The organism is Rhizobium sp. L9 (assembly GCF_002531885.1).
GTDB lineage: Bacteria > Pseudomonadota > Alphaproteobacteria > Rhizobiales > Rhizobiaceae > Rhizobium.
On record NZ_NWSZ01000011.1, the window covers coordinates 1 to 228,078 of the forward strand.

Genomic DNA, 228,078 nt, shown 5'->3' on the forward strand with positions numbered 1-228,078 from the left:
AGCTTGGTCTCTATCAGTATCTACCGGAAGCGCGCCGCAAACGTTGTCCACTGCGCTCCAGGAAGCCGCGCGACGGTGTTTTTCCAGCCACGCACCGCATATCCCAACGATGCTGCTCGATCGCTTTACGGACCAGATGCGAAAACGGCGGCGGCGTGGTGCGCCTTAGGCGCGCGCTCTGACGGCCGCTCCGGTGATTTCAGCTTCTGGGTGAGGGTTTTCAAACACCTGAGCACATAGGAGACCGCCACATCCCCAGCGTGAAAGCGAGCAGGCAACAAGCGACGATCTCCGCTTGTTCAGCGATCTTTAAAGATCAATCCCCCGTCCGCGGTTGACGCCTCGCTGACGCCGTTCCGAGAGGATCTGCTGACTACTCTGCGCGCGGACCGTCTGCTGCAGGACCTTCAGCCTCTCCTGCATCGCGACGAAGGCATGGCGCTGCGCCGCTGGCACTTGGTTGATGAGATCCTTGTCGCCGCGGATGATGGCGTTGCGCCCGAAGCGCTCGTCGAGCGCCTTGCTGATGTCATCGAACTCCCGGCGGATGTTCGCGTCGGGTGGGGCGACCGATGCGTTTTGCCGATGGCTTCTGTTCCTCGCCTCCTCTGCCAGTCGTGTGAGCGCCTCTTCCGCCTCTTTCGACAGGCCAGGAATAGCAACCGCCATGCGCCGGCGCTCGTCGATGATGGCGTGGCGCTCCGCATCGAAGAGATTGGCATAGGCAGAGCCGAGAGAACGCAGGCGCGCGGCTGCCTCGGGCACGGCCTGCATCGCCTCTTTGCGCTCCCGGCCGGAAGCCAGCATCTTGTCCATCAGACGATCCGAACCGCGCAACGCGCCATAAGCGGCCGGATCATTGGTCACAGCGGCAGCGATACGATCGGCAGCAAAGCCTTTGGCAAGCAGTTCCTCGATCTTGCCGACGGCTCCTGCCGGATCGCGCCAGATCGTCCTTGCCGCGTTGGCCAGTGCCGCACGCTGCTGACGGTAAAGGGGAGCCGAGAGAGTTCGCGATCGCGCCTCGTCGTCGACTGCTGTCTTGAACTCGGTGACAGCGGCAAGCATGGGCAGCACGGTCGCATTCTCCTTGCCGGGCTTCTTTCCTAACTCGCTGCTCGTCACCGCACTGGCCGCCGCGACGACCTTCGAGCGGTCCTGACGTTCGGCCTGATGCTGCGCCTCGGCAAAACGCTTGACGGCTTCGAACAGGCGGATCAGCTTCTCGCGCTCGCCGGCCATCAGATCATCCGGCATGCGCTCGGCGATGTTGCGCTCGGCAACCGCATCCGCCTTTGCGGTGAAGGCGCTCCAGCCGAAGCGCGCAGACAATGCTTCGCTGACCGCCTTGATCTCCTGCACGACCGTGCGGTCCTTCGCGGCAAGGGCAAAGGCGGTCTTATAAGCATCGTCCCCGCCCCTGTGGCGCACCGCCTCGATCTCCATGAGACGCGCCATGGCGCCTTCGGAGAGTGCCGGGACCGACAATGACATATGCGCGCGACGCGCCTGCTCACGGATCTCGAACCGTTCGGCGTTCCTGCGGAACTCGCTCGCATGGGCGCGGGCCAAGGGAAGCAATTCCGTCGCAGCCGCCAAGGCGACATTCCGCTCCTCACGCGCCGCGCGTCCGTCGACGATGAGCTCGGAGCCGCGCAGGCGGCCAAGCCGATCGGCGCTCGCGGCAAGATCGTCGGCGAGCCTGCGGGGTTCGATGCCGGCATCTGAAGCAAGCGCATTCAGGGCGACAAGTGCGCCATCCGGATCACGATAGATCTTCTCCAGCACCGGTCGCAGGAGGGTTTCCCGATCCTTCCACGCCGGGGATGACAATTGCGCCAGCCGTGCATCCTCGTTGAGGCTTCTGGTGAAGTCGCTGGTCGGCGGGATCAGATAATGGGCTTTGCCGGCGTTTGCGCCTGGCATGGGGTGGGATTCAGTTCGCTCGTCGCTATAGGAGACGCGCCGTTCCCGCTCGATCGCAAAGCCGAGCGCCATGCTTGCCCGCTCCCAGAGCTTTTCCACCTGCTCCCGCTTTGCGGCAATCCACGCAAAGCGCCGCGCGATGTCCCCCTCGATCTCGGCCGCAGCCAGCGAGAGATACTCGAACCCGCGGCGGCGGGCGAAGTCTTGCGCCTGGGCCTGGTAGCCGGCCTCGCTTTCAAAATCGAGGGTCGTCGTCTTGGCGCCGGAGCGCGACAACCGCTCGACGAGCTGGTTGAACAGATCCGGCCGATGACTTTCCCGCTCGATGCGGTCCTGGCGCGCTTCAGCGGTTTCGATCTGCCTGGCCGTCCAGACATTGCGGTCGACCTCCCGCTCCTGGTAACGCTTCTGACCGGTCTCTTCGTCGACAACGGCAATCTGGACCTTGACCCGTTCCACGCCGTCCTTGCGCAAGGTGACGGTATCGCCCTCAGAGAGGCCACCCTCTTCGAGCGCCTTCGGCAGGCTCACGCCCCACAGCCGATGGATATTGCCATCGTCGGTCCTGATGTCGGCATAGGGGGTGTCGTCGGCATCCTCATCATCAGGCCGGAACTTGGCCTCTCCGGTTTCGACAAGCTCGCCGGTCACACCGGCGGCATGATCGACACGCGGCTTGCGCCCCCATTCCGGTCTTGGCTCAAAATCCTCGCTTGCCGCATAAAGATCGACGCGATCGCGATGCCTCGTCATCGCCACATAGGTCAGGTGCTGGTCCAGCATGCCGGTGGCAAGCACCAAGGTGCGCTCGACGGTGGTGCCCTGGGCTTTGTGGATCGTTGCGGCATAGCCGTGATCGACATTGCGATAACTGTCTTCGCTGAAGACGACTTTATGGCCGTTGTCGAGACGAACCGAGATCAGCGCTTCGCCGCGTTTGTCGCCGGTGGAGATGACCGTGCCGAGCATGCCGTTCTTGACGTATTGCGGACCATAACTCCTGGCCCGCGGCTCGAGGAAGCGGGCGTTCTCCAAAAAGATGATGCGGTCGCCGACGGCGAATTCCCGCGCCCCGCGTGCCGTCTGGAAGGTGCGGCTGTCGGAAAGCGCACCATCGCCGGCCATCACCGCACGCAGCGCCTCGTTCAGCTTGCCGACATCGTCATTGGTGTGGGCAAGCACGAGCAGTTCGTCACCGCGAAGACGGCCATCCCTGCCCTCAGAGACAGACCGGCCGACGGCCTGTCTGCGCGCCTCGGTCCAGTCACCGACCATCCGATCGATTGCTGCCGAACGCGTCTCCTCCTCGACAAGATGACCATGCCGGGCATAAACGTCGAGCCCCTTTTCCACCTCGCCGCGGGCAAAGAGCCGCGAGGCCTGGCGCGCCCATTCTTCATGCTGGCGGCGCACGCCGGCAAGTTCGGCAAAACCGATGCGTTCGCTGATCGCCCGAAAGGCTGCACCCGCCTGGATCGGCTGTAGCTGCATGGCGTCGCCGACGAGAACGACTTTCGCGCCCGCCGCCTCGACGATGTCAAGCACACGGGCCATCTGTTGGGAGGCCACCATGCCGGCTTCATCGATGACGAGCACATCACCGCGTTCGAGCAACTCGCGGCCGCTGGCCCAAGCAAGCTCCCAGGCGGCGAGCGTTCGCGATCTGATGCCGGAACTGTCTTCCAGGCCTTCCGCCGCCTTGCCGGCAACGGCGGCACCGATCACCCGGCGCCCCTCGCCTTCCCAGGCAAGGCGGGCTGCCGCCAGCAGCGTGGACTTGCCGGCGCCGGCAAGGCCGACGACAGCCGCAATGCGGCTGTCGCCGGTGACATGGCGGATGGCATCGACCTGTTCCGCGTCGAGCCGAAAAGGATGTTTGGGATCGCCGGTCTCGACGCGCTCGATCGCCGCATCGACCTGCCGAGCCGAAACGCCGAAGCCTGCTCGCTCCGACAGAACCCGCGCCGACTGCGCCATGTCGTATTCGATGCGCAGCATGCCCCGAGTGGTGAAGACTGCCGGGTCTGCGACCTTAAGCGTTTCTCCGTCGATCTCCTGCGGCTTCAGCATCACAAGTTCATCCGACGCCATCAGCCGGGCGCGGATATTGGTGAAGTCTGCCGGATCGTCGACATATCGATGCAGCGCCTTGGCAATATCCTTCTCGTCGAAAGTCGAGCGCTCATTGCCGAGCTGCTTCAGCAGAAGCTCCGGCTCTGCCAGCAGCCGGTCGGCAATCTCGTGGCGGCGGGCGAGATCGGCCGGTGCGGAATAAAGCTCCCTGCCCTTGCGCGCGAGCGCTGCCTTCTCCGGCCCGAGATGTTTTTGCGCGATGCCGTCCAGCCCCTGTTCGGCATAGGAACGACCGTCGAGCCGGATCTCATGACCGGCGAGCGCCAGATGTCGGTTGGCCGTTTCCGCCCAGGCGATCTTCCAGGCCTTCAAGGTTTCCTTGTCACCTGCCCACACCCTGTAGACGATCTTGCCGTTCGGCCGGTCCGGCGTGACAATGCGTAGCGGCTTGCCGTCTTCGCCAAGAACAGGAACCTTCTTCCGGCCGAAGCCGTCCTCCGTCAGCGGACGCAGCGTGGTCATGAGATGGATGTGCGGGTTGCCGTCGTTGTCGTGATAGACCCAGTCGGCCACCATGCCCATCGACGTGAAGCTGTCCCGGACGAACTCCCGGACAAGCGCGATGTTCTCCGCTCGCGTCAGTTCCTCCGGCAGTGCGATGATCAGCTCGCGGGCGAGCTGCGCGTCCGCCCGCGTCTCGGAAGCATCGAGCGCATTCCAGAGCACCTCACTCGCTTTGGCAACGGATTGCCCACCGATCGCCGCCGTCAGCCAAGCCGGGATCTGATCGGGTAGCGCCAGTTCCTCATGCACCAGTTCCCGCGACCCACCACGATAGCTGAAGGACGTTCCGGCCTGCTCGTCTATCATCCGGGCGCGATGACGATAGGCGGCGGCCGAGACGATGCTGCGCCCCGCTCCCCTGCTGATCACCTGCGCCCTGACGAACATGATTGCCACAACCGGCTCCACACCTTCCAAGCACGTCGCGCAAGCGACGTATATTGCGCCCTCAAATCGATCGGACCGCAGGGCCGATGCCGCTTTTCCGAAACGCGCCTATCGATCGGAATTGCGGCTGCGACATTTTCAGATTGATGCAAAATAGCCTATTTAACTATTTTATTCTAGTTAGTATAATCTGGCCGCTCGTCGAGGAGATCGCGGCGCGATTTCGCAAAGGAGAGAAGAAGGGGACTGATGGCGCATCTGGTTCGCCGCGTCGACCAGCAGCTGGCGGCACTGGAGCGCCGGCGGAGGTGTCTCGTGACAGCTGATCGCAAGCATGAGGCGCGCGAAAGGTTTTTGCTCGGCGGCCTGGTCGTCAAGGCCGGCCTCACGAGGGCTGACCGGGCATTCCTGCTCGGCGGCTTTCTCGAACTGGCAAGGATCGCCCCGGGTTCATCGGAGTATCGACGCTTGCGCGGTATTGGAGAGGAAGCATTCAAGATCCCCAAGCTCGATGGCGGTTCGCGGGGCATCGTGGAGGCGCCCGAATGACCACGCGAAGGAAACCGCATCCGAGCCTGTTGCTCGTTCTGGTGCCGATCGCTGTCACTACTCTTGCCGCCTATGTCGTCAGCTGGCGGTGGGAGGGCCTGGCCCCCGGCATGACAGGCAAGACCGGATATTGGCTCCTGCGGGCCGCGCCTCTGCCGGCGCTTCTGTTCGGGCCACTCGCGGGGCTATTGACGGTATGGGCTCTGCCGCTGCACCGGCGAAGGCCGGTGGCAATAGCGAGCCTCGTCTGCTTTCTGGCTGTGGCCGGCTTTTATGCACTGCGCGAATATGGCCGGCTTGTTCCCGTCCGTCAAAAGCGGCGCGATCGCATGGAACCAGGCACTTTCCTATCTGGATGTCGTTGCCGTCATCGGCGCGCTGGTAGGCTTCATGGCGGTGGCGGTGGCCGCGCGCATCTCGACAGTCGTGCCCGAACCGGTGACGCGCGCCAAGCGCGGAACCTTCGGAGACGCGATTGGCTTTCGATGTCCGCGGTGGCAAAGCTCTTTCCACCTAATGGCGAAATCGTCGTCGGCGAGCGCTACCGAGTCGACAAGGAAATCGTCCACCACCTGCCCTTCGATCCAAACGATCTGGCGACATGGGGGAAAGGCGGCAAGGCCCCGTTGCTCACCTACAAACAGGACTTTGATTCCACGCACATGCTGTTCTTTGCCGGGTCGGGTGGATACAAGACGACGAGCAATGTGGTGCCGACGGCACTACGCTACAGGGGACCGCTGATCTGCCTCGATCCATCCACCGAGGTCGCGCCAATGGTGGCCGAACACCGCACTAGCGCCCTTGGCCGCGAGGTTATGGTGCTCGATCCGACGAACCCGATCATGGGCTTCAACGTGCTCGACGGGATCGAAGCATCCAAGCAAAAGGAAGAGGACATCGTCGGCATTGCGCATATGCTGCTGTCGGAAAGACTGCGCTTCGAAAGCTCGACCGGATCCTACTTCCAGAACCAGGCGCACAACCTTCCGACCGGCCTGCTCGCCCACGTGATGCTCTCGCTGGAATATGAGGGACGGCGAACCCTGCGCAGCCTCCGCCAGATCGTTTCTGAGCCGGAGCCCTCGGTGCTCGCGATGCTGCGCGACATTCAGGAGCATTCCACCTCGGCCTTCATCCGCGAAACGCTTGGCGTCTTCACCAATATGACCGAGCAGACCTTCAGCGGCGTCTATTCCACAGCATCGAAGGATACCCAGTGGCTGTCGCTCGACAGTTATGCCGCGCTTGTCTGCGGCAATGCGTTCAAATCGAGTGACATCGTCTCGGGCAAGAAAGACGTCTTCCTCAACATCCCGGCGTCGATCCTGCGCTCGTATCCCGGCATCGCGCGCATCATCATCGGCTCGCTCATCAATGCGATGGTGCAGGCCGATGGCGCCTTCCAGCGCCGGGCGCTGTTTATGCTCGATGAGGTGGATCTTCTCGGCTACATGAGGGTGCTCGAGGAGGCGCGCGATCGCGGCCGCAAGTACGGCGTCTCCATGATGCTGATGTACCAGTCGGTCGGGCAGTTGGAGCGGCATTTCGGGAAGGATGGCGCGACATCATGGATTGATGGCTGCGCTTTCGCCTCGTATGCGGCGATCAAGGCGCTTGACACGGCGCGCAATGTTTCGGCGCAATGCGGCGAGATGACGGTGGAGGTGAAGGGCAGTTCCCGCAATATCGGCTGGGACACGAAGAATAACGCCTCGCGGAAGTCGGAGAGCGTTAATTTCCAGCGCCGGCCGTTGATCATGCCGCACGAGATCACCCAGTCGATGCGCAAGGACGAACAGATCATCATTGTCCAGGGGCATAGTCCGATCCGCTGCGGTCGGGCGATCAATTTCCGACGAAAGGAAATGGATCGGGCTGCCAAGGTCAATCGTTTCGTCAAACCTGTGCAGTGACGATCGAAGCTGTGCGGTAACGAGGCTATTGCAAGCGAGAGCTCAGCGGAATCGGCTGAACTCCGTGGCCGACTTGCGGCGACTGATGAATTCGCCAGCAGCGGCATGAAGAAAGCCTTGCTGAAGCGGCCAGTTGGCGGCGCGGGTTCAAGATAGAATGAGTTTCCCACGATGTCGGTATTGATCTCATCAAAGATGATCCAAAGCTTATGATCGGCATCGAGGCCGGCACGGCGCTTTTCGATCGCCGGCACTTCCGCGGCGAACTGCGATGCCTCTGGCTGCTTTGTGGTGATGGAAAGAAGAGAACCAGATCACCGTCCGGCCGCGGCATTCTCACACCGACTGCGACCGGCCGCTCCCTCTCGCGCCCATTGGAAGGATAGCGTATGACGCTTGCGGTCTGGATCAGCTGGTAGGTCATGAGCGGCCTGCCTCGTCCTCGGCGGCATAGGCCTCGACAGCGTTTCCGAACTCGGAAAACAGCTCATCGGAGATCGCTTCGATGGTCCCGACGGTGCGCCGGTCCGACTGTTTCATCAGCCGCTCGTAATCTTCGATATTGAGGATGTTTTTCCAGAGCGCAGTGAAACGCGCGGCGGAAAAATTGGGGGCGACCGCGCCGTCCTTGACGCCGGATTTGCTGGAGTAAAATAGGACGTCAGAGAGAAGAAGACCCGCGGACCCGAAGGGGACGCGACCGTTTCCGGCGTGAGCCGGCAGGAAGTGTCGAGGATAGAACCCCAGCCTGCGACTGGTCAATTGGCTCACATCATCCCGAGAGAGGGGACGTGATCCGAGGCGAAGACCGTTTACGGACTTCGTGAGCGAAGCGAATAGCACCCGACCGGCCATCGGCCGGTTCGCCCAAATCCACGATCATCACCTTCGAAGATCATCACGAAAATGAATCGGAGTGGGCCGACCGATTCACAAGTGTCGTTGGACGCAAAAGCTGGAACAAGCGATTCTTCCGCCATGCTCGCTCAACCCTATCAGCTCTACATCGAACGAACGGACGCGACGAAAAATATGGCGCGCTTCTATGCGCTCGCGATCGAAGCAACGCTGTTCGGCACTCCCTGCCTGACGCGGCGATGGGGACGGATCGGAACGGCCGGACAAGCCATGGTGCATCACTTCGACAAGGAAGAGGATGCAGTCCGCATGTTCCTTGATCTTCTCCATACGAAACGGGCACGTGGCTATAGACCGAACACAAATGTCAGACGTGAACCCATGGTCTGGGCTGTCCGCGGAAACATTCCTGATCCTTGCCGATGATCATTGATGCGAAGCGCAGCTTCGGGTCGACGCGCCGGTCGACCCGGCGTACCGGCCCAGGCGACAAGGCAAACGCCGCGCTCAGAAGGGTGGCGCAGCATCGATGGTGCCCTCCTGCTCAGCGAGCGCTATCGTCAGTTTTTCGGCCTGAGCGATCTCCAGCTCCGCTTCGATCTGGCGACGCTCGGCCGGATCGGCGTTTCTGAGTTCGGCGCGCAGTTCTTCAATCTGAATTTCGAGTGCAATCGTCATCGTCGTCATCTCCTGAATGATGTGAAAGATGACGACCTGGGTCGTGAGGCTCGGGCCGGGTCAAGGATCGCGTCAGCGACCGGCGGAGCCGGCGAGCGGAGGAACCGATTTTCTGACGGTGCCCTTCAGGGCGCCAGCTGAAAATTGGAGGGGCCGCGAAGTCCTTGAGGCGGCACGACCCTCACGGCAGACTTGGATATCTGAGCAGGCAGTCCTTGGTCTCGTGTGGCACGACAGTAGGAGTGAATGCGGGCTCGATGCCCGCGTTCACTCCCGATACCGCCCGTAACAAATCGCGAAACGGCGAAGGCGGCCCCGATCGCTCGGGGCCGCTCGAGTCGCTCTTCAGTTCGGGCTGTTCCAGAGGATGACCTTCTTGGCGGGATCACCGCCAGGAGCCTGGGCGACGTTGCCGAAGATCACGCCGATCTCAGGGGCCTCCAGCTTGACGGAGAGATATTCCTCGCCGGTCTGGCGGGCAATGCGGTTCCACGCCGCCCCGATTTCGAAGCCGGTCTTGCGGTGGATGATGCGGTAGTCGGGTGCGTCGTCGCTCGCCTTGCTGGCGTTGGGGACGATGGCGATCGGGGCGTTTACCCGGATGGTCGCAAAGATGCCTTCGAGGGTGCCGTCGGTCTTCTGCGTGAGCGTTGCGATCGTGGTGGCCATGGTTCTGTCTCCTTCGGTTGCTCGGGACCATTCCCGATGGCGCACTAAGAGACGGCCGACTTGCTGCGGTCAGCTCGCCCGGAATTTTTGCAAAATTCTATTTTCCGCCAAGACAAACGGACCGAAATCGAATTTTGCAAAAACTTCGGGCAAGCCTAACCCCTTCAGGGGTTGACCGCAAAAGCAGGCGGTCGTCTATAGGAGCGACATATAACGGGAATGGTTCAGGGTAATCGAAGGCTGCGACAAACCATCATAGCCCCCGGTCCAGCGTTGCGGGATATCGGCGGCGTACTCCAAGGGCGGTTCGCACGCTTGTCGATCAATAAAACGCCCGCGCCCGCTCCCAACTGCGGCAGGCGGCGAGCACATCCCTTATTCATGTCATCCTTCGCAGATCCGCGACTGCGCCGCGGCGACCGCATTGCCGCTGCAGACCGTGCGACAACCCCGGGTGAAGGTTGTTCGCGTGGGCGTCGAATGGGTGATTTTCCCCCTCGCCCAACCATCTGAGCCGTCGGTGGTCGCCAGGCACATCAACCATCGCAATCACGCGACCGCGAACGATCTGGGCCGGACTCATCAGCAGAACCAAGCCGCATGAGATCACAAAGCAACAGGATGCGAGCAAGTCACAAACGGAATATGTTGCGGGGTTCGAAAATGAAGCCCGTACGGCTCGGCGGTCGAAGCAAATCATGCAAGGACATGCTAGCGCTCACGGCCGCGGAAGAAATCACGTTCATGGGAAACCTGTCGGGAGCAAGGAAAGAGCCAGCCCGCGGCGGCGCTCTCCAACCCGCCAAGCCAACCCTTGCCCGCCCTCCTCTTCCTCTTTCACCCAGACCGACAGCTGAGGCCGGCTTGAAGGGCTGGGCAGCACGCGATTAGAGCTCACTTTATGCTGGCGCTCGCTGCGGACGCATGTGGACAGAAGTTTACCTTCGGCATCGTTCTTTACGGCCGCGCCGATGTCGTGCCATTCGGCGATCGGCTCGCAGCAGTTCCCTTTCCTGCCTATGGCGATGACATCAGCCCCAGCGGCTGTGATATTTCTATACTAACTATTTTGCGCTAGTATAATCCACGAAGCTCGTGCTACGCCTTCTGATACGGCTCGATCAACCTGTGGTCAGACGAAGGAGGAACCGCGTGCGACAGTTTTTGATCGGCAACCGGGCGTTCGATGACAGTTCTCCAGAGTTTCTGCCGCAGCTCGAACACGCTTACGAACATAAGCTCAGGCCACTTTGCCAGTGTAGGGAGCCGCCGGTGCCGATGTACATCGCCCGGATGGATGGCCAATTCCTGGTCAAACGCATGCCGCTCTCAGGCCGGCAGCATGATCCCGGATGCCGATCTTACGACCCGCCGTATGAGTTATCCGGCCTCGGGCCGTTGATCGGGAACGCCATCCAGATTGACGCGGCGACTGGTGCAACGACGCTGAAACTTGATTTCTCTCTCTCGAAACGGGCGAACCGATCGACGTCGAAGGCGCCTTCAGACCCATCAGAAAGGGTACTAAGCGATCCCAAAAAACTCTCGCTTAGGGCGATGCTCCATTATCTCTGGGATATGGGAGAGCTTACGGAATGGACGTCGCTGTGGGCTGGAAGGCGCGGCTGGGGCCGCGTCCGCAGCAGCCTGCAGAATGCCGCAAGACAGATGATCGTCCACGGCGGCCCGCTCACCGACATCCTGTTTATCCCGGAAGTGTATCATCAGGATGACAAGGAAGGAATTTCCGCCCGGCGTGCTGCAACTTTGGCCGGAGCCAAGGCAAATGGACCGGGACCGCGCAAACTGATGTTGATCATCGCGGAGGTAAAGGAGTTTTCGCCAGCCCGCGACAGCCAGAAAATCCTGGTTCGCCACCTCCCCTTTCCTCTCATGATCGATGAGGGAGCATGGAAGCGGTTGAATGGACGATATGACACCGAGCTGGAACTGTGGCGATCAAACGAAGTGTTCCATCTTATCGTGATCGCCACTTTCGGCATTTCGAGCGTAGGGATCGCATCTGTGGAGGAAGTGGCGATGATGGTGGTGAACGAGAACTGGATCCCGTTCGAAACCATCTACGAACAGCGGCTCCTCGAACGGCTCGCCGGGTTAAAGCGCAGAAGCAAAAAGGGATTGCGCTTCGATCTTTCACGTGGTCAGCCGATTGCCTCCGTGACATTGCCAGACGCAAGGCCGTCGCCCGTGGCGCTGTTCATCGTTCCGACGAATGTCGACGAAGACTATGAGGTTGCTCTGAGCGAGATGATTGCGGCCAGGCCAGAGATGGCGCCATGGATCTGGCGTGTGGCCGAGGGTGAAATGCCCTGTTTGCCGTGATCCGCATGAACTCTGCTTCACAGCAGCCGATTTCCTTTCCAGCATCGCCAAAGCGTTGGTTCAGCCGATGCTCAATTGCTGCGAAATGCAGATCGGCCCAATCCTGCTGCTTGGAGCGAGGCCGTGTGCTGGCAATAGGGATCGGACTCCGCAATGTTTAGGGCAGCCGCTTGACCTGAGCGGCCGTCAACACCTATATTAATTCATCTCCAGATGGAGTTGAATTAGGACCATCGACATGAGCAATATGGAATTTACGGTTACGGAAGCGAGCTTCTTGGCAGATCGCTCTCCTACGGACGTTCAAAACGCAGTCGACAAGAAGGTCGTCAAATCCACCGTGGTTAAAGTCGGGCCACGAGCTCAACGCCTTCTAGGAAGGGCTGAGCTGCGGTTTCTAACGATGGATCGCGAAATCGGGGAAGCCCTGTCCGGCGTAGGCAAACGCCGTCTTTATGAGGAACTGTCAAGGCTTCCAGAAAAGGCCACGACGGCGCGATTTGGCGCGCTCGTCGTGGATCTTCGAAAAAGCGACGCCAAACTCAAGAGGAGATTGAGGCTGCTCGAAACGATCAAGGCGTCAATTAAAATGAAAGGGGGAGAGCCTTTTATCAAGGGAACCGATATTCCTGCTTATCAGGTGGCTGCCTTGTATCCTGCGGCTTCTATCGAGGAGATCCTCGAGGATTTTCCCTCGCTCAAGCGTGACCAAGTTGAACATGCGATCGACTTCGCGCGGGCATATCCTAAAAAGGGACGCCCTTATCCGTCGACGTCCCTGAAACGCGGAATTTCCAGTCTTATTAAAAGCGGTGTTTTTGATGATGACTGAGACAAGGCCTCGGAGTGCTTAAATATTTGCTCGACGAGTCCGTCATCCGTTCAATGGACACGCACAACAATGTCGTTTAGTGGAAGAGATCCATCGACGACAGCGAGTTGGCGATATGCGTTTTCACGCTCTTTGAGAAACGAAAGGGCGCTGAGGCGCAGTTGACAAAGGACCCAAAGAAAGCTCAGGCAAAGTTGGATGCGATAGCCGAGTTCGAAATCAGCTTCGGGCCCGATCGCGTTCTCAGTCTCGACGTAGCGGCAACGAAAGAATGGGCTTCGTTTGTCGGGGCGAAGGAAAAGCATGTCATGGACGCCGGTATCGCCGCGGTCGCGAAAACGCACGGGCTTATTATTGTCACGCGCAACCTGAATGACTTCGCCGACTTCCGCGTACCGTGCCTCGATCCATTCCGAGATCCACCGCTTTTGGTAGAATATGACGACAAGTCGACGAAGAGCAAATGACGAGACGAACGCGGTAGACTATTCGGCCGGCAACGGCACGTCCGGACTGGAAAGCTGGCGAACTCGTTGGCGGTCGCGACTTAAAAGCTTCGTCTGGCTGCGACGCCCGCTATCGCGTAGCGCGCTGTTTCAGAGCGCCGCCACCCCCGCCCGTGCGTTCCATTCTCCCAAAAATAATGCTTGCAGGCGGTGTTCGATGAGCGCTCAGGGCGTTGAGGGGGTTTTGCTAAGATGAGAATCCGGTCGATCGCGTTTGGACCGATCGACCGTTGCTCATTCGAAGAGGTGCGATCAGGCCGCGCTTTCCAGTAGTTTCCTGGCCTTACCTTCCAGTTCGAGACGGCCCCAATGTAAAACACCGTCTCCAAGGAACGCAAGGCGAACACCTGATGGATCAACCTCGGACGCGAGGCCGCGGATAAGTGACGCCGAATTATGCTAGTCTGATCCTCTGCGCGACCATGAGTTTTCGCCGCCGAGCTGAGCGGAATCGAACCGCTGATACGTGCTGGCAACAGCGCAAATTTTAGGTCAGATTTCGTAACACACTCGTATTTCGGGCATTTCGCGAGGGAAATCCTTTGTGTTTCGTGTAATCCGCAACATCGAGTGAACATTGGCCGTTGCCCAGACAATGGCATCTGGAAACTTGATACGATTAAGTTGTCGCAGAGATACTGCTCGTTCGGCTATGGCGTCATCGACAGCGATGACTGCAAAGCCCGCCAGGAAAGCGCGCGTTCCGATCGCAACCTCAGGCTTGGCACCGACGAGAACCTCCATTCGGGTGATGATGCTAATCGCCTTTTCGCGATGTCTTGCCAGGTCGCCTCGCGCTTGCAGAACTGCGTTGAGATAGTCGATTAAAACACTGGTCTCGAACAGAGACTTTACCATTCGCTGCGCATGTTTTCCTGATAGGTTAAACCATCGATCTTGCCGAGGCGGTTGCCAAGCAGATGGAGCAGGCATATTTCAAGGGCGCGTTAGCGAAGAACTGACTCAAGCCGAGATCTCGACGGCCGCAAGCGCGCGAGGCATCGGCCGCTGGAGTTATCCGGTGTGAATGGCTGAGGAAAAGACGGCTTACGCCGCCTCCCCCTCATTAAGGTCCGGCTGCAGGTCATGCAGGTAATCGACGGCCCGCTGCGCATGAGCTGCCGCTGAAAAAATTGCCCGCTTATCGTTGCCGAGAACCTTGAGCCAGCCATCGAGATAGCTTGCGTGGTCGGGGCGTGGTTCAAGCTCCGGAACGATGCCAAGGTCGGCGCAGAGAAAGCAACTGCCGAGTTCGGCAATGAGTTCCTCGCGAGCGCGTTCGCTCCGGTCTTTCGCATAGCGGCCGAGATCACGATCAAGCCTTCGGGGTGCCGCGGTCCAATGCGTCATCTCGTGGCTCAGGATGGCGACATAAGACGCGTCGTCGCGGAAGGCATCCAGGTATGGCATTTGGATGTAATCACGGGCAGCAGCATAATAGGCGGCCGATCCTCCATGCCGTATGAGTGCGCCGGTATTGGCAAAGAAGCGTCCGGCATCGCCGATGCGGCTCAGCGGATCCTGGACGGGCTCAATGCATCCGGCCCGCCCATCGAGACCGGTGATCTGATCAGTGTTAAATACCGTGTAAGTTTTGAGGAATGGAATATCCCGTTCGATCTCCGCGCCTGTCTCCGTCGTCTCGGTGCGAATAAATGAGCTGGCGAAGACAACGGTCGTGCCGGTTTCGCCCTTGCGGACGGCGGCGCCGAGCTCCTTTGCCTGGCGAAAGGTCATCCACGTCGATGACGCAAAGCCGCGCGCGATCGCTTCAGACCAGAGGAGCAGAACATTGATGCCGGTGTAGGGTTGGCTGTTATGGCGCAGTGGCCGGCTGACCTCGGCTGTCGCATCTTTCGTCGTCCAGGGCCTGATCCATGGCCGTACGCCCTGTTCGAGATCCGCAATGATCTTGGCTGTGATGCGACTGTAAATATCGGATCGTTGATTGGATTGCTGCGTGCTCATATCTGAACCTCCGTTTGGAGGCCGCGGCCATCGCGACCTGCTACGCGGGCCGAAAGCCAGGCAGTAAGCGCTGCCTGCACCCGCAGGGCCGCAACGAAGTGGAGGACGGCGAAGCCGTTGCGAGCGGCGCGAGCCTGGCAGGACCAAAGCGGGGCAGGACGCAATGGCCGCACCGCTACCGCGAGGTCGTGAAGGAGGCAGAGCGGCAAATCCAAGCTGCATCTTGTCGCTCGCATCGCAGATGAACCGCATTGAAGATTGGCTACCTCTTCGGCCTGATGATGGCCGCGGGCGCTGCGACGCAACCAGTCCTCAGACAAGGGCGGAAACAGATTCGGCACGCCGGTAGAGGCTTGTCAGCGCCGTTCCGGAGGGTCCGTCCATCTCACGAAGCTTTTGGCCTAGCGCATGCCCCTCTGTGTTTCGGCGTGCAATTTTGACCACCTGGCGGGGTAATCGGCGTCAATTTGACCCCCTCAGATTTCATCTGACCATCCGGCTTTTAGCGGCGGATGGCCGGGAGTTGAAGCGAGTGGATACGATTGCGCGTGTTCGACGGGCCTTCCATCTGCGGTGACGTGCTCCCGTTAAATTAGGCCATTCAGACTTGGAATTTTCCACTTATGATCCCTATTGGGCAGAAGAGGAGAATTTCATGAAGGCCTCGAAGTTTTCGGAAGCGCAGATCGCGTTCGTGCTGAAGCAGGCGGAGGACGGGACGCCGATCGGTGAGGTCTGCCGCAAGGCGATCGAAACTCCGGTGAGCTTCATTGTCCACTCCAGGCGAGAGGTGAACAACTATCTGCAGGAAGGGCAATACTTCTTCTCCGACATTAGGAAGGAAGGCATCGTTCTCTACGAACTCGATGAAGAGCCGCTCGCCGAGCCTAAACTTCTTTCCGCGGCAGATCTTTTTCAAACTTGCGGACGGGCGTTTCGACTAAAGATTCCGGGCGGCCACGCGCTTTCTCCAAATGGCAACGCTAGCGATTGAGCGGGACTTTGCAGAGAACGCAGCATTCGAGCTGCATCAATCCATCGAGCAGGCCTACTCCTGTGTGCTGCTAACGCTCACTAATTACGGCCCGCCCTCCCACAACATCAAATTCCTCCGTTCCCTCGCCGAAGAGCAAGACCGGCGCCTGGCCGAGGACTTGTGATCAGCATCGTGAGCGGGCGTGGCTCAACACGCTGAACGAGGCATATGTGAAGGCCCGCTATTCCAAGCATTTCGAGATCAGCGAGGAGGCGCTCGGATGGCTCGGCGAGCAAACAGCATTCCTGCTCGAACTGGTCAAGACAGTGTGCTCTGAGCATTTAGAGGTACTCGGACGGAATGCGGATAGCAGCGTCGCGACGCGCGCGGCCAGCGCCACTTAGGGGTTCCGAGACCACCTGAGAAACCGGCCGGTTTCAGTTCAGCCATCAAGCTGTTTGGTAACCGTTCCAGCAATCGAGCGGTTCTCTGGACAACGCCCCATGGGAAGACACGAAGACTTGACCCAAACATGCGGGATCGAGGTTCCATGTGGTCCGCTCGCCCAAAAGTTCGCTCACCTCCTTCGCCCGCCGCTTTCGCCGCGGCCTTGCCTCGCTTCTTTTCTCGCTCTTTTCTCATCCGGCATAGGCCTGCGGTGAAAGCGCCCTCGGCCCTGGGAATTATTTCGAAACCTATGACGTGTATCTGTTGGATGATGATCAGAAATAGACCGTCTGACGAAGAAAGAGGCGTCTGGTATGAACACAGGCTCGAGTGATCGCAGCGTCCCCGCATCAGGCCGAGCGGGCTTGCGCGACTATATCGCCATTGCACGGCTCGATCACAGCACGAAGCATGTCTTCATCCTTCCCGGCATCATCCTCGCCTATCTTCTGCGCGGGGTCAGAAACGATGACCTGGCGTCTTCGGTCCTGCTTGGCCTTGTGACCGCGCTCTGCATCGCATCCGCAAACTACTGCATCAACGAGTGGTTCGACCGCGAGTTTGACCGGCATCACCCGACGAAATCGCAGCGACCAGCCGTGCAAAGCGCGATGAACGGCAGGCTGGTTCAGCTTGAGTGGAGCGTGCTGCTCATCGTTGGCCTCGGCTGCGCCATCCTCTCGAGCAAACTTCTCTTCTGCGTCGCCTGTCTGTTTGCGATTCAGGGAATCCTCTACAATCTCGACCCCATCAGAAGCAAGGATAAGGCCTATCTCGACGTCATCTCGGAATCGATCAACAATCCCATCCGCTTGGTGATCGGCTGGTCGATGATCGACCCAACGAGCCTGCCGCCCGGATCGATCATCCTCGCCTACTGGTTCGGCGGCGCGTTCCTTATGGCGGCCAAGCGCTTGTCGGAATATGACGAGATCGTCGCGTCCCATGGTAAAGATCTGCTGTCGAGCTACCGGGCGAGTTTCGCGCACTATACGCAGGTCTCGCTGACCGCCTCATGCATTGCCTATTCACTCTTTTCGATTGCCTTCCTGTCCGTCTTCCTGGTCAAGTATCGCATTGAGTACATGCTCGTCCTACCCTTCGTCGTTGCCCTGTTTACTGCCTACTTCGTGATGGCGACAAAACCGGGCTCTACGGCGCAGAAACCGGAAAAGCTGTTCCGCGAGCCAGGGCTGATCGCAATCGTCATGGCCCTGGTGGCGGCCTTCATCTTCACGACATTCGTCGACATTCCGCTTCTAGTGACCCTGACCGAGCAGCACTACATCACCATCCAATGATCATGGCGAATGATATCGACTGGGGCAGTATCCGTCTCGTCGTCTTTGATGTCGACGGAACGCTATATAGCCAGAGGAGGCTGCGCCTTCGGATGGCGGGCGAATTGATCGCTCATGCGGTGGCGCGGGGCAGTCTGACCAATCTGCGGGTGCTGCGCGCTTACCGTTCCTTGCGTGAAACCATCGGCGAGGAGGAGATCGACGATTTTCAGGCGAACCTGATGGCGCGTATCGTCGCGCGAACCGGCGAGCCCGCGGAAAGGATAGAGGCAATCGTCAGCGAATGGATCGGCCGCCGTCCGCTCGCCCATCTCGCATCCTGCCGGTATGATGGGCTGGTGGAGTTGTTTGCCGGTCTTAGACGGCAGAATAAGGCGATCGGGATCTATTCTGATTATCCTGCCGACGAGAAGCTGCACAGGATGAACTTGTCGGCCGATTACATATTGGCTGCAAGCGATCCCGGCGTCGGCATCCAAAAACCTCATCCGCGGGGCCTGCAGATGCTGATGCAGCGCGCCGGTGTCGGTCCGGCGCAAACGGTGCTGATAGGCGACAGACCGGAGCGGGACGGTCTTGCGGCGCGGCGCGCTGGTGTCCTGCCGCTCATTCGCTCCAACGTGCCGCGGGAGGACTGGCTGACCTTTTCAACCTATTCGGACCCAGTGTTCGCGGCGCTTCGGGCAGAGGAGACATCCGGATGATCTTTTCCAAAGCTATTCGTTATGTGTTCACTGGGGGCCTCGCTGCATTCGTCGACCTCACGATGTTTCATTGCATGCTGGTGCTCGGCGTGTCTCTCAGCCTTTCGGCGACATCGAGCTGGCTGATCGCCGCCGCCGTCAATTACAGCATTACCAGCCGCTATGTCTTCAATCAGGCAATAAGCCGCAAGCGCGCTTCACTGTTTCTGATCGGCGCGCTCGTCGGCTTGTCCATCAATGTCTGTGTGACGCTGATTCTCGCACAACAGGTCGGGTTCTCGCCCTTGTGGGCAAAGTTTTTCGGCATAGGGACGGCCTTCACCTTTAATTTCCTGATAAACCTTCTCTGGGTGTTCAGGTAAGGCCCGCGAGCGACCTGCGGGCCATATCTTTTCGTTCAAGAACCGACCCTGCAATAGGAGCAAGTCTCCGGCTGAAGTGTCATCGAGCTCGGTCGTCACCTCCTTCCGCTCTACCTAGTCGACCTGAAGAATCTGCCGCTCGTTTTCTGAGATGCGGCCTTTGGCGACCACTACGGAGGCGACGGCTGGTGTCACCTTCTCCACGGAGCCCGGCAGGATTGCTATTTAGGCATCGATCGGTGGAACGACCAGAACCTTCCCTCATGCCCCTTTCACAACGGCATTGAAGCGCTATGCTGTCAGCACGGAACGAGCGAGAGAATTCCATGGGACGACCACGGCAGAGCGAACGCGAACGGATCACGATCCTTGGCGACGTCAAGTCTGCCTCGTTCCTCCCGTGGATTCGCCGTCATGCCGACAAGCTCGGCCTTTCCCAAGATTTTTTGCATGCCGGCGCCGACCGGATCGAACTCGAAGTCGCGGGACCTGTCGAACTGATCGACATGCTGGAAGTGGGATGTTCACTTGGGCCGATTGATGTCTGGGTCGACGCGATTCAGCGCAGGATTGTATATGCCACAGACACACCGCAGCCGGAACAGCACCCGAGCTGATGCCCGTTATTTAACCATTGTTGCCAATGCGAATCTTTTATGCAAACCTCTGAAGCTGAGATTGCAAAGCTTGGAAAGCCGCGCTACGTCTGCAGTGTCAAGCCGCTGGTAAGATTGAGGAAATAACAGTCATGCCTTCCGATACGGCCGGCTCCTGGATGCCTGTCGCGCTTTCTGCCGATCTGCCGCCGGCCACCGTCATTCCGGCCTGGACCCCGTCAGGATCCATCGCTCTCTGGCGCAGTCAGTCCGGGCGCGCATCAGCTTCTTCGGACCGTTGTCCGCATCGGGGCATGCGATTGTCTCATGGCTTCGTCCGGAGCGAGGCCCTCTCCTGCATCTATCACGGCTGGAGCTATTCTCCGGCGGGAGCATGCGTTCGCATCCCGGCTCATCCCGATCTCGTGCCGCCGGAAACGATCCGCGTCGCGGTTCAGCAAGTTGAAGAATCGGATGGCATCGTCTGGGTGGCGGTCGGGGAACCAGCGATGCCGCCGCCACGCCTTGATCGTCTCATGCCCATACGCTCGATGACGCTGGAGGCCGACATAGCGGCAATTGAGGCGGCGGCCGGCGGAAAAGCCGATGCGGGCGGGCTCATCCCAGTCGCTGACTGTCCGTGGGTCCGGCTGCTGCCGGCGGAGCAGATCGACTGCACGCTCATTCATCTCCTGGTCGAACAGGGGCGCAGCGTCGCAGATCGGATTACAGCGTCCCGCATCGCCGAAGCGGTGCGCCGCCGGGCAGAAACACACCAGAAGGATGTGGCATGAAAGGAGCCGGCGCGATGATCGACGAATGGTACCCGGTCAGCCTCGTCAGCGGGCTCACCGAGGCAGGAAGCAAGACCGCTTTGATGGGCGAGCCGATCGAGGTGGTACGCACCCCTGATGGCGCGGCACGCGTCACATCGGACAATGGACGTGCCCTGCCCGTTTGCCTCCGCTATGGTCATGTCTGGTCTTCTCTCGGTACCCCCGCCAAGGAGATCTTTGCCATTCCCGAGGCCGATCAGCCCGGCCGCCGCTTCGTCGACGTCGGTGTCGTGCGGGTACGCTGCTCCCCCTTAAGAGCAGTCGAGAACTTCCTCGACATTGCGCATTTTCCCTTCGTTCATACGGATATCCTCGGCGCCGAGCCGCATACGGAGGTCGAAAATTATAAAGTCGAGATCCGCGAGAAAGAGGATGAAGTCTGGGCGACGCAGGTGAAGTTCTACCAGCCACAGGCTGCAAAGTCGGCGACCAGCGGGATAACCACCGAGTATATGTATCGCGTGCCAGCCCCGACCTGCTCGGTGCTTTACAAGACCTGCCCTCCCCGCCCGGGCGAATGGGATGTCATTACCCTGTTCGTCCAGCCGCTTGCGGAAGACCTTTGCGACGTTTGGCCGTGGATGGCCCTCTTCGACGACGTGACGCCAATGACGGATCTCATCCATTTTCAACAAATGATTTTCCTGCAGGATCGTTCGATTCTGGAAAACCAGATCCCGGCGCTTCTGCCGCTCGATCCCGGCATGGAAATTCCGACCAGGGCCGATCTGACATCGATCGCTTACCGGCGCTGGCTGAAGCGCCACAACTATCTCTATGGCGCACAGCTGGTCGCACAATGAAGCTCTACGACTACATCCTATCGCCGAGCTGTTACAAGATCCGCCTGATGGCAGCGATCCTCGGCGTCAAGCTGGATATCCGGCCGGTCGATTTCCATCCCGGCATGGAACATCGTGGTCCTGAGCTTCTCGTCCTCAATCCGGCAGGTTCGATACCGATCCTCATGGATGGCGAGCTGGTGCTGACAGAATCTTCGGCCATGCTCGCCTTTCTCGCCGCGCGGAGCGGGCCTGATTGGCTGGGTCTGAACGCGCCAGAAGAGACGGCGCGCGTGCAACAATGGCTCTCTTTTTCGCATCGGCTGACGACAAATCTCGGTGGGGCACGGCTGCATCAGATGTTGCTGCGCCCCGGCAATATCGAGGCCCTGCAGGCACAAGGGATCGCGGCGCTGCGCGAACTCGAAGCCGGACTTTTTGAGCAGCGGCTCCGCGACATGCTATTCCTCACATCAGACCGCGCGACGATCGCCGACATCGCCTGTTTCCCCTATGTCGCACTGGCGCCTGATGGCGGAATCTCGCTCGATCCCTATCCGAACATTCGGCTGTGGCTGCGCGCCATCCGCAGTCTTGAAGGTTTCATCGAAATGCCCGGCATCCACCGGCTGCACGAGTTGAAGCCCGACCCTCATCCTGCCAGGGAGGAGACGTGAGATGCCGGGCTACCTGCTGACGAACTGCGCCGCCATAATCGTCGACGAAGGCAACGGGCCGACCGTGCGTCGGAACGCCGATCTGCTGACCAGCGGCCCGGCGATCCAGGCGATCGGGACGAACCTGTCGCAGGAGGCCCTGCCTGCCGACACGATCATTCAGGATGCGTCCGGCTGGTTTGTCTATCCGGGTCTCGTCAACACCCACCACCACTTCTTCCAATGCTTCGTGCGCAATCGGGCCGATCTCGACTGGACGAAGCTCTCCGTGATCGAATGGCTCGACCGGATCTATCCGATCTTCTCGCGGCTGAACGAGGATTGCTTCTATCATTCGTCGGTCACGGCCATGGCGGAGATGATCAAGCATGGCTGCACGACGGCCTTCGATCACCAATATTGCTTCCCCCGGCACGCCGGAAAGCGTCTGATCGATCGTCAGTTCGAGGCGGCGGAACTTCTCGGTATGCGCTTCCACGCGGGACGAGGCGGCAATACGCTGCCGAAGTCCGAGGGCTCGACGATCCCGGACGCCATGCTGGAAACCACGGACGAGTTCATCGCCGATTGCGCCCGGCTGATCGACAGGTACCACGATTCCGGCGCCTTCAGCATGCGGCAGGTGGTCGTTGCCCCTTGTCAGCCCGTCAATTGTTACCGCGAAACCTTTGTCGAGTCGGTTAGGCTTGCCCGTGATCGCGGCGTCCGGCTGCACACGCATGTCGGTGAAGGCGAAAGTCCCGTCATCCAAGCACGGCATGGAATGCGTACGGTCGACTATTGCGCCGAACTCGGCTTTGCCGGGCCTGACAGCTTTTATGCCCACTGCTGGGAGTTGACACACGAGGAACTGCGCAAGATGGCGGCAAGCGGCACGGGTGTCTCCCATTGCCCCGAACCGGTCTATCTGGTCGGCGCCGAAGTGACGGACATACCCGCGATGGCCGCTTTCGGCCTGCGTATTGGCCTCGGTTGCGATGGCGCGGCCTCGAACGACAATTCCAACCTCATGCACTGCATCCACTCTGCCTATATGCTGCAATGCCTGACGGCCTCGACGCGCGCCCATCCGGTTCCAGCGCCCATCGATTTCCTGAGCTACGCGACCACGGGTGGCGCAAGCCTGCTTGGCCGCAGCGATATCGGCCGGCTCGCTCCCGGCATGGCAGCCGACCTCTTCGCCATCGATACCAGGCGGATGGATTATGTCGGAACCCGCCACGACCCATTGAGCCTGATTGCCAAGGTGGGGATCGGCATGCCGACCGACCTGACCATGATCAACGGACGCATCGTCTGGCAAGCCGGTGAGTTTGTCGGGCTCGATGAGGCACAGCTCTTCGCCGCCGCGGAAGCGGCTCTCGAGGCAGTCGAATTCTAAAAACCAAAAGAGGGAACTGACATGTCCAGTAATTTCACCCGCAGAACACTGATGAAGGGCGCGGCGGCTGCCGGTCTTGCGACGGCTTTTGCCGGCCGCTCAGCGCTTGCTGCCGACGAACCGCTCGGCATCGCGCTCGTCGTTCCCTCGCCTATCGGCGACGTCGGCTGGGGTCATGCGCTTGCCGCCGGCATCGATCCTATCAAGGCCGCCTATGGCGACAAGGTGAAGGTCACGGTCATCGAAAACATCGCCGAAGGTCCGGACGCCGACCGCATCATGAACAAGACCGTCGCCGACGGAAATCATTTCCTGATCGCCGGCTCCTTCGGCTATCAAAATGGCGCGCTGCAGATCGCCCGCCGCAATCCGAAGGTGACCGTCCTGCATGCTTCGGGCTTCCAGGTCGCACCGAACTTCTCCCCCTTCGCAGCGAAATATTTCCAGGGAACCTACTTGCTCGGCATGGCGGCGGCGGCCGTTTCCAAGACCGGCAAACTCGGCTCGGTGTCGGCCTTTGCCATTCCCGAGCTGATCACCTCTATCAACGCCTTCACCCTGGGCGCGCAGGCCGTCAAGCCGGATATCGAAGTGTCTGTCGTCTGGGTCAACTCCTGGTTCGATCCAGCCAAGGAGCAGGAAGCCGCCAAGGCGCTGATCTCGCAGGGCTGCGACGTGATCTTCTCGAATGCGCAGGATACGCCCTCGGTAATCTCGGCATGCGAGGAAGCCGGCGTTTATGCATTCAACCTCAACTCCTCGATGAAGAAATATGCCGAGAAAACCTATCTCGGCTGCATCGCTACCGACTGGTCGCCCTTCTTCAAGGCGTCGGTCGACGCCCATCTCGCCGGCACCTTCAAGGGCGCCAACGCCTTCCTCGGTGTTGCCGACAAGGTTGTCCAGGTCGTCGATTGGAACCCGGCAATCCCAGCCGATACGATGACCAAGATCAAGGAAATCGAGGTCAAGATTGCCGATGGCAGCTTCTCGCCGTTTACCGGTCCGATCACCAAGGCTGATGGCAGTGAAGGTGTCGCTTCGGGGACCACGGCGACAGACGCCCAGATCGTCGCGATGGACTGGCACGTCAAGGGTGTCACGACGCCGCTGCCGAAGTAAGCCATGGTAAGCCCGCTCCTGTCGCTGCGCGGCATTACCAAGAGCTATGGCCCGGTCGATGCCAATCGGCAGATCGATCTCGACGTCGCTCCACGATCCATCCATGCCATCCTCGGAGAAAACGGGGCTGGCAAATCGACCCTGATGAAGCTGATCTACGGCGTCGAGCAGCCGGACAGCGGCACGGTCGCGTGGAACGGGAAAGCCCTCAGCCTTCCCTCTCCCGCAGAGGCAAGGCGCGCCGGCATAGGCATGGTGTTCCAGCATTTCTCGCTGTTCGAGAGCCTGACGGTCGTGGAGAATATCCGCCTGATCGTGTCCGGCAAGAAGAGCGATCTTGCGGAACGCGTTCGCAAGCTCGGGCATGAGTTCAGCCTCGAAGTCGATCCACACGCTCATGTCCATTCGCTGTCCGTCGGCGAGAGGCAGCGGGTGGAAATCATCCGATGCCTGATGACCGATCCGAAACTACTCATCCTTGACGAGCCGACCTCGGTGCTGCCGCCGCAGGCGGTGGAAAAGCTGTTCGAAACATTGCGCCGGCTGCGGGACGGTGGCGTGTCCATCCTGTTCATCTCTCACAAGCTTGAAGAAATCCAGTCGCTCTGCGATCGCGCTACGATCCTGCGCGGCGGACAGGTGACCGGTCACGTCGACCCCCGCGAGCACGATGCGCACGAGCTTGCCCGGATGATGATCGGCCGCGACATGCCGGAACCGATGCCTGCGCTGCCTTCGGTCGAAGGTGAAAAGCGTCTGGAGCTAGTCGGGCTCGATTACCGGGCGGACCCCTTCGCCGTGCCGCTTTCCAATGTCAGCCTAGCCGTGCGCGCCGGCGAAATCCTCGGCATTGCCGGCATTTCGGGAAATGGTCAAAGCGAACTCGCGGCTCTGATTTCGGGTGAAACCCTGTTGCCGCGGGATCAGCGCGACCAGATCTTCATGATGGGCGAGGACGTCGGCACGCTCGACTCTGCCGCCCGGCGGCGGCTGGGTTTCGCCTTCGTCCCGGAGGACCGGCTCGGCCGTGGTGCGGTTCCCGAGATGTCGCTCACCCTCAATAGCCTGCTGACCGCGCACCCGCTGAACCTTGTGAAGCATGGCCTGCTCGACAAGGTCAAGGCGAAGGCCTTCACCAGTGATTGCATCCGGGACTTCGACGTGCGCACGCGCGGGCCAGGGGCAGAGGCCGGGTCGCTTTCCGGGGGCAACCTGCAGAAGTTCATCGTCGGACGCGAAATCATGCTGGCGCCGAAGCTTCTTTTCCTCGCCCAGCCGACCTGGGGCGTCGATATCGGTGCGGCCGCGGCGATCCGCAAGCGGCTGATGCGCCTTCGCAACGAGGGCGTGGCGATCCTAGTCATTTCCGAGGAACTCGAGGAACTGTTTGAATTGAGCGATTTTATCCAGGTCCTGCATCACGGGACGCTCAGTGCGCCGCTGGTCACGCGTGAGACCAACCCGGAAGAGATTGGCCGATATATGATCGGAGCCCGGCCGCAGCGCGAGAAAGCCACCGCATGAGCAGACCTTTCCTTGCCGCCCTGCCCATTCTGGTCCGTCGGGAGCGGGCATCGCTTGCCGCCACCGTTCTGGCGCCGCCCATCGCCCTCCTCGTCACCATCGTACTCAATCTCGGACTTTACGTCGCCATGGGGCGCGATCCGGCTGCGGTGGTCTATGCTATGCTGATCGAGCCCTTCTATTCATGGGCGTCGTTCTCCGAAGTGCTGCTGAAGACCGCCCCCCTGCTCCTCATCGCGCAGGGGCTTGCGCTCGGCTTTCGCGCCAAGGTGTTCAACATCGGTGCCGAAGGACAATTCGTGCTCGGTGCGATCTTCGCCTCCGCCATTCCGATCTGGTGGCCCGACGCAACCGGCCAATGGATCTGGCCGGCGATGCTGCTGCTCGGCATGATGGGCGGGGCATTCTGGGCGTCCTTCACCGCCTTTTGGCGCGTCCGGCTCAATGCCAACGAAATTCTGGTTTCGCTGATGCTGAGCTTCGTTGCCGTGCAACTCCTCAATTATCTGCTGCTCGGTCCCTGGAAGGATCCGAACGGCTTCAATTTCCCGCAGTCCGTCATGTTCCAATATGACGCGATGGTGCCGATCCTGATCGAGGGAACGCGCGTCAATGTCGCACTCGTCCTCACCGTTCTCCTGTCGATCGCCGCATGGGTCTTCATGCAGAAGAGCTTCATCGGCTATAAATTGCAGGTCGGCGGACTGGCGCCGCGCGCGGCGAGCTATGCCGGATTTCGGGAAAGCTGGGCAATCTGGCTTTCCCTGCTGATCGGTGGAGCCGCAGCCGGTCTTGCCGGTGCCGCCGAAGTCGCCGGCCCGCTCGGTCAGCTGCAGCGCTCGATCTCAACCGGATACGGCTATGCGGCGATTATCGTCGCCTATCTCGGCGGCCTGCACCCGATCGGCATCGTCGTTTCTGCAATCGTCATGGCGGCGCTCTACATCGGCGGCGACAACGCCATGGTCTCCGCCAATCTGCCGGTCGCGGCCGTCCGGGTTTTCCAGGGCAGCCTGCTCCTTGCCTATCTCGTCGCCATCGCCTTCGTGCGCTACCGTCTTATCTGGCGGCCCGCAGCGAGCAGGAGCCCGGCATGAACGCCGTCGAGTTCGTTCTGGCCGGAATGCTGGCTGCTGCGACACCTTTCCTCCTCGCAGCGCTCGGAGAACTTATAGTCGAGCGTGCCGGCGTGCTCAATCTCGGCGTCGAGGGGCTGATGGCATTCGGCGCCGTCATTGCCTTCATCATCGTCTATCATGGCGGCGGCCATTTTCTGGCTTTTCTCGCCGCCGGCCTCGGCGGCGCGCTTTTGTCCCTGATCTTTGCTGCAATCGTCCTCGGCTTCAATGCAAACCAGGTCGCGACCGGGCTTGCGATCGGGATTCTCGGACAGGGCCTGTCGGCACTGTTCGGCAAGACCTACGAGAGCCTGACCGTCAGGGCGCTGCCGAAGATCGCCATTCCCGGTCTTTCCGATATTCGGGTCATCGGCGGCCTGTTTACCCAGGATATCGTCGTCTGGCTATCGCTGGCCGTGACCGTCGTTATCTGGGCGATGTTTGCCTACAGCAAGGTCGGTTTGATTATCCGCGCCGTCGGCGAAAACCCAAAGGCGGCCCATGCGATCGGCTACCCGGTCGTCGCAATCCGCTTCGCCGCAGCCGCTGTCGGCGGCGTCATGGCTGGCTTTGCCGGCGCCTATGCGGCGACGATCTACACGCCGCTCTGGGCGGATGGGATGATTGCCGGCCGCGGCTGGATCGCAATTGCGCTCGTCGTCTTCGGAACCTGGCTGACCGGCCGCATCTTTCTCGGGGCGTGCCTGTTCGGCGCAGTATCGCTGATGGGGCTTGCCGCCCAGGCGACCGGGCTCGACGTTCCCTCGCAGCTGCTCGCATGCCTGCCCTATCTGGTGACGATCATCGTGCTCGGTATCATTTCGGCGGATCGCCGCCTGCTCAAGCTCAATGGCGTCGCCTCGCTCGGCGAGCCGTTCGAGCGATAATGATCACGCCCGTCGACGCGAAGGCAATTGAGAGTCAACTTGCCTTCCGAGCCCGCCACGAACGGTAACCAGAAGGAAGAGCCCCACAACCCTATCAGCCGTGGTCAGACTTCTTTTGGCCCCGCGGTTCAAATTCGACGAGCAGCGACTTGAGTTCGACTTCTCGAACACGTCGCGCCGCCTCATCAGGGCTGACCCATTCGAGAATACGCTGGCCTTGCTCCTTGAAGTCGTTTCCGATCTCGGTGACTTCGATCTGAAACAGGTCGACGATACATGGCGCCACATCGCCGTCGTCGAACTCCTTCAGATAGGTATAGCGGCCGACAGGTTTCCTTCTCACCGCCCCGCGCACGCCTGCTTCCTCCCAGGCTTCAATCGCCGCCGCTTCGAAAGGCTTCTTCCCTTTCATCGGCCAGCCCTTCGGTATGACCCAGCGCGCGCTCTCGCGCGATGTGATCACGAGAATTTCGATCTTCGGCCCGCCATCGCAATAGCGGAAGCAGATGGCGCCGTACTGTTGGCGGAACGCGCCGAACAGCTTCGCAGGAACGGCAGCGAGCTGCCGCAGCAATGGCTGAGACTTGTCTAGTCGTGACTTGCCGCGTTTTTTCGTAGGCTTCATGACGCTCCGTCTTCAGCTCATCTTGCGCACATGTCTGCGCAGGCGCGCAAGCTGATCGATACCCGCGAGCACGTTTCATCGACTTGTTTTAGCACGACGAAATGGAATGCTGATGCTTGTTTCTTCCAAATGAACTAAACTCATGCGCTAGATTTATCTAGCTGACATTCATCGGATTATCATCATGAATATCAGGCAGATGACCGAGGTCGCCGAGCAGTGGCTAACGACATTCATTCTGAACGAATGGACGTTCTTTCAGCTTGCGATCATCGTGGCGGGCTTGGGTTTTGCGTCCTTACTTGCGTCGCGCACAGAACCTGCGATGGAGGCAAAGGCGCGCCTGATCAAGGGCAATCCAGACCTGCTTCGGGTCATCATTGCTCCTATGCGCCGGATGATGTGGCTTTTCCTTGTCGGTTGGTTATGGGTCGCCAACATTGTGCTGAGCAAGAGCGCGTGGCCCTCACAACGCTGGCTTGTGTCTACGGCTCTGACGCTGGCAGCGGCATGGTTCCTCATCTCCGTCCTGACCAAGATCATCCGCAACCCAACCCTGTCGCGCGCCGTCGCGATCGGCAGCTGGAGCTACATCGCTCTTTATGCAGTTGGTCTTGACGGCCCGGTTCTATCTGCACTCGACGGACTCGCGGTTAATTTGGGTGCGGTGAGACTCTCGCTTCTGCTTGTGCTCAAAGCCCTCGTGCTGGCGATCGCCCTGATCTGGTTGGCCGTCCTCATCGGCAACATGCTTTCCCACTGGGTTCAGCGCTCGGCCGACTTATCGCCTTCCATCAAGGTGTTGATCAGCAAATGCATCAAGATCAGCCTGATCATAATCGCTGGAGCCATCGCTTTGTCGGCGACCGGCGTCGACCTTACCGCGCTGACCATTTTCTCGGGCGCAGTCGGCGTCGGAATCGGCTTCGGCCTTCAAAAGGTGGTCTCGAACTTCATATCCGGCATAATCATCTTGATCGACAAGTCGATCAAGCCGGGTGACACGATTACCCTTGGCGACACGTTCGGGTCGATCCGTGACCTGCGCTCGCGGTTTGTTTCCGTCATCACCCGCGATGGCAAGGAGTACCTCATTCCGAATGAAGACTTCATATCGCAGCAGGTCGTCAACTGGTCGTTCTCCAGCGATTATGTGCGGATCGACGTTGACTTCGGGACGTCCTATAACAGCGACCCGCATCAGGTCGTTAAGATCGCCATTGCCACAGCATCGACCGTGCCCCGGGTCGCAAACCAATATAAGCCACCCGTCTGCTGGCTGACCGCCTTTGGCGCTTCGTCGCTCGACTTTCGGCTTCGCTTCTGGATCTCGGATCCAGCGAACGGGCTTACAAATGTACGTGGGCAAGTCCTGATGGCGCTGTGGGACGCCTTCAAGAAAGCTGGCATCTCTATCCCGTTTCCGCACCATGAAATCATCATGAAAAGCCCTATAGAGATCAAACAACCGGACTGATTTGCCAAGCCAGTTGATCCGCCGAGCGGATGCCGTTTTCGAACGCGTTGCTGGAATGCGACATCGATCTGCGCCGAACAGGATCCTGCCGAGAAGAACAGGACGGCAGCACCCGGACTGGTGACTGCCATCACGCCGATCCGGATCTTTCCACGGCCGCCGCCTGAGCCTTGTCGGAAGCGGCTGATAGCGGCGAACAGCTCGCCCCCTGCTATCCGAGGAAACGACGCGGTTCCTCCTGCGGTCGGTCGGCATTCTCCGTCACGCCGGTTTTCCGTGCACGCAGATATTCGCCAACACGTTCACGGCTCATGGGTTTGCCGAACATATAGCCCTGCAGCGTGGTGCAGCCCATTTCCAGCAAACGCATCGCCTGCCGATGGCTCTCTACACCTTCGGCCGTGACCTTCATATCGAGCTTCCGCGCCAGATTGAGCACCAGTTCAACGATAGCGAGGCTCGATTCATCGACAAGCATGGTGTCGATAAAGCTCTTGTCAATCTTGATAACGTCGACCGGCAGACTTCGCAAATGCGTCAGCGACGCATAACCTGTGCCGAAGTCATCGAGCGCCACTGTCAGGCCTTTCTTGCGCAAACGTTGCAGGGTTGTTGCAACGGCATCTTCCAAGCCCTGAAGGAAAACCGTTTCCGTCACCTCCAGCATAAGCTTATCCAGCGGAATTCCTCTTGACGCAAAGGCGGCAACGATCCGGGTTTCCAAGTCGCCCCTCATGAAATCGGAGGCGCTTATGTTGAGGCTGACCCGCCCGAATTCCAGCCCGCGGTCGATCCAGCCTCGAATGTCGGCCGCGACCTGCTCGAGCATGCGCGTCGTAATGTGATAGGCAACGCTCGGGTCTGTGAACGCCTCGTGAAATTGCGCCGCCGACACGATTGAACCATCCGAACGCCGCATTCGCACAAGCGCTTCGAACGCCCGTACCTGACCGTCGGCACAGGCAACGATCGGCTGATAGTGCGGCACCATCCGATGTTCGGTAAGAGCCGACTCCACCTCCCGGACGATTTGGATGCGACGCGCTATCCTCGAACGCAGGCTGGGCTCGTAGTGTATATAGCTGCCGCGCCGCGTTTCTTTGGCATGATAGAGAGCGAAGTCCGCGTTCTGCGAAAGCGTTGCGGCATCCATCCTGCCCTCCGAAATCGCCCCACCCACGGTTATCGCCGGATTTATCGTCGATCCCCCAACCTGCAGAGGGCGACCGATATATTCGATCAGGTGGCGCGCGAGCGAACCCATGCGGCGTACGCTTGCGGGCGCGTCCAGAATGACGGAGAACTCATCGCCGCCGAGACGAAAGACCTTTCCTCGCTTTCCCAAGCGTTCGTCCAGACGTGACGCCACGCCTTTCAGCAGCAGGTCACCTGTCGCATGGCCGAGGATATCGTTCACTTGCTTCAGGCGATCGACGTCGATCAGCAATAAGCCGATGGAAGGAGCGTCGGCCGCTGTGAGCCGCTCCATATGAGCATTGAAGGCTGCCCGATTGGCAAGTCCGGTCAAAGGATCGGCGTTGGCGGCCTGGAGCAGACGTTGCTCGTAACGCACTTTTTCGGAAACATCCTGAACGATGCCGAACAGACGACTGGGCTTGCCGCTCAAGCGCTCGATATCGCTGACCACGCGGACCCAGCGTTCCTCCCCTTCTGGCGTCATGATGCGATATTCCCTGTCGATGCCGGCCGCTGAACCATCGAGGACATCGCGTATCCTGCGTCTGACGCTTTCGCGCTCTTCAGGAGCATAGCAGCCGATCACCTCCTCCGAGGTCATGCGTTTGCCGACCGGCAGTCCGACGGTGCGGTAAATCTGGTCGGACCAAATGATCGTGCCGGTCGCGAGATCCATCTCGAAGCCGCCGACCTTGGCAGAGCGTTCGGTCTGCTCGAAGCGGGCCTGCTTCAGTTCCAACTCGCGTTGCTGCGCTCTCAGCAGGCTTTGCTGACGATGTTCGCGGATAAGGCCGACGACGACGCTTGCCAAACTGCGGAGCTGTTCGAGATCCCGATCGCCGAAGCGGCGGCTCTTCGTGTCGAGGACACAGAAGCTGCCGTAGCAGGTGTCCCCTTCCGAGAGCGGCACTCCCGCATAGAACCGGACCGAACGCTCTCTGACGAAGATATTTCCGGAAAAGCGAGAATCCTTGTCGGCGTTTTTGACGATGAGCGGTGACTTCGTCTCTACGATATGGCTGCAGAAGGATTGCTCACGTGGCGTCTCCTTCAAAAAGAGACCTTGCTCGGCCTTGAACCACTGCCGATGCCCGTCGACGAACGAAACCAAGGCCATCGGCATGTCGAACATGCTGCAAGCCAGCCGCACGATAGCATCGAACTCTTCCGTTGGTGGCGTATCGAGAATGCTGGCCTGGTGGAGGAGATTCAATCTCTCATTTTCTGAAAGTGACATGCGGCCCTGGGCTCCTCGCAGCGCTTGATGACGCGGAGTGAAACCCTTCATGGGTCATAGAAGCGGAAGAACTAACCGCTGACGTTCTATAGAATTGCATGATCTGGTTGCCAAATATTGAAGCTGTCGACATATAGCTCGGTCGTAAGACATCTCGTCGAACAGGATATTCTCGCCTGGCGATAAGATCCTGAAGTATCTGATTAATAAGGCATCTGGGATGGGTCGACGGCATTCCGATTTCGGTTTCGATCAAATATGCAGCGCGCTTCCGAAAGCCTTCAGCACCGCTTCCATGAGCGCTTCGCTGCGGGTCGGATGAGTGTGGACGGTGCCGGCGATGTCTTCCAAGTGTGAACCCATCTCGACAACCGTTTCGCTGCATCGGAATGCGCGTCGCTGGCTGCCAGCGACCTTCAAAAATAGGCCACGCGGCTCGCATCCGTGCAACGCGCTTAGCCAACTTCGCCTTTACGAGCGCATAAGACGGCTTGAACATGAGCCTTTGACGCCTGCGTCTTTTTCTTTGTAATATCCGACATACATTAAATACTATGTACGTTCCGCCGATTGGCACGCGGGGATTGAGGTGTTGGCGATGGCAACCGCCAATCTTCACTTTGTTGTTTTTGCTGCTTTCAGCTTGGGGCTTCGGCGCACCGTCGGCGTCTGACCGCGCGTCTGTCGTCCTCAAGGTGAATGGCGCCATTGGGCCTGCTATTGCTGACTACGTAGTACGAGGCATTCAGCGTGCTGCCGACCGAGAAGCGGTCTTGATCGTCCTGCAAATGGATACACCAGGCGGCCTTGACACCTCCATGCGGGAAATCATTCGCGCGATCCTTGCCTCGCCGGTGCCTGTCGCAAGTTTCGTCGCGCCAAGCGGAGCACGAGCTGCCAGCGCCGGCACCTATATTCTCTACGCAAGCCACATTGCGGTAATGGCCCCTGGGACCAATTTGGGTGCGGCGACACCAATCGCGCTCGGCGTAAAGCCTTTCGGCGGCGATGAGGAACCCGAAAAAAAGCCGAGCGAACCTGGTGGCAAGCAGCCGGAAGCTCCAGGCAATGCCCACGAAGCAAAAGCCGTTAACGACGCAGTCGCCTACATTCGTGGGCTTGCGGAATTGCGCAATCGCAACGCCGATTGGGCAGAGCGCGCCGTCCGGGAAGCTGCAAGCCTTTCATCCACAGCGGCAGTGCGCGAACATGCCATCGATTTCATTGCAGTCGATGTCATCGATCTCCTTGCAAAGGCACAGGGGCACGTGGTGCGGGTCGGTCAAACGGAGGTCCGGCTCGATACCGCCGGTTTGGCCGTACAGGAATTCGAGCCTGACTGGCGCACGCGCCTGCTTTCCGTCATTACCGATCCGAACATCGCAATCATCCTGATGATGGTCGGTATCTATGGGCTGATCTTCGAATTTCTCGCACCTGGGACAATGCTTCCTGGCACGATCGGCGGCATCTGCCTCCTCCTTGGTCTTTATGCCCTGGCATTGCTGCCGGTAAGTTTTGCCGCCCTTGGGCTTATTTTGCTCGGCGTGGGATTGACAGTGGCTGAGGCGCATTCGCCAAGCTTCGGCGCTTTGGGCATCGGCGGCGGGGTAGCCGTGATCCTGGGAGCGACCATCTTGTTTGATACCGATATACCCGGCTTGCAAGTGTCGCGTCCTCTGCTGGACGCAATTGCGCTTGCGATTCTCGCCTTTAGCCTCGTCGTTGCTCGCCTGGCATTCACCTCGCGATTGCGCGAGGTCGCAACCGGTGCAGAGGAGATGATTGGCATTTCCGGTAAAGTTGAGAGTTGGACGGGACTCTCGGGGTACGTCATCGCGCATGGCGAACGCTGGAAGGCCGTTTCCGCCGAACCCCTTGTTGCTGGTGACCCTGTCAGGGTGACGGGTCGCAACGGGCTGGCGCTCGAGGTCGCCAGCCGTCCTGAGAACACCTAGCGGCACGCAAGGACGCAGGAGGAGAAGCCATGGATATGTTTGCAGATCTTGCCTTCTATTTGGTGGCCATTGTCATTGCGGTCGCCATCCTCGCATCCGCGGTTAAGATCCTGAGGGAATATGAACGCGGCGTCGTGTTCACACTTGGCCGCTTTACCGGAGTCAAGGGACCCGGCTTGATTCTGCTTATTCCCTATGTCCAGCAGATGATCCGCGTCGACTTGCGCACGCGCGTACTCGATGTCCCTAGCCAGGACGTCATCTCACATGACAATGTCTCGGTTCGAGTCAGCGCGGTGATCTACTTCAGGGTCATGGACCCCGAGAAGTCGACAATCCAGGTCGAGGATTTCATGATGGCAACAAGCCAGCTTGCTCAAACGACGTTGCGCTCCGTGCTCGGCAAGCACGACCTCGATGAAATGCTGGCAGAACGCGACAGGCTCAACTCCGATATTCAGGAAATCCTCGACTCTCAGACGGACGCTTGGGGAATTAAAGTAGCCACTGTCGAGATCAAACATGTGGACATCAACGAGTCGATGATACGCGCGATCGCTCGCCAAGCCGAAGCTGAACGCGAACGCCGCGCAAAGGTCATCAATGCCGAGGGCGAACAGCAAGCTGCAGCGAAGCTACTGGAAGCGGCGGAAATTCTGGCCAAACAGCCGGAGGCGATGCAACTTCGTTACTTGAGCACTTTGAACGTCATCGCCAGCGAGAAGACTTCGACGATTTTATTCCCCTTCCCTATGGAGTTGGGCAATCTAATGGCCATTAAGCCGCAGTGATCGAACGGCACTGGCGTTGGTGCGGCGAACACCTCGTCCCCTGCTATCCGAGTAGACGACGCGGTTTCTCCAGCGATCGGTCGGGGTTCTATTAACAGGCTTTGCTGACGATATTACCGGGGCCTATTGCCCCATGCAACTGTGCTTGTTCATTCACTCAGCCAGGCCTAAGCGGGATCGCTGGCCCAGTCTTCGTGTCCATGGCGTATTCGGATCACGAATATGGTTCCGTGCTCCTCGATGCGGTAGACAATGAGATGGGCTTTGAACGGATGAACTCTAACTGGCGGCGAAATCTCTTCTCGCTCACGCGCCATTCGCGGATTGGCCGCAATCAGATCAAGCGCGGTAAACAACTCGTCATGATACTGCCTAGCCTGTGCGGCGCCGAACATGCGCACTCCTTGTTCGGCGATCGCAATGATGTCCTCTTCCGCTTCGACTGAAAGGTCAAAGCGCATTATCTACTGCCGCGCGTTGTTTCTGCACGTGCCACTGCCGCGGCAAAGAGTTCGTCCTTCGAGCGGCTGCCAATACCGCTTTTTAAACCGTCATCGACGAAACGTTGCATGGCGGCAACCTTGTCACCGCGAATTTGGTCCCTCCGGATCAGGTCGCGCACATAGTCACTGGCATTGGAATATCGCCCGCTCTTTGCTTGTGCCTCAACCCAATCTTTCATCGGGTCCGGAAGAGATACGTTCATCGTAGCCATTCGAGCCTCCATGGTGCGAATAGGTTAGCTGGACTTGGCAAAGTTTGTCAATCAGCTCCACTAGCGGCGATCTGTGTCATATCCGGGGATTGCCGCCTACGCGATGACGAAGTCAGCGCTTCAGGGGGTAGTCGGCCTGTCGATCAATGTCCGTGTTACGCTGGCACGGCCTTATTCCGGTCCCAGTTTATGTGATCCGAACCGGCAGACGTCATGCGTGATCCGGGTCCAGTCGGCTCAGATGTGCAAAGCGTTTCCCAACGCTTTCAGCGCTGCTTCCATGAGCGCTTCGCTACGGGTCGGATGGACGTGGATGGTGCCGGCGATGTCTTCCAGGCGTGCTCCCATCTCGATCGCCAGCGCAAAAGCTGCCGAGAGTTCGGACACTCCTGCCCCCACCGCCTGCAAGCCGAGAACGAGGTTCGTGTCGGCGCGCGCGACGACGCGCACAAAGCCCTCTTCGGAGAGCATCGTCATCGCCCGCCCGTTGGCGCTGAATGGAAACTGACCGGTGCGGATCTCATATCCTTGCGCGCGCGCCTCCGCCGGCGAGAGACCGGCGCTGACGATCTCAGGATCGGTAAAGCAGATGGCGGGAATGCATCTTTTGTCCCAACCCCGCTTCTTGCCAGCAACGATTTCTGCCACCATCTCCCCTTGGGCCATCGCCCGATGCGCCAGCATCGGCTCGCCGGTCACGTCGCCGATCGCATAGATGCCGCGCATCGAGGTGCGGCATTGATCGTCGATCCTCAGATACGGACCGGCGCGGTCGAGATCGAGTTCTTCGAGGCCGGAGCCCGCCGTTCGCGGGCGGCGTCCGACGGTGACAAGCACATGATCCGCCGGCAGTGTCTCACGCCGGCTGTCCGACGTTTCAACGATCAATGCCTCGGCATTATCGGCAAGACCCATCGCCCTTGCACCGGTCAGCACCCGGATACCGCTCTCGGTCAGCTTGCGCATGACGGGACGCACAAGTTCCGCATCATAGAGCGGCAGCACCTGCGGCGTCGCCTCGATGACGCTCACCTCCGAACCCATCTTCGAAAAGGCCATGCCGAGTTCCAGCCCGATATAACCGCCGCCGACCACGACGAGCTTTTTCGGCAGTTCCGTGAGCGACAGCGCCTCAGTCGAGGAAATGACGCGGCCACCAAAAGGCAGATCGGCAAGCTCCACCGGATCGGATCCGGTGGCGATCACCACGGTCTCGGCGCGGATGACCTGCTGGCCGGTTTCGGTCTCCACCTCCACCGTCTTGCCGTCACGGAAGTGCGCGCGGCCATGGACGATCTTCACCCGCGCATTCTGCAACAGACCCGAAACGCCGCCGGTGAGCCGGCCGACAATGCCGTCCTTCCAGGCGATCGTCCTTGCGAGGTCGATCGAGGCGCCTTCGATGCGGATGCCCATCGGATTTTTGCCGGCGAGCATTTTTTGCGTGGCGTTGAATTCCTCGGCAGCATGGATCAGTGCCTTGGAGGGAATGCAGCCGACCGTGAGACAGGTGCCGCCCGGCTTGCCGGCTTCGACGATGACAGTATCGATGCCGAGCTGTCCTGCGCGGATGGCGCAGACATAACCGCCCGGGCCGGCACCGATGACGAGGAGCTTGCAGACGATTTCTTTCATGGCTCAGCCTTCGATGAAAATGAGCGCCGGCGTTTCGAGCAGCGTGCGGATGCGCTGGACGAAGGTCGCCGCATCCCAGCCGTCGATGATGCGATGATCGAAACTCGACGAAAGGTTCATCATCTTGCGCGGCACGAATTGCGTGCCGTCCCAGACCGGGCGTGTGGCGATCTTGTTGACGCCGATGATCGCCACCTCGGGATGATTGATGACAGGGGTGGAAACGATGCCGCCGAGTGCGCCGAGTGAACTAATGGTTATGGTGGAGCCGGAAAGCTCGTCGCGCGTCGCCGTGCCCGAGCGCGCCGCATCAGCCAGCCGGACCATTTCGGCGGCGCAATCCCAGATGCCACGCGCTTCCGCATGCCGCACGACAGGCACGGTCAAGCCTGCGGGCGTCTGCGTGGCGATGCCGATATGGACGGCGCTATGGCGCGTGATGATACCGGCATCGTCGTCGAAAGTGGCGTTTACCTCGGGCTGCCCGGCAATGGCTTTGACCAGGGCCCGCATCAGGAAGGGCAGGACCGTGAGCTTGGGATGGCCCTCCCTGCGGTCGCCGTTCATGGTGGCGCGCAGTTCCTCCAGCGCCGTCATGTCTACTTCCTCCACATAGGTGATGTGGGGAATGCGCGAGGTGGACAGCACCATTTTCTCGGCGATACGGCGGCGCAGCCCGGTGAGCTTGATCTCCTCGGTCGCCGTCTTCTTGGCGGATCCGCCCCTTAGGAGGGCCGGAGCGGCGCCTTGCACGAGGAATTGCTCGACATCTTCGCGCAGGATGCGCCCGGCCGGCCCGGTCCCCTGCACTTGCCTCAGATCGACACCGCTTTCCCTGGCGAAGAGCCGCACGGAAGGCGCGGCAAGCGGCTTTTCGGCGGGCGCAGCCGCAGCAGCCGGCGCTGCGGTGATCGGCGTCGCTGGGGCAGGCCTGGCGATCTCCGCTTTGACCACTTCGGCGCTCGGCGCCTGCGAGATCGGCATCGGTTGGGCCTCACCGGCACCTTCCGCCGTTTCGATCCGCACCAGCGGCGCCTTGACCGCGATGCGGTCTCCGATATCGCCGGCGAGCCAGATGACAGTGCCATCGACGGGAGAGGGAATTTCGACCGTCGCCTTGTCCGTCATCACGGCGGCGATCACCATGTCCTCGCGGACGGGATCTCCCGTCTTCACGTGCCATTCCACCAACTCGGCCTCGGCGACCCCTTCCCCGACATCGGGCATCTTGATGATGAATTCGCCCATGGCTCAGGCCTCCATGACTTCGGCAAGCGCCCGCCCGACACGGCCGGGACCGGGGAAATAGTCCCATTCCTGCGCATGCGGATAGGGCGTGTCCCAGCCGGCGACACGCACGACAGGCGCTTCGAGATGATAGAAGCAATGTTCCTGCACCAGCGACACCACCTCGGCGCCGAAGCCCGAGGTCAAGGTCGCCTCGTGGACAACGACGCAGCGCCCGGTCTTGGTGACTGATTTGACGACCGTATCGAGATCGAGCGGCAGCAGGCTTCTCAAATCGATCACTTCGGCATCAATGCCGACATCCTCGGCCGCGGCGAGCGCCACATGCACCATCGTGCCATAGGCGATGACGGTCACCGCCGATCCCGCCCGCCGCACCTCGGCCTTGCCGATCGGGATCGTGTAATGGCCATCGGGCACCTCGCCCAGATCGTGTTTCGACCAGGGCGTCACCGGCCGCTCGTGATGGCCGTCAAAGGGCCCGTTATAGAGCCGCTTCGGTTCGAGGAACATGACGGGATCGGGGTCCTCGATCGCCGCGATCAGCAGGCCCTTGGCGTCATAGGGATTGGACGGGACGATCACCTTCAGCCCGCAGACATGGGTGAAGAGCGCCTCCGGGCTCTGGCTGTGCGTCTGGCCGCCGAAGATGCCGCCGCCAGTCGGCATGCGCACGACTATCGGGCAGGTGAAATCGCCGTTGGAGCGATAGCGGATGCGCGCCGCCTCCTGCGTCAGCTGGTCATAGGCCGGATACATGTAGTCGGCGAACTGGATCTCGACGCAGGGCTTCAGCCCATAGGCGGCCATGCCGATTGCCGTACCGACGATGCCGGATTCGCTGATCGGCGTATCGAAGCAGCGCGTCCTGCCATATTTTGCCTGCAGGCCCTGCGTACAGCGGAAGACGCCGCCGAAATAACCGACATCTTCGCCGAAAACGACGACATTGTCGTCCTTCGCCATTGACACGTCCATGGCGCTGCGCACGGCCTCGATCATCGTCATCCTGGCCATGTCAGTATCCTGCCTTCTGCCGCTGGCGACGAATATGCGCCGGCATCTCGGCATAGACCCCTTCGAAAATGTCACGCACCGAAGGCTTGCCGCCGGCATGCAGCGTGCCATGCGCCTCGGCCTGGCGCTGCGCCTCGATCACCTCGTCCATGATTTCGGCTTCCGCCTGCACATGCCGGTCCTCCGACCAAACACCCTTGACGATCAGATGTTTCTTCAGCCGCAGCACCGGATCGCCGAGCGGCCAGGCTTCCGATTCAGTCTTCGGCCGATAGGCGCTCGGATCGTCAGAGGTCGAATGCGCGCCGACGCGGTAGGTCACATGTTCGATCAGCGTCGGGCCGAGATTGCGCCGGGCGCGTTCGGCCGCCCAGCGGGAGACGGCATGGACGGCGAGATAATCGTTGCCATCAACCCGCAGCGCCGGAATGCCGAAGCCGAGGCCGCGGGCGGCAAAAGTGCCGGAACCGCCGCGGGCAATTCCCTGGAAGGTGGAGATCGCCCATTGATTGTTGACGATGTTGAGGATCACAGGCGCCTTATAGGTCGAGGCGAAGACGAGCGCCGAGTGAAAATCCGATTCCGCCGTCGATCCGTCACCGATCCAGGCCGCGGCAATGCGGCTGTCGTTTTTGATCGCCGAGGCCATGGCCCAGCCGACGGCCTGCACATATTGGGTGGCGAGATTGCCCGAGATGGTGAAGAACCCGTGTTCCTTGGAGGAATACATGATCGGCAACTGCCGACCGTGCAGCGGATCGCTCTCGTTCGAATAGATCTGATTCATCATCTCGACCATCGGGTAGTCGTCGGCAATCAACAGGCCCGCCTGGCGATAGGTCGGGAAATTCATGTCGCCCTTGTTGAGCGCCTTGCGAAAGGCGCAGCTGACGGCTTCTTCGCCGAGATGCTGCATGTAGAAGGAGGTCTTGCCCTGGCGCTGCGCCATCAGCATGCGGGCATCGAAGGCGCGCAGCTTCATCATGTTGCGAAGCCCGGTCAGCAGTTCTTCATCGGAGAGCGAGCCCGCCCAGGGGCCGACCGCTTCGCCGTCACGGTTCAAGACGCGGATGATCGAATAGGCGAGATCGCGGATATCCTCGGAGGCGACATCGACCTCCGGCCGCGGCACCGAACCGGCCTTGGCGATCTTGACGTTGGAAAAATCAGGTTGGCCGCCCGGACGAACGGCGGGTTCGGGGACGTGCAGGCTCAAACGAGCGGAATCCACCATGTCTCTTCTTTCCTCCCTCTGCCGACCCGCCCCTCCCCGGAAGCGGGCCAGATGGCATTCTTACAGATTGCGGGCAATCACCATGCGCTGCACGTCGCTCGTTCCCTCATAGATCTGGCATATGCGCACATCGCGGTAGATGCGCTCGACAGGATAATCGGCCATGTAGCCGTAGCCGCCGTAGATCTGGATCGCATCGGAGCAGACCCGTTCAGCCATCTCCGAGGCAAAGAGCTTCGCCATCGAGGCTTCCGACAGGCAGGGAATCTCCGCTTCCCGAAGAGACGCGGCGTGAAAGACGAGCTGGCGCGCCGCCTCGATCCGCATCGCCATGTCAGCAAGGCGGAAGGCGACGGCCTGGTGCTCAAAAATCGGCTTGCCGAAAGCCGTGCGCTCCCTGGCATAGTCACGCGCCGCCTCGAAAGCCGCCCGCGCCATGCCGACGGCTTGAGCGGCAATGCCGATCCGCCCGCCCTCGAGATTGGCGAGAGCGATGCGATAGCCTTCGCCTTCCGCACCGAGCCTGAAATCCGCAGGAATGCGCATGGCGTTGAAGGCGATCTGGCAGGTATCGGTGGAATGCAGTCCGAGCTTTTCCTCAACGCGGATCACCTCATAGCCAGGTGTATCCGTCGGCACGATGAAGGCGGTGATGCCCTTCTTGCCAGCGTCGGGATCGGTGACGGCAAAGACGATGATGACATTGCCGTTCTTTCCAGAAGTGATGAACTGCTTGGCGCCGTCGATCACATAGTCGTCGCCGTCACGCCGGGCCCGGGTCTTCAGGTTCGAGGCATCGGAACCGGCCTGCGGCTCGGTCAGCGCGAAGCCGCCGATCCATTCGCCGGTCGCAAGCTTCGGCAGGAAGCGCTGCCGCTGCTCCTCGGTGCCGAATTTCAGGATCGGCACGCAGCCGACGGAGCTGTGCACGCTCATGATCGTCGAACAGGGTCCGTCGCCGGCGGCAATCTCCTCGAGTGCCGCGGCATAGGCGACGACGCCCGTATCCGAGCCGCCATAGGCTTCCGGCACCAGCATGCCGAGCAGCCCGAGTTCGCCCATCTCCTTCAGCTCCTCGCGCGGGAAGAGATGCTCCCGGTCGCGTTTGGCCGCTCCCGGCGCCAGCCGGTCGCGGGCAAAGTCGCGGGCGAGATCTGTGATCTGCTGCTGGAGTTCGGAAAGGATCATGTTGCTCCTCCCCTCCCCGCTAATGCCGCTCGATGGCGACGGCCGTCGCCTCGCCGCCACCGATGCAAAGTGCCGCCATGCCGCGCTTCAGATCGTAGCGCTCCAGTGCCGACAGCAGCGTCACCAGAATCCGGCCTCCCGACGCGCCGATCGGATGGCCGAGCGCGCAGGCACCGCCATGCACATTGACCTTTTCATGCGGCAGGTCGAGATCGCGCATTGCCGCCATCGCGACGACCGCGAAAGCCTCGTTGATTTCGAACAGGTCGACATCCGCAAGCGCCAGGCCGGTCCGGTCGGAGAGCTTCTGCAGTGCGCCGATCGGTGCGGTGGCGAAGAGATTGGGTGCCTGCGAATGGGTGGCATGGCCGAGGATGGTGGCGAGCGGGGCCAGACCGCGGCGCTCCGCCTCGGAGCGGCGCATCAGCACGAGCGCTGCCGCGCCGTCTGAGATCGAGCTGGAATTGGCCGCCGTCACCGTGCCTTCCTCTCGGAAGGCGGGCTTCAGCGTCGGAATCTTATCGAACTTGGCACGGCCCGGCTGTTCGTCGCGGCGGGCAACCTGCTCGGTTTTCCCCGACTTGATCGTAACCGGCACGATCTCGATTTCGAAGCTACCCTCCGCGATCGCCTTCTGCGCCCGCGTCAGCGAGGCGATGGCGTAATTATCCTGCGCCTCGCGCGTGAACTGATAGGCCTCGGCGCAATCCTCCGCGAAGCTGCCCATCAAGCGCCCCTTGTCATAAGCATCCTCCAGCCCGTCGAGGAACATGTGATCCACGACACGCCCATGGCCGAGCCTGTAGCCGCCACGGGCCCTGTCAAGGAGATAGGGCGCATTCGTCATGCTTTCCATGCCGCCGGCAACTGCCACAGAAGCACTGCCGGCGGCGATCTGGTCATGGACCATCATGACAGCCTTCATGCCCGAGCCGCACATCTTGTTGACGGTGCTGGCGCCGGTCGCAAAGGGCAGCCCGGCATGGATCGCCGCCTGACGAGCCGGCGCCTGGCCTTGCCCGGCAGGCAACACGCAGCCGAAGACGACCTCCTCGATCGCTTTGGCCTCAACGCCGCTGCGCTCAAGTGCCGCGCGGATCGCCGTTGCTCCGAGCTCCGGCGCTGTCGCGTCCTTCAGCTCTCCCTGAAAGCTGCCGATCGGGGTGCGCGCTGCACCGACGATGACGATGGGATCCTGCAAAACCATCTTTCCTCCTTCGGGCGACGCGCTCAGCGCGCGCCCATCCGCAATGCGCCGTCGAGGCGGATGACCTCGCCGTTCAGCATGTTGTTTTCAAAGATATGGCGCACCAGCCCGGCAAATTCCGGTGGCCGGCCGAGCCGCGGCGGAAAAGGCACGCTCTGGCCGAGAGCAGCCTGAACCTCGTCCGGCATGCCGGCCATCATCGGCGTCTCGAAAATGCCGGGCGCGATCGACACGACGCGGATGCCGTGACGGGCAAGCTCGCGGGCGATTGGCAAGGTCATCGCCGCCACTCCGCCCTTGGAGGCGGCATAGGCGGCCTGGCCGATCTGGCCGTCGAAGGCGGCGACCGAAGCCGTATTGACGATCACGCCGCGCTCGCCTTCACCATCCGGTTCCACCTTCTGGATCGCGGCCGCAGCAAGCCGGATCATGTTGAAGGTGCCGATCAGATTGATGCTGATGGTGCGTACGAAACTCTCCAGGCGGTGCGGCCCGTCGTGGCCGACCACCTTTTCGGCCGGCGCCACGCCAGCGCAATTGACCAGCCCGCGCAGGCTGCCGAAGGCTTCGAGCGCCGCGGCGACCACCGCAGCTCCCGCCTCGCCATCGGTCACGTCAGCCTCGACGAAGCGGGCGTCTCTGCCGAATTCCCGAGCCATCCCCTCTCCCGCCTCGACATTGAGATCGGCAATCATCACGCGCCCGCCACCCTCGACCAGCATGCGCGCGGTCGCGGCACCGAGCCCGGAACCGCCTCCGGTCACGATGAAACTTGCTCCACGGATCAGCATGAATCTCTTCTCCTCGCCGCCGGCCCATCTCCTCCAGTATCGCCGGTAGGCAGGATTCTATTCGCTCTACCTATTGCAAGCGATGACAGAACTGCTCCATTATTTCGGCCAGTTTTGCCATAGCGGGGTTGAGATGGCCGAGATCGAGCGACGCATGATTGCACCGGGCTTCGTCGAGGAGGCGCTTGACAGCCTGCGGCGGCTCGGCAAGCCGACGGCGCTAATTCTTGCGCGGGTCGGCTTGCCGCCGGTCGTCGATCAGCCGGTTTCTGCCGAGACCTATGGCGCGCTCTGGCTGGCGATTGCCGCCGAGCTCGACGACGAATTCTTCGGCATGAGCGGCCGGCCGATGCGCAGCGGTAGCTTCACGCTGCTCTGCCACTGCGTGCTGCACGCGCCGACGCTGGGTCAGGCGCTGCGCCGGGCGCTGCGCTTCCTCGATGTCGTGCTCGACGATCCCAAGGGGCGGCTCGTCATTCGAGATGGACTCGCCGAGATCGAGCTCAGGGATTCGGGCAGTCCGCGCTCGGCCTTCGCCTACCGCACCTATTGGATCATCGTGCACGGCATCACCTGCTGGCTGGTCGGCCGGCGCATCCCGATCCGCCTCGTCGATTTTCGTTGCGCGGAGCCGAGACAAGGTGCCGATTACCGGCTTTTCTTCGGCGCGCCCGTTCGCTTCTCCCAATCAATCAGCCGCCTTGGCTTCGACAGCGCCATGCTTGACCTGCCGATTTCACGCACCGAACAGGCGCTGAAACAGTTCCTGCGTGGCGCACCTGCCAATATTCTCGTGCGCTATCGCTATGACGCCGGCATCGCCGCAGCCGTTCGCCGGCGCTTGAGCCAGGCAACGCCGGCTCTCTGGTCGAGCTTCGCCGCACTTGCCGCCGACATGCGCATGCCGCCTTCGACGCTGCGCCACCGCCTGCACGACGAGGGACAAAGCTATGCCGCCATCAAGGACGAGATCCGCCGGGACCTCGCGGTCGAACTGCTGCTGAACACGTCGAAAACGATCGGCGAAATCGCCGTGCAACTCGGCTATTCCGAACCCAGCGCCTTCTTTCGCGCTTTCCGGAAATGGATGGGCAAAAGCCCCGAGTCTTTGCGAAGGGAGGAATCAGAGCACTCAACTTGGGTCAGTCGAACCGCTTGACCCAACCTCATGGCTCATCGTCACAGCCTTCGCCGCGTGCCAACTGCTGTGGGTTCGGCGATGAGAGTGCATTCGGTGGCATCATTCAACGACACTTTGAACCTGCCGCAACCCGCGCTACATATCTCAGCGGGAGGAGTGCCATGTTTGATTTTTCGCTCGGCGAAACCGCGGATGCGATCCGCGAAACGACGGCGCGATTTGCCGCCGATCATATTGCTCCGCTCGCTGCGGAGATTGACGAAAGCAACACGTTTCCACGTCAACTCTGGCCTCGGATGGGCGCAATCGGCCTGCATGGTATCACCGTCGAAGAAGAGTTCGGCGGCGCCGGTCTCGGTTATATCGAACATGTCGTCGCCATGGAGGAGGTCTCGCGTGCCTCGGCCTCGGTGGGCCTGAGCTACGGCGCCCATTCCAATCTCTGCGTCAACCAGATCCGCCGCTGGGCGTCGCCGGAGCAGAAGCGCCGTCATCTGCCGAAGCTGATCTCGGGCGAGCATGTCGGCTCACTTGCCATGTCGGAAGTGGGCTCCGGTTCCGATGTCGTCTCCATGCGGCTGCGTGCCGAGAAAAAGGGCGACCGCTATATTCTGAACGGCACCAAATTCTGGATCACCAACGCGCCGCATGCCGACGTGCTTGTCGTCTATGCCAAGACCGATCCCGCAGCCGGACCGAAAGGCATTTCCGCGCTCATCATCGAAAAGGGCCTGCCCGGTTTCAGCGTCTCCAAGAAGCTTTCCAAACTCGGCATGCGCGGCAGCGACACGGCCGAACTGGTCTTCGAGGATTGCGAGGTGCCGGCCGAGGCGCTGATGGGCCGGGAGGGAGAAGGCGTGAAAATCCTGATGTCCGGCCTCGATTACGAACGCGCCGTGCTTGCCGGCGGCCCGCTCGGCATCATGCAGGCCTGCCTCGACGTGGTGCTTCCCTATGTGCGCGAGCGCAAGCAGTTCGGCAAGGCAATCGGCGATTTCCAGCTGATGCAGGGCAAGATCGCCGACATGTATGTCGCGCTGAATTCGGCGCGCGCCTATGTCTATTCCGTCGCCCGCGCGTGCGATGCCGGCCGCGCGACGCGCACCGACGCGGCCGCCGCGATCCTTTTTGCCAGCGAGAACGCCGTGAAGGTGTCGCTGGAAGCGATTCAGGCGCTTGGCGGCGCCGGCTATACCAAGGAATGGCCGGTCGAGCGCTTCCTGCGCGACGCCAAGCTCTACGATATCGGCGCCGGCACCAATGAGATCCGCCGCTATCTGATCGGGCGGGAGCTCATCGCATCATGACGGTGATTTCGACTGCGATCGATCGCGACAGCGAAAGCTTCAAAGCCAATACCGCCAAGAACAAGGCCCTCATCGATGAGCTCTACGAACGCTCGGCGAAAGCGCGCGAGGGCGGATCGCATGCGGCGCGCGAGCGCCACACCGGCAAGGGCAAGCTCCTGCCGCGCGACCGCATTCAACTCCTGCTCGATGCCGGCAGCCCTTTCCTGGAGATCGGCACGCTGGCGGGCAACGGCATGTATGGTGACGAGGCGCCGGGTGCGGGCATCATATCGGGCATCGGCCGGGTATCCGGCCGCGAGGTGATGATCGTTGCCAATGACGCGACGGTGAAGGGCGGGGCCTATTTCCCGATGACGGTGAAGAAACATCTCAGGGCGCAGGAGATCGCGCTGCAGAACCGGCTGCCCTGCCTCTATCTGGTCGATAGCGGCGGCGCTAATCTTCCGCATCAGGCCGAGGTCTTCCCCGACCGCGACCATTTCGGCGCGATCTTCTACAATCAGGCGCAGATGTCGGCCGAAGGCATTCCGCAGATCGCCTGCGTCATGGGAAGCTGCACGGCCGGCGGCGCCTACGTGCCCGCCATGTCTGATGAAACGGTGATCGTGCGCAATCAGGGCACGATCTTTCTCGCCGGGCCGCCGCTGGTCAAAGCCGCCACCGGCGAGATCATCTCCGCCGAGGAGCTCGGCGGCGCCGAGACGCATGGCCGCCGCTCCGGCGTCGTCGACCATGTCGCCGAGAACGACGAACATGCGCTGCTTCTGGTGCGAGACATCGTCGCCAGCCTCAACAGCGTCAAATCGGTCGATATCGACATCCAGCCTCCGCGGTCGCCGAAACTCGATGTGGACGACCTACTTGGCCTCATACCTGAGGACGTGCGGTCGCCCTATGACGTGCGCGAGGTGATCGGTCGGATCGTCGACGGCTCGGAACTGCACGAGTTCAAGCCGCTCTACGGTTCCACGCTCATCTGCGGCTTTGCCCGCATCTGGGGCATGCCGGTCGCCGTCATCGCCAACAACGGCGTGCTCTTTTCCGAAAGCGCGCTGAAGGGTGCGCATTTCATCGAGCTCGCCTGCCAGCGCCGCGTGCCGCTGCTGTTCCTGCAGAATATTTCGGGTTTCATGGTCGGCGGCCGCTATGAAGCCGGCGGCATCGCCAAGGACGGAGCAAAGCTGGTGACGGCGGTTGCGACAGCAACCGTGCCGAAGGTCACCGTCATCATCGGCGGCAGTTTCGGCGCCGGCAATTACGGCATGTGCGGCCGCGCCTATCGCCCGCGTTTCCTTTTCACCTGGCCGAACAGCCGCATCAGCGTCATGGGCGGCGAACAGGCGGCCTCCGTGCTCGCCACCATCCGCCGCGACGCGCTGGAGGCGCGCGGTGAGAATTGGTCTGTCGATGAGGAGGAGGCCTTCAAGGCGCCGATCCGCGCCGGCTACGAGGCTGAAGGCAATCCCTATTATGCTACGGCCCGTCTTTGGGACGACGGCATCATCGACCCGCGCCAGACGCGGGACGTGCTCGGCCTTGCCTTCTCCGCCTGCCTGAATGCGCCGATCCCGAAAGGGCCGCGCTTCGGCCTGTTTCGGATGTGAGGCGGCAATGATGGAAAGCCTTCTCATCGCCAACAGAGGCGAAATTGCCCGCCGCATCATCCGCACGGCAAAGACCGCCGGCATCCGTACGATCGCCGTCTATTCCGAAGCCGATGCCGACCTGCCCTTCGTCAAGGAGGCCGACGAGGCGATCGCCATCGGCCCGCCGCCGGCCCGCGAAAGCTATCTGTCAGAGGCGCGCATTGTCGAAGCCGCCCGGAAAACCGGCGCGGCCGCGATCCATCCGGGCTACGGTTTTCTGTCGGAAAATGCCGAATTTGCCGAAGCGGTCGAGAAGGCCGGCATGGTCTGGGTCGGCGCACCGCCGGCCGCAATCCGGGCGATGGGACTGAAGGACGCCGCCAAGCAATTGATGCAGGCAGCCGGCGTGCCGGTCACGCCCGGTTATCTCGGTCCGGACCAGAGCGAAGCAAGGCTTGCGGCCGAGGCCGATGCCATCGGCTACCCCGTCCTCATCAAGGCGGTTGCCGGCGGCGGCGGCAAGGGCATGCGCCGCGTTGACCGCCCGCAGGATTTCAGCGAGCTCCTCGCCTCCTGCCGCCGCGAAGCCGCCGCTTCGTTCGGCGATGATCGCGTTCTCATCGAACGCTTTATCGCCAACCCGCGTCATATCGAGGTCCAGATCTTCGCTGACCAGCATGGCAACTGCGTCCACCTCTTCGAGCGCGACTGCTCGCTGCAGCGCCGCCATCAGAAGGTCATCGAGGAGGCCCCTGCTCCCGGGCTCGATGCCGCCGCGCGCACGGCGATCTGCGATGCGGCAGTGAAGGCCGCAAGAGCGGTGAACTATGTCGGCGCCGGCACGATCGAATTCATCGCCGATGCTTCGCAAGGCCTGCGTCCGGATCGTATCTGGTTCATGGAGATGAACACGCGCTTGCAGGTGGAACATCCCGTCACTGAAGCCATAACAGGTGAGGATCTGGTGCTCTGGCAGCTGAAGGTCGCAACCGGCGAGCCGCTGCCGAAGAGCCAGGACGAGATCGCCATGAAGGGCTGGGCATTCGAGGCACGGCTCTATGCCGAAAATCCAGCCGCCGGCTACCTGCCCTCGACCGGAAGGCTCGAACATCTGAAACTTCCGGAGGCGGTCCGCGTCGACAGCGGCGTCGAGCAGGGCGATGAGATCACCTCCTTCTACGATCCGATGATCGCCAAGATCATCGCGCATGGGCCGAGCCGCGAGGCCGCGCTGTCGAAGCTCGCCGCCGCCTGTGCCGGCATCGAGATCTGGCCGGTCAGATCCAATGCCGGCCTTCTCGCCCGCGTCGCCGCCGATCCTGATTTTCGCGCCGCCCGGATCGATACCGGCTTCCTCGACCGCCACGGTGAAAGCCTTGTGGCGACGGAGCCGGAGGAGACGGCAATCGACAAAGCGGCAACGGCACTTTCGAAGGCCGCGAACGAGGATCCCTGGTCGGTACTGACCGGTTTTCGCATCGCCGGGCCAGGCGACGGCCGCGTGCGGGTGCGCATCGACGGCCATCTCCACTGGGGGCGCGTGCGCCCCGGACTTGAGGCGAATGCCGTCGAGGTCGACGCGAAGACCGTGCTTTTCGACGCCGGCAATGCCTGGACGATCGGCCTGCCCGATGCGGGCGAAGTCGAGGCAAGCCAGGGTTCGGGCGACGGCGCCATTCTTTCGCCCATGCCCGGCCTCGTCATAGCGGTCGATGTCGCCGAAGGCGACACTGTTGCCAAGGGGGATCGCCTGCTGACGGTCGAAGCAATGAAGATGGAACACGCGCTGCGCGCGCCCTTCGATGGCATCGTTGGCAAATTGCAGGTTTCCACCGGCTCCCGGGTATCGGAAAACCAGCTTGTTGTCACCGTGATGAAGGGAGAGGCGTGATGGCCGGGCGCTATTTCGACGAATGGACGGTCGGCGAGCACATCGCCCATGATATCCGCCGCACGGTCACCGAGACCGATAATCTGCTGTTCACCACGCTTTCCCACAATCCCCAGCCGCTGCATCTCGACGCGGATTATGCCGCCGCCACCGAGTTCGGCCGGATCGTCGTCAACGGCACCTTCACCTTTGCCCTGACCGTCGGCCTTTCGGTCGGCGACACCACGCTCGGCACGCTCGTCGCCAATCTGGGCTATGACAAGGTGACGATGCCGAAGCCGGTCTTCATCGGCGATACGCTGCGGGTTGAAACCGAGGTGACGGAGCTGCGCCGCTCAAACTCCCGCCCCGATGCTGGCATCGTCACTTTCCGGCATGTCACGTTGAACCAGCGTGGCGAGATCGTCTGCCAGTGCCTGCGCACGGCAATGCTGAAGGTCAAACCGTCATGAGGCTGCGCTCGCTGCTCTTCGTGCCCGGCGACCGGCCGGAGCGCTTCGAGAAAGCGCTCGCCTCCGGCGCCGATGCTGTCATTCTCGATCTGGAAGATTCGGTTGCGCCCCCAAACAAGCCGCGAGCCCGGGAAGCCGTGCACGAATTCACCCTGCGCCATGCCGGCGAGGCCGCTCTGCTGATCCGCGTCAATCCGCTGACCTCCCCCGAATTCGAAGCCGATCTTGCCTCTCTGAACGGCCTTCATCCTTTCGCCGTCATGCTGCCGAAGGCCGAGGGTGCCGCTTCAGTGCTGACGCTCGCAGGCGCTCTCGCCTCCACCATTCCCATTCTGCCGATCGCGACAGAAACGCCCTCGGCGATCTTCGAGATCGGTAGCTACCGCGACGTCTCGGCGAACCTTTGCGGCCTGACCTGGGGCGCCGAGGACCTGCCGGCCGCGATCGGGGCTTCGACCGCGCGACGGACGGACGGACGTTATACGCCGCCTTACGAGCTTGCCCGCTCGCTCACGCTGTTCGCAGCCCATGCCGCCGCCGTTCCTGCAATCGAAACCGTCTATCCCGATTTTCACGATCTCAGCGGCCTCAGGGCGTACCTCGGGCGCGCCCGGCGCGACGGCTTTTCCGCTATGATGGCCATTCATCCAAGCCAGGTCGAAGCGATCAATCACGCCTTCACACCTGACGCCTCCGAGATCACCTGGGCCGAGAAGGTCGCCGCCGCCTTTGCCGCCAGACCGGATGCCGGCGTCATCCAGCTTGACGGACGCATGCTTGACCTGCCGCATCTCAAACTTGCGCTGCGCATTCTGGAAAACGCCGGACGATAGGCCAACCTTCCAGATAATCAACCCGACTTTGCCGTTTGCCTGGAGGCGGCCTGCTCCGGCTCGAAGTAACCGGCGCCGATGGCGACATAGAGGTCCACATAATCCTTCGCGACCTGCTGCACGGTGGCAGCGAGGCTTTCCTGAGCATCTGAGACCGACCGCTGCGCGTCCAGAACGTCGAGCAGCGACGAGGCGCCATCCTTGTAGCTCGTGGTCGAAAGCGCCAGCGATTCCTGCGCGGTCTGCACCTGCCTGCGCAACGGTCCCAGCGTCTGCGTATTGTGGCGGACGGCTGCAAGCGCATTCTCGACCTCTTCGACCCCGTTCAGCACCGCCGCCTTCCACGCCAGATATTGGGCTCTGGCATCGGATTTCTCGATGTCGACATTGGCCCGCAACTTGCCGCCATCGAAAATCGGCAGGTTGAGCGTCGGTCCGAACGACCAGCTGGTCAGGCTTGCGCCGCTGGCGCCCGAGGATTTCACCCAGGTCGGCGAAATCGAGCCGGAGAGCGAGATCGACGGGTAGAGCTGTGCTTCGGCTGCACCGATATCGCCCACAGCCGCCGCAAGCTCGCGTTCGGCCTTTCTTATATCGGGACGGTTGCGAATGAGATCGGCCGGAATGCCGGCACGAATGTCGCCGCGGAACACCGGCTGGCCTGTATTCTTGCGCAGTTCGTCCGTCAGCGAAGCCGCCGGCATTCCGAGCAGAGTGGCAATGTGATGGGCCGATTCGGTAAAACTCTGTTCTAGGCCGGGAATGTCGGCCTTTGTCGATTGTACCAAGCCCTCGGCCTGGACAACGTCGAGGCGGGAGGCCGCACCGGCTTTCAGCTGCAGCTGCGTGAGGTCGTAAGTCTGCTGGCGGGACTTCAAATTCGCCTGTGAGAGCGCAATCCGCTCCTGATAGTAGCGGGCGTCGATATAACTCTCGACCAGGTCTTTCAGAAAGGTGAGCTTCGCATTGTCGGCCGTCGCATAAGCGGCCCCAAGCGAGGCAATGGCGCTCTCCTTCGAGCGGCGATACTGGCCGAAGACGTCGAGCAGCCACGCAAGACTGGCTTCGCCGCCTGACGTGTTCGTGGTGCTGACCGTCGTGCGCAGCCGCCCCTTTTCGCCTGATACCGTGTGCGATGCGTCCACGCTCAGACTCGGCAGAGCGCCTGCACCGGCAACCGTCACGTTGGCAGAAGCCGAGTTGATGCTCTCGAGCGCCTGCAGCACATCGAGATTCTCGCTGATTCCGTGAGCGACCAGCCCGTCGAGCTTCTTGTCGCGATAGGCCGTCCACCACTCTGCCGTCACGACATCGCCGTTGCTCTTGTTACCCCCCGCTTCGAATTTCGCGGGAAGCGGCATCTCTGGGGGAACGTGATCCGGGCCGCTGACGCAGCCTGCGAGCAGCAGTGTGAACGCGGATGCGGCGTAGCGGAGGGACGATAATCTTGTGTGAAGCGACGTACTCACGGGGGAGCCTCTGAACGGGAATCGTGGGTTCAGGCTTAGCGACGCCAGCGTTAATGGCGGTTAAGAAACTGTAAAGTTAGGTAAAACCCGGCAGAAGGGATCAGCGCTTTCTAGGAAGCTCCAATGTGATCGCCAGTCCCCCCGCCTCCGGCAACGCCGCATGCACACGCCCGCCATGGCGTTCGATGGCCTGCCTGGTGATGGCGAGACCGAGACCGTATCCGCCTCTCGGCACGGCCTCTTTCCCGCGTGAAAACGGCTGGAAGATCCGTTCGAGTTCGTCTCGCTTGACGCCCGGCCCCTGATCCGTGACGCAGATCTTGAGGCGGTCGGCCGCCGTCTCGCAGGACACCGAGATGAACGAATGATCGGCCGTGTATTTGACCGCGTTGCGAACGACGTTTTCGAGCGCCCGGTAGATCAGCTCGCCTTCGACCTCGGCCCGGAAGACGCCCTCGACGCTCGTCGTGATCGAAACCTCCCGTGCCTGGGCCTCGAAGGCGGCATCGCCGAGAATTTCGTTCAGCAGCTCGACGACATCGACGATCTGCGTCTTCAGCGGCAGGCCGGATCCTGCCGTCAGCCTAGCAAGGGTCAGGACCTCGCCCACCAGTGCATCGAGCCGTTCGACCTCCCGGTCCATCCGGTCCAGGATGGCGCCGAGTTTGGCCGGGCTTTGCCGGAGCACGCCGACGGCGGCCTGCAGCCGGGACAAAGGCGAACGCAGTTCATGAGAAACGTCGTGAAACAACCTCTGCTGCGCGTCCTGAAGTTCCTGAAGCCGTGCGGCGCTCGAATCGAAGTCATGGGCAAGCGCTGTCACCTCGTCCTTCCGGCCGGCCATCTTTTCGCCGATGCGGAAGTCGAAGCGGCCATGCGCAAGCGCGCTCAAGCCATCGCGCAAATGCACCACGGGGCGGATGAGGTATCGTGCCAGTGCCCAGGCGGATATCGTGCTGGAGATCAGGATCGTGAGCCACGGCATGAACGGGCCAAAATTTTCGAAGGTGAAAGTGGGAGGGGCTGGCAGGAATATCCGATAGCAGATCCCCTCCTTCTGAACGGATCGCGTATCAGCCGCCTTCGGATCCGAACAGGCATCGGGTTTTGCGGTTTTGGAGATGGTCAGACCGTGCGGCAGCGTCTCTTCACTTGAACGCACGAAATATGCTGCCGCTTCCTCGCCGTCCCTCGCAAGCACATTTGCGGTTAGGTTCAACGCGATCGACCGTCGCTCCTGTTCCAGTTCCCGCGCAAAAGGAACGCCTTGGAGAAGGTTGACGAGCAGGATGATCACGCCGACGGTCGTGGTCAGCGTCAGCCAGATGATCGCGAAGAACTTCCAGAAAAGCCGGGGCATGGTCAATCCACGAGAAGTTGATAGCCCTGACCGCGAACGGACTGGATCCAGGATTGTCCGTCCTCCCTCAGTCCGAGCTTCTGGCGAACGCTGCTGATATGGACGTCGATCCGGCGATCGAACGGGGTGAGCGGCTTGCCGAAGGCGCGCTTGGAAATATCCTGCTTCGACACCAGCTGGCCGGCGCTGCGGGCGAGAACTTCGAGCAGGCTGAACTCCGTGCCGGTCAGCTCCAAAGCTTCGCCGCGCCATTCGGCGCTTCTGCTGCCGGAATGGATCACGAGCTCTCCTGCCCTCACCGTATCGGTCGACAGGCCGGCGGGCGGCTGGCCCGCGCGTCGTAGGATGGCGCGCAGCCTCGCGGCGAGTTCACCCGGCGAACATGGCTTCGGCACATAGTCGTCGGCGCCGAGATTGAGACCGGATATCCTGTCCACATCGTCGCCTCTGGCCGTCAGCATCAGCACGGGGACCTGGCTGAGCTTCCTGATCCGCTGCAGCACTTCGATGCCATTCATGCGGGGCATCATGATGTCGAGCACGATGATATCGACCGTATTGCCGGCGGCCGCGGCAATGGCGGCGCGCCCGTCGGTGTCGGTTACGACGTCATATCCTTCCTCGACCAGATATTCCTGCAGAAGCGTCGTCAGCTCGGCATCGTCGTCGATGAGGAGAACCTTGTTCATTCGCGTTGTCCGTCATTAGTCCCGGCAAGCCATACAGCACAAACACAGTCACGCAGCCAAGTTTTACCCAACTTAACACTAACTTGACCGCACTTAACGTTCGCCCCGTTACATACCTGCCATGACATCGACGCGCGCCGAAACCCGGCTGCCATGCAAGAGCGGCAATCCTTCGCCGAATCGGCGCCGATCGGGAAAAGGCGCCGATGCCTTGACCACAAGGAATGCATCTTTGAGAAAAACCTCCAGACTATTCACCTCCGCCTTCGTTGCGATGGCGCTGTTTGCTCCCCTCCGCAACGCCATGGCCGAGCAGGCCGCGGCAACCGCCCTCACCGTCTCTTTGACGGCGCCGGCTCAGCGGGGCTGGCCCGAGACCGTTCCCGCGAGCGGGTGGCTGAAGCCATGGCAGGAAGCGGTGATCGCCTCCGAGACGAGCGGCCTGCGCATCACCGATGTTCTGGTCGATGTCGGTTCCGTCGTCGCCAAGGGCCAGACGCTCGTGCGGCTTTCCCAGGAAAGCGTGCTGGCCGATCTTCGCAAGCAGGAGGCCGCCGTCGAGACCGCCAAGGCAAGCCTTGCGAAGGCCAAAGCCAATGCTGATCGCGCACGGCAGCTCCAGCCTTCAGGGGCGCTCTCCGACGAGAAGATCGTCGAATATCTCGCCGACGAGCAGACGGCGACGGCAAGTCTTGCGTCCGAAGAGGCCGCACTCGACAGCGAAAAGATCAAGCTTGCGCAGACGACCATTACCGCCGTTGACGACGGCCTCATCACGTCGCGTTCCGCCGATCTCGGTGCTGTCGTCTCCGCCGGCACCGAATTGTTCCGCATGGTCCGCCAGCAGCGGATCGAATGGCAGGCCGAGGTGTCGGCCCGTTATCTCCCGCGCATTTCGGAAGGCCTGAGCGTCAAGATTGACGGGCCTGAAGGCCAGGCCATCGAGGGCAAGGTGAGGCTTGTCGGGCCGTCGGTCAGCACCGATACCAGCCGGGCAATCGTCTATGTCACGCTGCCGGTCGACGCCCATGCGCGCACGGGCCTTTATGTCACAGGCGACATCGAGCTCGAGACCTCGCCGGCGCTGACCGTGCCCGAGACCGCAATCGTGTTCCGGGACGGGATCAGTTACGTCTTCACAGCAAGCGAGGATCAGCGGGTGCAAAGGATCCGGGTGGAAACCGGCCGTCGCAACAATGGCGAGGTGGAAATCGTCTCCGGCATAGATCGCACATCGAAGGTGGTGACCTCAGGCGGCGCGTTCCTCTCGGACAATGATCTCGTGAAGATCGCGGAGAAAAACTGATGAACTTTTCGTCATGGTCGATCCGAAACCCCGTGCCGGCGATATTGCTGTTTGTGATGCTGACCGCAGGCGGGCTGCTCGCCTTCAAGAAACTGGCGGTTCAGAACTTCCCCGATATGGATCTTCCGACGATCAGCGTCACGGCGACGCTCGACGGCGCGGCGCCGACACAGCTCGAAACCGAGGTCGCCCGCACCATCGAAGATAGTCTCGCGGCCTTGAGCTATCTCGACCATATCACCACGACCATCACCGACGGCACCGTCTCGATCAAGGTTTCCTTCAAGCTGGAGAAAGACAGCGAAGCGGCGCTGAACGAAGTTCGCAACGCCGTCGATAGCGTCAAGGGCGATCTTCCGGCGCAAATGGAGACGCCTGTCGTCACCAAGGTTACGGTGCAAAGCTCCGCGCTGGTCACCTATGCCGTCCGCTCGACTGCGCTCAACGAAACCGAGCTTTCCTGGTTTATCGACAATGATCTGACCAAGGCGCTGCTGTCGGTGCCCGGGGTCGGGCAGGTCAACCGCATCGGCGGGATCGACCGCGAAGTTCACGTGGATCTCGATCCCGCGACAATGGCGTCGCTCGGGGTCACCGCGGCGACCGTGTCGTCGCAGCTGAAGGCCGTGCAGGCCGATACCTCAGGCGGCCTTGGCGAAATCGGCGGTACCCGGCAGACCCTGCGCACGCTCGGGGCCGTAGCCTCGGTCGATGATTTGAAGGGGCTTAGAATTCCCCTGGCCAACGGCCAGCAGGTTCGTCTCGACGACGTCGCATCCGTCAGCGACAGTTTCGCGGAGCGGTCCTCGATGGCCTATCTCGACGGCAAGCCGGTAATCGCCGTCGAGATCAAGCGCTCGAACGGTTTTTCAGACAGCGGCGTCGCCGACGATGTCGACAAGGCGATGAAACAGTTTGCCGCCAAGCATTCCAACGTGGAGATCGATGAAGCCTACAGCACAATCGGGCCGATCATCGACAACTACGATGGTTCGATGCATATGCTCTACGAAGGGGCGATCCTGGCGATCATCGTCGTCTGGCTTTTCCTTCGCGACTGGCGCGCGACGATCCTATCGGCCGTGGCGCTGCCCTTGTCCGTGATCCCCACCTTCCTGGTCATGTATTTTGCCGACTTCAGCCTAAATGTCATTACGCTGCTGGCGCTGTCGCTGGTGGTCGGTATTCTCGTCGACGACGCCATCGTCGAGATCGAGAACATCGCCCGCCACCTGCAGATGGGCAAGCGGCCGATCGATGCCGCCCTCGAAGCCGCCAACGAGATCGGGCTTGCCGTCATCGCAACCACCTTCACGCTGGTCGCGGTCTTCCTGCCGACGGCCTTCATGAGCGGTATTCCGGGACTTCTGTTCCGCCAGTTCGGGGTCACGGCCGCCGTCGCCGTCCTTGCCTCGCTCGTGGTCGCCCGCCTGCTGACGCCGATGATGGCAGCCTATTTCATGAAGGCCGCCCCTCCAACGCAGGAAAAGGATGGCCGCATCATGCGCGCCTATCTGGCAATCGTGAAAGCTGCCATGAACCGCCGGAAGACCACCGTGGCCGTAACCGCCATTGTCGTCGCGCTTTCTCTCTCCACCATTCCGCTGCTGAAATCCGGCTTCCTGCCGGCTTCGGACGACGCGCGCACCCAGATCACCCTGACCATGCAGCCGGGCGCCACGATCGAACAAACGGATGCCGCGACCAGGAAGGCCGCCGATCTCATCGGCAAGCTCACGGATGTCACGCATGTCTTTTCCTCGGTCGGTTCCGCATCCTCCGGCGGCGCCGTCAACGCCTCCACCACCAGCAGCGTCGGATCCGCCACGATCGTCGCCATGCTGTCGCCGATCGGCGAGCGTGACCGAAAGCAGTCGGAAATCGAAAACGACATCCGGCAGGCGCTGTCGGTCCTTCCCGGCGTGCGGATCGCCGTCGGCAATGGCGCCAACGGGACCAAGCTGGAGATCACCCTTGGCAGTGACGACGCCAGCGCCCTCGACAGCGCAAGCACGGCACTCGAGGAGCAGCTCCGCACGCTGAACGGCATCGGAGCGGTGACATCGACCGCGGCAAGGCAGGCGCCCGAGATCCAGATCACGCCCGATTTTGCGCGCGCGGCTGCGCTCGGGGTGACGTCGAGCGCCATCGCCGAGGCGGCGCGCGTGGCGACGAATGGCGAATATTCCGCCAGTCTGCCAAAGCTCAACCTGCCGCAGCGCCAGGTTCCGATCGTCGTCCGCTTCAACCCGGAGTCGCGCACAAGCCTTGGCGATATCAAGAACATGCGGGTGGCGGGCACGAACGGGAATGTCGATCTCGGATCGATCGCGGATATCCGCATCGGCGGCAGCCCCTCCGAAATTGACCGCATCGACCGGATGCGCAATGTCACCGTATCGGTCGAACTCAACGGCCGCATCCTCGGCGACGTCAATCGCGAGGCACAGGCGCTGCCGGCGCTCCAGCATCTGCCCTCCGGCGTCACGCTTGTCGAGCAGGGAGAACTTCAGCGCAGCTCGGAACTGTTCCAGAGCTTCGCGCTGGCCATGGCGATCGGTGTGTTCTGCATCTATGCAGTCCTCGTCCTGCTCTTCCACGATTTCCTGCAGCCGCTCACCCTGCTGATGGCCCTGCCGCTCTCGCTCGGCGGCGCGCTTGTGCCGCTGGTGGTGACCGGGACCAGCTTCTCGCTGGCCGCCGTCATCGGGCTGCTCATGCTGATGGGCGTGGTGACGAAGAACTCCATCCTCCTCATCGAATACGCGATCATGTCGCGCCGCCAGGGCATGTCCAGGTTCGATGCCCTCGTCGACGCTTGCCATAAGCGCGCCCGGCCGATCGTCATGACCACCATCGCCATGGCTTGCGGCATGCTTCCGGTCGCCCTCAGTCTGACCGGCGGCGATTCGAGCTTCCGGCAGCCGATGGCGATCGTGGTAATCGGAGGCGTGATGATGTCGACGCTGCTCAGCCTCGTCGTCATCCCCGTCATCTTCACCTTCGTGGATGACCTGGACGAGGCGCTCAAGCGTCTTTTCCGTCGAGCCGAACCGGAAACCACCGAGAGCGCACCGCAAGCTTCAAACGATCACGCGGCAATCACCTTCCAGCCCGAGCAATCGCGGCGAGGGGGAGGTCGGCGATGATCGCCTTCCGCCGAGCGATCAGCCGGATAGTCCCACGCCCGCTGCGGGCGAGGCTCGGTGAATCTTGATGGCAACCTCTTCGGTCGAGTTCCCTCCCCCGGAACAAGACCGCGGGACGTGTTCCCCCGCAGGCGGCATCATGCCGCCTGCGCGTCCTGCCATGCGTTCGACAACGGCTCCATCGCTTCGAAATCGGGCAAGGTGCCGCTGGTGGCCGACCGCCCCCGAGCGAAGCGACAACAATCCGGCTGTCGCGGATTGAATAGCAGCTGCCGCGCCGCCCCGTGCTCGCGAAAATACATGGAGGGCCTGATCACGTCGCAGCCCTTTTTCACTGCTGGCCCGGCGGCCTGCGCCCCGTACCATTCTATTAATTCGAAGTGGCTAATATATCGAACAACTTCATCGTGATATTCACTCCTTTTCGGCTGCGAGCGGCTGTAAACACGGAGGGTAAAATGTTTCGATTGAGCGTTCGGCTCGCATTTGTAGCCGCTTGTGCGTTGGAGCTACCGTTGAGCATGGCAGCAGCGGCCGATGATCCGCAGATTGCGCGCGGCGAATATCTCGTCACGGTCGGCGGGTGCAACGACTGCCACACACCGGGATATTTCTTCGGAAAGCCGGACACTGCGCGATTTCTCGGTGGATCGGATGTTGGCTTTGAGATCCCGGGCGAGGGCGTTTTTGTCGGCCGCAACATTACGCCTGACAAGGAGACCGGCATCGGGAGCTGGACCAGGGAACAGATTGTGACTGCCCTTCAGTCCGGGCAGCGGCCGGACGGTCGCATCCTCGCGCCAATCATGCCATGGCATGCATTCGCGCAGCTCACCGACGAGGACGTGACATCAATTGCAGCGTACCTTCAAAGCTTGAAACCAGTAACTAATCAGGTCCCCGGACCTTTCAAACCGGGGGAGAAGGTTTCAACCTTTTTGTTCCGGATTATGCCGCCGGGTGAAACCGCAGCCAGCGCGCCAAACTAGAAAATGACGGATGCTGCGAGTCACCGGCCGTGTTTGCCGCGCCAGGCGGCGAATTCCTCGAGATTGCGCGGCTGCGTTGCCGGATAGAGACCGATGATCGACTGGCCAGCCAGCACGCGCTCGGTGACGAAATCCTCATAGGCGGTCATTTCTACAGCCTCCTCGGCAATCTCGTCGGCCAGTTCCGCCGGAATGACGATCACCGCTTCATCGTCGCCGACCATGATATCGCCCGGCCAGACCGCCACGTCGCCGCAACAATCGGCACATTGATGTCGAGCGCCTGGTGCAGCGTCAGGTTCGTTGGCGCCGAGGGTCGGTTGTGATAGGCAGGGATCGACAGCCCGGCTATTTCGGGACTGTCGCGGAATCCGCCATCGGTGACGACACCTGCCACGCCGCGCACCATCAGCCGCGTGACGAGGATTGAGCCGGCGGAGGCGGCGCGTGGATTCTTGCGGCTGTCCATCACCAGCACGGCGCCCTGCGGGCAGCTTTCGACACAGGCGCGCTGCGGGTGTTCGGGATTGCGGAAAACCTCGAGCTTGTTCAGGTCTTCGCGCGCCGGAATGTAGCGCAGCGTATAGGCCGGCCCGACCATGTTGTGGCCTTTACGGGCGACCGGCTGCACATCCTGGATGGTCTGGTTGCGCAGGCCCCGCTTGAAGAGCGCCGTGCTGATGGTGGCGACGCTGACCCGCATGAGTTTGTCGCGCGTGCTGTCCGAAAGTCTCGTCATTCCTGCATGTCCTCCTAGAAAATGTCCGGTTCTCCGGCTGCCGCTCCGAATTCGGGCAGCAGATAATCGAAATCGCAACCCTTGTCGGCCTGGCTGACATGGGAGGCGTACATCCAGCCGTAACCGCGGCCGAAACGATCCGCCGGCTTCATCCAGGCGGCGCGGCGCCGGATCAGTTCCGCCTCGTCGACCAGCATATCCAGCCGGCGGTTCGGAATATCGATCCTGACGATGTCGCCGTTGCGCAGCAGAGCGAGCGGGCCACCGACATGGGCTTCGGGCGCCACGTGCAGCACGCAGGCGCCATAGCTGGTGCCGCTCATGCGCGCATCCGACAGCCGCAGCATGTCGCGATGTCCTCGCTTCAGCAGCGCCTTGGGCATCGGCAGCATGCCCCATTCCGGCATGCCGGGACCGCCGAGCGGTCCGGCATTGCGCAGCACCATCACATGATCAGGCGTCACATCAAGCATTTCGTCCTCGACCGCCGCCTTCATGTCGGGGTAACTGTCGAAGACCAGAGCCGGGCCTTGATGGACATGGAAGCGCGGGTCGCATGCCGCGGGTTTGATCACCGCGCCGTCGGGCGCCAGATTGCCCTTGAGCACGGCAAGCGAGCCCTCGGGATAAATCGGGTTAGAAAGCGGCCGGATCACGTCGTCATTATAGATCTTTGCATCGGCCAGGGCCGCGCCCAGCGTTTCCCCCGAAACCGTCAATGCGTCGAGATCGAGCCGCTCGCGGATCTGCGACATCAGCGCCAGAAGACCGCCGGCATAGTAGAAATCCTCCATCAGATAGGTCTTGCCGGACGGACGAATATTGGCGATGACCGGAGTGACGCGGCCAAGCGCGTCGAGATCGTCAAGCGTCAGCGCGACCCCTCCCCTGCGCGCCATCGCCAGGAGGTGGATGACGGCATTGGTCGAACAGCCGGTCGCCATGGCGACCGTCGCGGCATTCCGAATAGCCGCCGGGGTGACGATCCGGTCCGGCGTCAGATCTTCCCAGACCATCTCGACGATCCGTCGGCCTGAATGAGCCGACATGCGGATATGATTGGCATCGGCTGCGGGAATCGAAGAGACCCCTGTCAGCGTCAGTCCCATCGCATCGGCAATCGCCGTCATCGTCGAGGCGGTGCCCATCGTCATGCAATGGCCGTAGGAACGCGCGATGCCGGCTTCGATGCCTGCCCATTCTGTGTCCGATATCGTTCCCGCGCGCCGCTCATCCCAGTATTTCCAGGCGTCCGAACCGGAACCAAGCTGCTGGCCCGCATAATTGCCCCGCAGCATCGGCCCGGCCGGCAGGAAGATCATCGGCACGCCGGCGCTGAGCGCGCCCATAATGAGGCCCGGCGTGGTCTTGTCGCACCCTCCCATCAGCACCACGCCATCGAGAGGGTGGGCGCGGATCTGCTCTTCGGTCTCCATCGCCAGGAGATTGCGGTAGAGCATGGTCGTCGGTTTCATGAAGTTTTCCGACAGCGCCAGCGCCGGCATCTCCACCGGAAAGCCGCCGGCCTGCAGCACGCCGCGCTTCACGTCTTCGACGCGGTGCTTGAAATGGGCGTGGCAGGGGTTGAGGTCCGACCAGGTGGACAGGATGCCGATCAGCGGCTTGCCGGCCCAGTCGCCGGCATCGTAGCCCATCTGCATCAGGCGCGAGCGATGGCCGAAGCCGCGCAGGTCCTCGGATGCGAACCAGCGGGCCGATCGCAATTCCCCCGGCGCCTTAGCGATTTTCAACGACATGCCGATCTGCCTCCACAATTGACATAGCTTGAAGTGTACGAGGCCAGCAAGATATAGGCTCCCGGCTGAACGTCCACGGATGTCAAGAGAGCCGCTCCATCGCTTCGAAATCAGGCAAGGCGCGGCTGGCGTAGCCGATCGCCGTCAGCGAGCCGACCTCGATCCGGCCACCGCAGATCGATGCCCGTCGGCGCCGTGCTCGTAGAGATCCGGGTGGGCCGCGGCAAAACGCGCCCGTTTCGCCTCCGGCGCGCCCTGCATGCCGGCCACATAATGATGACCGTTGCGCTCGACATGGGAGAGACCAAGCAGGGAAACCAGCGCCAGATCCTGCTGCATGGCGAGCCGGCCTGGCAGGTCAGATCTTCGCCCGAAAGGAACAGCCCCGGCACCGTTCCCGTTCTAATGCGGATCGCCTTCAGAGTGAGCGGTAAATGCCCTTGCAGGTTTTCGAGGAAACGCCGGTATAGCCGAGCCCGCGGGCGCGGGCGAAGGCCTCGTCGGTGTCGTCGCTCTCGTCGATCAGGAACGGCAATTGCGCCGCAAGCTCTCCCAGCGGTGTCTCCATGGTGATCTCGCGCGAGAATGGCTGTTCGACAAAGGCGATGGCCGCACGCAGCCTCTTCAACCGCAGGGTTTCATCGATCCGCGCCAGCAAGGCGCCAAGCTGCTCGGCGGGTTCGTTGCCGTCAACCGTCACCCGGTAGTCAGGCAAGCGGTCGAGCACTGCGGCGATCCGGGCCATGCGGTCAATATCGGCATCGATCGTGCCCGAGAGCTTGATCTTGATCCAGTGGTTGCCATAACGAGCTATTACTGCCTCGAGGCTTTCCGGCAGGCCGTCGTCGATGGGCCGGGCAATCTCGCCCTCGGTGATCGGGTCGAGAAGTCCGATCGTGTGCCGGGCGGAGATCGAGCCGGCAGGGCGAAGGTCGGCAAGCGTCGCCGACGCCGCATCCGCATCGATATCCCCCGGCAGCATCGGCCCGTCGATACCGATGAGATTGCGGCGCACCGCATCGAAGAAGGAAATGCCCGCAAGGCGGCAATAGGCATCGAGCGCGGCGCGGGCGACAAGCGAAGGGCCGAAGCCGGCCACCAACGGATTTCCGAGCAGGCGATGCACCGTCTCCAACTCGTTCAGCCGGGCAGCGGCAAACAATGTTGTCGACTTGAATGCTTCGCGACGCAGCGCCTGCAAGGCGGATCGAGGCGCGCAGTTGATCGACGTTTTGCGCCGGCGTCAGGGCCGGATTTTTATCGAACCATTTCGGCACCATCATCTCGGCGGCGGCGCCGATGGCGCTTTTTCCTTGCTCGTCCTCGATGCGAACCCTGAGGAAGGCCTGCGGCGCCTGTTCAAGGGTCGCGGCGCCAATGCGGAATGGCAGACGCAGCCGGATATCGCGCTCGAAGGCATCGGCCCATCAGCTCCACGCGTGCAGCGGAGGCTTTTCTCCGTTCAGGAAGTATTTGCCGAGAATGGCGTATTTCCAGCGCACAGGGTCGTGGAGCGTATGGGTGCGCGCATTGCGCCAATGGCGGTCGAGATTGTGTTCGGCAAGCGTCGAGCGGGTTCCGGCCAGCTCGAACAGCTTGTTCGTCGCCGCAATCGCAATTTCGGTCGACAGGATCTTGGCCTCCGCCGTGACGATCTGCGCTTCGGCGACAGTCTCCGCATTGGGATTGCGCACTGCCCGGTCGATCGCATAACCGGCCTTTTCCAGCAGCGCTTGCGCCGCATGCAACCGCAGCGTCAGATCGCCGACAGCCTGGATCGTATAGGGATCTTCCCAGGCATGATCCAGGCCGCTATCCACCCATGCGCGGCTTTTGGTGCGCACGAATGCGACGGTCTCGTCGATGGCCGCCTGGGCAATGCCGGTATCGACGGCAACCTGGATGATCTGGAAGATCGCGCCGTCGGCGGTCGGCACTTCATAACCCTTGTATCCCGGCACGAGATGGGTTTTCGGCACCTTGACGTTGTCGAGCAGCACTGTGCCCGACAGCGTCGTGCGCTGGCCGAAAGAGGACCAGTCGTCGATGACGGTGAGGCCTGGCGCATCACGCTGCGCGATCGCATACCAGGCCCGCCCCTGATCATCGAGCGCGACGATCGGCACCAGATGCGCGAGCAGCGCGCCGGAGGAGTAGAACTTGCGCCCGTTGACAACGACATGATCGCCGGCATCGGTGAAGCGCGTCTCGAAATCGACCGCCCGTTTCGAGCCGAATTCCGAAAAGGCGTTGCCGAAGCGGGTCCCCTTCAGCACTTCGGCGAAAAGAAGCTTCTGCTGCTCGGGGTCCGATACGGTCCGGATCGCCGCGACGACGCCCAGATGGTTCTGGGCGATCTGGCCGATTGATGAATCCGCCGCCGATATGATCTCGATGACCTTGGCAAGCGTCGCATAGGAGACTTCGGGGCCTCCGAAGGCCTTCGGCACGTTGATCGACCACAGACCGCTTTGCGAAAAAGCATTCAGTTCGGCGACGGGCCAGATGCGGTCGCGGTCGCGCCTGGCCGATTCCTGGACGAATTCGCCGGCAAGCCGTCTGGCGACGGCGATCGCCTCGGCATCGTCCTTGATGACATGGGCAGGCTCGGCCGGACGCGGCACCGCCGGCACGGCCTTGGCGGCATTGTCAGTATTGACCTGTGAGAGCGTCATGATGATTTCTCCTGGTTGATGATGGGGCCGCCCAGGCCGGGGGAAGGCTTGTCGAAGATACGGAGGTAGGGGCTGCTTTCTGGCCGAGGTAAAACGCCTTGACGTCGTCGCGCTGGCGCAGTTCGGCAGCATCTCCCCAAAGCGCGGCGGCGCCGTTTTCGAGAACGGTCGCCCGGTCGGCATAACGCAGCGCGATCGCCGAATTCTGTTCGGCGACGAGAATGGAAAGTCCGCTTTCTGCATTCAGTCGCCGCAGCGTTCGGAAAATGTCCTGGACGATGATCGGCGCCAGTCCCATGGACGGTTCATCGAGCACCAGCAGGGTCGGACGCGACATCAGCGCCCGGCCGATCGCCACCATCTGCTGTTCGCCGCCCGAAGCGAGACCGGACAATGCGCGGCGCTTGTCCCTCAGCCGTGGAAAGATGGCATAGATCCGCTCCAGATCCGCGGCGATTTCAGCGCGCGAACCGCTTCGTCCCAGACCGCCGGCAATGAGATTTTCCTCGACGGTGAGATTGCGAAAACAATGCCGGCCCTCGAGGACCTGCACGAGGCCGGCGCGCACCAATTCGGCCGGTTTTGCCTTGGTGACGTCGCGGCCCTGATAAAGGATGCTGCCGGCGGTGATTTCGCCGCGCTCGGCCGGCAGCAGATTCGAAATCGCCTTGAGCGTCGTCGTCTTGCCGGCGCCGTTGGCGCCCAGGAGTGCCAGTATCTCGCCGCGACGCAAGGTAAAGCTGACGCCGTGGAGTGCGGTGATCGCACCGTTATAGGTCGCCCTGACCCCGTCCACGCTCAGCAAAACGTCTTTTCCAGCCATGGTCCACCAGTCTCAAATATGGTTTTGTGGAAAAGCCGGGCATCGGCAGGACTTCCGGCCTGCCGATGCCCGGCTATCGGCTCAGTTCGTCACGGCCTGCGCGTCTTCAGCCGTTCGCAGCTTGATGCCCTTTTCCTTGGCGTAGGCTTCCGAGGACTTTTCGATGATCGGCCTCAGCAGCGCCCAGTCCGGCGCGATCCAATCGGACACGACATTCCATTTCTTGCCGTCCCACTGCTGGAAGGTCACGTAGCCATTGCCTTCGTGATTGTCCCAGGTGACGTTGATCGAATGAAACAGATCCTTGGCGCCGAGTGCTTCAACGCGGGCGGGGTCAAGTTGCAGATGTTCGAAGCCCCAGCGGACCTCGTCGCCCGTCAATGTCCGATGGCCGAACTTTTCCTGTGCGATGCGGATCGCTTCGACGTTCAGGATACCGTTGACGATACCGAGATTGTGGTAGACCGAACCAATCCGCTTCTTGTCTTCGAGATTGCCCTTGCCGTTGTCATAGAGCGTCTTCACGATCTCCTGGACCACCGGATATTCCGCGCCGGAGGCCTGCGTGGTGATTGCGGTGTAGCCCTTGGCTGCGTCGCCGGCGGGGATGACGTCTTCTTCGGAGTTCGACCAGACGTTGCCGATGATGTGATCGACCGGGAACCCCGTCTTGGCCGCCGTCTTGAGAGCGACCGGGTTCATCACGCCCCAGCCGCGCAGGACGACATAATCCGGCTTCGCGCGGCGGATCGTGAGCCATTGCGCCTGCTGCTCATTGCCGGGATGCGGCACTTCGATCTGCTGCAGTTCGAAGCCGTATTGCTTCGACAGCAGTTCGTAAATCGGGATGGTTTCCTTGCCGTAGGGCGAGCCGTGATAAAGCACGACGATCTTCTTGCCCTTCAGCTTGTCGGGGCCGCCGAGCTTGGAGGCAATGTAGTTCACAATGCCCGAGGTCTCGCTGTAGGGGTTGAGCAGCAGCGGAAAGACATAGGGGAAAACGCGGCCGTCGGTGGAGTCGGTGCGGCCGTGGTTGATGGTGATCAACGGCACCTTGTCCTGGGTGATGCGGTCGATCATGGCATAGGCAATGCCCACCGAAAGCGGGTTCCAGGCAGCGATATTCGGATTGCTCTTGAGGCGCTCATAGGCTTCGACGCCGCGCTCCACCTCATACTGCGTTTCCGCTTCCGACCAGGTGAGCTTCACGCCGTTCACGCCGCCGTCACGCGTATTGATAAGATTGAGGTAATCGATGAAGCCGCCGAAGAAGCCGGTGCCGCCGGCAGCATAGGGCCCGACGCGATAGCTCTGCAGCGGAAAATATTGTTCGTCCGCATGAGCGACTGGTATCGCGGCCGAGACGGCGAGGCCGGCCGCAAGGGCGGCGGCTTTCAATTTCGCAAGCATGGTCATGTCTGGATACACTCCGGGTGTTGTCCGGTCCTGAGACCGAATCTGGTTGAATGAGCGGGACGTTTTGGGTGTTTTCGGAGCTTGCGCCCCGGCTTGGTCAGGCTCGTCTGCCGACGGCAGAGCCGGACCGCCTTCGGATCTTGTCCCAGAGCGAGGCGAGCCCGTCCGGTTCGAGGATCAGAAACAGAATGATTAAGGCGCCGAGCACGATGCGCTGGCTCATGTCGAGAACGCCGGAATCGAAGAGATCGCCTAGCAGGAACGAGCCCAGCCGCGACAGCAGGAGCGGGAAGACGACGATCAGCGCAGCGCCGAGAAAGGCGCCCCGGGTCGAGGCGAGCCCGCCGATGATGATGATGAAAAGGATCTGGAACGACCGGTCGAGATTGAAGCCGGCCGGTTCGACGGTTCTGAGATAAGCGAAAGCCCACAGGGCGCCCGCGACGGCGATGATGAAAGAGGAAATCGCAAAGGCGAGCAGCTTGGTTCTCAGCACGGGCACCCCGATGATGCGCGCCGCCGTCTCATTGTCACGAACGGCAATGAAGTTGCGACCGGTTTGCGACGTCGTCAGCCGATGGGCGAGGAAAGTCAGCACCACGACCACGGTCAACGAAAAGAGATAGCGGCCGACCGGCCCGGTAAATTCCATGCCGGCAAGTGTCAAAGCCGGCGCGTCGATCACTCCGGAGGCGGAGTCGTTCGAAAACCAGCTGAACTTGGTGAGCGCCCACTGCACGAAGAACTGCGCGGCAAGCGTCGATACGGCGAGATAGAAGCCTTTCAGTCTCAGGCTCGGCAGGCCGAAGACGATACCGATTACCGCCGCCGAAAGGCCGGCCAGCAGAATGCTGACGATGAGCGGCAGACCATCCACGCGCAGATTGAAATTGTAAGCGGCGAAGGCACCGACGGCCATGAAGGCCGCACTTCCAAGCGACACCTGACCGGCATAGCCGGTGAGCAGATTCAAGCCGACGCCGGCCAGGCTGAGCGCCAGGAATGGCAGAAGGATCGCTTCGAACAAATAAGTCGAACCGATGAAGGGAACCACGAGGTACGCACCGGCGACGATGGCGACGGGCGCCAGCCAGGGGCTAAAGAGCCGGCCGGGGTGAAGATCGGCGACAATGACGGCCATATCAGACCCTTTCCACAAGCTTTTGACCGAACAGGCCGGACGGGCGGATGAGCAGGAAGGCGAGGGCTGCAACATAGGCGATCCAGCTCTCGATGCCGCCGCCGAAATATTCGCCGATATAGACCTCGGCGAGCTTTTCGGTCGCGCCGATCAGCAGGCCGCCGACGATCGCCCCCAGAATGGAATCGAAACCGCCAAGAACGAGAACGGGAAGCGCTTTCAGCACGACCAGCGACAGAGAGAACTGGACCCCGAGCCGCGCGCCCCACAAAAGGCCGGCAACAAGAGCCACGACACCGGCCGCTGCCCAGACGGTTGCCCAGATCCAGGGCAGTTTCAGCCCGACCGCAAGCGCGGCAAATTGATCGTCGGCGACGGCGCGGAAGGCCAGTCCAATTCGGGTGTAGCGGAAGAAGACCGAGAGCGCCGCCACCATCGCCGCAGCGACCGCGGCGGCAAACAAATCGAACTGGCTAATGAACACGCCGCCGACATCGAAAGGAATATCCTCGATCCCGAGCTCCAGACCGTGGACCTGCGTCCCCCAGATGAGTTGAGCCGCGCCCTCAATGATATAGGAGAGCCCGAGCGTCGCCATGAAGAGCGTGATCGGCGGCTTGTTGGTCAGCGGCCGCAGCACGGTGCGCTCAATGGCGATGCCGATCAGCACCATGGCCGCGAATGTCAGACCGAGCGCCGGGACGAAGGTTACGCCGCGCTCGACCAGACTGACGAAGGTCAGGGCGGCAAACAGCAGCATCGCGCCCTGCGCGAAGTTGAGGACGCCGGAGGTTTTGTAGATCAGCACGAAGCCGATCGCGACGAGCGAATACATCACGCCGGACAGCAAGCCGCCGACCAGCACTTCGATCAGGAACAGCCAATCGAAATCCGCCATCAGATGCCCTCCCCACCCTCGTTTTCCGCAGCGACACCGAGATAGGCCTCGATGACGCGCTGATCGGACCGGATTTCGTCTGGGGTTCCGTCGGCAATCTTGCGGCCATAATCGAGGACAGCGATTCGGTCGGAAAGCTGCATGACCACGCCGATATCGTGTTCGATGAGGATTATGGTCGTCTGGTATTGATCGCGGGCCGCGCGAATGAATTCCGCCATATCGACCTTTTCCGTCGCCGTCATACCGGCCATCGGTTCGTCCAGAAGCAGGATCTTCGGCTCGGCCACCAAGGCGCGCGCAAGCTCGACGCGCTTTTGCAGGCCATAGGGCAGCGTGCCTGCCAAACGATGACCCACTTGGTCGAGATGCAGGAATTCAAGCACGCGGCCGGCGCGTTCGCGCGCGTCCGCTTCTTCGCGCCGTGTCCGTCCAAGGCCGAGGATCTGTTCGGCGAATGTCGAGCGCACGGTATGAGCGCGGCCGGTAATGACATTGTCGATGACGCTCAAGCCCTTGAACAAGGCCAGGTTTTGGAAGGTGCGGGCGACACCGAGCGAGGCCAGCCGTTCGGTCGGCACATGCCGGTAGGAGTTGAGGCCGATGCTGACATGGCCACGGTCGGAGCGATAGACACCGCTGATAACATTGATCAGCGAACTCTTGCCGGCGCCGTTCGGCCCGATAATGGCGCGGATTTCTCCTGCAGCAATGGAGAGGCCGACATCGACCAGGGCCGTGACCCCGCCGAACGAGAGGCTGATCCCGTGCAAGGCGAGAGCATGGGTCTCTTCGCTCTGCCGGGGCACGCCGGTCTTGCCTGATGGCAAGGGCAATGGGCGGGCAATTGGGACACCGGCGCCCTGCGGCGCGCCGGTGTCCAGCACGTCAAGGCTATAGGTCGCGGCGGGCATTCGGGGTCCTCCATAGGGGCGTAAACGCGGCGCACAACTCCCTTAACGTAGGCCGATCGGCCCACGCCCGGTGATGCGTCGCTTGCAAGAGATCTGAGGGGCGACAGCGCCGCACGTCGAAAGACGCGCGGCAGCAGCCTTATTCGGCAGCCACCGCCTGCGCTTTGGCGGTTTCTTCGAGTTCGCGCACCAGCGGAATCACGTGCTCTCCGAAATAGGCGACCTCCTCCTGGAAATGCAGGAAGCCGAGCAGGATCAAGTCCGCACCTGCCCTCTTGAGTTCGACGATCCTTTCGGCCACCTGCCGGGGCGTGCCGATGAGGTTCGAGCGGAAGCCGTCATTATATTGAACGAGATCCTCGAAGGACGACTTCGCCCAGTTGCCCTCACCTTCCGGCGAGGCCTTGCCGGCGTTCTTCACCTCATGCCCGAAAGCGTTTACCGCCTCGGGATTGGCCTTCTCGATGATCTCGGCCAGGACGGCCTTGGCCTCTTCTTCCGTCTCGCGGACGATCGCAAAAGCGTTCACACCGACCCGGACAGAATGGCCGTTGGTCTGCGCCTTCGACTTGATGTCGTCGACCTGTTTGCGGATTTCGGCCGGCGTATTGCCATTGGTGAAATACCAGTCGGAGACACGGGCCGCCATATCGCGCGCCGCACGCGAAGAGCCGCCCTGGAAGATTTCCGGCTGCGGATCGATCGGTTTGGGCTTCAGCGAATAGTTGTTGAAGCGATAGAAATCACCGCGGAAGGTGAAGTTGTCCTCGGTCCAGATGCCGCGAAGCGCGCGAATGAACTCCTCCGACCGCCGATAGCGCTCGTCATGATCGAGCCAGTACTCGCCGATGGCGGCGAATTCGCCGCGGAACCAGCCGCTGACGACATTGACGGCGACACGCCCATTGGTCAGGTGATTGATGGTCGCAATCTGCTTGGCGGCGAGAGCCGGATTCCAGGGACCGGGCAGGATCGCCGCGATCACCTTCAACGTCGTCGTCGATTCAAGCAGGGCGTGGCTGAACGAAACGGACTCGTGCTGAAATTCCGCGCCGTAACCTGCGGTGAACCGGATCTGGCTCAGGGCATAGTCGAAACCGCTCGCTTCGGCGATCTGCGCAAGCTTTCTGTTGTATTCGATCGTCCAGCTTGTGCGCTGCTCGATGTTCGAAATCACCAGGCCGCCCGAAACATTCGGCACCCAATAGGCGAATTTGACCGGCTCGTTCGAGGCATTGGAAAAAGTCATGTAAGGCTCCCTCTTGAATTTCGTTGCACGCTAAGCTGCCAATTCGCTGCGCTTGCCCGCGGCGTCGGCGGCCGGCATAATTGCCGCGATCTCCTCAATGGCTCTGTCGACACGCTCGAGCACAGCAGGATTGGTCAGTTGGTGATCGGTGAAATCGGCCTCCAGCGCATAGACCGCGGTCGGGACGCTCATGGCATTGAAGAAGCCGAAGAGCGGCCGCAATTGGTGCTCGAGCATCAGGCCGTGCAATGGCGTGCCGCCCGTCGCGGCCAGGAGGATGCGTTTGCCTGCCAGCGCTCGATAGTCGACAAGGTCGAAGAGGTGTTTCAGGGCGCCGCTGTAGGATGCACGGTAGACGGGCGATCCGACGATGATGATATCGGCTCCCTCGACCGCAGCGACAATCGCCTTACCCTCGGTATCGAGCTGATCGGCCCGAAGCGCGCGAAACAGCACAGGGGCGGCATCGACAAGCTCGATCGACTTCAGGTGGCCGCCGATACGCTGCCTCAGACGGTCGGCGATGACATCCACCAGCGATGCCGTCCGGGACGGTCTTTTGACATTGCCGCTGAGCGCCAGAATGTTCATGATGCGAGTGTTCCCGATCTTTGTTGGATTTAATCTATATATTTAGTGGATTAATGGGAGGCGAAAATGTACTAATCTTCGTCGAAAAGCGGATCGAACCGCCGTCGCAAAGGGCAGATTTCCGGAAGAATTTTCTCAAGGACCGTCGGACAGGAGGCGGCAATTCGGCGCCAAACCGGCAAGAGCCTGCCAAAAACCGGAGGGCGAAAGCAGACGCGCTCGCGAACCCGAACGGGCTAAGGCGTGGCGCCGTCTGCGGAGAACGGCTCGGTCGGTCCGCTCGCCGGCGCGGTGAACCAGCGCGGTCCCTCGGCCGTCAGACAGATGTGGTCTTCCAGCCGGATCCCGAATTTTTCGGGAAAGACGATCATCGGTTCGTTGGAAAAACACATGCCGGCCGCAAGCGGCGTGTCGTTGCCGCGAACGATATAAGGCTCCTCATGGATCTCGAGCCCGAGGCCATGACCGGCGCGATGCGGCAATCCCGGCAGGCGGTAGTCGGGGCCGAGCGAATGTTTGGCGAGCACCTTGCGGGCCGCATCGTCGAGGCTCGAGCAGGCAGCGCCGATCCGGGCAGCGTCGAACACGGCCTGCTGCGCCTCGCGCTCGATCCACCAGGCGCGCTCGAAGGCGCCGTTGCCGCCGCCGAGCATATAGGTTCTGGTGATATCGGAATGATAACCGTCGATCCGGCAGCCGGTGTCAACGAGAATGACGTCGTGATCGCCGAGGATCTGATCGCCGTCGGCGCCATGCGGCAGCGAGGTTGCTAGCCCGAAGGAGACGATTGCGAATGTCGAGCCGTCATCGGCGCCGGCCTGGCGATGCTGCCGATCGATGAAATCGACCACCTCGGATGAGGTGATGCCCGGCTTCAACAGCGAATGCACCTGCCTGTGCACGTTGAGCGTCAGGTTCATCGCATACTGGATCAGCGCAATCTCCGCGGCGGATTTGATGCGACGCAGGCCACGGATCAGCCGGCCGCCATCGGCGAGCCTTTCGGCGCCCATCGCCGCCGCCAAGGCGTGATAGAAGAAAAGCGGCAGGCCGTCATCAAGGGCAAGCCTGCCGCCTCGGCCGACAAGGCGGGAAATGAGTGAAGCACTGCTCTCCTCCTCTTCCCATACCAGAATTTCTCCCGGCAGGTGCGGAAGGGTTTCGACACGGCTGCGCTCGAAACCGGGAACGATATAGGAAACGGCCGTCGGCGTGACGAGCGCGCCGAGAAACCTTTCGCTCGGATGCCAGACGAGGCCGGTAAAATAACGCAGGCTTTCGGTCGGGCCGAGAAGCATGCCGGCCAGTCCCTCGGCGTCGATCGCCTCTCGAAGCCTGGAAAGGCGATCCTGCCGCTCCTCCTCGGTGATGCGGAGTATGGGGTGCTGCCACGACATATGCTTTTCCTGTTCTTTCCTTTTCTGGCCATCCCGGCGGCGCTTCAGGATAGGCCGATCGCCACCGGCCGGTCGAGGTTGCGCGCGAGATAGTCCTGGATCTGGCGGACGATCTGGCCGGCGTGGGCGATGGCCAGCCGGTCGGCGCGTTCGGCGTCGCCGGCCTCGATGGCGGCGATGATTTCCTCGTGTTCATCGACATATTGCCGGGGCAGCCGGTCGTCAAATGTCGAATAATAAAGGCGAAGTATGCGCCGGCCTTCGTCGAGCAGTTTGGCGAAAAAGGCCGTGTAATAGGTATTGCCGGCAAGCTCGGCGATCGCCACGTGGAATTCACGGTTGGCCTCGATCATCGCATAGGCGTCGCGCTTAGCAACCGCGCCGGCGAAGTCCTTCTGGTGCCGGCGGATGGTTTCCATGATCGCGTCGTTCCGCCGCCCGGCGGCCCCGCGCGTCGTCACCCGGTACATCAGCGTCAGCGCTTCGAAATAGGTGGGCAGGTTGGCGAAATCGATCGGCGCAACGATCGTGTTCCGGTTCGGCAGCGTCGTGACCAGCCCGTCGGCGGCAAGGCGCAACAGCGCTTCGCGAATAGGTGTCCTCGACATTCCGAAACGTTCCGACAGCCGCACCTCATCGAGCGGGCTGCCGGGTTCCAGCGCCATCGACAGGATCTCCCGGCGCAGCGCGGCATAGATACTCTGAGTGCCGGAACCGCGCACCCGCACATTTTCCACGTCGTTCTGCATGCGTCCCTCCCCTTGATGAGAGCCTTGTAATGCGTTTTGGCCGATTTCGGCAACGCCCCACGAATTTACAAATCATGGCGATTGTGTCTTGTCGACAGTTTGTATATAACAAATCGACTTTAACGGAGTTTCGATCGATGACAACAGGATGGAAGGGCGTATTTCCCGCCGTAACGACGCAGTTCAACGAAGACCTTTCCGTGGATCTTTCCGCAACCCAGCGTGTTCAGGACGCGCTCGTCAATGACGGCGTCAATGGGCTGATCGTCATGGGCACATGTGGTGAGAACAATTCGCTCGACCCCGATGAGAAGCGTACGATCCTCGAAGCCGCCGTCGAGGTCGTCAACGGCCGCGTCCCCGTCGTGACGGGCGTCTCCGAATTCGATACGCGCCGTGCCGTCGCCTATGCCCGCGACGCCGAAGAACTCGGCGCCGACGGGCTGATGCTGCTGCCGGCCATGGTTTATGTGCCGAAGCCCGAAGAGCTGATCGCGCATTTCCGCACCGTCGCCGAAGCGACCTCGCTGCCGATCATGCTCTACAACAATCCGCCGGCCTACCGCGTCAACATCGGCGCCGATGTGCTGAAGGTGCTTGCCGATGTGCCCAATATCAAGGCGGTCAAGGAAAGCGCGCCGGATCCGCGCCGCTTCACCGACCTCATCAACGAATTCGGCGACCGTTTCGATATCTTCGCCGGCCTAGACGACGTCGCGCTCGAAGGCCTGATGCTCGGCGCCAAGGGCTGGGTCTCGGGGCTGACCAGCGCCTTCCCGGAGGAATCCGTGCAGCTCGTTGCCGCCGCCGAACGCGGCGATTGGGAAGGGGCCCGCAGGATCTACCGCTGGTTCATGCCGCTTCTGCATCTCGATGCCGAGCATGACCTCGTGCAGTCGATCAAGCTCGCCGAGCAGATCATGGGCCGCGGCTCGGAACGCGTCCGCATGCCGCGCCTGCCGCTTTCAGGGGCACGGCGCACCGAAGTCACCGCCATGGTCGAGAAGGCTGCCGCGACGCGTCCTTCGAAACTCGCCAACGCCGCCTGAGATTACGAGGCCGGCAGCGCAGATGAGCTGCCGGCCTTTTCATCCCTCGCTCTAAGTGACCGGAGCCTTGCCGGATCGGGTCAGGCTGTTGCGGCTGACCAGCGACGGCATCTGGAAAATATGTTCCGCGCCGGCGCGGCCCTCTATTCTCGAAATCAACGTCCGGGTGGCGACCTGACCGAGTTCCCTGCCCGATTGATCGATGCTTGCTAGATTGACGAGGCCGAGCGCTGCGGTCGACGAATTGTCATATCCGATGACGGCAAGATCCTCGGGCACACGCACACCCGTCTCCATCGCCAGGCTCAGAAGAGTGATGGCGTCGAGATCGCTCCAGCAGAAAACGGCGCGCGGCCTGTTCTTTCTCGACAGGAACTTTCGCATCGTTTCCTCCCGCTTTGGCGGGGCGATCGGAATTTTGGTGATCGGCGCAGACGATCCCAGTCCGGCACGCTGTATCGCCCGGCGGAAGCCGATCTCGCGCTGGCGCACGACAGAGACCTGGTGCCCCTCACGCTCGCCGAGGCTCAGCATTTCGATGTCGCGATAGCCGCAGGCAATCAGCGCTTCCACCGCAATCTCGGCTCCACGCTGGTCGTCGGCATTGACCGTATCGAAGGCCGTGGCGCCGGCATCGTGATAACCGACGGCGACGATCGGTATCTGAGCCGCGAATTTTGCGATGATGTCCGAAGGCAGGCGCGGCGCAACGAGGATCAGGCCGTCCATCTTGTAGTCGATCATCGACTCGATCAACGACGTCTCCAGCTGCACGCGCGCATCACTGACGCCGATCATCGCCTGGTAATGCGAAGGCGCCAGCACGCCGTTTACCCCGGCAATCACCTCCGGCAGGAAGGGGTTGCGGATGTCGATCAAAAGCACGCCGATGGTGAAACTCCGGCCGCGCAACCCGCGCGCCGCCCGTGAGGGCCGATATCCAAGTGCTTCAATAGCGTCGGTCACTCTTGCCCGCAGCGCTTCGCTGACGCCGTAAGCGTTGCGCATCACCTTCGAGACCGCGGCGACCGATACGCCTGCATGCGTTGCCACCGTCCGGATCGTCACGCGATCATTTCGTTGCAGTCTTTTTTTCTCTTCGATCGACATGAAATCTCTGGGCTTGCGCTGCGGGCGGTCACAATCGCCCTTAGAAACACCATGGCAGACTGGTGACGAAATTTCTATTGCGCTTCCGAAAAAAATGTAGAACGTTATATGGAGAACGTTCTACATCTCTGTGGGAGGACTTGATGAACTTTCAGCCGGCAGCCATCGACAGCAATCTCGTTTCTCGCGCCTGGTCCGGAGAGATGATCGCACCTCTGTCGGACCGCGGCCAGGGAACGGCCGCAAGCTTCGTCTCCAAGACCTTCGATCATGACGGCACCGACCTTCCGATCGAACTCTTCATCTCGGCACTCGGCCTCTATCGCTGCTTCATCAACGGCACCCGCGTCGGCACCGATCTGCTGACGCCCGGCTGGACGAATTACGACGCCCGCATTGCCTATCAGCGATACGACATCTCGAGATTTCTGAAGTCAGGCATTAACCGGATAGAGATCTGGCTCGCCGACGGATGGTACCGCTCGCCCATCATGTGGGGCGCCCAGGCTATTCCCAACTGCTGGGGCGACAGGATCGGGGCCATTGCGGATCTGGTCGGCCCCAGCGGCACCATTCTTTCTACCGATACGACCTGGCAAAGCGGCCTTCTGCCGATCCAGAAGTCGGGGATCTATTTCGGTGAGATTTACGATGCACGCCTGGAAAAGGTCGCCGAAACCCACGGGACCGAGCGATTGCCGTTCGACACGGGGCTGCTCGTCGCGCATGAGACGACAGCGGTGCGGGAGCTGCAGCCGCTCGCCCCCATCGAAAGCTGGACCGATCATGAAGGCAGGACGATCTATGATTTCGGCCAGAATGTCGGCGGCTACGTCAGATACACGGTCCGTGGCGTCAGCGGCACCGAAGTGCGGGTCGAGCACTCGGAAGTCCTCGGGCCGGAACGCCATTTCGACAATCGCAATTATCGCGCCGCCGCAGCGCATACCCTCTATACGCTCAGCGGAGGTGGTGACGAGAGCTACGCGCCGCATTTCACCTTTCACGGCTTCCGTTATGCCAGGGTGACGATCAAAGGCGATGCGGAGATTGTTGAAATCGCCTCGATCCCAATCTCCTCGGTGCCGGAACCGGCGGGCGGCTTCACCTCGGGCAATCCTCTCGTCAATCGCCTGGTTGAAAATACCATCTGGTCGCAGCGCGCCAATTTCATCGAAGTGCCCACAGATTGCCCGCAACGCGACGAACGGCTCGGCTGGACGGGTGATGCCCAAGTCTTTGCCGCGACGGCCTGTTGGCTGAGCGACAGCCAGTCCTTCCTCAAGAAATATCTGCGCGATGTGATGGCCGACCAGCGCGAGGACGGCGCCGTTTCGCATTTCTCGCCCGACCCGACGCGTCTGCACCCCGGCAATTTCCCGGGCTATGCCGGCTCGACCGGCTGGGGCGACGCGATTGTCGTGATCCCCTGGGTCCTCTACACCCATTACGGCGACCGGTCCGTTCTTTCGGAGTGCCTGGGCTCGATGGTGCGCTGGGTCGATTTCGTCTGGTCCATCTCGGACGGCCCGATCGTCCGTCCGCCCTCGCATTGGGGCGCCCGCGGCTTCACCTTCGGCGACTGGCTGCAGCCGGTCGGCGATAACAGAAAGCCGCGCCCGACGATTGCCGACGATTGTGCGGCGACCCTCTACCACTTCATTTCGACGGATCTTCTAGCAAAGGTCGCTGGCGTTCTCGGTGAGCATGCGCTCGAAGAGCAGATGAAGGGCCGCGCCGACAAGATCCGGCTGGCTTTTGCCAACGAGTTCATCACGCCGGCCGGGCGGCTCGCCCATAACGATCAGACATCCTATGCGCTGGCCTTCCTGTATGACCTGATACCGGGTGAGCATCATGAGGCCGCCCGGCGACATTTCAGGCAGGTGGTCGTCGATGCCGACTACAAGATCGGCACCGGCTTCATCGGCACGCCGGCCCTTTTGCCGGCCCTGACGAAACTCGGGATGGACGACCTCGCCGAAAAAGTCTTCCTGCAGGAGGATGTGCCGGGCTGGCTCTACCAGGTTTCAAAGGGGGCGACGACGATCTGGGAGCGCTGGGATTCGATGGCGCCCGACGGCACCATCTACGAACCCGACATGAACAGCTATAACCACTATGCCTATGGCGCGGTCTGCCAATGGCTGTTCGAATGTGTCGCCGGCATTTCGCCGAGCCCGGCCGCACCCGGCTTTGCCGAAGTGATCGTCGACCCGGCGCCGATCCCGTCGCTTTCGCCGGTTTCGACCTATCACGATATCAGCCAGGGGCGCATCGAGGCCGGCTGGCACTGCACCGGCAGCGAGGTCACTTATGTGCTGACGCTCCCGGAGGGTTGCGTCGGCCGCTTCCGGCCCGGCCGGCGGCACCACAATGCGTCACTCAATGGCGAGCCTGTCATCGAGGAGGCGGTTCTTCCCCCAGGCACGCATAGGCTGGTCTTTTCCCTACCTGATTATTGAGGAGCATACAGGTCAAACCGTCCAGAGGAGGAACGTCATGACACATCGGATAAAGCTCATTCTTGCCGGCGCATCCGCGCTTCTGGCCCTAGCCGCGGCCGGCCCGTCGCAGGCCGAAGTCACGCTGTCATTCCTGATCGACAACAATCCCGATACGGTCGCGGCGGCCGAGGCGCTGGTTGCCGCTTATCAAAGCAAGGCACCCGACGTGACGATCGAGATCGAGCAGCGGCCGGGCGGTGGCGAAGGCGACAATATCGTCAAGACGCGTCTGGCGACGGGGGAGATGTCCGATGTGTTCCTGTATAATTCCGGGTCGCTCTTGCAGGCGCTGAAGCCGACGCAGACGCTTGTCGATCTGAGCGGTCTCGCCTCGCAGGCGAAGGTGTCCGGCGACTTCAAGGCCGTCGTTAGTGCCGACGGCAAAGTCTATGGCGTTCCCTTCGGCACGGCGATGGCCGGCGGGATTCTCTACAACAGAAAGATCTACCAGGACCTCGGCCTCTCGGTGCCAAAGACATGGGCGGAGTTCATGGCGAACAACGCCAAGGTCAAGGCATCGGGCAAGGTCGCAGTCGCGCAAACCTATCGCGACACCTGGACCTCGCAGCTGTTCGTATTGGCCGACTATTACAACCTGCATGCTGCCGTTCCGAACTTCGCTGCCGACTATACCGCCAACAAGGCGAAATACGCAGAGACGCCGGCAGCGATGAAAGGCTTCGAACGCCTAAAGGAAGTTCATGACGCCGGGCTAATGAATGAAGACTTCGGCGCAGCAAGCTATGATGACGGGTTGAGAATGGTGGCCACCGGCGAGGCGGCGCACTATCCGATGCTGAGCTTTGCGGTCGGCGCAATTAAACAGAATTATCCTGAAAACCTCAGCGATGTCGGCTTCTTCGCCCAACCGAGCGATGAGGCAGCCACGAACGGCCTGACGGTCTGGATGCCGCCTGGCCTCTATATTCCGGCCACCAGCCAGCACGCCGAGGAAGCAAAGAAGTTCATTGATTTTGCCGGCAGCGTCGAAGGCTGCAAGGTGATGGTGGAAACCAACGCCGTGCAAGGGCCCTCCCTCGTCGACGGTTGCGATCTCCCGGCGGACGTGCCGCCTGCAATCAAGGACATGCTTCCTTATTTCGAGGCTAAGGACAAAACGACGCCAGCGCTGGAGTTCGTTTCGCCGGTCAAGGGCCCGGCGTTGGAGCAGATCACCGTCGAAGTCGGCTCCGGCATCCGTCAGCCTGCGGAAGCCGCCAAGCTCTATGACGAGGATGTGCGCAAACAGGCCAAGCAACTCGCCCTGCCCAACTGGTAGCGGACGCTCGGGCCATCAACCTCGCTTCTGAAGGGCGAGGTTTCCCGATCGAAGAGGTAGTCATGACCGAGATACGCCCGCGCTCGCGCAATTCGCCCTACCCCCTATGGTTTTTTATCCCCGCCGCCATCATTTACGGCGTGCTGTTCCTTTTTCCGACCATATCGTCTCTCTGGTACAGCCTGACGCGCTGGGATCTCTCGACAGCCCAATTTATCGGGCTTGAAAATTTCCAGCAGTTCTTTTCCGAACCGTTCCTGGTCAAGGGGCTGATCAACACCGTGATCTACGCGGTGACGACATCCGGCCTGAAAACGGTCTGCGGACTGCTGCTGGCCGTGCTGCTCACCAGCAATATCTTCGCCCGCGGCTTTCTGCGCACGCTGGTCTTCTTTCCCGTGCTGGTTTCGACGATCGGCATCGGCATCACCTTCACGGTCATGATGCATCCGACCAAGGGCATCATCAATGTTACGCTTGAGACGCTTGGAATGCCGGGGCCGGGATGGCTGACCAATCCGACGCTCGCGCTTTTTTCGGTGGCCCTGGTCGATGTTTGGAAGGGGGTCGGCCTTGCCACCCTGATCTTCATCGCCGGCCTTGCTGCGATCAGTCCCGACTATTATGAGGCCGCCAGGATCGACGGCGCCACACGGCTCCAGCAATTCGTTCGGATCACCCTGCCGCTCGTGCGCCCTGCCACCGTCATCGTCGTGACATTGTCGCTGATCGGCGGCTTGCGATCCTTCGACCTGATCTGGGCCATGACCCGCGGCGGCCCCGGCTTCTCCTCCGATGTGATCGCCTCGGTCATCTATAAACAGTATCAGGCTGGTTTTTATGGTCTGTCGACGGCCGGAAACGTCATCCTGTTCGCGCTGATCGCCGTGATCATCCTGCCCTTCACCCTATGGTTCAACCGGCGCGAGGTCGAGGAATGAGAAGCGTCCGACCCTATGTGACGGGTGCAATCGCCCTTGCCGTCGGGGCGGTCATCTTCGTCATGCCTTTCGTTTTCGTCGCTCTGCAGGCGGTGAAATCCAAATCGGAGGCCTCCCGCCTCGATTTCGAACTTCCTGAGCATTGGCTGTTCTGGGACAATCTCGTCGCCGTCTTCAAGGCACGCGACTATCAGCTCGTGCTCGCCTATTTCAATTCGACTCTGATCACGGTCGTTTCCGTCACTATCCTGATCCTGCTGTCGGCGATGGTCGGATATGTGATGCAGCGCCGCAAGACCGCATGGAACCGCGTGGCCTTCGCTGCGCTGTTCATGGGCCTGATGATGCCGCCGGCCGTTGTTCCCACCATCGGCCTTTTGCAGGACATCGGCCTCTTCAAGACCATGACCGGGATGATCCTGATCCAGGTTGCCTATAATCTCTCCTTTTCGGTCCTGCTCTATCGGTCGTTCATTTCGACCATCCCGCGCGATCTCGACGAGGCGGCGCTGATCGACGGCGCCAAGCCCCGGCAGATCTTCTTCCGCGTGGTCCTGCCGCTGCTGAAGCCGGTGACCGTGACCAATATCGTCGTCCAGTCGATCGCGATCTTCAACGATTTCACCAATCCTCTCTATTACCTGCCGGGCAAGGAGAACGTGACGGTGCAGCTGACGCTCTATAATTTCCAGAGCATGTATTCGAGCCAGTACAATCTGCTCTTCATGAACATCCTCCTCGTAACGATCCCGCCGCTGATCGTCTTCATCTTCTTCAACCGCCAGATCGTCGCGGGCATGACGTCAGGCGGAGTCAAAGGGTAGCAAAATGGCTGAGCTCACTCTCAAACAGGTTCGCAAGAGCTTCGGCGCACTCGAAGTCATCAAAGGAGTCGATCTTGAGGTTGCCTCCGGCGAATTCGTCGTTTTCGTCGGCCCATCGGGATGCGGGAAGTCGACGCTGCTGCGCATCATCGCCGGCCTGGAAGAGACGACCTCGGGTAGGCTGACCATCGGCGGCAAGGACGTGACCTATGCGGAACCTTCCGAGCGGGGCATCGCCATGGTGTTCCAGAGCTATGCGCTTTACCCGCATATGACGGTTGCCGAGAATATCGGTTTCGGGCTTTCGCTCGCCCGCCGCCCGAAGGCTGAAATCGCCGAGAAGGTCGCGGCGGCAGCCGAAACGCTTCAGCTCACTCATCTGCTGCAGAGAAAGCCGAAAGCGCTTTCCGGCGGCCAGCGGCAGCGCGTCGCCATCGGCCGGGCAATCGTGCGGGATCCCAAGGTTTTCCTGTTCGACGAGCCGCTCTCCAATCTCGATGCCTCGCTCCGGGCACAGATGCGCCTGGAGATCTCGGAACTCCACGCCCGCCTGAACTCGACGATGATCTATGTCACCCACGACCAGGTCGAGGCGATGACGATGGCCGACAAGATCGTCGTTTTGAACGGCGGCGCCGTCGAGCAGATCGGCAGCCCGATGGAGCTCTACCGCAATCCCGCCACACCCTTCGTCGCCGGCTTCATCGGCAGCCCGAAAATGAACCTCTATGGCGGCGAGACGGCACGGCGAATGAACTGCACGACCTACGGCATCCGCCCGGAACATGTCAGGCTTTCGGAAGGCACCGGCCAGTGGCAAGGCAGAATCCGACATGTGGAACGGCTCGGCGCCGACGCGATCCTCTATCTCGATGTCCCCGAACTCGGCGAAATGATCGTGCGCGCCGAAGGCGAGACGCCGTTTGCATCAGGCATGACGGTCTGGGCAAATCCGATGGAGGGAGCGGAACACCGGTTCTGAGACCGGGCTAAAGCCCCTCCTCGAGAAGCAACCCTAACGACCGAAGATCCGCGCCTCATGGCTGCTTGTTCAAGAGAGCCGCCAGATCCTCTTTGAGCCGGACCGGCAGATTCATCCGTTCTTGAAGAATGCTCATGATACCAAGATCGCCGTTCTTAAGCTCGCGAAAGAACACATGGTGATGCTCGTAACGACCGAAATTGACTGAACGCTTGATGTCTGCCGGAACCGCCAGACGTTGTGGAAGCTGTCGCCTGGTGGGCCGATCCTGGCACAAACGCTGCAAATACGCGTGCAGTCCGAGAATATAGGCGTCCGCCTGCTTCTCTCGCCACGCCTCAACCGTGTCGGGCCAAATCTTGTCCTGCGCGTCGTCGGCGCGGATAAAATCAAATTGTCACCATCAGGCTATCGGCGCTTGTTGCGGCGGATGACGTCTTTGGCCGAAACCGCGACGAATTCGCTGTCTTCAGCCCGCATGGCCGGCGCGAGTTCCCCTTGCAGCAAATCCCAGGCCTTATCACGGGTCTGCAGGTCGCGGCGAACGAGGGCACGGATATGCTCGTCGGCGTTTCCATGAAGGCCGTCGTCGCCAACCTGCTGCTGGTTATTATCCTGGAATTTCTCGCTGACCTTCACATGAATACTACCGGATGCCACGGGCATACTCTTTCGTTCGTCTGATCGTGGGTTAGCGTAGCAAATATTGTCAATATTCGTCACTATTGAACCTATCTGTCCTGGAACCGGCCGGGACGCAGCGGCGCGAGAGGTAGGCTGGACAGTCGCCACAGCCGGTTGGTCGTCATTTTCCGTTCTTGCCGCAGGGGTGCTTGGAACGGCGGCCTTGCTGGCCGACCATCTTTCGATCGAGTAACGGCGACTGCGCCTCCTGAACAATCCAGCTGGCCATTCCTCTGCTCTCCCCCGCAAGATTGCTGCGTTCGTCAACGCGACACATAGCCTGGCACAGCTCGGATTATCTCTGCGCTCGGCGGCGTCATCTCCGATTATGTGACGGCAGCGATTTGCGAAGTAGGTCCCTGGCGGCACAAAGCTTCGTCAATAGGATTTCCGTGGGAAGCGCGAGTGTCGACCGGCTCAGGCGATGCCGCCCAGGCATACATATTTGAGTTCGGTATATTCGTCCAAGCCGTGCTTTGACCCCTCGCGGCCGAGACCCGACATCTTGACGCCGCCGAACGGCGCTTCCGCCGTCGAGACGAGACCGGTATTGACGCCGACCATCCCATATTCCAGCGCTTCGGCGACGCGGAAGACCCGCGACAAGTCGCGCGCGTAAAAATAGGAAGCCAGGCCGAACTCTGTATCGTTCGCCTGCTCGATGACGTCCTCTTCGTCGCGGAAACGGAAAAGCGGGGCGAGCGGCCCGAAAGTTTCCTCGCGCGCGACCTGCATGCCGGCGTTGACGTCGCGCAGGATCGTCGGTTCGAAGAAATGACCCCCAAGTGCGTGGCGCTTGCCGCCTGAAATGACGCCCGCGCCTTTTGCAACGGCGTCCTGAATATGGCTCTCGACCTTAGCGACAGCGTTGTCGTCGATGAGCGGCCCAAGCACGACGTCACGTTCAAGACCATTGCCGACCTTCAATGCCGAAACGGCCGCGGCCAGCTTGTCGGCAAATGCCTCGTAGACGCCGTCCTGGACATAGAGCCGGTTGGCGCAGACGCAGGTCTGGCCGTTGTTGCGGAACTTAGCAATGATCGCGCCTTCGACCGCAGCGTCGAGATCGGCGTCGTCGAAGACGATGAAGGGCGCATTGCCGCCGAGTTCGAGACCGAGTTTCTTGATCGTAGGCGCACATTGCCGGTAAAGTAGCTCGCCCGTCCGGGTGGAGCCCGTGAATGTCAGGACCCGGACGTCGCGGCTTGCGGTCATCGCTCCGCCGATTGCGGCGGCGTCACCCGTGACGATATTGAGAAGCCCCGCCGGCAGGCCGGCGCGCTCCGCGAGAACGGCGATCGCGATCGCGGAGAACGGCGTCTGCAGCGCCGGTTTGAGAACGACGGCGCAGCCGGCGGCAAGCGCGGGGCCGATCTTGCGGGTGATCATCGCGTTGGGGAAATTCCAGGGCGTGATCGCCGCCACCACGCCGGCCGGCTGGCGCAGGACGAGGATCCGCTTGTCCGGCTGATGTCCCGGTATGGTCTCGCCGTTGATGCGTCTTGCCTCTTCGGCAAACCATTCGATGAAGCTCGCACCATAGGTGATCTCTCCCTTGGCTTCGGCCAGCGGCTTTCCCTGCTCCAGCGTCAGGATCATCGCCAGATCGTCGCGGTTTTCGATCATCAGGCGGTGCCAGGTCTTGAGAACGGCGGCGCGCTCGCCGGCCGTCTTCTTTGCCCAAAGCTTCTGCGCGACCACGGCAGCCTGGATGGCCTCTTCCGTTTCCGCCGCGCCGAAGTCAGGGACCGCGCCCAGCACCTCACCTGTCGCCGGATTGCGGACCATGGCCGCCCGGCGCCCTTCTGCTTCGATCCAGCGATCGGCGATGGGACAGGCCTGACGGAACAGCGAGGGATCATTGAGCTTCATGGGACAACTTTCAGCAGAATACGTGAGCGGCGCCGGGATCGAAATCCAGATGGACTATATCTCCGCGATTGAGCCCGGCAATAGCCTCATGACCGAACGGCAAACGGACCGAAAGCGCCTCGCCTGTCACCGTCTCCGTGGAGACATGAATATTGTTGCCGAAAAAAGTAATGTCGTAGACCGTCGCGGCAAGACCCGCGCCGGCGGCTACGGCCCGCGTTGACGCTGCGGCCGGCAATTCAACAGCACCGAACCGAGCCTGCGGATAGTCGGTCTAAGCCTCGGGCGCCGACTGCCTCGCAACGATCGCTTCGACCACGGCTTTGGCCTGCACCCGAATGTCGGGGACGGCGGTAATTTCCCAGAATTGTCCCGCCGTCAAGGCGCCCACCGCAAACAGCCGGACAGGCGAGATCCGGGATGACCCTATAACCTCGGAAGCAGCATTCACCTGAATGCCGAGGCCGAGAGGATCGGCGGCGATCAGCTGAGACCGGTTCATTTCCTGCAAAAGCGGTGAATGGCTGATGCCGGCGCGCTCCATTCCCGTGCAGTTGATCAGCCAATCCGTCTTGATTTCGGCGAGATCGCTTGTAGCTCTGACCCTGTATCCGGCGACGAGCCTGCCCTCCTCGGCCTCGAGCGATTTCAGGAAGCCGGCGTGGAATCGAACGGTTCCTTCCGAGACAAGTTGGTCGAACCTGTCGAACACGTCGGGCGCGACGCGGTGACGGTGGATGTTCCACCAGGGAAGCGCATGCCTGAGGAAGCGGGCCCGCTCCGTGTTTGAAAGCCGCTGCCAGAGAGCCTGTGTTTGAGGTCTCAGGCCATCCATCACGCTTCGCCAGTCGTCGACCGACCTGCTCTTTGCCCGCAAGCTCTTCAATATGCCGCTGATCGTCGTGGGAAGCGCCTCAACGTCAATCGGCAGAGGCGCGGGAGGATTTCTCGCATGCCCGAGCGGCGCAAGCCCGCGGCGCGAAAGCACGTCAATCCTGCCCCTATGGCCGTGAGCACGCAGAGCCAGAACCTGATCGATCATCGTCAGGCCAGAACCGAGGATGCAGACCTTATCGGACGATGCGACGCGTCCCAGCCAGGAGAGCCGCCAGGGGTTCTCGATGATGCGCGGCCGCATCGACAGCGGTACGGCCGCCGGGTCGACCGGCAGCTTGGCGTTGCCGACGCCGAGGCAGAGCACCACGTTCCTGCCGGCAATCTCGTCGCCATTGCCGAGATGGAAGGCCAAAGTGCTGTTGTAACGTTCCACGCATCCCGCCGCTTTGGCCCGGATGAAATCAACCCGACAGCGGCCGTCCCGCTTCCGAAGCAGCTGCGCGAGTGTATCCCTGACATAGAGGCCGTAATCGCTGCGCGAGGCGAAATCGCCGGCCTGCAGCCGCCGCCCGCGATTTTTCAACCAGTCGACAAAGTCGTCGGGCTGATGCGGCAGCAGGCTCATTCGGCCCGCGGGTACGTTGAGGCGGTGGAGGTAAAGTTCCGTCCGGTATGCCGTGCCGCGGCCGAAGCCGGGATCATCGCCTACGACGGCGACCGTCGCCGAAGCGGGAAGCTGCTCGATGAGATTGCAGGTCACGGCTATCGCCGAAAAACCGGATCCGACCACGATAACATCATATATCAACGCATTCTCCCTGACGGTCCACACCTTGGCTTCTGCCGCTCACTCGGCCCTGAGACCGCGCCAGCGGCAGAATCGCGAAAACAAATATCTCCATTGTCTATAAATATAGTTTGTTATTTCTCCCGCTAGCCCATTCTCACCCGTTAGGCTTTTGAGGGTGAGATCAAGGGCCGGATGTGGCCCTGAACAAAGGGGCTCAAGATGAATTTCAGAAATTTGATTGCCGCGATCGCCGTCGGCGTCGGAACACTTGCAACGGCTTTCGTCGCCGAGGCGGCGGATAAAAAGGTCGTCGTCGGCTATCAAACCGACGCGCTGCCGTCTTCGGTCGCGATCGCCAATGGCGAATTTGCCAAGGCGACCGGTTATGAAATCGACTTCCGCAAGTTCAATTCGGGGGCTGAGATCTTTGCAGCCATCGCCTCGGGCGATGTCCAGGTCGGCTATGTCGGCTCCAGCCCGTTCGCGGCCGCGGTATCGCGCGGGCTCGAGGTCAAAGCCTTCTACCTGGCATCCATCTCGGGGATCGACGAGGCTCTTATCGTCCGTAATGGCTCCGGCATCGACAGCCTGAACGATCTGAAGGGCAAGAAGCTTGCCGCCGCGCCAGTGTCGACGGATCACTATCAGCTGCTGGCACTGATCAAATCGCTGGGCCTGACCGAAAAAGACGTCCAGGTCTTCGCCATCCCCCAGCCGGAAATCGTCGCAAGCTATAATCGAGGCGATATCGACGGCGGCTTCGTCTGGGATCCGGCGCTAACCGAGCTGAAGAAGAACGGCAAGGTCCTCGTGACCTCCAAGGATGTGGCGGACAAGGGTGCACCGACCTTTTCCGCCTGGGTTGCGACCTCCAAGTTCGCCGCCGACAATCCGGATTTCCTCAAGAGCTTCGCTTCGGTCGTCACCAAATATTACGCATCCTTCGCGGCGGACAAAGCCTCCTGGGGTCCCGACAGCGATAACGCCAAGTCTCTCGCCAAGCTTCTCGGCGGCACGCCTGAGCAGCAGGCTTCGGCCCTGAAGAACCTGACGCTGCTCACCCCCGAAGTCCAAGCCTCCGACGCCTGGCTCGGCGGCGGCGAAAAGGCGGGCGCCGGCAAGATCCTCAAGGACACGGCGTCCTTCCTGAAGGAGCAGGGCAAGGTGTCCGGCGTGCTGGACAATTACGGCAGCTTCGTCACCGCCGACGCGCTCGCCGGCGCCACAAACTGATCCTCCCCGGCGCCGGCGCGGCTTGCCGCGCCGGCGCCTAACGCGCGAGTTCCCCTATGCTGAAAGTCGATCACGCCAGCGTTTTCTTCTCTGCCCGCGACGGGCGGACCGTTCACGCGCTCGATCGCGTGTCTTTCGATATTCCCGAACGCGGTTTTGTCGTCGCACTCGGAGCCTCGGGCTGCGGTAAGTCGACCCTTCTTAACGCGATTGCCGGTTTTCTTCCGCTTTCGGATGGCCGGATCACGCTCGATGGCCGCAGCGTCGAACGTCCGGGTGCTGACCGCGGCGTCGTGTTCCAGAAGGACTCGCTGCTGCCTTGGAAGTCGGTCATCGATAACGTCGCGCTCGGGCTGAAATTCGCCGGCGTAGGCCGGAAGGAACGGCAAGCGCAGGCGCTGGAACTGCTCCGGCTCGTTGGTCTCGACGAGTTCGCCGGCGCCTTTCCCTACGAATTGTCGGGCGGCATGCGTCAGCGCGTCGGCATCGCACGGGCGCTTGCGACCAATCCCGACATCCTGCTGATGGACGAACCGTTCGGCGCGCTCGACAGCCTGACGCGCGAGCAGATGCAGGAATTGTTGGTTTCCGTCTGGAACAAGACGGCGAAGAAAGTTTTCTTCATCACCCATTCGATCGAAGAGGCCCTGTTCCTCGGCACGCAGGTGCTCGTCATGTCGCCTCGGCCCGGGCGCGTCGTCGCCCGCTTCGACCTCGACTTCGTCACACGCTTTGCCGAAACAGGAGATGCCCGCTCGATCAAGGCCTCGCCAGAATTTGCCGAGCTGCGCGAGCAGATACGCGCCATTCTCCACAGCACCGAAGATTTGAGGAGCGTCGCATGAGCGATATAACACAGGCTCCGCCTATTGCGGCTCACACCGAGGATCGCCAGGTCAAGCTGGTAAAAATGGCCGGCTTCGGCGCAGGCGAGAAATCGACGGTGGCCATCAGCGTCGCCACGGCCCTCGCCATATTGCTGCTGTGGTGGTTCGTCGCCGCGCTTGGCGTCGTTCCGCACCTGTTTCTGCCGCGCCCGGACGAGGTGCTGACGCAGATCGGCGTCATCTATCATGACGGTTATGCCGGGGCATCGCTCTTCGAGCATGTCTCTGCGAGCCTGTTCCGCATCGTGGTCGCCGCCCTCATCGCGATCTCCGCGGGCATTCCGCTCGGCTTGCTCATGGGGCTTAACCGCTGGGCAAAAGGCGTGCTCGACGCGCCGATCGAATTCTACTGGCCGCTTCCGCCCCTTTCCTACCTGCCGCTGATGATCATCTGGCTCGGCATCGGAGAGACGTCGAAGATCACGCTCCTGGTGCTTGCGATGTTTGCGCCGATCTGCCTCTCGGCTCAGGCCGGCGTTCGTTCGTTGCCGATCGAGCGCGTCAATGCCGCCCGTTCGCTCGGAGCAAGCCGGCTGCAGCTCTTCCTGGATATCGTCCTGCCCTCGGCCCTGCCGGAGATTCTCACAGGCATCCGCATCGCGCTCGGTGTCGGCTGGAGCACGCTGGTTGCGGCCGAACTGATCGCCTCCACCCGCGGGATCGGCTTCATGATCATGTCGGCTTCGCAGTTCCTGGCAACGGACGTCGTCTTTGTCGGCATCGCCATCATCGCGATCTGCGCCTTCACCTTTTCCGCCGCCGTCCGCTTCCTCGAGACCTTCCTTGTTCCGTGGAAAGGCAAGCTCTGACCGAATGGCAGGCAGCAGGCAGCCATATCAATGATTGCCTGCTGCCCCGGTCCGCCCATGTATGGCGACAAGTTCGTCGGCGACCAGCTTCTGAAGCCGCCATAGATTGCGGTCCCGGATGCCGCGCTCCTCCAGGTGCTTCACCGTCAGATATAGATATTCGGCGCAGGAGCCCATATGTCCGCAGGCCCTGGCAAGCACACGCGCCACGGTCTCCAGCGGCAATTTGCGCGAAACACGCTCGCCTTTCGGGCCGGCCCAGAAGACCAGCGCACGCACGAGCCCATCTGCGGTCGCGACCGGAATCCAGCGAACCGTCGCAGCGTCCTCGATCGAGCCGACCTCACGGCGGATCAGCCGCCGAAGCTGGCCAAGGCGATCCTCATCGGCGAGCCGGAAAAGGATACCGTTGCAAAGTCCACCCCGGTCGAGAGCCATCATCAGGCCCGGCTGGGACTGCGTCCCCCGCCAGCGGGTCATCTTCAGGCAGAAGGACCGATGCCATCCCCTCGCCGCACCCTGCTGCCATTCGATGGCATCGAAATCCGGCTTCCAAATCAGTGATCCATAGGCGAAAACCCAAACCGGTCCCGCGCCGGATTCGAGAAGCAGCCTCATGGCGAGCGTCTCCAGCTCCGCTTCGGTGAGCGGGGTCCGATGCGGCTCCGGACCTGGGTCGGCCTCCGGGCGCAGGCTCAGCGATACGAGCGCATCGGTGAGCGCCATTCCTCTCCCGCCGAACATGCGGGCCTCGCTTGGCTGGATCACCGCCTGCTTGCGCTCCCGGATCGCAGTCACGTTCAATGCACCGTAAACTTGGCCGCATCCGCCCGGCGCCGCTCCAGGCTGCGGATCAGCATCGCGGCCTCCCTGACGATCGCCGAAAACGTCGCGTCGTCTGCATCGGCGATCCGTCCCGTCATATCGCGGATGATCGTCGTCAAATGGATGATCGAATGGCGGTTCTGCGCATCTTCCGGTCCGAGTTGGCTGTCGGCCATCGCAAGCAGCGCCTGAACCAAATGATTGATGGTCTGGCGGCGCCTGCTTCGCGGGTCGGCATTCGGGTCTTCGGTGAGCCGCAGGAGATCGGCGACGATGTCGGACATTGCGCTTCCACTCACATCGAAAAAGCCGGCAGCATGGAAACGGCGCGCTTTCGAGCACCCGAGCGCGTCTTCAAGGCTTCCAGCAGCCGGTAGCCGTTGCGCCAGCGTCCGAAACCGCTGGCGATATTGATGTGTCCGGCAAGCCCGATATTCCGGGTCTCGGCGTTCCACAGCCGACCGAACAGGGCCAGGCGGTCGACGGTCATATAGGCGTCGTTCATGCTGCCGACGACGATGCTCGGAAAAGGCAGAGGCGCCGTCGGCATATCGCCGAAGGAGATTTGTCCAGGATGCAGGACTTCGGTAACGGGCAGGTCGCATGGTGCGACGAGCAAAGCTCCCTTCACGCGGCGCGCAACGCTCCGGCCGGCGAGCCTGGCGGCTAGAAGGCATCCGAGACTATGGGCGACCAGATAGGCCTCACCGGCCTCTTCGAGCGCGCTTTCCAGCCGAAACAACCACTTGTCGACGTGCGGATGATCCCAGTCGTCCTGGATGACGCAACGACTGTCCGGGTGATCCTGCAGCCAGTGCCGCTGCCAGTGTCCTTCTGCCGAGCCGAACAGACCGGGAAGGATAAGTACTTCGTTCATCGGATCAACCCGATCACCAGAGCGAACAGGAATATGAAGGAGCCCGTGGTCGTGCAGATTCCAGCGGCATTCCGGAATTGCGACATGATGCTGCCCGCTGCTCTTTTCGCACGATGCCGAGAGAGGCCGGGTTCAACGACGATAGCCATCACGTCACCTCCTCAATACCAAAGGCCGGGCGTCGCGCCCCAATAATGAAGTTCGTATTCGCGGGCAGACCAGTCCCGCTCTTCGCCGCGACGGAGCAATTCGTTTGCGGGCTTGCGCCCAGCCGCCGGCTTTAGATCATGAAAGCGGTCGACCGCGAGCTTCAGCCAGGATTGGAAATCAAGCTTCATGCGAATCTCCTGTCCGGAACCGATTTTCTTCGGCTAAAGCGCGTCACACAAAATTGAGTCGTGCGGCGCGCCTCAGGTCTTTGTTCGATGCGGGTCGTTCAAGACCGCGACCCACCTTTGGGTAACCTGCATCAGGAAATCAGCGAATGACGTCGCGCATTGGCAAGAAGATCGCCAAGCGATGCGGTCGGTCCGTAGAGCATCAGCAGTCGGTTCTCTTCCCGCTTGGCGAGGCGATATCGCCGTGCGAATTCAAAGACGCTCCACATCTGCTCGCCCGCCCCGGGCTTTTCAGCATCGTCGGCGGATACCTTCTGAAACCTGACCATGACGACGATCCTATTCGGCCGCCGCCAGCGCCGGCTTCACCTCAGGGAAGAAAGCAGCCAGTTCCCCGACCACCTCGCCGATCCGGTTCGAAAGCGCGTCCGAGGAGACCGCATAGTCGGTAAAATCGCGGTCGGAGGCGTAGACGGCCGTCGGCAACGTATGGGCCATGAAAAACCCGAAGAGCGGCCGAAGCTGATGCTCGACCATCAGCGCATGCCGGTCGCCGCCGCCGGTCGCCGTGATGATGATCGGCTTTGCCCGCAGTTCATGCGGGTCGATCAGATCGATGAGGTGTTTGAAATGGCCGGGATAGGAACCCTTGTAGGTCGGCGAACCGACGATCAAGGCATCCGCCTGCACGATCTCGTCGATGACATGCTTGGCCTGCTCGTCAAGGTCCTTGCGCCACAAGGCGCTGCCGAGCGACGGGCCGACATCATGCAGATCATAGGTCCTGCTCGTAAAGCCGTATCGATCGGTCGCAAGTTCGGCGACATGCCGGACCAGAGCCAGTGTCTTGGAAGGCCGATTGAAGCTGCCAGCAATGCCGACGAGTTTGAAACCTGACATTGTTTTTCCTCTCTTAAGATTGGTCAATTATTGTCTACAAAATTGATAGATAAAAGGAACGAGCGTTCCTCGTTGCTCTTATCGTTGAAAAAAACATCCGCCACCGATCCGGCACGCATAAGATGCATCACGACATCATCCGGAATCAGCGATCTCTGGAGGCGCACTCGGGCCAAAGACCGCAGCGATGGGAACAGGGCTGTGAAGACCTCTGAAAACGGGACGCCTATTACGACGAACCTGGCAAGAGGCTCTGCGAACGCCGCCATAAATGGCTTTGCCGCAAGATCGAATATTATTGGTATAAGATTTCCGGTTGAGCCTGACGATTGGACGAGACGTCCTGCCCCTCCTGCCAGAAAAACTATAGCTTTCTTATAGATTTTAGCGGGAGCTTTCCATGCCAGTGCAGACGGCTGATGTCATCGATTTCCAGGCCTACCGGCAGTCGCGCAGTAAACATGCTGATGCGATGAAGCCATTCGCTCCGGTATCCTTTGCGATGCAGCCGGTCCTCATGTGGGTCCCGTATTGGGGTTTCGTCCCGGTCATGGCCATGGGCATTGCAGGACATGGCGCCTGATCAAGTGCTTCTTTCCGGCGGCGAAGCGAGAGAGACTGCCGACGAGATCACGGCCCAGACAGGACAGAACCTGCGGCGCATTCGCACTCGGCGTGGCTATTCTCTCGACAGGCTGGCAAAGATCGCCGGTGTCAGCCGCGCGATGCTCGGCCAGATCGAGACCGGCAAGAGCAGCCCGACCTTAACCATCCTCTCGAAGATCGCGCTTGCACTCGGCATTCCCTGCGCCGCTCTGATCGCCGAACGCGGCGAAACCCCGATCGTTGCCGTGCCGCGGGCAAAATCGAAGATCCTCGCCTCTTCCGACGGGCGCTTTCAGACGCGGGCTCTTTTCCCCTTCGAAGGAGAGAGGAAGGTGGAGTTCTACGAGCTAAGGATCGCTCCGCACCACACCGAAAACGCCGACGCCCATCAGCATGGAACGGTCGAAAATCTGGTCGTCGCGCAAGGCACCGTCGAAATCATTGCCGGCAGACAGGCGCCGCATATCCTCGGTGAAGGCGACGCCGTCATTTTCGATGCTGATGTGCCTCACCTCTACCGAAACATGACCGGAACAGAGGCGATTCTCTACCTGGTGACGACCTATCTCGAAGACGTTCGCGTCTGACGCAAAAAGCCCCCGTCTCCGAAGGCTTTCGGTCATTTCTTTGGGCGCCCCGCATCTTGCAGGTGCGCTGGAGGCGAATGGCTCAGGCCGCCATCATGCAGCACATCATCATGCCGCCGCAATTCATCATCACGGGCATGCCGCCCGACATCATGGACATCATGCGCTTGCAGCATTCCATGAACATGTCCTTGTCCATGCCTTCCATCGGCTTCATTTCGCAGACCATGCCTTCTGCCGTCATGGCGCACTTCATCGAGCCCATCATCATCATCATCGGCATCATCGCGCCATTCATCATAGGCATCATGGGCATGCCCGACATCATCGGCATCATGCCACCCATCATCGGGTTCATCATGGCGGGCATCATGTTGTTCATCATCGGCATCATGTTCATGGCGGGGTTCATCGTCTCTCTCCGGTAAATAGCGGCGTTTCGCGTTTCGATGAAGCGGGAGATAAAAGAACCATTTGCAGTAAACAATATAAAAAATTCTTCCTTTATCTTTTCCTCCAATAGAATGGAACGGTTGCGGTAGGACTGCGCAAACATAGACAATATAACAGAATTCTGTCCGTTATACTTGCCCCACGGCGCGGCAGGCGCTTCGCCCTTCCCGGCAGCTCACGGTCAAGCGCGCGTGCCATGACGAGCGCGCCCTCGCTGCACCGGGAGCGCGGCTCTATGAATGACGGGGGTGCGTCGGATCGTCGTGCGGCTTCAGGAGGAAGCGACGGGCAATGTCCCAATAGCCGTCATAGACAAGGCCGCCATTGGAGCGAACAAGCGTTTCGCGATTGTGGCGATAGATCTTGGGAAGGCGATACCAGGAAATGCCGGGCCGGCGATGATGGAGGACGTGCAGATTGTTAAAGAGGAACAGCAAGCCGAAGAGGTGGCTGTTTTCGACGATGGCGGTGCGTTCCTCATGGCTTTCGGCATATCTGTGCTCGGCATAGGATCTGAGCCGCGTCATCGCCGCCCCGACATAGACGAAACCGAGATAAAGCCAGACCGGCACGCCGCAGAGGACCGTCGCCCAGAGAAGTACGGCGGCGACGCCGGCACCGTGCACCGCCCATATCCGCCGCCTTCCCGGTTCGTTCGCCCATATCAGCCGCCATTCCTGCCCAAGGAAACTCACCAGCATCACCGCAGGGCCGATGGTCAAACGGCCGAACAGGGTAGTGTTCCACCGCGCCAGCAGCCTGCCGGCCGCGCCGAGCTGTTGCCAGGCGGCCTTGGTGAAATAGGACGATTCAGGATCCTCGATCGGATCGGTCAGATATTCGTCGCGATGATGCTCCAGATGGCTTTCCCTGTAGATCGGGTACGGCAGCCAGAGCGACAGCGGTATCGATCCGATCGCGTCGTTTATCCATCGCTTTCGGGTCGGATGGCCGTGGATAACCTCGTGCTGGAGGGAACCATGCCAGGCAATCAGCCAGCCGCCCGCGAAGACGGCCACGATCGCCGGCAATGATTGCCACCACCAGGTGAGCGCAAGAAATCCGCCATGGATGACGAGCGCGAGAATGACGGTCGGCCATTCCGTCGAACGCGGAATGGCTCCGGCCGCCTGTGAAATCCTGTCGGGCATGCGTGCGATTTTCCCCATCAACCACGCCAATCTAGCGAAGGCCATCAACAGCAGGGAACAAAGACCATCTATTTTATAGACTTCTCTGAAAAAATCCGTCTCTAAGGCCTGTCGCCGCGGAGATGACGTTCGAGAAAAGGAAGATTGTCCTGCCCCCAATAGAGTTCGCCGTCATGGACGTAGGTTGGGAAGCCGAAGACGCCGCTGTCGCGCGCATGCACGCGGTCGGCCGACCATTTGTTCTGAACATCGTCGTCAGCCTGGCGTCTGAGCAGCACGGCGCCATTGAAACCGGCGGCGTTAACGATCGACTCGCGCACATCCGCCTTGCCTATATCCTTCGCCTCGCTCCAGAAGGCATGCTGAAGAGCACGGACCAGGCCGATCCAGTCCTGCCCGTCGAGATAGGCCGCGATCACGAAGAGGGACGCCGGTGTTGGGTCGCTGAGCTCGGGGCGATGCTCAAGGAACAATTCCTTGCCGCGCACGCGGGCCCAGCGTTTGAGATCCCGAGTCCAGTAAGCGCGGCGGATTTCTGGGCGGTTGCGGGAAAAGATGCCGCCGTTTTCCTCGACCACCGTCGTCAAATAGGGAGTGATGAGGACGTCGTTCTGCGCCGCCAGCTCGGTAAAGGCGTCGAAACCGATGTATGACCAGGGCGAGCCGATGGAAAAGAAGTATTCTACCGTTTTGGTCACTGATGAATGTTCCTCGTAGAGTGATTGTTCAGCCATCGAATGGCGCAGATCATCGGTTTGGCGAGATTTAGGAAGCGGCGCGAATTCCGGCTTGCGCTTTCCATCCGAGCTCGGGTGCGATCGTTGTCACAAAATCGTGGAGGATCTGGCGATATTGCTCATGCTCGAACTCGTAAGGGAGTTCCAGCCTCAGTTCGCTGACCTCGGGCAGGATCGGATCGGAAAATAGCCGCTCCAATATCTCCTCCGACGTGCCGACGATATCCCGGGCGAACAAGGTGCGCCGGTCGCCTTGCGGCGAGAGCGTGCGCTCGTGACGGCCATCGGCATAATCGCGGTAACGACGGCGCGTTGCCGCGTCGGCGCTGTCGAAAGGCACGATGACGCGGCCGAGAGCGACGCGGCGCTCAGTTCCGGTGGCGTGATAGGTTTCTATGAGCCTGGATTGGGCGACGAAGAAATCGTCGGTCCCCTCCCCCGTTATGACGTTGCCGGTCAACAGGTTGAAGCCATTGCGGCCGGCCCATTCGGCCGAGCGCTGCGACCCGCCGCCATACCAGATGCGGTCGATCAAACCTTTGGCAAAAGGCTGCAGGCGCGGCCGCTGCGGGCCAAAGGGCGTCTTGATGAAGGTTTCATCATCTCCGAGATAGACGCCGCGCAGATTATCGGCAAAGCGCAGAACGCGATCATGCGAGAAATCGTACCGCGTCCAGTCGCCGTCGAAGGCGAGCGGGCCGATCAGTTCGGCATGCAGCGGCCGGCCGGCACTGACGCCGATGTTCAGCCGTCCGCGTGAGAGGACATCGACCGTCGCAAGATCTTCGGCCAGCCGATACGGGCTTTCATAGCCGATCGGAATGACCGCGGTCCCGAGCTCGATCCGGCTGGTGCGCTGTGTGGCCGCCGCCAGAAATGCGCTGGCGGACGAGATCCCCGGCTCCAGATGCCGCTGACGGACCCAGGCGCTGTCGAAGCCCAGCTCCTCGCCATACTGCAGTTGCTGAAGCGTCTGCTCCAATCCCGACAAGGGATCATCGTCGGGATAATTGCCGGGGGTGAGGAAGCCGATATGGCTGATCGATATATCGCGGCCGCTCATGTCATGCCTTCCTGTTCAATATTTCGGCAGGCCGGGCGGATTGGTCTCGGATGCGGGCAAGGCTTCCTCGGAAAGATGCCAGTGTTCGAGTATCCGTTTGTACGTTCCGTCCTGGATCAGGCCATTGGTGGCGATGGTCAGCGCATCGGCGAGCCCGCTTCCCTTGCGGGTGGCGATGGCGACATCAGAACGATCCGGCCAGCCTGCGCTCAGCGTGCCGACGCGCTTGATGTTCTTGTCGCGCGCGGCAATGAAGACGAGCTGGGCATGCGGCTGAACGATAACATCGGCCCGGCCGGAACGAAGCGCAAGCAGGCTCGCCGCCTCATCGTCGTAATATTGCAGCTCGATCGGCTTCAGGCCGGCGGCGACGTCCTCTTCGCTCCACTTCACCAGGATTCGCTCCTGGTTGGTGCCGGCGCCGACGATGATCCTGAGGCCCGCTGCATCCTTCGGTTCCTTGATCGAGGTGATGGGACTATCGGATTTCACGAAGAAACCGTGCAGGCCCTGGCGGTAGGTGGAGAAATCAAACTTCTCCTTCCGCTGCTCGGTCACACCGACATTGGAGATGACGGCATCATATTTGCCCGAGGTAAGCCCGAGCGGCCAGTCGATCCAGGCGACCGGCACGATCTCCAGCGTCAGGCCGAGGCTATCGGCGATGGCACAGGCATAGTCGGGATCGGCCCCGACCACGGTCTTGGCGTCGGTGGCATAGGTGGCAAGCGGCGGACCGCCGGGGCTCACGGCGATGGTAAACTTGCCTGACGTGACGAATTTGAATTCCCTTGGGATCGCGGCGATGGCCGCATCGTTCCTGGCGGCATGGAGCCGGCCGGGCTGCTGCGGGCTAAGATCGAAATCCTCGGCAGCCTGGGCTGCGCCGAAGAAAAAGGCCGACGCCATCGCGGCTATCAGCAGGGTCCGGAACGCCGGAATGACCATCATCGTCTTCAATCTCCAAAATGTCGGGCGGGGTATGGCCGGCGGCACTGCCGCCGGCCCAACGGAACCTGTCAGGAGCCGCTCTTCGGCAGGCCGGGCGGGTTGGTCTGGGCCTTGTCGATCGCCTCGGGACCGAGATTCCAGGTATCGAGGATCTTCTTATAGGCGCCGCTGGCGATCAGGTCGTTGACGACATCGGTGACCGGCGCGGCAAGCCCGCTGCCCTTGCGCGTGGTGACGGCAATCTCGGCGGTGATCGGCCAACCGCCGCTGACCGTGCCGACGAGTTTGGTCTTGCCGTTGATGCCAGCCGCATAGGCCTGGGTCGCGTTGACGCTGAAGACGGCGTCGGCCCTGCCGGACTGGACGGCGAGATCCTTGACCGCGTCGTCGTCGTAATATTGCACCTCGATCGGCTTCAGGCCGGCCGCGACATTCCGCCGATCCCACTCCAGAAGGATCTTCTCCTGGTTGGTGCCAGCATCGGTGATGACCTTCAGCCCCGCAATATCCTTCGGCTCCTTGATCGAAGTGATCGGGTTATCGGCCCTGACGTAGAAACCGAGCTCATCCTTGCGATAGGTCGAGAAATCGAACTTTTCCTTGCGCTCTTCCGTGACCGTCACGTTCGATATCACCGCGTCGAACTTGCCGGAGGTGAGCCCGAGCGGCCAATCCGCCCATGCGACGGACACGAGATTGAGCTTCAAGCCCAGACTGTCGGCGATCGCCTGCGCGAGATCGACGTCATAGCCGATGACGGTCTTGGAATCGGAGGCATAGTCGTGCAGCGGCAGATTGCCGCTCGTGCTAATGCCGACGGTGAAGACGCCGTTTTCGACAAACTTGAAGTCCTTGATTTCGGCAATGCGCTTCTCGTTCTTTTCCACCCGCAGCCGGTTCGGCTGTTCGGGGCTGAGATCGAACTTCTGCTGCGCCTGAGCGGAGCCGAAACCGATCGCACCAATGGTGACGGCTCCTGCAATCAAAAGCTTCACTCTATCTGTAAATGTCATGCCCCTTCTCCGTTTCATCTTAAGATTGTATTTGTTGTCATTCGACCAGAGCAGCCCGTCGCGGCCCGGCCTTCACCAGCGCTGTCGGCGCTAGAGAACCTTGGCGAGGAACTCGCGTGTGCGGGGATGCTCGGCCTGCGTGAAAATCCGGGCCGGCGGGCCGGCCTCAAGAATACGGCCGCTTTCCATGAAGACGACGGTGTCGGCGACCTCGCGGGCAAAACCGATTTCATGGGTGACGATGACGAGCGTCGTGCCGGTGCGGGCGAGCTCCTTGATGACGTCGAGCACTTCCCCGACCAGTTCGGGATCGAGTGCGGACGTCGGCTCGTCGAACAGCAGCACCTTGGGGCGGAGCGCCAGTGCCCGGGCGATCGCCACGCGCTGCTGCTGGCCGCCGGAAAGTTGGCGCGGATAGGCGTTGATCTTGTCGCTGAGGCCGACACGGGCGAGAAGCTCCTGCGCCAGCTGCACGGCTTCTTCACGGCCGATGCCGCGGACCTGGATCGGCGCCTCGATCAAGTTTTCGAGCACGGTCAGATGCGGGAAGAGGTTGAAGCTCTGGAAGACCATGCCGATATCGGCACGGCGCTTGAGGATATCCTTTTCCTTGAGCTCATAGAGCGTATCGCCTTTCCTGCTGTAGCCGACGAAATCGCCGTCGACCGAGATGAAGCCCTCGTCGACACGCTCCAGGTGGTTGATGGAGCGCAGCAGGGTCGACTTTCCCGAACCGGAAGGACCCAGGATGGCGGTCACGCTGCCGGCCGCCAGGTTGAGCTCGACGTCGTCGAGCACCTTCAATGGACCGAAGCTTTTGGAGATACCGTGGATGCGCACCGCACCGCCTGTCCGCAGTGCCGTCGCGTCATGAAAACCGAGATTGCGAGTCGTCTCGGTCGTGTTGTCAAGGGCCGGCAACGGTCGGCGGAAGCGCTCCAGGAACGCCTCGAAGGGCAGCGGCGTCGGATTGCGCACGGCGCCCTTGGAGAAATAGCGCTCGATATAGTGCTGGGCGACCGAGAGCACGGTCATGATGATCAAATACCAGACGGTTGCGACCATCAGCAGCGGGATGACTTCGAGATTGCGGCGGTAGATCACCTGGACGGTGTAAAAGAGCTCGGGCAGCGCCAGCACATAGACCATGGAGGTGCTTTTCGCCAAACCTATGAGCTCGTTGAAGCCGGTCGGCAGGATGGAGCGCATGGCTTGCGGCAGCACGATGCGGAAGGCCTGGCGGCGGCGCGGCAGACCAAGCGCGGCGGCGGCTTCCAGCTGCCCTTGGTCCACCGACAAAATGCCGCCTCGAACGATCTCGGCGAAGAAGGCCGACTGGTTGAGCGTGAGGCCGAGATAAGCGGCAGCAAAGGGCGTCAGCAATTGTACGGTGGGATAGTCGAACAGCAGCGTGTCGGTGAAGGGAACGCCGATCCTGATCGTTTCGTAGAGATAGCCGAGATTGTTCAATATCAACAGCAGCACGATCACAGGAATCGAGCGCAGCAGCCAGATGTAGCCCCAGGAAAGGCCTGACAGCAGCGGCGACTTTGAAACGCGGGCGAGCGCCAGAGCCGTTCCGAGGATGGAACCCGAAACGGCGGCGAGCGCAGTCAGGAGCAGCGTCCTGCCAAGACCGACGAGCACGGGTTCGGCGAAAAACCATTCGGCAAAGACGCCCCAACCCCAGCGTGGATTGGTGAAGGTGGAATAGAGCACCGCGACGATGACGATGGCGGCGAATATCGTGCCGGCCAACCGCTCGGGATGGCGGGCCGGGACGATGCGGTAACGGGAAGTGTCCTGCCTGGGTTCTGCCGTCCTGCTGCCGGGCTCAAGGCCCGCAAAATCCGTCGTCAGTGCCATTCTCATTTCCCTTTTATGATTGTCTGACTTGCCGTTTCAGAGATTTCAGCCGGCCACTTTCAGGCGCGGTTCGCTTTCGAAAGCCGGCACGGCGAGATGGGTGATGTCCTTCTCGAAGGGCAGGCTCTTGTAGATCTCGGGATCGACTGCCGTGTCGAAGAGCGCGGTGTAGCCATAGTTCAGATAAAGTCCGACGGCCTCTGGCTGGCGGAAACCAGTCGTCAGATAGATCCTGCTATAACCTTGGCGGGCGGCCTGCAGCTCCAGCTCCACCAGAACCTTGCGAGCGAGTCCCTGGCGGCGCAGATCCGAACGTGTCCAGATGCGTTTGAACTCGGCCGTGCGATCGTCGTAATGCTTGAAGGCGCCGCCGCCGACGGTTTCGCCGTTGCGGATCAACAGCAGGAAGTTTCCGTGGGGCGGCGCAAAGGCTTCAGGAGGATACCGGTTCAATTCGGCTGCGGCGCCTTCGGCATTGAAATAGGTGCCGTAGCGGCTGTCATATTCGTGGATCAACTCATCGATCAGCGGCTTGGCGCGCAGATCAAGAGGGCTCGTATAGAGAAACGTATCGCTCATATCGTTCATCACCCGTTGTCTTCAGTGAGGAAGGTTTCTGCGAGCCGGACCCAGTAGCGGGCGGCGGGCGCAATGATCGCGTCGTTGAAATCGTAGTGGGCGCTGTGGAGAGGAGCGCTGTCGCCATTACCGACGAAGAGGTAGCTGCCGGGATTGGCCTGCAGCATGAAGGCGAAATCCTCGCTCGCGGTTCTCGGCCGGAAATCCTTCTCGATCGCAGCAAGGCCGAGAGCGTCATAGGCGACGTCGCGAGCAAATGCCGTCTCCTTGGCATGGTTGACCAGCGCCGGAAAGCCGAGCCGATAATTCACGTCCGCTTCCGCGCCGAAGCTTTCGGCCTGGGCCCGGGCAAGGGCTGGAATGCGCTCCTGCAACAGCTGGCGAACCGTCTCGCTGAAGGCCCGCATAGTGAGTTTCATCTCCACGCTTTCCGGGATCACGTTCGAGGCGGAGCCCGCATGGATTGAACCGACGGTGGCGACCGCCATGTCCTGCGGATCGACATTGCGCGAGACGACGCTCTGCAGCGCAGTGATGAAGGAGGCCGATACCAGCACCGGATCGACAGCGCGGTGAGGTTCAGCGCCGTGGCCGCCCTTGCCGACGATCCTGATCACCGCCTGGTCGACAGACGCCATGGCGGGGCCCGTGACGAAGCCGAACTGACCCGTTGGGACACCCGGCCAGTTGTGCAGCCCGAAGACCGCATCGACGGGAAATTTTTCGAACAGCCCTTCCGAAATCATCTTGCGGGCGCCCGCGCCGATCTCCTCGGCCGGCTGGAAGATCAGCCTGAGCGTGCCGCTGAAATTGCCGCTTTCAGCGAGATAGCGGGCGGCGGCAAGCAGGATCGAAGTATGCCCGTCATGGCCGCAGGCATGCATGACGCCGGGATTGCTGCTGGCATAGGCAAGGTCGGTGGCCTCCTCGATCGGCAGTGCATCCATATCGGCCCGAATGCCGACCTGCTTCTTGCCTTCGCCACGTCTGAGGGTGGCGACGATGCCGGTACCGGCAATGCCCGTCGCCACCTCGTAGCCCCAGGAGGAAAGGCGGGAAGCCACGAGCTTGCTGGTCCTCAGTTCCTGGAACGCAAGCTCGGGATATTGGTGCAGATCATGGCGTAGCGCGATGATCTCATCGAGATAGCGGGCGATGCCCTTCTCGACCGGATCATTGCTGCGCGGGTTCTGAGCGATGACATTCATGGCGGGTTCGCCGGCGCCTCAGGCGCCGACTGCCTTTCCGCGTTCGAACTCCCCCGCCGCGGTCGCATAGCGGCTTTCACGGAAGGGTAGGCCCAGATGGTCGCGCAGCGTCGCGCCCCTGAGGACAGGATCGAAATAGCCGCGCTCGGTGAGGATCGGCAGGACGTATCTGGCAAAATCGTCGAAGCCCTCGGCAATGACGGGAAAGCCCAGGATGAAGCCGTCAGCGGCGCCATGATCCACCCAGCGGATGATCTCTTCTGCGATATGCTCGGCGGTGCCGATGAAGGCGGTGCGCGGCGTCGCTACATCGAGCGCGACCTGGCGGAGCGTCAGCCCCTTTTCCCGCGCCGTCCTTTTGATACGATCGGTGGTAGCGCGGAAATTGTTCCTGCCGATATCGCCGAGTTCGGGGAACTCTTCGTCGAGCGGATAGACGCTGAAATCATGGTGATCGAAGAAGCGGCCGAGATAGAGAAGCGCCTCCTCGATCGTAACGAGGTTGCGGATCGCCTGGTACTTGGCTTCCGCCTCATCAGCGGTCGCGCCGACGATCGGCCCGATGCCCGGATAGACACCGACTTCCGCAGCACTGCGGCCATGTGCAATCACGCTGTCCTTCAGCTGGCGATAGAAGGCCTGGGCCTCTTCAAACGGCCCGCCATTGGTGAAGACGGCATCGGCATGCTTGCCGGCCAGTCTGATGCCGGAATCAGAAGCACCGGCCTGGAAGACGACGGGCTGACCCTGCTTCGAGCGGCCGATGTTGAGCGGCCCCTCGATGCGGAAGAAGCGGCCCTTGTGATTGAGGCGGTGCATCTTCGTCTTGTCGACAAACACGCCGGTCTCGCGATTGCGCACGAAAGCATCGTCGTCCCAGGAATCCCAGAGGCCCTTGATCGCATCGATATAATCCTCGGCGATCTCGTAGCGCAGTTCGTGTTCGGGATGCTCGCGGCTGTAATTGCGCCCCGAGCCCTCCAGCGGCGAAGTCACCGCATTCCACCCTGCCCTGCCCCCGCTGATGAAATCGATCGAGGCGAACTGGCGAGCGATGGTGAAGGGATCGCTGTAGGAGGTCGAGACCGTGCCGACAAGGCCGATCTTCGAGGTCGAAGCCGCCAACGCCGAGAGAATGGCGATCGGCTCGAACCGGTTGAGGAAATGCGGGATCGACTGCTCGTTGATATAGAGTCCGTCGGCGACGAAGGCGAAGGCGATGCCGGCTGCCTCCGCCTTGCGCGCCGTCTCGACGAAGAAGTCGAAATTGACGCTCGCATCGGCCGGGACGCTCGGATGTTTCCAGGCATTCATATGGCCGCCAGGCCCCTGCAGCATAATGCCGAACGTGACGTGTTTTTGAACCATGGGATCGATCCTCCTTGGAACGGTCAGGCGACGAGGGAAAGCCGCTCAGCGGCGAGCAGCTCGATGGAGGCAAGGCGGTCGGCGGTTGAAAGCGCCGGCGTGTCGAGCACGAACTCCTTGACGCCGTAGCGGCGGTGAAGCTCATCCAGCTCCCCGCGGATCTGCTTTGCCGTGCCGTGGAGCACGCTCGGCACCTTCTCCTCGATACGGTAATCGGTGACGCCGGCCTGACGGGCAAATTCGGCCGCCTGCTCTTCACTGCCAACATTGACGGTCTGGCCGTTCGGCAGGAACACCTTGACGATGCGCAGATTGCCGACGCGCTCACGGGCATATTCCTCGCTTTCGGCGGCAAAGGCTGCGAGCGCGAGGATCGGGCGCTTGCCGCCGGATGCCTGCTCATAGGCCTCGAACGTCTTGTTGAGATTGTCAGGATCACCGTTCAGGTGGCCGGCGAAGACGAGTTCCCAGCCCTTCTCGGCTGCGAGTCTCGCGCTCTCGACGCTAGCGCCGAGCAGGAAACGTTCAGGAGCCATCGGCGGTAAAGGGGTCGCCTGCGCGCCGTCGCTATTGGGATCTGCGGCGAGATAGGTATTGAGGTCGGAAAGCTGGCTCGCAAAATCCGGCTTCCTGGACGGATCGACAGCTAGCTGCAGGGCCCGTGTCGATAGCGGAAAGCCCCCCGGCGCCTTGCCGACGCCAAGATCGACGCGACCAGGCGCAAGCGAGGCCAATAGATTGAAGGTCTCGGCAACCTTGTAGGCGCTGTAATGCTGCAGCATGACCCCGCCGGAGCCAACGCGGATCTTCGAGGTCCTAGCAAGAAGATAGGCGATCAGCGCCTCCGGCGCGGAGCTCGCCAGATTAGACATGTTGTGGTGTTCAGCGACCCAGAAACGGTGATAACCAAGTTCCTCGGCGCGGGCTGCAATCTTTACCGTCGCCCTCAGCGCATCGGCAGCCGAAAGGCCCTGTTCGATCGGGCTTTTGTCGAGAAGGCTGAGGACGTAGGTCATGACGCGCCGATCCACTCAATGGTTGCAAAACTTAATCTATAAAATCAGTAGACAACGTTGATTATAAGAAATGACATTCTCTTTCAGAGCCACCGAGTGGAAAAAAGCAGGCGCGCCTGAACGGCCAGGTCGCATGTTCGAGTGACTGGCCGGAACTCTTCCGCTTGACCACTAAATGATCCATATTCTGGTCGAAAGGGAGAACCGCCTGAAGCTGTCAGAACAGGTCAAGCCGATCAGCTACTCAAGGCGCATGCGCCCGAAATCATCAGGACGCTGAAGAACAACCCGCAGCCTGTCGTCATTAACCTTCATGGCGAGGCGAAAGCGATCCTTCAGGATGTCGGTCAGTATGAAGAAACGCAGGAGACCCTGGCGCTCCTGAAGGTGCTGGCGCTCACCAATCGGCAAGTCGAGGAAGGCAAGACGCGCCCCGCTGCGGAATCCTTCGCGCACATTCGCAAGCGTCTGGCCGCCAGCCAGTCCTGACGTCGAGGAACTCCATCGTTTCATCGCCGGTCGCGACGGCACGGAAATGGCGGAACACATCCTGGAAATCGAGAACGCCTGTGCCGATCTCGAAGAATTCCCCGCCCGCGGAAATATCCCAAATGAACTGGTCAGCATCGGTATCTCCGAATACCGGGAACTGCACCATAGACCCTGGCGTACGATCTATCGCATCATCGGCACCGAAGTCGCCGTCTATTGCGTGGTGGACGAACGCCGCGACATGCAGGCCTTCCTCGAGCGAAGACTTATCCGCTGAAATCCAGCACACCGTCCCTCCCCCGTTTCAACAGACTCGCCGGCGTCCACCCGACCGCCTAACACCTATCCAGCCTTTCGGCCGGCTGGCGCATTCGCCCGCAGGAGCGCCATCAGCATCGGACCGATCGCGAACTCTCCCTTTTCGCTTCGCCGCGTCAGGTCGCGAAGATATCCGCCGGCTGAATTGATGTGGCCCCCGCGTTCCAGGATGCATGCCATCACGGTCGCGGCGTTTTCCGCCCCCATCACACTTGCCGCCTCCTCATAGGCTGACGGGCTGACGCCGAGCATTGACCGAACCGTGACGGCGGCGCTCATCAGGTCGCGCCAGTTGCGGATCACGCCACCCGGCCCGTAGGCCAGGATTTCCGGGCAGGCCTGCAGAACCAGGCCAAGCGGGAAGGATTTCAGGCCGCCGGAATCATCGCCGCCGCCCTCCCGTCGACTTTGCCGCTCCTCCTGTCCGATCGGATGGGTCGTTGCATCTCTCCCCCTTTCCAACAACACGGCCCCACGCCCGTGGTCTTGCTCCGGCATTGCGCCCTGCTTCGTTTCGAAGCTTGGTTCAAATTCAGAGGTGGATTCGGGGTTTGAATTCTGTATGTGACGCTCGATATGACAGGCATTGCCGCTTTGTTTCGTCGATTTAATCCGAGTCTCCAACCGGTTAAGGATATCTGCCCGAAGCGCTGTCAATTCATCGAGCAACTGCTCGAGCTGCGCTGTCGTCGGCGACCTCGGCAGGCCTTCGACCAGGTCCCGAAATTCCCGATATAGCCCCTGCCAATCCCCCTGAACGTCCTCCTCGACGGCCGCTTCGATCAGCTTCGCGATATCACGGCGGCAAAGGGTGATGCGTTCGCGCAAGCGCTGGACATGCAGCCGCTCGGCCATCACCTCGGCGGCGAGCTGCTCGATCTCCTCGGCGCGAGCAAGCAGCGGCGCCAGCGAGAAGCCGAAGGCCTCGTTGACCTCCCCTGCCCTGTCCCTGCGGACATAGCGCTTGCCATTAGGACTGTCCTTGCGCAACAGAAGCCCCGCCTCGACAAGTGCGGCAAGATGGCGCCGCACGGTCTGTTCGGCCATGCCATGTGTTCGGAGGGACAGCTGGATATTCGAGGGGAAGACGATCAAGCCGTTTTCCTGGGCCAGTTCGTTCTTCGGATAAAAGCTCAACAAAGCATTGAGCACCGCCAGTGCGCGATCGGTAATGCCGAGCAGCGGCTTTGCTTCGCACAGCGCGCGAAACAGTTTCCATTTATCGACCGACTGATCAGGCTTGATCTCACCTGCCATGACCTGGTTTGCGAGCATTCCAAGCGTCATCGACCGCCGCCCGAAGGGCGTCGTTATACTTCCGGTTTCCATCTCTTCCACCTCAATGAGGCAAAAGAAATCCGCTCGCCTGAACGGCGCCAAAAACTCTTGACAGCGATTCTCGGAAGTGCGATTCTCGGAGGTGTTCAAGACTACGAGGAAAGCTTCCGTGACGGTGACGTTCGGGGGCTTTTTTCTTTTGCGCGTTATCTCCTGTTCAATTGTCAGCTGACAATCAGTCTAACTGCTTCATTTTCCCTCATTTTCGTCTTCGAATTCGGCGGCGAGGCCCGCCAGCCGCCGAGCCAGGAATTCCGAAAATGCCGCCGATTTGACGGTGATGCGAAAGGTTTTTCCCGAGCGGCTCACCGAAGCAAGCGTCCCGCCGCCTTGCGTCCGAAGCGTCTGCTCGACCCGCTGCGGCGCCCCCTTCTCCTCCAGTGCCTTCCAGATGACATCGAAGCGGCTATTGCTCTCCAGTGTGGGGAAAGCAGCGGCAGCGATTGCCGCCTGCGCCTTCTTCCGCCCGCCCGCCTCCCTGAATTTATCGACAAAGGCCAACCAGCGGGGGCGTCCCACCTTCGGCGCCGGTCCGATGGCAAGAATGATCTCCGGATCGATCGTCTGCGCCACCTGCAGCAGCCGTGACGTTTCCGGTTTATCCGTAGCCAGCGCCTGAGCAATCATGTCGCGACTGAAGCCATGTTCATCCATCCGTCGCGCAAACAGCGCCCGTTCGATGAAGCTCAAGTCGACACGCGGGCCGTTCTCCTGACCCTGCGCGAGAATCAGCTGTTCATCCGTGAGCTTGCGCACCACGGCCTTGACGGGAACACCTATCTCCGCGGCTGCACGCAAGCGCCGGTGGCCATAGGCGGCCTGGTAATGCCCAGCCTTTATCGGGTCCGGACGCACAAGGATCGGAACCTGCTGTCCGCTTTCCTGAATCGACTGCCTCAATCGCTCGAACTCAGGATCCTTGTCGACCGGGATGCGGTCGCGGATAAATGACATTTCGACGACAGCCGGATCAATCTCCAGCACTTTGTCGCCAGAGGCGAGGGACTCACGCAGGGCCTTCGCGGCCGCTGCTTCCTCACCCAGCCGACCAAGCGACAGGTTCATCGCCTTGACCGCGCCCGATGGCCGATGCGGCGGCGGCGCGCTTGGCGCCTCCGGTCGTGCCGGCTCGACGGCGCCGACCATGCTCTTCAGGATATCGCGACCTTTGGGGCTCATGTCCTGCTCCATGCACTGCGGATGAGTTGCTCGACCTCGGCATTGACGCTGTCGACGGATTCGACGCCGCGGTCATAGGTCTGGCGATGCATCGTCTCGCGGCCCGCCTCGTAGATCGTCTGCTTGGACAGGCCTGCATCCGAAACCGCCGTTGACTTGACCATCATCGAGGTCAATACGCGCTCGCCGAACAGACTGCGCAGGAAGGCGACAATCTGCGCCTGCGGACCGTCATTGGACTCATAACGGGTGATCAGGTAGCGCATCCAGTCATATTCGAGATTGCCGCCTGCCTGCTTGACGACGGCCAGAAGATCGGAGGTCATCGTCAGGAACTGGTTCATCGACGCCACGTCGAGCATCTGTGGATGCACGGTGATCAGCACGGCAGTCGCAGCGCAGAGAGCAGACAGCGTCAGAAAACCGAGGGTAGGGGGGCAATCGATGATGACGACGTCGTAGCTTTGCTCCAGCGAATGCAGCGCATTGCCGACCCGCATGAAGAACATGTCCTTGTCGTCGCGATTGCTGTCGGCCAGCGCCCTCGGGGTATCGTGCTCGAACTCGTGCAGTTCGAGATTACCCGGAATGAGATCGAGACCGGGGAAATAGGTCTGGCGGACGATGTCGGCCACGTCGCGGCGCGTCTCGTCATATTTGATAGCGCCGTAGAGTGTCTCGTTTTCACCGACATCGAACTCCGGCTGATATCCGAGCATCGCCGACATCGACGCCTGCGGGTCGAGGTCGACGGCGAGCACACGATAGCCGCGCAGTGCCAGGAACTGCGCCAGATGGATTGACGTTGTCGTCTTGCCGGATCCGCCTTTAAAATTGGTGACGGCGATGACCTGGAGATGGTCGCCTGGCCGGCGCGTCGGCAGATAGGAGGGTTTGGTGCGCCCCAGATGCTGGCGCATCGCATGGATTTCTTCGAGCGAGAAGACGCGGCGGCCGGCCGCCGTCTTTTCGGGATTGATGCTTTCCATCTGGGCCGTGAGGTGGCGAACATAGCTGTCGGTGACGCCGAGCAGCTTGGCGGCCTCTGTGCTGCTGAACCGTCGCAGCGATTTGCGGGCATCGGGTGAAAATAACCGCTCGAACAGCACCTGGAGCTGGCTGCTGAGCATCGTCGAGTCTTGCGCAATCGTCTCGTCGATCGAGACTTGACTCGCTCTTCTGGCTTTCTCAACAATCGCGGCGTTGGTCGGCATTCACGCAAATCCTGATAAATCGGGCAATTTTGCGCAAAAAGATCGTGAGTCTGGCGATTCCGTCAAGCGATTTCTTGGTTAGCGAAGGTATAACAAACTGGATTCGTCAACAAATTATGTGGAATTCCGGAATCTTAGCGCGATTGTCAGCTGACAATGGCGGCGACACCGCATGGGCCGAAGCCACCGACCCTATCGCTAAGACTTCTCGACCGCCGTCGAAGCCATCGCCGACTCACCTGGAGTAACCGCCGCCGCTTGGTACAGAGCGGATCAGGCAGATGGCGTTCTTATTTATAGGCAGACGGACGGCAAAGGCTCTCGACCTCCAACCTGCGGACGGGCTCGTCGTCGGAAGACTTGCCATTTGCATCTTTGGATTCGGGATCGCGGCGTGACGGGACAAGGCCGAGCATTTGTTCGAGACGGCCTGCATTGATCGGTGCGCTTATTCCCTTGAAGTTCATCTTATATCTTTCGTCTGCATATGAGCTTGCGTGACGTGGAGATAAGCGCAATTTGAATGCGCGGAGAACCGCCCGCCGATGTTATCACCATCTTTTGCAGTTGTGAGGCAGAAAAGGGCAGGGGGCTAAACCAGGCATTACTCCCGAGATACGCTTGCGACAACGACGATGCGCGGCATGCTCGACAGACGCGCCGAACCGGGTTCTATTCGGGCCATACGCATTGCCAAGAGTCGCGACTTGCGTCCGCGATTGAGTTGCGCCGCCGCTGCTGAGCGCGGCAGTGTGATGCCTGCACGACATCTACTACGAGTGAGCCAGCCGAATGTCGGCGCGATGAACCAATCAACCGAGTTCCGCAGTCAGCTGCAGATAGGAACAGCTGGCGTGACGGACATTAAGCGCAATGAATGTGAGGTTTGCCCTGCGCTATGCGAATCACATCGGTGCGGCTATCATCGGGTTCAAGGCCGCACGTGACCCGTCTCTGCTGAAACCGGCACTCTTCCTAGCGGAACTTATACGCGCCTTTGCTTCCGTCTACCAAATTCTTCATTGTTTACCCGTTGTTTACCATAAGGCGACGCGGCGTCGGCCGATGCTTGTGCGGGGGGTGACATGAGCATTGCTTTGCCGAAAGCTTCCCCCGTCGTGGCAGGGTTATCGCGCTTTCAATCCCTCGCGATTGGTAAAATGCGCATTGCCCAATCCCGTGCCGATGGTCAGCACCGCCCATCTCGACACGTCCTCCGTGAAAGGGATCTGCGACAAGCCCTGCACGACGGCGTCATTGTGCATCATCACGAAGGTGCTGTGATCGGCGATCGAGGGAATGGCCTTCATCAGTGCTGCGGGAAGGTTGAAGTTGTCGCTTTCCCAATTGCCGCCTGGCAGGTTCTGTCCACCGCGTTCGATCGAGCCGTCTGCCTTGATGATGCCGGGACAGCCGATGCCGATGATCGGAGCCGGCTTCAGATTGGCCTTTTCTGCCTTGTCGATCAATTCCTGTAGCATCGCCGCCATTCTTTCCACCGTCGCACTGCGGCTCGGTTCGTCGTCGGCGTGGCGCCAGATGGTCGATTCCCAGACGCCCGCATCTGCAAAATGGGGGCTTTTTTCCTTTCCGAACTCAACGACGCCGGCACGGACATTCGTGCCGCCGATATCGACGGCGAGCATCGCTTTGTAACCCTTGAACATCCAGGGCGGCATGAGGTGGACGGAGCCGATCAGTCCCGCCTCGTCGGGATGGTGGACGATTGGGGTGACCTCGATATTGATGCCCGCCGCCTTGAGAAGAACCATGGTCCTGGCGATTGCCAGCTCCCCGAAGCGGCTTTGCCTGAAGCCGCCGCCGACGACGATGCGCTCCGTCTTGAACCAGCGCTCGTCTTTGAGGAACTTGCCGATGACCTCAGCAAAGTCCTTCGCGAAGTCCTCCACCGCCCCCAGGACCAGTGCGGCGGCCTCCATATCGTCCCCTTTCAGCAGAGACTCGATCTTTTTCTTGGAAAGCTTTGCTGTCGCAACCTTGCCGATCGGGTCATCTCCGAATTTGCGGACGTGTTTTCTCCAATCGTCGAGCTTCTGCTGGAAGGTCTTCTTGTTGGCGTTGTCGCCAACAAAGCCGTTCTTGTCACGCAGTTCATTGTTGTAGTCGTCGATCGTCACCAGCGGCAAAACAGTCGCGCCATGCGCCAACGGCGCGGTGATCTCCTCGCTATTCTTGGAGCTGCTTCTGGCCATCAATTTACCTTTACGGCACGAGTGCTTGAACGGGCGGCGAGATTAAACGCTGACCCGCCTTTGGATGTTCCCGTGCCGGCCACGTCATCTTGTCCTTGCCGGCGGGCGACCTAGCTTCAATGATTGCAGAGTTTGGAGAATGCCGTGCAGGACGACACCACTACGCAGGAAATGCTTTCATTGGTGCTGGGGGAACCGGAGCACTGGGCGATGTTTCTCGACATCGACGGAACGCTGCTCAATCTTGCGCCTACGCCGGACGCGATTGAGGTCCCAGAGGACCTGCCCGGACACCTTCATCGCCTTTCGAACAAGCTCGGCGGTGCCTTGGCACTGGTCACTGGGCGCTCGCTTGCCTATGCAGACGAGCTGTTCAAACCCTTTGCATTTCCAACCGCAGGCCTGCACGGCGCCGAGATCAGGAGCGCCGCCGGAATGCATACCGTCGAGCCGACGCCCGAGTTCCAGGCGCTGAAACATGCGTTGACCGCCGAAGCCGAACATTATCCGGGAGTTCTGATAGAGGATAAAGGCGCCGCCGTTGCCGCGCACTACCGACTGGCGCCCGAATATGAAAAAGTGCTCGAGGAGCGCATGCATCACTATGCCGAGCTGGCCGGGCCGAACTGGGCGTTGCAGCTCGGTAAAAGGGTGTTCGAGCTGCGACCGGCACGGTCGAGCAAGGGCGACGCGCTGGAACGCTTTTTCCAGTCCGATCCTTTCAAGAACCGCGTTCCCATCACCATCGGCGATGATTTGACGGACGAGTCGATGTTTGCGATCGCCAATGCACGCGGCGGGGTTTCCATTCGCGTCGGGGCCATCGGCGCCCCGAGCTGCGCCACGAGCCGGCTGTCATCGGCTGCGCTGGTCAGAAATGTGATTGCCGCCCTGGCCGCCTGAGACCAGTCTCGGACGATCTCAAAGGCAGATTGCCGTCGTCTTTGCGCCGCCTGCGTAGCGTTAATCATCAAAAAAGTATCGGTTTTGGCCTGGAATCGTGGTGGCGGGCATGAAGCGAGCCCACTACACTCGTCTTAATAATAGAGCCAAAAGGGAATTTGGCAGGCGGACGTAGAACCGCGCCGGGGAGGAGGAAGCGATGGAACCTGACTTGGAAGTCGTTCAGATCAGACCGGGCGAATCCTTCGCAGCGAAGGCGCATGGCTATCCCTATCACACCGTTCGCTGGCATTTTCATCCGGAATATGAACTGCATCTCGTCGTGGCGACAACAGGACGCTATTTCGTCGGCGATTTCATCGGCGAGTTCGAACCGGGCAATCTGGTGCTGGCTGGCCCCAATCTTCCTCACAACTGGATCAGCGACGTCCCAAAGGGATCGAGCATTCCGCTTCGATGCCAGCTCATCCAGTTCAGCGAAAATTTTATCAGCGACACGATGAAAGTGCTGCCCGAGCTCGGTCCCTTCGAGCCGGTCCTCGAAGCATCCCGCCGGGGCGTGCTCTTCGGCACTGAGACCAGCCGGCAGGTGGCGCCTCTGATGAACGAGGTGCAGCAGGCTCAGGGCGTACGCCGTATCGAGCTCTTCATGATGATCGTCGGGCTGCTCAGCCGGGCGCAGGATGCCCAGCTTCTCGCAAGCCCCAGCTATCTGCCCGATCCCTCGGGCTATATGTCGGCCGGCATCAACAAGGCGCTCGCTTATATCAGAGAAAATCTGACGAAATCCTTCGACGAAACCGATCTCGCTGCGATCGCCGGACAGTCCACTGGCGCCTTCTCACGCGCTTTCCGCCGCCATACCGGCATGTCGCTCGTGCAATATGTGAAACGCCTACGCATCAATCTCGCCTGCCAGATCCTGATGAGCGACGACCATGCGTCGATCACAGACATCTGCTTCGAGGTCGGCTTCAACAATCTGTCCAACTTCAACCGCCAGTTTCTCGCGGAAAAAGGCATGACGCCGTCCCGCTTCCGGCGATTGTTGGGTGACAATATCAACGTGGCGAAGGCGGCATAAGGTCCGCCGAAGACGGCTAGGGAGGACAAGGAGGAGGAACAAAAACTGACGCAGGCTTGAACGTGAGCGCGCGAGGAGCGGCTCGCGAGAGGAGACGCTTGTCCTCAGAAACAGCAAACCGCCGGGGCAGGCACGCCGCTCGTTCAGCCGAACGGCACAGCAGAAACTGCAATCACCGACTACACGATTTTTTCCAATGGGAGGAGATGGAAATGACGAAATTTTCAACAAAAGCGGCAGGCGCCGCGGCACTTATGTTGTCCTTGCTCGGGGGAACTTCCGCCTTTGCACAAAGCGCGGTTGCGGATGCGACCGTCGCGTTCCTCATGCCCGACCAAGGCTCGACCCGATATGAGGAGCACGACCATCCGGGCTTCGTCGCCGAAATGAAGAAGCTTTGCGCGACCTGCAAGGTCATCTATCAGAATGCCGATGCCGACATCGCCAAACAGCAGCAACAGTTCAATTCGGCCATCACCCAGGGTGCCAAGGTCATCGTGCTGGATCCGGTGGATTCGGCGGCGGCCGCATCCCTCGTTCAGCTCGCTCAGAGCCAGGGTGTCAAGGTCATCGCCTATGACCGTCCGATCCCGAAGGGCAAGGCCGATTTCTATGTCTCCTTCGACAACAAGGCGATCGGCAAAGCGATTGCGGAATCGCTCGTCAAGCATCTGAAGGCGAAGAACGTGCCAACGGACAGCGGCGGTATTCTGCAGATCAACGGTTCGCCGACCGATGCTGCTGCCGGCCTGATCAAGGACGGCATTCACGAGGGTCTGGCGAGCGGTGGATACAAGACGCTTGCTGAATTCGATACGCCGAACTGGCAGCCGGCGAATGCGCAGCAATGGGCCGCCGGACAGATCACCCGCTTCGGCAAGCAGATCGTCGGCGTCGTCGCCGCCAATGACGGCACCGGCGGTGGTGCCATCGCAGCCTTCAAGGCCGCCGGTGTCGATCCCGTGCCGCCGGTGACCGGCAACGACGCGACGATCGCGGCGCTGCAGCTCATCATATCAGGGGATCAGTACAACACGATCTCCAAGCCGAGCGAAATCGTCGCCGCCGCCGCAGCCGACGTCGCCGTAAAGCTCCTGGCAGGCGAAACGATCAAGGCCGAGATGACGCTCTACGACACGCCGGCGCAGCTTTTCGTGCCGGCCGTCGTCACTGCCGAGAATTTGAAGGCCGAGATCATCGACAAGAAGATCAACACTGCCGAAGAGCTCTGCACCGGCCGTTACGCCGAGGGCTGCAAGAAGCTCGGCATCATCAAGTAAATCCAACGGAAGCGCGTCCGACATCGGCCGCGCTTCCTTTTTCGCTTTTCCGAAAGATCAGGCGATGTCTGAAACCTCTCATCAATTTGATCCCCGCCAGCCCGTCCTCAGCCTGCGTGGGATTTCGAAGAATTTCGGAGCGGTGTCGGCGCTGACCGATATCGAACTCGACGTGCATGCCGGCGAAGTCGTGGCGCTTGTGGGCGACAACGGCGCCGGCAAATCAACGCTGGTCAAGATTCTGGCGGGCGTCCACCAGCCGACCGCGGGCACCATCCTGTTCGAGGGAAAACAGGCAGATCTGTCGAGCCCCAGCGCTGCGCTCAATCTGGGCATTGCGACCGTGTTCCAGGATTTGGCGCTTTGTGAGAATCTCGACGTCGTCGCCAATATCTTTCTCGGCAAGGAGCTCAATCCCTTCCAGCTCGACGAGGTCGCGATGGAGATCCGCGCCTGGAAGCTGCTGAACGAACTTTCCGCGCGGATCCCAAGCGTGCGCGAGCCCGTCGCCTCGCTTTCCGGGGGCCAGCGTCAGACCGTGGCAATCGCCCGGTCGCTGTTGCTCGAACCGAAACTGATCATGCTCGACGAACCCACCGCCGCACTCGGCGTTGCCCAGACGGCCGAGGTGCTCGACCTGATCGAGCGCGTGCGCGAGCGCGGCCTTGGCGTTATCATGATCAGCCATAACATGGAGGATGTGCGGGCCGTCGCCGACCGCATCGTCGTCCTTCGGCTCGGCCGCAACAACGGCACCTTCATGCCCAACGCTTCCAACGAAGAGCTCGTCAGCGCGATTACCGGCGCATCCAACAATTCCGTCTCCCGCCGCGCGATGCGCCGCAAGGCGCAAAGCCAAGAGAACGAGAGGGCAGGGCATGATGAAGACCATTGAGAACGAACCGGCAGCACCTGTTCTCCTCGACCGGCGTGACGAAAGAGTACGCCATGACGATAGCCTTGCCGGGTGGGTCCGCGCCTTCTGGGATCGCATCCGCTCCGGTGACCTCGGCTCGCTGCCCGTCATCATCGGCTTGGCGATCATCTGGACGGTGTTCCAGGCGCTCAATCCGGTGTTTCTCTCCAGCGCCAACCTCGTCAACATGCTGTTCGACTGTTCGACGGTCGGCGTCATCTCGCTCGGCATCGTCTGCATCCTGATGGTCGGCGAGATCGATCTCTCCGTCGGTTCGGTCAGCGGCTTCGCCTCGGCGCTCGTCGGCGTCTTCTGGATCAACCAGGGCTGGCCGGTGGTACTGGCCATTCTTGCCGCCATGGCGGTCGGCGCCTTGATCGGATCACTTTACGCCTTCCTCTTCAACCGCTTCGGCATGCCGAGCTTCGTGTCTACCCTGTCGGGACTGCTCGCCGTTCTCGGGCTGCAGCTCTATATTCTCGGAGCGACCGGCTCGATCAATCTGACCTATGGCTCGTGGCTCGTGAATTTCGGGCAGATAATGGTCATGCCGGATCCGGTTTCCTATACGCTCATTGCGCTTGCCGGCATTGCGTATTTTTTCTCCAGCTACCGCACCGCGGCGCGGCGGCGGGCCGCCGGACTGTCGTCGAAATCCGTCAGCGGACTGCTTCTGCGCGCCGTCGTGATCACTGTTGCCCTGGAAGCGGTAGCCTTCTATCTCAACCAATCGCGCGGCATCCCCTGGATGTTCGGCCTTTTCGTCGGCCTCGTCGCGGCTATGAATTATGCGCTGACCCGCACGAAATGGGGGCGCTCCATGCATGCCGTCGGCGGCAACAGGGAGGCGGCCCGCCGCTCGGGCATCAATGTGCCGCGTATCTATGCCAGCGCCTTCGTCATGTGCGCCCTGCTGGCCGCGACCGGCGGCGTGCTTTCGGCGGCGCGATTGGCAACGGCCAGTCAGCAGGCCGGCACCGGCGACGTCAATCTCAATGCCATCGCTGCGGCGGTCATCGGCGGCACCAGCCTGTTCGGCGGACGCGGCAGTGCCTATTCGGCCCTTCTCGGCATCATCGTCATTCAGTCGATCGCGAGCGGTCTGACGCTCCTCGATCTGTCGTCATCGCTTCGTTACATGATCACGGGGGCCGTTCTTGCCGTCGCCGTCATCGTCGACTCGCTGGCACGCCGATCGCGCATTTCGCACGGCCGGGCCTAATCAACAGGAAAGCAGAGGAAGAAAATGGGACAGGATCTGTCTGGAAAAGTCGCGGCTGTTACCGGGGCCGCGTCGGGTATTGGCCTGGAGTGCGCCAGGACCATGCTTGCATCAGGCGCGCGGGTCGCGCTGATCGACCGCAACGAAGAAGCATTGAGAGATGTCTGCTTGAAGCTCGGCGAACAGGCTATTCCCCTGGTCGTCGATCTTCTAGATCCCAAAAGCGTGGGGCAAATGATGCCTGCTATTCTGCAGAAGGCGGGCCAGCTGGACATTTTCCACGCCAATGCCGGCTCCTACATCGGCGGCGAAGTGCTTGACGGCGACCCCGACGCCTGGGATCGCATGCTCAACCTGAACATCAACGCCGCTTTCCGTTCGGTGCACGCCGTCCTGCCGCATATGGTCGAACGCAAGACCGGCGATGTCATTCTGACGAGTTCGGTCGCCGGGATGATCCCGGTGGTCTGGGAGCCGATCTATACGGCTTCCAAACATGCGGTCCAGGCCTTCGTCCATACCCTCAGGCGACAGGTCGCCAAGCACGGCTTGCGGGTCGGCGCCGTAGCACCCGGCCCTGTCGTGACCGCCCTTCTCAGCGATTGGCCGCAGGAGAAGCTCGACGAGGCACTCGCCGCCGGTGGCTTGATGGAGCCCAAAGAAGTGGCCGAAGCGGTGCTCTTCATGCTCACGCGCCCACGCAACGTCACCATCCGTGACCTCGTCATTCTACCGCAGAGCACCGACATCTGAGCGATGCGCCGGCCCCCTAGTAGCCAGAGAAAGGAAACGGCCATGATCTTCGACAGATTTCGCCTGGACGGACAGGTGGCGCTGGTGACGGGCGGCACGCGCGGCATCGGCATGGCGATCGCCGAAGCACTCGGCGAGGCGGGCGCCAAAATCTTCATCAGCGGAAGAAACCGCAACGCGGCGGCGGACGAGCGGCTGGCCAGGGCCGGCGTCGATTGCGATTTCGTCGCCGCCGACATGATCAAAGATAATGCCGCCGATGCGCTCGTCACTGAGACCCTCTCCCGGGCGGGCCGGCTTGATGTCCTCGTCAACAATGCCGGTATCGCCATTCATGGCGACAGCGGGGAATTCTCCGATGCCATCTGGCGCGAGATCATGACTGTCAATGTCGATGCCGTCTTCCGCGCCTGCCGCGCAGCACTTGCACCGATGCGGCACCAGGGCGGCGGCGTTATCCTCAATATCGGCTCGATCTCCGGCATCGTATCCAACATTCCGCAGAACCAGGTCGCTTATAACGCCTCAAAGGCGGCGGTCCACATGATGACGAAGAGCTTGGCAAGCGAGGTCGCCGCCGAGAACATCCGCGTCAATGCCATTGCGCCCGGCTATATCGAGACCGACATGTCGCGCGGCGGCATCGCCAATCCCGACTGGTTCCCGACCTGGCGCAGCATGACGCCGATGGGCCGCGTCGGGCAGCCGGAAGAGGTGGCGGGTGCGGCCCTCTTTCTGTGCTCGGCGGCGGCAAGTTATATCACCGGCGAGGTGCTTGTTATCGATGGCGGCTATACGACGCGGTAAGCGTTGGAGAGGGGAGGGCGGGTTCTCCGCCCGGCAGCCAGGCGTCCTCTTTTTGCTCGGAAAAGTTCAGGGCGCCGTGCCGCAGGCCCTCTGGTAATCAGCCAGCACACGGTCGACCGCGGTAATCAATATAGTCTCTGGATCGCCGGCTTCGGCCGCCGAAAACTGCGGCAGATACTGGTGCAGCAGCGTCTCCGGGATCGTCTTTCCGCGCAGTGCGCCGAGCAGTCTCTCGAACGCCTTGTCGGCCTCGGGCCTGTTCCAGTAATAGCGGATACGATCGCTGTAGCTATAGTGCCGCTGCAGACGCAACGCCGTCTCTTCGCCATGATAATGGGCCTGCCAGTCGCCGGGTGCTGCCAGCATCAGCGCCTCCATCGCGGCCGCAAGCGGCCTGTTGCCGTAACCGGCAACCATCTCCGAGGCGATCATATCGAGCGCATAGGCGGCCTCACGCAACGCAAAGGTCAGGCCGGGGCCGACCTTCAGGATCGGGAAGCCGTCTTGGACCAGCCGCGTCAGCGCATCGCGCGTCTGATAATCCGTAGAATGAGCCTCGAAGACGAATTGCGGTTCCTCGTCGAGAAGTGCGGTCAATTCAGTCGCAAGCTCTGGCCTGTAGCCGATGACGTTTTCACTGCCAAATTCGACGCCCGGCTGGACGACGAAGGCGATGACGCGAGAAAAGGCGTCTTCCAATCCTGCCCGCGAAAAGATCTCGCGATGAATGGCGATCGTCGAGCGGGCGGCCTCCGGCGCGGTGGGCCGGAGTTCTTCGAGAGCATGATCGGCGCCGCCCGGCACCGGAACCTCCGTGCCGAGAATATAGAGCGGCAGCGGCCCGCCGACCGCCTTCACGGTCCTTTCGCTGACCTGCGCCAGTTTTGCGGCGCGCTCGGCGATCGTCCGGTCGTCGAGTGCGGTGGGCTCGCCGGCGCAGCCCATCGAAGTGTCAAGATGGATCTTGCCGAACCCCGCTTTGACATAAGCCTCAACCATGGCCTCAGCCTTCTCGAACGCTACTTCCGGCCTTTCCTTACGCCATGGATTGGGACCGAGATGATCGCCCCCGAAGATCATCTGTGAACGGTCGAGCCCTTCCTCGGTAGCAACGCGCTCGGCAGAGCGGATGAAGTCTTCCGGTGTCATCCCAGTATAGCCGCCGAGATGGTTGACTTGATTGCAGGTCGCCTCGATCAGCACCGGCCCGCCGTCGCGCACCGCCCGCCGGATGGCGGCCCTGAGGACGAGGGGATGGGCGGAGCAGACGGAGGTAATGCCGAAGGGGGTGCCTTCGCGCCGCGCAGTTCCAAGACGGGTCAAAATCCGGTCCATCGTCTATCTCCTCGGGGTCTCCGCGATGAAGGCCGTCAGTTCGGCAAGGGTGGAAACGCCTTCCATCGGGCCGAGCCGGGTCACATTGCGGGCGCCGGCTGCATTGGCATGGAGGAGGGCTGCCTCCGGGGTCATGCCCTTACGGCGACGGGTGAGGTAGGCAGCGCCGAAGCAATCCCCGGCGCCGGTCGGATCGATCTCGTCGACCGCAAAAGCGGCGCAATCAACGCGCGCGAGATCGCGGCCGAAGAAGGACGCGCCCTGTTCGCCTCGCTTCAGGACGATTTCACCGATACCGCTTTCCAGTAACCTTGCGACGGCCGCGGCCTCGTCGCTCACTCCAGCGGCGGTGAAAAGCTCGTCGCCTGATGGCAGCAACAGATCGGCCGCGGCCAGCACCTTGTCGAAACTTTCCAGGACGCCATGATCCGTCAGCAGCTCCTTACGGAGATTGGGATCCAGGGAAACTGACCCGCCGCGGGCGCGCACCGTCTCGATAGCGTAGAGGATCACCTCGCGGGCGCCGGGAATGGAAAGAGCCGTTCCCATGACGTGCACATGGCCGGCGCGATCGACGAGCGCCTCGGCCGCAGGCGTCAGACCGATCTGACCGGCAGCGGACCTGGCGATATTGAAGACGAAATCGCGGGCCCCGTCGGATCGATAGCGGACGAATGCGCTGCCGGTCGGCCAGTCCTCTCTAACGGCGACGGCAGAGACGTCGACGCCGTCCCGTCGCAGGCGTTCGATGTTCAGCAGACCGAAATCGTCCTTGCCGACGCTGGCGATGATGCCGCCGGCACCGCCCATGCGCGCGACCTGATCGATGAAAATGGCCGGCGCGCCACTCGGATAGGGCCCGGTTAGCGATTGCGGCTCGAGGAAGCCGGCTCCGACCGTGGCCGCCATGATCTCCACCAGAATTTCGCCAATTGTGATCGTCGGTCCGAGCGCCTCTGGCGCAAGTGCCTTGGGACGTGACGGCATCTGCAATCTCCTTCATGCGGGCCGATCAATGCCTGCGCTTCCGCGCCATCCGGCCGTATCGCGCCGTTCCACAGTTCGTCAAGAACTAATTTACGTACTGTAACATTTGTGTTGCACCGCAGAAACTTATTTTGTGTTTCCAGTGCATTGCGAAATGACGCAACGCCGCTGAACTTGCACGTCTGTTGCTTCTATCCAGCAGAAGATCAAGCGAGCGGAACGCGCTTGACAACAGATCTGGAGAAGCGGATACAAAGTTTACGCATGTAATATTATGTGTGACATCCGTGGAGGAGGAAATCATGAGCAAGATCATTTGCATCCTTTCTGCATCCGTCGCGTGCCTCGTGCTGGCCGCCGGGATGGCGGACGCCGAGGAACTGACGATCGCCACCGTGAATAATGGCGATATGATCATCATGCAGAAATTGTCGCCTGAGTGGGAAAAGCAGACCGGCAATAAGGTCAACTGGGTGGTTCTGGAGGAAAATGTCCTGCGCCAGAAGGTCACCACCGATATTGCGACGAAGAGCGGCCAGTACGACATCATCACGATCGGCGGTTACGAAGCGCCGATCTGGGGCAAGCAGGGCTGGCTCGCACCCGTTGGCGACCTCGGCGACGACTACGACTATGACGACCTGCTCGCTCCGATCAAGACAGGCCTGACCGTCGACGGCAAGCTCTATGCCGTGCCCTTCTATACGGAAAGTTCGTTCACGCTCTATCGCAAGGATCTCTTTGACGCCGCGGGCATCAAGATGCCGGATGAGCCAACCTACGATCAGATCAAGGAATATGCGGCCAAGCTGACCGACAAGTCCAAGGAACAATACGGCATCTGCCTGCGCGGCAAGCCTGGCTGGGGCGAGAACATGGCGTTCCTCGGCACAATGATCAACTCCTATGGCGGGCGCTGGTTCGACATGGATTGGAAACCGCAGATCAATTCCGAGCCCTGGAAGAAGGCAATTACAGACTATGTCGAGTTGATGACCAAATACGGTCCTCCTGGCGCGATCGGTAATGGTTTTAACGAAAACCAGGCGCTGTTTTCGACCGGCCATTGCGCAATGTGGATCGATGCGACCTCGGCTGCCGGCCGCGTTTATGACCCGAAGCAGAGCAAGGTCGCCGACAAGATCGCCTTCACCCGCGCTCCTGTCGCCATCACCGCCAACGGCTCGAGCTGGTCATGGTCCTGGAACCTGGCGATTCCAGCCACCTCGACCAAACTTGATGCGGCTAAATCCTTCCTGAAATGGGCGACCTCCAAGGACTACGTAAAGATGGTGGGTGAGAAGGAAGGCTGGGTCGCCGTGCCGCCCGGTACACGCAAATCCACTTACGCCCTGGCCGAATATCAGAAGGCGGCCCCCTTTGCCGATACCGTGTTGAAGGCAATCCTTTCGGCCGACCCGGCAAAGCCGACCAAGGATCCTGTTCCTTATACCGGCGTGCAATTCGTCGCCATTCCGGAATTCCAGGGCATCGGCACCATCGTCGGTCAACAGATCGGTGCGGCATTGTCCGGCCAGCAATCCGTCGATGCCGCTCTCGACAACGCCCAGAAGCAGGTCGAGCGCGACATGAAAAAGGCAGGCTACCCGAAGTGAGTTCGTGCTCGCAGGCGCTGCCGCGAGTTCCTCCCGGAGAGTTTCCGGCAGCGCTGCTGCCGGAACCTTCTGGCTGCCGGAGCCGATAACAGACAGGACGGCCGCCGCGTGGATCTTCCGGCTCTACGCCGGCTGAATGGAGACAGACATGAGACTGAAAGACAAGATCGCCTTGATTACCGGCGGGGCACGCGGCATCGGATTGGGCTTCGCCGAAGCCTTCGTCAAGGAGGGAGCCAAAGTCGTCATCGCCGATATTGACATCGAACGGGCGACGAGATCCGCCGTTGCGATCGGCCCCGCAGCCAGGGCAATGCAGCTTGACGTTACAGATCTTGCTGCGATCGATGCCCTCGTCAATACGATCGATGCCGAGTTCGGCGGCATCGACATTCTGATCAACAATGCCGCCATCTTCGATATGGCACCGGTCAACGAGATCACCGAGGAAAGTTATGACCGGGTCTTCTCCATCAATCTGAAGGGACCGCTGTTCATGATGAAGGCAGTCTCGAACGTCATGATCAAGCGGGGCAGGGGCGGCAAGATCATCAACATGGCAAGCCAGGCCGGCCGTCGCGGCGAAGCCTTGGTGCTTCTCTATTGCGCTTCCAAGGCCGCCATCATCTCGGCAACGCAGTCGGCCGCACTTGCCCTCGTGAAACACGGCATCAACGTCAATGCGATCGCACCGGGCGTTGTCGACGGTGAACATTGGGATGTCGTCGATGCCCATTTCGCCAAGTGGGAGGGCTTGAAGCCGGGCGAGAAGAAGGCCGCGGTTGCCAAATCCGTTCCGATCGGCCGTTTCGCCACACCCGACGACATCAAGGGTCTGGCCGTCTTCCTCGCCTCCGCCGATAGCGATTATATTCTCGCCCAAACATACAATGTCGACGGCGGCAACTGGATGAGTTGATCGCTCTCCCGCAGCTAGGCAATCCAGGAGCCAGCGAGATGGAATCCATTTGTTATATCGAAAAGGGCGTCGCGGTCACCACGGCGCTGCCGCTGCCGGAACTGAGGCCCGGCCATGCGCTGGTGCGCGTGCGCGCGGCCGGCCTCTGCCATACCGATATCGACGTCCTCCATGGCCGTTACGGCGAGGGTCGCTTCCCTCTGGTTCCCTGCCATGAATATGCCGGCGTGGTCGAGGCGGTCGCGGGCGATGTCTCCGGTCTTGTCGTTGGGGCGCGTGTCGTCGTCGATCCCAATCTTCCCTGCGGAGAGTGCCGGGCCTGCCGCAAGGGACTGACCAATCTCTGCCGCGACCTGAAAGCCTATGGCGTTACGGAGAATGGCGGTTTTGCCGAATACAGCTTGGTCAGGACCGACCATCTGTATGAGATCGGCGACCTCGACTTCTACCTCGCCGCGCTCGCCGAACCGCTCGCCTGCGTCTTAAACGGCCTTGGCAGCGCCGGCCTCCAAGCCGGTCCCGCGGGATCGGAAAACGCATTGGTCTTCGGCGCCGGGCCGATCGGGCTGCTGCTGGCGCTGTCCCTGAAAGCCAAGGGCGTTCCATCGGTAACGGTCGCCGATATCAATGAGGGGCGGCTTGCCCTTGCGGAAAAGCTGGGGCTGGAGACGGCCGTCTCAGGATCCGCGGCACTTTCAGGCCTCCGCCGGGCCTTCGATTTCGTCGCCGATGCGACCGGCATCGCTCGGGTCGTCGAAGGCATGATCGACTTCGTCACCGATGGCGGTACGGTTCTTGTCTTCGGGGTCTGCGCACCGGACCAGCGCATTTCCATTTCGCCCTTCGAGCTTTTTCGACGCCAGATCCATTTCGCCGGCTCCCATTCGCTAAACCGCAACATCCCTGAGGCCCTCGACATCCTCCGAAGGGACAAAGGCGCGATGGCTGCACTGGTTTCCCATCGTCTGCCGCTCGGCGAAGTGCTGACTTTCATCACCAAGAAATCCGCTGATCCGGCAACGATGAAAGTGCAGTTTTCAGCTGACTAGGTCCGAACTATTGCCGTTATCCCGTTCCGTCGGGGGATCGCTTTTCGTTGAGCGATGAGTCATCTAGAAACGGTCAGAGGTGCCGTGTCAGGAGATCAGATGGTGGGAAAGACAATCAAAACCATGGAGGACTTTTCCGAGTTCGTCGGCCTGTCGCGTCCCACCGTCTCCAAATATTTCAGCGATCCGATGTCCGTGCGTCAAAAGACCCGGGAGACGATCGAGCAGGCGCTGAAAAAATCGGGATTTCGGCCGAATATATTCGCCGTCAATCTCAACCGCCGGCGCAGCAACATTCTCGGCGTCATCATTCCCAATTCCACCGATCCCTTTTACATGGCGCTCACCCGCCGCATCGAACTGATCGCCAATGAGACCGGCTTCCTCGCCTTCGTCCTGTCCTCGGACGGCAAGGCCGAGATGGAAGACCGGGCGATCAAGACGCTGAAATCGATGAATGTCGCCGGCGCGATCATCGCGCCGCTCGGCGTCGAGTCGCATCATGCGACGCTCGACGAGCTCGGCCGCAGCGTACCCCTCATCTATGTGGACTCGCCGCTCGATGAGACGTCCTCTTTCGTCGGCACCAACAATCGCCAGAGTTTCAGCCTGATTGTCGATTATCTCTGCCGCTCGGGCGAGCCGCCCTGCTATTTCGGCATGCCGCATGTCAACACCAACGCCCTGACACGCCAGACGGCGTACCTGGAGGCGATGGAGCAATTCCGCATGGCGCCCAGCATTGTCGAGCTTGCGGATAGCAAGAGCTGGGATTTCGAGCGTTTCGGCTTCGAGGAGGCAACCCGCATCCTGACGTCTGGCCAGGGCTTCCCGACGCGAACCGTGCTCTGCGCCAACGACCGCGTCGCCTTCGGCGTCATCGCCGCCGCTTACCAGCTGGGCCTCAAGGTCGGCCACGGCGCCAGCCATGACCTGCGTGTCGCCGGACATGACGACCATCCACTGTCCCGATACGCCTGCCCGCCGATCACCACGGTCGCGCAGAACTATAACGAGATCGGCCGGCTGGCGATCGAGTTGCTGCTCGACCGACTCGGCGAGGGGGAGGGATCTGCCGCACCGGCGGGCCGCATTCTTCTCAATGCCGAACTGATGCTGCGAACCTCGGCCTGAGGCCTCTCAGGCCCGCGGCAGGCCAGCCGGCCTCAGATGTTTCCTCAGCGCTGCAATCCTGAAAATGGCGTTCGCGGCGCCATAACCGCGATAGCCGCGCCGCTCGACGATCTCGAAGAACAGGCCCTCGCCATAGGTCGGGCTGTAGAGCTGGAAATATTCGCCGGCGTCATCGCGATCATAGAGGATGTTGTTCGCCTTGAGGCGATCGGCAAATTCGGCGTCGAGGCCGAAGCGTGCTTCGAGATCGTCATAATAGTTTGGCGAAATAGCCAGCGGGACGAAACCGTTTGCGGCAAGCGCGGCGGCGGTCGCAAAAATGTCGTCGGTCCTGAAGGCGAGATGTTGAATGCCGGAGCCGAAGGTTTCGGCGATGAAGCGGCCGGCCAGCGTGTTGCGGTTTTCCGCGCCGTTCATGGTGATGCGCAAAGAACCTTCCCGATTTTCCACCACCTGGCTGCGGACGATGCCGGAGGGATCAACGATATCAACCATCGGCGTCTTCTCAGCCTCGAGGAGCGAGGTGTAGAACAGCAGCCAGGTCAGCAGCGCCTCGTATTTCATCGTCTGCGCCATATGATCGATCGATTGCAGTCCCGCCGGCTGCGGAGCGACATCATCCTCGATCGCATCGAATTCGATCTCCCAGATGCGGCCAAGCTCGGATTTGCGGTCAAGGAAATAGAGGACGCCGCCACCGACACCACGCACCGCCGGCATCTCGATCTCGCCGGCATCGAGCGATTGTTCGAAGCGTTCGGCGCCGAGCGCCATCGCGCGTTGCAAGGCCGCCTTGGCATCGTCGACCATAAGCCCGGCGGCGTAGGCCGAAGTGCCGTGCACGGCATAGGAGGCGCTGGCAAAACCTTTCCGCTCGGTATTGACGACGAGATTAATGGCACCCTGGCGGAAGACCGTTACCCGCTTGGTCTTGTGTTTGGCCGCCTTGCGGAAACCGAGGCTCGCAAACAGCGCTTCCAGTTCCGGCGCCTCGTCTTCATCGGCAGTGAATTCGATGAAGGCGATGCCCTCGACGACAGCGCGTGGCGGCATGGCGGGCACCGGCAGGGCGCTCTCCGGCTGCTGCCGCTTCACCTGGTCTCCGAGATAGATCAGCGAACGACGACCGTCTACAGCAATCGCGTTCGGCGAACCGCCGCGGAATTGGTCGTTGAAGATCTCCAGCGAGAGATAGCCGTCATAGCCGGTTGCCGCCACAGCCTTCATGAAATCAAGTACCGGCAGGTCGCCTTCACCAGGCATGTTGCGGAAGTGCCTGCTCCAATAGAGCAGGTCCATGTCGATCGACGGCGCGTCGGCAAGCTGAATGATGAAGATCTTTTCCTTCGGGATCGACCGGATCGAGTTGACGTCGATCTTCCTCGACAGCGTGTGAAAGCTGTCGAGGATCAAGCCGACATTCGGATGATCGGCCCGGCGGACGATTTCCCAGGCGTCGCGGTGATCATGAATGTGGCGGCCCCAGGCAAGCGCTTCGTAGCCGACGCGCAGACCGCGTCTGGCGGCGCGCTCGCCGAGTTCATGAAAATCGGCCGCCGCCCGGTCCAGACCACCGAGCGAAGCCGGCGAAACATTCGAACAGACGAGGACGAGGTCGGTACCCATTTCCTGCATGAGGTCGAACTTGCGCTCGGCCCGATCGAAGGTGCGGCTGCGCAGCGGCTCCGGCATGCCTTCGAAATCGCGGAACGGCTGAAAGAGCGTGATCTCCATGCCGAGATCGTGCACGATCCGGCCGACCTCCTTCGGGCTTTCGTCGAAGATCAGGAAGTCGTTCTCGAATATCTCCACCCCGTCGAAGCCGGCCTTGGCGATCGCCTCCAGCTTGTCGCGGAGGTCGCCGCTCAGCGAAACAGTCGCAATCGATGTCTTCATCGCAGTGGTCCTTGCGGGTAGCGTTAAGTCGTCATGGTCCTGAAATGCGCGAGCATGCGACCGGCGTCAGGCTCCTTGCCGGTGATCAGACGAAAGGCGCCAACCGCCTGAAAGACCGCCATGCCGCCGCCATCGAGCGTCCGGCAGCCACGCTGCCTCGCCTGCCACAATAGCTCGGTCTCCAGGGGGAAGTACACGATTTCGGCGACCCAATGCCGCCTTTCCAGAAGTTCGGGCGGAAGCGGCGTGCCGGGATATTTGGCCATGCCGGTCGGCGTCGCATGGATCAAGCCGGAAGCCGCCTTCATCGCGACAGCAAGATCGCTGCCGGCGGTGATCGACGCACTGGGAAAGAGCGCGGACATCGTTTCCGCCAGATCGATGGCACGCTCATGCTCGCGATCGAATACCGTCAGCCTCTTCAGGCCGAGCGTCAGAATCGCATAGGCGGTTGCGACACCCGCTCCGCCTGCGCCGAGCTGCACGGCCGAGGAAAGATCGGCTTGCGGCAGCCCGCGCCGGAAGCTTTCGGCGAAGCCCCACCAGTCTGTATTATGCCCAAAGCGCCTGCTGTCCTTGAGGACGACGGTGTTGACGGCGCCGAGCGCCCTGGCTTCCGGCGACAGCTCGTCGAGCAGGGGAATGACGAGCTGCTTGCAGGGATGGGTGATGTTGAGGCCGGCCAGACCACGCTCTTCGGCATCCGCGACCAGCCGCGAAAGATCGGCAGGCGAGGCATTCAGCTTGACGAGATCAATCAGCTCATAATCGTAGTCCAGCCCCTGGGCCGCACCTTCCTCCATATGCATGGCAGGCGTCAGCGAAGCCTGGATACCGGAGCCGATCAGCCCGGCCTTCAACGGTTTCAGCAGTGTCTCGGCCATACGTCAGTTCCGTTTCTCTCATGATGGTAAAGGCCCGCAGGATCGCTGCGGGCCCTGATTCGCTTACTTTCCGCGAACCGTGTCGAGCTCCTTGAAGAGCTGCGTGACGGTCTCCGCGCCGATCTGAGCGGTGAACTTGTCGATCAGCGGCTTGACGGCGTCGCGCATCTTCTGCGTTTCTTCCGGGCTGAGCTCGACGACTTCCATGCCGGTCTTCTTGATTTCCGCGATCGCGTTGGCATCCTTCTCCCTGGACACCTTGCGCTGATAGTCGCGGGCTTCCGTCGCCGCCGACTGGAACACCGCCTTTTCCTCATCGTTCAGGCCATCCCAGAACTTCTTGCTGATGAGAACGATCTGCGGATTGTACTGGTGACGGGTGACCGTCATGTACTTCTGCACTTCGAAGAACTTGGCGTTGATGATGTTGGCGGCCGGGTTCTCCTGACCGTCGACGGTGCCGGTCTCAAGCGCTGTATAGAGTTCCGTATAGGGCAGCGGCACCGCATTGGCGCCGAGGCTGTTGAAGAGTTCGATCGGGATCGGCGACTGGATCGTGCGGATCTTCAGGCCCTTGATGTCCTCGAGCTTGGTGACGGGATGGCGGTTGTTGGTGAGATTGCGGAAGCCGAGTTCCCAATAGCCGAGACCGACGAGGCCGGTGTCGGGCAGTTGCTTCATCAGCTCGGTGCCGAAGGCGCCGTCCATCACCTTGTCGGCCTCTTCGCCGCTGTTGAAGAGGAAGGGCAGGTCGACAGCGCCGAACTGCTTGACGTTGCTGGCGAGAATTCCGGCGTTGAGCACCGTCATCTCGATCACGCCGCCCTGCAGCGCCGACACCGTCTGGACGTCGCCGCCGAGCACGCCGCCCGGAAACAGCTTGACCTCGATCTTGCCGCCGCTCTTTTCCTTCACCAGCTTGGCGAACTTCTCCATGCCCATGACCTGGGGATGGCCCTTATTGTTGGCGGCGGCGAATTTGAGGCTGTGCTCGCGGATTTCTGCCACGGCAGGGCCGCTTGCCAGAAGCGCAATCGGCAGAGCCAGTCCCAGCGCCAGTTTCGTCAATCTGTTCAGCATGTTTTCCTCCCAGGATAGAGCCGGCATCTCCCTCCGGCCGCGTTGAAACTCCATCGCCACAAGCGAAGTCAGTGCCCGAACCAGGCAACCGGGGCGGTCACCAGCGCGGGGAAAAGCACGAGCAAAAAAAGAACGAGCAGTTCGGCGATCATGAAGGGGATGACACCCTTCATCAGATCCTCCATCGAAAGCTTCGACACGCCGCAGATGACGTTGAGAACCGTGCCGACTGGCGGCGTTATCAGCCCGATCGAATTATTGATGATGAACAGCACGCCGAAATAGACAGGATCGATCCCCGCCTGCTTGACGATGGGCATCAGCACCGGCGTCATGACCAGGATCGTCGGCGTCATGTCCATGGCGGTACCGACGACGACGATAAGCACCATGATGGCAAGCAGCAGCAGCGTCGGATTGTCCATCAGCGGTTCGACGAGAGACGCGAGTTCGCCGGGCACGTCGGCGACGGTGATCAGCCAGGCCGAAACGGCGGCGCAGGCCACCAGGAACATCACCACCGAGGTGATTTTCGCAGCCGCGACGAAGACCTCGAACAGCCGCGACGGCGGCAGTTCCCGATAGACGACCATCGATACGAAGAGCGAATAGACCGCCGCGACGACGCCAGCTTCAGTCGGCGTGAACACGCCGAACTTCAGGCCGACGATGATGATGACGGGCAGCATCAGCGCCCAGATGCTCTCGGCGAATGCCTTCATCCGCACCGCGCCGCTTTGCTTCGGCGGCAGGGCGAACTGCTCCTTGCGCGCCACGATCAGCCAGGTAACGCAGAGGGCCGCTCCGATCATCAGGCCCGGGAAAATGCCGGCCAGGAACAGCTTGGTGATCGAGACTCCGCCGATGACGCCATAAAGGATGAAGCCGATCGAGGGCGGGATGATCGGGCCGATAATAGAGGCGGAAGCAAGCAGGCCGCCGGCGCGAGCAGGATCATGGCCCGATTTCAGCATCATCGGGAAGAGCAGGGCGCCAAGCGCGGCCGCATCGGCGACGGCCGATCCGGAAAGGCTCGACAGCACACAAGCCGCGAAGATGGCGACGAAGCCGAGGCCGCCCCTGATATGGCCGACCAGCGCCATGGCGAGATTGACGATGCGGCGTGAAAGGCCGCCGGTATTCATCACCTCGCCGGCGAGAAGGAAAAAAGGCACGGCCATCAGCGGAAAGCTGTCGGCGCCGTTCAGCACGTTCTGCGCGACGATCTGCGCATCGAACATGCCGAGATACATCATCAGCGCCACACCTGTGATGATGAGGGCAAAGGCGATCGGAACGCCGAGCGCCATCGGACCGAGAAGGGCGCCGAGGAAGATCGTGACAGTCATGACGCGCTCCTCAGTGCTTCGGCTTCAGAACGGGGAAGGCCGTCTGCGCGGGATCTTCAAGTGCCGCCTGTTCCTCGCTGTCGCGCACGAGCCCGGCGGTCGTCACGTCGATGCGGTCGGTCACGATGGCAAAAGCGTCCCAGAGAAGGATGAAAAAGGCCGGCACGCCAAAGGCGAGCCCCGCGCCGTAGAAAACGCCCATCGAAATGCCGGTCGCCGGGGCCGAGACGTGAAGGTTGATCAGCGTCTGGGCCCAGCTGCCGCTGATCATCAGCCAGGTGGCGACCAGCATCATTCCATAGCCGAGGAGCACTGCAAGCTTCGCGAGCGGTTTCGGGAGGCGGATGATGAGGGAGTCGACGCCGAGATGGGCATGCTCACGCATTGCCACGACGGCGCCGAGGAAAGTCAGCCATATGAACAAAATGCGCGACAGTTCTTCCGAAGAGGTGATGCCCTGGTTGAAAGCGTAGCGAAGTACGACATTGCCGAAAACCAGCACGACCATACCTGCCAGCAGCAGCGCGATCGTCACCTTCAGCGCGAAGAAATAAAATTCGATGATACGGGTCATTCGCTCCTCCCAAGCGTAGCCTTGCCCTTGCCGGCCGACCGTCGTCAGACCCGCGAATGCACGTCGTGACCAAATATTAGCGTCGCGATCAATTCCTCCACTGTTCGCTTCTCCAAAATGTACTAACTAGTTCGTATGTCAAGCGGCATCTATTGAAACATGCCTGCAACGTGAATAAGACTGGCGGAGACGGGTCCAGAAGACACTTGCTTCGAGTGAAGCCGAAAGCCGGAATTCGAGAGACAAACCAATAGATTAGAAAGTGCGGTAATCAGGCTCATGACGGAACGGGGCGAAAACGGGCGGAAGAACGATCCACAGCAGACGAAGGAGGATATCCTGCTCGTCGCAACCGAGGAGTTCTCGACCCATGGGCTCGCTGGCGCCCGCGTCGACGCGATCGCCGAGAAGACGCGCACCTCGAAGCGTATGATCTACTATTATTTCGGCAGCAAGGAAGGGCTCTACCTTGCCGTGCTCGAACAGTCCTACCGCAAGATCCGCTCGCTTGAATCGGACCTGCATCTCTCCAATCTCGAGCCGGAAGAGGCGCTGCGGACGCTGATTTCAACGACCTTCGATCATGACGAGGCCAATCCCGATTTCGTCCGCCTCGTCAGCATCGAGAACATTCATCACGCGGCGCATATGCTGCGTTCGGAAGCTATCCGCGATCTCAACGTCTCCGTCATCGAAACCATCGCCGGCATATTGGAGCGCGGCTTCGACCAGGGCGTCTTCCGGCGCAAGGCCGACCCGATCGACATCCATCTGATGATCAGCGCCTTCTGCTTCTTTCGCGTCTCGAACCGCTATACGTTCGGCACGATCTTCCGGCGCAATCTCTCGGACGGCGAAACGATCGAACGCCATCGCGGAATGATCGCCGACGCCGTCGTCAGCTATCTGAAAAGCTGACGGCGCGATCTCCTCAGCCGCGCTGGGAAAGCAAGGGTATCGCAATTTCAAATTCAGCGCCGACGCCGGTCGTCTGCCGAACGCGGATCGTGCCGCCGTGGGAGCTCAGCATGGTATGGACGATGCCGAGGCCCATGCCGGTGCCGCCCTCTTCGCGGCGGGTCGAGAAGAACGGCTGAAAGATGCGATCGCGGTTTGCCTCGGAAATACCGCTACCATCGTCACGGACGAGAATGAGTGCTGTTCGGGCGTCGGCAGACACTGTGAATTCAAGTAGCGCTGCGCCGTGCTGAAGGGCGTTGTCGGCAAGGTTGGCGAAGACGATGATGGCAGCCTCCTCTGGAAGGGCAATCAATGCCTCCGTATCGCCTGCGCCTAAGATATCTAGGGCAGGAAATCGCTGGCGCAGTAGGGCCATGACGCTTGCAATGCTGCTTCCGCCCCCGGTCATCGGCATTTCCGCCTGTGCAAGTTCCCTCAGCCGCTGCAGCAACGCGTCGAGACGGACAGCGTCAGCGGCGATGTTGTCCAGAAAGTGCAGGCGTTGCGCCTTCGTCATCGGCCTCTCGGCATCATCATCACGCAACAACTCCGCCGCGCCCCGAATGGCCGTCAGCGGCGATTTCAATTCGTGGGACACATGGGCGGCAAAGGAGCGGACATATTCGGTGCGGTCGACCAGTTTTCCCGCTAGATCGAGGAAACTCTGCGACAACACGGCGATCTCCCGCGTCCCATAGCTTTCAAGCGGACGGATTGCTGCCTTGCCGCCGCGGGCGATCTCATCGGTCCGGGCGATCAGGGCGTCAATGGGGCCGGTGATGGTGCGCGTCAGCACATAGGCGACGCCGAGCGTCAGCACGAGGACGACAAGGAGGGCGATGATCTCCACCGGCTCCATCCGGTTCGCGCTCGCCTCCGTTGCGCGAAACCAGATGACAATCAAAGCAGGCAGCGCCATCACCGTGAGAAGCACCGCGTAGACGATCAGCGCCAGCGGCGGCCGCCATTTCACCCTGACCTTCGGCGCCGGCATCACGCCTTCCTCCCGATGTCGCCGCCGAGCTTGAAACCGATCCCGTGAACCGTTGCGATAACCCCGGAGCCGCCGGCGGCAGCAAATTTGGCCCTGATATTGCGGATATGGCTGTCGATCGTGCGATCGGCGACATAGGTGCCGGCGCCGTAGGCCGCCTCCATCAGTTGCTCGCGGCTGAAGACCATACTGGGCCGTGACAGCAAAGCGTCCAGGATGGCGAATTCGAGAGCCGTCATCGCAACAGCGCTCTTGCCGAACATAACGGTCCTGCCGGCGCGATCCAGGCTGAGCTCGCCGGCGACGAGCGTGGCGTGGCGCCTGTCAGACCCCGCTTCGTTGCCGCTGCGCTTCAGGATCGCCTTCACCCGCGCCACCAGTTCACGCGGGCTGAAAGGCTTCGCCACATAGTCGTCCCCGCCGATTTCGAGCCCCAATATCCTGTCAATCTCTTCGTCGCGCGCCGACAGAAACAGGATCGGCAATCCTGAGGTCGTGCGGATCTGACGGCAGACTTCCAGACCGTCCATACCGGGCATACCGATGTCGAGAATGATCAGATCGATGTTGCCGCGGCGGAAGGCCGCCATCGCGGGCCTTCCTGGCTGATCTCCTGGCTATGGTAGACATTGAAGCGGGCGATGAATGCCGGGAAATCGATGAAGGCGCTGATGTAGAGAACCGTCGCGAGAGAGGCGAGGTTAGCCGCGATCAGCCACTGGTTGGATCGGTTGAGCAGAATGCGCAGCAGGATGAGCATGAGACCGATGGCGACGAGCCCCATCCACAGACCGGCGGCGACACGCAGTTCGGTCAGCGAATAGGCTTCGACGTAAAGTCCAAGGCGCAGCATCGACGACAGGCAGAGAAGGACGTTTTGAGCGATCCAGGCATGGACAAGGCCGCGGATGAGCGCACTATAATCGCCAGGCCCGCCTCGTCGCATGGAAACGAGGACAAAGCCGGCAGCGAGAAGCGCTGTCGCAATCAGGGGATAGGCGCCGCGATGTGCATATTCAGCATGACTCATGTGATCGGGCAGATCCGCGCCACCCCAGAGATAGACCAGGTCGAGGAGTGTCTGGACGGCAAACACGGCATTGAACAGGACGAGCGACCGCAGCAGCGAAGCGTAGCCGAATGGCGCATTCCTGGCGGGCACAATCATGAACGTCCTGCCGGCCTGCGGCCGCGCAGCACGCCGTTTCAATCGAGGCCGCAGCATCGCCCAAACCACAATGGCGGTCATCAACCAGAAGCCGATCCGCCAAGGATCGAGGAACTGCAGCAGAACGCCGAAATCGATGCTCCGCAGCGCAATCTCGATAAGCGGGTTCGCAGCCGCAAAGAGAGACACGAAGACCGCTGCGAGAACGACAGGCATGATCCAGAGACCGATGCCCCGCCGAACGCTGACAAGGGAGAGGCGTCTGCCCGGCGTCGCAAGATATTTCTTGATGCTCTCGACAAGTCGCAAAGGAATGACGAGAGCGAACCGAAGAAATACCGGGGGCAGGGCCGCTAGCCGACGAGGCATCAGTTCGGCGCTGACGAGAGCGACCGACATCAGCCCACCGACGCAAAAGGCAAGGCCCGTGACTGACGGCGCTTCCAGCAGGGGCGCCGAAGCCAGTACCAGAAAGCCCACGAGAAAAGCTGCCGTCGGAGGCGATGGAGGCTTGCGGGCCGAGAACAGAATGCTGACGCAGACCGCAACAGCAAAGAGAAAGAGGTTGATCCCGGGGGCGTGGCCAAAGATCAGAAAGTCGGCAAGCGCCACCAGCGCAAGCAGCGCGGCGACCCTGCCGCTGCCGCGCCTGATGCGCATCGGTTGTGTCAGGATGTCGGCTGTGTCCATTGGTGCTCCTCTCGCAGACGCCGATTTTCGATCACGATGAGCGTACTTTCCAACCTTCCCTCGGCAGAGGACCCTCAGTCAGCCACCACCCGTCCTTGCGCAGGCGATCCGGCAAGATTGGCGATGTGAGACGCGGCGGGATGTCGGTTTTGCTCATGACGGGAAGATGCCGCGCCGGATTGCAGATTTTGTGCAGAGAGTGAGGAGCAATTCAGGAGATTGTCCGACCCTGGAGGTCATGGAGGGTCGCTCCAGCTCGCAGCGGCCGTGACGGCGGATGGGAATTCACCAATCCCTCGGAAGCACGACAACGAACGTCACCGATCGGGTGGTGCTTCTGCCGGTTCCACGAGATGGCAAGTCGAGATCAACTAGGGAAACGGGAAATATTGCCGGTCGGCGAGCGAGGACCTCATCGGTATCGAGGCGCGCGCCTGGCATTATGGAGCAACTCGCAGGCTGTCGCGAATGGTCCGAAGAGTTTGAGCAACAACGCTTGCTCCTCGACATCTATCCGATGACGAGCGCAGAACTCGGTTACGGACCAGACTTTCGTCAGATCGTCCGTTTCGATTTGCTTGGGTTCGATGTGTTCGGTCAAGGGCGTGTCCTCCGAACATCGAGACTACGCCTGCCGATCTTTTATAAGAACTAGCTAAAAAGGGTTATGTCTGCCAATCTTTGAGGAACGGCGCATAGAAAAAAGCCCGCCGATTGCGCGGCGGGCATCTTGTCTCACTGATCTATTGCTGCAGATCAAACACCGACGCCGTCGGGATGAGCGTCCGTGCCGAGGATGTTGAGCGTCACCTTGGCCGTGTCCGTATGGCCTTCGCCATCGGAGATCTTGTAGTAGCGGAGAACTTCCGTGTAGGTCACACCTGCATCCAGATCGGCAGTCAGATCATAGGTGAAGGTGCCGTCGGCCTTGACGTGGAACGTGCCGTAGGTGCCCTGAACATCGGTTACGGAATCAGCCTTCGAGTCCACCTGCGTGCTCAAGAACTGACGCAGGAACATCTTGCCGTTGTCGCCGGCGATATCGTTATCGAGGACGTTGCCACCGATCGGGCTGCCTTCGGTGAAGCTGTAGACGTCGTCGACAGCAATCGGCTTCACCTGGGTGACGCCCTGGATGTTCAGCGTGAACAGGCCGACATCGGTATGGCCGCTGCCGTCGGAGATCTTGTACGATACTTTTTCCTGGAGCAGCTCGCCGTTGGTGAAGCCGATTTTGGCTGCGTCGCTCAGAACATAAGTATAGCTGCCGTCCGGCTTGACGAAGAACGTGCCGTACTCGCCCTGGATTTCGGTGATCTGGCTCATGCCGCTCTTGGCGCCAACGCTAGCGCCGTCAAATGCACGCAGGAACAGGTGACCGTTCTCGGATGAATCGTTGGAAAGCAGATTTCCGGAAATTACATCGGTTTCTTGAAATGTTGCACTATCATCAGTTGCGTGAATCAGTGAAGCCATTAGTTTCTCCTAAAATTGTTTATCAGCAGGCCAATTTGACCTCAGCGAGCCGCCCCTTTAACAACTTATTAATAGTACAAGTCAATGGGTTATTTAACGCAAGGTTAACATTCGCCTTTAACGTGTGTCTCCGCTTATAAGACGCTTATTACGCTCTCCGTTTCATTCAAATTTGAAGCAATTTCGACCAATTTACACGCGGTAAACTTGAAAGAAGCTCTGCGGCGACTACGTAATGACGGCGCTTTTCTGGCGCTGCTTTATGGTGCCTGCACACCATTGCAATGCCTGACACCCGCACCTATTTTAAGGCCGACCCCCGATCCCATCGGACACTCAAGCGGTGCCGCCTCGTCAACGAGGGCGAAGGATTGGCGGTGTGCGCCAGCCGGAGCGGTATGGGCAATCCCGATAACAAGCGATGATGCCGGCTACGATCGGCAGAGGATTTCTTTCGAACGACGAAAATAGCGACTGCGATTGCGGTCGAAGGCCGGCTACTGCGGGGCGGCATGCCGTCCCAAACTGCGGGGAAGGCATTTCACCGCTTAGCCGCAGCGTATGTAGGCGCCGATCGCCGCGCGGTCCGACCGAAAGTCGATCGACAAATCATTAGCAAGGAGAATCCGACATGCAGGTACTCGTAAGAGACAACAACGTCGACCAGGCCCTCAGGGCCTTGAAGAAGAAGATGCAGCGTGAAGGGCTGTTTCGCGAAATGAAGGAACGGCGCGCCTATGAGAAACCATCCGAACGCCGCGTCCGGGAAAAAGCGCAGGCGATCAGCCGGCAGCGAAAGGCTGCACGCAAGAAGATGCAGCGCGAAGGGCTGCTGGTCGGGCGCAAACGGACCGCCGCCCGTTAGACTCCCGCCCCGTTTCAGCAGTTACATTTCCCGAAAGGATAGACAATGGACGAATTGAATAGCCTCACCGTTTCGGAGGAACGCCTCGAGGATTGCCGCGATGTCGTTGAGCCGGATTTGCAGGATCTGATTCAGCGGGCACTGACGTCGGGCTTTTCGCGAGAGGAAATCCTCATAGCAGTCAGCGAACTGGTCGCAGAAGACTTCGCGACGGTCATGGAAACCCCGAGCGTGCATTGAGGAACGAGCGGTGACCGTGATTGCACAGAAGGATCTCTTTGGCGCGGCCGACGACGGCTTTCCCGAGGGTTTCCGATATACCCAGGATATTGTGCCCGTCGATCTGCAGCGCTCAGTTCTCGAAGCGATACCGGCCCTGCCGTTCAAAGCCTTCGACTTCCACGGGTTCGAAGGCAAACGCAGAACGGTCTCCTTCGGCTGGAAATACGACTTCGATAGTCAGCGCATGAGAAAAGCAGGGGAAATACCGTCACTGCTGCTCCCCATTCGGGAGATCGCCGCACGCTTCGCGGATATCGCGCCGGAGGCGCTCGAACATGCTCTTGTGACGGAATACGCACCCGGCGCGCCGATCGGCTGGCACAAGGATAAATCAGTGTTCGGCCGGGTCGTCGGCATCTCCCTGCTTTCGTCCTGCACCTTCAGGCTGAGGCGCCGGAACGGCGACAAGTGGCAGCGGCGATCGCTGGTGCTTGAACCCGGCTCCGCCTATATCATGGCCGGCGCCTCAAGAACACTCTGGGAGCATTCCATCCCGCCTGTCGATCGGCTGCGTTATTCGATCACCTTCCGGGAGTTGGCCACCTAAAACCTCGGGAACATCGGCTCCAGCAGATGGTTACTCCGTCTTTCCCACAAATGGAGATGACGATGGCGGAGCAGGATGACGCGACGCGGGTATGGGAATTAATCGACCGAATAGGGTTCTGCATGTTGACGACCCGCAACGGCGACAATCTGCGCGCCCGGCCGATGTCCGCCTATAGCGCGCAGCTTGAAAACGCGGTCTATTTTCTGACTGATCTCGCCAGTCACAAGGACGACGAGGTCGCCCGCTGGCCGAACGTCTGCCTGGCCTTTGCCGACACCAAGGCGCAGAAATATCTTTCCGTGTCGGGGACGGCCGAGGTGCAGAACGATCGCGAGAAGATCCGTGAATTGTGGGCAACGCCGGCAAAGGCGTGGTGGGACAATCCCGACGATCCCTCCATCCGCATCCTCAAGGTTACCCCGTCTTCGGCCGAATATTGGGACAGCCCCGGCACCATCATCAGCTATATCAAAATGGCGGCCGCAGCGGTCACAAACAGCAAACCGGATATGGGCGACAACGCCGAGGTCACGCTCTGACGCTAGGCGCGGAGGCTCGCCGACGAACATTAAACCCAGTTGGCCGATGCCTTGACGAAGTCGATGAATGCCCTGAGCGGCGCAGGCACCAGACGCCGGCCGGGATAATAGAGAAACGGTCCTGAAAAGCGCTGCCACCACGGCTCGAGGACGGGCTCAAGTGCGCCGCTGTCGAAATGCGGACGCAGCCAATCCTCGAAAATGCAGATGATTCCTGTGCCCGCTATCGCCGCGTCGACGGAAAGATCGGTCGCCCCGCCGACCCTGACGATCAATGGGCCGGTCGGTTCGACCCGCACCACCTCGCCGTCCCGCTCATATTCCCATGGCGTAGTCAGCGCACCACTGGCAAAACGGCCCAACAAACAGGCGTGATCAAGGAGTTCACTCGGATGTCGCGGCCGTCCTTGGCGGTCGAGATAAGCAGGCGATGCCGCAGTGGCAAAGCGCTGGTGGCGCGGACCAATCGGAATCGCGATCATATCCTGCTCCAGCCGCTCGTCATAACGGATGCCGGCGTCACACCCGGCAGCGAGCACGTCGACAAAGCTCTCCTCGGCGACGATCTCCAGGCGAATGTCGGGATAGGCGGCGAGGAATGGCGGGATGATGGCAGGCAGCACCAGCCGCGCAGCGCTGACCGGCACATTGAGCCGCAGCGAGCCAGCCGGCCTGTCGCGAAAGCGGTTGACCACGTCGAGCGCGGCCTCCACCTCCGTCAAAGCAGGGCCGAGCCGCTCCAGCAGACCCTTGCCCGCTTCGGTCGTAACGACGCTACGCGTCGTCCGATTGAGGAGCCTGACGTCGAGATCAGCCTCCAGGCGACGCACCGCTTCGCTCAAGAAGGAGGCGCTGCTGCCACTGGCACGCGCTGCCTCGCGAAAACCACCCGCCCGCGCCACTGCGACGAAGGCGTTGAGGTCACTCAGGTCTACTTTCACTGTTCGCCACTCCGCACGGCCCGTGCGCATTGTACCCAATTATCACACGCACCGCCAAGGAGTAAGTTTAATCTCATCTGTTGAAAGGAGCGCGACCATGTCCATCATCCATCAATCCGGCACATTCAATATCGGCGACCGCAAGGTGAGGCGACTTGGCTATGGCGCCATGCAGCTGGCAGGGCCCGGCGTGTTCGGCCCGCCCAAGGATCGCGGCGCCGCTCTGGCGGTGCTGCGCGAGGCGGTCGCATGCGGCGTGAACCACATCGATACCAGCGATTTCTACGGCCCGCACGTGACCAATCAGATCATCCGTGAAGCGCTCCATCCCTATGGCGACGATCTCGTCATCGTCACCAAGGTCGGCGCGCGGCGCGGCGCGGACGGGTCCTGGATTCCGGCCTTCTCGCGCCATGAACTGACGCAGGCGGTTCACGACAATCTTCGCAATCTCGGCCTCGAGGTGCTTGATGTCGTCAACCTCCGGATCACATTTGACCTGCATAGCCCGGCCGAAGGCTCGATAGAAGCACCCCTGACGGTTCTGGCTGATCTCCAGCGGCAAGGTCTGATCCGTCACATAGGTTTAAGCAACGCCACATCGAAACAGGTCGCCGAAGGCCGCGGGATCACCGAGATCGTCTGTGTGCAAAACCAGTACAATCTGGCGCATCGGAACGACGACCGGCTCATCGACGAGCTTGCCCGTCAAGGCACCGCTTATGTGCCGTTCTTCCCGCTCGGCGGCTTCACGCCGCTGCAATCGTCCACACTCTCCAGTGTCGGCGCACGCCTGAGCGCCACGCCGATGCAGGTGGCGCTCGCCTGGCTGTTGCGCCGCGCAGCCAATATCCTGTTGATCCCCGGCACGTCGTCGCTCGGCCATCTCAGGGAGAATCTCGCTGCTGCCGGATTGGTGCTGCCGGATGATGCTGTTGAGGAGTTGGACTCAATGACCGATATGGCCGCCTGACGGCCGCCGGCAGTTTCGGTCGCTAGGCCGGCTTTCCTCCGCGGCGTAGCGATCTTGCCGGATATTGCGGCTATGCTTTCAGTAGCGCTCCGGTACGAGCATTTCAGGCGAAACCGGCGCCCTGATATAATCGGCATGACGGATACGATCCGGCAGCTGAATTTCAGGCTTCGGCACATCCTCATAGGGAATCTGGTCGAGAAGATGGGCGATGCAGTTCAGCCGCGCCCGCTTCTTGTCGACGGCCTGCACCACCCACCAGGGCGCCTCCTTGGTGTGTGTGCGCGCCAGCATTTCTTCCTTGGCCTTGGTATATTCCTCCCAGTGGATGCGGCTTTCCATGTCCATCGGCGAAAGCTTCCACTGCTTCAGCGGATCGTGGATGCGCATCTTGAAGCGGAATTCCTGTTCCTCGTCGGTGATCGAGAACCAGTATTTGATCAGCACGATGCCGGAACGCACGAGCATCCGTTCGAATTCCGGCACCGAGCGGAAGAACTCCTCGAGTTCGTCAGGGGTGCAGAAGCCCATCACGCGCTCGACGCCGGCGCGGTTGTACCAGCTGCGGTCGAAGAGCACGATCTCGCCGGCGGTGGGAAGATGCGGGACATAACGCTGGAAATACCATTGATGGCGTTCCCGTTCAGTCGGCGCAGGCAGTGCCACTGTGCGGCAGACTCGCGGGTTGAGCCTTTGGGTCACGCGCTTGATCGCCCCGCCCTTGCCGGCCGAATCCCGGCCTTCGAAAAGCACGACGACCTTCAGCTTCTTGTACTGAACCCAATCCTGCAGCCGAACCAGTTCGTGCTGCAACCGGAACAGCTCGCGGAAATAGATCTTCCGATCGAGCGTCTGCTCCGCCGGTTCGGTCATTCCTTCGACGACCAGATCGTCCAGCCGGTCTTCCTCCAGCTGCATTTCCAGCTCCTCATCGAAGCTGTCGGCGATTTCGGCCTTTATCCGGCTGAGCTGGTCCTGATGTGTTTTAGACATGGGCTTTCCCTTCCTGCTCAGTTGACAGGAGCATGTCACTGCAAAGTTAGTGTGACGGTTGGATAACCCACAGCTCGTTCACTTGTTCGCCTCTTTCGCCACTCCACATGCCGGCGAACTTTTTAGACGCCGCCTACACGAGATGGAGGCGTGCCTAGAGCAGCCCCGTTCGGTAATGGTCGACAAGGTTGCGGCAAGCGCGGATCGTCAGCGCCATGACGGTGAGCGTCGTGCCAGCGATGCCGCTGCCCGGAAAGGCGCTGGCGTCGGTGACGATGAGGTTCGGAGCATCCCACAGTTGATTGTAGGGATTGAGCACTGAAGCTTCCGGGCTTTCGCCCATGCGCGCACCGCCGGTTTCATGAATTGCTGCGCCCATGCACATGGTCTTGCGGAACCATGTGCGGAACATGAAGCGGCTGAAGGCATCGGCGTCGGGAAAGGCGCCTCTGCCCATCTCCTTGAGGCCGGTGGGCGATCCGATGAATTCAAGATCGCCGCCGACCTCTTTGACCATGGCGATCAACGTCTCCTCCTGCCGGCGGAGCAGCCGCCGCTCCTCCTCCTGCATGACGCAGCGAATGTGTGGCACCGGAATATTCCAGGCGTCCTTGCGCTTGCCATCGAGGGTGATGCGATTGTCGGCATAGGGCAGCATGCGGCCGAAGCCGAAGAAGGCGAGACGCGCATCGGCCTCCTGTGAAACCGGCGCCCTGCCGATGCTGCCCTGATAGTCGAAATCGCCGCGGGCGGCGTCACCCTCGCCGAAGCGCGGGATGAAGATGCCACCCGACGGATTGTAGAAAGGATCGACAGGAGCGGAATCGTCAATGGCCCAACCCTTCGCCTTGGGAAAGGAACCGAAGGCGAGGCATGGAAGCTGGTCCATGAAATAGCGCCCGAGCGCGCCCGAGCTGTTTCCGAGCCCAGAGGGATGTCTTGCCGATGCCGAATTCAGCAGCAGTCGCACGCTCTCAATCGGCGAGGCGGCAAGCACGATTGTCGCGGCGCGAGCCGTCGAAACCTTGCCCGTGTTGCGATCGATGAATTCCGCACCGGTGGCGCGGCCGGTTTTTTCGTCGGTGGTGATGCGACGCACGACGGCGTCATAACGGACGGTCAGCCGGCCAGTCGCCTTTGCGTCCCGCAGCGGTCGCGGCATGCGTTCGGCGTCCGGCGCGATATAGCGCCAGGAGATGACGCGCCGGTCCGGCCAGCGGCTTTCTACAGCCTGCTTGAATATCTGCTCGGCGGGCGTGAGGCTTGCCGGCTTCGCATAGACGCCGTCCGGCAATGTCGGCACATCGTCCTTGTTGCCGTAGAGCTCGAGATAGGCCTCGACTTCGTCATAGAAGGGCGCAAGCTCGTCATAGGAGATCGGCCAGTCCACGCCCTTTCCGTTGCGCGATCGGATCTTGAAATCATCGTCGGTCCAGCGCAGCAGCACGCGGCCGAAACTGTGCAGACGCCCGCCACCCTGGCGGCCGCGGATCCAGAGAAAGGGCTCGTTCTTCGGCGTCGTATAGGGGTTCTTGCGATCGTTGACGAAGAAGTGGCTGAAGCGCTCGGTAAAGAAGGCCGCCCGCGCCTGGATCGGCTGGCCCTTCAGGGTGGCGCGCGCACGCTCCCATATATTGATGCTGCTTGCCGGCGCCTTCTTGCGTGCCGGGTCGAAATCCCTGGGGCCGACGGCCGGCCCAGCCTCGAGCAGCAGCACCGACAGGCCCTTGGCCGTCAGCTCTTTGACCGCGAAGGAACCCGCCGCGCCGGAGCCGATCACCAGCGCATCATAAACGATCTCAGACATGTCTTTTCAAATCCTGTCCTGGAGCAATTCCTCAATGCAGCGCAAAGCGCATCCGAAATTGCGGGAAAGCAAAGGAATGGCGCGTCAAAGCCGCGATCCATCGGCAGCGAAGAGTGACGCCTTGGTGATATCAAGGCCCGGAGCCATGGCATCGCCGGGCTTGAAGTCGACGTCGCCCATGAAACGAAGGGAGAGACTGTGCTCCGCCCAGTCGAACCAGACGACGGCATCCGAACCCATCGGCTCGACGACGGAAACACGGCCAGCAATCGTGGGAAGCCCGCTTGCCGCCCCGTCGAGCACAAGGTGCTCAGGGCGAAAGCCTAACGTAACAGGTCCTTCCACGGCAGCCGTGCGGAAGGCATAGTCGGTGAGGTCGACGGCTAGGCCGTTGCTTCTGAAGACGGGTGCTCCGCCGCCGCGCTCGATCCGGCCCTCGACGAAATTCATCGCCGGAGCACCGATGAAGCCGGCGACGAAGAGATTGGCCGGACGGCGGTAGATCTCGGCCGGCGAAGCGAGCTGCTGGATCACGCCGTCGCGCATGATGGCGATGCGGTCGGCGAGCGTCAGGGCCTCGACCTGATCGTGGGTCACGTAAATCATGGTATTGCCGAGGCTTTGATGCAGCTTCTTGATCTCGACGCGCAATTCGTTGCGCAGCTTGGCGTCGAGATTCGACAGCGGCTCGTCGAACAGGAACACATCCACTTCTCGCACCAGTGCCCGGCCGATGGCGACGCGCTGGCGCTGGCCGCCGGACAGCTCGGCAGGACGCCGGTCGAGCAATGTGTCGAGATGGAGAAGCGCGGCCGTGCGGGCGACGCGTGCCTCGATCTCGGCCTTTGGCAGGCCTGCGACGCGAAGCCCGAAGGAGAGGTTCTTGCGGACCGACATGCGCGGGTAGAGTGCGTAGGACTGGAAGACCATGCCGATGCCACGGTCCTTCGGCTCCTCCCAGCTGACATTCTTGCCCGAGATCCAGATTTCGCCTGCAGTAATGTCCTGCAACCCGGCGATGGCGTTCAGAAGCGTGGACTTGCCGCAGCCGGAAGGGCCGAGCAGCACCAGGAATTCGCGCGGCGCGATATCGATCGACATCTTCTCGATCACTGTATGGTCGCCATAGGCGATCTTCAGATCCTTGACGGAGACGGCAGATTGCATGGAATACGTTACCCCTTGACTGCGCCGGCGGCGATGCCGCGCACGAACCAGCGGCCGGACAGGAAATAGATGGCGAGCGGAACGATGGCGGTCAGGATCGTCGCCGCCATGTTCACGTTATAGGTCCGCTCGCCCATCGTGGTGTTGACGATGTTGTTGAGCTGCACGGTCATCGGCAGGTTGTCCCGGCCGGCGAAGACGAGGCCAAGCAGGAAGTCGTTCCAGATGCCGGTGAATTGCAGCATCGAAACCACGACCACCATCGGCACGGCGATCGGCAGCATGATCTCGAAGAAGATGCGCCAGAAGCCGGCGCCGTCGACGCGCGCGGCCTTGCAGAGCTCCTCCGGCACGCTGACGAAATAGTTGCGGAAAAGCAGCGTCACCAGCGGCAGTCCGAAGATGACATGGACGAGAATGATGCCGGCGAGCGAATTATAGAGACCGATATTCGCCATGGCGCGAACCATCGGATAGAGGAAGATCTGATAGGGGATCAGACCACCGGCCATGAGCAGGCCGAAGAGCGCATTTGCCCCACGCGGCCGCCAGAGCGACAGCGCATAGCCGTTGACGGCGCCGATGAAGACCGAGAGCGCGACGGATGGCACGGTGATCGCCACCGAATTCCAGAAGCCGCTACGAATGCCGACGCAGACGGTCCCCATGCAGGCGCCCGACCAGGCGGTCACCCAGGCGGAGAAATCGAGCGTGGCAGGCAGGGCAAAGATCTGCCCGAGCCGGATTTCGTCCATCGACTTCAGCGAAGTGACGACCATCGTATAGAGCGGCAGAAGGAAGAAAAGCGCAGCGCCGACCAAGAAGGTATAAAGGCCGATGCGTCCCGCCGTGATCCGTGCCGGCTTCGGCCCATTCGGGTGAGGCTGGTTCATCACGCCCCTCCCTTTGCCTGGTTGCGCATGTGCATCGCGTAACGGAACGGCGCGACTGCGATGACGACGCCGAGGACGAGCACCGTCGCGCCTGCTGTGGCAAGGCCGAGGTTCTGGCGCCCGAACAGATTGTCCATGATGAATTTCGCCGGCACTTCGGTCGCATTCCCGGGGCCACCATTGGTCATGGCGACGACGATGTCGTAGGTCTTGATCACGCCCATGGCGAGCAGCATGCCGGCAGCGGCGAGCGCCGGCCCGAGCTGGGGCAGAATGATGGAGACATAGATGCGCCAGACGGGAATGCCGTCGATGCGCGCCGCCTTCCACTGCTCGGCCTCGATGCCGCGTATGCCGGCAAGCGCAATCACCATGACGAGCCCCGCGCCCTGCCAGACGCCGGCGAGCACGAGCGCGTAGTTCGCCATGTCGCGATTAACCACCCAGTCGAGCACGAAGCTTTCCCAGCCGAGCGAACGCACGCTTGCCTGAATGCCGAGTGTGGGATTGAGCATCCATTGCCAGATCAGCCCCGTCACCACGAACGACATGGCGTAGGGATAGAGGAAGATCGTCCGAAAGGCGCTTTCGAAGCGGATCTTGCGGTCCAGTGCTGCGGCCAGCAGGAAGCCGAGCACCAGACAGCCGGCCACATAGAGGACACCGAAGATCAAGACGTTTTGCAGCGAGGCGAGCCATTTGGCGGATGCGAAGAGCTTCGCATACTGTGCAAAGCCGACATAGGTCGAGGACGGAAAGAGTGTGGAGTTGGTGAAGGACAGCCGGATCGACCAGGCCATGGTGCCGATGAAGACCACGACCGCGGCGAACCATGTCGGCAAGAGGGCGATGGTCGCGGAAAGATTACGCTTGCGTTTGACGGACATCGGCCAGCTCTTTGACGGATGGAAAGCGGAACACCCGCCGCCGCGTAGCACGCAGCGGCCGGCAGCCGTGGCCATCGGGGTCGGCCCGACACCACGGGCACGATCCTACTCGAAGATGGCGAAGAAGTTTTCGGCAGCGGTCCCCGCGTCGTTCGAACCGCCGCTCCAATATTCGTCGACGAAATCATCGAGCGCGCCGACCTGCTGGGGCGTGAGCACGATCGCCTGATCCGGCACGATGGCGCCGGCGCTCATCAGTTCGAGACCCTTTTGGGCGCAGGCATCGAGTTTCGACTTGTCGACATCGGAGCGCATCGGAACCGAGCCCTTCTTGAGGGCGAATTCAACCTGGACGGTCGGGTCCATGACGACCTCGGCGAGAAGCTTCTGCGCCTTGTCGGTCTGGGCGTTGCCGGTCTTCGGGAACCAGAGGGCGTCGGCGATATAGACCATGCCCTTGGATTCAGGAGCGATCATGCAGCCATAATCCTTGCCCGGCTCCTGGCCGGCAACTGTGAATTCGCCCTTGGCCCAATCGCCCATGAACTGCACACCGGCCTTGTCCGTGATCAGCATGGCGGTTGCGTCGTTCCAGTTACGGCCGGCCGCGCCCGCATCGACATAGCCGCGCAGCTTGCCGAGGATTGCGAGCGTCTTCTTCACGCCCTCGACTGAGGCTTCGCCTTTGTCCTTGTCGGCATAGATCTTCAGGAAGCCGTCGGTCCCGACCTGCGAGAGCAGGATCATGTTGAAGACCTTGGTCTGCTGCCAGGGCTGGCCGCCCCAGGCGACCGGGATGATACCGGCGGCCTTGAGCTTGTCGAGATCGATGAAAAACTCGTCCCAGCTCTTCGGTTCCTGCGCAATACCAGCCTTGCTGAAGGCTTCCTTGGAATAGAAGACCCAGCTTTCGCCATGGGCGCCTGTTGGAGCGAGATAGACCTTGCCGTCATAGGAAATGAGATCATGGATCGATTTCGGCAGGGAATCAGCCCATTTGCCGGCGGCGGCTACGTCGTCTATTGGATTGAACAGGCCCTGGCTGACGAAATCGGCGGCGGCAAGACCGATGACGCCCTGCTTGGCGCCCGGCGCGTCACCGGCAACGATGCGGTTCTGGAAGGCGGCATCGGCCGCGCCGAAACCGGCGATCGAGGAATCCTTCCAGACGCCCCCGCGCTTTTCGAATTCGCTTCTGATGACGTTCAGGGCCGCGGCTTCGCCGCCCGACGTCCAGGACGACATGATCTCGATCGTCGGCTTGTCCTCGGCATGCGCCGCGGCGACGAGACCGGCGAAAGCAACGCCGGCAAGAAAAAGCTTCATCATGGTCTTCATTGTTCCACCTCTTGGAAATGCCCTCTTGGCGGGGCGTTTGTCGTCTTCGGAATAATATCAGCGATAGATCGGCAGGAGCGCCTGCCGGACGAGCGTCAGCCCGTTGGCGATGTCGCGGACGGGATCCGGCGCGGCATCGAGTTCTAGGATCGCCCAGCCTTCATAGGCCCGGTCGCGCAGCAGCCGGATCCAGGCCGGCCAGTCGACCCGTCCGAGGCCGAAGCCGCAGAAATAGGGCTGGTGGCGTTCATGGATGTGCTTGTCGATCGGGGTGTCGGCAGGCATCGGACCGATCGCATCCTTCCAGTGAGCGATGATCATCCGCTCGTGATGGCGATCGACGAGCTGGACGGGGTCGGAGCCGGCAACGATGATATGGGCCGTGTCGGGGCACATATGCACATAGGCCGGATCGGTCAAAAGCATCATCAGGTCGACGTCGCGCGCGCCGGCAAAGACCGAATGCGCCTCCGTGTGCAGCGCCAGCCGGACGCCCCTGCCATGGAGGATCGCGCCGAGCCGGTTGAGGAAATCCGCGATTGCCTTGGCACGGTCGAAATCATGGAACTGCACCGGCTGGGCGCCGAGAGTCTGGCGGAGGGGCGCGCCGATCACCATGATGTCGCTGCCGCAGGCTTTCAGGAAATCGGCATATTGTTCCGCCTTGTCGATCAGCGCGCGCTGGGCTTCAGGGTCGGTAAAGTCTCCCGCTGCCTCGAGCTCGGCAAAGAAGCCGCTGCAAAGCGTCAGCCCGCGCCTTGCCAGTTCGGCGGCAAAGCCGTCAATCGAACCATAGGTCTTGATCGCGTCCTGCCAGTTGAAGGGAGAGAAGGTCAACTCGACACCGGTGACGCCGGAAGTCTGGACGCTGTCGAGGATCTTGTCCCAGAAGGCGCGCGGCGCGGCGCGTGCATGGTCGACAATTGCATCATGGCTGCCGACGCCCCAGAAGCCGGGATGGAAGAACGTCACGAGATCGACGCCGAAGCGTAGTCTGTCGTCAGTGGCCATAACCTATCCATTCTCAAGCCACGATCCATCTGCATGCGAAGCAGCGGCTACGCATGCAATAAATCATGCATTTCAAAGCCTTAGAAACGGCAATCGTTTGCCATGCACAAATGATAGCCAAGCTGGTTTTTTAAGCAAGCGATTTTTGGCAAACGTTTGCTATAAATCGTCACCTGCCTTAGAATCGCAAATCGAAGCATCCGGGAGGCGGAATTAAAGGTGAATAAAAACAAAGATGTGGCGGCAGAAGAGCCGTCCGGCGCGTTGATGGCTGACGTTGCGCGGCTCGCCGGTGTCGCGATATCGACGGTCAGCAGGGCGCTTGCCAATCCCGGACGGGTCAACGAGAAGACCCGCGCCAAGATCAATGCGGCCGCTAGGCAACTCGGCTACACGCCGAACGCGATGGCGCGCGGCCTGAGGGTTGGAAAATCGAACATCATCATGATCATCCTGCCGGGATCGCTTTATTATGGCGTCTCCCAAATCATTCCTCAGGTCCTGCAGAGCATCAATAAGACGCTGATCCAACGCGGCTATAACCTGATGATCGCCAACCTTGATCGCGACGAGGCCTCCGAGCGACACATTCTGGATCTCGCCTTCGGCGGCAGCGTGCGCGGCGCCATCATCCTGTCGTCGAAGCTACCGGAGGTCGAGGGGCGTTCGCTGGCAAATTCCGGCCTGCCGATCGTGTCGATGCTGCTCGACATGAGCGATGCGGGCCTGCAGAGCGTCGTTACCAACGATCGCGAGGCTGTGCGCGACGTCACGGCCGAGCTGGTCCGGCTGGGGCATAGGCGGTTCTTCTATCTTGCCGGCCCTGAAGGCAATTATCACGATGTCGAGCGCTATGGCGGCGTGCTCGAGGCGCTCGATGCAGCCGGCTTGCCACAGCAGGCGGTGCGTCGCTCGGGCGGTCGGCTCGATTATCAGCACGGCTTCGACATCGGCGTTCAGGCGGCGGACGATTTCACGAAGCTGGCCGAAAAACCAACAGCGGTTATCGCCACCAGCGATGACATGGCCATTTCATTCATCAGCCGCATCAAGCGTGCAGGCTTGTGCATCCCCGATGATCTGTCCGTCGTCTCCTTCGACGGCTCGCCGGTCTGCGAATTCTCCGCGCCGCCACTCTCAACGATCGAGCAGCCGGTGGAAGAGATGGGCCGCGCGGCGGTGGAACTCCTGCTCGACACCATTGGCCGGGCGCAAAACCCGGCAAAGCTGCGCACCGTCATCCGCAGCAGGCTTATCCTGCGGGAGAGCATCGCCGCTGCGAAAACTTGACGATGCCGGAACCGGCGGCCTCTCGTTATGAGGGGCCGCACCATCAATTCTGAAGCTCCATTCAAATCATCAAGCGGCTCCGGCGGTTCTTACAACCGAGCGGGAGATTTTGGTTGTCAGTAATACAATCGTCCGGCAACATTACTGGCTAGCTTCTTGAACTGAATAGTATTGCCACCAGCGCGTTGAGGAGACGGGCATGTGCGCAGAGCTTGTTGAACGTCGGCTGGCGGCTATTCTGGCTGCCGATGTGGTGGGCTATAGCCGCCTTCTGGAAGCCAATGAAGAGGAGACGCTCAACGCCCTTCGTCAGCATCGCCGGGAACTCTTCGATCCTGCTGTCGCAACCCATGGCGGACATATAATCAAGGTCATGGGTGATGGTTTTCTGGTCGAATTCGGCAGCGTGCTAAGTGCGGCACGCTGCGCTGTCGAAATCCAGCGCGGCATGCTGGAGCGCAACATAGGGATTCCAGCGGACAGGCACTTTGCGTTCCGCATAGGCTTGAATCTCGGCGACATCGTCTTCGATGAAGATGACTTTCATGGGGACGGCATTAATGTCGCGGTCCGGCTGCAAGCTCTTGCAGCCCCTGGCGGTATCGCCTGTTCGGCGGCCGTGCGCCACGAAGTCGCCAACAAGCTCGGCCTCGGTTTCGCAGACCAGGGCGCCATGACCGTCAAGAATATATCCCGACCGGTCCATGTCTATTTTGCCGATTGGGGCAATGCCCCCTCCAGCGAAGAGATTCCGCTTATGGCAGGCGGACACACACGGGCGCCCTTCAACAAGCCGTCGGTTGCAGTTCTGCCATTCGCCAACATCAGCAACGATCCCGAGCAGGATTTCTTCAGCGACGGCATCACCGAAGATCTCATCACTGATCTGTCGAATGTTTCAGGCCTGTTCGTCCTAAGCCGCAACACTGTCTTTACGTGGAAAGGCCGGAGCGAAAACCTCCAACGCATCGCTGCCGAACTCGGCGTTGCCTATATCGTGGAGGGCAGCGTCCGCAAGGCAGCAAATCACGTCCGGATCAATGCGGAATTGATTGAAGCAGCGAGCGACGGTCATGTCTGGGCCGCGCGTTACGACCGCGACCTGACCGACATTTTCGAAATGCAAGACGAGATCGTGAAGGCAATCGTCGGGCAGCTCAAGGTCAAGCTGCTGCCGGAGGAGAAGCGGGCAATCGAGCAGGCGCCGACAGAGAGCGTTGAGGCCTATACGCATTTCCTCCGGGGGCGCGAATACTACCATATTGCCTCACGCTCCAACCATCTGATGGCCAGGCGGAGCTTCGCCAGAGCCATCGAACTGGATCCGGGTTATGCCCGCGCCTATGCCGGCATCGCGGTCTGCGATGCGCGCCTGCGGTCTCAATTCGGCGCTGAAATTCCGGTGGAGGATATTCTTGCAAACACGGCGACGGCGCTCGTTATCGATCCCAATCTGGCGGAGGCCTATGCGGCCAAGGGATTTGCTTTGGCGGTGGCCGGCAATCGCACTGAGGCAGTTTCCGCATTCGAGCAGGCTTTGTCGCTCGATGCCAATTGCCACGAGGCGAACCGCTACTATGCCGAATTTTGCGTGACGGACGGTCAGTTCGAACTTGCGGCTACGCACTTTCAGCGGGCGATGGAAATCAAACCTGCCGACTACGGTGCACCGATCATGCTTGTGAATGTCTTACGTTCACTCGGACAAATAGATAAGGCCAGCAGCTATGCCAGGATCGCATTGAAAAGGGCGGAGGAGGAACTGCGGCTCCACCCAGAGAATGCCAATGTTGCCTGCCTGGGAGCGACGGCCCTTGCCTTCCTCGGTGTTCGCGACACCGCACTGGAATGGTTGGCGCGCTCCCTGGCGACGGATCCCGATGACATAAACATTCAGTACAACGCCGCCTGCACCTATGCACTGCTTGGCGAGATCGATCGGGCGATAGACTTGCTTGAAGTCTGGATGCCGCAAGTCGGTATCGAAATGCGACTCTGGTTCAAGAATGATTCCGATCTCGATCCCATCCGCAGTCACCCGCGTTATTTGAAACTGGTTTCACTGTCTGAATAACGCCCCTAATACTATTTTATTACTTGCTAAATCTGCCGCGAGCGTCGAATGTCAACTTAAACTGGCAATCATGAAAGTCTTTTGAGGGGGAGCGGATGGGCACCCGGTTCAGACTTTTTGTGCAGCCTCCCTTTGAAGATGCTCGGTCCAGTCCCGAGATTGTCGAAGTGTCGTCTCCGTTGGGCAGCCTGACCGCTGGTCCGGCCGACGATCGCATGTTTGTTGTTGAGCCGGTCGGCAAAATCTCTCCCTATGGCGTAAACCACGGCCCGCTCGGAACGCCGTATATGTCCCTTCCGCCCTGGACCGGCAAAATCCTCGAGCCGGCCAATCCCGACTGGGGCGGCAATTTCGACCATCTCCGACCTTCGATGCCCGGTTTCGAAGCCGCACATGTCTTCGGCTGCGTCCGGTTCACACTCGATGTCTGGGAGCGCTATCTCGGCCAGCCGCTTACGTGGCATTTTCGCGATCATTACGACCGATTGGAAATCTCCATTTTGCCGCAGTGGGACAATGCTCAGTACGGCTATGGCTTTCTTGAAGTCGGCAGCCAGTTCGAGAAGGACGGGCGCATCCTTCCCTTCAGCCTGGATTTCGACGTCATCGCCCACGAGGTGGGACACGCGATCATATTCAGCGTCCTCGGCGTACCGCGCCCGGGAACCGAGTATCCGGAATATCTCGGTTTCCAGGAGGCCTTCTCCGACTGCGTGTCGCTGATCGCTGCCATGCATTTTCCATCGGTGATCGATAATGTTCTTGAGGAGACGTGCGGCAACCTTTACCGGGCAAATCGCCTGGCCCGTTTTTCGGAATTTTCGCCGCATCGCCAAATTCGTTCGGCAAACAACAAACGGACGATGGCCGAGTTCACTCGTGGCTGGAAGGACGAACACGAGCTCTCGCAACCGCTCACCGGTGCGGTATTCGATATACTCGTCGATATCTTCCACGAGAGCCTGGTGGCGCGAGGTCTTATCTCGCGGGCCGTCGAAGATCTCTCCGATATTGCCGAGTTCGATCCGACTGCCGAGGCACCCGTACAGCACGCTTTCGACCGCGCTTTTGGGCGGAACCCGGATGGATTTGTCGAAGCGCTGCTCGATGCACGAGACATCGCCGGCACATATCTGGCCGAAACCTTGTGGGCTCTCGCACCCGATTTTCTGGACTACGGCGACGTCGCGGAAACGATGCTTGCAGTTGATCGGAAGGAAAGTGGCGGCCAATTCGCGGGGATCATCACCGGAAATTTCGGGCAACGGGCGATCGGCGAGCTACACGCCGGCGCGCCTCTCAAGGGTAGCGAGCATCGCAGCCATTTTCACTCTGCGCGAATATTGCTGCCGAGAGATCATCTGAAGCTTCCGAAGATGAGCTATCGCGAGAAAGTTCTGCTGTCGACATCAGCTAGGAGTCAATGATCACAGAGATGGAGGGAGAAGTGGCAGACAATGAAACTTTACTAGGCATATCATCGATACATCTGTTCGGACGTCCGCTGAGCGATCTGATCCTTAGAGGAGGCCCCATTTATCAGAATCTAAGCGTACCAATAGCGGGAAGAAATAATTTTCTGAGAGACCAGCTTGGTGCAGCTGACGCGGTTCTGGCGCGAATCTTCGCCTTCTCCTTCGAGGGGGCGTTCGTTGAACTTGGTCGACCAGCGATCTTCGTTGTCCACGGCCCGGGAGCCGACCCTGACGATCCGCCGCCGAGGAACGTGGGTGGCGATATCGAGTATGACAGATTGTATCGGGCTCCTGGTTCGAGCGCGCGAACCGGCCTTGGCTCCCAATTCGGAGCACTCGCCAAGGACATGAGGGTCTGGATTTATGACAAGGGCGACGTCTCGATGAGACTGGATGCTGAAACAGGAACCCTCGAGCAAATCCTTCTGTCGGCCGAGGTTTCCTCTGACCCCCGTGGGATGGCGAGCGGCGCGATGTCCAGATCGGGCGGTGCCTTGTCCCGTTCCGGTGGCGTGATGTCAAGATCAGGCGGGTTCATTCCTCGAAGATCAGGCGATAACGAGTAATCCAAGTTAAGACGGATGAGGGAGGATCATATGCCCGCCGCAACCCCTAAAGTTAAAATCGAGCGCCTCGAGCCGGAGACCGTCGTTGCGCCATTACTTGTTCGAACGCCCTTTAAAATAATAGGCTCCGGTCTCAGCAACAAGATATATGTCTATATCTCTACTCAGCCAGACGGGAGTGACGACGTTTCAAACCCAACTAGCAGCGACGAGAAAGAAACCTATAAAATCAAGATAGATACCGACGGCTCCGCGACGAGCACAGACAAAGTGTTGTCGCTCATTGTTAAACCGGAACTAGATGCCGGCCCATTCGACGAAAAAACTGAGTTCTGGATTGCCATAAAACTGGATGACATGAAGGGCAAAGTTGAAGCGACACGAAAAACATTCAAACTTGTCTAACTCGAGACTACTATCGATCGCAGATTGAGGGCCTACGGGCCTTAAGCGCTTTGGTCTCAATAGCGCCGGCTGCCATCACGGCGTCCGGCGCTATGTCCCCACAGGGCGCGGATTGCGCTCCATCAAAACTTCGTCTGACCCCATCAGTCGGCGCGCCGTGCTACGAAAATCACAACACCGGGCGATCTGAATCTTCGGCTATGCCCGGTGCCTAAGGCGGGCAAATCGGTCATCGAGGTCAGCAATCTGGCGCCGGTGCTGAAAGCCAAGGGCCTCGTCGTCGACATCTGACGAACGACGGAGGGCTCCAAGGGCTCATGTCCTAAGATCGGTCTGGACACTATTATGGACACATGTTCTATAAAGTGGACAGATTTGACGGGAGCGCGCCATGCATCTATCCATGTGGACTTACCCCTGGGACATCCAGGACCAGGGACTCGACGCGTTTGCCGCCGAGCTTACCGGCCGGGCGGGCCTCACCACGGTCAGCCTGGCGACCTCCTATCATGCTGGCCGTTTCCTGCAGCCGCGCAGCCCGCAGCAGAAGGCCTACTTCCCCGAAGACGGGACGGTCTACTTCTGGCCGGATGAAAGCCTGTGGCAGGACAAGGTGATCCGGCCGCTGATGGCCAGCAATGTGACCGAGCGCGGCGATATGCTGGAAGCACTCGTCAGGGATCGGGAGGTGACTGGTCTCAAGGTTTCCTGCTGGACGGTCTGCCTGCACAATAGCCGCCTCGGCATGCTGCATCCCGCCCACGTGACGCGCAACGCCTTCGGCAATCCCAACTATTACAATCTTTGCCCCTCCAGCCCGGCGGCGCGCGATTATGCCGTCACCCTTGTCCGCGACATCACGGTGAATTACCGGCCCGACATGGTGGAACTCGAAAGCCCGAACTTCATGGGCTTCGCGCATGAATACCATCACGAAAAAGATGGTGTCGGCCTGAATGCCGAAGACGATTTCCTGCTGTCGCTCTGCTTCTGCGACCACTGCACGGCGTGCGCCGTAAAGTCCGGCGTTCCGGTCGAAGGCGCGCGGCGATTGGTGGCGGGCTTCATTGCGGAACTCTGCGAACGGGCCGTGCCGGAACGGCAGTTCCCGGATTTTCCGGCAGCTGGCATCGATGCCTTCCGCAGCCATCCCGATCTCTATGCCTATCTCGCCTGGCGCAGCGAACCGGTGAACAGTCTGATCGGCGAGATCAAGGCGGCGGCCGATCCGGCGAGCCGTATCGTGCTGATCGACCTGAAGGACGGCTGGCTCGGCGGCGTCGATCTTGCAGCAGTGGGCAGGCTCTGCGACGGGGCTATTCTCTGTTGCTACGACATGGAGCCCAATGCCGTCGGTGATGTCATCCGCACCGGCCGGGCGGCACTTGGATCGGAGAAATTCCTGGGGGTCGGCCTGCGTGTCTTCTATCCCGAAGTCGGCGAAGCCGCGGTGCTGACCGCCCGCGCCAAGGCCGCCGTCGATGCCGGCGCCGACGGCGTGAATTTCTACAATTACGGCCTCATCCCGGCAAAACGCCTCGACTGGGTCAGGGCGGCAGTCGCCTCCATCACCTAGGCCGCGATGAGCTCGGCAACCTGGATCAGGCAGTCCCCCGCCTGGCTGTCGCAATGCAGCCGATGGGAAATGACGATGCCGCTCTCCGCAAAACGCAGCTCTTCCTCCGGCTGCTCAAGGCGTTCCAGGTCGTGATACCATCCGGCGAGATCGCCGGCCGAGACGGTGGCGCCGAGGGCGGCAGCAGGCTCAAACCAGCCTCTGCGATTGGCGTAGATGCCCTGGCTGTGCCGGGACAGCGAAAGCAGCTGCAACGGTCCCGGCTCCGGGAACGGAGCGCGTGAGAGGACCGGGCGTTCGACGATGCCGAGCGTCACGAGCAGGCGGTCGATCGCCGCCGCCGTGAAGGCCATTGTCGCGGGAGTCACGGTTCCGCCGCCGCCGAACTCACCGGAAAGACCGATTATTCCGGCCCGTGCCGCAGCCCCCATCGATGTCGGCGCCGCCGACCCGTTATCGGCGATGAAGGCATGCGATGCGCCCATCGCCCGCATGAGCAAGACGGACCGCTCGAAGCGAGCGAGATCAGCCTGCCGCTCGATAAGCGTGCAGGCCAGATGCGCCATCGACGTGCCGCCCGAATGCAGGTCGAGCACAACGTCATGGCGCGGAAAGAGGTCGTGCTCCAGGAAATGCGCCATCCGCGCCGTCGGCGACCCTATGGGATCGCCGGGAAAGGCCCGGTTGAGGTTGCCGGCGTCGAAGGGCGAACAGCGCTTGGCCGCCATAACCGCCGGCAGGTTCGCCATCGGCAGGATGGTGACGGCGCCGCGGATTTCGGCGACATCAAGCAGGCGCATCAGCCGGCCGAGCTGGAGCTCGCCCTCATATTCGTCGCCGTGATTGCCCGCCATCAGCAGCAGAGACAGGCCCTCGCCATTCCTGAGATGGAGGACCGGGATGCGGATCTGATAATAGGGCGAACGGTCTACCGAATAAGGAATGGCGAGTTGGCCGGCCTGCCGGCCCTCGCGCGAGAAGTCGATCGGATTGACAATGCCGCTGTGCATCATGTCTCCAGTCCGGGCGGTTACTTCGCCCTCAGAGCGCGGCGATCGCGGTCATTTCGACGCGCAAATCGGGATCGGCGAGGCGTGCTTCGGTGCAGGCGCGCGCCGGCGGGTTTTCGATGTCGATCCAGCCGTCATAGACGCCGTTCATCGCCTCGAAATCGACGATTGCCGGCAGGAAAACATTGACGGCGATCAGACGCGAGCGGTCCGTACCGGCTTCCTTCAAAAGAGCGTCGATCTTGCCGAGCACATCGCGAGTCTGCTCTTCGATCCCAGCCTTGCGATTTTCCGCGACCTGGCCGGCAATATAGACGAGACCGCCATAGCTGACGGCTTGGCTCATTCGCGAACCTTTCTGATAACGTTGGATCATGGGCAGGTTTTCCTTTTCTTGCTTTTGAAGGGAGAATTCAGCCGAAGCTTGTGAGATAGGCGGCCGTCACCGAATGGTCTGGCTCGAGACCATAGAGAATGGCGTGGCGGTCAAGGCAGGTGCAGGGATGCGAGATGCCGAACTCGATGACGTCGCCGACGCAGACGTCGCTCCCTTCGGGAAGAGCGACGAAGGCGTGCTGATCGTTGAGGCGGAAAACCTCGGCGCCCTTGAGGTCGCCGAGATATGACCGATCGCGATAGAGCGCCAGCGGCCGCGGCAGCCCCTGGTCCATCGCCACGTCGCGCAGGCCCATGCCTGCGATCGCAAGCCGCGGCTCCGGCCGCGACAGGACCTCCGCCCAGACTCGCAGCGCCGGACGAAAACCCGCCGCCGCCGAAAGCGTCTCGCGGCCGATACGGAAGCCGCCGCGCGCATCGAGGCCGGCAAGGCCGCGCTCGTAGACGCCGTGATCGTGGAAGAAGATGGCGCCGCTTCGCAGGATCAGCCGGCAGGCCGGATCGGCGGCAACCGCGGCTGAAAGCCCGGCGATCACGAGATCGAAAAACACCGAGCCGCCTGATGTCACAAGAAGCGGTCGGTCAGGGCCTGTGCGGGCGCGCACCTTCGACAGAAAATCTGCCGTCATTGCCATCAGAGCCTCGATGCGAACAATTGTCTCTGCCGCATCGGCGGTCGCGGCAGCACCTTCATAGGCGGCAATGCCGCTCAACCGGAAGGTCGACGTCTCGGCGGCAAGAATTGCATCGAGAACTGCCTCAGCGGCAGCGGCGCTGCGGATGCCGGCCCGGCCCGCGCCGAGCTCCACCAGCAGGCCCAGAGGCGGCAGGTCCGTACGCTCTCGCCACGCCGACAGGAGCGCTTCGACGAGTGCCGCCGAATCCACGAAGATGTGGAGTTCGGCATCGGCATACCGGCCGAGCAAAGCCGCGAGCCGTCGGGCGGCTGCCGCCCCGCCGATCTCGTTGGCGAGGATCAGGCGGCGCTGTCCCGCCTCGAGCAGCACGGCGGCCTGGCGGATATCGGCGACCGTGGCGCCCCAGGCGCCAGCCGCCACAAGCGCGTCCGCGAGCGCCGTCGACATCGGCGTCTTGGCATGCGGAGCGATTTCGGCATCGTGGCTATTTACATAAGCGATCATCAGGTCGACATTGGCAGAGAAGGCCTGCCGGTCGAGCGAGATCAGCGGCAGAGCCATCCTGCCGTCATAAGGCTTCCAGCCCTGTTTGCCGATTTCCGAGAGCGGAAGCGGTGGATGACCCGGCGCAAAGCCCCGCACCCGCTCATCGATCAGCACGTTTTCCCACACAGCATGAAGGTCAGACATGGCAGCCCCTCCCGGCGTCGGCCGGGTCGGCGATCCCGAGACGGTAGGTATCGTTGGCGGTGGCGAAGAACAGGGCGCGCTGGTCGTCCGGAGAAAGCCGCGAGGCGACCGTACGGAAAACCCCATAGACCTCGTCGAAAGAGGCGTGCAGACCTGCGACCGGAAAATCGCTCGCAAACATCGAACGTTCAGGCCCGAAACAATCGAGGCAATGCTCGATCACCGGCCGCAGGCTCTCAAGCGTCCAGTTATTGTCGTAGGCGACGAGATCGGAAATCTTCAGGCGCATGTTGGGTTCTTTACCGAGTGCCCGCAGGCCGCGGCGCCAGAGCGTCATGCCATCCTGCGTCCGGTCGACGGGGCTTCCGCCGTGGTTGAGGACGAAAAGCGTCTCCGGAAAGGCCTGTACGAGCTTAAGCGCTTCATCCATCTGCCAGGGATAAAGCATCAGGTCGAAGACCAGCCCCAGCCGCGTGGCATGCGCGAGCCCCGCCCGCCAGACAGGATCGCTCATGCGATCCGGACTCGACGCAAAACTCTTCGCTGCATCGGCATGCCAGCTGAGAATATCGCGGATGCCGACGACATTGGGATTTTCAGCTTCCGCCTCGATCAGGCGCAGAGCATCCGGCCGGTCGAGGGCAATGCCGGCGACATAACGGTGCGCCACCCCGGAGTCGCGGTCGAGGCCATCCAGCCAACGGCTCTCCTCCAGCGGGTAGGCAACGGACCAGCCGGCCTCGACATGGACGGTCGCAACCACGTTCTGGCGCGCGGCGTCGGCGCGATAATCGTCGATGCCATAGTCGCGCAGGATCGATGCCAAGCTCCCGAACACCATCCCTTCATCTGATACCCGCGCCTTCTGAAGCCAGGGATGACGCTGCAGGCCGAGATCCCAGAGATGGTGGTGCGGGTCGATCACCGGCCCGTCGTAACCTCCCGTCATCGGCGCGCCTCCCGGCCGGAAACGAGCAGAAGGGCAAGGATCAGAGTGCCGAACATGATCGACCGCCAGCCGGGCGAGGCGTTGACGACAGTGATCAGCGCCGTCGCCGTCACCAGCAGGATCGCTCCCGGAATGGTCCCGGCATAGGTGCCGCGCCCGCCGAGGATTGAAGTGCCGCCGAGCACGACGGCGGCGATAGAGGTCAACAGATAGGGATCGCCAATGCCGACATACCCCTGCCGGTTCATGCCGAGCACCAGAATGCCGGCAACCCCTGCGAAAAAGCCCGACAGAGTATGGGCGATCAGTGTGTTGCGCGTGACGCTGACGCCGGAAAGCCGGGCGGCCAGCGGGTTCGCCCCAAGCGCAAGGAAACGGGCACCGATCGGCATGCGGTGGACGAGCAGGAGGACGACGGCCGCGACGGCAAGCCACAGAATGATGCCCGAGGGAATGCCGAGCGGCCGCGACTGCCCGAGCATGATGACTGCGGGATTGCTGACGGTGACGGCGCTGCCGCCGGCGACGATGACGAGCAGGCCCTGCAGGAAGGTCGCCATGGCAAGTGTCATGATGATCGGCGGGACGCGGAGATAGGTGGCACCTGCGCCGTTGATCAAGCCGATGCCGGTGGCAATGGCAAGCGCCGCCGCGATGCCGGCAAGACCGGTCGGATCCCATCCCGGCGAAATCAGCGGCAGCAGGATGGCCGTGACTGTAATAACAGCGCCGACGGAAAGATCGATGCCGCCCATTAGGATGACGAGCGTCTGCCCCGCGGCGACGATGCCGATCACCGCGGCGAGCTCGAGAAGGTAGCGCAAATGGCCGTAGGCGCCGAAGCCGCGCAGCGTAAAGCTTGCGACGATCCAGACGAGCGCCACCAGAAGAAATGTCAGCAGCGGCGGGTTGCGGAACGTCGATCGGATGATGTTCAACGTCTTGCCCTCCACGCGCCGAGAAGTTCCGGAACGGCGACCGCGCCGACGATGATCAGGCCTTGAGCGACATATTGCGCGACGGGCGGGAAGCCGAGGAAGAACATGACGTTGATCATGACCGAGAGGAGCAGGCTGCCGCAAATCGCGCCGCGCATCGTGCCCTTGCCGCCGAGGAAGCCGACGCCGCCGAGCACGGCGGCGGCGATCGAGTTGAGCGTGAAGGGTGTGCCGATCACGGGATCGCCGGAGCCGGTCTGCGCCGCGACGAAGAGGCCGGTCAGTGCTGCCAGCAGACCGGAGAGAGCGAAAGCCGTGACCTTCACGCGTTCGACCGGGACGCCGGAACGGAATGCACCGATAGGATTGTCGCCGGCTGCATAGATGCCGAGGCCGAGCGGCGTGGCCAGAAAAAGTTTCCAAAGCGCCAGGATCACCAAAAGCATTAGAAAGGCGATGGGTGTATGGCCGGCCAGCACCGTAGACAACCAGTCGGGAATGGCGCCACCTGGCCGCGGCAGCAGGATGAGGGCGACGCCGCTGATGATGAAGGAGCCGGCGAGCGTGACGATGATCGCAGGAAGCCTCAAATAGGTGACGATGGTGCCGGTGGCGGCGCCGATCGCGAAGCCGGCGGCGGCGACCGCGAGTATGCCGCCCGGAACACCAAGCGCCCCTTCCATCGTCGTCGCGGCGATGACCGCGCCGAGGCTGACGAGCGGCCCGATCGCCAATGTGATGCCGCCGTTCAGCATGAGCAGCGCCTGCGCCATGGTGACGAGTGCGAGCGGGAACCAGTTCTGCGTGAACTTCGAGAAGCCGCCGATCGAAAAGATGCCGGGAAAGAGCATCGCATAGAGGATGAGAAAGGCCGTGACGACAAGGTAGAGGCCGGCGAGGCCGCGATTGCGGCGCATCTGGATGGAGGGATAGAGCCGGGATTGGGAATTGGTGTTCATGCCGCCTCTCCCTGTGCCGTGGTCGTGACGCCCATAGCCGCACCGACGATCGCTCCTTCGCTGATCTCATCCTGCGACAGCATCGCCGCGACGCGTCCTTCGCGGAGAACAACGACACGATCGCAGAGATGCACGAGTTCGGGCGTATCGGAACTGGCGAGTATGACGAGCCGCCCTTCGGCGGCGAAGGCGCGGAGCATGAGATAGATCTCCCGCTTGGTCTCGATGTCGACGCCGCGAGTGGGATCGTTGAGCAGCAGAACGGACGGATCGAGCGGCAGCCATTTGGCAAGCGCCACCTTCTGCTGGTTTCCGCCGGAAAGCGCCTGCACCGGGCGGGCCGTATCACCCTTGATCGTCAGCCGGCGCGCGAGATCGGCGACGAGGCCGGTTTCCGCCTGCCGGTCGCGAAGGCCCTTGGCGGCAAGCCGTCCGAGCGAAGGCAGGATGAGATTGGATGCGATGGAATGCGGCAGCACCAGCCCCTCATGCTTGCGGTCGGCCGGGACATAGACGATGCCCGCGGCATTCGCCTCGCCGACATCGGCGGGCAGGCTCGATTTGCCGGAGACTTCCGCCCGGGCGGCTGCGGCCGGAATGGCGCCGTAGAGGCCAAGCAGCAGATCTTCCTGCCCTTGACCCACAAGCCCGCCGATGCCGACGATCTCGCCGGCGCGGGCGGAGAAGGCGATGTCTTGCACCATGCCAGCGGAAAAGCCTTCGACGCTGATGCGCATGACACCGGGCGTGGCGGCCCCGCGCGGCGGGAACAGGTCGCCGGGCTCGCGGCCGACCATGAGACGCACCAGCCCTTCGCCATCGATGCCGGAAAGCGACTGGTCTGCAGTGACGCCACCATCTTTCAGCACCGTAACATGCGAGCAGAGCGCCTGCACCTCGTTGAGGCGGTGGGAAATATAGAGGAGCGCCATGCCGCGCCCCTTGAGCGTCTCGATCAATCGGGCGAGGACGCCGGCTTCATGGGCCGAGAGCGACGAGGTAGGCTCGTCCAGAATGAGCACGCGCGGCTTGCGAAACAGCGCCTTGGCGATCTCCACCATCTGGCGGCGACCGAGCGCGAGATCGGCAACCGGCATGTCGAGCGGTTCGGTAAGCCCCACCATATCGCAAACTTCTTGCACGCCGCGATGAAGCGCCCCGTAATCGATGAGGCCGAACCGGCGCGGGAACGCGCCAAGCCCGATATTTTCGGCAATCGACAGGCTGGCGGTCAGGCTCAGCTCCTGCTGCACCACTGCGATGCCGGCCGCGCGCGCTGCCGCCGGGCTGAAGCGCCCGACCGGTTTGCCGTCGACGAGAATGGACCCGCCGTCCGGCTGAAGAGCGCCGGACAGGAGGTTGATCAGAGTAGATTTGCCGGCGCCGTTTTCGCCGAGCAGGGCGTGAACCCTGCCCGGCAGAAGGGCGATATCGACACCCTTCAAGACGGGATTGCCGAAAAATCCCTTGAACACCTGCCGGGCTTCCAGCAGGGGCTTTTCTTCCGTCATGACGGCTATCCTAAACGGTTACTTGGAAAGCAGCTTGTCGAAGAGTGCCTTGTCATAGTCCGAGTAGATATAACCGTCAGCCGGGAACTTGTCGGCGCGCGCGAGATAGCTGCCGATCGAGCTGTCATCGATGACAGGCAACGGCACCTTGACGAAGGCAGGGACATCCTTGCCTTGCAGTGCCTGGACCGCGGTATAGACGGAAAGCGCACCCAGCCAATTCGGTTGCATCGTCGCCCAGCCCTTCAGACCCTTCTCTTTCCAGAGTTCGAGGAACTGCCTCGCATTTTCGCCTGTCGTCGGCACCTGGTCGCGGCCCTGACGCTCGAAGGCGAGGACGGAGCCGGCCGATAGTGCGCCGCCAAGCGACAGGACGCCGTCGATTTCGGGATTGGCGAAAAGCAGGCTGGTCATCGCTTCCTGTGCCGGCGCGACATTATATTCCGTGTTGGTCTCGGTGATCACCTTGATGCCGGGGTTGGCATCGAGAACCGGCTGGGCGCCCTTGCGGCGGTCATCGCTCACTGAAATGCCGGCAGGGCCGTTCATGACGATGATCTTGCCCTTGCCGCCGAGCTGGCTGACCATCCACTTGGCAGCCGTTGCACCCCATTCGTTCGAATCGGTGTTGATCTTTGCGGTGACCTTGTCAGTACTGACGAGGCTGTCGAAATTCACCACGGCAATACCCTTGTCGCAGGCGTCGGAGATGACGCGGTCGAGGGCGGTGGAGGAACCAGCGATCACCACGATGGCGTCGACATTGGCATCGATCATCGACTGGATATGCTGGATCTGCGTCTGGGCGTTGCCCTGCGCATCCGTAATCTTCAGGTCTTTGACCAGGCCTGCCTTCTTCAACTCATCCACTTCAGCCGTGATCGTGCCTTCGGTCTGTTTCATCCAGGTCGGCACCGAATAGATGTTGGCCCAACCGATCGTGTATGGCGCCTTCCTGTCACCTTTGATGCAATTGGCGGCGGCCGAGGCCGTGCCGGTTGAAAAGACGAGCAGGGTGGCAGCAGCGGCAGCGCCGGCGAGAAGGTGGCGGCGACGCGATGCGGAAATGCTGTTCTCAGAATTTTTCATGTCGATCCCCTTTGTGTGGCAGCGTTAGCGCTTGCCATCTGTTCTCTGTCCAATATAATGTACATATGATCTAAATACCGGACGCGCCGATCTTATGCCGATTTTTATGCCTCGCAAGGGGGATGAAAAAAATTTTCGCAGGCTGGGAAACAGCAGGATCGGTTGACAGATGCGGCAGAGGGTTTGAAAAGCTTGGCCGAACAGAAATTGGGATCGACAGCAATGGACGCAATTCAGGACGAAGCAATCGGCAAGCGTGCCCGAGGGCTCGACCGCGCCTTCGAAATCCTCGATTTCCTGCGCCAGAAGCGGCAGGCCTTGAAGCCGAATGAAATCGCAGCGCAGATCGGCGCGCCGCGCTCATCGGTTTACGAGCTCGTCAACCTGCTGCTGAGCAATGGCATTCTCGAATTCACAGGCGGCGAGGGGCGCGTCTATCTCGGCCGCAAGCTCTATTTCCTCGGCGCTGCCTATGAAAACCATTTCGATTTCACCCGCGAATGCGAGGCCGCGCTGGAACAACTCGCTGACGAGACACGGGAGACGGCGCAGTTCTGCATGCTGGACGGGAACAAATATACGGTCGTGCGCATGCGCGAAGGCGCACGGCCATTCCGCATTTCGACGGATATCGGCCAGTCGGTGCCAATCCCGTGGACAGCCTCCGGACGTCTGCTCGTCGCGCATCTGTCGGATCAGGAAATCCTGAACTTCATTCCATCGCAGGATTTTCGTTTGCCGAACGGCGAATGGCTCGATCCGCAAAGCTTCATCATTGAGGTCCGCCAGGCCGAGCGAGAAGGTCTCTTCACGTTCAACAGCATCGTCGACAGCTTTACCCATTGTTTTGCCGTGCCGGTGCGGGGCGAGGAGGGTCATGCGGCCGCAACGCTCTGTCTGGTCACGCCGCGCGACGACGGCATCGCGAACCGCGACCGCTACCTCGATTGCCTGAAGAAGGCCGCCGCCGGCTTGGAGCATGCCCCGGCCCGGCCGAAACGAGGCTGAAACCCCGGACGCGAACACGCTTTAATCGCCGGCGTGACTTCCTGCGGGAAGCCGCACCGCGCTGTGTGCTTCCTTAGATCATAGCACTCTGGCGCTGGTTCTCTGCCGCGTGCACGTCGAAGAGCCGCCGCAGGGCGAGCCATGTGTTGTTGTGCACTTCGACATTGATTTCGAAATTCAGTCCAATCCCGCAAATCTATTCACCCTTCTCACGAAACTACGGAATGAAGTTTCTCTATTAAATTTATAGGGTAAGTATTCTGATGTCCTCAGCGCCAGATATTTCTGCCTTGCTCTTTGGCAAGACGGGCTGTCGCCGGTGAACGGAGAGGACGCAAATGACGCGGAAAATCAGGCTTGGGGCATTTCTTCCCGGCGGTGGACAGCATGTTGCATCGTGGCGGCATCCCGACCAGCCGGTCGACGGCGCGACCAGTTTCGAGTTTCACAAGCAGCTGGCGCTCACGGCGGAACGCGGCCTCTTCGATGCCTACTTCCTGGCCGATGGATTGGCCGTTGGCTTCGGTGGAGCGCGTGAAGGCGGCAACGCCCGCGTGGCCGGCTTCGAGCCCGTCACCTTGTTCTCCGCCCTTGCGCCTCTCACCACCCATCTCGGCTTCATCGCGACGTCCTCGACCACCTATGAGGAACCTTATACGACAGCCCGCAAGTTCGCTTCGCTCGATCTGATCTCGAACGGGCGCGCCGGTTGGAATGTCGTCACCACGACAGGCGACCTGACGGCGCAAAATTTCAACCGCGAAACCCAGCTTCCGCATGCCGAACGATATCGCCGCGCCGCCGAGCACGTCGACGTCGTCCGCAAACTTTGGGAGAGCTTCGAGGATGACGCGTTCATCCGCGACAAGGAGACCGGCGTCTTCTTCGATCCGGCGAAACTGCACGACACCGACCACCGTGGCGAGCATTTCAGCGTACGCGGCCCGCTCAACGTTTCGCGCTCGCCGCAGGGGCATCCCGTTATCGTGCAGGCCGGCCAATCGGAAGACGGCCGGGGACTCGCCGCCGCGACGGCTGAAGTCATCTTCACCGCCCATCAGCATATCGAAACCGCCCAGGAGTTCTATCGGGATATCAAGGCGCGCGCCCGCGGACTCGGCCGCAATCCCGATCATATCCTGGTCATGCCCGGCGTATCCGCCTTCGTCGGCAGGACCGAGGCGGAGGCACGCGAGAAGTATGATCGCCTGACCTCGCTCATCCTCGAAGAAGATGGAATCGGCCTCCTCAACGGCCTGACCGGCGGCACGCTCGACCTGCATGGCTATGATCTCGACGGGCCGCTGCCGCCTGCACCGCCGACGGAAGGCATGAAGAGCCGCCAGGCCCTCATCCGCCAGATCGCAGACGAAAACAACTTCACCATCCGCCAGCTCTATCAGTGGATCGCATCGGCCCGCGGCCACTACACCATCGTCGGCACGGCAGAGCAGATCGCCGATACGCTGCAGACATGGTTCGAGAACGAAGCGGCCGACGGCTTCAACATTTTGCCGCCCTGGCTGCCGACGGCGCTCGACGACTTTGTCGATCTCGTCATCCCGGAACTCCAGCGCCGCGGCCTGTTCCGCACTGCCTATGAAGGCAAGACGCTCCGGGAAAATCTCGGCTTACCTTTCCCGACAAACCGCTGGGCTGCCGGACGCACCGTCCTTGAGGCAGCGGAGTGAGGAGAAACCCATGGCCTACGAAATCAACCAGGCTCTTCCGAGAAGCTTCGGCCGCCTGAAAAGCAGCAAAAGCAATAGTTCCGCTCTGGCCTCCCATATACGCGGAGTGCTCGCGGCATTTCTGCCGCGCTACGGTCTGCTCATCAGCTTCCTCGTGCTCTGGCAGGTGTCGAGCACCAGGGGCTGGATCAATCCCGCTGTCTTCCCGCCCTTGAACGTAATCCTGTCGGCGCTGTGGACCAATCTTGCCAATGGCGCCTTGCTCGATGATATCGCCATCAGCCTGCAGCGATCCGGAACCGCCTTCGCCTTCGCCGTACTTGTCGGTATTCCGCTCGGTCTGTTCATGGGCCAGTTTCGCTTGGTCGAACAGGCGCTTGACCCAATCCTGCAGCTCTTCCGGCAGACCTCGGCGCTGGCGCTCTATCCGGTTTTCATCCTGCTGCTCGGGCTCGGTGAAACCTCCAAGATATTCGTGATCTTCTGGGCGACACTGTTTCCGGTGCTGCTCTCCACGATCGGCGGCGTCAAGGAAGTGGACAAGAAGCTCATAGAAATGGCTCGCACCTATGGCGCCGGACCGCTGACCGTCTTTCGCCGCGTCATTCTGCCAGCCTCCGTCCCGGCGATTTTCGTCGGCTTGCGACTTTCGGCGACGACGGCGCTTCTGCTGCTGATCGCTGCCGAGATGATCGGCGCCAATAAGGGCATCGGCTTTCAGGTGATGAACGCCCAGTACAATTTCCAGATCCCGCTGATGTTTGCGGCGATCCTGCTGCTCGCCTTTCTGGGGCTTGCCGCGAATGCCCTGCTCGTTCTCCTGCAGCGCCGTCTCTGCCGCTGGTCTCAGCCGAGCACGTAACCCGCTTCCCCCCGATTTTCCTCTTCCGAAAGGACATTCCATGACATTCCATCCCCGCAATCTTCTCCTGCCGGCTGCGATCGCTCTCGGTCTTGCCACGCCGGCCGCAGCCGCCGACACGGTGAAGCTGCGCTACCTCGCCAGCCAGGGCGGTCTTGCCGCCCATGAACTTGCCGAAGCGCTCGGCTATTTCAAAGACACCGGCATCACGTTTGAGAATGTCGGCTATGCCCAGGGCGGCCCTGCGTCTCTCATCGCTCTCGCATCCGGCGACGTCGAGATCGGCAGCGCCGCCACCTCCGCCGTCCTCAATTCGATCATCGGCGGCAATGATTTCGTCGCCGCCTATCCGTCGAACGGCATCAATGACGAGGTGCAGTCGACCTTCTACGTGCTGGAAGACAGCCCGATCAAAACGATCAAGGACATCGTCGGCAAGAGCATCGCGGTCAACACGCTCGGCGCGCATCTCGACTACACGATCCGCGAGGCATTGCATTCGGTCGGTCTGCCGAGCGACTCCGCCAACCAGGTCGTCGTTCCCGGGCCGCAGCTCGAGCAGGTACTGCGCTCCAAGCAGGTCGATATCGCCGCCTTCGGTTATTGGCAAACAACCTTCGAGGGTGCAGCGCTGAAGAACGGCGGCCTGCGCCCGGTTTTCGATGATACCGACGTGCTGGGAGACATTGCCGGCGGCTTCGTCGTCCTGCGCCGCGATTTCATCAAGCAACATCCGGAAGCCTCGAAAATCTTCGTCGAACAGTCGGCCCGCGCCCTCGACTATGCCCGCGAGCATCCCGAGGAAACCAAGAAGATCCTGGCCAAGGCGCTGGCCGAACGCGGCGAGAATCCTGATATTGCGCAGTATTTCCGCGGCTACGGCGTGCGCGCCGGCGGTCTCCCGGTCGAGCGCGACATCCAGTTCTGGATCGACGTGCTGGTTCGCGAAGGCAAGCTGAAGCAGGGCCAACTGGCGGCCAAGGACATCCTGTATACGGCCGATGCAAAACCGGCGAGCAATTGAGGATGCGTGATGAGCGTCGCTGAGGACATTCGCCGCGGGGAGGTGACGATCCGTCGCCTCTCCAAATCCTACAAGCTGAACGGCAAACCGCTGCAGGTTCTGAAGGATATCAATCTCCATATCCGCTCCGGCGAAAGCCTCGCCATCGTCGGCGCCAGCGGATCGGGCAAGACCACGCTGCTCAGGGTTCTGGCAGGTCTGGAGGAATCCGACGGCGGAGAGGTGCTGGTGGACGGCAACGCGATACGAGGCGTCGGCGCCGAGCGCGCCGTCATCTTCCAAGAGCCGCGCCTTCTCCCCTGGCTCACCGTACTTGATAACGTGGCTTTCGGCCTGGAAACGAGAGGTCTGACGCGTGAAAAGGCGAGGGAGCGGGCGCGCCGCTATGTCAAGCTCGTCGGCCTGCAGCAGTTCGAGACCGCCTATCCCCGGCAACTGTCGGGAGGCATGGCGCAGCGCGTCGGCATCGCCCGGGCACTTGCCGTCCAGCCGGAGATATTGCTGCTCGATGAACCTCTCGGCGCGCTCGATGCGATGACAAAGATCGGCATGCAGCAGGAGCTCGCACGCATCTGGCGTGACGAGGACGTGACCACCATTCTCGTCACACATGATCTCGAGGAGGCGATCTATCTCGCCGACCGAATCCTGATCCTGCCGCGGGAAAGGGGAGGCGAGCCACGTCTGATCGACATCGATCTGCCGCGTCCGCGCGACCGCAGCGCGCCGGAATTCGTTCGTCATCGTGAAGAGCTGCTGAACCTATTTGGATTGCATTGACGGATGCTTTGCGGGCGGCCCGTGCCGCCGGCTCTATAGCAACCTTTGCATCAGCCCACGGATCAGCAGCATTTCACCCGACCCATGGATCAACGAGCTCGATTCCCAAACCTTGGAAATCCCTGGTGTTGCGCGTCGCAAGGGTAAGATCGTGAGCAACCGCGGTCGCAGCGATCAGCCCATCGATCGATGACAAGCCACGGCCGCTCCGCTTTGCGTGGCCCATCAGATCTCCCCAAGCCAGGGCCACCGCTTCGTCCATCGGGATGATGCGCCGCTCGAAACGCTGCGGCAGATCGCGAGCAAGCCAATCGGCCAGCACGTCACGTTTTCGTCCCTTGTCCATGAGGGCGACACCGCGGCGGATTTCTGCGACCGACACGACGCTGATGAAGGAGCGATCCTCGTCAAGCCCATCCAGCCACCCCAGGACGCGCGCATCGGGGTCCGGTTTCGTGACCTCGGACAGGACATTGGTGTCCAGCAGAAGTCTCACAGTTCGCTATCGCGTGGTTCGTCGCGTTCACGCTCGAGATCCAGATCGGCGCCACGCAGCGGTGACTCCATCAGAAATTCGGCCAGCGTCCCCTTGCGGGCGGTCTTGCGTTGCCATTCCTCCGCAGAGACAACGACGACGCTCGGCTTGCCGTTGCGTGTAATTGTCTGCGGCGCGGCTTGCGCGCGTTCGATCACCTCAGAAAGCTTCGCTTTCGCGCTGGCCACGGTCCAGCTTTCGTCGCCTTGCCGTGATGACTGCATGGCCCACCTCCTGACCAGAATGACTATTATGACTATATAAGCAGTGAATAGGAGAACGGCAAGCTTCGCAAAAGAAATGACAGACGCCCGTCGCCGAAGGCGGAATGAGCGACTTGCGCCATGGTCACATATCTCCAAACGATGAAGGTTTGAGCAGCGGCACGGCGACGGTTACTCGCGGCCAAGATATCACCTCAGCGCGAAAGCATCCCGTTGAGGCGATGAATATGAGCAGCGCCGATGCCGCAGCAGCCGCCGATGATCGTGGCACCCGCTTCGGCCCAGGAGCAGGCAAAGCGCGAATAGGCGTCGTCATTCAGGTCGTCACGTGTATCGTGCAGGCCCTCGTTGGCGGCTGCTTCGCCGGTTTCTCCTTCGAAGGCATTGGCATAGACCCCGATTTCGATCTGAGCATTCCTCTCCCGGAACACCCGTGCCGTCGTCTCGACCGCGCCCTGCATGACCTCAGGCTTGCTGCAATTGAACAGGAAAGCCGCCGCACCCGATGACACCGCCCAGGACGCGGCATCCTCGACGCTTTCGCCGGAGCGGAGTTTCGGGGCGCCGCCCCTGATCGCCGCCTCGTCATCCGCCAATGTGAAGGAAATCCAGAACGGCTTGGCCGATGCCGCCACCGCTTTGCGAACGGCCTCGCCCTCGGCAATCAGGCTTAAAGTCTCACCGAGCCATAGGTCGACGAAGGGAGCGAGGTTTTCGACCAGCACCTCGAGATAGTCCTGCACCCGGGAAGGCTCAAAATTCTCAGGCTCGTAGGAGCCGAAGATCGGCGGCAGCGATCCGGCGACGAGCACCTTCCGGCCGGTCACGGCATCGGCAGCCTCGCGCGCCAGACGACCTGCAAGTCGCATCAGCGCCGGCCCCTCCTCTTGGAAGCGGTTTTCGCCGATATGGAAGGGCACGAGCGCATAGCTGTTCGTCGTGATGATTTCAGAGCCGGCGGCGATGAATTCCTGGTGCACCTTCCGCACGACCTCAGGCGAATTCATCAGCGCCAGCGCCGACCATTCCGGCTGCTTCAGTTCGGCGCCCAGCCGCAGAAGCTCGCGGCTCATGCCGCCGTCGAGAATTCGCGTTGTGCTCATGAGGCAGTCTCCATTCAGGCTGTCGCGCCATTACGGCGCCGGGCTTTTCAAAACATATGGCGAGCTTCCGCCTAGCGGCGAACCGGCACCTGCGCTTCGAGACTTCGAAAGACGCGGGCGATCACGGCAGTCAGGGCGAGATAGAAGAGAGTGACGACGATGAGCGGTTCGTAGACGAGCAGCGTGTCCTGACGAACCTTGTTGGCGACGGCATAGAGGTCCATCACCGTCACCGTGAAAGCGAGCGGCGTCGCCTTCAACTGCATGACGATCTCTCCGGCAATGGTCGGGAGGGCAATGCGAATGGCGCGCGGCAGCCAGATGCGGCGGGTGAGCTTCCAGGGCGACAGCCCGAAGGCGCGGCCGGCCTCGAGCTCGCCCTTGGGAACGGCAAGCAGCGCGCCGCGCAGCACTTCAGCCTCATAGGCCGCATAATTCAGCGTGAAGCTGACGGAAGCGAAGAAAAACCCCTCGCGCAGGATCGGCCAGAACAGGCTCTGGCGGATGCCGGGGATCATGGGCAGCAGCGAGCCGACCCCGTAATAGAGGAGCCAAAGCTGGATCAACAGCGGCGTGCCACGGAAGAAGGTGCAGTAGCCGCGGGCGGCGAGTCGCGTCAGCCTGCCGCCGGTGACCTGCGCGAAAGCGAGACCGATGGCGATGACGAAGCCGAAGACCACGGAAATGAGAAGCAGAGCTACCGTCTGCCAGGCGCCGGTCAGAAGAAGCGGCCAATAGGAGGAGATCCAGCTGAAACTCATGGCGCGCTTTCTTCAGGCCAGACGCGGCTGTCCCCGCCGCACCCGCCCTTCGATCAGTTTGAAGACGACGTTGGAAGCGAGTGTGATGGCGAGATAGAGAAGAGCCGAGGCAAGAAAAAAGACGAAATAGTGTTTGGTGCTCGCCCCGGCGAGGCGGGTGGCGAGCGCCAGTTCCTGATAGCCGACGACCGCGACCAGCGCGCTGTCCTTGGTGACCGACATCCACAGATTGGCAAGGCCGGGCAGCGCATTCGGCAACAGCGCCGGCAAGAGGACGCGACGGAAGCGCAGCACCGGCCCCATGCCGAAAGCCTTGGCGGCCTCGATCTGGCCGACGGGAATGGCAAGGATCGCGCCACGCAGCACCTCGGTCATATAGGCGCCCTGCACGAAGCCGAGAACTGCGACGGCGGCGACGAAACCGTTCACCTCGACCGGCGGCAGATTGAATGCCGCCAGCAGCCGGTTGAGGCCATCGGTGCCGGCATAATAAAGTCCGACGATCAGGATCAGCTCGGGAACGGCGCGAATGACCGTCGTATAGAGATCGAGCACGAGGCGGAGCGCAGGATTACCTGAAAGCTTTCCAAGCGCACCGCCCGTGCCAAGCAGCAGGCCGACAGCGAAGGCGCAGGCGGAGATGGCGACCGTAGAGACCGCACCTGCCAGAAGAACGCCGCCCCATCCCGGAGGATAGGGCGAGAGCAGGTCCAGAATGCCTTGTTGCCCGGTCGCCATTTCTAGGAGAGCTTACTTCGCGCCGTAGATATCGAAATCGAAGTATTTCTTGGTGATTGCGTCGTATTGGCCGTTGGCGCGAACAGCAGCGATCGCCTTGTTCAACTTGGCTTTCAGCTCTGTATCTTCCTTGCGCAGGCCGCCCGAAACACCAGCGCCCAGGATCTCCTTGTCGTCGGCGACATCGCCCATATTGGCGCAGCAATCCTTGCCCGCATCGCTTTTCAGGAAAGCGTCGAGCGCGAGGGAATCACCGAAGACATAGTCGATGCGGCCGGAAGCGAGATCCTGGAAAGCTTCGTCGAGCGTCTGGTAGGTCTTTTCCCCGGCAGCGGCAGCAAAATACTTCTTGTAATATTCCGACTGGATCGTCGACACTTGAATACCGATGGTCTTGCCCTTCACATCCTCTGCCGTGGCACCCGGCTTCTGGTCCTTGGGGCCGATCAGCCTGCTCGGGGTGTTGTAATATTTGTCGGTGAAGTCGATCACCTTCGAACGTTCCGCGGTGTTCGACATCGACGACCAGATCACGTCGAACTTCTTGCTCTCAAGAGCCGGAATGAGGCCGTCCCAGGAGATCTCGACGATCGAGCACTTCTCCTTCATCTCTTCGCAGACGGCATTCATCAGGTCGATTTCCCATCCCTGCCACTGACCCGAGGCATCCTTGGCAAAGAAGGGCGGGTAGGATTCGTTCATGACGCCGAAGCGGACTTCGGCCTGTGCCGCGACTGCGGAAAGCGCAATTGCGACGCCGGCGAAAAGCGTGGGGAGCAGTTTCATTCGCAGGATTCTCCTGGTTCGTGTTGTCGGTGATGGCTCGATGCAGTGATCAGTGGGCGCTAAGGCGGGTGAACTCCCGGCAGCGGGCGCTGACGGGCGCCCCGAAGACGCGTTCCGGCGGGCCTTCCTCCTCGATCCGCCCTTGGTGCAGGAAGAGGACGCGGCTCGAGACGTCGCGAGCGAAGCGCATTTCATGTGTGACGATCAGCATGGTCCGGCCCTCTTCCGCCAGATCGCGAATGACTTTCAGCACCTCGCCGACCAGCTCCGGATCGAGCGCCGATGTCGGCTCATCGAACAGCATGACGGCGGGATCGACGCAGAGCGCTCTTGCGATCGCCGCGCGCTGCTGCTGGCCGCCGGAGAGAAAGGCGGGATAGGCGTCGCGCTTGTCGAAGAGGCCGACCTTCTGCAGCAGGGCTTCCGCCTTTTCGATCGCTTCGCGCCTGGAAACGCCCAGGACATGCACCGGCGCCTCGATGACGTTTTCCAGCACGGTTCGATGAGCCCAGAGATTGAAGCTCTGAAAAACCATGCCGAGTCCGGTTCGCAGCCGCTCGATCTGCCGCCAGCTCTGCGGCTGCAGCCGGCCGCCGCGGCCGCTCTTCAGAGCGACCTCCTCACCGTTCACGGCGATGCGGCCACGATCCGGCGTTTCCAGAAAATTGATGCATCTGAGGAAGGTGCTCTTGCCAGAACCGGACGAGCCGATAATGGAGATGACGTCAGACTTATGGGCCTCAGCCCAAATACCCTTGAGAACCTGTTGCGAGCCGAAGCTTTTATGAAGATCTTCGACGCGAAGAGCAGGAATGGGCTGATCCGACATGCATGGGTCCGGCTGAACTGAGTTTGCGAAGGATAATGATAAAGTTGCGCGGTTTTTTCGCGCAATTTCTGCCTCTTCTGCATTTAATGTGCAAAATAATCTTTCTCATGCGGCAAATCAGGCAGAACGCATGAGCCGCGAAACGCCGAAATGGACTGGATAATGGAACAACTGGATCGTTTTGACCGTGACATCCTCGATATCGTTCAGCGCGACTGCCAGCTGAAGGCGGAAACGATCGCCGAGCGGGTAGGTTTGTCGGTCTCGGCCGTGCAGCGGCGGCTGAAGCGGCTGCGTGAGGAGGGCATCATCAAGGCGGAGGTCGCCGTCCTCGACCGGAAGGCGACGGGGACATCGATGGTGTTCATCGTCGGGATGGAGATCGAGCGGGACAATTACGACGCCTTGGCGAAGTTCCGCGTCTGGGCGGAAAAACAGGATCATATCCAGCAGGTCTATTACGTCACGGGCGCGGTCGATCTGATCGCGATCGTCACCGCCCGCGACGTCGAGCATTATGACGACATCGCCGCCCTGATCATGGCTGACAATCCGCAGATCCGCCGCATGCATACGAATGTGGTGCTGCGGGACGTCAAGCTCGGCCTATTCGTGCCCCTGGAATAGCCATCACCTCATATCGCCGGCAAGCTGCTGGACTCATGTCGGACAAAGGGCATAATTCCGGACGCATTTCGGGAGGAACGAGCCTTGACCCTACGACACCAGATCATCGCATTGGCGATCGTTCCGCTCGTCATTTCGATCCTTGCGATCACCACCTTCATCACCTGGCAGTCGGCAAATCTCGCCAAGAACAGCATCGACACATTCGAACAGAACATGTTGAAGACCAAGGAAGGCGAAATCCTCAACCTGACCAACCTTGCCCTGTCCGCCATCCAGACGATTTACGACAAAGCCGGCCCCGACGACGGAGCCGCCAAGCAGCGGGTGGCTCGGATTCTGACCTCTCTCGACTATGGCAGGGATGGCTATTTCTTCGTCTACGACTATGACGGCAACAATATCGTCCATCCGCGCCAGAGTTTCCGGCATGGCCAGAATTGGCTGGACCTGACCGATCCTGACGGCGACAAGGTGATTGCCGAGCTGATCGCCACGGCAAAGGCGGGCGGCGGCCTGCATCAATATAAATGGCAGAAACCTTCCACGGGACAGATTGCCGACAAGCTCTCCTTCGTCGTCAGCCTCGACAAATGGCGCTGGGTGGTGGGCACCGGCGTCTATCTGGACGACGTCTTTGCCCAGAGCGCGGCCGCCAATGCCGTGATGCGCGCCAACATCAGGCGAACCTTCGTCATCGTCGCGCTGATTGCCGTGCCCTCGGTGCTCGTCGTCTTCACGACCTGCATGCTCCTGACCTTCCACGAGCGCCGCATGGCCGACAGCCGCCTTAAGGAACTGACGCAGCGGGTCATCGACACCCAGGAAGAGGAGCGCACGCGGCTGGCGCGCGAGTTGCATGACGGCATCTCGCAGACCCTTCTCGGCGTACGCTATGCAATGGACCTGGCCGGTCGCAAGGTCAGGACCAATGTCGACGATGCGGCGCTGACCATCGAGCGCGGCGTCGAGGCGCTGAACGGCGCCATCAAGGAAATACGGCTGCTCTCGCACGATCTGCGCCCCCGCGTGCTCGACGACCTCGGCCTGACCGCGGCGCTCGAGGCTCTCTGTCATCACTTTGCCGAACGGACGGGGATCGAGACTGATATCGACGCCTCGGGCTTTAATGGCATGCTGAAGGCGGAAGCCAACACCGCCCTCTACCGCGTCGCCCAAGAGGCCTTCAACAATGTCGAGCGGCACTCGGGCGCCTCGAAGCTTTCGGTCAAGCTGTGGAGCGACGGCGGCCGCGCCCGCATGATGATTTCAGACAACGGCACCGGCTTCGACGGCAGCAAGGACGGCGGATCCGGCGGATCGGGTCTCGGGCTGCGCAACATGCAGGAGCGCATGGCCCACTTCCGCGGGCTGTTGCTCATCAACAGCAGCGAGTCCGGCACGACGCTGACGGCGATGATGCCGAGATCGGCCAATCTGCCCGCCGGCAAGCAGGCGGAAGCCGCATGAATGAACGCGCGAAAATCAGGGTTCTCCTGGTCGACAACCATCCGCTGGTGCTGGATGGGTTGAAAGCGGTGTTGGAAACATTCGACCATATCGAAGTCGCCGGTACCGCCGGGCTCGCGCAAACGGGTCTCGACATCGCCCGGCAGATCCAGCCGCAGGTGGTGTTGATGGATATCAACATGCCGAAACTCAGCGGCATCGATGCGATCGAACTGTTCAGGAACGAGCTTCCCCAAGCCCGGGTCGTAATGCTCTCCATGCATGACAGCCGCGAATACATCTCCTCCTCGGTCATGCATGGCGCTGCCGGCTACGTGCTCAAAGATGTTTCGACGGACGAGATCGTTGCGGCCATCGAGACCGTGGCTGACGGGGGCACCTATTTCTCCTCGGGGGTCTTCGACGCGCTGATGGGCGAACGCGCAAACGAGGGCAGCGATCCCCTGACGCCTCGCGAGCGCGACATTCTCGGACTGATCGTTGCCGGCAGAAGCAACAGGGAGATTGCCGAAGCGCTCGGAATAACCTCCGCCACGGCGGAAACGCACCGCAAGAACCTCAAGAAGAAGCTCGGCATCGCCACCACGGCCGGCCTCATCCGTTACGCGCTCGATCACGGTATCGTCTCGAAAATCAGCGGAAATCCTCGCCTACCCACTTCTGGGTAGACGCCGGCATTTCCGCCCCGCGCCCATCTTGTGACGACAAAACCGACGCCATAGGACTCCATCCGCGGCTGGCCAAGTGTCAGTCGTTGGGAGGAATTCATATGCGTTACATCAGCTTTCGATCGGCTGGAAAGGTCGAGCGATCCGAACCGGGCTCGCCGCGGCCTGCGGCTGACAGACCCGCCTTCCACGCCGACAACTGGAACATGGCGACCGCCGCCTGCGGCGCCTGAAAGGTACCCGACATGGAAAGACCACATAGCAAGGCAGCGCTTTGGCTGCTTATCATCCCGTACATAGGGCTCCTCTGGCCGCCGTTCTACAATCTCCGGGAGCCGTCGCTTTTCGGCTTTCCCTTCTTCTATTGGTATCAGCTTCTCTGGGTGCCGATCACAGCGACGCTGACCTGGATCGCCTATCGGAGTGCTCGCCATGACGACTGACATCAACGTCACGGCGCTTGCCGTCTTCATCTTCTTTTTCGCCCTCGTCACCGTCATGGGTTTCGTCGCCAGCCGCTGGCGCAAGCCCGAGACGCTGGCTCATATCGATGAATGGGGTCTCGGCGGACGCAACTTCGGTACCTGGATTACCTGGTTCCTCGTCGGCGGCGATTTCTATACCGCTTATACCGTGATCGCCGTCCCGGCGCTGGTCTACACGGTCGGCGCCTACGGCTTCTTCGCGCTGCCCTATACGATCGTCGTCTACCCCTTCGTCTTCATGGTTATGCCGGTGCTGTGGAAACGTGCCAAGGATTTCGGCTATGTGACGGCAGCCGACGTCGTCCATGGTCAATATGGATCGCGCGGTCTCGAGCTTGCTGTCGCGGCGACCGGCGTCATCGCCACCATGCCTTACATCGCCCTGCAACTCGTTGGCATGACGGCGGTCCTGAAGGCGCTCGGACTGCATGGCGAATTGCCGCTGGCGATCGCCTTCATCGTGCTGGCGCTCTATACCTATTCGGCGGGCCTGCGCGCGCCCGCCTTGATCGCCTTCGTCAAGGACATCATGATCTATATCGTGGTGATCGCCGCGGTCGCGCTGATCCCGTCGAAGCTCGGCGGCTACGCCAATGTCTTCGCCTCGGCCGATGCGGCCTTCGAGGCCAAGGGCTCCGGCAACCTGCTGCTGGGCGGCAATCAGTACGTCGCCTATGCCACGCTCGCTCTGGGCTCGGCGCTTGCGGCCTTCATGTATCCGCATACGCTGACAGGCATCTTTGCCTCCAACAGCGGCAAGACGATCCGCAAGAATGCGATCATGCTGCCGGCCTATACGCTGCTGCTCGGCCTTCTGGCGCTGCTCGGCTATATGGGCCATGCCGCCAACCTGAAGCTTGACAGTGCGAACGACGTCGTTCCCACGCTGTTCAAGACGCTGTTTTCGGGCTGGTTCTCCGGCTTCGCCTTTGCCGCGATCGCCATCGGCGCGCTGGTGCCGGCGGCGGTGATGAGCATTGGCGCGGCCAATCTCTTCACCCGCAACTTCTGGAAGGCCTATGTCGATCCCAAAGTCAGCGATGCGGGCGAGGCCAAGGTCGCCAAGGTGACATCGCTCGTCGTCAAGGTCGGCGCGCTGCTTGTCATCCTTTTCCTGCCGACGCAGTTCGCCCTCGACCTGCAACTGCTCGGCGGCATCTGGATCCTGCAGACGCTCCCGGCGCTGGTCTTCGGTCTCTACACCGGCTGGTTCCGTGCACCCGGCCTGCTTGCCGGCTGGTTCGTCGGCTTCTGCGGCGGCACCTTCCTGGTCTGGGATGCCGGCTGGAAGCCTCTGCATCTGATCAGCCTCGGCGGCGAACCCTTCACCGTCTATACCGGCCTGCTGGCGCTGGCGGCAAACATCGCGGTTGCAGTCGTGGTCAACGCCCTGCTTCCAGCCAGGACCCCGGCTCGGGCGTAGGCACGAAAACGCGAAGGGCAGCAAACGCTGCCCTTCCTCATTGCAAATTATGGCAGCGGCGCAGGAGCGCTTCCGCGATCAGAATTCTTCCCAATCGCCCGCCAATGCCGTGTTCCCCTGGACCGCCGCGCCGCCCTGGAACGACTTGCCGATCTTCGCGATCATCTGCCGAGCGGGCGAGGCGACAGGTTGAGCGTGCTGCGCTGCTGCGGCGGGCGGCGTCATGCGCCTTGATGCCACCGCTGCGCCGATATTGAACTGGCTGAGCAACTGGAACAGCGCATCGGCTTCCTTGGCGAGGTTATGGGCGGCAGCTGTGGCTTCCTCCACCATGGCGGCGTTCTGCTGCGTGCCCTGATCCATCCTGTTGACAGCGGCGTTGATCTCTTTCAGCCCCGTCGCCTGTTCCTGCGAAGCGCCGACGATCGCGCCGACATTGCCGTCGACCTGCTGCACCTGCGCGGCAATCTCCTGCAAAGCCTTTCCGGTCTCGCCGACGAGGGCGACGCCGCTCTTCACATGGCCGTTCGAAGCGTTGATCAGTTCCTTGATCTCCTTTGCCGCCTTGGCGGAACGCTGCGCCAATTCGCGCACTTCCTGGGCGACGACGGCAAAGCCCTTGCCGGCTTCACCGGCGCGGGCGGCTTCGACGCCGGCATTCAGCGCCAGCAGGTTGGTCTGGAAGGCGATCTCGTCGATGACGCCGATGATGCTTCCGATCTCGGTGGCGGAGGATTCGATCTTGCCCATGGCGTCGACCGCATCGCGAACGACGCTGCCGGAGCGTTCCGCATTGTCCTTGGTCTTGCGGACGAGCTGCCCGGCTTCCTGAGCCCTGTGGCTGGAGTCGGCGACGGTGGTCGTGATTTCTTCCAGAGCAGCGGCGGTTTCCTCGACGGAAGCGGCCTGCTGTTCGGTCCGCTTGGCGAGATCGTCCGAGGCCGACCGGATCTCCTGTGCCCCGGCCGCGATGGCGCTGGCGTTCTGAGAGACCTTCTGCATGGCGGCGCGGAGCTTTTCGACCGCGGCATTGAAGTCGGCGCGGAGCTTTTCCAGGGACGGAATGAACGGGGTGTCGATCTGCTGCGTGAGGTCGCCGTCTGCCAGGGCCTGCAAGGCGTCGCCGAGCCGGCCGACAGCCTGGTCCGTTTGCTCCGCATGGGTGCGGCGTTCGTCGGCATCCTGCTCGAGGCGTTGCCGCTCCGCGACAGCCCGCTTGCTTTCCTCATCGGCTTGCCGTTCCGCCTTCGCCGAAATCGCGTCACGCAAGCCGGCCACGGCGCGCGCGAGCTTGCCGATCTCGTCGCCGCGCGCTTCGAGGCGACGATCGCCGTCGAGATTGCCTTCCGCCATCGCTTTTAGCGAAAGCTGGAGTTTTGCCAGCGGACCGATAATCGTACGGGATGTGATGACGGCAGCGACCATAGAGAGAAGAGCCGCGATCCCCAGCGCCGTCAGCACGATCGGCTTGAACCCGCTTGCGGAACTGCGAACCGTACCGCCGATCGTTTTGTTCAACGCTTCCTGATAGTCGATGAATTTATTGATGGCGCCGAGCCACTGCACGAAAGCCGGACGGGCCTGTTCGAGCAGGATCTTGCGGGCCGCTTCGCCGTCGCCCTTCTCCTGCAGCGCGATGATCTCGGCGACTAGAGGATTGGTTTTCGCCTGAATGCCGGCAATCTCGTTGAGAATGGCTTTTTCCTGATCCGTGGCACCTGCCGGGGATGCAACCATGTCGGCCATGCGCTTTTCATTCTCGGCATAAGTGGCCGCGAGCTTATCGATCAGCGCCTCGGCGGCCTTGCGTTCATCCGCCGAGGTCACCAGGGTCACGTCGCGGATGGCGATCGCCCGATCATGCACGCTGCCGCGATAGTTGATGGCAAAGCGTTGCTTGACGCTGTTGACGTCATTGATCGTTTCAAGATCGCTGTTGATCTTCGCCACCTCGACCGCCGAATAGATGGCCAGGCCGGCCATCAGCAGAACCAGGAAGCTGAAGCCGAGGGTGAGACGCACCGCGATCCCGAAATTCTTAATGCTGTTCATTGGCACTCTCCATGGTTGGCGAGGTTGTCAAAAGTCGCTGGGACATCAGGATCGCTCGCGACTCCTCATTCAAGCGTGCGGTCCTCGATCCGTACCCGAACACGTCCCGAGGCACTGTTCGCGCCCGACATGCCACTTCGCATGCACTGCACATTGTCCGGGAACGGCCGAGCCAATGCCCAGGAGGCGCGGAAAGTAACATCGTCGATTTCGTGCAAGATTTCGGAAGCCCGGCTCGCCGTCATGGCGTAGGTGACGATCCTGAGAACGCCTTCCCGATATCCTAAAAATTTAGGGGAATATATTTTAGAGAATGTAAACGGAGACGGCAGAGAGCCAGTAAGCTGCGTTTTTCGTATATCTTGTGCGCATTTCTTGCACGGCCGCCATGCGGGAAGAGTATGCTAAGTTGTTTCACAGAAACGGCCGACATCTGCTGTTGTAAATTCGGCGCTCAACTCTTTCGCCGCCTTGCACTCGGACAATGATCTGGGAACGCCGGACGGAAATCGCGAATCACTTCGGATGCACTGCGGCAGCGCAAACGATGCTTGGCGCCGACTCTACGTCACCAACAATTCCGGCCGCAACAATGTGCTGCAACGATCCGACATCGTGTGCCCATGGAATTGCCCGTCAGCGGCGTCAGCCACGCAGCAGCGGCAGAAGCTGATCGCCCTGACGCTTGATCTCGGAGAGGTAAGGCGTATCCGAAAGCACGAAATGCGATATCCCCAGTTCCTGATATTTGCGCAGCGAGCGGGCGACCTCTTCCGCCGAGCCCACCAGCCAAGTGGTGCCGGCCCCGCCGCCGCCGAACTTGCCCGGCGCGGTATAGAGATTATCGTCGAGCACGTCGCCGCGCTCGTGAAGAGCGAGCAGCCGCTGCTGGCCGACGGCAAGTGCACGCTGGTGATCGTGCCAGCCGGCGCCGTTGTTTTTCGCCATCTCGGCGACCTTCGCCTCGGCATCGGCCTAGGCTTCATCCGTCGTATCGCGGACCAGCGTTGTGATCCGCAGCCCGAATTCCAGCGGGGGAAGGTCGCGGTCGAGGTCCCGGCTCAGTACCTTGAGCCGGTCGATCCGTTCCCGGACGCCGTCGAGCGGCTCGCCCCAGAAAAGCTGGACATCGGCCTCGGCGGCCGCCACCCGTTCGGCCGCCTCCGACGCACCGCCAAAATAGAATTTCGGGTGCCGGCGGTCGCCGCGGACCTCGATGCGCGGCACCACGGTGGATTCGGTGACCCGGAAATGCTCGCCTGCTGAGGTGACGTTTTCTTCCGTCCATAACCTGCGGACCAGCCGCATGAACTCCCTCGTCCTGCTATAACGATGCGCCTGATCGCCTTCGCTGTCGCCATAGGCGGCCAGATCATCCTTGCCTGAGACGATGTTGATCCGCACGCGCCCGCCCGTGAGGTGGTCGAGCGTCGCCGCTGCGGACGCGAAATTCGCCGGCCGCCAATAACCCGGACGGATCGCAATCAGCGGCTCGAAGGTGGTGGTGCGCGCGGCGAGCGAGGCGGCGACGGTGAACGTGTCGGGGCGGCCCCAGCCGGTGCCGATGAGCGCGCCCTTCCAGCCATGCTCCTCCAGCGCCCTCGCATGGCTGGTCAGCATATCGAGGCTGTTGTGATTGTCGACGGCGGAATCGCCGCGATGGCCGGGCCTGACGTCGTTTGGAATATACCAGAGAAATTCGGAATTATTGCTCATGCGATGCTGCGGATCTGCGCGGTTGGAAGAAGAAGGCCTCCTGAGGAATCATGCGGTTATCTGCCTCGCCGGGCGCCATGCGGGGTAAGATGGAGCATTGCCCACTAAAACAGTAGACTATTTAATTTAATATTGGCGGCGCTGATGGAAAATTGTCCCAGAGGTCGGTGCCCGCGGGCTTGGCAGCGTCCCAATAGGAAAAGCGCCTGGAACGCTTGTTCGCAGGCGCTTTAAGATTGTTCGATCACTGTTCTCGATCTTGCGGCCGGGCAGCGTCCGTCGCTCCAGTCGGCGCGGAAAATGCCCGGCGGTCAGGCAATGGCCGGCGGGTATTCGTTGGCCTGGAAGACATGGTGATGCACCTTGCCGGTGAAGAGCTGCAGGAGTTCGCCGGTGACCTCGCGGCTCTCAAAGCGCACATCGGAGCGAAGCGCTGCGTTGACCGCATCCATATCGGGATAACGTATGGCGAGAGCCATGGCATAGACCGGAGCGCCTTCGTCGCGCTCCAAGCCATCAAGCACCCGGACTTCCTCGGCGCCTGGAAATTTCGTCCAGAGAGGGACGAGCCGCTGCCTGACAAAGGCCCGGAATTCCTCTTCTCGGCCGGGATGGATTTCGCCTTCAAACAAAGCATAACGAATGATCATGGGTTCTCTTTTCCAAAACTCGCCGGAGCTGGATCGATATTGGCGTGGTGTCAGCGGGGGTAAGGGCGTATCCGCAGATACGCCCTTGGGAAGGCTTATTTGCCCCAGATTTTCTTGTATTGATCGCGATAGCCGTTGTCGGGATCGAAGCTGTTCTTCGGCCCGCCGTCGAATTCGACGTTCGCGCTGGTCACCACGTGCAGCGGCGACACGTAGCCCGACCACGGCGCACCCGCGAAAGCGCGGTTCAGTTCGTCGACGAGCTGCCAGCCCTGGAGGTTGAGCGGCTCGGCGACCGTGACGGCCTGATACTGCTTGGCGCGAATGCGCTGATAGGCGCTCTCCGAACCGTCACCCGCGGCGACGTTGACCGGCTTTCCGTCGCCGGGAATGCCGGCAGAGGCGAGCGACGGTCCCATGAAGTCGTAATAGAGGTCGTTGATCGCCAGCGAATGCGTCCACTTGGCGCCGTACTTCTGCAGAAGCGACGTGGTCAGCTGCGGCATGCGCTGCGAGGTTTCGGCGATCGGCGTGTCGACATATTCGAGCACCGTGCCGCCGAAATCCTCGATCTCCTTCTTCATGCGGTCGGCCTTGGCGATCGCGATCGCATAGGTGGAGTCGGTGAAGATGATGACACCCGGCTTGCCGCCGGCATCGGCGAAGGCCCAGTCCGCCGCAGACTTCGATACTTCCATCGCATCGGTGGTCACGTTGGCGAAGACGCCGACTTCGGGAACCGGGCCGACGGCCGAGGCGGCATGCCAGGAGACCATCGGAATGCCGGCAGCCTTTGCCGCTTCCATTGCCGGCTTCTGCTCGACGGCGTCAAAGCCGTTGATGATGATGCCATCGGGCTTCAGCGCCATGGCTTGGCCGAAGGCCGCCGTCCGGCCGCCGATCGAACCAGCGCCGTCGAGCACTTTCACCGTCCAGCCGAGCGCGCTGGCCGCTTCCTGCACGCCATTGGCGACGCCGAGGATACCGCCGTTTTTCATATCGGCTGCAAGAATGACGATGTTCTTTCCGGTGGCGCCTTTGGGGCCGCTCGTCGGGCCATCCCATGCGCTCACCTTGGAGGCATATTTCTCGACCACGGCTTTGGCGTCGGCCATGGAATCGGCCAGTGCCGGCACGCTGAGCATAAAGGCGACGGTTGCGACCGTTGCCTGCAATAAGGTCCTGCGCTTCATGTTCACTCCTCCATTTTGTTTGTTATGAAATGCCGGCCGGGCCGGCATCCTCATTTGGATGCGGGTGTGATCCTCCTCACAGCTCCGCGCTTGCGCTGGGCGTAGCCTGCGATGCCGATGGCGATCAGCAGGGTCACGCCGTTGAACAGCGGTTCGACGAAGAACGATCCGCCGAATTGCTGAATTCCAGATATCCCCACCGCCAGGATGATGACGCCGATCAGGGTGCCCCAGACGTTCACCCGTCCCGGCTTGATCGTCGTCGACCCAAGGAAAGCGCCGACGAGGGCCGGCAGCAGATATTCGAGGCCGACGCTCGCCTGGCCGATGCGCAGCTTCGAGGCCAGCAGGACCCCGGTCAGGGCCGCCAGCAGGCCTGACGTGACGAATGCGCCCATCACGAATTTGCGGACGGGAATGCCGTTGAGGGCCGCGGCCTTGGGACTGGCGCCGATGGCATAGAGATAACGGCCGATCGGCAGGTATTCGAGCACGATCCACATGCAGATCGCGATCAGCAGCACGTAGAAGCCGGTGATTGGCAGGCCGAACAGCATGGTGCCGTTCAGCGCGTAGAAACCTTCAGGCAGGACGCCGACCACCTGCCGGCCGCCGGTGTGCCAAAGGGCAAGCGCATAAAGGACCGTACCGGTGCCGAGGGTGGCGATGAAGCTGTCGATCTTGGCGACCTCGACGAGCAGACCGTTGATGAAGCCGGTGAGGACGCCAAGCGCGAGAACGATGAGGACGGCGACCGGCCAGGGAAGGCCGTAGACCGTCTGCAGGCTGATTGCGAGAATATGCCAGAGCACGATGCCGTAGCCGACCGTCAGGTCGATGCGGCCGGACGCCATCGGGATCATCGCGGCGAGCGACAGAAGCGCAATGATCGCCTTGTCGGAGACGATCGAACGAACATTCAGGACCGTCGGAAACGTATCCGGCAGCATGATCGAAAAGAGCAGGATCAGGCCGACTGTCAGGATCACCAGACCATAAACCGGAATCAGGCGCCCGATCTTCTGTCCGGCGGACAAGCCGGCCATTTCGCTCTTGGTCGGCTCCAGCGCGGTGGATTCAATGGATTGCATGGCTGTTCTCCCGATGGCTCAAGCAGCTTCCGATGCGGATGCGGCCGTGATGACCGCCTCCGTCGTCAGGGCGCTTCCAGTCAGTTCGCTGACGATTTTGCCGCGCGAGAAAACCAGCGCGCGGTGGCAGATATGGGCGATTTCCTCGAAGTCCGTCGAAACAACGACGACTGCGAGACCAGCTTCCAGCGCCTGGGTGATCAGGCGGTAGATTTCCGCACGCGCGCCGATGTCGACTCCGGCGGTCGGATCTTCCGCGATCAGCAGCTTCCGGCCGGTCGCCAGCCAGCGGCCGACGACGACCTTCTGCTGGTTGCCGCCCGATAGAGCTTCCACCGGCAGATCCGGATCGTTCGGCCTGAGGCCGACGGACTGGCCGATCGCATGGGCAAGGTCGGCTTCGCCGCGCGGAGACAGGAAGGAAAAAAGCCCGCGTCCGACTGCGCCGGGGTTGATATAGGTATTTTCCCGAATGGACAGCGAGAGCGCGACGGATTCCTCCGTCCGGTCGCGGGCGATCAATCCGATGCCCGACGCCATTGCGCTCAGCGGGCTCGAAAGGTTCGGGGTTTGGTCATGCAGCAGGATCGTGCCGCCGAAAGGCTCGCAGCCGAACAGCGCCCGGCCGATGCGTTCCTGGCCGGCGCCGCGCAGGCCGGCGAGGCCCAGAAGTTCGCCCTGTCTTATATCGAAGGATATCGGGGTCGTGCCGGCGCAGACGAGATCGCGCACCTTGACGATCGCCTTGCCGGGCTTGATCTCGGTCTTCGAAAAGAGACTGTCGCCGCTGCGGCCGATGATCATTGTCACGAGTTCGTCGGGAGTGGTCTCGCTGACCGGCTTCTGCCCGACCATGCATCCGTCGCGCAGGACGGCGACGCGATCGGCGATGCGGAAAATCTCGTCCAGCCTGTGGGAGACATAGATCATGCCGACGCCGCGCTGCTTCAGGGGACGGATCGCATTGAACAGCCGATCGACTTCGTCGGCGGGCAAGCTCGCCGTCGGTTCGTCGAGCACCAGGACGTCGGCTTCGACGGCAAGCGCGCGGGCAATGGCGACGAGGGATTTTTCGGTGCGCGACAGAGCCGAGACCCGCGTCGTCGGATCGAAATCGCAGCCGACCAACTTCAAGGCCTCTTTCGCGCGCGCCTGCGTCCTGTTCCAGTCGATCAGACCCCGGCGCATCGAGAAGCCCTGCGACAGGCCCATATTCTCGCCGACCGTCATCCACTCGATCAGGCCGAGATCCTGATGGATAAAAGCCACCGGCTGCCGCTCGTTCGGCTTCGGCGGGCGATGATGGTAGCTCTGCCCGCGAAACAGGATGTCGCCGTTATCGGGCTTGTAGATGCCGGCCAGGGTCTTGATCAGCGTCGATTTCCCGGCGCCGTTTTCGCCGAGCAGCGCCAGGATCTCGCCCTCGCGCAGGTCGATCGAGACGTCACGCAGCGCCTGCGTGCCGCCGAAGCTTTTGGTGATCGATTGGAACTCCAGCAGTCTCTTGGCTTCCACTGTGGCTCCTCCCAAAGCTGCAGCTGTCGTCATGTTATCGATAACATCGGCCGATTAGTCAAGCGGAAAGTGACAATCTCCCAGGCCTGAAATGAGGTCAGTTGGCGGCAAATCCGTCGAGCAGGCGCATCATCTCGGCAGAGTCCTTCGGCCCAAGGCCGGCAGCGCAAAGCAGGCGATGAATCTCCACCACCGCGCCCGTCATCGGCAGTGGCGTTTTTGTCCTCAGTGCAAAGGCCTGAAGCGAGTCCAAATCCTTCAGCATGTTGTCGATCCTGCCTGTCGGCGAGAAATCCCGGGCGGCGAATTTCGCCATGAATTCCTGCAATATCCGGCTGTCCGCCCTGCCGCCGGCAAGGGCGGCCGGAATGGCGGAGGGATCGACGCCGCCGGCTTCCGCCAGCTTGACGGCTTCAGCGACCGACTGGAACAGCACGGCGCAGAACAGCTGGTTGATCAGCTTAGTGGTCTGCCCGGCGCCGGATGCGCCCATCAGCGTATAATTGGCGGCAAGATGCCGCATCACCACGCGCGCCCGTTCGAAATCCTCGGAGCTGCCACCGGCCATGATCGTCAGCTTTCCGCCGAGGGCACCGGGCACACCGCCCGAAAGCGGGCAATCCACCCATGCCATGCCTGTTTCCCCCCGCAGCCGCTTCGCCATGTCGGCGGTCTCGGCCGGGTCGATCGAAGACATATCGATCAGCAGCTTGTCAGCGCTTGCCGCCGCCGCAACCCCCTTCTCGCCGAAGACGACGGCGCGGACGATATTTGCGTGATTGAGGCTGAGGACGCAGAATTCCGACCGCGAGACCGCATCCTCCACCGAAGCGGCCCCGTGGGCGCCCTTGGCTGCCAACACCGCGACCTTTTCAGTATCGAGATCGAAAACCGATACTTTGTGGCCGGTTTCGATCAATCGCGTGACGATCGCCGCTCCCATGATGCCCGCGCCGATGACGGCGACATCTGCTCTGTGGTCATCCCGCATGATAATCTCCTCCCTTGACGGCCACGCTTCGCAGCCCCTCACAAGCCAGCGCCACCATATCATCCAAAGCCATATCGATCGCCACCGCCACGACACCGGGCTCCCCGATCGGCGGCTCCAGCGTCTGCAACTGGCTGTCGAGCAGCGAAGCCGGCATGAAGTGGCCCTGACGGGCCTGCATCCGCGACAACAGCAGATCACGCGACCCATCCAGGAAAATGAAGGCCAGGCGCCCATCTGCCGCCTGCCGCAGCCTATCCCGATAACTTCTCTTCAGCGCCGAACAGGAGATCACCAATCCCTGCGACGCCTTTTGCGCCGCCCTTAATTCCTCACCGATCCGGTCGAGCCACGGCAGGCGATCTTCATCGGTGAGCGGTATGCCCTTCGCCATTTTCTCGACATTGCGCGGGGGATGGAGCTGGTCACCTTCCACAAACAACATGCCGTTGCGACCGGCGAGGCGCTCGCCAACCGAAGATTTGCCGCAACCGCTGACGCCCATGATAACCACGGCAAAGGGCAGTGCCTCTTTCTCAACGTCCATCGTCTCGCCTCCCTTAGAGGCAGGTCGTGATGCCGCCGTCGACATAAAGCGTGTGGCCGTTGATGAAGGACGAACCGCGTCCCGAAAGGAAGACGGCGGCACCTACCAGTTCCTCGACATTGCCCCAGCGTCCGGCCGGCGTCCGCTTTTCGAGCCAGGACGAGAATTCCGGATTATCGACGAGCGCCTGGTTGAGCGGCGTCTTGAAATAGCCCGGCGCAATCGCGTTGATCTGCAGACCGTGCTTGGCCCAGTCGGCGCACATACCGCGGGTCAGATTGCGCACCGCGCCCTTGGTCGCCGTATAGGGAGCGATGCCCGGACGGGCGAGCTCGCTCTGAACCGAGGCGATGTTGATGATCTTGCCATGCCCACGGGCGATCATGGCTTTGGCGGCCGCCTGGCCGACGTAAAACACGCTGGAAATATTGGTGGTCAGCAGCAATTCCCATTTGTCCGCCGGGAAATCTTCCAGCGGCGTGCGGAACTGCATGCCGGCATTGTTGATCAGGATGTCGAGCGGACCGATATCGGCTTCGATCGCGGCGATACCCTGCGCAGCAGCGTCCTTGCTGGTGACGTCGAAGATCGCCGCATGGGCCGAAAGACCTTGAGCCTTGAGGCTTTCGACTGCGCGTTTGACGCTTTCGGGCGTGCGGCCGTTGATGACGACCTCGGCGCCATGCTGCGCCAGGCCCTCGGCCAGCGCATAACCGATTCCCTGGCTCGAGCCGGTGATCAGGGCAAGCTGCCCGGTCAGATCAAACAGGTTCTTCATGCAAATCACTCCTCCGGTGTCGCGGCGAATGATACCGCCACTTGCGGTGAAACTCACTTGACATCCCTATCTCGAATTATATGTTATCGATAACATAATCAACAGCCAAAATGCGAGACGAAGACGCAATGCCTGACGTAGAAATCTTGATGGCCGGGGCCTATCCAGAGTGGGACATGGTCGATCTGGAGGCGAGCTACCGCGTCCACCGCCTGTGGGAAGCCGCAGATCGGCAGGAACTGATTTCAAAAGTCGGCAGCAATATCCGCGCCATCGCGACGCGCGGCGAACTCGGCGCTTCCGCCGAGCTGATGAAGCAACTGCCGAAGCTGGAGATCGTTTCCTGCTACGGCGTCGGCACCGACGCGATCGACCTCTCCTATGCCCGCGCCAACGGCATTCGCGTGACGAATACACCTGACGTGCTGACGGAAGACGTCGCCGATATCGCGATCGGACTGCTGCTTTCCACGGCACGCCAGATTCCGCAGGCCGACGCTTTCGTCCGCACCGGCCAGTGGGGCAACGTTCCCATGCCGCTGGTAACGCGGGTTTCGGGCAAGAAGGTCGGGATCGTCGGCATGGGGCGGATCGGCAAGGCGATCGCCAAGCGGGCTGCCGCTTTCGGCTGCGACATCTCTTATTTCGCCCGCAATAGGGACCAGGATGTCGCCTATGGCTATGAAGCCAATCTGGTCGCGCTTGCCAATTGGGCCGACTTCCTGATCGTCATCGTTCCCGGAGGGGCCGCGACCATGAAGATCATCAACGCCGAGGTGCTGGAAGCGCTCGGTCCGGAGGGCATGCTGATCAATGTTTCGCGCGGAACGACCGTCGACGAGGAAGCGCTGATCGCAGCGCTTCAGAACCGCACCATCCAGGCCGCCGGCCTTGACGTTTTCCTCAACGAGCCGAAAATCGATGCGCGCTTCCTGACGCTGCCGAACGTCGTGCTGCAGCCCCATCACGGCTCCGGCACCATCGAGACCCGCAGGGCCATGGGCAAACTGGTCAGAGACAATCTCGCCGCGCATTTTGCCGGTCGCGCGCTTCCGACGCCGGTCGTGTGAGGAGTTCGACATGAAAGCCATCGTCATTCACGCTGCAAAGGACCTCAGGGTCGAAGAGCGCGAAGCGGAGATTGCAGGACCGGGGCAGGTGGAGGTTGCCATCGAAGCCGGCGGCATCTGCGGTTCCGATCTGCATTATTACAATCACGGCGGCTTCGGCACCGTTCGGCTGCGCGAACCGATGATCCTCGGCCACGAAATCGCCGGCACAGTCAAGGTGCTGGGTGCCGGCGTGAGCGACCTTGCCATGGGAGACCGCGTCGCGGTTTCCCCGAGCCGGCCGTGCAGCCATTGCCAATATTGCCTGAAGGGACAGCAGAACCACTGCCTGAACATGCGATTCTACGGCAGCGCCATGCCCATGCCGCACATTCAGGGCGGCTTCCGCCAGCGGCTGGTGGCGGAGCGCTGGCAATGCCACAAGGTCGCCGACGGCATTTCTATTCATGAGGCCGCCTTCGCCGAACCCTTTGCCGTCACGCTGCATGCGGCAAGCCGCGCCGGATCGCTGCTCGGCAAGCGGGTGCTGGTCACTGGCTGCGGTCCGATCGGGATGCTGGCGATCGTGGCCGCCCGCGTTCTCGGCGCCCGTGAAATCGTCGCGACCGACGTGACCGACAGCGTTCTGACGATCGCCCGCACCAGCGGCGCGGATCGCACGATCAACGTTGCCACGCATGCCTCCGACCTTGCCGCTTACGGCGCCGACAAGGGATATTTCGATGTCATGTTCGAGGCGTCGGGCAATGAACGGGCCGTGCGCGCCGGCCTTGAGGTGCTGAAGCCCCGTGCCGTTCTCGTGCAACTCGGCCTTGGCGGCGATGTCTCCATTCCGCAAAACATGATCGTTGCAAAGGAAATCGAGATGCGCGGCACATTCCGCTTTCACGAGGAGTTCGGGCTCGCCGTCGAGCTGATCAACGCGCGCCGCGTCGATCTGAAGCCGCTGCTGACAGGCGTCTTCGCAATCGACGAGGCCGTCGCCGCTTTCGAACTGGCAAGCGACCGCAGCAAATCGATGAAGGTGCAGATCGCTTTCTGACTATGCAGCGCGGGCGCGGTCTGTGCTTTCGCGCAGCACGACCCTGTAGCTCGTCAATGTGATCTCGTCGCCGGTCGCCTCGCCGCTGCCTTGCAACGCATCGAGCAGGCGGACGGCGGCCTGCCGGCCGATGCCGTAACAGTCGACATTGATCGTGGTGATACTGGGATGACAGACTGACGAGATCTCGTAGTCGCCGAAGCCGGCAATGGCGATATCTCCCGGCACTTTCATTCCCCTGCGCTTGCATTCCATGATCGCACCGAAGGCGGAAAGGTCGGAGACGCAGAGAACCACTTCCGTGTCCGGCCAGCGCTCCAGCAGGCTCATAATCGCCTGACCGCCCTGTTCCATGGTGATCGGCGGTACGCCGAAGGAAATCGCCCGGCCCGGCCCGAGGCCCAGTTCCTCGACCGTCTTCAGGAAACCGCTTCGCCGCTGGCTGCCGCGCGTATCGCGCGCCGTCGTCCCGCCGATATAACCGAATTTCCGGTAACCCTGATTCGCCAGCGCCCGCACCAGCAGGGACATTGCCTCGCTGTTGGAAAAGCCGACGACGTGGTTGATCGGCTCTTCCGGAATTTCCCAGGTTTCAACCACCGGAATGGCGGCCTTATCGAGCATGCGCCTCGCACGGTCGGTATGCGAACCGCCTGTCAGGATGATGCCTTCGGGACGCCGGCGCAGCATCGCCTCGATCAGTTTTTCTTCTTTCTCGGCGGAATAGTCGGTATAGCCGAGAAGAAGCTGAAGGCCGGCATTCTCCAGTGCATCGGTAATGCCACGGGCGGTGTCGGAGAAATTCGAATTGTTGATTGAGGGCACCAGCGCCGCGATGAAGCCGCTGCGCCGCGAGGAAAGACTGCCGGCGGAGAGATCCAGCACGTAGCCGAGCGCGTCGACGGCTTCCATAATGCGCTTTCGCGTTTCTTCGGAAACACTTGCATCCTGGCGAAAGGCGCGCGAAACGGTCATGGCCGATACGCCGACATATTTGGCGACCTCAGCCATCGTCAGCTTTTGAGCGTCTCCAGCCTTGAGGCGCTTGACCTTTGGCTCATCGTCGTTTTTCACTGCTCTCCGCTTTCAAACAACGCCGGAATTGTTTAATTCAGCACACGATAAAGTTATCGCTATCATCGCACAATCGATTTTATCCAGGAAGTATGCGGTTCCACAGCCGGAAAAGCCTGCTTCTCACCGGATTTGCTAGGTTACCGGCGCCTTGCCGGCTATACGAATCTCCGAAATCCGGGCATTATGATATCGATAACAATCTCGAGGAGGAAGACTTATGTTCGGTGAAATCGAAGGTACCGGGTTCGAGGTCCTCGACCCGCGCTTTGAAAGCTGCTTCGTCGGCCATGCTCGGGTCGAACGCCTCTGGACGGGCGGCCGCTGGCTGGAGGGACCGGCCTGGTTTGCCGCCGGACGCTATCTGGTCTTCTCGGATATCCCGAACAACCGCATGATGCGCTACGACGATACCAGCGGACATACCTCCGTCTTCCGCTCGCCCAGCAACAACTCGAACGGCAACACCGTCGATAATCAGGGCCGGCTGATCACCTGCGAGCATCTGGCACGCCGGGTCACCCGGACGGAGTTCGACGGCAAGGTCAGCGTGCTTGCCGACCGGATCGCGGGCAGGCGGCTCAATTCTCCGAATGATGTGACCGTCAAGTCCGACGGCACAATCTGGTTTACCGATCCGAGCTACGGCATACTTCACGACTATGAAGGCGACTATGGCGAAGAGGAAATCGGCGGATGCCATGTCTACCGGCATGATCCGGAAACTGGCGTGACCGATCAGATGACGTCGGATTTCATCAAGCCGAACGGTCTGGCTTTCTCGCCCGACGAGTCGGTTCTCTACGTCGCCGACACCGGTGCATCGCACTTGCCGGATGGTCCGCGTCATATCCGAAAGCTCGCGGTATCAGGCGACGGGACGCTGAGCGACCTCGGCGTGTTCGCAGAATGTACTGTCGGCATGTTCGATGGGTTTCGCGTGGACCGGAAGGGCAGGATCTGGACAAGTGCGGCCGACGGCGTGCACGCCTATGATCCGGATGGCACGCTGCTGGGCAAGATCCATATTCCCGAGATCGTCTCCAACGTGACTTTCGGCGGAGAGAAATTGAACCGCCTCTTTATCACCGGGACTACGTCTCTCTACGCCGTTTATCTCACGGCCAATGGGTCGAGACCGGGGTAAACTCATGCAGGCGCGGCTGCGCTTCCGGGCGGCCGCGCTTTCTGGGTGCTTCGCCGCTCACCGTTGACTGAGGCCGTCGGCCAACCTGACGAGATTGAGGAAATCCGACCTGTAGCCGAATGGATCCGCCCCCCGCGATGCCGCGGCGAGATCGGCAACCGCCTGATAGGAATAAGTGTCGAGGGCGGGGAGGCGGCTCAGTTTCTGGCCGAAGGCGGCGACGGCCACCGAGAAGCGGACATCCTGTGGCGCGGCATCGACGCTGGCGACCGCATTGACGTCGCCGACCGGCGTGGTGATGAGGGCGCTCTTATCCTCGCCCGGCCGCTTGTAGCGTATCTTGACGAAGGCGATCTCGCCCCGGTGGGCATTGTCCGGCGTTATGGTCGGCGCCTTCCCTTCCGCGCCGTAGCGCAGATCATCGTTCATCATCGCGGGGCTTCCCTTGGGCGTAATCTCGTAGATCGCCGTGACGCTGTGGCCAGAGCCGATATCGCCGGCATCGACGCGGTCATTGTTGAAATCCTCGCGGTTAAGGGCGCGCGTCTCGTAGCCGATCAGCCGATATTCGGCGATCCGTTCCGGATTGAACTCGACCTGGAACTTGACGTCCTTGGCAATCGGAAACAGTGTCGATCCGGCCTCTTCGACCAGCGTCTTCTGCGCTTCCGCCAGGGTGTCGATATAGGCGGCGCTGCCATTGCCGTTCTGCGCCAGCGTCTGCATCAGGGAATCGTTGAGATTGCCGCGTCCGAAGCCGAGAACGGTCAGGAAGATGCCGTCCTTGCGTTTCTCTTCGATGATGCGCTTCAGGTCCTCGTCGCTCGACGGGCCTACATTGAAGTCGCCATCGGTTGCCAGCATCACGCGGTTGACGCCGCCCTTGACGAAGGCCTGCTTGGCAAGATCGTAAGCCGCCTCGATGCCCTCGGCGCCGCCGGTCGAGCCGCCGGGCTCCAGTCTGTCGATCGCCGAGAGGATTTTCGATTTTTCGGCCACGCGTGTCGGTTCCAGCACCGTGCCGGCATTGCCGGCATAGGTAACGATCGAGACGGTGTCGTCGGCCTTCAGCCTGTTGACCAGCAGACGGAAGGCGCTCTTCAGCAGCGGCAGCTTGTCCGGCTCGTCCATCGAACCCGAAACGTCGATCAGGAAAACCAGATTGGCACGCGGCGTCGTCGCCGGCGCGATATCATAGCCTTTGATCGCCACATGCATCAATTGCGTGTCGTGGTTCCACGGTGTCGGCATCACCGTTACGGTCGCCTTGAAGGGCTGATCTGCGCTCTCGGGGCGCGGCCAGTCATAGGGGAAATAGTTGATCATTTCCTCGACGCGAACCGATTGCGGATCGGGCATCGCCCCGCTCGTCAACGATCGGCGGACAAAGGAATAGGAGGCGCTGTCGACATCGGCGGAGAAGGTCGAAACCGGGTCGGTTGCAACGCTCTTGACCGGATTTGCCGCAGCATTGGCAAAGCGCTCGCGATTGGCATCGGGCTGGATCTGCACACGCCCTTCCGCCGGCGGCAAAGGCGAGGGGGCGACGGCCATCGACTCTGCCAATTGCGGTTGAGGGGCGCCGGGAGCGGCCGGCGCGACGCGTTTGGCCGCGCCGAGCGCCGCAGCCGAGCCCTCGGACTTCGTCAGCGGGGCGATCTCGCCGGCATCGAATTCAGAAGGCGCAGCGGGTTTAGCGGCGGCCGACTGCTCCTCGTCCTGCAAGCCTCGGGTGCTATCAGCCGCCGATGATTGAGCTGCCGGCTGCTTCTCTTTCGCCGGTGCTTGGGCAAGCTGAGGTGCGACCTCGACGGGTTCGGCCGGCTCTGGCGCATTATTTTGCGAGACGTCACTCGCGATCTTTTCCTGATCGACGATCGGCAGCCCGTTGTGATTCAGCGCTATCACGAGATAACCGGCAGCGGGAATGACGAGCAGCGTCGCAAGGGCTGAACCGGCAAGGAATTTCTTGTTCATGGCAGGGCTCCATATCCGATTGATAATGGAGCTTTGACGCCAGCCCTTCAGATTTCCTTGGGCTGCGGCAGTATCATTTCCTGCGTCGTCGAAGGCCTGCATGGCGGCGGCAAGCGCACGCGCGCGCGCCTCCGGATCGGCTGCAGGCGGCGCGGTGCGGGAGAGTTTTTCCAGTTCCTTGTCCACGGTCATACCTCTTCCTTGCCGAGCATGGCCTTCAGTCTCTTGCGCGCTTCATGCACCTGCCAGGAGACGGTCGTTTCCGAGCAGCCCATAATATCGGCGGCAGCGGAATGGCTGAGGCCTTCGCCATAGACGAGCAGCACCGCGTCGCATTGCCTTTCCGGCAAAGCGCGCACGGCCGCCCACAATTCGCTCGATACTTCATCGTCATTCTCACCGGGCGCATCGGGCTGCGGTTCGGCGGCATAAGCACGGTACGTCTGCTCTTCTCGAGCCAACTTGCGCCTATGGTCGCGGGCGGCGTTCAGCGTCAGGGTGTAGAGCCAAGTCCTGAAGCGGCTGGCGCCGCGAAAGCCGCGGATCGCCGCGCCGAGTTTGACACAGACCTCCTGGGCGATGTCGTCCGCATCGGTGGAACTGCCCGACCACCGCCACGCCGTCGCGTGGACGAAATCATAATGGCGAGAGACCAGCTGCTCAAAGGCCTCCCGGTCACCGCGCTGCGCCCGTTCTATGAGCTCCGCATCCAATGCGCACCTACCCCCAAGCTATCAAGCATGATGCTATTTCGGGATTGAGACGTTTCTCCGATGGCGTTCCTTGGGTCGACGGCAAAAATTATGGCTTTTTCTGAAACGGCGGCAAGTCTCCGCCCCGCAGGCCAAAAATAGTGGACGCCGCGACATCCATGGGTCGCGACCAGACAGATTGCCTCCGTTTTGAAGGCGCATGATGATGGCAGAGTCGGCCAAGGGCATGGATCTGCATGTCCCAAATCGAAAGGACTCTTCATGTCCGCTCCATCGCCTGTCCCTACCGAAAAAGCCATCCTGCAGTTTCTCGAGATTTGCGATAGTTTCTATCCCGCCGACGCGGTCGAAGCGCCGGTCGAGCAGCAGCGAAACTGGTACGATGCCCTTTGCGCCCGGTTCGACCGCCCGCTGCCGCCTGAAATGATTTTTGCCGACGGCATAGTCCAGCGCATTCCGATCCGGCGCTACCGTCCCCGCAAGATCAGCACGCGCACGGTACTTCTCTATCTCCATGGCGGCGGTTTCGTCGTCGGTTCGCTGGAGAGCCATCATGCCATCTGCGCGGAGATTGCCGATTTTGCCGGTGCAGAACTCGTTTCCGTCGATTATCGCCTGGCTCCCGAATATCGCTGGCCGGCACAGACGGATGACGCCTTTGCCGTGCTGAAGCATCTGCTTTCGGCCAACAACAAGGTCGTGCTGATCGGCGATAGCGCCGGGGGCAATCTTGCGGCGGGCCTTGCACTGCGGGCACGCGACGAAGGCCTACCCGGCGTCGTCGGTCAGGTCCTGATCTACCCGGCGCTCGGCGGAGACCTGTCCGCCGGCTCCTATGTCGAGATGGCTGCGGCGCCTGGCTTGACCACGGCCGATGTTGCCTATTATCGCGAGATCCTGCAGGCGCCGGCAGGCAGCGAGATCGCCGAGCCGCTGAATGCGTCTTCGCTTGCCGGACTGCCGCCCACCTACATCACGGTCGCGCATTTCGATCCGTTGAGAGACGACGGCCGCCAGTATGCGGCCCGGCTTGCAGCGGAGGGTGTCGAGGTCTCCTTTCGGGAGGAGCCGCAGATGGTGCATGCCTGGCTTCGCGCCCGTCACATGAGTGAAGGCGCGCGCGACGGCTTTCACGCCGTCTGCGAGGCGGTTCGGCATTTCGCATCAGCCTGACGATCACATCAGGTCGCGCGCGATCCGCTTTTCGGCAAAGATCTTTTCGAAGATCTGCACATCGTCCTCGAAAGCGGTGACGACGGCGCTGATGATCCAATCACTCGCGGTGCAGGCAATCCGCGCGGTCGCGACCGTGCGCACGAACCAGCCGGGCCGGTGCATGTCGCAAGTCCAGGTCGAGGTGCCGGTCATCGACAGCGGGTCATCTGGCGAAATCGACCAGACCTCTTCGCGCAATTGCCGCGTCGACAGGCCGGTTTCCGGGTGTTCGTAAAGCCCGGTCTCCTCGTGGATTCGATAATCCGTGCGGTTGGCCGAGAGGTCACGGACGACCTGACGCTTCGTCGCGGCGCCCGCATGCTCGATATATTTGGGCAGGGGATCGGGATTGGCCGGTTCATCTATTTCGATCTTCCGGTGGTCCCCGAGCAAGGGCAGCGCCAGGCCGAGCGAGGCGATATCAATCTCGACCCCTTGATCATCGGGCGGCGGCAGGATCATCGGCCAATAGGCGGTCGAAAGCGAAAGGCGGATTCGATGGCCCTTGCGGAAGCGATAGCCGCATGCATCGAGCACCAGCCGGATCGCCACTTTCTCGCCCGGCGTGAGAGGCTTGGGATCGGCATTGCCATCGCGGTGCGTGAGATTGATGACGCCGAAGGCGACACGGGTGGCCGTGCCGTCCGGATGGACATCGACCAGGCGGGCGCAGAGATTGCCGCCTGTCGCGTGGGGGCGCAACGCAAGCGTTACGACGGGCCGGCCGAGATAATCATGATCCTCTGCAAGCGGCACCGTGTCGAAGACCAGCGAGCCGGAATCGTCTGAGCGTTGGTCGATGGCCATTTCGGCGTCGGGCTTCAGCGTAAAATACTCTCCGGACGCCGTGCCGGTGTCGAGGGGAGAATGGAGATGGACGGGATGCTCGGGCGCATGCGGGATCGGCATGCCTTGCGTCAACCGGCCGAATTGCTCGACATAGAAGCATTGCATCCGCGGCGGCGTCCACATGTCCTTGGCGATCCAGAAGCCTGGATCGCTGTCGCGTCGGGCGGCAGGCCTGACGGCATCAAGAATATAGGCGCGAGCCTGCGGCAGTCGGTCGATGCCATTGTCGTCGCCGCGCAGCCATTTGTTCCACCAGGCGATCGCTTCGCTGTGGAAGTCGACGCGCGGCTTCGGCCAGGCGAAGTGCGGATATTTGTGGACCCAGGGGCCGATCAGGGCCTTCCCCCTTCCGCCGAGACCTTCGACCGCCATCAGAGGCGTATTGCGGTAGCCGTCCGCCCAGCCGGCGATGACGAGCGCCGGGATATCCACCTGCGAAAAATTCTCCGAGATCGAACCGTGACGCCAGAAATCGTCGCGCCGCTGGTGCGCCAGCCACTCCTCCATGAAGAACGGTTCGCCGGCCAGGCGTTCCAGCCACATTTCCTTCCAGCGGTCGCCGACCAGGGCAGGATCCGGCGGGCGCGACTGGTAGCCGAGCATGGTCGCCGCCCAGGAGAGCTGGGCGGAGAGGTGGCAGCCGTTCTTATAGTGGATGTCGTCGTTGTAGCGGTCGACGGTCGAGGCGATCGAGATGACGGCTTTGAGCGTCGGCGGGCGTAGCGCTGCGACCTGCAGGCTGTTGAAGCCGCCCCAGGAGATGCCCATCATCCCAACCGAACCGTTCGACCAAGGCTGCGCAGCAATCCAGGCAATCAGCTCGCAGGCATCGGCAAGCTCGCGCTCGGTATACTCGCCATCGATGACGCCTTCGGATTCTCCCGATCCGCGGATATCGACACGCACGCCGGCAATGCCTGCGGCGGCAAACACCGGATAGGTCGACTCGTCGCGGGGGCTGGTTCCGTCGCGCTTGCGATAGGGCAGGAATTCGAAGACGACGGGAACCGGATCTTCTTCCGCGCCGTCGGGCATCCAGATGCGCGCGGCAAGCCGCGTTCCATCCTTGAGCTCAATCCATTCATTCTCGATGGTGGTGAAGCCGCGGGATGTCATGCTCACTCCTTCATTCACATTCAATTGCCGGCGCTTTCCATGCGGCGTGTCGCAAGCACGCGTTCCAGCCAGCCGATTTCCATTTCGGGCACAGATTTCAACAGCAGGTCAGTGTAGTCGTCAAAGGGCGGCGACAGTGCCGTCGACTTCGGGCCGAACCGCACCAGCTTGCCGCGATGCATGACCGCGACGCTGTCGGCGATCGCCCGGACGATGGCGATGTCGTGGGTGATGAAGACATAGGAAAGCTGCTCTTCCCCCTGCAGGCGCAGCAGCAGCTTGAGGATACCCTCGGCCACCAGTGGATCGAGCGCCGAGGTCGGCTCGTCGCAGAGGATGAGCTCCGGCTTGGCGGCAAGGGCTCTGGCGATCGCCACACGCTGCTTCTGACCGCCCGACAGTTCAGCCGGATAGCGGTCGATGAAACCATTACCCATTTCGATCTGATCGAGCAATTCCTTCACTCTGGCGGTCTTCGCCGCACCTCTCAGGCCATAATAGAAAGTCAGCGGGCGGCCAATGATGTCGCGCACCGTCTGGCGCGGGTTCATCGCCGTGTCGGCCATCTGATAAATCAGTTGGATGCGTCTCAGATCCTCGTTCGGCCGGCTCTTGAGATCGGGCATCAGCGGTTTGCCATCAAAGACAATCCGCCCGCTGCTCGGCGGCAAGAGGCCGGTAATGGCGCGCGCCAGACTGGATTTACCCGAGCCGGATTCGCCGACGACCGCAAGCGTCTGCCCCCTCGGCACATGCAGCGAAACATCGTGCAGCACCTTGAAGCCGTTGGAATATTCGGCGCTGAGATTTTCCACTTTAAGAAGGGCCGCGGATTGGTCCGGCGCTTCCTCGCGATACGCCTGCCGGACATTGACGAGGGCGCGCGTATAATCTTGCCGCGGCGCCTCGATGATCTGCTGAACGCTGCCATATTCCACTTGGCGGCCATGGCGCAGGACCATAATGTCGTCGGAGATCTGGGCGACGACGGCAAGGTCGTGGGTGATGTAGAGCGCGGCCGTATGCGTTTCCTCGATGGCATGCTTGATCGCCGCCAGCACGTCGATCTGGGTGGTGACGTCAAGCGCCGTCGTCGGCTCGTCGAAGACGATAAGCTCGGGGTTCGAGCAGAGCGCCATCGCGGTCATTGCGCGCTGCAGCTGGCCGCCGGAAACCTGATGGGCAAAGCGCTCACCGAAGCTTTCGGGATTGGGTAATCCGAGAACACGGAACAAATAAAGCGCCCGTTTGCGCGCCTCGTCTTTGGTCATCAGACCATGTTTGACCGACGCTTCGATCACCTGATCGCCGAGCCTGTGCGCCGGATTGAAGGCTGCCGCCGCCGATTGGGCGACGTAGCAGACCCGGGCGCCGCGGATTTTCTGGATGCCGTTCTTGCCGAGCGCCAGAATGTCGGTACCGCCGAGCCGCACCTCGCCGCCGGTGATTTCGGCGCCGCCGCGGCCATAGGCCAGTGCCGAGAGGCCGATGGTCGACTTGCCGGCGCCGGATTCTCCGATCAGGCCGAGAACCTTGCCCTTCTGAAGATCGAAGGAAACGCCGTCGACGATCGTCACGCGCTTCGGCGGTTCGCCCGGCGGATAACTGGTCGCCTCGATCTTCAGATTGCGGACGGAAAGAAGCTCAGGCATCGCCGCGCCCTCCCTTGAGGCTGGATGTGCGTTTCAGGAGCCAGTCGACGACAAGATTGACGCAGATGGCGAGCACGGCGATCGCCGTACCCGGCACGAGGGCGGCCGATATGCCGAAGATGATGCCATCCTTGTTGTCCTTGACCATGCCGCCCCAATCGGCGGCGGGCGGCTGAATGCCGAGGCCGAGGAAGGAAAGCGTCGAGAGGAACAGGATCGAGAAGGCGAAGCGCAGCCCGAACTCGGCCAAAAGCGGCGACAGCGTGTTCGGCAGGATCTCCCGGAAGATGATCCAGAGCTTGCCTTCGCCACGCAGCTTCGCCGCCTCAACGAATTCCATCACCGCGACATCGAGCGCCACGGCGCGGCCGAGACGATAGACGCGGGTGGAATCCAGGACGGCCATGACGAGGATCAGGACGACGATGTTCTGCGGCAGGACCGCCAGCACCACGAGCGCGAAGATCAGTGTCGGGATCGACATCATCAGGTCGTTGAAGCGCGAAAAGACCGTGTCGATCAGCCCGCGCGACACCGCTGCCGTAAAACTCAGGATGACGCCGAGCGAGAAGGAGATGATCGTGGCGGCGGAGGCGACCAGCAGCGTCGTGCGCGCGCCATAGATCAGCCGCGAGAGGATGTCGCGACCGAGATTGTCGAGGCCGAAGAGATACTTATCGTCAGGCAGTTGCCAGACGTCGCCGACGACCTGCGTTTCGCCATAGGGAGCAATCCAGGGCGCAAAGAGCGCAAAGATGAAGGCGAGTGCGATGCCGGCCATGCCGATCCAGGCGGTGATGGGGATGTCTCTTGCTCTCATCTCGGATGCCTCAGCCTGGGATTGGCGATGATCGCCAGAATATCGGCCGTCATGTTGAGGAAGATGTAGACGGCCGCGAAGATCAGGCCACAGGCCTGCACGACTGGCATGTCGCGTACGGTGACCGCATCGACCATATATTGCCCCATACCGGGATAGACGAAGACCACCTCGACGACGACAACGCCGACCACGAGATAGGCAAGGTTCAACGCGACGACGTTGATGATCGGCGCCAGCGCATTCGGGGCGGCATGTTTGACGATGGCGCGGAAGGCGCTCAGACCCTTCAGTTCGGCGGTCTCCATATAGGCCGAGGACATGACGGAGAGGATCGCTGCCCGCGTCATGCGCATCATGTGCGCGAGCACGACGAGAACCAGGGTCGCCGTCGGCAGGGCGATCGCCTTCAAGCGCTCGACCAAGCCCATGCTGTCATAGACCGTCGCCGGGAAGGTCGCCATGCCGAACTTCACAGCGAAAAACAGGATCAGCAGGTAGCCGATGAAGAATTCCGGCAGCGAGATCGCCGCGAGCGAGATGACGTTGATGATCTTGTCGGGCATTCGATTGCGAAAATGCACCGACAGCATGCCGAGGCCGACGGCGAGCGGCACTGAAATGACAGCCGCGAAACCCGCCAGGAAGAGCGAATTGCCGAGTCGCTTGCCAATCTGCTCGCTCACCGAGTTCTTGCTGGCCCAGGAGGTGCCGAAGTCACCCTGAACGGCACTGCCGAGCCATTCGACATAACGCGTCGTCACCGGGCGATCGAGCCCAAGGTCCCGACGGATATTGGCGACCGCCTGCGGCGTCGCCGACTGGCCAAGATAGGTGGTGGCAAAATCGCCGGGGAGGGCTTCCAGCCCGCCGAAGATCAGGATGGACACCGCAAAGAGCAGGACAATGCTGAGCACGAAGCGCTCGAGAATGAGGGCCAACAGCGGAAAACGCTGCCGGAACCGGAAACCGGGCAGGACATTGCTTGGGGCAGGATTGGTCATGGCGAAGACCTAGCGCTGAAACGTCGGGAGGACCGCGGGTTTTGTCCCACGGTCCCGGCTTCGTTGGGGATCGGAAGGGCGTGCGCCCTTCGCCGCTAGGCGTCCAGCCAGACACGGGTTGCGACGTAACCGTTCGACATATCGTTGCCGATGTCATGGACATAACCCTTCACCTGCTTGGTGGAGGCGTTCACGAAGTCGTTGAACATCGGCAGGATCACGCCGCCCTCGTCGCGCACCATCATCGCCATGGTGCGGTACATATCCTTGCGTTTGGCTTCATCAAGCTCGGCACGCGCCTGCAGCAGGAGCTTGTCGAAGTCAGGGCGCTTGAACTTGGTGTCGTTCCAGTCCGCCGTCGAGAGATAGGCGGTGGAATACATCTGATCCTGCGTCGGACGGCCGCCCCAGTAGGAGGTCGAGAAGGGCTGGACGTTCCAGACATTGGTCCAGTACCCATCACCCGGTTCGCGCTTGACCTCGATCTCGATGCCCGCCTTCTTGCAGCTTTCCTGGTAAAGGACAGCCGCATCGACGGCGCCGGGGAAGGCGACTTCGGAGGTGCGCAGGAGAACCGAACCGCTATGACCTGACTTCTTGTAGTGGAAGGCGGCCTTATCGGGATCGTAGGTGCGCTGCTCGATTCCCTCGGGGAACAGCGCATAGGTGCTGTTGATCGGGAAATCGTTGCCCACCTTGCCGTAACCGCCGAGGATCTTCTGCACCATGGTTTCGCGGTCCATGGCGTACTTGAGCGCCAGGCGCAGGTCGTTATTGTCGAACGGCGCCTTATCGCAATGCATGATGAAGACATAATGGCCGCGGCCGGCTGTCGAGAGAATCTCGACGTTGGGTGCGCGCTTCAACAGGCTGACCGTCTTCGGGTCGACACGGTTGATGTAGTGCACCTGGCCCGACGACAGGGCCGCGATGCGGGCGGTGGCGTCGTTCATGCCGATGATCTCGATCGAATCGACGTAGCCGCGGTCGGTACGCCAGTCGTCCTTGTTCTTCTCGAAGGTAGCGCGGACGCCGGGCTCGAAGCTCGTCAGCTTGTAAGGTCCGGTACCGATCGAGGCCAAGGGATCGTCGACGCCGCCATTCGGCTGGATCACCAGATGGTAATCCGACAGCAGCAGCGGCATATCGGCATTGCCTTCACTGAGCGTCAGGACGAGATTGCCGCCATCGGCCTTGATCTCCTTGATCGAGCCGAGAACGCCCAGCGCGCCTGATTCCGAGCTTTTGTCGGTGTGGCGCTTCAGCGTTGCAACGACGTCGTCGATCGTCAGTTCCTTGCCGTTGTGGAACTTGACGCCCTTGCGGATCTTGAAGGTCCAGGTGACCGCATCCTTTGACGGCTCCCAGGATTCGGCGAGCGCCGGCACGGCAGCCCCAGTCAGCGGATCGGATTCGACCAGCATATCGCCCCAGCAGCGGCCGACGCAGAACATGAACTGCGACAGAAATTTCGCCGGATCCTTGGAATCGGTGGCGGCACCGCCTTCGAGGCCGAGCTTCAGGTGACCACCGTGCTTCGGTTCGGCGGCTTCTGCGCTTTCGGTGAAGAGTTTGTCGGCAACGGCAAGTGTGATGCCGGCCGCCATGGCGCGTCCCATGAATTCGCGGCGGCTGAGCCCGCCGGCGGTGACGCGGCTTGTGAGATATTTGGTGTAGTCGTTCATTCCCCTGTTCCTTCTTTGGTGCGTTGACAGAACTTCCGGGCAGGATCGCAGGCGGTTTCCTCTCCGCCTCCGGTGCCCGCATCATGCGGGAAAATGCGCGGTTGCTGCCGCCTCCTTATCGTCCTTTCCAAATGGGGCTTCGCTTCTCCGCGAAAGCCCGCGCGCCTTCCAATTGGTCTTCGCTCGAATAGAGCCGATCGACGGTCGCAAACTGCCGCTTGGTGATCTTGTTCATGGCGGTCTGGAACGTCGAACCCTCCGCTTCGCGAACGATTTCCTTGATTGCAGCATAGACGAGCGGCGGCCCGCTTTCGAGCAGTCGGGCAAGCTCCCAGGCTCTCGCCATCAAGCGATCGGCGGGCAGGATTTCATTGACGAAACCCCAGCGATGCGCTTCGTGGACGTCGAGCCAGCGACCCGTCAAAAGCATGTCCATCGCGATATGATAGGGGATGCGCTTCGGCAGCTTGATCGAAGCCGCATCGGCGACCGTGCCCGACCGGATTTCCGGCAGGGCAAAGGTCGCATGCTCGGCGGCGATAATGAGGTCGGTCGAGAGCGCGATCTCCAGTCCGCCGCCGCAACAGATGCCGTTGATCGCCGAGATGATGGGCTTGTTGAGGTCACGCAGTTCCTGCAGCCCGCCGAAGCCACCCACGCCATAGTCGCCGTCGACCGCATCGCCCGACGCAGCCGCCTTCAGATCCCAGCCGGCGCAGAAAAACTTTTCGCTCGCACCCGTGACGATGGCAACGCGCAAGTCGGGGTCGTCGCGGAAATCTCGGAAGATCAATCCCATGGCGCGGCTGGTCGCGAGGTCGATGGCGTTCGCCTTCGGCCGGTCGATGACGACTTCCAATATTCCGCCGTCACGTCGTGTACGAATGTAGTCGCTCAAACCTGCGCTACCTCCTTCGCCGTATGAGAGCATCAACTGCAACAACACCGCGCCCTTCGGGAAGAACCATCAAGGGATTAATGTCCAGTTCCTCAAGGCGCACCGCATTCTTTACGACATATTCTGCCGTAGCTGCGACGGCGTCTATAGTGGCTTCAAGATCGCCGCGCGGGCGCCCGCGATAGCCATGGATCAACTTTGCGATTTTAAGCCATGAAATCGCCGCACCAATATCCGCTTTCGTCGCCGGAAGCGGCAGGACGACGGAATCTTCGAGCAGTTCGACGAAGATTCCGCCCGCTCCCAATGTCAGCGACAATCCGAAAACCGGGTCCCGGCTGGCGCCGACAATGAGCTCGGCGACTGGCGGATCGATCATTTTCTCGACGAGATAACCGCCATTCGGCGGCATCGCCGCCGCCGCATTCGACACCGCCTCTGGATCTTTGAGGTTGAGCACGACGGCGCCGGCCTCGGTCTTGTGCGCAATGCCGAGCCCCTTCAGTACGACGGGAAAACCGAGCCGCTCGGCCTGCTCGGCGGCTTCGCGAGGAGAAAAAGCCTGCAGCCCCCGGGGAACAGGGAGGCCGCAGGCAGCAAGCTCGGTCTTCGCATCGGCTTCCGACAGCGTATCGAGCTCGCCATCAACGGGGACGACGTTGAGGAGCGGCAGGGGAGGGGGACGATCCCAGGCCTCGCCGATCCCAGCGGCAACTTCCGCCGCGGTTATGGCTTCGTCGATACCCGAGAAGGGGACGATGCCCTTTGACATCAGACGAGCGGCAACCGGCTCCGGCATGTTCTCGGGAAGGGTCGCGAGCACGCCGGCCAGCGCACCGGTCGCGGAGGCTGCGGCGATGATTGCGTCTGTCGTCGTCGTCCACTCGGATGAATCACACCGGTCGTCGCGGGGAAAATCGAGAACCACGAGATTGAGTGCGCAGCCACCCTTGAACATGGCGCTGAATGCCTCCGTCTGACGCGCGAGATCGCCCCAGACGAAGGTGTGGTAGTCGAGCGGGTTTGCAAGCGCTACCATCTCGCCGAGGACCTCGCGCAGCCGCGGCAATTGCTGCGGCTGCAGGGCGGGGAACTCCACTTTCCGGCCGACGGCGGCATCCGCCATCAGGGAAGCCTCGCCGCCCGAGCAGCTCATGGACGAAATCGAATAGCTTGGGAGAGGGCCGGCAAGATGCAGCAGTTTCAGAGTTTCGAGCAGCGCCGGCAGGCTCTGGACACGGCCGAGACCGAGGCGGGCGAGCACGGCATCGGCCACCGCATCGCTGCCGGCAAGCGAAGCTGTATGCGACACGGCCGCGTGTTTCGCCTGCTCGGACCTGCCGACCTTCAACACGACGACAGGCTTCTTCGACCGACGGGCCATAGCGGCAAGGCGTTCCAGGCCGGCAAGGTCGCCGAACCCTTCGACGTGAAGGCCAACCGCCGTGACGCGTTGATCCTCAATGAGCGCGCAGGCGACATCGGCAAGCGATGTCTGCGCCTGGTTGCCCGATGTGACCACATAGGCGATCGGCAGTCCGCGCGTCTGCATGGTCAGGTTGAGGGCGATATTGGAGGACTGCGTAAGGATCGCGACACCGCGTTCGACGCGCTGCATGCCATGCTGATCAGGCCATAACAAAGCGCCGTCGAGGCCGTTGATCAGCCCGTAACAGTTCGGCCCGAGGATCGGCATGCCACCGGCCGCTTCCACAAGGGCCTGCTGCAGTTCGGCGCCATCGGCAAGTTCCGCCGTCGCCTCGCTGAAGCCCGATGCATAACAGACGGCGCCGCCGGCGCCGGCCAGCGAAAGGCTGCGCACGATGTCGATGGTGAGCGTTCGGTTGACGCCGATGAAAGCGGCATCCGGTGCCGCGGGCAGATCGGAGAGGGAGCGATAGCAGCGCCGCCCAAGCACCTCGTCGAGTTTCGGATGAACCGGCCAGATCTCGCCCGAAAAGCCCATGCGGTCGCACTGCTCGATCACCCTGCGTGCCTCACGGCCGCCGAAGACGGCGATCGTTTGCGGTCTGAGCAGGCGGTCGAGCGGTCTTGAGGTCATCGGCTCATGCTCCCAGCGGCCGAAGCAGATCGCGGCTGATAATGTGCCGCTGGATCTCGGAGGTGCCGTCCCAGATGCGCTCGACGCGGGCGTCGCGCCAGAAACGGGCGAGCGGCAGGTCGTCCATCAGGCCCATGCCGCCGAAAATCTGGATCGCCTCGTCGGTGACGCGAGCCAGCATCTCGGAGGCGTAGAGCTTGGCGGAGGCGATCTGCCGGTCGGCGGGACGACCGGCGTCGACCTGCCAGGCGGCGGCAAGCGTTAGCCAGTCGGCCGCATCGATCTCGGTGATCATGTCGGCAAGCTTGAACGACACACCCTGATTGGCGCCGATCGGCTTGCCGAACTGCTTCCGCTCGGCGGCATAGGGGAGCGCCAGGTCGAAGACGCGCCGCGCCCGGCCGACGCAGGTGGCGGCAACCGTCAGCCGCGTGCCGTAAAGCCATTGGTTGGCGATATCGAAGCCGCGATGCACCTCGCCCAGCACCTGGGCTTCAGGAATGCGGCAGTCTTCAAAGCTGAGTGTACAATTATGGTAGCCGCGATGCGAAACGGACTCGTAGCCTTTGAGGATTTCGAACCCGGGCGTGCCGCGATCCACCAGGAAGGCGGTGATCTTCTTCTTGATGCCTTTCGGCGTTTCCTCCTCCCCGGTCGCGGCGAAGACGATGACGAAATCGGCGACATCGGCATGCGAGATGAAATGTTTCGTGCCGTTCAGGATAAAGTCGCCGCCATCGCGGCGTGCAGCGCATTTCATGCCGCGCATATCGGAGCCGGCATCCGGCTCGGTAATCGCAAGCGCGTCGATCTTCTCGCCGCGCACCGCGGGCAGGAGATAACGCTCACGCTGCTCGCCCTCACAGGCCATCAGAATGCCGGAGGGCCGGCCGAAGAAAACCGTCAGACCCAGCGAGCCGCGCCCGAGCTCCCGCTCGACCAGCGTGAAGGTGAGATGATCGAGGCCCGCACCGCCGACCTCCTCCGGAAAGTTGCAGGCGTAGAAGCCGAGATCGATGCATTTGCGCTGGATCTCGCGCCCCAGTTCCGGTGGAACGATGCCGGTCCGCTCGACCTCGCTCTCATGCGGATAGATTTCGGTCTCGACAAAGGCGCGAACCGTGTCGACGATCATTTGCTGTTCTTCGTTAAGGCCGAAATCCATGCCGATCCTCTTACCGTTTCTGGCCGACATAACGGCCGGCGCCTTCAGGCAGCGCCAATTCCGAATGAGCCGCAGCAATCGTCCTGACCTTGTCGAGCACGGCGGTCGGCGCCGGTGCCGCCTTACCCAGCTTGCTGTCGACATGCAGCAGCATGTGCTCGGCGGTTGCGAGAGCCTCGCCCGTCGCCGTAGCGTACAGCGTGTGGAAGACATGCAGCCGTTTGTCGTCGGCGGCGAGCACCTGACAGGTCGAGTGGATCGCCTGCCCGAGCTTTGCCTCGCCGAGATGGCGGATGTGGCTTTCGACCGTATAGTAGCTATGGCCCGCCTCGACATAGGCGAGATCGACACCGACAAGACGCAACAGCGCATCCGAGGTATCACCGAAAATCTGCAGGTAGCGGTGTTCGGTCATGTGGCCGTTATAATCGACCCAGGCGGGGCTCACCTTGGTTTCGACGAGCCTCAGCGGCTTCGACGGATCGAAAGGCGCTGCCGCGCCGCCTCCTTTCGCCCAAAGCGACTGCTCAAAATCCTTAAGCAGCTTGCCGGCACCCCAGCCTTCACCGCCGTGGCCGCCCTTGAGGGACTGGAGGATGCCAACAAGATTTTCGTCGCGGATGCGCTCGAGCTCGCGGATCGAAAGTCCCGCCGCCTGCTCGTCGGACTGTCGGCCGATTTTTTCGATCAGCGCATCGTCGAGATCCACCACATCGGTGAGCTTGGTCCAGGGCCAGGCGAGGCACGGCCCGAACTGGGCGAGGAAATGGCGCATCCCGGCCTCGCCCCCGGCGATGCGGTAGGTCTGGAACAGGCCCATCTGCGCCCAGCGCAGGCCGAAGGAATAACGGATGACGTCGTCGAGCGTCTCGACGGTGCAGATGTCGTCGTGGATAAGCCACAGGGCCTCGCGCCAGAGCGCCTCGAGCAGCCGGTCGCCGACGAAGGCCTCGATCTCCTTGGCGATGTGGACGCCCTTCATGCCGACCGGCGGCAGTTTGTCCATCGCCGCCTTGATGGTCACCGCCGATGTCTTCTCGCCACCGACGATTTCGACCAGCGGCAGCAGATAGACCGGATTATAGGGATGGGCGACAAACAGCCGTTCGGGATGTTTCATGTCCCGCTGCAGGTCGGTCGGCAGCAGTCCTGACGTGGATGAGCCGATCAGGGCATCCGGCCGTGCCGCGGCATCGATCTGCGTCAAGACACCGCGCTTGAGGTCGAGCCGTTCCGGCACGCTTTCCTGGATCCAGTCCGCGCCGGCGACCGCTTCCTCCAATGTCTTGCAGAAGGTGAGCCGACCGCGCGGCGGCAACGGTGCGCCGGTCAGCATGGCATAGGCCTTTTCGGCATTGGCGATCACTTCGCCGACGATGCGTTCCGCCTCCGGATGCGGGTCGAAGACATCGACGTCAATGCCGGCGAGCAGAAAACGAGCGATCCATCCGCCGCCGATGACGCCGCCGCCGATACAAGCTGCCTTGCTGATCCCTGTCATGCCGCCCTCAGCGCTTCGTCAGTTTGAGTTTCTTGCGGACGTCTTCCGGACCGACGATCCGCGCGCCCATGCCTTCCACCACCTGCACGGCCTTTTCGACGAGCTGCGCATTGGTGGCGAGCTGGCCCTTGCCGACGAAGAGGTTGTCTTCCAGGCCGACACGCACATTGCCACCCGCCAGAACCGCCGCGGCCGGATAGGCCATGGCATTGCGGCCGATCGAGAAGGCCGAAAAGGTCCAGCTCGCAGGCACATTGTTGACCATCGCCATGAACGTGTTGAGGTCGTCAGGAGCACCCCACGGAATGCCCATGCAGAGCTGGATCAACACGGGGTCTTCGATCAGCCCCTCTTCGGCGAGCTGCTTGGCGAACCAGAGATGGCCGGTGTCGAAGGCCTCGATTTCGGGCCGCACCCCGAGAGCCGTCATCTTGCTTGCCATCGCCCGCAGCATGGCCGGCGTGTTGGTCATGACATAGTCGCCGAGGTTGAAGTTCATCGTGCCGCAGTCGAGCGTGCAGATCTCCGGCAGGCACTCGGCGACATGGCTGACGCGCTCGGTGGCGCCCGCCATATCGGTGCCCTTTGCGTTGAGGGGAAGGGGACTTTCGACATCGCCGAAGATCAGGTCCCCGCCCATACCGGCAGTGAGGTTGAGAACGACGTCGATTTCCGCCGAGCGGATGCGGTCGGTCACCTCCCTGTAGAGATCATTGCGGCGGCTGGCGGCCCCGGTTTCCGGATCGCGGACATGGCAGTGAACAACGGCCGCCCCAGCCTTGGCGGCGTCGATCGCGGAATCCGCGATCTGCTTGGGAGTGATGGGAACGTGGCAGGATCTGGAAACCGTATCGCCGGCGCCGGTCACGGCGCAGGTGATGAAGACATCGCGGTTCATCGCTAGAGGCATGATTTTGTTCTCCCGTCTTATGGTCATTACGCGACAACATGAACAGAGATGCTTTACGCTTTCAGAAGCTTTTGATACATAATCGGAATCGGTGGAGGTGACATTGCTACAGCGATCGACCGAGCGGCTCGATATCGACCTTCTCGTCCTTCCGGATACGAACCTGATCCTGATCGCGTCGGTCATCGAGCCGCTGCGCGGCGCCAATCGCATTTCCGGCAGCGAGCTCTACCGCTGGCGGCTCCTGACACCGGACGGAGCGCCGGTTCCGACCACCAGCCACATCGCCATTCCGGCGGACGGGATCTTCCGGGCGACGGCCGAGGATAGACCGCTCTTCGTGCTTGCGAGCTACAACTGGCGCGGCAGCGCCACGCCGGCGCTGAAGATGCAGCTATCCCAGGCCGCCCGCCACCGCACGGTGATCGCCGGCATCGAGTCAGGCACCTGGCTGCTCGCGGAGGCGAGCTTGCTCGACGGGCAGCCAGCGACCGTTCACTGGGAAGATTACGAGGATTTTGCGCTTGCTTATCCTGAGGTGCGGGCCGTCAAGGATCGTTTTGTCATCGAAGGCAAGCGACTGACGACATCGGGTTCGCTGCCGACCGTCGACCTGATGCTGGAGATCATCAGGCAGCGACAAGGTTATTCGCTGGCGCTCGAAGTCAGCCGGCTGTTCCGCTACGAGCAGCCCTCCTTTCATGGCGACGAACCGCTTTCCGCAGCCTCGGCGGGGCTCAGCATGCACGATCCCCGCGTGGCGCAGGCGGTGCGGCTGATGGAGGAACATATCGAGCAGCCCCTGATCCTCGCTCGGATCGCCCGCAGGGTCGGCATCAGCGCCAGGCATCTGCAGGACCTCTTCCAGCAGAGCATCGGCGCACCGCCGCATGTGCATTATCTCGCACTGCGCCTGAATGCGGCGCGCCGCAAGGTGATCGAGACGACGGCCTCCTTCGCCGATATCGCGGCGGCAACCGGTTTCAATTCGGCCTCGGCCTTTGCCAGAAGCTACCGGGCGAATTTTTCAGAAAGCCCGTCCGAGACAAGGCGCCGCTTGCGCCGCCGCATCACGTCATCGGCGGCGGCGACGTAGGCTGGAACGCGTCCCGGATCATCTCGGCAAGCTCGCGGATGGCTTCGGTGGAACGGTAGGTGCTGCGGCGGAGCACCACCTTCGAGGAATCGACCGGCGGGAAACCGTCTTCGGCGGTCAGCTCCCGGCAGCCGGGCGGGATGCTGCTGCGCGAAAGCGTTGTCACGGCAAGGCCTGCGGTCAGTGCATTCTTCAGTCCCGAACCCGTATCAGCGATGAAAGCAATGCGATAGTTGCGGCCGATCTGCTCCAGCGACCGGAGCGCAAAATCACGTGACCAGGTGGAGTTGCGATAGGTCGCAATGGGGAGGGGGTCGAGATCGTGCAGCCGGTGGACCATCGAGGTGACCCAGACTGTGGGATCGATGCAGATGACCTCACCTTTCGTCTGGTCGCTCCAGTCGAAAACGACGGCGAGATCGAGTTCGTCCCGCTCCAGGGCGGCGAGGTTGCGTGATGTATAATCACAGGACACGGTGACCTCGACAGCCGGGTGACGCACAGCGAAAGCCGCAAGCGCTGCCGGCAAAACTGTCTGGCTGTATTCCTCGGGAATTCCGATGCGCACCGGCCCGTCCAGCGGCTTACTGCGGATCGTGGCGGCGGCCTCGTTCAGGAGATCAATGACCCTGCGGGCGTAAGGCACCAGCTGTATGCCCTGGCGCGTCAGCAGCACGCCGCGGGCGCCGCGCTCAAAGAGGCATTCGCCGATCGTCTGCTCAAGCCTCTTGATTTGGGTGCTGACGGCGGACTGCGTCCGGCCGATCCGCTGGGCAGCCGCGGAGAAATTCGATGTCTCGGCGACGACCAGGAAGGTTCTCAACAGGTCGCTTTCGATTGGCTCGTGCATGGTCAGCCATAGATAAAATCGATGATAGTCATCTCTACTATTCGTTTGTCTAATGTCAAATCCTGGCGCAGAAATGGGCGGCGTTCGACTTCCTTCTTTGAGAATCTGTGGTGACCATTGACAATCCGACCACGCGCCTCGCAGGCAGCGAGCACGAGAAGGGTGTGCTTCTCATTGTTGCCGCGACGCTCGCCTGGAGTGCGAGCGGCGTCTATTCGCGGCTGCTCACGACCGACGTATGGACGGCGATCGCCTGGCGGTCGTTGTTCGGAGGCCTGTTTCTGCTGATCCCCTGCCTTTTCCTCGAAGGGGGCATCTCGCGGCGGCAATGGCACTCCGTTTTCCATCCGTCCGGACTTGCAATGATCGCATGCCAGACCTTCAGTCAGGGATGCTTCATCGGGGCGCTCTATATGACCACCGTCGCCAATGTGACGATGATTTACGCGACGACCCCCTTCATCGCCGCGCTGTTCGGCTGGCTCATCCTCAAGGAGAGAGTGGCCAGGCGAACGATGATTGCCGGCGCCGTCTCCCTCTTCGGCGTCGGCATCATCGTCGCCTCGTCGATCGGCGGCGGCACCGGTTGGGGCGATCTCTTAGCGCTCGGCATGACCGCCTCCTTCGCGCTCGTCATCATTATTCCGCGCATCGATCCCGGCGTGCCGAGCCTGCCGCCGACCGTGGTCAGCGCTTTCCTGACGCTTGTCATCTTCGCGCCCTTCGGCTCGGTCGGCTCGCTCGATCTGCACAATTGGATCGTGCTAGCCGCCTTCGGGGCGACTAATTTCTCGCTGGCGCTGGTGCTCTTCCTCGCCGGGGCAAAGCGAATGCCGCCGGCCGAAGCCGCGCTGATCGGCACGATGGAAATCGTGCTGACGCCCTTCTGGGTCTGGCTGCTATTTTCCGAAGAGCCGCCCGTCGCCACCTATTTTGGCGGCGCCATCATCCTCGGCGCCGTGTTCTGGCATACGGCGGTCGATTTCAATCGGGGCCGCCGGCCATAGGGCGGCTGGCTGCCGCCTGTCCTCCGCTCCGCTGACGAATCTTGTCGTGTTCGCTCATGCGCCGATGAGCGACCATGCGATTGCCGTGACGGCCGTTTCAGCCGGCGGTGGGGCCACCCCCTTTGATAGTTCCAGGTGGCGGCCTCAGCCTCAACTAGCCAAAGAACGCACGAAGCTGAGCGAAAAACCCGCCTGGTTTATGAGCCGCCATCTTTCGTACGCGGCGAGCTAGTGTCGCAGCGCTGACGCGTTCCCCGAAATGGCAAAAGCAGACCAGGTCATGCAATTGCTCATCACTGAGTTCGAAGAACCGCCTGGCTTCGCCATAGCTGTCGTTTTCCATTCCTGCCGCCCGCAGAATGGGATCAGCGAACGCAACAGAGATCGGAGTGTCGTCGTCACGCAAGGCGAGCCGATCGGCAATCGGCTGATACTCTGTCTCGTGAAGCGTTCTGAGAAACGGCTTAGGGCTGCGTTCCAGAATGTCCGCCCACCGTTCTAGGCGTTCGCGCCTCGTCATTTCAAGGCGATCATAGGTCGGGCTGACCTTAGCGATCGTTTTCAATTGCTCGAGTGCATGCTGTTCCATTTCGGCCTCCTATCCCCGGAAAAATAGATGGTCCGCTCCCAGAAACAGCCTCGCTCAGGTCACAGCCGAAGTCCAATCACGATTGAAAACGACATCTGTTGCTGGCCGAAAGATGTGATTACAAGTGCCACATGTTCAGCGGTGCGAAGCCCGACAGTTGCGATCACATCATCCGGAGCGATCCGGAAAACTGCCGCATTCGCGAGATCAATCTGTCGTTCCCCACGGAAAGTGATTGCGGCTTTGCCGCCTGTCGCCAGGAGGTGCGCCCATGTCGCTTTTTCGGGCGCTGTTTTCGACCAGGCATGGTTTTCTGGTCATGTTCACGGCGCTGCCTTGCAAGCTGGCGACATGAACATGCGAGGCTGGGCAGCGGCCGGCGCGCTGCCGCGCGGCGGTGGTAGAACTGAAGTCCTCAAGGCGGTCGCTGGCTTGATACCCAGAGATCGAGACGGATCGAAAGGAGGTTCTGGAGCCCGAACCAGCTCTTTGCGCAGCAGATCTCCGGATTGCGGCGGGCGATGACGAGCGGAACGACAGGCCAGACCTATCGTGCCACTCTCTCCTCGATCCAGCCTGTCCCCGCCTAGCTGCGAAATTCGAATATCGCCCGATGCGGCGATGTGAATACCGGACTGCAGAGGAGGCAGGCCGGAGGAAAGCTTGCCGTCGACTGCATCGGTTGCAGCTCGAGGCATTCAACACATGGGAGGAATCCATGAGCAAGAACAGAGGCGTCGTCTATCTCCGGCCGGGAAAGGTCGAAGTCCGCGATATCGACGATCCGAAGCTGGAAGCGCCGGACGGCCGCCGCATCGAACACGGCGTGATCCTGAAGGTGATCTCCACCAATATCTGCGGCTCCGACCAGCACATGGTCCGCGGCCGCACGACGGCAATGCCAGGCCTGATCCTCGGCCATGAAATCACCGGCGAAATCATCGAGAAAGGCGTCGATGTCGAGATGCTCGAGATCGGCGATATCGTCTCGGTGCCCTTCAATGTCGCCTGCGGCCGTTGCCGTTGCTGCAAATCTCAGGATACCGGCGTCTGCCTGACCGTAAACCCGGCTCGCGCCGGCGGCGCTTACGGCTATGTCGACATGGGCGGATGGATCGGCGGACAGGCACGCTACGTCACCATTCCCTATGCCGATTTCAACCTGCTGAAAATTCCGGACCGGGACAAGGCGATGGCGAAGATCCGCGATCTCACCATGCTTTCGGACATTCTGCCCACCGGCTTTCACGGTGCAGTGCGCGCAGGCGTCGGCGTCGGCTCGACCGTCTATGTCGCCGGTGCCGGTCCTGTCGGCTTAGCGGCTGCGGCTTCGGCTCGCATCCTCGGTGCTGCGGTCGTCATGATCGGCGATTTCAACAAGGACCGCCTCGCACATGCGGCGAAAGTCGGTTTTGAGCCCATCGACCTCTCCAAGAGCGACCGTCTCGGCGACATGATCGCTGAAGTCGTCGGCAGCAACGAAGTGGACAGCGCCATCGACGCGGTCGGCTTCGAGGCACGCGGCCATTCGGGCGGCGAACAGCCGGCAATCGTGCTGAACCAGATGATGGAGATCACCCGCGCCGCCGGCTCGATCGGCATTCCCGGCCTCTACGTGACCGAGGATCCGGGCGCCGTCGACAATGCCGCCAAGCACGGCAATCTCTCGCTTCGCTTCGGTCTCGGCTGGGCAAAGGCGCAGTCCTTCCACACCGGCCAGACTCCGGTGCTCAAATATAATCGCCAGCTCATGCAGGCGATCCTCCATGACCGGCTGCCGATCGCCGACATCGTCAACGCCAAGGTCATCCCGCTCGAAGATGCCGTCCAAGGTTATGAGAGCTTCGATCATGGAGCGGCGACGAAGTTTGTTCTCGACCCACATGGAGACGTCGCGAAAGCCGCATAAAGCGCGGGACCGGAGACCAAACCGACAGCGCCGCGCTTCTTTTCGAAGCGCGGCGCTATTTAGTTTCAACTTGGCAAAACTACTGGATGCTGAACGGGAAATACTTAGCGTTGATCATGTCGTAGGTCCCGTCGGCCTTGATGGCCCTCAAGGCTTCGTTCAGGCGCGCAAGACGCTCCTTGTCATCCAGGCGCAACGCGATGCCGGCACCCTCGCCGAAATAGGTGACGTCGACCAGATCCGGCCCCTTGAACTCGCAGCAGGTTCCCGCCTTCGTGTTGGCGATCCAGTCATAAATGGCGAGTTTATCCTCAAGGATAATGTCGACACGCCCGTCCGAGAGGCCTTTGTATAATTCCGGCGAAGACCGGAAAACCGTCTTCTTCAGGTCAGGATAGAGGTGGTTAGCATAGGATTCCTGCGCTGTGGACGATGTCACTCCTAGTTTCTTGCCGCTGAGGGCGGCGGGGCTGACGTCGCTGATCGGCGAATCTTTCCGGGCGATGAACACCGACGGGCTGGTGTAATATTTCTCGGTAAAAGCGACTTTCTGGCGGCGCTCCAGGCTCATCGACATGGACGAGATGATCGCGTCGTATTTGCCGGCGACGAGATCGGGGATCATGTCGTCCCACTTTTCGATGATGAACTGACATTCGAACTTTCCGACGTCGCAAAGCGCGTTGGCGATATCGATGTCGAAGCCTTGCAGCTGGTTATTTGCATCGAGATAGTTGAAGGGCGGAAATGCTCCTTCGACGGCAACTCTCAGAGGCGTGCGATCTTGCGCAGCCAGCTGCAGCGGCGAGGCGGCGGCGAGAAGGAGGCCCAATCCGCCCGCCATCAGCGCTCCGCGCAGTATAGTCTGAATGGATAGGCGCAACATCGTCGGAACTCCTTGTGTGGCGTAGTCTCCGCCATAGTGCGCCCCAGCCTTTAATTCTACGTGAACGCTTCTTTGTTAACGTCCACGAATGCGCCCGTGGTGGGTTCAGGGGTTTAGGCTTGCACATCGTTGTCCCTTCCAGCTCCAATACGTTTCAGCAATCCTGGATAGCTTCGGGGAGAATTCTATTCCTGATCGCTGTCAGCGGGCTCGGAGCGATCGGACTGGTCGTGCTTTCCGCGCTCTGGGCGGGAACCGAGAGCGACGCGGCAGCCCTCGATCGACAACGTCAGCTTGTCAATGCGCGCCTCAGGGAACAGGTCGATCAAGTGGCGCATGTCATTGGTCAATTCGGCAATGGCTACCTCTCCGGCGTCTATCCGGCCTCCCGGGCAGCCGGAGTTTCCTCCAGCCTCGATACTGTTCTCACGGCGGCGGCCGGGAGTGCGATCAGCCACACTGCGATGTCGGCCTTCGGCTATGACCAGGCCTTCGTCGTCGATGACAAGGCGCAGCTGATCATGCTGACCGACGCCGAAACCGAAAAGCGCTATCGCTGGATGAGACCGCTCTTTCTGCCTCTCCTGAAAGACGCGCGCCTGACGGCGCACCACGGCACCGCTTCCAGCGAACCGATCCCATCGTCATTGGATAGCCGAGCGGCCAATAGCGCCCGCTCGAACCATGCACTGGCCAATCTGATGCGGCTCGAAGGCCGGCCGACGATCGTGGGCGTCGTTGCCGTCAACGAAGCCGCCGAGCGGCAGCCGCAGCCGATGCGGCAATTCCTGATCGTCGTGCGGTTTCTCGACGGCGCGGCGCTCGACGAGTTGAGCCGGCAACAAGGCCTCAACGGCGCGCGCTTCGCGCGCACGGCCGACGCCGACGAAAATGAGGTTGCGTTCCAGATCGACGCAACGGCAAACGGCGAACCGATTGGCTTTATTGTATGGCGGCCTGATCTTCCTGGTTCGAGGGTGATCGGCCGCTTGATGCCGGCGCTTTCGATTGCCGCCCTGGTGATCGCGGTCCTGTTTTCGGTTCTGCTGGTCCGCCTGCGAAGCAGTCTCGGCGAACTGAAGAAAAGCGAGCTGCACGCCAGGCAGCTCGCCCTGCATGACGTGCTGACCGGCCTTCCCAACCGCGCCTTGTTCGCGATGCGCTTGGAGGAGTGTTTGGCCGACACGCGCAATTCCGCCGAGCGGTCGGCGGTGGCGCTCCTTGACCTCGACCGCTTTAAGGCCGTGAACGACACGTTCGGGCATGCTGCCGGCGACGAGCTCATCAGGCTGGCTGCGGAGAGGGTCCACGCGTTGCTTCGTCCGGGCGACACGCTTGCCCGCCTCGGCGGGGACGAGTTTGCCCTGCTTCTCCGGAACATCAGAGATGATAAAATCTTGCCCTCCATCTGCGAAGCGATCGTTGCCGAACTTGGCAGACCCTTCCCGCTTTTGAGGGGCGAAGCGATCGCCCGGGTCGGCGGCTCGATTGGTGTGACCGTGGTGCCGGACGCCGGACGCAATGCCGACGATCTCATGCGTTATGCCGACGTCGCGCTCTACGAGGCCAAGATGGGCGGAAGAGGCCAGTGGCGCGTCTATTCGCCGTCCATGGACGGTGGCAGGAATGCACGCGACGTCCTCAAGAACGAATTGCGGGATGTTCTGACAAAGAGCACGGCCTTCTCCGCCGGCGCTCCACAGCTCGGTCCGGTCGGCAACAGACCGGACTTCGGATCGCTTGAGGTCTACTACCAGACAGTGCATCGCGCCGAGGTCGGATACTCGGCTTCGGGCGCGGAGGCTCTCGTGCGCTGGCGCCACAGCCAGCGCGGGCTGTTGACGCCTGCCAGCTTCATCCCGGCGGCCGAGGAAGGCGGCCTCATCGACGCTCTCGGTTTCTGGGTGCTGCGCGAAGCCTGCAGGGCTGCCGACAGCTGGCCGAAAGACACCTTTGTGGCCGTGAATGTGTCTCCCTCCCAGCTGAGAAGGCCCAACTTCGCCGAGGAGGTCTTCGCCGTGCTTGAAGAGACCGGCTTGCCGCCGTCTCGACTGGAGCTCGAACTCACCGAGTCCTCGCTGATCGAGGATAGCTCGGATGTCTATTCGGTACTGAAATCGCTGCGTGGCCGTGGAGTTCAGATTTCGCTGGATGATTTTGGAACCGGCTTTTCGTGCCTCAGCCACCTGGTCCGCTTCGACATAGACCGCATCAAGATCGATCGCTCCTTCGTCTCACAGCTGGGCGCAAAAGCCAATGGCGCCGCCATCATCGGCGCCATCGTTACCCTCAGCCGCAACCTCGGCATTTCGACGACGGCCGAAGGGGTCGAAACCGAATATCAAAGGGACTTTCTGGCCGCCCTCGGCTGCACCGACCTCCAGGGCTACTTCTTCTCCAAACCGGTTCCGCTTCGCGAACTCGACTGCTTCGGTAAATCCGAAAGCGGCCCCGCATCACGGACGATCGCTCCGGGAGCCATTGCCTAGCGCCCTTTGATCTTTCGGCATCAGGAACTTTCGCCCCGGGCAGCGGTTGACGCCCCAAGACGAATGGAGGATGTGATGGGCGAGATCGGCGAGTGGCGGCACCTTTGCGTCGACATGCAGCGGATGTTTGCCGAAGACACGCCGTGGCACGTTCCATGGATGGCCCGGATCTCCCCTCAGGTCGAGGAACTCGCCGGCCGCTATCCGTCCCGAACGATCTTCACCCGTTTCATGCCGCCTCAGCATGCGGATGCGATGCCGGGAAAATGGCGCGATTATTACCGGAAATGGTGGATGATGACGGGTGAGCATCTTCCGCATGGCCTCGTCGAGCTGACTTCGTCGCTCGCCTCGCATGTTCCGCCGGCAAGATGTTTCGACAAACGCACCTATTCCCCCTGGATCGACGGTCGCCTTCACACGATTCTTCAATCGGAACGGGTCAACACCCTTGTGATTACCGGTGGGGAAACGGACGTCTGCGTGCTTGCCGCGACGCTCGGCGCCATCGATCTCGGCTATCGCGTCATCCTGCTGAAGGATGCCGTCTGCAGCAGCGCCGACGATACTTATGACGCTTCGCTGGAACTTCTCCATGACCGCTTTTCCGTGCAGCTCGAACTCATGGAGACCGAGGAGTTCTTGAGCGGCCTTGGCTGAGAAGCCGTTCCGGCGATCTTTCATTGATATGTATCAAGGCTGGGCTCCCCGCGCCGGCATAAGCTGGGCAGCCTGCCAGAGGAGCTCGGCAGCGCATCTTGCGGCAACGAAATCAACCGGTCCGGAGATAAGCAATGTCTTTGAAGCTGATCAGTGGAATGATGAAGTCGTCCGGCGAGGAAGCCCTGCTGGTCATGGATGCCGGCGGCACGAACCAGATGGTCGTTATCGACAGGGAAGCCCTCCTTGAGGTTGCCCAGCCGCCGCGTTGCGACGAAAGCCGGCTGCAGGAAAATATCGGCCTTTTCAGCCGGATTGCCTGCGCGAAATTCAATCGCGGCGATATTGAGCGCGACGGGCGCATCAGAATTCATGCAGCCGACCTTTGAGTGCCGCTCACCTCCCCGACGGTGGTGAGTCTCGGCACTCATAGGAAGTGGCGCGTCAGATCCGGCGCGATCGAGCGGCAGGCATCGGCGCCAACAACGAGATCAGTCGCTTACGTCATGAACGAGCCGGCGAGGCCGGCGAGCACCGCGATACCGCTCACGATGGCGAGGCGAACCGCATAGCCAAGGCTCCCCGCGCTTGCTGCAAGCCCTGTTTTCGCAAGAAGATTGGCGAAAGCAGCGACCGCTATGGCTTGTGCAGCCGCGTCCGCCGGCAGGTTCGGGAGCTTCGCGATCGAAAGCGTTATCGCATCGAGATCGCCGAGCCCGGTGATGAAGGCGACCACCGCCAGCGACTGCGTTCCGAAGAATTCCAAGGCCGCCCGCGTCACGATGGTGACAGCGGCAAGAAGAAGAGCAAAGCGTAGGACGACGATCACCTCCAGCGGATTTTTCGGTGAAAAGTCGGGACTGTCACCGGCGCGCGGCGACAAGCCGGCCAAGCCACCGCCGATGGCAAGCGCCGCCGCACCCGGGCCAAGCAATGCCGCAAGCTCCTCCAGCACCGTCGGTGCGATGACACCGCAAATCAAAAGCACCCGGCTCAGGGATACCGCCCCCGCCATCATCGCTCCGGCTGAAAGCAGCGGCGAGAGCGCGGGCATCTGCTTAGACTGTCGGGCAAAGGAAAGAGTAAGGGCCGTCGAGGAAACGATACCCCCACAGGCGCCCGTCAGGAGCAGTCCGGCTCTGGCGTCGGTGAGCCGGATCATGACATAGCCAGCAAACGAAACCGCTCCCACGAATATGGTCAGCATCCACAGCTCGAAAGGGTTGATCATCTGCCAGGGATCGACCGCCTCATTGGGAAGAATGGGAAGAATGACGACCGTCATCGTCAACAAGATCAGGGCGGCTCTCAACTCGAGCCAGGTCAGTTTCCGCAGAAACCCGTGCAGAGGCTCCCGCGCCGCCAGAAGTGCCGTCATTGCAACCGCGCTCGCCGCGGTCGTCGTCATGTCTGCAACGACGGCTCCGAAACCGAGCGCAAACACCGTGATCGCGGCAATGGCTCCGGTTGCGCTGTAGTCACTCTCCCGCAGCGCCTGCATGCGGCTGAAGACAAGTATCGTGACGCAAAAGAATACGAAGATGGCCGTCGGCAGGACCGGCCCCACGATGGGTTGCAGGAAGCCGCAAAAGCCGCCGAGGAAACTCGACAGACCATAGGTGCGGATACCCGCCACTCTCTTGCCCGGCGCCGCCTCCCGTTCTTGCCATCCACGTTCGATGCCGACGAGTATGCCGATCGCAAGCGCAAGACTGAGGCGCTGGAATGCATCTGTCATCACCAATGAAGTCATCATCGGAACGTCCAGTTATTGCCGGCGACTCCGCCTGACGGAGGCTATTATGTCCCATTTTCCGTGGTGAGCACGCATGCCGATCTCTCTGTTCCTGGAATCCATCCACACCCGTGCGGAACGGGGTCGTGGCCGAGTTTGCGCAGAATGCCTTGACCGAGGCGCCCCGAGAAACTGCGCGATTGGCCGGGATCTCCTCGATAATGGCGGTGGTCTCCGCAAAGTGGTGGGTGGGCTGGCGGATGAGACGGTGGAAGACCTTTTGCGCTCGAACCTGTGCCCGATGCGTCCGGCCCTCAACCGGCTCCCCTGTCTTCTGCCTCTTCCAGAGCTGCGCTCAACAGTTGGAGCGCGAACTCCTCTGCAGCCTTTTCGTCATCCGCGCATAGCTTCAACGGGGCGCATCTCTCCTTCAGATTACGGATGAGTCTCCGGCGAAGCCTGGGGACGAGCCGCGTTTCCGTTTTGGCGAGAAGCTCCTGCAGACAGGTGACGGCCACCGCTTCAAACATGAGAAGCTTGCCTTCGACTTCGCCTTGCGAAGGAATGGGCAGCCGCTCGCCGCCTCGTTTGAAATCTCGCTCCGTCGACAGCATTTGCGGCCTCCTTAACCGATCACAGGCCTGCACCTTACCGAATTCCGCGATTGGGACGTCCACGGCCCCAATCGAGAAGCAACCTACAAGGCAGAAATCGACAGCGCTTTGACGAAGGTCAAGGAACCCCTTGCCATCGCGACTATCCTTTCCCTATCCAACCAGAGAGGTATATCGACATGGCCATCAGGACGGCATTAAGCATCCTCAGCGTTCATCAGTTCGAAGAAGATCTCAAAACCGCAATCGACTTCTGCGGCGCCCATGGCGCCCATTTGAACGCGCTGGTGATCTCTTTGGGAACTGCGCCGACGATCGGCAATTATAACACCATCTCTTCTGTCTGGCTTGACGAACGCCAGCGCGAAATCGACGTTTTGTCAGAGAAGACAGACGAGATCAGGACCGCTCTCGACCGAAGCGAGATCTCCTGCGAGGTCCAGGAGGTCTACACGGAATTTGCCTGGGCCGACGAAGACATTGCTGAAAGGGCGCTCTACGCCGACGTCGTCCTGATCGGGCGGCAGGCGGCCCAAGACGAAGATCTCCGCAAACGGATCATCAATGGGGCACTCTTCCAGACGCCGACGCCGATTGTCATCAACCGTGGCGCAGGCGCGATGAATGCCTCCTTGAGGTCGGTTCTGCTGGCATGGGATTCCAGCGACGAAGCGTCGCGCGCCGCCCGCCAATCGCTTGATCTGCTCCGCCAAGCCGACATCGTTTACGTCACGATGGTGGATCCGGTGGCGCGGATGCGCACGCACGGCGAAGAACCGGGCGCCGACATTGCCGCCTATCTTGCCCGTCATGGCGTGAAGGTGCAGGTGGATCGCATTGCCAGCGGCGGACGACGGGCAGACGAGGTCCTGCGGCAGCACGCCGTCGACGTCTCCGCCGACCTGATCGTCATGGGCGCATACAACCATCCCCGCTGGCAGCAGACGATCTTTGGCGGCGTGACGCGCGGCATGATCGAAGAAAGCCGGATGCCCATCTTCATGGCCCATTGAGCCGGCCGGCGCTCAGCCGGTCCGGCGTCTCACACCTCGTTGTGCATTTCGCCCGGTTGCTGCACACATCCGGGCGATAGGCACTAATCGATGGCGAAAGCCGCGCGGCCGGATATTGTCCGGACAAGGATGCCAAAGAAGATGTGCGGAGATTCGGCAAGAATCGGAACCTCCTTCGGGCTGAGCGAACCGACTTCCCACCAGTCCGGGTGCTTCTGCAATATTTCCCAGGCGTGCACACGCTCGCTCCGCCGGAGCTCAGTGTCGGGAAACTCCTCGAACTTTCCTTCGGCGATAACGCTCGTCCAGCCTTTGCCGACCCGCCGGTCCACCTGCAGGCACACTCTGTCGTTTTCCCGCATCCATTCGACTTTGCGGCCGGGCATCGAAAAACAGTATGCGACGCCATCTTCGAAGGCGAAATAGATAGGCACGACATAGGGCCGACTGTCCTTGCAGCAGGCTAGGTGCCCAAATCTTGTCTCTCTAAGGACGGCGTGGCATTCAGCCAGCGTAAGTTCCCGTAAACCCAATGACATGAGACGCTCCTTCGGATGTTCGAGGAGTCATTCTAGGCCGACCGCGCGGCTTCGCGCATTGATAAAGAGCAATGTCGTATTGGGTCCGCAGGGCCGACTTACGGCTCGGGCAGCAAGAGTGCCGCTCATGCCGGGATGACCATACTCGCCGCCACTCACGCTCATCGATTCGTGATGGAATCTGCTCGGGCAGAATGCTTCAATCCTACGAGGAATGCCTCTCGTCCGCCAGGCGGGCACAGGTCACACAGTATGGCGTGTAGGGGATGGCCTCCAACCGGTTGGGTTCGATCGGGGCGAGGCATCTGACGCAGCGACCGAAGCTTCAGCGCTTCAGCCGTTCGAGGGCCGCCTCGATCGATGTGATTTGCGCAGCGGCTTCCCTTCGCATTTCGGTCAGCACCTGATCATTCTCGACCTGAGTGATGCGATCTTCGCTGTCCGGATCCAGCGCGACACCGAGATCGGCATCGATCGCCGACCGCCGGCGCTGCAGGTCCGCTTTCATGGTCTTCAGTTTGTTTTCTATCTCTTCGTTCTTCATCGAAGCTTTCCCGCTGCGTGAAACGGCGGCACATGCCGCGCTCTGTTCGCCCATTCGCCCGGCCGGCGGCTGTCCGAATGCAATGTTCATCACCGTACAACCGTCTGGGAAGGCTGCATTGATCGGCGTCAATGGGGGAGGGGATGGGCAGATTGAGACATGTCAACGCGCAAATCCCGCTCAAGTGCGAGAGTGGCGACGCAGACCGCCATTCTCTTCTTGGGGTGTACACCATGAAACGGCATATCTTCCTTCCGCTTCTCACCTATCCTGACGCGACTTCGGAAGTCATGATCGCCAATGCGGTGATGCTGGCGCGCCACATGCAGGCGACGCTCACCGTCTGTGCGGTGGAGATTACCATTCCCGACGTCTCCAATGCCCTGTCCTCACTGATCATCGATGCAGCACGAATGGCGCGGGAAGCGGGGGCGCTGAGCCACAAGCGCGCTTCGACGCTGACGCAGAAAGCGCTCGAGGAGGCAACGGCGGCTTCTGTCGATCTACGCACGCGCGAGATCAAGGTCGAGGAGCCATTCGTCGTCGACGCGGTGGCGGAAGCCTCGCGCGCCTACGATCTCGTGCTTCTGGAACTGGCAGGCCTCTCCCGTCCAATCGTCGAGGCGGTGCTGTTCGGGTCGGGGCGGCCGCTCATCCTCTATCCGCCGGCGCCTTTCGGCGGCCGGATCGATCGTGTCGTCATCGCCTGGGATGGCAGCCACGCGGCCGCGCGGGCGGCTCATGATGCCTCTGTCTTCCTGGAGCAGGCCTCCAAGGTCTGCCTGCTTTCGGTGATCGACGAGAAGCCGGTGACGTACGAGACTGGCGATTATCTCATCGAAAACCTGCTGAAGAGCGGCGTGATGGCGGAGCCGACGCGGCTGCGCGCA

At 61.3% G+C, this 228,078-nt stretch carries 207 protein-coding genes and 14 pseudogenes (1 of these 221 only partly in view); 96 read left to right on the forward strand and 125 right to left on the reverse strand.

Annotated elements, in window-relative coordinates; translation table 11 throughout:
- Positions 1-110: pseudogene (locus CO660_RS12555) on the forward strand (IS30 family transposase); the annotation flags it as partial.
- Between the two features lie 199 nt (positions 111-309).
- Here the strand turns inward: CO660_RS12555 and traA are convergent.
- Positions 310-4,959, reverse strand: coding sequence for a Ti-type conjugative transfer relaxase TraA (gene traA, locus CO660_RS12560; protein WP_097599166.1), 4,650 nt, complete (start codon positions 4,957-4,959; stop codon positions 310-312).
- A gap of 194 nt (positions 4,960-5,153) precedes the next feature.
- Here traA and CO660_RS32785 point away from each other — a divergent pair.
- From CO660_RS32785 to traG, 3 genes and pseudogenes are all read left to right on the forward strand, one after another.
- Positions 5,154-5,276: pseudogene (locus CO660_RS32785) on the forward strand (TraC family protein); the annotation flags it as partial.
- Positions 5,266-5,499, forward strand: a complete 234-nt coding sequence (locus CO660_RS12570; protein WP_097598974.1) for a conjugal transfer protein TraD — start codon at positions 5,266-5,268, stop codon at positions 5,497-5,499. The pseudogene CO660_RS32785 and the gene CO660_RS12570, both read left to right, overlap by 11 nt.
- Positions 5,496-7,415 (forward strand): Ti-type conjugative transfer system protein TraG, encoded by a 1,920-nt coding sequence (gene traG / locus CO660_RS12575; protein WP_245421318.1) that lies wholly within the window; start codon positions 5,496-5,498, stop codon positions 7,413-7,415. The genes CO660_RS12570 and traG overlap by 4 nt, the downstream gene beginning before the upstream one ends.
- 42 nt (positions 7,416-7,457) lie before the next feature.
- Here the strand turns inward: traG and CO660_RS34455 are convergent.
- Together CO660_RS34455 and CO660_RS33800 are read right to left on the reverse strand one after the other, a co-directional pair.
- Positions 7,458-7,839, reverse strand: a pseudogene (locus CO660_RS34455) (hypothetical protein).
- Positions 7,836-8,177, reverse strand: a complete 342-nt coding sequence (locus tag CO660_RS33800) for a hypothetical protein (protein ID WP_245421319.1) — start codon at positions 8,175-8,177, stop codon at positions 7,836-7,838. Before CO660_RS33800 ends, CO660_RS34455 begins: the two are co-directional and overlap by 4 nt.
- Before the next feature lie 216 nt (positions 8,178-8,393).
- Here CO660_RS33800 and CO660_RS12595 point away from each other — a divergent pair, with 216 nt between their 5' ends.
- A complete protein-coding gene (locus CO660_RS12595; protein ID WP_097598975.1) occupies positions 8,394-8,699 on the forward strand; it encodes a WGR domain-containing protein in 306 nt (101 codons plus the stop codon).
- 81 nt (positions 8,700-8,780) lie between these two features.
- Here CO660_RS12595 and CO660_RS33295 read toward each other — a convergent pair whose 3' ends face one another.
- Positions 8,781-8,960 (reverse strand): hypothetical protein, encoded by a 180-nt coding sequence (locus CO660_RS33295; RefSeq protein ID WP_176536281.1) that lies wholly within the window; start codon positions 8,958-8,960, stop codon positions 8,781-8,783.
- Between the two features lie 336 nt (positions 8,961-9,296).
- Complete coding sequence (locus CO660_RS12600) at positions 9,297-9,620, reverse strand: DUF736 family protein (protein ID WP_097598976.1); 324 nt, start codon at positions 9,618-9,620, stop codon at positions 9,297-9,299.
- Positions 9,621-10,521: 901 nt separating this feature from the next.
- On the opposite strand from CO660_RS12600, the gene CO660_RS34460 reads away from it, so the two are divergent.
- The 4 genes from CO660_RS34460 to CO660_RS12615 all read left to right on the forward strand — a co-directional run bounded on the left by CO660_RS34460 (position 10,522) and on the right by CO660_RS12615 (position 13,262).
- Positions 10,522-10,698: a hypothetical protein gene (locus CO660_RS34460; protein WP_176536280.1), complete on the forward strand. Its 177-nt coding sequence runs from the start codon at positions 10,522-10,524 to the stop codon at positions 10,696-10,698.
- Positions 10,699-10,772: 74 nt separating this feature from the next.
- Complete coding sequence (locus tag CO660_RS12605) at positions 10,773-11,963, forward strand: DUF1173 domain-containing protein (protein ID WP_097598977.1); 1,191 nt, start codon at positions 10,773-10,775, stop codon at positions 11,961-11,963.
- A 238-nt stretch (positions 11,964-12,201) separates the two neighbouring features.
- The gene (locus tag CO660_RS12610) at positions 12,202-12,795 is read left to right on the forward strand and encodes a DUF433 domain-containing protein (protein WP_097598978.1); all 594 of its coding nucleotides are present in this window, start codon (positions 12,202-12,204) and stop codon (positions 12,793-12,795) included.
- 92 nt (positions 12,796-12,887) lie between these two features.
- Positions 12,888-13,262 (forward strand): PIN domain-containing protein, encoded by a 375-nt coding sequence (locus tag CO660_RS12615; protein ID WP_348627644.1) that lies wholly within the window; start codon positions 12,888-12,890, stop codon positions 13,260-13,262.
- Between the two features lie 531 nt (positions 13,263-13,793).
- On the opposite strand, the gene CO660_RS12620 is transcribed toward CO660_RS12615, so the two are convergent.
- Both CO660_RS12620 and CO660_RS12625 read right to left on the reverse strand, forming a co-directional pair.
- Positions 13,794-14,159, reverse strand: coding sequence for a type II toxin-antitoxin system VapC family toxin (locus tag CO660_RS12620; protein ID WP_097598979.1), 366 nt, complete (start codon positions 14,157-14,159; stop codon positions 13,794-13,796).
- A gap of 189 nt (positions 14,160-14,348) precedes the next feature.
- Positions 14,349-15,269: a zincin-like metallopeptidase domain-containing protein gene (locus CO660_RS12625; protein WP_097598980.1), complete on the reverse strand. Its 921-nt coding sequence runs from the start codon at positions 15,267-15,269 to the stop codon at positions 14,349-14,351.
- A 655-nt stretch (positions 15,270-15,924) separates the two neighbouring features.
- On the opposite strand from CO660_RS12625, the pseudogene CO660_RS34465 reads away from it, so the two are divergent.
- The 14 genes and pseudogenes from CO660_RS34465 to CO660_RS12690 all read left to right on the forward strand — a co-directional run.
- Positions 15,925-16,017 (forward strand): annotated as a pseudogene (locus CO660_RS34465) (transposase); the annotation flags it as partial.
- Positions 16,012-16,649, forward strand: a pseudogene (locus CO660_RS12630) (HEPN domain-containing protein); the annotation flags it as partial. The pseudogenes CO660_RS34465 and CO660_RS12630, both read left to right, overlap by 6 nt.
- 357 nt (positions 16,650-17,006) lie before the next feature.
- Positions 17,007-17,993 (forward strand): UbiA prenyltransferase family protein, encoded by a 987-nt coding sequence (locus tag CO660_RS12635; RefSeq protein ID WP_097598981.1) that lies wholly within the window; start codon positions 17,007-17,009, stop codon positions 17,991-17,993.
- A 2-nt stretch (positions 17,994-17,995) separates the two neighbouring features.
- Positions 17,996-18,697 carry an HAD family hydrolase gene (locus tag CO660_RS12640; protein ID WP_245421322.1) on the forward strand — a complete coding sequence of 234 codons (702 nt, stop codon included), beginning with the start codon at positions 17,996-17,998 and terminating at the stop codon, positions 18,695-18,697.
- Positions 18,694-19,059, forward strand: coding sequence for a GtrA family protein (locus CO660_RS12645; RefSeq protein WP_097598982.1), 366 nt, complete (start codon positions 18,694-18,696; stop codon positions 19,057-19,059). Before CO660_RS12640 ends, CO660_RS12645 begins: the two co-directional genes overlap by 4 nt.
- Before the next feature lie 326 nt (positions 19,060-19,385).
- A complete protein-coding gene (locus tag CO660_RS12650) occupies positions 19,386-19,676 on the forward strand; it encodes an acylphosphatase (RefSeq protein ID WP_097598983.1) in 291 nt (96 codons plus the stop codon).
- Between the two features lie 131 nt (positions 19,677-19,807).
- Positions 19,808-20,449 (forward strand): Rieske 2Fe-2S domain-containing protein, encoded by a 642-nt coding sequence (locus CO660_RS12655; RefSeq protein WP_097598984.1) that lies wholly within the window; start codon positions 19,808-19,810, stop codon positions 20,447-20,449.
- A complete protein-coding gene (locus tag CO660_RS12660; protein WP_097598985.1) occupies positions 20,446-21,294 on the forward strand; it encodes an aromatic ring-hydroxylating dioxygenase subunit alpha in 849 nt (282 codons plus the stop codon). The genes CO660_RS12655 and CO660_RS12660 overlap by 4 nt, the downstream gene beginning before the upstream one ends.
- Complete coding sequence (locus tag CO660_RS12665; RefSeq protein WP_097598986.1) at positions 21,291-21,950, forward strand: glutathione S-transferase family protein; 660 nt, start codon at positions 21,291-21,293, stop codon at positions 21,948-21,950. The genes CO660_RS12660 and CO660_RS12665 overlap by 4 nt, the downstream gene beginning before the upstream one ends.
- A gap of 1 nt (position 21,951) precedes the next feature.
- Positions 21,952-23,331: an amidohydrolase gene (locus CO660_RS12670; RefSeq protein ID WP_097598987.1), complete on the forward strand. Its 1,380-nt coding sequence runs from the start codon at positions 21,952-21,954 to the stop codon at positions 23,329-23,331.
- A 21-nt stretch (positions 23,332-23,352) separates the two neighbouring features.
- On the forward strand, positions 23,353-24,453 hold the full coding sequence (locus CO660_RS12675) for a BMP family ABC transporter substrate-binding protein (protein WP_097598988.1): 1,101 nt from the start codon (positions 23,353-23,355) through the stop codon (positions 24,451-24,453).
- A gap of 3 nt (positions 24,454-24,456) precedes the next feature.
- Entirely contained in the window at positions 24,457-25,977 is a 1,521-nt protein-coding gene (locus CO660_RS12680) for an ABC transporter ATP-binding protein (RefSeq protein ID WP_097598989.1), read from the forward strand.
- Positions 25,974-27,074, forward strand: coding sequence for an ABC transporter permease (locus tag CO660_RS12685; protein ID WP_097598990.1), 1,101 nt, complete (start codon positions 25,974-25,976; stop codon positions 27,072-27,074). The genes CO660_RS12680 and CO660_RS12685 overlap by 4 nt, the downstream gene beginning before the upstream one ends.
- Entirely contained in the window at positions 27,071-27,982 is a 912-nt protein-coding gene (locus CO660_RS12690) for an ABC transporter permease (RefSeq protein ID WP_097598991.1), read from the forward strand. Before CO660_RS12685 ends, CO660_RS12690 begins: the two co-directional genes overlap by 4 nt.
- Positions 27,983-28,076: 94 nt before the next feature.
- Here the strand turns inward: CO660_RS12690 and CO660_RS12695 are convergent, their stop codons facing one another.
- Positions 28,077-28,607, reverse strand: a complete 531-nt coding sequence (locus tag CO660_RS12695) for an NUDIX hydrolase (protein ID WP_097598992.1) — start codon at positions 28,605-28,607, stop codon at positions 28,077-28,079.
- Between the two features lie 184 nt (positions 28,608-28,791).
- Between CO660_RS12695 and CO660_RS12700 the strand changes: the two genes are divergently transcribed.
- The gene (locus CO660_RS12700) at positions 28,792-30,084 is read left to right on the forward strand and encodes a mechanosensitive ion channel domain-containing protein (protein WP_097598993.1); all 1,293 of its coding nucleotides are present in this window, start codon (positions 28,792-28,794) and stop codon (positions 30,082-30,084) included.
- A gap of 211 nt (positions 30,085-30,295) precedes the next feature.
- On the opposite strand, the gene CO660_RS12710 is transcribed toward CO660_RS12700, so the two are convergent.
- Positions 30,296-32,569, reverse strand: a complete 2,274-nt coding sequence (locus CO660_RS12710) for an EAL domain-containing protein (RefSeq protein ID WP_348627640.1) — start codon at positions 32,567-32,569, stop codon at positions 30,296-30,298.
- Positions 32,570-33,072: 503 nt separating this feature from the next.
- Between CO660_RS12710 and CO660_RS12715 the strand changes: the two genes are divergently transcribed.
- Positions 33,073-34,476 carry a nodulation protein NfeD gene (locus tag CO660_RS12715; RefSeq protein ID WP_097598995.1) on the forward strand — a complete coding sequence of 468 codons (1,404 nt, stop codon included), beginning with the start codon at positions 33,073-33,075 and terminating at the stop codon, positions 34,474-34,476.
- A 29-nt stretch (positions 34,477-34,505) separates the two neighbouring features.
- Positions 34,506-35,267 carry a slipin family protein gene (locus CO660_RS12720; protein WP_097598996.1) on the forward strand — a complete coding sequence of 254 codons (762 nt, stop codon included), beginning with the start codon at positions 34,506-34,508 and terminating at the stop codon, positions 35,265-35,267.
- A gap of 167 nt (positions 35,268-35,434) precedes the next feature.
- On the opposite strand, the gene CO660_RS12725 is transcribed toward CO660_RS12720, so the two are convergent.
- The 9 genes from CO660_RS12725 to CO660_RS12765 form a co-directional block, all read right to left on the reverse strand.
- Complete coding sequence (locus CO660_RS12725; RefSeq protein ID WP_097598997.1) at positions 35,435-35,728, reverse strand: type II toxin-antitoxin system RelE/ParE family toxin; 294 nt, start codon at positions 35,726-35,728, stop codon at positions 35,435-35,437.
- Complete coding sequence (locus CO660_RS12730; RefSeq protein WP_097598998.1) at positions 35,728-35,982, reverse strand: type II toxin-antitoxin system ParD family antitoxin; 255 nt, start codon at positions 35,980-35,982, stop codon at positions 35,728-35,730. Before CO660_RS12730 ends, CO660_RS12725 begins: the two co-directional genes overlap by 1 nt.
- Before the next feature lie 237 nt (positions 35,983-36,219).
- A complete protein-coding gene (gene lpdA, locus CO660_RS12735; protein ID WP_097598999.1) occupies positions 36,220-37,617 on the reverse strand; it encodes a dihydrolipoyl dehydrogenase in 1,398 nt (465 codons plus the stop codon).
- Positions 37,618-37,620: 3 nt separating this feature from the next.
- Positions 37,621-38,865: a dihydrolipoamide acetyltransferase family protein gene (locus CO660_RS12740; protein ID WP_097599000.1), complete on the reverse strand. Its 1,245-nt coding sequence runs from the start codon at positions 38,863-38,865 to the stop codon at positions 37,621-37,623.
- A gap of 3 nt (positions 38,866-38,868) precedes the next feature.
- Positions 38,869-39,882 carry an alpha-ketoacid dehydrogenase subunit beta gene (locus tag CO660_RS12745; RefSeq protein WP_097599001.1) on the reverse strand — a complete coding sequence of 338 codons (1,014 nt, stop codon included), beginning with the start codon at positions 39,880-39,882 and terminating at the stop codon, positions 38,869-38,871.
- Between the two features lies 1 nt (position 39,883).
- A complete protein-coding gene (locus CO660_RS12750; RefSeq protein ID WP_097599002.1) occupies positions 39,884-41,116 on the reverse strand; it encodes a 3-methyl-2-oxobutanoate dehydrogenase (2-methylpropanoyl-transferring) subunit alpha in 1,233 nt (410 codons plus the stop codon).
- A gap of 60 nt (positions 41,117-41,176) precedes the next feature.
- On the reverse strand, positions 41,177-42,304 hold the full coding sequence (locus tag CO660_RS12755) for an acyl-CoA dehydrogenase family protein (RefSeq protein WP_097599003.1): 1,128 nt from the start codon (positions 42,302-42,304) through the stop codon (positions 41,177-41,179).
- A 19-nt stretch (positions 42,305-42,323) separates the two neighbouring features.
- A complete protein-coding gene (locus CO660_RS12760; RefSeq protein ID WP_097599004.1) occupies positions 42,324-43,511 on the reverse strand; it encodes an acetyl-CoA C-acyltransferase in 1,188 nt (395 codons plus the stop codon).
- A 23-nt stretch (positions 43,512-43,534) separates the two neighbouring features.
- Positions 43,535-44,302 (reverse strand): 3-hydroxyacyl-CoA dehydrogenase, encoded by a 768-nt coding sequence (locus CO660_RS12765; RefSeq protein ID WP_097599005.1) that lies wholly within the window; start codon positions 44,300-44,302, stop codon positions 43,535-43,537.
- A gap of 82 nt (positions 44,303-44,384) precedes the next feature.
- Here CO660_RS12765 and CO660_RS12770 point away from each other — a divergent pair, with 82 nt between their 5' ends.
- The 6 genes from CO660_RS12770 to CO660_RS12795 all read left to right on the forward strand — a co-directional run bounded on the left by CO660_RS12770 (position 44,385) and on the right by CO660_RS12795 (position 51,515).
- Complete coding sequence (locus tag CO660_RS12770) at positions 44,385-45,461, forward strand: AraC family transcriptional regulator (protein WP_097599006.1); 1,077 nt, start codon at positions 44,385-44,387, stop codon at positions 45,459-45,461.
- Positions 45,462-45,604: 143 nt separating this feature from the next.
- Entirely contained in the window at positions 45,605-46,750 is a 1,146-nt protein-coding gene (locus tag CO660_RS12775) for an isovaleryl-CoA dehydrogenase (RefSeq protein ID WP_097599007.1), read from the forward strand.
- Positions 46,747-48,357 (forward strand): carboxyl transferase domain-containing protein, encoded by a 1,611-nt coding sequence (locus CO660_RS12780; RefSeq protein ID WP_097599008.1) that lies wholly within the window; start codon positions 46,747-46,749, stop codon positions 48,355-48,357. The genes CO660_RS12775 and CO660_RS12780 overlap by 4 nt, the downstream gene beginning before the upstream one ends.
- A gap of 7 nt (positions 48,358-48,364) precedes the next feature.
- Complete coding sequence (locus CO660_RS12785; RefSeq protein ID WP_097599009.1) at positions 48,365-50,230, forward strand: acetyl/propionyl/methylcrotonyl-CoA carboxylase subunit alpha; 1,866 nt, start codon at positions 48,365-48,367, stop codon at positions 50,228-50,230.
- Positions 50,230-50,682 carry a MaoC family dehydratase gene (locus CO660_RS12790; protein WP_097599010.1) on the forward strand — a complete coding sequence of 151 codons (453 nt, stop codon included), beginning with the start codon at positions 50,230-50,232 and terminating at the stop codon, positions 50,680-50,682. Before CO660_RS12785 ends, CO660_RS12790 begins: the two co-directional genes overlap by 1 nt.
- Positions 50,679-51,515, forward strand: coding sequence for a CoA ester lyase (locus CO660_RS12795; protein ID WP_097599011.1), 837 nt, complete (start codon positions 50,679-50,681; stop codon positions 51,513-51,515). Before CO660_RS12790 ends, CO660_RS12795 begins: the two co-directional genes overlap by 4 nt.
- 17 nt (positions 51,516-51,532) lie before the next feature.
- On the opposite strand, the gene CO660_RS12800 is transcribed toward CO660_RS12795, so the two are convergent.
- The 3 genes from CO660_RS12800 to CO660_RS12810 form a co-directional block, all read right to left on the reverse strand.
- Complete coding sequence (locus CO660_RS12800) at positions 51,533-52,984, reverse strand: efflux transporter outer membrane subunit (protein ID WP_097599012.1); 1,452 nt, start codon at positions 52,982-52,984, stop codon at positions 51,533-51,535.
- A 100-nt stretch (positions 52,985-53,084) separates the two neighbouring features.
- Positions 53,085-54,344: an ATP-binding protein gene (locus tag CO660_RS12805; RefSeq protein ID WP_097599013.1), complete on the reverse strand. Its 1,260-nt coding sequence runs from the start codon at positions 54,342-54,344 to the stop codon at positions 53,085-53,087.
- Positions 54,345-54,346: 2 nt separating this feature from the next.
- A complete protein-coding gene (locus CO660_RS12810) occupies positions 54,347-55,033 on the reverse strand; it encodes a response regulator (RefSeq protein ID WP_097599014.1) in 687 nt (228 codons plus the stop codon).
- Between the two features lie 274 nt (positions 55,034-55,307).
- Here CO660_RS12810 and CO660_RS12815 point away from each other — a divergent pair, with 274 nt between their 5' ends.
- The 3 genes from CO660_RS12815 to CO660_RS12830 all read left to right on the forward strand — a co-directional run bounded on the left by CO660_RS12815 (position 55,308) and on the right by CO660_RS12830 (position 60,477).
- Positions 55,308-56,339 (forward strand): efflux RND transporter periplasmic adaptor subunit, encoded by a 1,032-nt coding sequence (locus tag CO660_RS12815; protein ID WP_245421330.1) that lies wholly within the window; start codon positions 55,308-55,310, stop codon positions 56,337-56,339.
- Positions 56,339-59,488: an efflux RND transporter permease subunit gene (locus tag CO660_RS12820; protein WP_097599015.1), complete on the forward strand. Its 3,150-nt coding sequence runs from the start codon at positions 56,339-56,341 to the stop codon at positions 59,486-59,488. Before CO660_RS12815 ends, CO660_RS12820 begins: the two co-directional genes overlap by 1 nt.
- A gap of 458 nt (positions 59,489-59,946) precedes the next feature.
- On the forward strand, positions 59,947-60,477 hold the full coding sequence (locus tag CO660_RS12830) for a cytochrome c (protein WP_097599017.1): 531 nt from the start codon (positions 59,947-59,949) through the stop codon (positions 60,475-60,477).
- Between the two features lie 20 nt (positions 60,478-60,497).
- On the opposite strand, the pseudogene CO660_RS12835 reads toward CO660_RS12830, so the two are convergent.
- The 13 genes and pseudogenes from CO660_RS12835 to CO660_RS12895 all read right to left on the reverse strand — a co-directional run bounded on the left by CO660_RS12835 (position 60,498) and on the right by CO660_RS12895 (position 74,826).
- Positions 60,498-61,216, reverse strand: a pseudogene (locus CO660_RS12835) (ribonuclease activity regulator RraA).
- A 14-nt stretch (positions 61,217-61,230) separates the two neighbouring features.
- Positions 61,231-62,973 (reverse strand): L-arabinonate dehydratase, encoded by a 1,743-nt coding sequence (araD, locus tag CO660_RS12840; protein ID WP_097599018.1) that lies wholly within the window; start codon positions 62,971-62,973, stop codon positions 61,231-61,233.
- 82 nt (positions 62,974-63,055) lie between these two features.
- Positions 63,056-64,376 (reverse strand): annotated as a pseudogene (locus CO660_RS12845) (mandelate racemase).
- A gap of 24 nt (positions 64,377-64,400) precedes the next feature.
- Positions 64,401-65,648 carry an SfnB family sulfur acquisition oxidoreductase gene (locus tag CO660_RS12850; protein ID WP_097599019.1) on the reverse strand — a complete coding sequence of 416 codons (1,248 nt, stop codon included), beginning with the start codon at positions 65,646-65,648 and terminating at the stop codon, positions 64,401-64,403.
- Positions 65,623-66,471, reverse strand: coding sequence for an ABC transporter ATP-binding protein (locus CO660_RS12855; RefSeq protein WP_097599020.1), 849 nt, complete (start codon positions 66,469-66,471; stop codon positions 65,623-65,625). Before CO660_RS12855 ends, CO660_RS12850 begins: the two co-directional genes overlap by 26 nt.
- A gap of 81 nt (positions 66,472-66,552) precedes the next feature.
- A complete protein-coding gene (locus CO660_RS12860; protein WP_007634866.1) occupies positions 66,553-67,887 on the reverse strand; it encodes an ABC transporter substrate-binding protein in 1,335 nt (444 codons plus the stop codon).
- Positions 67,888-67,984: 97 nt separating this feature from the next.
- On the reverse strand, positions 67,985-69,028 hold the full coding sequence (locus CO660_RS12865) for a branched-chain amino acid ABC transporter permease (protein ID WP_097599021.1): 1,044 nt from the start codon (positions 69,026-69,028) through the stop codon (positions 67,985-67,987).
- Between the two features lies 1 nt (position 69,029).
- Positions 69,030-69,926, reverse strand: a complete 897-nt coding sequence (locus CO660_RS12870; protein ID WP_097599022.1) for a branched-chain amino acid ABC transporter permease — start codon at positions 69,924-69,926, stop codon at positions 69,030-69,032.
- Positions 69,926-70,840 carry an ABC transporter ATP-binding protein gene (locus CO660_RS12875; RefSeq protein WP_097599023.1) on the reverse strand — a complete coding sequence of 305 codons (915 nt, stop codon included), beginning with the start codon at positions 70,838-70,840 and terminating at the stop codon, positions 69,926-69,928. Before CO660_RS12875 ends, CO660_RS12870 begins: the two co-directional genes overlap by 1 nt.
- 139 nt (positions 70,841-70,979) lie before the next feature.
- The gene (gene sfnG, locus CO660_RS12880; protein ID WP_097599024.1) at positions 70,980-72,089 is read right to left on the reverse strand and encodes a dimethylsulfone monooxygenase SfnG; all 1,110 of its coding nucleotides are present in this window, start codon (positions 72,087-72,089) and stop codon (positions 70,980-70,982) included.
- Between the two features lie 30 nt (positions 72,090-72,119).
- Positions 72,120-72,680 (reverse strand): FMN reductase, encoded by a 561-nt coding sequence (gene msuE, locus CO660_RS12885; RefSeq protein ID WP_097599025.1) that lies wholly within the window; start codon positions 72,678-72,680, stop codon positions 72,120-72,122.
- A gap of 236 nt (positions 72,681-72,916) precedes the next feature.
- Complete coding sequence (locus CO660_RS12890; protein ID WP_097599026.1) at positions 72,917-74,077, reverse strand: Xaa-Pro peptidase family protein; 1,161 nt, start codon at positions 74,075-74,077, stop codon at positions 72,917-72,919.
- 44 nt (positions 74,078-74,121) lie between these two features.
- Positions 74,122-74,826 carry a GntR family transcriptional regulator gene (locus tag CO660_RS12895; protein WP_097599027.1) on the reverse strand — a complete coding sequence of 235 codons (705 nt, stop codon included), beginning with the start codon at positions 74,824-74,826 and terminating at the stop codon, positions 74,122-74,124.
- Between the two features lie 137 nt (positions 74,827-74,963).
- On the opposite strand from CO660_RS12895, the gene CO660_RS12900 reads away from it, so the two are divergent.
- Positions 74,964-75,875, forward strand: coding sequence for a dihydrodipicolinate synthase family protein (locus CO660_RS12900; protein ID WP_097599028.1), 912 nt, complete (start codon positions 74,964-74,966; stop codon positions 75,873-75,875).
- Positions 75,876-75,926: 51 nt separating this feature from the next.
- Here the strand turns inward: CO660_RS12900 and CO660_RS12905 are convergent, their stop codons facing one another.
- Positions 75,927-76,985, reverse strand: coding sequence for a LacI family DNA-binding transcriptional regulator (locus CO660_RS12905; protein WP_097599029.1), 1,059 nt, complete (start codon positions 76,983-76,985; stop codon positions 75,927-75,929).
- Between the two features lie 143 nt (positions 76,986-77,128).
- On the opposite strand from CO660_RS12905, the gene CO660_RS12910 reads away from it, so the two are divergent.
- From CO660_RS12910 to ugpC, 5 genes are all read left to right on the forward strand, one after another.
- Positions 77,129-79,450 (forward strand): alpha-L-rhamnosidase, encoded by a 2,322-nt coding sequence (locus CO660_RS12910; RefSeq protein WP_097599030.1) that lies wholly within the window; start codon positions 77,129-77,131, stop codon positions 79,448-79,450.
- A gap of 37 nt (positions 79,451-79,487) precedes the next feature.
- Positions 79,488-80,771, forward strand: a complete 1,284-nt coding sequence (locus CO660_RS12915) for an extracellular solute-binding protein (protein WP_085780836.1) — start codon at positions 79,488-79,490, stop codon at positions 80,769-80,771.
- Positions 80,772-80,833: 62 nt separating this feature from the next.
- Complete coding sequence (locus tag CO660_RS12920) at positions 80,834-81,712, forward strand: sugar ABC transporter permease (protein WP_097599031.1); 879 nt, start codon at positions 80,834-80,836, stop codon at positions 81,710-81,712.
- Positions 81,709-82,536 carry a carbohydrate ABC transporter permease gene (locus CO660_RS12925; protein WP_097599032.1) on the forward strand — a complete coding sequence of 276 codons (828 nt, stop codon included), beginning with the start codon at positions 81,709-81,711 and terminating at the stop codon, positions 82,534-82,536. The genes CO660_RS12920 and CO660_RS12925 overlap by 4 nt, the downstream gene beginning before the upstream one ends.
- 4 nt (positions 82,537-82,540) lie before the next feature.
- The gene (gene ugpC, locus CO660_RS12930; RefSeq protein WP_097599033.1) at positions 82,541-83,518 is read left to right on the forward strand and encodes a sn-glycerol-3-phosphate ABC transporter ATP-binding protein UgpC; all 978 of its coding nucleotides are present in this window, start codon (positions 82,541-82,543) and stop codon (positions 83,516-83,518) included.
- A gap of 408 nt (positions 83,519-83,926) precedes the next feature.
- Here the strand turns inward: ugpC and CO660_RS12940 are convergent, their stop codons facing one another.
- Positions 83,927-84,178 (reverse strand): transcriptional regulator, encoded by a 252-nt coding sequence (locus CO660_RS12940; protein WP_097599169.1) that lies wholly within the window; start codon positions 84,176-84,178, stop codon positions 83,927-83,929.
- 115 nt (positions 84,179-84,293) lie between these two features.
- Between CO660_RS12940 and CO660_RS33810 the strand changes: the two are divergent.
- Positions 84,294-84,600 (forward strand): annotated as a pseudogene (locus CO660_RS33810) (FAD-dependent oxidoreductase); the annotation flags it as partial.
- A gap of 19 nt (positions 84,601-84,619) precedes the next feature.
- Here CO660_RS33810 and CO660_RS12950 read toward each other — a convergent pair.
- From CO660_RS12950 to CO660_RS12960, 3 genes and pseudogenes are all read right to left on the reverse strand, one after another.
- A complete protein-coding gene (locus CO660_RS12950) occupies positions 84,620-86,074 on the reverse strand; it encodes an NAD-dependent succinate-semialdehyde dehydrogenase (RefSeq protein ID WP_097599035.1) in 1,455 nt (484 codons plus the stop codon).
- Positions 86,075-86,084: 10 nt separating this feature from the next.
- A pseudogene (locus tag CO660_RS12955) lies at positions 86,085-86,282 on the reverse strand (TOBE domain-containing protein); the annotation flags it as partial.
- 66 nt (positions 86,283-86,348) lie between these two features.
- Positions 86,349-87,719 (reverse strand): FAD/NAD(P)-binding protein, encoded by a 1,371-nt coding sequence (locus tag CO660_RS12960; protein WP_097599036.1) that lies wholly within the window; start codon positions 87,717-87,719, stop codon positions 86,349-86,351.
- Positions 87,720-87,920: 201 nt separating this feature from the next.
- Here CO660_RS12960 and tauA point away from each other — a divergent pair, with 201 nt between their 5' ends.
- From tauA to CO660_RS12975, 3 genes are read left to right on the forward strand one after another with little or no spacing between them, the layout of a single operon-like run.
- Complete coding sequence (gene tauA, locus CO660_RS12965; RefSeq protein WP_097599037.1) at positions 87,921-88,934, forward strand: taurine ABC transporter substrate-binding protein; 1,014 nt, start codon at positions 87,921-87,923, stop codon at positions 88,932-88,934.
- A gap of 56 nt (positions 88,935-88,990) precedes the next feature.
- Positions 88,991-89,779 carry an ABC transporter ATP-binding protein gene (locus tag CO660_RS12970; RefSeq protein ID WP_097599038.1) on the forward strand — a complete coding sequence of 263 codons (789 nt, stop codon included), beginning with the start codon at positions 88,991-88,993 and terminating at the stop codon, positions 89,777-89,779.
- Positions 89,776-90,630 (forward strand): ABC transporter permease subunit, encoded by an 855-nt coding sequence (locus CO660_RS12975; protein ID WP_097599039.1) that lies wholly within the window; start codon positions 89,776-89,778, stop codon positions 90,628-90,630. Before CO660_RS12970 ends, CO660_RS12975 begins: the two co-directional genes overlap by 4 nt.
- Before the next feature lie 27 nt (positions 90,631-90,657).
- On the opposite strand, the gene CO660_RS12980 is transcribed toward CO660_RS12975, so the two are convergent.
- The 6 genes from CO660_RS12980 to msuE (CO660_RS13000) all read right to left on the reverse strand — a co-directional run bounded on the left by CO660_RS12980 (position 90,658) and on the right by msuE (CO660_RS13000) (position 93,570).
- Complete coding sequence (locus tag CO660_RS12980) at positions 90,658-91,428, reverse strand: gamma-glutamylcyclotransferase (protein WP_097599170.1); 771 nt, start codon at positions 91,426-91,428, stop codon at positions 90,658-90,660.
- 2 nt (positions 91,429-91,430) lie between these two features.
- Positions 91,431-91,739 (reverse strand): hypothetical protein, encoded by a 309-nt coding sequence (locus CO660_RS12985; RefSeq protein WP_097599040.1) that lies wholly within the window; start codon positions 91,737-91,739, stop codon positions 91,431-91,433.
- 11 nt (positions 91,740-91,750) lie between these two features.
- The gene (locus CO660_RS12990; protein ID WP_097599041.1) at positions 91,751-92,332 is read right to left on the reverse strand and encodes an alpha/beta fold hydrolase; all 582 of its coding nucleotides are present in this window, start codon (positions 92,330-92,332) and stop codon (positions 91,751-91,753) included.
- Between the two features lie 161 nt (positions 92,333-92,493).
- Positions 92,494-92,670, reverse strand: coding sequence for a hypothetical protein (locus tag CO660_RS33305; protein ID WP_176536283.1), 177 nt, complete (start codon positions 92,668-92,670; stop codon positions 92,494-92,496).
- A 131-nt stretch (positions 92,671-92,801) separates the two neighbouring features.
- Positions 92,802-92,999: a hypothetical protein gene (locus tag CO660_RS12995; RefSeq protein ID WP_097599042.1), complete on the reverse strand. Its 198-nt coding sequence runs from the start codon at positions 92,997-92,999 to the stop codon at positions 92,802-92,804.
- A gap of 10 nt (positions 93,000-93,009) precedes the next feature.
- The gene (gene msuE / locus CO660_RS13000; RefSeq protein WP_085780813.1) at positions 93,010-93,570 is read right to left on the reverse strand and encodes an FMN reductase; all 561 of its coding nucleotides are present in this window, start codon (positions 93,568-93,570) and stop codon (positions 93,010-93,012) included.
- 400 nt (positions 93,571-93,970) lie between these two features.
- Between msuE (CO660_RS13000) and CO660_RS13010 the strand changes: the two genes are divergently transcribed.
- Together CO660_RS13010 and CO660_RS13015 are read left to right on the forward strand one after the other, a co-directional pair.
- Entirely contained in the window at positions 93,971-94,153 is a 183-nt protein-coding gene (locus tag CO660_RS13010; RefSeq protein WP_097599044.1) for a hypothetical protein, read from the forward strand.
- Positions 94,143-94,763 (forward strand): XRE family transcriptional regulator, encoded by a 621-nt coding sequence (locus CO660_RS13015; RefSeq protein ID WP_097599045.1) that lies wholly within the window; start codon positions 94,143-94,145, stop codon positions 94,761-94,763. Before CO660_RS13010 ends, CO660_RS13015 begins: the two co-directional genes overlap by 11 nt.
- Positions 94,764-94,845: 82 nt before the next feature.
- Here the strand turns inward: CO660_RS13015 and CO660_RS33310 are convergent, their stop codons facing one another.
- The 11 genes from CO660_RS33310 to CO660_RS13070 form a co-directional block, all read right to left on the reverse strand.
- Entirely contained in the window at positions 94,846-95,325 is a 480-nt protein-coding gene (locus CO660_RS33310; protein ID WP_176536284.1) for a hypothetical protein, read from the reverse strand.
- A 124-nt stretch (positions 95,326-95,449) separates the two neighbouring features.
- Positions 95,450-96,367 (reverse strand): fatty acid desaturase, encoded by a 918-nt coding sequence (locus CO660_RS13025; protein WP_097599047.1) that lies wholly within the window; start codon positions 96,365-96,367, stop codon positions 95,450-95,452.
- 101 nt (positions 96,368-96,468) lie between these two features.
- Complete coding sequence (locus tag CO660_RS13030; RefSeq protein ID WP_097599048.1) at positions 96,469-97,065, reverse strand: DsbA family protein; 597 nt, start codon at positions 97,063-97,065, stop codon at positions 96,469-96,471.
- A 67-nt stretch (positions 97,066-97,132) separates the two neighbouring features.
- Positions 97,133-98,167, reverse strand: coding sequence for an LLM class flavin-dependent oxidoreductase (locus CO660_RS13035; RefSeq protein WP_097599049.1), 1,035 nt, complete (start codon positions 98,165-98,167; stop codon positions 97,133-97,135).
- Between the two features lie 15 nt (positions 98,168-98,182).
- Positions 98,183-99,118: an ABC transporter substrate-binding protein gene (locus CO660_RS13040; protein ID WP_097599050.1), complete on the reverse strand. Its 936-nt coding sequence runs from the start codon at positions 99,116-99,118 to the stop codon at positions 98,183-98,185.
- Positions 99,119-99,186: 68 nt separating this feature from the next.
- A complete protein-coding gene (locus tag CO660_RS13045) occupies positions 99,187-100,131 on the reverse strand; it encodes an ABC transporter substrate-binding protein (protein ID WP_085780805.1) in 945 nt (314 codons plus the stop codon).
- 90 nt (positions 100,132-100,221) lie between these two features.
- The gene (locus CO660_RS34300) at positions 100,222-101,997 is read right to left on the reverse strand and encodes an amino acid ABC transporter permease/ATP-binding protein (RefSeq protein WP_097599051.1); all 1,776 of its coding nucleotides are present in this window, start codon (positions 101,995-101,997) and stop codon (positions 100,222-100,224) included.
- Between the two features lie 45 nt (positions 101,998-102,042).
- Entirely contained in the window at positions 102,043-102,588 is a 546-nt protein-coding gene (locus tag CO660_RS13055) for a GNAT family N-acetyltransferase (protein WP_097599052.1), read from the reverse strand.
- On the reverse strand, positions 102,585-103,784 hold the full coding sequence (locus CO660_RS13060; RefSeq protein ID WP_097599053.1) for a M20 aminoacylase family protein: 1,200 nt from the start codon (positions 103,782-103,784) through the stop codon (positions 102,585-102,587). The genes CO660_RS13055 and CO660_RS13060 overlap by 4 nt, the downstream gene beginning before the upstream one ends.
- Before the next feature lie 18 nt (positions 103,785-103,802).
- Positions 103,803-105,152 carry an LLM class flavin-dependent oxidoreductase gene (locus CO660_RS13065; RefSeq protein WP_097599054.1) on the reverse strand — a complete coding sequence of 450 codons (1,350 nt, stop codon included), beginning with the start codon at positions 105,150-105,152 and terminating at the stop codon, positions 103,803-103,805.
- Positions 105,153-105,175: 23 nt separating this feature from the next.
- Positions 105,176-106,168: an LLM class flavin-dependent oxidoreductase gene (locus CO660_RS13070; protein WP_097599171.1), complete on the reverse strand. Its 993-nt coding sequence runs from the start codon at positions 106,166-106,168 to the stop codon at positions 105,176-105,178.
- 208 nt (positions 106,169-106,376) lie between these two features.
- Here CO660_RS13070 and CO660_RS13075 point away from each other — a divergent pair.
- Together CO660_RS13075 and CO660_RS13080 are read left to right on the forward strand one after the other, a co-directional pair.
- Positions 106,377-106,657 (forward strand): annotated as a pseudogene (locus tag CO660_RS13075) (type II toxin-antitoxin system Phd/YefM family antitoxin).
- Positions 106,605-106,937, forward strand: a complete 333-nt coding sequence (locus tag CO660_RS13080; protein ID WP_097599055.1) for a type II toxin-antitoxin system RelE/ParE family toxin — start codon at positions 106,605-106,607, stop codon at positions 106,935-106,937. The pseudogene CO660_RS13075 and the gene CO660_RS13080 overlap by 53 nt, the downstream one beginning before the upstream one ends.
- 65 nt (positions 106,938-107,002) lie before the next feature.
- On the opposite strand, the gene repC is transcribed toward CO660_RS13080, so the two are convergent.
- The 4 genes from repC to CO660_RS13105 form a co-directional block, all read right to left on the reverse strand.
- Positions 107,003-108,307 (reverse strand): plasmid replication protein RepC, encoded by a 1,305-nt coding sequence (repC, locus tag CO660_RS13085; RefSeq protein WP_097599056.1) that lies wholly within the window; start codon positions 108,305-108,307, stop codon positions 107,003-107,005.
- Between the two features lie 198 nt (positions 108,308-108,505).
- Entirely contained in the window at positions 108,506-109,495 is a 990-nt protein-coding gene (gene repB, locus CO660_RS13090; protein ID WP_097599057.1) for a plasmid partitioning protein RepB, read from the reverse strand.
- On the reverse strand, positions 109,492-110,709 hold the full coding sequence (repA, locus tag CO660_RS13095; RefSeq protein WP_097599058.1) for a plasmid partitioning protein RepA: 1,218 nt from the start codon (positions 110,707-110,709) through the stop codon (positions 109,492-109,494). The genes repB and repA overlap by 4 nt, the downstream gene beginning before the upstream one ends.
- A gap of 1,127 nt (positions 110,710-111,836) precedes the next feature.
- Positions 111,837-112,922 (reverse strand): ROK family protein, encoded by a 1,086-nt coding sequence (locus CO660_RS13105; protein WP_097599060.1) that lies wholly within the window; start codon positions 112,920-112,922, stop codon positions 111,837-111,839.
- A 123-nt stretch (positions 112,923-113,045) separates the two neighbouring features.
- Between CO660_RS13105 and otsB the strand changes: the two genes are divergently transcribed.
- The 7 genes from otsB to CO660_RS13140 all read left to right on the forward strand — a co-directional run bounded on the left by otsB (position 113,046) and on the right by CO660_RS13140 (position 119,887).
- Positions 113,046-113,825, forward strand: a complete 780-nt coding sequence (gene otsB, locus CO660_RS13110; RefSeq protein WP_176536285.1) for a trehalose-phosphatase — start codon at positions 113,046-113,048, stop codon at positions 113,823-113,825.
- 199 nt (positions 113,826-114,024) lie between these two features.
- Entirely contained in the window at positions 114,025-114,909 is an 885-nt protein-coding gene (locus CO660_RS13115; protein ID WP_097599062.1) for an AraC family transcriptional regulator, read from the forward strand.
- 206 nt (positions 114,910-115,115) lie between these two features.
- Positions 115,116-116,189 (forward strand): sugar ABC transporter substrate-binding protein, encoded by a 1,074-nt coding sequence (locus tag CO660_RS13120; RefSeq protein ID WP_097599063.1) that lies wholly within the window; start codon positions 115,116-115,118, stop codon positions 116,187-116,189.
- Between the two features lie 64 nt (positions 116,190-116,253).
- Entirely contained in the window at positions 116,254-117,084 is an 831-nt protein-coding gene (locus tag CO660_RS13125) for an ATP-binding cassette domain-containing protein (RefSeq protein WP_097599064.1), read from the forward strand.
- Entirely contained in the window at positions 117,068-118,327 is a 1,260-nt protein-coding gene (locus CO660_RS13130; protein WP_097599065.1) for an ABC transporter permease, read from the forward strand. The genes CO660_RS13125 and CO660_RS13130 overlap by 17 nt, the downstream gene beginning before the upstream one ends.
- Before the next feature lie 24 nt (positions 118,328-118,351).
- A complete protein-coding gene (locus CO660_RS13135; protein ID WP_097599066.1) occupies positions 118,352-119,080 on the forward strand; it encodes an SDR family oxidoreductase in 729 nt (242 codons plus the stop codon).
- A 42-nt stretch (positions 119,081-119,122) separates the two neighbouring features.
- Positions 119,123-119,887: an SDR family NAD(P)-dependent oxidoreductase gene (locus CO660_RS13140; protein WP_097599067.1), complete on the forward strand. Its 765-nt coding sequence runs from the start codon at positions 119,123-119,125 to the stop codon at positions 119,885-119,887.
- 66 nt (positions 119,888-119,953) lie between these two features.
- Here the strand turns inward: CO660_RS13140 and CO660_RS13145 are convergent, their stop codons facing one another.
- Both CO660_RS13145 and CO660_RS13150 read right to left on the reverse strand, forming a co-directional pair.
- Entirely contained in the window at positions 119,954-121,222 is a 1,269-nt protein-coding gene (locus CO660_RS13145; RefSeq protein ID WP_097599068.1) for a D-tagatose-bisphosphate aldolase, class II, non-catalytic subunit, read from the reverse strand.
- A gap of 3 nt (positions 121,223-121,225) precedes the next feature.
- On the reverse strand, positions 121,226-122,209 hold the full coding sequence (locus CO660_RS13150; RefSeq protein WP_097599069.1) for a sugar kinase: 984 nt from the start codon (positions 122,207-122,209) through the stop codon (positions 121,226-121,228).
- A gap of 302 nt (positions 122,210-122,511) precedes the next feature.
- Here CO660_RS13150 and CO660_RS13155 point away from each other — a divergent pair, with 302 nt between their 5' ends.
- From CO660_RS13155 to CO660_RS13170, 4 genes are all read left to right on the forward strand, one after another.
- Positions 122,512-123,825, forward strand: coding sequence for a sugar ABC transporter substrate-binding protein (locus CO660_RS13155; protein ID WP_176536286.1), 1,314 nt, complete (start codon positions 122,512-122,514; stop codon positions 123,823-123,825).
- Between the two features lie 148 nt (positions 123,826-123,973).
- On the forward strand, positions 123,974-124,744 hold the full coding sequence (locus tag CO660_RS13160) for an L-iditol 2-dehydrogenase (protein ID WP_097599070.1): 771 nt from the start codon (positions 123,974-123,976) through the stop codon (positions 124,742-124,744).
- A gap of 38 nt (positions 124,745-124,782) precedes the next feature.
- Positions 124,783-125,793 (forward strand): zinc-dependent alcohol dehydrogenase family protein, encoded by a 1,011-nt coding sequence (locus CO660_RS13165; RefSeq protein WP_097599071.1) that lies wholly within the window; start codon positions 124,783-124,785, stop codon positions 125,791-125,793.
- A 123-nt stretch (positions 125,794-125,916) separates the two neighbouring features.
- Positions 125,917-126,927 (forward strand): LacI family DNA-binding transcriptional regulator, encoded by a 1,011-nt coding sequence (locus CO660_RS13170; RefSeq protein WP_097599173.1) that lies wholly within the window; start codon positions 125,917-125,919, stop codon positions 126,925-126,927.
- A 6-nt stretch (positions 126,928-126,933) separates the two neighbouring features.
- On the opposite strand, the gene CO660_RS13175 is transcribed toward CO660_RS13170, so the two are convergent.
- The 5 genes from CO660_RS13175 to CO660_RS13195 all read right to left on the reverse strand — a co-directional run bounded on the left by CO660_RS13175 (position 126,934) and on the right by CO660_RS13195 (position 132,710).
- On the reverse strand, positions 126,934-128,823 hold the full coding sequence (locus CO660_RS13175; protein WP_097599072.1) for a sugar phosphate isomerase/epimerase and 4-hydroxyphenylpyruvate domain-containing protein: 1,890 nt from the start codon (positions 128,821-128,823) through the stop codon (positions 126,934-126,936).
- Positions 128,824-128,846: 23 nt separating this feature from the next.
- Positions 128,847-129,707, reverse strand: a complete 861-nt coding sequence (locus CO660_RS13180; RefSeq protein ID WP_097599073.1) for a shikimate dehydrogenase — start codon at positions 129,705-129,707, stop codon at positions 128,847-128,849.
- A 63-nt stretch (positions 129,708-129,770) separates the two neighbouring features.
- Entirely contained in the window at positions 129,771-130,787 is a 1,017-nt protein-coding gene (locus CO660_RS13185) for a TRAP transporter substrate-binding protein (protein ID WP_097599074.1), read from the reverse strand.
- Between the two features lie 68 nt (positions 130,788-130,855).
- On the reverse strand, positions 130,856-132,136 hold the full coding sequence (locus CO660_RS13190) for a TRAP transporter large permease subunit (RefSeq protein ID WP_097599075.1): 1,281 nt from the start codon (positions 132,134-132,136) through the stop codon (positions 130,856-130,858).
- 10 nt (positions 132,137-132,146) lie between these two features.
- Complete coding sequence (locus CO660_RS13195; protein ID WP_097599076.1) at positions 132,147-132,710, reverse strand: TRAP transporter small permease; 564 nt, start codon at positions 132,708-132,710, stop codon at positions 132,147-132,149.
- A 279-nt stretch (positions 132,711-132,989) separates the two neighbouring features.
- Here CO660_RS13195 and CO660_RS13200 point away from each other — a divergent pair, with 279 nt between their 5' ends.
- Positions 132,990-133,628, forward strand: coding sequence for a TetR/AcrR family transcriptional regulator (locus tag CO660_RS13200; protein WP_097599077.1), 639 nt, complete (start codon positions 132,990-132,992; stop codon positions 133,626-133,628).
- 13 nt (positions 133,629-133,641) lie between these two features.
- Here CO660_RS13200 and CO660_RS13205 read toward each other — a convergent pair whose 3' ends face one another.
- From CO660_RS13205 to CO660_RS13225, 5 genes and pseudogenes are all read right to left on the reverse strand, one after another.
- Positions 133,642-134,664, reverse strand: a complete 1,023-nt coding sequence (locus CO660_RS13205; RefSeq protein ID WP_097599078.1) for a HAMP domain-containing sensor histidine kinase — start codon at positions 134,662-134,664, stop codon at positions 133,642-133,644.
- A pseudogene (locus tag CO660_RS13210) lies at positions 134,664-135,257 on the reverse strand (response regulator); the annotation flags it as partial. The gene CO660_RS13205 and the pseudogene CO660_RS13210, both read right to left, overlap by 1 nt.
- Complete coding sequence (locus tag CO660_RS13215) at positions 135,221-136,522, reverse strand: DUF4173 domain-containing protein (RefSeq protein ID WP_245421324.1); 1,302 nt, start codon at positions 136,520-136,522, stop codon at positions 135,221-135,223. The pseudogene CO660_RS13210 and the gene CO660_RS13215, both read right to left, overlap by 37 nt.
- Before the next feature lie 412 nt (positions 136,523-136,934).
- Positions 136,935-137,123: a hypothetical protein gene (locus tag CO660_RS13220; RefSeq protein WP_020922905.1), complete on the reverse strand. Its 189-nt coding sequence runs from the start codon at positions 137,121-137,123 to the stop codon at positions 136,935-136,937.
- Positions 137,124-137,278: 155 nt separating this feature from the next.
- Complete coding sequence (locus tag CO660_RS13225; RefSeq protein WP_097599080.1) at positions 137,279-137,998, reverse strand: Ig-like domain-containing protein; 720 nt, start codon at positions 137,996-137,998, stop codon at positions 137,279-137,281.
- 631 nt (positions 137,999-138,629) lie between these two features.
- On the opposite strand from CO660_RS13225, the gene rpsU reads away from it, so the two are divergent.
- The 4 genes from rpsU (at position 138,630) to CO660_RS13245 (ending at position 140,234) form a co-directional block, all read left to right on the forward strand.
- Positions 138,630-138,863 carry a 30S ribosomal protein S21 gene (rpsU, locus tag CO660_RS13230; RefSeq protein ID WP_011427834.1) on the forward strand — a complete coding sequence of 78 codons (234 nt, stop codon included), beginning with the start codon at positions 138,630-138,632 and terminating at the stop codon, positions 138,861-138,863.
- 45 nt (positions 138,864-138,908) lie between these two features.
- Positions 138,909-139,103: a hypothetical protein gene (locus CO660_RS13235; RefSeq protein ID WP_097599081.1), complete on the forward strand. Its 195-nt coding sequence runs from the start codon at positions 138,909-138,911 to the stop codon at positions 139,101-139,103.
- A gap of 10 nt (positions 139,104-139,113) precedes the next feature.
- A complete protein-coding gene (locus tag CO660_RS13240; protein ID WP_097599082.1) occupies positions 139,114-139,692 on the forward strand; it encodes an alpha-ketoglutarate-dependent dioxygenase AlkB in 579 nt (192 codons plus the stop codon).
- Positions 139,693-139,754: 62 nt separating this feature from the next.
- Positions 139,755-140,234: a pyridoxamine 5'-phosphate oxidase family protein gene (locus CO660_RS13245; protein WP_041678968.1), complete on the forward strand. Its 480-nt coding sequence runs from the start codon at positions 139,755-139,757 to the stop codon at positions 140,232-140,234.
- 29 nt (positions 140,235-140,263) lie between these two features.
- On the opposite strand, the gene CO660_RS13250 is transcribed toward CO660_RS13245, so the two are convergent.
- Positions 140,264-141,175, reverse strand: coding sequence for a LysR family transcriptional regulator (locus tag CO660_RS13250; RefSeq protein ID WP_097599083.1), 912 nt, complete (start codon positions 141,173-141,175; stop codon positions 140,264-140,266).
- A gap of 97 nt (positions 141,176-141,272) precedes the next feature.
- On the opposite strand from CO660_RS13250, the gene CO660_RS13255 reads away from it, so the two are divergent.
- Positions 141,273-142,148 carry an aldo/keto reductase family oxidoreductase gene (locus CO660_RS13255; protein ID WP_097599084.1) on the forward strand — a complete coding sequence of 292 codons (876 nt, stop codon included), beginning with the start codon at positions 141,273-141,275 and terminating at the stop codon, positions 142,146-142,148.
- Positions 142,149-142,226: 78 nt separating this feature from the next.
- Here the strand turns inward: CO660_RS13255 and ppk2 are convergent, their stop codons facing one another.
- The 7 genes from ppk2 to CO660_RS13290 all read right to left on the reverse strand — a co-directional run bounded on the left by ppk2 (position 142,227) and on the right by CO660_RS13290 (position 150,244).
- The gene (gene ppk2, locus CO660_RS13260) at positions 142,227-143,141 is read right to left on the reverse strand and encodes a polyphosphate kinase 2 (RefSeq protein ID WP_097599085.1); all 915 of its coding nucleotides are present in this window, start codon (positions 143,139-143,141) and stop codon (positions 142,227-142,229) included.
- A 154-nt stretch (positions 143,142-143,295) separates the two neighbouring features.
- Positions 143,296-144,948: a GMC family oxidoreductase gene (locus tag CO660_RS13265; RefSeq protein WP_097599086.1), complete on the reverse strand. Its 1,653-nt coding sequence runs from the start codon at positions 144,946-144,948 to the stop codon at positions 143,296-143,298.
- Positions 144,949-145,032: 84 nt separating this feature from the next.
- Entirely contained in the window at positions 145,033-146,115 is a 1,083-nt protein-coding gene (locus CO660_RS13270; RefSeq protein WP_097599087.1) for an ATP-binding cassette domain-containing protein, read from the reverse strand.
- An 8-nt stretch (positions 146,116-146,123) separates the two neighbouring features.
- Positions 146,124-147,008 carry a carbohydrate ABC transporter permease gene (locus tag CO660_RS13275; protein ID WP_085780761.1) on the reverse strand — a complete coding sequence of 295 codons (885 nt, stop codon included), beginning with the start codon at positions 147,006-147,008 and terminating at the stop codon, positions 146,124-146,126.
- A complete protein-coding gene (locus tag CO660_RS13280) occupies positions 147,008-147,895 on the reverse strand; it encodes a sugar ABC transporter permease (RefSeq protein ID WP_097599088.1) in 888 nt (295 codons plus the stop codon). Before CO660_RS13280 ends, CO660_RS13275 begins: the two co-directional genes overlap by 1 nt.
- Before the next feature lie 105 nt (positions 147,896-148,000).
- Positions 148,001-149,233 (reverse strand): ABC transporter substrate-binding protein, encoded by a 1,233-nt coding sequence (locus tag CO660_RS13285; RefSeq protein WP_097599089.1) that lies wholly within the window; start codon positions 149,231-149,233, stop codon positions 148,001-148,003.
- A 57-nt stretch (positions 149,234-149,290) separates the two neighbouring features.
- Positions 149,291-150,244: a sugar phosphate isomerase/epimerase gene (locus tag CO660_RS13290; protein ID WP_097599090.1), complete on the reverse strand. Its 954-nt coding sequence runs from the start codon at positions 150,242-150,244 to the stop codon at positions 149,291-149,293.
- A gap of 219 nt (positions 150,245-150,463) precedes the next feature.
- Here CO660_RS13290 and CO660_RS13295 point away from each other — a divergent pair, with 219 nt between their 5' ends.
- From CO660_RS13295 to CO660_RS13320, 7 genes and pseudogenes are all read left to right on the forward strand, one after another.
- The gene (locus CO660_RS13295; RefSeq protein ID WP_097599091.1) at positions 150,464-151,534 is read left to right on the forward strand and encodes a LacI family DNA-binding transcriptional regulator; all 1,071 of its coding nucleotides are present in this window, start codon (positions 150,464-150,466) and stop codon (positions 151,532-151,534) included.
- A 199-nt stretch (positions 151,535-151,733) separates the two neighbouring features.
- Positions 151,734-153,608: an adenylate/guanylate cyclase domain-containing protein gene (locus tag CO660_RS13300; RefSeq protein ID WP_097599092.1), complete on the forward strand. Its 1,875-nt coding sequence runs from the start codon at positions 151,734-151,736 to the stop codon at positions 153,606-153,608.
- Positions 153,609-153,703: 95 nt separating this feature from the next.
- Entirely contained in the window at positions 153,704-155,035 is a 1,332-nt protein-coding gene (locus CO660_RS13305; protein ID WP_097599093.1) for a hypothetical protein, read from the forward strand.
- An 8-nt stretch (positions 155,036-155,043) separates the two neighbouring features.
- Positions 155,044-155,649 (forward strand): hypothetical protein, encoded by a 606-nt coding sequence (locus tag CO660_RS13310; protein ID WP_097599174.1) that lies wholly within the window; start codon positions 155,044-155,046, stop codon positions 155,647-155,649.
- Positions 155,650-155,679: 30 nt separating this feature from the next.
- Complete coding sequence (locus CO660_RS13315; RefSeq protein ID WP_097599094.1) at positions 155,680-156,054, forward strand: hypothetical protein; 375 nt, start codon at positions 155,680-155,682, stop codon at positions 156,052-156,054.
- 213 nt (positions 156,055-156,267) lie between these two features.
- Positions 156,268-156,345, forward strand: a pseudogene (locus CO660_RS32790) (S-adenosylmethionine--2-demethylmenaquinone methyltransferase); the annotation flags it as partial.
- A gap of 100 nt (positions 156,346-156,445) precedes the next feature.
- On the forward strand, positions 156,446-157,630 hold the full coding sequence (locus CO660_RS13320; RefSeq protein WP_097599095.1) for a hypothetical protein: 1,185 nt from the start codon (positions 156,446-156,448) through the stop codon (positions 157,628-157,630).
- Here the strand turns inward: CO660_RS13320 and CO660_RS13325 are convergent.
- Genes CO660_RS13325 through CO660_RS13360 form a run of 8 tightly spaced genes read right to left on the reverse strand, consistent with a single transcriptional unit; the run spans position 157,627 to position 165,810 of the window.
- The gene (locus CO660_RS13325; RefSeq protein ID WP_097599096.1) at positions 157,627-158,640 is read right to left on the reverse strand and encodes a succinylglutamate desuccinylase/aspartoacylase family protein; all 1,014 of its coding nucleotides are present in this window, start codon (positions 158,638-158,640) and stop codon (positions 157,627-157,629) included. The two genes, CO660_RS13320 and CO660_RS13325, sit on opposite strands and share 4 nt — an antisense overlap.
- A gap of 31 nt (positions 158,641-158,671) precedes the next feature.
- Positions 158,672-159,016 (reverse strand): RidA family protein, encoded by a 345-nt coding sequence (locus CO660_RS13330; RefSeq protein ID WP_088394588.1) that lies wholly within the window; start codon positions 159,014-159,016, stop codon positions 158,672-158,674.
- A gap of 37 nt (positions 159,017-159,053) precedes the next feature.
- Positions 159,054-160,364, reverse strand: a complete 1,311-nt coding sequence (locus CO660_RS13335) for an alanine racemase (protein WP_097599097.1) — start codon at positions 160,362-160,364, stop codon at positions 159,054-159,056.
- Positions 160,357-161,313, reverse strand: coding sequence for an amidohydrolase family protein (locus CO660_RS13340; RefSeq protein WP_097599098.1), 957 nt, complete (start codon positions 161,311-161,313; stop codon positions 160,357-160,359). The genes CO660_RS13335 and CO660_RS13340 overlap by 8 nt, the downstream gene beginning before the upstream one ends.
- The gene (locus CO660_RS13345) at positions 161,310-162,251 is read right to left on the reverse strand and encodes an ABC transporter permease (RefSeq protein WP_097599099.1); all 942 of its coding nucleotides are present in this window, start codon (positions 162,249-162,251) and stop codon (positions 161,310-161,312) included. Before CO660_RS13345 ends, CO660_RS13340 begins: the two co-directional genes overlap by 4 nt.
- Positions 162,248-163,210 (reverse strand): ABC transporter permease, encoded by a 963-nt coding sequence (locus CO660_RS13350; protein ID WP_097599100.1) that lies wholly within the window; start codon positions 163,208-163,210, stop codon positions 162,248-162,250. Before CO660_RS13350 ends, CO660_RS13345 begins: the two co-directional genes overlap by 4 nt.
- Positions 163,207-164,721: a sugar ABC transporter ATP-binding protein gene (locus CO660_RS13355; protein ID WP_097599101.1), complete on the reverse strand. Its 1,515-nt coding sequence runs from the start codon at positions 164,719-164,721 to the stop codon at positions 163,207-163,209. Before CO660_RS13355 ends, CO660_RS13350 begins: the two co-directional genes overlap by 4 nt.
- A gap of 18 nt (positions 164,722-164,739) precedes the next feature.
- Positions 164,740-165,810, reverse strand: coding sequence for an ABC transporter substrate-binding protein (locus CO660_RS13360; RefSeq protein ID WP_097599102.1), 1,071 nt, complete (start codon positions 165,808-165,810; stop codon positions 164,740-164,742).
- 222 nt (positions 165,811-166,032) lie between these two features.
- Between CO660_RS13360 and CO660_RS13365 the strand changes: the two genes are divergently transcribed.
- From CO660_RS13365 to CO660_RS13385, 5 genes are all read left to right on the forward strand, one after another.
- Positions 166,033-166,818, forward strand: coding sequence for an IclR family transcriptional regulator (locus CO660_RS13365; RefSeq protein WP_097599103.1), 786 nt, complete (start codon positions 166,033-166,035; stop codon positions 166,816-166,818).
- 338 nt (positions 166,819-167,156) lie between these two features.
- Positions 167,157-168,509, forward strand: a complete 1,353-nt coding sequence (locus CO660_RS13370; RefSeq protein WP_085780730.1) for an LLM class flavin-dependent oxidoreductase — start codon at positions 167,157-167,159, stop codon at positions 168,507-168,509.
- A 10-nt stretch (positions 168,510-168,519) separates the two neighbouring features.
- A complete protein-coding gene (locus tag CO660_RS13375) occupies positions 168,520-169,371 on the forward strand; it encodes an ABC transporter permease (RefSeq protein WP_097599104.1) in 852 nt (283 codons plus the stop codon).
- A 40-nt stretch (positions 169,372-169,411) separates the two neighbouring features.
- Entirely contained in the window at positions 169,412-170,395 is a 984-nt protein-coding gene (locus CO660_RS13380) for an ABC transporter substrate-binding protein (protein WP_097599105.1), read from the forward strand.
- 9 nt (positions 170,396-170,404) lie between these two features.
- Positions 170,405-171,175: an ABC transporter ATP-binding protein gene (locus CO660_RS13385; protein WP_097599106.1), complete on the forward strand. Its 771-nt coding sequence runs from the start codon at positions 170,405-170,407 to the stop codon at positions 171,173-171,175.
- A gap of 73 nt (positions 171,176-171,248) precedes the next feature.
- Here the strand turns inward: CO660_RS13385 and CO660_RS13390 are convergent, their stop codons facing one another.
- From CO660_RS13390 to CO660_RS13420, 7 genes are all read right to left on the reverse strand, one after another.
- A complete protein-coding gene (locus CO660_RS13390; RefSeq protein WP_097599107.1) occupies positions 171,249-171,671 on the reverse strand; it encodes a type II toxin-antitoxin system VapC family toxin in 423 nt (140 codons plus the stop codon).
- Positions 171,668-171,934, reverse strand: a complete 267-nt coding sequence (locus CO660_RS13395; protein WP_085780725.1) for a type II toxin-antitoxin system Phd/YefM family antitoxin — start codon at positions 171,932-171,934, stop codon at positions 171,668-171,670. Before CO660_RS13395 ends, CO660_RS13390 begins: the two co-directional genes overlap by 4 nt.
- Positions 171,935-172,128: 194 nt before the next feature.
- Positions 172,129-173,037 (reverse strand): homocysteine S-methyltransferase family protein, encoded by a 909-nt coding sequence (locus CO660_RS13400; protein WP_097599108.1) that lies wholly within the window; start codon positions 173,035-173,037, stop codon positions 172,129-172,131.
- 71 nt (positions 173,038-173,108) lie between these two features.
- Complete coding sequence (locus tag CO660_RS13405) at positions 173,109-173,798, reverse strand: ABC transporter permease (RefSeq protein ID WP_097599109.1); 690 nt, start codon at positions 173,796-173,798, stop codon at positions 173,109-173,111.
- Between the two features lie 12 nt (positions 173,799-173,810).
- On the reverse strand, positions 173,811-174,536 hold the full coding sequence (locus tag CO660_RS13410; RefSeq protein WP_097599110.1) for an ABC transporter permease subunit: 726 nt from the start codon (positions 174,534-174,536) through the stop codon (positions 173,811-173,813).
- A gap of 12 nt (positions 174,537-174,548) precedes the next feature.
- Positions 174,549-175,322 carry a transporter substrate-binding domain-containing protein gene (locus CO660_RS13415; protein WP_097599111.1) on the reverse strand — a complete coding sequence of 258 codons (774 nt, stop codon included), beginning with the start codon at positions 175,320-175,322 and terminating at the stop codon, positions 174,549-174,551.
- A 49-nt stretch (positions 175,323-175,371) separates the two neighbouring features.
- The gene (locus tag CO660_RS13420; protein ID WP_097599112.1) at positions 175,372-176,151 is read right to left on the reverse strand and encodes an ATP-binding cassette domain-containing protein; all 780 of its coding nucleotides are present in this window, start codon (positions 176,149-176,151) and stop codon (positions 175,372-175,374) included.
- A gap of 162 nt (positions 176,152-176,313) precedes the next feature.
- On the opposite strand from CO660_RS13420, the gene CO660_RS13425 reads away from it, so the two are divergent.
- The 6 genes from CO660_RS13425 to mctP all read left to right on the forward strand — a co-directional run bounded on the left by CO660_RS13425 (position 176,314) and on the right by mctP (position 180,824).
- Positions 176,314-176,778, forward strand: coding sequence for an Lrp/AsnC family transcriptional regulator (locus tag CO660_RS13425; RefSeq protein ID WP_064807195.1), 465 nt, complete (start codon positions 176,314-176,316; stop codon positions 176,776-176,778).
- Between the two features lie 84 nt (positions 176,779-176,862).
- Entirely contained in the window at positions 176,863-178,248 is a 1,386-nt protein-coding gene (locus CO660_RS13430; RefSeq protein WP_097599113.1) for a cache domain-containing protein, read from the forward strand.
- Positions 178,245-178,916, forward strand: coding sequence for a response regulator transcription factor (locus tag CO660_RS13435; protein WP_097599114.1), 672 nt, complete (start codon positions 178,245-178,247; stop codon positions 178,914-178,916). Before CO660_RS13430 ends, CO660_RS13435 begins: the two co-directional genes overlap by 4 nt.
- Before the next feature lie 101 nt (positions 178,917-179,017).
- Positions 179,018-179,149, forward strand: coding sequence for a hypothetical protein (locus tag CO660_RS34305; protein WP_280952985.1), 132 nt, complete (start codon positions 179,018-179,020; stop codon positions 179,147-179,149).
- A gap of 12 nt (positions 179,150-179,161) precedes the next feature.
- The gene (locus tag CO660_RS13440; protein ID WP_097599115.1) at positions 179,162-179,359 is read left to right on the forward strand and encodes a DUF3311 domain-containing protein; all 198 of its coding nucleotides are present in this window, start codon (positions 179,162-179,164) and stop codon (positions 179,357-179,359) included.
- Positions 179,349-180,824: a sodium:solute symporter family monocarboxylate transporter gene (gene mctP / locus CO660_RS13445; RefSeq protein ID WP_097599116.1), complete on the forward strand. Its 1,476-nt coding sequence runs from the start codon at positions 179,349-179,351 to the stop codon at positions 180,822-180,824. The genes CO660_RS13440 and mctP overlap by 11 nt, the downstream gene beginning before the upstream one ends.
- Before the next feature lie 78 nt (positions 180,825-180,902).
- Here the strand turns inward: mctP and CO660_RS13450 are convergent, their stop codons facing one another.
- The 9 genes and pseudogenes from CO660_RS13450 to CO660_RS13490 all read right to left on the reverse strand — a co-directional run bounded on the left by CO660_RS13450 (position 180,903) and on the right by CO660_RS13490 (position 191,357).
- A complete protein-coding gene (locus CO660_RS13450; RefSeq protein WP_097599117.1) occupies positions 180,903-182,876 on the reverse strand; it encodes a methyl-accepting chemotaxis protein in 1,974 nt (657 codons plus the stop codon).
- Positions 182,877-183,521: 645 nt separating this feature from the next.
- A pseudogene (locus CO660_RS13455) lies at positions 183,522-184,592 on the reverse strand (LLM class flavin-dependent oxidoreductase).
- A 311-nt stretch (positions 184,593-184,903) separates the two neighbouring features.
- Positions 184,904-185,242: a hypothetical protein gene (locus CO660_RS13460; protein ID WP_097599118.1), complete on the reverse strand. Its 339-nt coding sequence runs from the start codon at positions 185,240-185,242 to the stop codon at positions 184,904-184,906.
- Between the two features lie 95 nt (positions 185,243-185,337).
- Complete coding sequence (locus CO660_RS13465; RefSeq protein ID WP_097599119.1) at positions 185,338-186,435, reverse strand: substrate-binding domain-containing protein; 1,098 nt, start codon at positions 186,433-186,435, stop codon at positions 185,338-185,340.
- Positions 186,436-186,485: 50 nt separating this feature from the next.
- Positions 186,486-187,526 carry an ABC transporter permease gene (locus CO660_RS13470; protein ID WP_097599120.1) on the reverse strand — a complete coding sequence of 347 codons (1,041 nt, stop codon included), beginning with the start codon at positions 187,524-187,526 and terminating at the stop codon, positions 186,486-186,488.
- A gap of 18 nt (positions 187,527-187,544) precedes the next feature.
- Positions 187,545-189,041 carry a sugar ABC transporter ATP-binding protein gene (locus CO660_RS13475; RefSeq protein ID WP_097599121.1) on the reverse strand — a complete coding sequence of 499 codons (1,497 nt, stop codon included), beginning with the start codon at positions 189,039-189,041 and terminating at the stop codon, positions 187,545-187,547.
- Positions 189,042-189,138: 97 nt separating this feature from the next.
- On the reverse strand, positions 189,139-190,032 hold the full coding sequence (locus CO660_RS13480; protein ID WP_097599122.1) for an NAD(P)-dependent oxidoreductase: 894 nt from the start codon (positions 190,030-190,032) through the stop codon (positions 189,139-189,141).
- The gene (locus CO660_RS13485; protein WP_097599123.1) at positions 190,022-190,579 is read right to left on the reverse strand and encodes a gluconokinase; all 558 of its coding nucleotides are present in this window, start codon (positions 190,577-190,579) and stop codon (positions 190,022-190,024) included. The genes CO660_RS13480 and CO660_RS13485 overlap by 11 nt, the downstream gene beginning before the upstream one ends.
- 13 nt (positions 190,580-190,592) lie before the next feature.
- Complete coding sequence (locus CO660_RS13490; protein ID WP_064695139.1) at positions 190,593-191,357, reverse strand: SDR family oxidoreductase; 765 nt, start codon at positions 191,355-191,357, stop codon at positions 190,593-190,595.
- 128 nt (positions 191,358-191,485) lie between these two features.
- Here CO660_RS13490 and CO660_RS13495 point away from each other — a divergent pair, with 128 nt between their 5' ends.
- Positions 191,486-192,427, forward strand: coding sequence for a 2-hydroxyacid dehydrogenase (locus CO660_RS13495; protein ID WP_097599124.1), 942 nt, complete (start codon positions 191,486-191,488; stop codon positions 192,425-192,427).
- A 10-nt stretch (positions 192,428-192,437) separates the two neighbouring features.
- Positions 192,438-193,469 (forward strand): L-idonate 5-dehydrogenase, encoded by a 1,032-nt coding sequence (locus tag CO660_RS13500; RefSeq protein WP_097599125.1) that lies wholly within the window; start codon positions 192,438-192,440, stop codon positions 193,467-193,469.
- On the opposite strand, the gene CO660_RS13505 is transcribed toward CO660_RS13500, so the two are convergent.
- The gene (locus tag CO660_RS13505; RefSeq protein ID WP_097599126.1) at positions 193,470-194,543 is read right to left on the reverse strand and encodes a LacI family DNA-binding transcriptional regulator; all 1,074 of its coding nucleotides are present in this window, start codon (positions 194,541-194,543) and stop codon (positions 193,470-193,472) included.
- Positions 194,544-194,763: 220 nt separating this feature from the next.
- On the opposite strand from CO660_RS13505, the gene CO660_RS13510 reads away from it, so the two are divergent.
- Positions 194,764-195,690 carry an SMP-30/gluconolactonase/LRE family protein gene (locus CO660_RS13510; protein WP_097599127.1) on the forward strand — a complete coding sequence of 309 codons (927 nt, stop codon included), beginning with the start codon at positions 194,764-194,766 and terminating at the stop codon, positions 195,688-195,690.
- A 57-nt stretch (positions 195,691-195,747) separates the two neighbouring features.
- Here CO660_RS13510 and CO660_RS13515 read toward each other — a convergent pair whose 3' ends face one another.
- A complete protein-coding gene (locus tag CO660_RS13515; protein WP_097599128.1) occupies positions 195,748-197,859 on the reverse strand; it encodes a VWA domain-containing protein in 2,112 nt (703 codons plus the stop codon).
- Complete coding sequence (locus CO660_RS13520) at positions 197,856-198,380, reverse strand: RNA polymerase sigma factor (RefSeq protein ID WP_097599129.1); 525 nt, start codon at positions 198,378-198,380, stop codon at positions 197,856-197,858. Before CO660_RS13520 ends, CO660_RS13515 begins: the two co-directional genes overlap by 4 nt.
- Positions 198,381-198,641: 261 nt before the next feature.
- On the opposite strand from CO660_RS13520, the gene CO660_RS13525 reads away from it, so the two are divergent.
- Positions 198,642-199,553, forward strand: a complete 912-nt coding sequence (locus CO660_RS13525) for an alpha/beta hydrolase (RefSeq protein WP_097599130.1) — start codon at positions 198,642-198,644, stop codon at positions 199,551-199,553.
- Positions 199,554-199,556: 3 nt separating this feature from the next.
- On the opposite strand, the gene CO660_RS13530 is transcribed toward CO660_RS13525, so the two are convergent.
- From CO660_RS13530 to CO660_RS13575, 10 genes are all read right to left on the reverse strand, one after another.
- The gene (locus CO660_RS13530; RefSeq protein ID WP_097599131.1) at positions 199,557-201,560 is read right to left on the reverse strand and encodes a CocE/NonD family hydrolase; all 2,004 of its coding nucleotides are present in this window, start codon (positions 201,558-201,560) and stop codon (positions 199,557-199,559) included.
- Between the two features lie 20 nt (positions 201,561-201,580).
- The gene (locus tag CO660_RS13535; RefSeq protein WP_097599132.1) at positions 201,581-203,212 is read right to left on the reverse strand and encodes an ABC transporter ATP-binding protein; all 1,632 of its coding nucleotides are present in this window, start codon (positions 203,210-203,212) and stop codon (positions 201,581-201,583) included.
- On the reverse strand, positions 203,205-204,032 hold the full coding sequence (locus tag CO660_RS13540; protein WP_085780699.1) for an ABC transporter permease: 828 nt from the start codon (positions 204,030-204,032) through the stop codon (positions 203,205-203,207). Before CO660_RS13540 ends, CO660_RS13535 begins: the two co-directional genes overlap by 8 nt.
- A complete protein-coding gene (locus tag CO660_RS13545; protein ID WP_097599133.1) occupies positions 204,029-205,036 on the reverse strand; it encodes an ABC transporter permease in 1,008 nt (335 codons plus the stop codon). Before CO660_RS13545 ends, CO660_RS13540 begins: the two co-directional genes overlap by 4 nt.
- A gap of 95 nt (positions 205,037-205,131) precedes the next feature.
- Positions 205,132-206,721 carry an ABC transporter substrate-binding protein gene (locus tag CO660_RS13550; RefSeq protein ID WP_085780697.1) on the reverse strand — a complete coding sequence of 530 codons (1,590 nt, stop codon included), beginning with the start codon at positions 206,719-206,721 and terminating at the stop codon, positions 205,132-205,134.
- Positions 206,722-206,836: 115 nt separating this feature from the next.
- The gene (locus tag CO660_RS13555; RefSeq protein ID WP_097599134.1) at positions 206,837-207,619 is read right to left on the reverse strand and encodes a carnitinyl-CoA dehydratase; all 783 of its coding nucleotides are present in this window, start codon (positions 207,617-207,619) and stop codon (positions 206,837-206,839) included.
- A gap of 7 nt (positions 207,620-207,626) precedes the next feature.
- Entirely contained in the window at positions 207,627-209,681 is a 2,055-nt protein-coding gene (locus tag CO660_RS13560; RefSeq protein WP_097599135.1) for an acetate--CoA ligase family protein, read from the reverse strand.
- A 4-nt stretch (positions 209,682-209,685) separates the two neighbouring features.
- A complete protein-coding gene (locus CO660_RS13565; RefSeq protein WP_097599136.1) occupies positions 209,686-210,846 on the reverse strand; it encodes an acyl-CoA dehydrogenase family protein in 1,161 nt (386 codons plus the stop codon).
- A 10-nt stretch (positions 210,847-210,856) separates the two neighbouring features.
- Positions 210,857-212,347, reverse strand: a complete 1,491-nt coding sequence (locus tag CO660_RS13570; RefSeq protein ID WP_097599137.1) for a carnitine 3-dehydrogenase — start codon at positions 212,345-212,347, stop codon at positions 210,857-210,859.
- Positions 212,348-212,354: 7 nt separating this feature from the next.
- On the reverse strand, positions 212,355-213,257 hold the full coding sequence (locus CO660_RS13575) for a 3-keto-5-aminohexanoate cleavage protein (protein ID WP_097599138.1): 903 nt from the start codon (positions 213,255-213,257) through the stop codon (positions 212,355-212,357).
- Positions 213,258-213,354: 97 nt separating this feature from the next.
- Between CO660_RS13575 and CO660_RS13580 the strand changes: the two genes are divergently transcribed.
- Positions 213,355-214,353: a GlxA family transcriptional regulator gene (locus CO660_RS13580; protein ID WP_097599175.1), complete on the forward strand. Its 999-nt coding sequence runs from the start codon at positions 213,355-213,357 to the stop codon at positions 214,351-214,353.
- On the opposite strand, the gene CO660_RS13585 is transcribed toward CO660_RS13580, so the two are convergent.
- Positions 214,328-215,203: a LysR substrate-binding domain-containing protein gene (locus CO660_RS13585; protein WP_085780691.1), complete on the reverse strand. Its 876-nt coding sequence runs from the start codon at positions 215,201-215,203 to the stop codon at positions 214,328-214,330. The two genes, CO660_RS13580 and CO660_RS13585, sit on opposite strands and share 26 nt — an antisense overlap.
- Before the next feature lie 110 nt (positions 215,204-215,313).
- Here CO660_RS13585 and CO660_RS13590 point away from each other — a divergent pair, with 110 nt between their 5' ends.
- On the forward strand, positions 215,314-216,210 hold the full coding sequence (locus tag CO660_RS13590) for an EamA family transporter (RefSeq protein ID WP_097599139.1): 897 nt from the start codon (positions 215,314-215,316) through the stop codon (positions 216,208-216,210).
- A 154-nt stretch (positions 216,211-216,364) separates the two neighbouring features.
- On the opposite strand, the gene CO660_RS13595 is transcribed toward CO660_RS13590, so the two are convergent.
- Positions 216,365-216,799, reverse strand: coding sequence for a hypothetical protein (locus CO660_RS13595; protein WP_085780690.1), 435 nt, complete (start codon positions 216,797-216,799; stop codon positions 216,365-216,367).
- A gap of 718 nt (positions 216,800-217,517) precedes the next feature.
- On the opposite strand from CO660_RS13595, the gene fdhA reads away from it, so the two are divergent.
- Positions 217,518-218,708, forward strand: a complete 1,191-nt coding sequence (fdhA, locus tag CO660_RS13600; protein ID WP_097599176.1) for a formaldehyde dehydrogenase, glutathione-independent — start codon at positions 217,518-217,520, stop codon at positions 218,706-218,708.
- Positions 218,709-218,787: 79 nt separating this feature from the next.
- Here fdhA and CO660_RS13605 read toward each other — a convergent pair whose 3' ends face one another.
- Positions 218,788-219,594: a transporter substrate-binding domain-containing protein gene (locus tag CO660_RS13605; RefSeq protein WP_097599140.1), complete on the reverse strand. Its 807-nt coding sequence runs from the start codon at positions 219,592-219,594 to the stop codon at positions 218,788-218,790.
- A gap of 119 nt (positions 219,595-219,713) precedes the next feature.
- Here CO660_RS13605 and CO660_RS13610 point away from each other — a divergent pair, with 119 nt between their 5' ends.
- From CO660_RS13610 to CO660_RS13620, 3 genes are all read left to right on the forward strand, one after another.
- Positions 219,714-222,083, forward strand: a complete 2,370-nt coding sequence (locus CO660_RS13610) for an EAL domain-containing protein (RefSeq protein WP_097599141.1) — start codon at positions 219,714-219,716, stop codon at positions 222,081-222,083.
- Between the two features lie 75 nt (positions 222,084-222,158).
- Positions 222,159-222,743 carry a cysteine hydrolase gene (locus tag CO660_RS13615; protein ID WP_097599142.1) on the forward strand — a complete coding sequence of 195 codons (585 nt, stop codon included), beginning with the start codon at positions 222,159-222,161 and terminating at the stop codon, positions 222,741-222,743.
- Between the two features lie 134 nt (positions 222,744-222,877).
- Complete coding sequence (locus CO660_RS13620) at positions 222,878-223,132, forward strand: hypothetical protein (RefSeq protein ID WP_097599143.1); 255 nt, start codon at positions 222,878-222,880, stop codon at positions 223,130-223,132.
- A 110-nt stretch (positions 223,133-223,242) separates the two neighbouring features.
- Here the strand turns inward: CO660_RS13620 and CO660_RS13625 are convergent, their stop codons facing one another.
- Together CO660_RS13625 and CO660_RS13630 are read right to left on the reverse strand one after the other, a co-directional pair.
- Positions 223,243-224,499, reverse strand: coding sequence for a DUF4010 domain-containing protein (locus CO660_RS13625; RefSeq protein ID WP_085780685.1), 1,257 nt, complete (start codon positions 224,497-224,499; stop codon positions 223,243-223,245).
- A 293-nt stretch (positions 224,500-224,792) separates the two neighbouring features.
- Entirely contained in the window at positions 224,793-225,092 is a 300-nt protein-coding gene (locus tag CO660_RS13630; RefSeq protein ID WP_097599144.1) for a hypothetical protein, read from the reverse strand.
- Positions 225,093-225,271: 179 nt separating this feature from the next.
- Here CO660_RS13630 and CO660_RS13635 point away from each other — a divergent pair, with 179 nt between their 5' ends.
- Entirely contained in the window at positions 225,272-226,105 is an 834-nt protein-coding gene (locus CO660_RS13635) for a universal stress protein (protein WP_097599145.1), read from the forward strand.
- Between the two features lie 83 nt (positions 226,106-226,188).
- On the opposite strand, the gene CO660_RS13640 is transcribed toward CO660_RS13635, so the two are convergent.
- From CO660_RS13640 to CO660_RS33825, 3 genes and pseudogenes are all read right to left on the reverse strand, one after another.
- Positions 226,189-226,644, reverse strand: coding sequence for a pyridoxamine 5'-phosphate oxidase family protein (locus CO660_RS13640; protein ID WP_097599146.1), 456 nt, complete (start codon positions 226,642-226,644; stop codon positions 226,189-226,191).
- Between the two features lie 205 nt (positions 226,645-226,849).
- A pseudogene (locus CO660_RS34310) lies at positions 226,850-226,957 on the reverse strand (TraR/DksA C4-type zinc finger protein); the annotation flags it as partial.
- A 12-nt stretch (positions 226,958-226,969) separates the two neighbouring features.
- Positions 226,970-227,188, reverse strand: coding sequence for a hypothetical protein (locus CO660_RS33825; RefSeq protein ID WP_245421325.1), 219 nt, complete (start codon positions 227,186-227,188; stop codon positions 226,970-226,972).
- A 233-nt stretch (positions 227,189-227,421) separates the two neighbouring features.
- Between CO660_RS33825 and CO660_RS13650 the strand changes: the two genes are divergently transcribed.
- Positions 227,422-228,078, forward strand: partial view of a universal stress protein gene (locus CO660_RS13650; RefSeq protein WP_097599147.1) — the 5' portion only. 168 nt of this gene lie beyond the right edge of the window; the window shows 657 of its 825 coding nt (coding positions 1-657); its start codon is at positions 227,422-227,424; its stop codon lies off the right edge, out of view.

What these genes read in the sequence shown, in the direction of transcription:
- traG (WP_245421318.1), top strand. Translation starts at nt 5,496, where the DNA reads ATGACCACGCGAAGGAAACCGCATCCGAGCCTGTTGCTCGTTCTGGTG.
- CO660_RS12595 (WP_097598975.1), top strand. Translation starts at nt 8,394, where the DNA reads ATGCTCGCTCAACCCTATCAGCTCTACATCGAACGAACGGACGCGACG.
- CO660_RS33295 (WP_176536281.1), bottom strand. Translation starts at nt 8,960, where the DNA reads ATGACGACGATGACGATTGCACTCGAAATTCAGATTGAAGAACTGCGC.
- CO660_RS12600 (WP_097598976.1), bottom strand. Translation starts at nt 9,620, where the DNA reads ATGGCCACCACGATCGCAACGCTCACGCAGAAGACCGACGGCACCCTC.
- CO660_RS34460 (WP_176536280.1), top strand. Translation starts at nt 10,522, where the DNA reads ATGCTGGCGCTCGCTGCGGACGCATGTGGACAGAAGTTTACCTTCGGC.
- CO660_RS12610 (WP_097598978.1), top strand. Translation starts at nt 12,202, where the DNA reads ATGAGCAATATGGAATTTACGGTTACGGAAGCGAGCTTCTTGGCAGAT.
- CO660_RS12620 (WP_097598979.1), bottom strand. Translation starts at nt 14,159, where the DNA reads ATGGTAAAGTCTCTGTTCGAGACCAGTGTTTTAATCGACTATCTCAAC.
- CO660_RS12625 (WP_097598980.1), bottom strand. Translation starts at nt 15,269, where the DNA reads ATGAGCACGCAGCAATCCAATCAACGATCCGATATTTACAGTCGCATC.
- CO660_RS12635 (WP_097598981.1), top strand. Translation starts at nt 17,007, where the DNA reads ATGAACACAGGCTCGAGTGATCGCAGCGTCCCCGCATCAGGCCGAGCG.
- CO660_RS12640 (WP_245421322.1), top strand. Translation starts at nt 17,996, where the DNA reads ATGGCGAATGATATCGACTGGGGCAGTATCCGTCTCGTCGTCTTTGAT.
- CO660_RS12645 (WP_097598982.1), top strand. Translation starts at nt 18,694, where the DNA reads ATGATCTTTTCCAAAGCTATTCGTTATGTGTTCACTGGGGGCCTCGCT.
- CO660_RS12650 (WP_097598983.1), top strand. Translation starts at nt 19,386, where the DNA reads ATGGGACGACCACGGCAGAGCGAACGCGAACGGATCACGATCCTTGGC.
- CO660_RS12655 (WP_097598984.1), top strand. Translation starts at nt 19,808, where the DNA reads ATGCCTTCCGATACGGCCGGCTCCTGGATGCCTGTCGCGCTTTCTGCC.
- CO660_RS12660 (WP_097598985.1), top strand. Translation starts at nt 20,446, where the DNA reads ATGAAAGGAGCCGGCGCGATGATCGACGAATGGTACCCGGTCAGCCTC.
- CO660_RS12665 (WP_097598986.1), top strand. Translation starts at nt 21,291, where the DNA reads ATGAAGCTCTACGACTACATCCTATCGCCGAGCTGTTACAAGATCCGC.
- CO660_RS12670 (WP_097598987.1), top strand. Translation starts at nt 21,952, where the DNA reads ATGCCGGGCTACCTGCTGACGAACTGCGCCGCCATAATCGTCGACGAA.
- CO660_RS12675 (WP_097598988.1), top strand. Translation starts at nt 23,353, where the DNA reads ATGTCCAGTAATTTCACCCGCAGAACACTGATGAAGGGCGCGGCGGCT.
- CO660_RS12680 (WP_097598989.1), top strand. Translation starts at nt 24,457, where the DNA reads ATGGTAAGCCCGCTCCTGTCGCTGCGCGGCATTACCAAGAGCTATGGC.
- CO660_RS12685 (WP_097598990.1), top strand. Translation starts at nt 25,974, where the DNA reads ATGAGCAGACCTTTCCTTGCCGCCCTGCCCATTCTGGTCCGTCGGGAG.
- CO660_RS12690 (WP_097598991.1), top strand. Translation starts at nt 27,071, where the DNA reads ATGAACGCCGTCGAGTTCGTTCTGGCCGGAATGCTGGCTGCTGCGACA.
- CO660_RS12695 (WP_097598992.1), bottom strand. Translation starts at nt 28,607, where the DNA reads ATGAAGCCTACGAAAAAACGCGGCAAGTCACGACTAGACAAGTCTCAG.
- CO660_RS12700 (WP_097598993.1), top strand. Translation starts at nt 28,792, where the DNA reads ATGAATATCAGGCAGATGACCGAGGTCGCCGAGCAGTGGCTAACGACA.
- CO660_RS12710 (WP_348627640.1), bottom strand. Translation starts at nt 32,569, where the DNA reads ATGAAGGGTTTCACTCCGCGTCATCAAGCGCTGCGAGGAGCCCAGGGC.
- CO660_RS12715 (WP_097598995.1), top strand. Translation starts at nt 33,073, where the DNA reads ATGTACGTTCCGCCGATTGGCACGCGGGGATTGAGGTGTTGGCGATGG.
- CO660_RS12720 (WP_097598996.1), top strand. Translation starts at nt 34,506, where the DNA reads ATGGATATGTTTGCAGATCTTGCCTTCTATTTGGTGGCCATTGTCATT.
- CO660_RS12725 (WP_097598997.1), bottom strand. Translation starts at nt 35,728, where the DNA reads ATGCGCTTTGACCTTTCAGTCGAAGCGGAAGAGGACATCATTGCGATC.
- CO660_RS12730 (WP_097598998.1), bottom strand. Translation starts at nt 35,982, where the DNA reads ATGGCTACGATGAACGTATCTCTTCCGGACCCGATGAAAGATTGGGTT.
- lpdA (WP_097598999.1), bottom strand. Translation starts at nt 37,617, where the DNA reads ATGAAAGAAATCGTCTGCAAGCTCCTCGTCATCGGTGCCGGCCCGGGC.
- CO660_RS12740 (WP_097599000.1), bottom strand. Translation starts at nt 38,865, where the DNA reads ATGGGCGAATTCATCATCAAGATGCCCGATGTCGGGGAAGGGGTCGCC.
- CO660_RS12745 (WP_097599001.1), bottom strand. Translation starts at nt 39,882, where the DNA reads ATGGCCAGGATGACGATGATCGAGGCCGTGCGCAGCGCCATGGACGTG.
- CO660_RS12750 (WP_097599002.1), bottom strand. Translation starts at nt 41,116, where the DNA reads ATGGTGGATTCCGCTCGTTTGAGCCTGCACGTCCCCGAACCCGCCGTT.
- CO660_RS12755 (WP_097599003.1), bottom strand. Translation starts at nt 42,304, where the DNA reads ATGATCCTTTCCGAACTCCAGCAGCAGATCACAGATCTCGCCCGCGAC.
- CO660_RS12760 (WP_097599004.1), bottom strand. Translation starts at nt 43,511, where the DNA reads ATGGTTTTGCAGGATCCCATCGTCATCGTCGGTGCAGCGCGCACCCCG.
- CO660_RS12765 (WP_097599005.1), bottom strand. Translation starts at nt 44,302, where the DNA reads ATGCTGATCCGTGGAGCAAGTTTCATCGTGACCGGAGGCGGTTCCGGG.
- CO660_RS12770 (WP_097599006.1), top strand. Translation starts at nt 44,385, where the DNA reads ATGACAGAACTGCTCCATTATTTCGGCCAGTTTTGCCATAGCGGGGTT.
- CO660_RS12775 (WP_097599007.1), top strand. Translation starts at nt 45,605, where the DNA reads ATGTTTGATTTTTCGCTCGGCGAAACCGCGGATGCGATCCGCGAAACG.
- CO660_RS12780 (WP_097599008.1), top strand. Translation starts at nt 46,747, where the DNA reads ATGACGGTGATTTCGACTGCGATCGATCGCGACAGCGAAAGCTTCAAA.
- CO660_RS12785 (WP_097599009.1), top strand. Translation starts at nt 48,365, where the DNA reads ATGATGGAAAGCCTTCTCATCGCCAACAGAGGCGAAATTGCCCGCCGC.
- CO660_RS12790 (WP_097599010.1), top strand. Translation starts at nt 50,230, where the DNA reads ATGGCCGGGCGCTATTTCGACGAATGGACGGTCGGCGAGCACATCGCC.
- CO660_RS12795 (WP_097599011.1), top strand. Translation starts at nt 50,679, where the DNA reads ATGAGGCTGCGCTCGCTGCTCTTCGTGCCCGGCGACCGGCCGGAGCGC.
- CO660_RS12805 (WP_097599013.1), bottom strand. Translation starts at nt 54,344, where the DNA reads ATGCCCCGGCTTTTCTGGAAGTTCTTCGCGATCATCTGGCTGACGCTG.
- CO660_RS12810 (WP_097599014.1), bottom strand. Translation starts at nt 55,033, where the DNA reads ATGAACAAGGTTCTCCTCATCGACGACGATGCCGAGCTGACGACGCTT.
- CO660_RS12815 (WP_245421330.1), top strand. Translation starts at nt 55,308, where the DNA reads ATGGCGCTGTTTGCTCCCCTCCGCAACGCCATGGCCGAGCAGGCCGCG.
- CO660_RS12820 (WP_097599015.1), top strand. Translation starts at nt 56,339, where the DNA reads ATGAACTTTTCGTCATGGTCGATCCGAAACCCCGTGCCGGCGATATTG.
- CO660_RS12830 (WP_097599017.1), top strand. Translation starts at nt 59,947, where the DNA reads ATGTTTCGATTGAGCGTTCGGCTCGCATTTGTAGCCGCTTGTGCGTTG.
- araD (WP_097599018.1), bottom strand. Translation starts at nt 62,973, where the DNA reads ATGTCGTTGAAAATCGCTAAGGCGCCGGGGGAATTGCGATCGGCCCGC.
- CO660_RS12850 (WP_097599019.1), bottom strand. Translation starts at nt 65,648, where the DNA reads ATGACGCTCTCACAGGTCAATACTGACAATGCCGCCAAGGCCGTGCCG.
- CO660_RS12855 (WP_097599020.1), bottom strand. Translation starts at nt 66,471, where the DNA reads ATGGCTGGAAAAGACGTTTTGCTGAGCGTGGACGGGGTCAGGGCGACC.
- CO660_RS12860 (WP_007634866.1), bottom strand. Translation starts at nt 67,887, where the DNA reads ATGACCATGCTTGCGAAATTGAAAGCCGCCGCCCTTGCGGCCGGCCTC.
- CO660_RS12865 (WP_097599021.1), bottom strand. Translation starts at nt 69,028, where the DNA reads ATGGCCGTCATTGTCGCCGATCTTCACCCCGGCCGGCTCTTTAGCCCC.
- CO660_RS12870 (WP_097599022.1), bottom strand. Translation starts at nt 69,926, where the DNA reads ATGGCGGATTTCGATTGGCTGTTCCTGATCGAAGTGCTGGTCGGCGGC.
- CO660_RS12875 (WP_097599023.1), bottom strand. Translation starts at nt 70,840, where the DNA reads ATGCCCGCCGCGACCTATAGCCTTGACGTGCTGGACACCGGCGCGCCG.
- sfnG (WP_097599024.1), bottom strand. Translation starts at nt 72,089, where the DNA reads ATGACTTTTTCCAATGCCTCGAACGAGCCGGTCAAATTCGCCTATTGG.
- msuE (WP_097599025.1), bottom strand. Translation starts at nt 72,680, where the DNA reads ATGAACATTCTGGCGCTCAGCGGCAATGTCAAAAGACCGTCCCGGACG.
- CO660_RS12890 (WP_097599026.1), bottom strand. Translation starts at nt 74,077, where the DNA reads ATGTCGTGGCAGCACCCCATACTCCGCATCACCGAGGAGGAGCGGCAG.
- CO660_RS12895 (WP_097599027.1), bottom strand. Translation starts at nt 74,826, where the DNA reads ATGCAGAACGACGTGGAAAATGTGCGGGTGCGCGGTTCCGGCACTCAG.
- CO660_RS12900 (WP_097599028.1), top strand. Translation starts at nt 74,964, where the DNA reads ATGACAACAGGATGGAAGGGCGTATTTCCCGCCGTAACGACGCAGTTC.
- CO660_RS12905 (WP_097599029.1), bottom strand. Translation starts at nt 76,985, where the DNA reads ATGTCGATCGAAGAGAAAAAAAGACTGCAACGAAATGATCGCGTGACG.
- CO660_RS12910 (WP_097599030.1), top strand. Translation starts at nt 77,129, where the DNA reads ATGAACTTTCAGCCGGCAGCCATCGACAGCAATCTCGTTTCTCGCGCC.
- CO660_RS12915 (WP_085780836.1), top strand. Translation starts at nt 79,488, where the DNA reads ATGACACATCGGATAAAGCTCATTCTTGCCGGCGCATCCGCGCTTCTG.
- CO660_RS12920 (WP_097599031.1), top strand. Translation starts at nt 80,834, where the DNA reads ATGACCGAGATACGCCCGCGCTCGCGCAATTCGCCCTACCCCCTATGG.
- CO660_RS12925 (WP_097599032.1), top strand. Translation starts at nt 81,709, where the DNA reads ATGAGAAGCGTCCGACCCTATGTGACGGGTGCAATCGCCCTTGCCGTC.
- ugpC (WP_097599033.1), top strand. Translation starts at nt 82,541, where the DNA reads ATGGCTGAGCTCACTCTCAAACAGGTTCGCAAGAGCTTCGGCGCACTC.
- CO660_RS12950 (WP_097599035.1), bottom strand. Translation starts at nt 86,074, where the DNA reads ATGAAGCTCAATGATCCCTCGCTGTTCCGTCAGGCCTGTCCCATCGCC.
- tauA (WP_097599037.1), top strand. Translation starts at nt 87,921, where the DNA reads ATGAATTTCAGAAATTTGATTGCCGCGATCGCCGTCGGCGTCGGAACA.
- CO660_RS12970 (WP_097599038.1), top strand. Translation starts at nt 88,991, where the DNA reads ATGCTGAAAGTCGATCACGCCAGCGTTTTCTTCTCTGCCCGCGACGGG.
- CO660_RS12975 (WP_097599039.1), top strand. Translation starts at nt 89,776, where the DNA reads ATGAGCGATATAACACAGGCTCCGCCTATTGCGGCTCACACCGAGGAT.
- CO660_RS12985 (WP_097599040.1), bottom strand. Translation starts at nt 91,739, where the DNA reads ATGTCCGACATCGTCGCCGATCTCCTGCGGCTCACCGAAGACCCGAAT.
- CO660_RS12990 (WP_097599041.1), bottom strand. Translation starts at nt 92,332, where the DNA reads ATGAACGAAGTACTTATCCTTCCCGGTCTGTTCGGCTCGGCAGAAGGA.
- CO660_RS33305 (WP_176536283.1), bottom strand. Translation starts at nt 92,670, where the DNA reads ATGAAGCTTGATTTCCAATCCTGGCTGAAGCTCGCGGTCGACCGCTTT.
- CO660_RS12995 (WP_097599042.1), bottom strand. Translation starts at nt 92,999, where the DNA reads ATGGTCAGGTTTCAGAAGGTATCCGCCGACGATGCTGAAAAGCCCGGG.
- msuE (WP_085780813.1), bottom strand. Translation starts at nt 93,570, where the DNA reads ATGTCAGGTTTCAAACTCGTCGGCATTGCTGGCAGCTTCAATCGGCCT.
- CO660_RS13010 (WP_097599044.1), top strand. Translation starts at nt 93,971, where the DNA reads ATGCCAGTGCAGACGGCTGATGTCATCGATTTCCAGGCCTACCGGCAG.
- CO660_RS13015 (WP_097599045.1), top strand. Translation starts at nt 94,143, where the DNA reads ATGGCGCCTGATCAAGTGCTTCTTTCCGGCGGCGAAGCGAGAGAGACT.
- CO660_RS13025 (WP_097599047.1), bottom strand. Translation starts at nt 96,367, where the DNA reads ATGCCCGACAGGATTTCACAGGCGGCCGGAGCCATTCCGCGTTCGACG.
- CO660_RS13035 (WP_097599049.1), bottom strand. Translation starts at nt 98,167, where the DNA reads ATGAGCGGCCGCGATATATCGATCAGCCATATCGGCTTCCTCACCCCC.
- CO660_RS13040 (WP_097599050.1), bottom strand. Translation starts at nt 99,118, where the DNA reads ATGATGGTCATTCCGGCGTTCCGGACCCTGCTGATAGCCGCGATGGCG.
- CO660_RS13045 (WP_085780805.1), bottom strand. Translation starts at nt 100,131, where the DNA reads ATGACATTTACAGATAGAGTGAAGCTTTTGATTGCAGGAGCCGTCACC.
- CO660_RS34300 (WP_097599051.1), bottom strand. Translation starts at nt 101,997, where the DNA reads ATGGCACTGACGACGGATTTTGCGGGCCTTGAGCCCGGCAGCAGGACG.
- CO660_RS13060 (WP_097599053.1), bottom strand. Translation starts at nt 103,784, where the DNA reads ATGAATGTCATCGCTCAGAACCCGCGCAGCAATGATCCGGTCGAGAAG.
- CO660_RS13065 (WP_097599054.1), bottom strand. Translation starts at nt 105,152, where the DNA reads ATGGTTCAAAAACACGTCACGTTCGGCATTATGCTGCAGGGGCCTGGC.
- CO660_RS13070 (WP_097599171.1), bottom strand. Translation starts at nt 106,168, where the DNA reads ATGACCTACGTCCTCAGCCTTCTCGACAAAAGCCCGATCGAACAGGGC.
- repC (WP_097599056.1), bottom strand. Translation starts at nt 108,307, where the DNA reads ATGGAAACCGGAAGTATAACGACGCCCTTCGGGCGGCGGTCGATGACG.
- repB (WP_097599057.1), bottom strand. Translation starts at nt 109,495, where the DNA reads ATGAGCCCCAAAGGTCGCGATATCCTGAAGAGCATGGTCGGCGCCGTC.
- repA (WP_097599058.1), bottom strand. Translation starts at nt 110,709, where the DNA reads ATGCCGACCAACGCCGCGATTGTTGAGAAAGCCAGAAGAGCGAGTCAA.
- CO660_RS13105 (WP_097599060.1), bottom strand. Translation starts at nt 112,922, where the DNA reads ATGGCCAGAAGCAGCTCCAAGAATAGCGAGGAGATCACCGCGCCGTTG.
- CO660_RS13115 (WP_097599062.1), top strand. Translation starts at nt 114,025, where the DNA reads ATGGAACCTGACTTGGAAGTCGTTCAGATCAGACCGGGCGAATCCTTC.
- CO660_RS13120 (WP_097599063.1), top strand. Translation starts at nt 115,116, where the DNA reads ATGGAAATGACGAAATTTTCAACAAAAGCGGCAGGCGCCGCGGCACTT.
- CO660_RS13125 (WP_097599064.1), top strand. Translation starts at nt 116,254, where the DNA reads ATGTCTGAAACCTCTCATCAATTTGATCCCCGCCAGCCCGTCCTCAGC.
- CO660_RS13130 (WP_097599065.1), top strand. Translation starts at nt 117,068, where the DNA reads ATGATGAAGACCATTGAGAACGAACCGGCAGCACCTGTTCTCCTCGAC.
- CO660_RS13135 (WP_097599066.1), top strand. Translation starts at nt 118,352, where the DNA reads ATGGGACAGGATCTGTCTGGAAAAGTCGCGGCTGTTACCGGGGCCGCG.
- CO660_RS13140 (WP_097599067.1), top strand. Translation starts at nt 119,123, where the DNA reads ATGATCTTCGACAGATTTCGCCTGGACGGACAGGTGGCGCTGGTGACG.
- CO660_RS13145 (WP_097599068.1), bottom strand. Translation starts at nt 121,222, where the DNA reads ATGGACCGGATTTTGACCCGTCTTGGAACTGCGCGGCGCGAAGGCACC.
- CO660_RS13150 (WP_097599069.1), bottom strand. Translation starts at nt 122,209, where the DNA reads ATGCCGTCACGTCCCAAGGCACTTGCGCCAGAGGCGCTCGGACCGACG.
- CO660_RS13155 (WP_176536286.1), top strand. Translation starts at nt 122,512, where the DNA reads ATGAGCAAGATCATTTGCATCCTTTCTGCATCCGTCGCGTGCCTCGTG.
- CO660_RS13160 (WP_097599070.1), top strand. Translation starts at nt 123,974, where the DNA reads ATGAGACTGAAAGACAAGATCGCCTTGATTACCGGCGGGGCACGCGGC.
- CO660_RS13165 (WP_097599071.1), top strand. Translation starts at nt 124,783, where the DNA reads ATGGAATCCATTTGTTATATCGAAAAGGGCGTCGCGGTCACCACGGCG.
- CO660_RS13170 (WP_097599173.1), top strand. Translation starts at nt 125,917, where the DNA reads ATGGAGGACTTTTCCGAGTTCGTCGGCCTGTCGCGTCCCACCGTCTCC.
- CO660_RS13175 (WP_097599072.1), bottom strand. Translation starts at nt 128,823, where the DNA reads ATGAAGACATCGATTGCGACTGTTTCGCTGAGCGGCGACCTCCGCGAC.
- CO660_RS13180 (WP_097599073.1), bottom strand. Translation starts at nt 129,707, where the DNA reads ATGGCCGAGACACTGCTGAAACCGTTGAAGGCCGGGCTGATCGGCTCC.
- CO660_RS13185 (WP_097599074.1), bottom strand. Translation starts at nt 130,787, where the DNA reads ATGCTGAACAGATTGACGAAACTGGCGCTGGGACTGGCTCTGCCGATT.
- CO660_RS13190 (WP_097599075.1), bottom strand. Translation starts at nt 132,136, where the DNA reads ATGACTGTCACGATCTTCCTCGGCGCCCTTCTCGGTCCGATGGCGCTC.
- CO660_RS13195 (WP_097599076.1), bottom strand. Translation starts at nt 132,710, where the DNA reads ATGACCCGTATCATCGAATTTTATTTCTTCGCGCTGAAGGTGACGATC.
- CO660_RS13200 (WP_097599077.1), top strand. Translation starts at nt 132,990, where the DNA reads ATGACGGAACGGGGCGAAAACGGGCGGAAGAACGATCCACAGCAGACG.
- CO660_RS13205 (WP_097599078.1), bottom strand. Translation starts at nt 134,664, where the DNA reads ATGCCGGCGCCGAAGGTCAGGGTGAAATGGCGGCCGCCGCTGGCGCTG.
- CO660_RS13215 (WP_245421324.1), bottom strand. Translation starts at nt 136,522, where the DNA reads ATGGACACAGCCGACATCCTGACACAACCGATGCGCATCAGGCGCGGC.
- CO660_RS13225 (WP_097599080.1), bottom strand. Translation starts at nt 137,998, where the DNA reads ATGGCTTCACTGATTCACGCAACTGATGATAGTGCAACATTTCAAGAA.
- rpsU (WP_011427834.1), top strand. Translation starts at nt 138,630, where the DNA reads ATGCAGGTACTCGTAAGAGACAACAACGTCGACCAGGCCCTCAGGGCC.
- CO660_RS13235 (WP_097599081.1), top strand. Translation starts at nt 138,909, where the DNA reads ATGGACGAATTGAATAGCCTCACCGTTTCGGAGGAACGCCTCGAGGAT.
- CO660_RS13245 (WP_041678968.1), top strand. Translation starts at nt 139,755, where the DNA reads ATGGCGGAGCAGGATGACGCGACGCGGGTATGGGAATTAATCGACCGA.
- CO660_RS13255 (WP_097599084.1), top strand. Translation starts at nt 141,273, where the DNA reads ATGTCCATCATCCATCAATCCGGCACATTCAATATCGGCGACCGCAAG.
- ppk2 (WP_097599085.1), bottom strand. Translation starts at nt 143,141, where the DNA reads ATGTCTAAAACACATCAGGACCAGCTCAGCCGGATAAAGGCCGAAATC.
- CO660_RS13265 (WP_097599086.1), bottom strand. Translation starts at nt 144,948, where the DNA reads ATGTCTGAGATCGTTTATGATGCGCTGGTGATCGGCTCCGGCGCGGCG.
- CO660_RS13270 (WP_097599087.1), bottom strand. Translation starts at nt 146,115, where the DNA reads ATGCAATCTGCCGTCTCCGTCAAGGATCTGAAGATCGCCTATGGCGAC.
- CO660_RS13275 (WP_085780761.1), bottom strand. Translation starts at nt 147,008, where the DNA reads ATGAACCAGCCTCACCCGAATGGGCCGAAGCCGGCACGGATCACGGCG.
- CO660_RS13280 (WP_097599088.1), bottom strand. Translation starts at nt 147,895, where the DNA reads ATGTCCGTCAAACGCAAGCGTAATCTTTCCGCGACCATCGCCCTCTTG.
- CO660_RS13285 (WP_097599089.1), bottom strand. Translation starts at nt 149,233, where the DNA reads ATGAAGACCATGATGAAGCTTTTTCTTGCCGGCGTTGCTTTCGCCGGT.
- CO660_RS13290 (WP_097599090.1), bottom strand. Translation starts at nt 150,244, where the DNA reads ATGGCCACTGACGACAGACTACGCTTCGGCGTCGATCTCGTGACGTTC.
- CO660_RS13300 (WP_097599092.1), top strand. Translation starts at nt 151,734, where the DNA reads ATGTGCGCAGAGCTTGTTGAACGTCGGCTGGCGGCTATTCTGGCTGCC.
- CO660_RS13305 (WP_097599093.1), top strand. Translation starts at nt 153,704, where the DNA reads ATGGGCACCCGGTTCAGACTTTTTGTGCAGCCTCCCTTTGAAGATGCT.
- CO660_RS13310 (WP_097599174.1), top strand. Translation starts at nt 155,044, where the DNA reads ATGGAGGGAGAAGTGGCAGACAATGAAACTTTACTAGGCATATCATCG.
- CO660_RS13315 (WP_097599094.1), top strand. Translation starts at nt 155,680, where the DNA reads ATGCCCGCCGCAACCCCTAAAGTTAAAATCGAGCGCCTCGAGCCGGAG.
- CO660_RS13320 (WP_097599095.1), top strand. Translation starts at nt 156,446, where the DNA reads ATGCATCTATCCATGTGGACTTACCCCTGGGACATCCAGGACCAGGGA.
- CO660_RS13325 (WP_097599096.1), bottom strand. Translation starts at nt 158,640, where the DNA reads ATGCACAGCGGCATTGTCAATCCGATCGACTTCTCGCGCGAGGGCCGG.
- CO660_RS13330 (WP_088394588.1), bottom strand. Translation starts at nt 159,016, where the DNA reads ATGATCCAACGTTATCAGAAAGGTTCGCGAATGAGCCAAGCCGTCAGC.
- CO660_RS13335 (WP_097599097.1), bottom strand. Translation starts at nt 160,364, where the DNA reads ATGTCTGACCTTCATGCTGTGTGGGAAAACGTGCTGATCGATGAGCGG.
- CO660_RS13340 (WP_097599098.1), bottom strand. Translation starts at nt 161,313, where the DNA reads ATGACGGGAGGTTACGACGGGCCGGTGATCGACCCGCACCACCATCTC.
- CO660_RS13350 (WP_097599100.1), bottom strand. Translation starts at nt 163,210, where the DNA reads ATGAACACCAATTCCCAATCCCGGCTCTATCCCTCCATCCAGATGCGC.
- CO660_RS13355 (WP_097599101.1), bottom strand. Translation starts at nt 164,721, where the DNA reads ATGACGGAAGAAAAGCCCCTGCTGGAAGCCCGGCAGGTGTTCAAGGGA.
- CO660_RS13360 (WP_097599102.1), bottom strand. Translation starts at nt 165,810, where the DNA reads ATGAAAAATTCTGAGAACAGCATTTCCGCATCGCGTCGCCGCCACCTT.
- CO660_RS13365 (WP_097599103.1), top strand. Translation starts at nt 166,033, where the DNA reads ATGGACGCAATTCAGGACGAAGCAATCGGCAAGCGTGCCCGAGGGCTC.
- CO660_RS13370 (WP_085780730.1), top strand. Translation starts at nt 167,157, where the DNA reads ATGACGCGGAAAATCAGGCTTGGGGCATTTCTTCCCGGCGGTGGACAG.
- CO660_RS13375 (WP_097599104.1), top strand. Translation starts at nt 168,520, where the DNA reads ATGGCCTACGAAATCAACCAGGCTCTTCCGAGAAGCTTCGGCCGCCTG.
- CO660_RS13380 (WP_097599105.1), top strand. Translation starts at nt 169,412, where the DNA reads ATGACATTCCATCCCCGCAATCTTCTCCTGCCGGCTGCGATCGCTCTC.
- CO660_RS13385 (WP_097599106.1), top strand. Translation starts at nt 170,405, where the DNA reads ATGAGCGTCGCTGAGGACATTCGCCGCGGGGAGGTGACGATCCGTCGC.
- CO660_RS13395 (WP_085780725.1), bottom strand. Translation starts at nt 171,934, where the DNA reads ATGCAGTCATCACGGCAAGGCGACGAAAGCTGGACCGTGGCCAGCGCG.
- CO660_RS13400 (WP_097599108.1), bottom strand. Translation starts at nt 173,037, where the DNA reads ATGAGCACAACGCGAATTCTCGACGGCGGCATGAGCCGCGAGCTTCTG.
- CO660_RS13405 (WP_097599109.1), bottom strand. Translation starts at nt 173,798, where the DNA reads ATGAGTTTCAGCTGGATCTCCTCCTATTGGCCGCTTCTTCTGACCGGC.
- CO660_RS13410 (WP_097599110.1), bottom strand. Translation starts at nt 174,536, where the DNA reads ATGGCGACCGGGCAACAAGGCATTCTGGACCTGCTCTCGCCCTATCCT.
- CO660_RS13415 (WP_097599111.1), bottom strand. Translation starts at nt 175,322, where the DNA reads ATGAAACTGCTCCCCACGCTTTTCGCCGGCGTCGCAATTGCGCTTTCC.
- CO660_RS13420 (WP_097599112.1), bottom strand. Translation starts at nt 176,151, where the DNA reads ATGTCGGATCAGCCCATTCCTGCTCTTCGCGTCGAAGATCTTCATAAA.
- CO660_RS13425 (WP_064807195.1), top strand. Translation starts at nt 176,314, where the DNA reads ATGGAACAACTGGATCGTTTTGACCGTGACATCCTCGATATCGTTCAG.
- CO660_RS13435 (WP_097599114.1), top strand. Translation starts at nt 178,245, where the DNA reads ATGAATGAACGCGCGAAAATCAGGGTTCTCCTGGTCGACAACCATCCG.
- CO660_RS34305 (WP_280952985.1), top strand. Translation starts at nt 179,018, where the DNA reads ATGCGTTACATCAGCTTTCGATCGGCTGGAAAGGTCGAGCGATCCGAA.
- CO660_RS13440 (WP_097599115.1), top strand. Translation starts at nt 179,162, where the DNA reads ATGGAAAGACCACATAGCAAGGCAGCGCTTTGGCTGCTTATCATCCCG.
- mctP (WP_097599116.1), top strand. Translation starts at nt 179,349, where the DNA reads ATGACGACTGACATCAACGTCACGGCGCTTGCCGTCTTCATCTTCTTT.
- CO660_RS13450 (WP_097599117.1), bottom strand. Translation starts at nt 182,876, where the DNA reads ATGAACAGCATTAAGAATTTCGGGATCGCGGTGCGTCTCACCCTCGGC.
- CO660_RS13460 (WP_097599118.1), bottom strand. Translation starts at nt 185,242, where the DNA reads ATGATCATTCGTTATGCTTTGTTTGAAGGCGAAATCCATCCCGGCCGA.
- CO660_RS13465 (WP_097599119.1), bottom strand. Translation starts at nt 186,435, where the DNA reads ATGAAGCGCAGGACCTTATTGCAGGCAACGGTCGCAACCGTCGCCTTT.
- CO660_RS13470 (WP_097599120.1), bottom strand. Translation starts at nt 187,526, where the DNA reads ATGCAATCCATTGAATCCACCGCGCTGGAGCCGACCAAGAGCGAAATG.
- CO660_RS13480 (WP_097599122.1), bottom strand. Translation starts at nt 190,032, where the DNA reads ATGCGGGATGACCACAGAGCAGATGTCGCCGTCATCGGCGCGGGCATC.
- CO660_RS13485 (WP_097599123.1), bottom strand. Translation starts at nt 190,579, where the DNA reads ATGGACGTTGAGAAAGAGGCACTGCCCTTTGCCGTGGTTATCATGGGC.
- CO660_RS13490 (WP_064695139.1), bottom strand. Translation starts at nt 191,357, where the DNA reads ATGAAGAACCTGTTTGATCTGACCGGGCAGCTTGCCCTGATCACCGGC.
- CO660_RS13495 (WP_097599124.1), top strand. Translation starts at nt 191,486, where the DNA reads ATGCCTGACGTAGAAATCTTGATGGCCGGGGCCTATCCAGAGTGGGAC.
- CO660_RS13500 (WP_097599125.1), top strand. Translation starts at nt 192,438, where the DNA reads ATGAAAGCCATCGTCATTCACGCTGCAAAGGACCTCAGGGTCGAAGAG.
- CO660_RS13510 (WP_097599127.1), top strand. Translation starts at nt 194,764, where the DNA reads ATGTTCGGTGAAATCGAAGGTACCGGGTTCGAGGTCCTCGACCCGCGC.
- CO660_RS13515 (WP_097599128.1), bottom strand. Translation starts at nt 197,859, where the DNA reads ATGACCGTGGACAAGGAACTGGAAAAACTCTCCCGCACCGCGCCGCCT.
- CO660_RS13525 (WP_097599130.1), top strand. Translation starts at nt 198,642, where the DNA reads ATGTCCGCTCCATCGCCTGTCCCTACCGAAAAAGCCATCCTGCAGTTT.
- CO660_RS13530 (WP_097599131.1), bottom strand. Translation starts at nt 201,560, where the DNA reads ATGACATCCCGCGGCTTCACCACCATCGAGAATGAATGGATTGAGCTC.
- CO660_RS13535 (WP_097599132.1), bottom strand. Translation starts at nt 203,212, where the DNA reads ATGCCTGAGCTTCTTTCCGTCCGCAATCTGAAGATCGAGGCGACCAGT.
- CO660_RS13540 (WP_085780699.1), bottom strand. Translation starts at nt 204,032, where the DNA reads ATGAGAGCAAGAGACATCCCCATCACCGCCTGGATCGGCATGGCCGGC.
- CO660_RS13545 (WP_097599133.1), bottom strand. Translation starts at nt 205,036, where the DNA reads ATGACCAATCCTGCCCCAAGCAATGTCCTGCCCGGTTTCCGGTTCCGG.
- CO660_RS13550 (WP_085780697.1), bottom strand. Translation starts at nt 206,721, where the DNA reads ATGAACGACTACACCAAATATCTCACAAGCCGCGTCACCGCCGGCGGG.
- CO660_RS13560 (WP_097599135.1), bottom strand. Translation starts at nt 209,681, where the DNA reads ATGACCTCAAGACCGCTCGACCGCCTGCTCAGACCGCAAACGATCGCC.
- CO660_RS13565 (WP_097599136.1), bottom strand. Translation starts at nt 210,846, where the DNA reads ATGGATTTCGGCCTTAACGAAGAACAGCAAATGATCGTCGACACGGTT.
- CO660_RS13570 (WP_097599137.1), bottom strand. Translation starts at nt 212,347, where the DNA reads ATGACAGGGATCAGCAAGGCAGCTTGTATCGGCGGCGGCGTCATCGGC.
- CO660_RS13575 (WP_097599138.1), bottom strand. Translation starts at nt 213,257, where the DNA reads ATGCCTCTAGCGATGAACCGCGATGTCTTCATCACCTGCGCCGTGACC.
- CO660_RS13585 (WP_085780691.1), bottom strand. Translation starts at nt 215,203, where the DNA reads ATGCACGAGCCAATCGAAAGCGACCTGTTGAGAACCTTCCTGGTCGTC.
- CO660_RS13595 (WP_085780690.1), bottom strand. Translation starts at nt 216,799, where the DNA reads ATGGAACAGCATGCACTCGAGCAATTGAAAACGATCGCTAAGGTCAGC.
- fdhA (WP_097599176.1), top strand. Translation starts at nt 217,518, where the DNA reads ATGAGCAAGAACAGAGGCGTCGTCTATCTCCGGCCGGGAAAGGTCGAA.
- CO660_RS13605 (WP_097599140.1), bottom strand. Translation starts at nt 219,594, where the DNA reads ATGTTGCGCCTATCCATTCAGACTATACTGCGCGGAGCGCTGATGGCG.
- CO660_RS13615 (WP_097599142.1), top strand. Translation starts at nt 222,159, where the DNA reads ATGGGCGAGATCGGCGAGTGGCGGCACCTTTGCGTCGACATGCAGCGG.
- CO660_RS13620 (WP_097599143.1), top strand. Translation starts at nt 222,878, where the DNA reads ATGTCTTTGAAGCTGATCAGTGGAATGATGAAGTCGTCCGGCGAGGAA.
- CO660_RS13625 (WP_085780685.1), bottom strand. Translation starts at nt 224,499, where the DNA reads ATGATGACTTCATTGGTGATGACAGATGCATTCCAGCGCCTCAGTCTT.
- CO660_RS13630 (WP_097599144.1), bottom strand. Translation starts at nt 225,092, where the DNA reads ATGCTGTCGACGGAGCGAGATTTCAAACGAGGCGGCGAGCGGCTGCCC.
- CO660_RS13635 (WP_097599145.1), top strand. Translation starts at nt 225,272, where the DNA reads ATGGCCATCAGGACGGCATTAAGCATCCTCAGCGTTCATCAGTTCGAA.
- CO660_RS13640 (WP_097599146.1), bottom strand. Translation starts at nt 226,644, where the DNA reads ATGTCATTGGGTTTACGGGAACTTACGCTGGCTGAATGCCACGCCGTC.
- CO660_RS33825 (WP_245421325.1), bottom strand. Translation starts at nt 227,188, where the DNA reads ATGAAGAACGAAGAGATAGAAAACAAACTGAAGACCATGAAAGCGGAC.